Here is a 230,686-nt window from a genome sequence, read left to right as displayed (position 1 = left end):
AGAATTTGCCCAAGCCTTGCCCCTGAACAGACTGACACACAGCAAGCCGCCCGAGCAGGATGCAAGGTACTGTTGAATAGGAGACATCCCGCCTTGGCCTGACCGTCAGCGCGGCTTTTTCAATACTGCCACTGCTGAGAGTGAAGTAACCGATGACTTCTTTTTTCCCCTCATCATTGAGGTAGAAACAAAGATAAGGGACCAGTAGCCCCTTATCTGCTTCCTTATGCATTCTCGACTTGAGGAACTGATTGAGGTGTTCAATGCCACAGTCAAATGGTTCGAAATCATAGTCTGATTCGGCGTCGTATCGCTCAACGCTTACTTGTTGATTTTTACCGACCAAGAATCCTCCATGGATGAACTTAGAATCTCTTTCATTAACTCGGTGGGCTCAACAGGGTTTTGCAACGCAGACATGACACTTTCCCATTGTTCATGAGCGACCAACAATCGCTTTTGCTCCGCGATTACCGATTCCACTCTCTGCGCGACCGTTTCTGCAATGAACCGACTCACGGTGGTATTGCTCAGCAAGGCGGCTTCTTCAAGTGCCCTTTTCTCTTCTGCTGTGACTCTCAATTCCACACGTTCTTTTTTTAGTGCAGACATAGTTGTACCTACTTATTTTCCGCTCTCACTTCAAACCTAATGTACGTCACTTGTCCGTACGCTTAAATCTTATACTAGCTTGGTGATGTGTCAATCTATTGTTCATGAATCTCAATCACAATCTGAGCGACTTCGCTAAAAGAAGGGCGAGGAATCTTGATGGGGTAAAGTGAGATACGCCAAATATAAAAAAGCACTGAGTGAGTTCAGTGCTTTTTGTTTGTGTCTTGAGTTTGCGTCTTTGCTTTCGTTTAAAGCGCGCTGGTTTAGCTGGTGCTGCGTTGTTTGGGCAGCAAGCTGATTAAGCTCATGATGCCGAGCAATACGGCGAACATCACCGAGGCAAAGCGCACCAGATCATCGCTGATGGCGCTGATGCTGGTTGAGGTGATGCCGTAAAACACCAGCACGACGTAGCTCGAATACATCAGTTGAATGGAGTTGAAGCTGGCTTTTTTCTCCATCGCATGAATGCCCATAAAGAGCGAACTCACCAATGCCGCGCCTAGCGAGCCCACCAAGTTCACTTGGAACAAGCTGACGATCAACGGCGGCACTGCATAGAGCACACTGGCGTAGGTGGTGATGAGCCTTCTCACGCCATAATCGCGCCCGACGATGGGGTCGGGATCTTTGAGCACCAAGGCCACAATGATGGTGATGATGGTGCTCTGCTCTAAATCGAGACGAATGGTGAAAACTAACACCACCATGATGATGATGGTTTTCATCAGCGTCTGCCAATCGAGCGTGTATTTCATGCTTGAAGAGCGTGCTGCCACGTTCTCTGCCAGTGGCTCACCACCGGGGAAGATGAAATACGCCAGATAGGCTGTGAATCCCGCAATGAAGATGTTCGCCAACAAGGCAAATGGGATTTGCTCTACGTCGATCCCTTTTTGTTGGGTGAATACCGCAATCATGGCGGTGGAAACAATCAACAATATCGCCAGCACGTCTTGTGAGTTCTTTTTGGTGCGTTCCATACACCAGTAAAACACGCCAAATAAGAACAGATAGTAGACCTGCGGATAGTCAATCAGTAGGTTGCTTACGAACGCCTGTACCCAAGCGGTAATAAACAGAATTCCCCCCATGACCAAAATCATCGCCAGCGGTGGTGGCTCATGAGTGGTGGTTAAAAACACCACACACATGGCAGGCGCCAGCAAGGGTAAATCCGTACCGAATACGTACTGCCAGAACAACAGCAGTACGGGAAACATCGCGACTCTAAGCAGAGGATTCGCGGCGCTACGAAACATAACTAATGTAGCTCCATGCCCAGATCCATAGGTCTTGCAGTCTTTCTGCAATGTAGCTTTCCTCTGGATAGAAGCCAACCACCGCGCGGCCACTGTATCTTAGGGTAATGTTGTCTGGTAAATCGGAAAACTCAATGTTGACTGGGAAACGCTGAGCTTTCGGGTTGTTGGTTGGCGATGACATCAAGCCTGTGCCCGCATCCACTGAAAGGCTACCGTTGCCACTGCTGCCCCAACCAATAGATGAAATGCTGCCTTCAAACACTTCTCCTGGGTAAGCATCAAAGACGATTTTGACTTTGTCGCCCGTTTTTAGGTACGCCAGTGAGTTTTCTCGAACCATCGCGGTTAACCAAAGGCTGTGGTTGTTCACGAAGGTCAGCAGCGGTTGGCCAGCGCCTGCGTAGTCGCCCACAGCGACATCCATATTGGTGATCACGCCATCGGCAGGCGCAAGCAATTTGGTGTGGTTGAGGTTAAGTAACGCTTGCTCAAGACGGTTCAACACCGCTTGGATCTCTGGGTTTTCTTTGCCACGAGGGCCAAACTCTTGTTTGGCTTTTTCCAGCGCAGAAGAGGCTTGCGCGAGGTTGGCTTCGGCCGTGTCTAGCTCTGCAACCATGTTGTCCATCGCTGCTTGGCTAATGGTGCCACGCTCGACAAGCACGCGGTTACGCTCAACGTTTTTTCTCGCGTTGGCGACTCGCACGCGCGCGGCCACTTCGTTGGCTTTGGCCACGTTGATCGCCGCGGAATCCGCTTGGTAGGATTGCGCCGCTTTTTGCAGGTCAAATCGCGCCGCTTTAACCGCCAGCTCGAAAGGGCGAGGGTCGATGTTCACCAACTCATCCCCAGCTTTGACCGTGGCGTTATTGGCAACGTGGATTTGAGAAATTGGCCCGGACACTTCTGGGCTAATGCGGATCACTTGGCCGTTGACACGGGCTTGATCGGTCATCGGTGTCACGCGGTCGGCCCACAGGGTATAAACCCAAAGGGCAATCACGACGGCAAAAATGTAGTACGTGAATGAGCGCGCTTGTTTGAGCTTTTTATTGTCTTCTGATGCGCCTGTTGTGGTGTTTTGTTCTGACATCATTGTTCCTCAATTAAATCGTGTTCTGCTCAAGTAGATTGACTTTCTTATAGATAATGCTCTTTTTCGTTCTCACCTCAACAAATAAGGTAATGATGAACGCAAATACTCCGATGAGAATCACGGCGGTATTTGGCGAAACCAGCACTTCACCGGCGTATTTGGTCCAAATCACCGCTAAGGCGACGAACCAACCAAACAAAGCCCCAGCCTGCATTAATGCGATGGGCAGGAGATCTTTCCAAAATGAACGTTGCAGTTCATGGCTCTGTTGAGGGTGACTGGTTTTGAGCTGACGAAGAAACAGCTTTGAGGTGATCAAAGACAAAATGATCCCCAAACCAAAGGTTAAGGAAATCGCTTGTCCCCAAACGGTCACTTGCGAATTGGAGATCATCTCCATCGACATTGGGACCGAACTCATTCCTTTGAAGTGGTGACTTGCGATATAGCCGTTAATGGCACCGTTTATCAGTCCTGCGATTAATGAATCTTTTACTTGGATATTCATTACCTACCACCTAGCGAGTGTGAAGAATAAGGGGGAGGAGTATAATCCCATCACTCTACTGAATGTATAAGCCAGCCTTGAAATCTCATATTCCAGCTTTGTATAAAATAACGGACACTATTATAGCGCACGTTAATTTTTTGGTACATAACGCGATGCGTTAGCTGAGTTTATAACGCGTCCAAACTTGCGAGCGCCAACGCCTTGCCATGATGAGGCCACGGAACCACTCGTCGAGGGCAATCGCCATCCATGCACCGAATACGCCATAGCCCCAGTGAATACCAAGCAGATATGAAAACACCACGCCTAAGCCCCACATGCTCAAAATGCCCATTTGCACTGGGAATTTGATGTCCCCCGCCCCTTTCAGCGCCGAGATGAAAATCAGGTTAAACACGCGCCCCGCTTCCAACACAATGGAGCCCATCACGAGGGAACCCGCCAACAAGAGGATCTCTGGCTGCTGAGTGAACAGAGTTAAGATCGCATCACGCATAAAGTAGATGGTGCTCGCCACCGTGACCGAAGAGGCAAAGCCAACCAAAAAGTAGAGTTGCACCCGTTTGGTGATGCTCTCTATCCAGCCTTTACCAATGTAGTAACCGGTTTGAATTTGCGTTGCTTGGCCAATGGCTAAAGCAAACGCAAAAGAGAAACGCGCGATGTTCTGCGCATAGGTAAACGCCGCAAGAGACGAGGTGCCCATCTGCACCACAAAATAGACGATGGTGATTTGCGCCATATTGTACGAAAGCACTTCCCCTGCGTTCATGCCGCCGATTTTGAGAATTTTCTTGTAGACCGCTTTAGGCACTTGCGCGAGTGAACGCATCGGCAAGGCGATGGAACTGCGCCACAGCAGCACGCCCAGAATCGTTGTGCCGATCACCTGGCTGGCTACCGTCGCAATGGCCACTCCTTGCACGCCATACACCGGCAAACCAAACGGCTGATAGAGCGCAATGTAGTTACCGATGATGTTGAGCACGCCACTGATGAGATTAACCGTCATGGGCGAACGTGAATAACCGTGACTGCGCAAAATGGTGGTGAACACAATGCCAATGGTGACGTTAAAGGTCATCGCCCCGCTGATGAGCAGGTATTCTTGCGCGTATTGTTCCACCTGAGCTTCCAAGCCATAGTAAGGGAGCAAATGCATCGCACCGAGCACCGCCAACACACTGAGCATCACGCCGATGACGCTGGAAAGCGCAATACTCGCCACCCCAACGTGAGTGGAATCTTGATCGCGCCCTGCTCCGTTGTATTGAGCAATGAGAATCCCAGTGCCGCTACTGACAAAGGTAGAGACAATGATGAGGAAGAACGTCAGTTGGGTGATCACCCCCACCGCCGACACCGCTTTGTCTGAATAGCCAGAAAGCATGAATACGTCGCTGGTGCCGAGCGCTGTCCGTAGCAAAATTTCCACTAATATCGGCCACGCGAGCGTCACGATAGACATGCGTTGGTTGATATTTTGGGTTTTAGCCATGTTGTTGACCTTAAGGTTGAAAATACACTGTCAGTAAAACAAAAACTGCTCCACAAAACGGATGCGGAGCAGTCAAAAATGATAATTTGAAATGTGTGCCTTATTGTATAGGAACTGCGCACAAAGACACACAAAATTTATGGTTAAGTCGCGTTACGCTTGCCCCTCAAAACGCAAGGTTTTCAGCTCGGCTCCTTTCTTCACAAATTGGGTGTCGATTCGATAAATCCCCGCTTGTAAATGGATGGCGATGCCTTCGATTTCAACGGTTTTTCCCTCGGTGCCATTGGTGGGCAGCGACATGGCAAATTCACCATTGATGCTCAGACTGCAAGAGGATTGCGCCAATGGTTCGCGATCATAGGCCATTTCGGCAAAACAGAGATAATGCCCCGCTTGCGCGACTTCCACCCAGAGTTCGCAATGGTTTTGGCTGTTCACCACCATGCGCTGCGTCACAGGCAACAGCGGTGCGGCATCGGGCAATGCGTCCGCTAGCGGCGCAAAAGGTTTCACCGCCTGATACGCCTGCAGCGGCCTTTGCATCACTGGCGCTTGCAAAATAAAGCGGCAGATGTTCATCGCGCTGCGCTGCAACTCGCCTAACGTTAACTCGCCATGCGCTAACGCGTGCAAGGTGTCGTCGTCCATGGGATTGCGCTCAGCGGCGTCGTTTTCCACCACCATGTAGAGATCGTTTTGCGCTCGCAGCATATAGCCAGTAAAGCGCTTACTCTCTTCACCCCCATCCACGGGATGATTCATTTTCGCCCACCAGTCGGTCATCACGATGCCGGTATAGCCCCATTCACCGCGCAAAATGGTGGTGTTGAGATCGTAGTTGGACGCGGCCCAATGGCCGTTGACCGGATTGTAAGCGGTCATGATGGTCGACGCCTGACCATACTTCACCGCCATTTCAAACGGCTTGATGTGGATTTCACGCAGCGCACGCTGCGACATGACGCTATCCACATCCACGCGTGCGGTTTCTTGATCGTTGGCCGCAAAGTGTTTGATGGTGCCGGAAACACCCGCTTGTTTTAAGCCCGTGGTTTGCGCAGCCGCAATCCAACCGGTTAACAGTGGATCTTCCGAGAAATATTCGAAATTACGGCCATTAAGTGGATGGCGATGAATGTTGATGCCCGGACCGAGCAAAGTGTCGATTTGGTAGGCTTGCAACTCTTGGCCCAGCAAATAATACAACTGTTGATTGAGCTCGGTGTTCCATGTGCAGGCGAGCAGCGTGCCAATTGGCACTTGGGTCGCTTGATGGCCGCTGTCCATGCGAATGCCCGATGGGCCATCGGCCGCTGCGGCCACCGGAATACCAAACTCAAACAGTGAAGTGCATACCCCGCCAAACGCTGCGGCAGTGCCCGGTGTCACTTTCGGGCTGCACATGCCTTCACCACGCACCAGAATGGCCAGTTGTTCGGCTGTGAGTTGAGCAACAAACGCTTCTAGGCTGGCGCGACCTTGGGCGACATCGGCCAGCTTAATGCCTTGATCGCCCGTGAACGCATAGGTTGGCGGCAAATTCGCTTCGATTCGCTGCGCCAGATCCACCGTACGCTGTGGCACAGGCTGATAGCGGGGTTGATAGACGCCATTGGCGTGGCGCTCGGCAGGCACAAGACGCTCAAACTCACGGGTTGGCGCGCAGGCTTCACTGAGTGTTTCCAGTGAGGTGGTGTGCTCAACCCACCATGTCGCGTCGATTTTCTGCGCTTGGCGCACGCTGCCGCCAAGGTAGAAATGGTACTGCCCTGCTTCAAGCACATAACTGTTTGGGTAACCACTCGCACCGCTATCATCAAACGACGCCAGCAAAGCCACCGGCACACTGATGCGCACCACTTCGCTGCAGTTTGGCGCTAGTTCGCTGGTTTTGGCAAATCCACACAGCGCTCTGGCCGGTTTGCCAAGTTGGCCTTGTGGCGCTTCAACATACAGCTGCACCACTTCTTTGCTGCTAAATTGCTGGCCGATGTTGCGCACTTCAATCTCAAAATACAGCGACTTGGCGTTGGTAAGATCGCCGCCAGCATCGGCCACGTCACTCGAGCACTGCACCAAACGGCGCTCAAATTGGCTATAGGATAAGCCCGCACCAAATTCAAACTGCACCGCTTCTGGGGCAAAGGTTTCAAAGTAGCGATAGCCAACGTAAATATCTTCCGCGTAGAGATTGAAATCTTTGCGGCCAAAATGGGCGGAAGAGGGGTAATCTTGCAAACGATGGGCGATGGTATCGGTCAAACGGCCACTGGGTGAGACAGCCCCAGAGAGCACATCGGCCAGCGCATGACCGCCTTCCATCCCCGCCGCCCAACTGTAGAGCACCGCTTTGATCGCTTGATGGTTTTCAAGGCGAGTTAACCACGACATATCGATAATGTTGGTGACGTTCATCACCACGATCACACAGGAGAAATGGCGGCACACTTTCGTTAGCATGTCCGTTTCCAATTCCGTTAAGCGGTAGCTGCCTGCTTCATCGGCGTAATCTTTGTCTTCACCGGCGGTGCGGCCAATAAACACCACCGCTTTGTCTGACTGCGATGCTGCCTGCGCCACCACCTCGTCGGTCAGTGGCATTTCATGTTGAAACCACGGCTCTGCCGCCCAGCCACCGCCGCCATCATCAAACGGATGGTGGGCTAGCCAATCTTGATACAGGGCGATTAACGAAGTATTGAGTTGAATCGTGGGGTTGGCTTGCAAACCTTGCAATGCAGTCACCGCATAAGGCACGTTCACCGCGCCACCAGAGCCCGTGCCACTGCGATAGGTATCCATCTGGCAACGGCCAAACAAAGAGAGCACCTGCGATGGCTCAATCGGCAGGGCTTGGTCATCATTTTTCAGCAGGACAATGCCTTCTGCCGCGGCTTGTCGACTCACTGACACCAGTGCTTGCTGCGCTTTTTCTATCGCTGGATTTCTCATCGCTTTATCGCCCTCTTCTTGCCTTATCTTGGCCTTATTTTTGCCTGCGGCATTCTCATTGATTTAGCTTCAGTGTAAGCTTGCCAAGTGCGCAATTCTACCAATATACCGACCAATAAAAGGAAAATAGCGACATGAGCATCACCTATCAGTTGCAACATCATCTTCGCTATCCCCACTTCAAATTTGCTTACGTTGATGGCCACCACCACAGCGATTTTGGCCTGCATAAACACGATTTTTCTGAGCTGTTTTTGGTGGTGAGTGGCAAAGGCAACCACCTTGTTGCTTCTCATGTCTATCCACTCACTGCTGGGGATGTGTTTGTGATCAACGGCGATATTGAGCACGCCTTTCAGGATGTCGATCGGCTGGAAATCATTAATTTGATGTTTGAAGCGGGTACGCCATTTTTCGAAATACCCTCATTGAGAAAACTCTCCGGTTATCAGGCGATGTTTAAGGTTGAGCCAATTGCCCGCCAAACCGGCGAATACCGCGCCAAGCTCACCCTCAATGACGAGCAACAACCATTGATCACGCAGTTGATTGAAGCGATTCGCCACGAATACCAACAAGGGGAAAGCGGCTTTGAAACCATGCTCACCAGTTTGATGCAGCAATTGGTCATCACCCTTGCGCGCATGTATCAGCAGCAAACGCACGATCTGCCCAACACCACGCTGGCGCTCAGCCGCGCACTGATTTTTATTGAGCAGCATTTTGCCGACGGCGAGATCCACAGTGGGGATGTCGCTCAAGCAGCGTTTGTCAGCCAACGCCAATTGGAGCGGCTGTTTAAGCAGTTTCTCAACACCTCTCCCAACTTGTATTTGCGTGAAATGCAGCTCAATTACGGGCGCGATCTCTTGAATAACGAAGCTGGTATGTCGATTCAACACGTAGCAGAGCAGTGTGGATTTAGTGATAGCAACTATTTTTCCAAGTGCTTTAAGCAGAAGTTTGGCCTAAGCCCTCGCCAATACGCTCGGCAGCCAAAATGAAAAAAGCCGCTGTTGTCAGCGGCGTAATGAATGGCAGTGGCATGCATTCATGCAACAAAAACAAGTTCCCCCGTATTGCTCGACTTGCCTGTTGCCAAACTGGGAGTGGCGGTCCCCTAAAGTGCCACTCCCTACTGGGTAATCTCTCCCATTACCCTACAGGTGGCTTACCACCACATGTCTGCTTGGATACCCACAAGGATGTCCGCTTTGTCACGCATTGATCCGTCTAGGTATGTGGCAAGGAAACGAATTTCAGGTGCTGGGCCAAAACCCGTTGGAACGATGATGGTTGGTGCAACCGTCAGTTTGTAGTTAGTGGCATCGTCACCCACACCGTTTGCATCTTCCCATTTGTTGTACTGGAAGCCAGCTTCTGTCGCGATGAAGAAGTTTTGCGCCACTGGGAATGATGGACGAATCATCGCCGATGCCCAGCTATCTTTGCCGCCGTTATCGAGATCGTTGTATTGACCTTGGATAGAGTGGAAGATGCTGACGCCGTTTTCAAAGAAGTAGCCACCCCATACCAATGCACGCGCAGAGACATCACCGCTTTCCACTTTCTTCATTTTGGAAGGGCCTTCCAATGCGCCATTGCCCGGTTTCCATGCGTTGTAAGTGGTGAGCGTACCGCCAAGTAGCTGACCAGAGCCAAGACCTTTACCTGCCTGAGCGATGTACTTGGTAAAGCCTTTGTCTGATAGACCAAACACTTTGTCTGAGTGAACAATCGCGGTCATCTCGACACCATTGCTGGCGTATTCTGTACCATCGACAAAGTTGTCTGGTAGATATTTACCCATGGCGTGCAGTTCAACACCATCAAAATCAACGCCTACGTGCACCGCGTGCATTGGGTTGTTCGAGTTGGTTGCCCAGAATGAATCTTCTGCGTTATCACTGGCGACATACGCGAAATCCCACTTGTAATCACCCAGTTGAACGCCTTCGATACCCACACCGGTACCCGACATGTCGGTGTAGAAGAAGTCGGTCATGAAGATATAGTTGTCTTTGCCGTAGAAGCGCGTACCGCCCCAAAGCGTGCCAGTTTCAGTCACGCCATCAAACTCAACAAAGGTTTCTACCATACCGATGCTGCTGTTCGCCGCATCTGCGTTGGTGCCAAGTTGGTTGTTGCCAGCTGACTGTGCGTTATCGGCACCTACACGCGTTTTGATGCGAATTTTTTGGCCGTCATCGTTTTCAAAGTTTTTCTGTAGCGCAAGCTCAAAATGGTTGTCCGATTCAATACCCAAGCGGCCTAGACGCTCTTTAGATGCTGGGAATTTTGAACGTTTGAAATCGTCATTCTTGCTGTACAGTGCGCCCGCACGGAAGTAACCGTGGAACTCAAAACCATCTGATTTTTCAGCATGAACAACAGGTGCAGCGGATAGGCCCGCAGTCGCAACTAGACAAGCGAGGGTAAGCTTAGAAAGTTTCATATTAACTCCATGTTCCATCATTAGCCCTTAAAAGAAAGCGCTTTCTTTATTCTTTATAAAAAAACTGAACATCGATGACGAACGCAAATCAGGAATTCACGTTCAACTATGCAATGAAGCTAATAAATTAAGAGCCTCAACCGCCTTGTTCAGTGCAAGAGAAGTATAAAAGGATCTTCTAAGATAAAACCGTGATCATCCTCATCAAAGAAAGCGCTTTCTCGGACATTCATCACAAATTGATATTTCGCTTATCAATGAATGAAAGAAACACTTTTAAGCCGTTTTGTGCCTTAAAAAACGAAAAGTGCCTTAAAAATGCCCTAAAAAACAAAAAGCCCGTGATTTTCACCACGAGCTTGGGCCACTCTGTGTCAGTTAGCGTTTTTCGAAACGAATATTATCCAAACTGAATGTCATTGCGGCAGTCGGTTCAAACACCAGTAAGTTGTTGATCATTTTAGGATCGGCTTGGTTACCTGCAACAAAGCGGTTGGACTGCGCTAAGAGATCCGCCAGTTTGATGCGCACTTCCCCCCACTGACCAATCGGAGGTAGTGCCACCGTCATGTCACTGGTTTTTGGCCAGCCACTGTCGATCTTCACCATCAACTCACTGCCGTCGGTCATCGACTCCACTTTGATATCAAAGATCAACTCGCCACTCTCTAACCAATGGCTCACGTCAGTCGTGGGTGAGCGGAAATAGAGGTTGCCCGCGCCATTTTGCTTGGTGATTTTCAGCACTTGGCCGTGATCACCATCGGCCACTTCTTGGTGCGAAACAATGTCCATCGGATCGTAACTGCCGTACGCCAAGTTGCTGTTGAGGCTTTCGGAGAAAATATCTAGGTTTGGCCCATCGGCGTAGCGGTCATCCTGCGCCAAAATCGCCGGAGCTTGATGCCCTTTGACCTTCACCGCTTGCTCACCGATGGTCGCGCAGCCTTTGCCTTTCCAGCGATCCGCCGAGCAGCGATATACTTTGACATAATCCACCAGCATGGTTTTCGGGAAGTCCGACTTGTCAATCCCTTTTTGGTTGGCATTGGCCGACCAAGAGCCGCCTACGGCAAGGTTGAGCAGCAAATGGAAACGTTCATCAAACGGTGCTGCGCCTTTGGCGTTGACCAGAGCTCCATCGACTTTGTATTGGCTGTACCACTCATCTTGCGTTTGTGTCGCGTAGTGAATGTTGTCGACGTACCAACGAATTTCCCCTTCTTCCCACTCAATCGCGTAGGTATGGAAGTCATCAGCAGGGTTGATGTTGTTCGGCAGTGACGCGCCTTGCCCACTGTAGACATTATCTGGCCATGCTTTGCCATAATGCAGGCTGCCGTAAATGCGATTTTCACCATCACCCGCTTGTGCTCCTGGCGCATCGGATTGCGCTTTCAGGTTAACCGCTTCCATGATATCGATTTCACCAGAGGCCGCCCAAGTGCCGTATTTGTTGTCGGTCGGCAGCATCCAAATCGCTGGCCACGTTCCCTGCCCTGATGGCAGTTTGGCGCGAATTTCAAAACGGCCATATTTGTGGTCGCGTTTGCCTTTGGTGCGCAAACGCGCGGAGGTAAATGGCAAGGTTTTGTTGGCACCAGCGCCGACTTTACCCTCTGGATTGTCTGGGCCGCTGTAGCTCTCTTTGTGCGCGACGATATGCAAATAGCCATCTTGCACAAAGGCATTACGCGCACGTTTGGTGTAGCACTGCTGCTCGTTGTTGCCGCCGCCCCAGCAGTTCTCTTCTAAACTCCAGTTGCGCTTGTTGATTTTGTCGCCGTCAAACTCATCGACCCACACCAATTGCCACTGATCGCTTGGCGGCGTAGGTTGATCCTGTAGCATCACAGGCTTTTTGGTTTGGACAAGATCAGTTGCGGATGCGCTGTCGCCGGTTTGGCTGCAGCCCACTAAAAGGCCAAGAGAAACGGCCAAAGCAAGCTGGTTAATTCGATTACGATTGTTCGATGTCATGATTCCTCCGCACGGGATGCCCCGTGACTGCATTGTCGGTGTTGGATCCGCTGAACGGCAAACAGGCTATGCCACTGGCATAGCCCTTCGTCGCGGATCAACGATTATTTGTTGAAGACCACATTGCGCACTTCCACAACGCCGCCATCAATGTCGGCAGTGCCACTGAAGTAGATCAGCGAAGTAACGTCGCTAAAATCGGGGTTGCCTTTGACCAGCTCGCTCATTGGGACGGTGTAAGCTGTCCATTCGGTACTAATGGCACGGCCTGTTGGACCAAACACCACAAAGTTATTGGTTTGCGGGCGATCGTTGTTACCCCATAAACCCGTTTGAAAACCGATGTTGAGCACCGAACCTGTGGTGCCTTTGATCTCAAACGATAGGCTGCCATTTTCAAAGCCCGTCAGGTTCGCACCGGCTTGACCCGCCAGCACAACGCCAGCTCCCCAACCCCAGTCTTTTGCGGTACCCGCCGTTGGTGGCGTGGTAAGCTTCAGCACTCCGGCCTCTGCGGCGAGGTACGCCGTGCCTTCCCATGCAATCGCTTCGCCGCCAGTCAGCAAGGCGCTGTCGAGCACAATGAATTGATCGGCGTCAGACGGTTGATCAACCACAGGTTTGGCATTGGGCGCAAGCACGCTGTCCAATACGTTTTGTTCCACACCACCGTGGCTTTTCACAATGTTCAAGCCCGCGCGAGTGATGCCGTCGAACGCGCCTGCGTCAACCAGATCCCAAATCACGTATTTGGCATTGCCGTTGATGTCAATCAGGCCAAAGTGTTTCTCAGAATCCCCCGGATTATCCGCCGCGCCTTTCCATGGCTCATCAAAGGCTTGGAAGAAGAACAGTGACGCGCCAAACTCTTGCGACCAAGCACGCATCAAATCGAAAAACGCTTTTTGCTTGTATTCGTCCGCCGCTTTCGAGCCTTCATCTCCATACATAACGTTGGTTTCTGACGCCCAGCCGGTTTCACCGATGTGGATCTGCTTGTTCACGCCAAGGCCCGCCAGGTAGTCTTGCACCAGTTTCACCTGAGAAAGCAGATGTTGTTTGGCACGCAGCATCGCCGCATCGACTTTTTCAATCGTGTTCAGACTTTGCTCTTCTTCTGGCACCAACCAAAACGCATTCGCATAGTGAGTGTCGTGGAACGGGTAAGAGTGGAGTGAAATGTAGTCAACCGCTTCCACCAACTTAGCGAGATCCGGATGGTTGTAGTCACCTTGCCCAGCCCAAGAAGCGAAGTTGTCAGAACTGGTGATCCAAACGTTCGCAGGGATCTCACCGTTATCGCGTTTCTCGCGCAGCGTGTTGACATGCTCAAGAATGATGGTTGGCGTCACGTGGTAAGGTGCCCAATGCACCATCGCCTCATTCCCCACCGCCAGCACTTTGATGATCTCAGGGTAGGCATTGACCATCTCAATCGCTTTCGCCACTTCGGCGTAGTTAGCTGGGTTGTTTTGTGTCGGGTCGATTGGGTTGCTTGTCCATGAGTTCAGCGCATCAATCCAAATGCCCAGCATCACGTACATTTCAAAGTTTTCATCTTCCGCCATCAGTTCATCAATGGCGATCAACAGATTCGCCGTATCGCTGAACCCTTGGGTGTTGTAGGTGCGCAGCACTTTGATGCCCATCGCTTCCATTAAGCGAAGATCTTCTTTCAGTTCCGCGACCGAAGGCACATTGGCTTCGGTACGCTCGGTGGTGCGAAATGCGCCATAAGAAATGGCGGGATAATTGGCATTACCCAGCAACGGCTCGCCATTGCGCGCAGTTGGGTAGTTGCCCTCTGGCGCTGGCTGAGGCGCAAGCACGACTTCATTTGGCGTTCCGGTATTACTGTCTGCTTCTGTTTTGCTGTCACTTCCGCACGCGACCAACAAGCTAGAAAAACCGAGCAGTAACGCGGACTTGATGATGTTTTTCATCAGATTCATTCTTTGTGTCCTTACGTTATGGATTGGAACAAAAACAAAAAGAAAGCGCTTTCTTTTTGTTTTAAAAAAAGAGCGAGAAAACGAACCAAGAAGACAGAGCGCTCTCGCTAAGCGACAGAAATAACATTGACAAACCCATAGTTCACAATGTTCTCCGTCGATAAAACCATTCTAGAAACAAATAAGGATGAAAAACGTGAGCGCCACCAACAAGCAAGCGCTTTCTTTGTGCGTAGATCACATTATAATCCCCTGCAACACGGTTAAATTGCTCAAAGCGTGAGCATCCGCTCTCGCAGGGCGTTATGCAGTTCAGAGTTTTGCTATCTTCGCTACCAGAATTCTAGGCGAGAGAACATCGCGCAGGTACACTGTCCGCTTGAACTCAAAAGGCAATATAAGGGGAGTTCCATTGATCACCATTAAAGAAGTATCCGAGCTGGCGAATGTCTCTCAATCAACGGTTTCAAGAGCACTCAATAACCATCCAACGGTCAAAGAAGCCAATCGCAAAAAAGTCTTCGAAGCGATTGAAAAGCTAGGCTACAAACCAAACGCCTTTGCTCAGGCGCTGGCATCTAGCCGTTCTAACAGCATTGGCATGTTGGTTGGCTCGCTAGACGGCCCGTTTTATGGCCCACTGATGCACCATGCCGAAGACACGGTAAGACAAAACAACATTCACTTGATCGTCACCAGTGGTCAAGAGTCTCACACCAAAGAGCAAGATTCGATCAACTTCCTGCGCTCAAAGCAGGTGGACGGTTTGATTGTGCATTCCGATAAGCTCTCTGATGATGAACTGATTGAAGTGGTTGAGCGTCAAAACGCCACGATTGTTTTGAACCGCTACATTCCTGAAATTGCCGATCACTGCATTTTTATCGATAACGAACTCGGTGGGTATTTGGCGACCAAGCACCTGCTGGAACATGGCCACAGCAAAGTGGCGTGCATTACTGGCCAGCTAAGCAAAGGCGACAGCCGCGATCGCTTACAAGGTTATCGCAATGCACTGGCTGAGTTTGGTATTGCCTATGATGCCAATTTGATTGTCGAAGGGCGTTTTGACCATCAAGGCAACCACGAAGCGGCGCGCCGTCTGCTCGATCGCGATCCACAAATCACCGCCATTTTCTGTCAAAACGACAACATTGCCCTCGCAGTTTATGACGTGGCCGCAGAACGCGGATTGGCGATTGGCGACGATCTCTCTGTGGTCGGTTTTGATAACGATACCCACAGCCAACACATTCGCCCACGCTTAACCACGGTGAACTTCCCGGTGATGGAAATGGGCTGCGAAGCTGCCAAAGGGGTCTTGGCTTTGGTGAATAAACAGAGTTATCCATTAAAGCACAAGCTAACGCCAGAACTGGTGGTGAGAGATTCGGTGAAACCACATCAAGCGGCAACCAAGTAGCGCAAGCTCGACTCTCACAATCCTTGCCGTCAGCGAAATCCATAGCGAGCTTCCCTGTGCCTTGGCTTTGCTCACTGGTTCCTGCGCTGACTTTCGTGACTGACACACAGAAAAAGAACCCCACCAAAAGGTGGGGTTCTTTATGTCTCTCACCTGGCCTCTATCGCGAGGCCAGGTTTCTGTTTGAGTGGCTAAGTAAGCGCTTAAAGCTTAACGATTAGCCATTAGCGCTTAGTGATTAACCGCGATACAGCATCGATTCTGGCAAGCTCACCACCACTTTTTCCACCTCGCCAGTGCGAGCGAAAATTGCTTGGCTAATACGCTCATCAAGCTCAAGTTGCTCAAACAACTGCACGCTGTCGTCACTCATCATCACTTCAATGTGTCCTTTATCCTGCTCGCTGAGCTGGTAAATGAACGGCACTTGGCAGTAAGTGAAGGCTAACTGACTGGCTTCCACCACGTAGCTGCGCTTCTCACCCGAGACGCTCAAACAGCTAAAGGTGGTAGCTTGTGTGAGGAACTCTTGCTTTCTCAATAGCGTTGGCTGAAGACCAATGCGCTGCGCGTTAACCTCAATACCCAGTTCGGCAAAACGCGTTAGCACTTCTTCTTTCACTTGGCCCGTCATGCCAGGCTGCTGCGCACCAGCGTGCTTTGGCGTATGCGAGTATGGGTCGGTTGGGAACGCGCCGTAATTTTGTGGCGTTTTGTTAAAGCCAATGCCCTGACGAACGCGGTAGTAGTATTGCGCCAACTGCTTGGTTTCTTCGCTGTTTGCATCTTGCTCCCAAGCGTGTTGGTAGTTCTCTTGCACCGCCAACAGCAGTTTAGAAACCATGTGCCAGTAGATACAGCCCAAGCCTTCGTAGCCAAACATGGTACCAGAGCGGCCGGTGAAGGCGCGGTGGTTAAACACCTGCTCATAAAGGACATCGAGTTCGTCCCACTGCTCTTTGCTGAACTCAGGGTAGTCCATTTTCACTTGGGCAACCGCGTTACGCAGGCCATCGACGTTTTCAAACGCGGCGTGGAAATGGCAATCGCCCTGGATGTCGCGCTGCACAATGCGTTGATCGCCCTTGGCCAGCATGTCACTGATGACGCGATGAGTTTCCACTTGCGCAGGCGCAATGCGGTTACGCGCGACAAACGCCGGCAATTCGCGATCCGGGTAGAGCATGAAGCTTTGCTGATCGTCACGGTACATATCGCTGCTAAACAGCTTATCCAACAACTCAACGGCTTGTTTTGGTGTGAGCACACCCGCACTCAATACCGCCACTTGCCCTTCCAGCATTGGGTAGAGATTTTCGATATTTAAGCTTTCACCCGAGTAAGTCAGGATGTTGTAGGCGTTATACAAGCCGTCTTCACGCAAGTTGTTTTCGATGCTGGAATCAAGCACCACAAGGCTCGCTTCCAACAGTTTCTCAAGTGCACTTTTCTCCACTTTGGTTTTGCCTGAGAAACCATTCATGCGGTAGACACGTTGTCTGAACTCATCGGCGGATTTTTCGAGCAGCGTCAACATCGCTTTGCGTGTTTGACGATTCACCGTGCCTTGGCGGATCTCTTTGGTCGCGTCTTGCAAAATGCGGGTGATGGAGAGCATCCAATCAAACACTTCTTTCGACATCGAGACAGAGGACGGCAGTTCACTCATTAATCCCTGCAAGAAAGCCACATAACGACGCATGTAGTACAAAGTCACCATCGAAAGACCATTGCCGACAATCGCATTGTTGGCATCGTTCCATTCCGGACGCTGAGTGTTAAGCCAAATCCCCCCATCCAACACCAAATTGCTCAGTTTCGATAGCAAAGGCACCAGCACTTTTTCGCACAAGTTCACCATGTAAACGCTGTCTTCCCCTTCGAGGATCAAACGGCCATCACTGCCCAGCTTCGCCACTTTTTCTTCGATACGCTTTTGCAGTTCGTGGTTAAACGACACCGTGTCTTTTGGATTGGCGAACAACTTGTCCACGCCACACAACTCGTAAGGCACATTGGCGTAGCTAAACAGATCGCTGGTGAGTAGCTCGCTGAGCTCTTCACGTTGATATTTCTTCGCCAACTCGAGGAATTTGAGCAAATAGATGATCTGGTGATCGCCCCAGTAACCGATGTTGCTCCACGGATCATCCGCTTCCAGCAGTTCCCAATCGATACCCTCTTTGGTGATGCGATACGGGTTGTAGCCATCCATGGTTGAGGCGTTAACAAACTTCGCCATGAATGAAGAGATGAACCCCGGATAGCTCAGCGCCAACGCTTCCCAGTTTTGGAAAATGTCGCGCCAGTTGCCTTGGTAAGAGAGTAAACGCTCACCTTTGTCATCTTTGAGTTTGATTTCGTAGTGGTTCCAAGGACGGCTTGGGTCACCATGACGACGGCCAAACGTTAGTGGCAAGTATTCGTAGCTCAAACGCACCAACTGCGCATCACCAGTGAGCTTTGCCAGACGAACCAACTCTGCATGAGTAAAGCTCTCAGGCAGGTCGGCAAAGAAGGTTTGCTGGCGCGCCACCACCTGTTGATTGGTTTTGCGCATGGTTTTCAGCACGTCTTGCTTGTCGAGCTGGTAGTTGTTTTCAATCACGCCGCCACGCATGCTGTTGAACAGTACGTTGGCGTAGTGGTGCACAAACGTGGTCTCTTCTGCGGTCACTTGCCATGCGTCACCGCCGGACATCAGAGCAACCAACTCTTGCTGATTTTGCGCGATGCTCGCCTCGATCTGCTGTTCCACATTCGCTGGCGTCGCAAGTTGCTGCTCTAAAGCACGCACATCACAATGGTTTTTATCGATATCGGCGACGATCAGCCAATGCTTGCTCTGCCCAGCTGGCAGCTTGATGGTTTTGTTGATCAAGTAACTGCCGCGCACGCCACGCGTCAGTGGCTCATTGACAATCGGCTCACCACAGCGGAACGCGCCGAGCTGTTCGCTGCTGAGAAGAATTTGGCCGTAGTCGTTATCAATGCTAAACACCGTGGTCGCCAACAGTGATTCGGCAGGCTCTGCGCGGTCACTCAACTTAGCGTACATGGTGTAAAGCGCCAGTGACGTGCCTTCCACTTGTTCATTCCACTTGTAGGCATCCACTAAGGCACTGCGCGTTTGTAACGCTGCCAATGGTGCACCCGATGGCAACAGGTTTTGTAGACCGTCGAGAATATCCAGCTCACGATCTTGACCAGAGAGATCGCTGATTTGCGCGCGGCGAACAAAGCCAAACTCATCGCTGCTGGCCCAAGCGTATTGGAATTTCAGCTTTAGCGTGTGGTTAAGCTCTTCAAAAACGATTTTGTCACCAATGCTGTTTTTGTAGAGATTGCGCTCGACTTGGTACAAGCCATCGTGGAAACGGTTGAACGGTTCCCACAGTACCCAACGGCCATCTTGCTGTACACGGACAATGGTTTTCGAGCCCGTGTTTTCCGCGCTTTCATGAATATGATCCACAGACTTGTAGGGAAAAAGAGCATTTTCAGGACGAATTCGGCCAGCCGACAAACTGCCTGTTGATGAGATAAACAGCCAATGGTCGCTGGAGGAGACCACGCTAATGAAAAATGGGGCCATTTTGTCAACGTGGGCAATTTTGTAGTAACGCTCACCGAGCAAATCGACAAACGAACCTTCAACGTTCTGATTTTTTTGATGTTCTAGCTTCATAATTTCATTCCAACAAAAAGAAAGCGCTTTCTTTTTCGCTTTTTTAAAAAGTTAACTGGCCATCACCCAACAAGGTGATGGCAACGAGCAAAATGGTTTTCCGCAATCTGCGTCGGTTCTGGCAGAGAACGCGTACACAACTCGGTGGCTTTAAGGCAGCGAGCCGCAAATGGGCAACCGACACTGCTTGGCTTCCACAGTGGAATTTCACCTTTTTTCGCCTGCAGCTCGCGTTTGCCCGCCTTGCCCACTTCTGGCACTGCCGAGAGCAGCAGTTGCGAATATGGGTGCTGCGGATTTTGCGTCACGCTATCGCTGTCGCCCCACTCCACCATGTGGCCAACGTACATCACCGCGGTCTTCTCAGCGAAGTAACGTGCGGTTGCGATATCGTGAGTGATGTACATAAATGAGATGCCGTGCTTGTCTTTGAGATCCGCCATCAAGTTCAAAATGCCTAAGCGAACGGACACATCCAGCATTGAGATGGGCTCATCGGCCAAAATCACTTCAGGGTCAACAGCAATCGCACGCGCAATCGCCACGCGCTGGCGCTGGCCGCCACTGAGTTCGTGCGGGTATTTTTCCGCCGTCTCTTTGGCCGGTGACAAACCCACCAGTTCCAACAGTTCATACACTAACTTAGGAATCGCCGCTTTATCGGCACGTTGGTGGATCTGCAACGGGCGCGCAATGTGGTGATAAATGGTGTGCACCGGATTGAGTGAACCAAAGGGGTCTTGGAAAATCATCTGCACCTGGCGCGCGTATTCCAGCTCGCCATTTTCTTTGATGTAATCGGCCAGCGGCTGGCCTTTAAACGTCACTTCCCCCGCGGTTTTCTCGTAGATACGGGTGAGAATACGCGCCCCCGTGCTTTTACCCGAGCCGGATTCGCCCACAATCGCCAGCGCTTCACCTTTGCGCAGCTCAAACGACACATCGTTTACCGCGCGCATCAAATTGCTTTTGACCGATTGGCCCAGCGGGAAATCTTTCACCAGATTCTTGATCGAAAGAATCACTTCAGGTGTGTTTACTTGTTGCATGTTTCCGCTCCCTACACCAAATGACACGAGACTAGGCTGCCGTTATCGGCATGCATTAAACGAGGGTCTTGCTGCTTACAAACCGACGCGCAGACACCGCAGCGCTCTTGGAAATTACACCCTGTCGGGATGTTGAGCAGGTTCACTGGGTTGCCCGGAATACCGTAAAGGCGCTCTTTCGGCCCGTGAATAGTCGGGAACGATGAGATAAGCCCTTTGGTATAAGGGTGCTGTGGATTGCCAAACACTTGCTTCGCCTCGCCCAGCTCAATCAGGTTGCCCGCGTACATCACGCCAATGCGATCGGCAATTTCACCCATCAAACTCAAGTCGTGGCTGATGAACAAAATCGAGAAGCCAAACTTGCTCTTGAGCTCGTACAGCTCGTTGAGGATTTCACGCTCAACCACCACATCCAGCGCCGTGGTTGGCTCATCCATGATGATCAGTTTCGGCTCAAGCGCCAAAGCAACCGCAATCACCACACGCTGTCTCATACCGCCACTAAGTTGGTGCGGAAAGCTGCTCATGCGATCGCCGTGAATCCCCACCACTTTCAGCAGTTCCACCGCACGCTCATGAGCTTGTTTGTAAGGGATTTTACGGTGTGCCAAAATCACATCCGTAAGCTGCTCACCAATGGTGATCACTGGGTTGAGCGAGTTCATCGCGCTCTGGAACACCACCGACACATCGTTCCAGCGAAAATCGCGCAATTGGCGATCGTTCATCTTCAGCACGTCTTGCCCTTTGTAGAGGATTTCCCCCTCCGAGATCAGCGCAGGCGCTTTATGCAGACGCGAGATGGCGAAAGCTAAGGTACTTTTACCACAGCCCGATTCGCCAGCCAGTCCGAGCGTTTCACCAGGAGCGATGGTTAAGCTGACGTTGTTCACTGCGCGCGCCACGCCATTTGGTGAGACGTAATCTACGCACAAGTTATTGATTTCAAGTAACTGACTCATAGTAGACCTCGGCGTTTATCGGCTTGCTTTTTCAATTGATGCCACAGTTTGATGTGTGGGCCAGTGCGCAGTTTCGGGTTGCTCACTTGGTCAATCGACATGTTGATCAGCGCCAACGCGCCGCCAGTAATCGCCAGTGCCGACGCCGGAACCAGCATCTCCCACCATGCCCCTGTGTAGAGCGACGAGGAAGTTTGCGCCCAGTAAAGCATCGAGCCCCAGCTCACTTCGGTTGCGTCACCTAAGCCAAGAATGCCTAGGCCCGCTTCCGCGCCCATGGCGTAAATCACGGTGCCTAAGAAGCCACCGAATACGATGGAAACGAGGTTTGGCAGAATTTCGACCAAGATGATGCGAATTTTTGACTCACCCATCACTTCCGCTGAGATGATGAATTCTTTGTTTCGAATCGCCATGGTTTGCGAACGTATTACGCGCGCCCCCCACGGCCAGGAGGTGATGCCGAGCAGAACCGTAATGACTAAGGAGCCCACTTGACCAAGAAAGGCGGCGAGCACAATCAGCAAGGGCAGTTGTGGGAACACCAGAAAAACGTTGGTCAGAAAGTTAAGGCGCTCATCGATTTTGCCGCCGAAGTAGCCGGATGAAACACCAATGATCACCGCTAGGCTCATGGCAATCACACCCGCGGCGATCGCTACCGTGAGTGATTTGCGCGCACCATGCAGCACTTGGCTGTAAACATCGCGGCCACTGCGTGTGGTGCCAAGCACGTATTCTGCGTTTGGTGCCACATGTGGGCGAGCAACGCGCTTTTCTGGGTTGTGCGTCGCCAATACTGGCGCAAACAGCGCACCGCAGAGAATGATAGTCAGCAACAAGCCACCGATAATGGCGGGCGGGTTGCCATAGAAAAATGCGTAAATTTTACCCAGTGTTTTTTTCGTCTTTTTCCACGAGAAACGAGGCTCACGAGCAATCATTTCACTTGGTTCGGACGCTTTATTAGTATTGATTATCTTGTCCATGGTACACCTTAATTTGAAATGCGGGGGTCAAGCCAGACGTAGAGCAGATCGGCAATAAAGTTCGCCGTGAGTACTGCCGTCACAAGAATCAACAAGATGGCTTGGATCAGCGGGTAGTCACGCGCCACAATCCCTTTCAAGAGAATGTTGCCAAGCCCTTGGTAGTTGAACACCACTTCCGTCATGATCGAGCCGGCGAAGGAGAAACCGATCGCCATCGCAATGGCTGTCGCCACTGGCAAAATCGCGTTGCGGCCAGCATAGCGGTACATCACGCGGAAACTGCTGAGTCCTTTCGCTTCCGCCATGGTGACGTAATCTTCACCCAACACGTTGATCATCGCGTTGCGCATGTTAAATACCCACGTCGCGATGCCAACCACCACCATCGAACCCACTGGAAGCACCGCGTGTTTCGCAACGCTGGCAATAAATTCCAGGTTAAAGCCCGGCTCTAACGCTGGGTCGTAGGTGTACGCCAGCGGCAGCAATTCCATCTTCAAACCGAAGAAGTAGAACAACAGCAGCGCGGTGACGACATAAGGGAAGTTACTGATGAAAGCCAGCACTGGTGGCACCACTTGGCCAAACAGGCCCTGACGATGATACGAGGCGTAAGTACCAATACTGACACCAATGATCAGCGCCACAATCAAAGAGCCCAGCGCAAGGAACATGGTCCATGGCAGCGCCATGGCAATCACATCCGACACGCTCACAGGGAACATCAGTACCGAAGGGCCCAACTCAAGCGTAAACACGCTTTTCATGTAAGCCAGATACTGTTCAAACAGGTTGCCATCGACAAAACCATACATCTCACGAACTGCGTCCATCTGAGCGGGGTCCATTCGACCTTGTGCTGCGGCAAAGAGGGCATCCACCGGATCCCCCGGCATCAAGCGCGGCAACATAAAGTTGAATGAAATCGCAATCAGGAAGGCAGTAAAATAAAAGCCAAAACGGCGAACTAAAAACGACATAACACACCTTTTAACCTAGGAGCCACCACCGTGGCGGTGACTCCTAACAATTGAAAACACAAATCCCTTATTTCAGGTGTAGGTTGTTGAGGATGATCACGCGCTTACCGCCGTCATACCACACTGGCTGTACATATGGGTTTTCTGCATTTGGCCAGCCAACAATCTTCTTGGTGCTGTATTGGAACCAAGTTGGGTTAGAGAACAGAGGAATGAACGGTAGGTTTTCCGCCGTGTATTCCTGCAGTTGTGAAATGATCGCTTCTTGCTTCTTCGCATCGCCGATTTTGCCGAAGCTTTCAATCAACTTGTCGATTTCTGGCGAGTTCACACCGTGGCCCGCGTGCCATGTTTTGCCGATACGCGATGTCGCGAAGTACTCTTGGTAAGCCAAAATTGGGTTGGTGGCGACCATCGACCAGTTGATCGACATGGTGTATTTGCTCTCTTTCAAGTTGGCGTCATACACTGCCCAGTCAACGGTTTTCACGTTCGCTTTGATGCCGACTTCTTCGAAGTATTCCGTCACCATCTGCACCACTTGAATCCAGTCGGTCCAGCCGTTAACGACTTCGATATCGAACTGCACAGTTGAGCCATCTTTGTTGTCGCGGAAACCGTCGCCGTTACGGTCAACAATGCCCGCTTCTTCTAGCAATTGTTTCGCTTTTTCAGCGTCATATTGCGTGAGATAGCCGTATTTTTTCGAGATTTGTGGATCGATGTGTGTTTTGTACAGTTCGCCAATGCCGCCAACATTGTAGTTTGGCGTTGGGTAGCCATACGCAGCAATATCAACGATCGCTTCGCGGTCAAGCGCGATAGAAAGCGCTTGGCGAACACGCAGATCATCAAATGGGGCTTTCTTAGTGTTGACGTAAAGGTGAATCGCATCGTTCGCTGGGTACCAGAAGTGGTTGTTGGCTTTGTCTTGCGCGACAAACGTGGATTCCACGTCAGCAATGAAGTTTGAACCCCAGTCGATTTCACCTTTGATCAACGCAGGTTGAATTTGCGAGTTGTCGTTGTAAGAACGGAAGTTCACGCAATCAAGGTATGGTCGACCTTCAAGGTAGTAGTTCGGGTTGCGGCACAATTCCATTTGTTGCGGTTTAACGTATTTCACCACGGTCATCGGGCCGCTACCCACTGGATTTGGGTTGGTAAAGGTGGTTAAGTCTTCCACTTTTGACCAGATGTGCTTAGGAACAATGTGGTAACGCTCTAGGTTCCAAACAAAAGTAGAATCCGCTTCATTCAGGTTAAAGACCACCGTTGTGGCGTCTTTAGCGGTAATCGTCTGGAGATTCTTGCCTGACCAAATGCCTTTTTGGTCAAACGCTGGCGCGTCTTTGGTGAGCATAAAGCTGTAGACGACGTCGTCTGCCGTGAGCGGTGAACCATCAGACCATTTCAAGCCATCACGCAGTGTCAGAGTAATGGTTTTTAGATCGTCCGAGTAAGCGACCGATTTTGCCAAACGGAAATCCGTTTCACCGGTCATGTTGTTGAACACCATTAGAGGTTCAAACATCACGCCGTGCAGCAGATCTTTGGTGGTATACGGGTTGAAGTTATCAACAAACCCCGTGTTGATGATTGGCACGGTTAGCGTACCACCCTGTTTGATCTCAGCCGCTGTTGTAGCAGTTGCAGAAAGCATAAGACCGGCAGCGAGAGTTGCGAGCAGAGTTTTCTTTTGCATCACATTGTCCTTGTTTTAGTTACACCCCATGAAAGCGCTTTCTTGTTGTTATAAAAAATTTTCCGCGGTGACAGCCATAAAACAACCACTAGGGTGTCAAAACGAAAAAGAAAGCGCTTTCTTTGTGAGGATTTTTCCTCTTTCAAGCGTGATATTCAACTCAAAGTCGATAAAACAAACCATAGATCACACATCTATTTAATGCTTAAATATCAATAAGATAGATATAAATCCAATTTAGTAACATAACAAAATTTCATATATATCAATTGGTTATATTTTCATTGCCGTATTGAATTTTGTGAACTGAGGAGCGTTTTCTCCTCCTAACGACCATCAACCCACACAAACGCTGATTTTGTCGCAAATCAAACATTCACTTCACATAAAAAGAAACCGCTTTCTTTTTGATATTGCGCATGGAATGATAGCGGAAAACTCAAACGAGACAGACAACCCAACGGAGCGCCGTAGCAACATGAGTCGATTTTGGAATGGCAATAAATCTTGGACACGTCAACAGCACGAACGGGACGTTTTACAGGCTTTACGGCCTGCATTGTCCGCTTATTGGCCGATGCTCGAAGACACCACCGCCTACCCCAATGCGGAAGATGAAGGACGTGTGTTTGAAACCGGAATTGATCTGCTGACCACCGTGGCTGGCAATCAAAAATTTGCCCCTGGGCAGTTTCTCGAAGTGAGTCACGCGCTGTGTGGTGGTATTTTAGGTTGTCGGGTTTTGGTGGTTCGAGCCAGCGACACTGCCCACTTTGCGGATGTGACGGAAACTCAGCTTAAAGCGATGGTGGCGGGCATTCCCGCGACTTGGGCAGATGCCGACTTACTGCGCCAAAACGGCTATCAGGTGTTGGAAAAAGGCTCACTGGAACAGATGTTTTTGCTGCTGCAAGAAGGGTTGTGCGATTTCATACCACTGGGCATCAATGAAGCGCAAAGCTTATTAGAGGAGTACCCTCATGCCAGTGAAAAACTCGCCATTGAACCTAGCCTCATGCTGTACTACCCACTCCCCGTGGTGTTCTACGTGGCGCCGCAGCATCCAGCGCTCCATAAAGAGATGACGGCTGCGCTCAATAAACTGGAGCAGGCAGGGACGTTACAACTGTTGTATGAGAAACATTACGCGCGCAGCGTAAACCAAATGAATCCGCAACAGCGCCAAGTGATAGAGCTGATGAACCCTGCTCTCAGTCAAGTTTGGCAGGGCTTTCAACCTCGCTACTTATCACGTTAGCCTGCTGCGTTGAATGGCTAACGAAATTTAGATTGAGTGGATTCACGCACCACCAGTTCGATCGGCGGTAAGCGTTGTGGTGAACGGTCGCCATTGAGCAAGTTTAATATGCTGCGCGCACTGATTTCACCAATCTCTTCTATCGGTTGGCGCATGGTCGTGAGCGCAGGTGTGAAATACTGTGAGACGGGCAGATCATCAAAGCCAATCACGGACACATCTTGAGGCACGCGCAAACCATGGTCATGCAAGGCTTTAATTGCCCCGTAAGCGGTTTGATCATTGGCAGCAAAAATGGCCGAAAAGTAGTGACGAGACTGGATCAGTTCGACGGTTTTTTCATAGCCCGTTTCACTACTAAAATCCCCTTGTTTGATCAGTTTGGCTTGCACTTTGATTCCCGCTTCTTTCAACGCTTTTTTATAGCCGACAAAGCGGGCAACGGCATCAGGTTGGTTGAGCAATCCTTTAATATGGGCGATGTTGACGTGCCCTTGCTGAAGCAAATGGAGCGTCGCCATATAACCCGCCAGCACATTATCGACGTTCACACTGCGCACATTGGGCCCCGAAACTTGATAGCCCACGGCAATCACGGGAATGCGCTCGGCGTACGCCAAAATCTGCTCTTCGCTCAAGCTGCCGGTCACAATGATGACCCCATCCACATGGCTTTTGGCCAGATACTCCAAAGCGTGGGTTTCTAAACTGCGCTGCCAATGCCCGGTGGCAATGACTAAGGAGTAACCTTGGGCATTCAGCACTTTTTCCATGTCGTTGAGAATACGACTGGTGTAGGGACTTTCTGGGTGCTGGACCAACACACCAATGGTCATCGAGCGGGTATTTTTGTCTCGACTCATCAGATAGTTGGGTTTGTAATTGAGAGATTTGATCGCTTTTTCGATGCGATCACTCTTGTCATCCGAGACATAAGTGGTGCGATTGAGAAAGCGGGAAACCGTGCTCGGTGACACATCAGCCAGCTTGGCAACGTCGTAGATGGAAGGGGTACTTTTTTTCTTTTTTTGGGTTTTCATTTTTTATCCAGCAAGCTCAAAACTGGTCACTTTATCGGCTAAATATCCACTGTTCACGGAAGTTAGCCACACAACTTTACTATAGTTTCCCCATTCAACAAGCTCAATCAACCGTGTTAGCCCTTAAAGAGCCAACACGGTTGATGCGTTGCTTTACGCGATGTGATCACCCAAAGCTCGCCAGCGACTTCTCACTCAAGGCATCAAACAGATGAATGGCGTCCAAGTCGAGGTACAAGGTCAGTTGGCGCACGTCCACTTCCGCCGCTTGGGTTTCCACCATCAAGGGCTGCCCTGCCACTTCGGTTTTGAGCAAGATGCTCGCGCCCAACAGCTCTTTGTCTTTGATCGCCACCTCTATCGGCAACACGCGCTCGTGCGCCACTTGCTCGGCTCGCAAATGAATGTCTGTCGGACGAATGCCAAAATGCAAAGCAAGATTCTTCGAAGCATGGGCGTGAAAGCGCTCTGGCAACGGAATGGTCACCTCACCCAATGCGATGTGCCAGTTGCCCTCTTCACCGACCAACTTGGCTTCAAGCATGTTCATCGACGGGTTGCCAATAAACTGAGCCACAAACTTGTTGGCCGGGCGTTTAAACACCTCCGTTGGCGTGCCCACTTGCGCCACATAGCCATCTTTAAGGATCACAATGCGGTCGGCCAGCGTCATCGCTTCGATTTGGTCGTGCGTCACATAGATGGTGGTGGTTTTCAGCTCTCGATGCAGTTGTTTGATCTCTTCACGCATGGTGCCGCGCAATTTGGCATCCAAGTTTGATAACGGCTCATCGAAGAGGAACACTTTGGGGGTACGGACCATAGCGCGGCCCATTGCCACACGCTGACGCTGACCACCGGAAAGCTCTTTGGGTTTGCGATCCAGCAGCGCTTCCAGTTCCAACATTTTGGCCGCTTTGCGTACTTCTACGTCGATTTGCGCTTTTGCCATCCCTTTCAGTTTGAGGGCAAAGGCGATGTTTTCGTACACCGTCATGTGCGGGTAGAGCGCGTAACTTTGGAATACCATCGCCAAATCGCGATCTTTGGCGTCGATCTTGTTCATCAGTTTGTCGCCAACGTAAATCTCCCCCGAGGTGATGCTTTCTAAGCCCGCGAGCATGCGCAATGTGGTGGATTTTCCACAGCCCGAGGGGCCTAAAAACACCACAAACTCACCATCTTCGACGGTGAAATCAAAGTGTTTGACCACTTCCACATCGTCGTACGATTTTTTGATATCGCGAAATTCCACTCGTGCCATTATTGCTTCTCCTCTGCACGCGCCAGCAACGTATTGCGATACGCGATCGCGCTCTGTTTTAAGGTCCGTTTTTGCGTGGCGTAATCCACATGCACAATGCCAAAGCGCTGCTTATAACCGTAGGCCCACTCGAAGTTGTCCATCAAACTCCAAGCAAAATACCCTTGCACATTGACTCCGGCGCGAATGGCTTCATCCAAGGCCAATAAGTGGCTTTGGAAATAGCGCACGCGCTGTTCATCATTCACTTCGCCATTGATACACGCATCCTCTCCTGCCGCACCGTTTTCGGTAATGTAGACTGGCGGTAAGTTCGGATAGCGCTGTTTTAAGCGCAGCAACAAATCGGTCAGCGCTTGCGGGTAAATCTCCCAGCCGATGTACGTGTGCTCTGCGTCTGGCTGAGGCATGCTTTCCAAGTCGCCATTGGCATCAAAACGCACCACGCAACGGGTGTAGAAGTTGATGCCGATAAAATCGAGATCGCCACGGATGATGTCGAGGTCGCCGTCTAAGATCATTGGCATGTTGTGCGCTTGGCGCTCTAACACGCTTTGCGGGTATTCCCCTTTGAGCACTGGGTCGATAAACCAGTGGAAACCCTCGGCATCACTGTATTCGGCCGCAGCGACATCCTGCTCACGATACGGGTAAGCAGGCGTGGCATTGAACACACAACCGTGCATCGATTGCGGCGCGTTTTTGCGCATGATTGGCATCGCTAAACCGTGTGCCAACATCAGATGGTGCGCCGACAAAAAGCCTTCACGCTCGCCCTTCTTACCCGGAGCATGAATGCCCCAACGGTAGCCCAAATAAGCCGAGCAGAACGGTTCGTTCAAGGTCGCGTATGAATCGATTTTATTGCCGAAGTAACCACTTACTACCTTTGCGTATTCGGCAAATTTGTAGGCGGTTTCACGGTTGAGCCAACCCCCTTTGTCTTCCAAGTATTGCGGCAAATCCCAGTGATAGAGCGTGACAAACACTTTTAGGCCGCGCGCGTGGCACTCATCAATAATGCGCTCGTAAAACTCAAGCCCTTGTTGGTTAACTTGGCCATCTTTCGGCAAGATGCGTGGCCACGCCATGGAAAGGCGATAGGCATCCACGCCTAAACCTTGGATCAGTGCGATGTCTTGTTGCCACAAATGGAAGTGGTCACACGCCACATCACCATTGTCCATGTTGTCGACTGCGCCGGGTTGGTTGCAGAAGGTATCCCAAATCGAAGGGGTGCGGCCACCCAGTTGTGCGCCGCCCTCGATTTGATAAGACGAGGTGGCGACACCAAACAGAAAATCCGCCTGACGCAATTGAGAATCTTGGGGTAATTGGTATTTATTCATGGTTCTAAACCTATATTATTTTTTTGTTTCACTTAGCCTTTGACTGCGCCGGAGGTGAGGCCGCTGATCATCTGTTTCGAGGCAAATAAGTAAGTAATCACTAACGGTAAAATGGAGATGGTGGTGCCCAGCATCACCGCCCCCCAAGGCGTATTAGGAATGCCTTGTACGCTTCGCAGCGCTTGGGTAATCACGTAGTTCTCTGGCGTGGTCAGCACCACCAACGGGTTCATGAAGCTGTTCCAGAAAAAGACAAACTGCACAATCGCTAAGGTCGCCAATGCGGGTTTCATCAGTGGTAGCACCACGCTCCAGTAGGTGCGAAATTCCCCTGCGCCATCGAGTTTCGCCGCTTCGAGTAGCTCTTTGGGAATCGAGGCCACCACGTGCTGACGCATCAAGAAAATCCCGAATGGCGTGGTGGTAAAGGGCAGCCACACCGCCATGTGGTTATCGAGCAAACCGAGGAATTTGACGATCATAAAGTAGGGAATGAGGCTCAATACGGGCGGGATCATCATTGAACCCACCAGCATGCCAAAGAGAAAATTCTTACCTTTAAATTGGTAAACGGCAAAAGCGTAGCCACCCATGCTGCAAAACAGCAGTGAGATGGTGGTGCCAAGGAAGGCAATGTAAATGGAGTTAAACATCGCCTGCCAAAACGGCATGATTTCCAACAGTTTGGCGTAGTTCACCGCCAAGCTATCGCCAATGGCAAAGCTGATTCCTGTACCAAAGATTTCGGTGCGATCTCGCGTGGACAGCAGCGCCGACCACAAGAACGGAAACACCGTCATGATGGCGGAGACAATCAGCACCACCGCCAGCAATACCATCAGGCTTTTTGTCAGCAGAGCCAAGGCTTGCTCACTCGGTTTCCACGGCAATAATGCGTTGTGTTTGGTCGACATCTTATTGCTCCCCTAACCCTTTCTTACCAAAGAAGAAAAATTGCACTGCGGTACAGCCCGCAATCAAAATAAACAGTAGCCACGAAATCGCAGACGCCGTGCCCATTTCAAGCCACTCCCAACCCACTTTGTACAAATACATCGAGATGGTTAAGCCAGACTGCCCCGTGCCACCGGTGCCGCGCGTCAGCACAAACGGCTCTTCAAACAGCTGCAAGTTGCCGATGATGGTCATGGTGACAGCGAAGAAAATAAACGGGCGAATCATTGGCAAAGAAATGCTCCAGAAACGACGCCACGCATTGGCACCATCCATGCGCGCCGCTTCCAAAATCTCTTTCGGAATGGTCATGAGGCCGGTGGTGTAGAGCACGATATTGAAACCGGTGTATTTCCAAAACACCATAATGGCGATGGACGGTTTGACCATACTGGCGTCATCAAGCCAGCGAATCGGCTGATAGTCATTCACCCAAGAGAAGGCCCAACCCAGCAGTGAACTGTCTGCCAATGCCATCAAGCTTTGGTTGATGATCCCCGAATTGGGTGAATACATGTTGAAGAAGATCAGCGACGCGGCAACGGTTGAGGTGATGAACGGCAAAAAATAAGCCGATGTCAGCCAATGACGCAGGCGATCACTCATCGACACCAAGATGTAAGCCACAGGTAACGCCACAAGGTGTTGCGCCACGCCGGAGGTAATGGCCAGCCACAAGGTATTTTTGAGTGAACGCCACAACCAAGGATCGGTTAAGGCGATGTGGTAATTCTCAAGCCCCACATAGTTCATCGCCCCCAACCCTTCCACGGGGTTCCACTCGTGAAAGGAGAGAAAAATAGAAAACAGTAACGGGAAGACCCCGAACACAGAAAAAATAATCAAAAACGGCAGCAAAAATCCATACGGTGTAAGCGCTTTCAAATTGAGATGAGAAAAAAAACTCTTACGCTGTGATGTTTCCATAACCTTGCTCGCTGCATGATTCATAGTCACGACCTCTTGCTCGGGAAGGAGCATGCCCCTTCCCTGCTTTACTGGATGCCTTGATGGCTTCGTCATTGAAGCCATCGGCAAGATTACATATTGCGCGTGCGGCGCTTAATCAGACGTTCCGCTTCTTTGAGCGCGGTTTTGATGTCTTTGCCTTCATCCAACACTTCCATCAAGGCGTTTTCTAAAATGATAGACCGTGCGACGTGATCGCCCTTAGCTGGCGCAACCGGTTTGATGTTTTTTGCCACATCGGCAAACAACACGCGCGCTTGCTGGCCGCCTAAGAAGGCAATCTCTTCTTGGAACATAGGGTCATCATAAGTGGTGGTGTTGGCCGGGAACGCCGCAATGGTGGCGAAATGCTGCAACTGAATATCACGACGCGTCGTCATGTACTCGATCAGCTTCCACGCTTCATCCTGATGTTTTGATTGAGTCGGAATCGAGAGGAACGAACCGCCCCAACTGCCGTAAATGCCATCAGGCAGGTGAGAGACGCCCCATTTTCCGGCGGTTTCTGGCGCAATCCAGTTATTGAGGTGGCCCAATAGCCACGCGCCAGAAAGTTGGGTGGCAAAGGTGCCGTTGCGGAAGCCTTCATACCATTCGTTTGACCACGCCAAAATGCGGCCATCTAACCCTTTGTCGCGAATGGTTTTCGCCACTTCAAAGGCGTGAACAAAGCGTTCCGAGGTGACAACTGGGTTGCCCTCTTTATCGAAGTAGAGCCCTTCTCCTTCCGGTACGGTGGTGAAGATGATCGCTTGCGCCACGTCCGCCGCAGAGGCAATCAACTGCACGTTTTGCTGCTTGAGTTTTTCACCCGCCGCGATGTACGAATCCCAATCTTTGATCGCCTCTTTCACATCAATGCCCGCTTTGGCAAAAATGTCGCTGCGGTAGTACATCACCCCAGGGCCAAGGTCGACGGGAATACCGTACATATTGCCATCCGCCCCTTTGCCTTGTGCCCAAGCGTACGGTGCAAAACGTTCTTGATATTTATCGGCGCCATATTGCTGAGAAAGGTTAACCAAACCACCCGAGGCGACAAACGGACCAATCTTCTCAACGTCAACGACAATCACATCCCCTGCGCCTGAGCCTGTGGCGAGGTTAGTGGTCAACTTGGTGTGGTGATCGCCGTGGTTGTTCATCAAATAATCCACTTTGATGCCCGTTTCTTGTTCAAATTCCGGCAACAGCACTTTTAAGCTGCTGTCAAAATCGGGAAAGCCATCGAAGCGGATTTTCTGTTCTGCGGCATTCACCGTGGCGGCGAGTCCCAGAGCCACACTGCAAGCAAGCGTCAATGATGTCAGTTTCATGGTATTGTCCTTAATGGTTTTTATAGGGTCGAACTCACGTTAACGGACTCTCGGATCACCAAGGTCGGCGATAGGCGAAAATTCACGTCACGTTTGTTTTTATTCAATATTTGCAAAGTGAGCTGTACTGCCTCCAGACTCATTTGCTCAATGGGGAAATTGACGGTGGTCAGTGCGGGAGTTAAGTAGCGCGCAAACAAAATGTCATCAAACCCCACCAGAGAAACGTCTTCGGGAATTCGAATTCGTTGCTCTTTCATTACCTCGAAAGCCCCAAACGCCATGTGATCGTTACACGCGAATACCGCAGAAAAAGTCTGTCCGCGATTGAGTAATTTTCGCATGGCACTTGCGCCACTCTCTTCGGTAAAACCGGCCTCGGACACCAACGCCTCGTCATACTCGATGCCCGCCGCTTCTAAAGCTTTGCGGTAACCTTGTAAACGCCCCCGTGCGTCAGATTTGTCCAGAGGTCCGGTAATACAGGCGATGCTGTGGTGGCCACGTTGCAACAGATATTCCGTTGCCATTCGTCCCCCCAGCTCGTTATCAATATCAATACAGCTGCTGGCGAGCTCGGGTATAAAACGGTTCACCAGCACCAGCGGAATGCCTTTGCTTTCCAACTCAATTAAATAGTCATCCGACAGGTTTTGCGTGTGGAGGATCATCGCGTCCACTCGCCTGCCAAGAAGAAATTCCACCGATTCCCGTTGGCTCTGCTCACTGTTGTTACCGGCGGTGACAATCACGTGGTAACCAAAACGGCGAAACTGTTCTTCAATGCAGTGCAAAATGCCGGAATAAAACGGCCCACCCAGCTCGGGCACGATGATGCCTATACTGCCAGTGCGGCTAGAAGCAAGCGCTTGAGCGATGGCGTTCGGCCGATAGCCCAACACTTGGATCGCTTTTTCAACGCGGAGTTTTTTATCGTGGCTAACGCGGCAAGAGCCATTCACAACCCGAGAAACGGTTGCTTGAGACACGCCTGCGTATTCCGATACATCTTTAATCGTTGCCACTCTTTTGCTCCTTACGTTTGCGCCTTGTTTTCGAAACCGCTTTCATGCCGCTAAGTATTTCCTATTCTCCGCTAGAGACGCGCGATCAAGATCACAGCCAAGTGGGGGTTAAAATGAGTAAATGCTTAAATAATGAAGGCCAACTCACTTTATTTAGTGCTCATGAAACTGTTTCATGAGCGACATTCAAGGCAGCGGTTCACAGCAAAGCATCACCACTGGCGTTCATCTTTTAGGCGAATCGACTAAGGGGAGCTCACTATTAAGAGAGAAAATAGGCTAGAGCGAAAAGCATGGCCAAAGGCGACCCTTCGGCCATGCGCGTTAAGGTGTTACCACCACGCTTCCCACATTGCGCCCACGCTCAGCGTATCTTGCTTGGCTTGATCCACACCCGAAACGGTGCTGTCTACATCACCCAGCGTGGCGTAAAAGCGCAACATCGGGCGGCTCCAAGGCAATCCACCCATCGAGATGTTTTGTGAAAGCGTGACTTTCCAACCCGATTTTTCATCGCCGTTGTCAAAATCTTCCAGCGCGTAGCCCGCTTCTAACCAAGTGGAATGAACATCGCTCCAGTTGTACATGGGCCGCACGATCGCCGAGTATTCATTTTTCTCATCCACATCTTTACCCGAGATGTTTTTGAAAGAGGCCAAGTAGTCGATATACAGTGGCTGTGACGGGTTAAAGCTGCCTTCCCAGCTGAGGTAAGTCACTTGTTGATCGCCCGCTAAATCAAACGCCGAGTTATCCGCGCCATCGGCGTATTTCATCGTCAGCTTATTGCCGCCACCAAAATCCACCACCGCGCCCACTTGCCAAGCGGTTTCTCCTTGTTTTGCTGCCTCCGCTTCATCGGAGGCAAAACCATAGTTGGCGTAGAGATCGAGCGTCGCCGCGCCCAAATCCATCGCGTGCAATCGAGAGGTTAATGCATAGATGCCGGTGTCATTGCCCAGCGCGCCGCCATCCCCGTTGTCCACTTGGCCGACAAAGCCAAAGTCAAACTTAGCGCCGCCCAAGTTAAGGTTTTTGAAGCCGCCACCTTGGCCATCGTGGCTCATCCAAAAGTAGTCATTTAGCCCTTGTTGCGGACGCTGATGGAAATCACGCCCCGCCCACACATAAAGCTCAGGCTGGCTTTCAAACAGATTAGTGGCACCCGCGTAGGCTTTTTTCAAATTCAAACCACCCGGTGAGCTCCATTGATCAATGCCCCATTGATCCATCATGAAGACGATGTCCCAAATCGCACCGCCATCGGTCTTAAAGGCTTTCGCGAGCTGGAACTCGCCACCGTTTGCTTCATTACCCAAACGGCCCACCGCCGCCCCGCTGCTGCCCACTTGCACGTAGCGGTTGTCCCCTGCTGCATAGTGCGCGCCGTAACGTGCGTAGCCGGAAAACACAATGCCCAGCGGCACTTCGGTGTCTGGCGTGAGCACCGCAGGTTGTTGATCGTAGACGTAAGCCGTTTCCAGTTTGGCCTCGAGCTCTTGAATGCGTTTTTCTAACGCATCAAGGTCAGATTCCGAGGTTGCAAAGGCAGAGACAGAAGCAAGCGAAGAGGCCACCGCAAGAGCAAGAGGTAAAAGTTGTAAGGTTTTCATGAGCGTTCCCTGTTTATGGTTATTGGTTGCCATAATAGGGAATGAAAGGTTTGAAAATGTCGCCCCGCTTCACAGGCTGATCTGGCTCGATGCGCCATGAAACCGGGCCTGGCAAGCGTGCAAACAGATTGTGTTGTGAGATCAGAAAGATAGAGAAACGTGCAAGCCGAAGAGAACATTTGAAATCGGTTTCATTTCATGGCGATTAGCCAATGTCATCACGATTTCATGCCACCATTTGTTGTTTGAGAAGCTCACGCCGCATGAAATATTCATCACAGTGAAAGTTTTCATGATTGCGTGGTTATCGTATACCGAACTCAACATTATCGTTTCACTCAGAATTCATAAATACACTCAATATCATAAGCTTACAGACTGATTTCCGTCTTATTATTAGGAATAATTACATTAGAATTACATGACATTTGAGCCGCTAAGAGAACAAATAACCATCAGCGTGAGATTATAAAAACAGCATACCGAGGCTATAATGACTGCATAATCAATAACAATCAGGTCACAGGAAATGAAGTATCTTGCTCTTGTTTGGGGCTTACTCATTGCACCTCAGGTGTACAGCTATAATTTACAAATGGATATCCCCCATGCCCCAACGGTTGTGTTAACCGTTCAGGATTTAGAGCAAATGGAAGCCACGCAATACACCACCATGCTTCCTTGGCTTAGCGCGCCAGCCACCTTTACCGGAGTCAAGCTCAGCACCCTTTTGTCGCAACAATATGGCTTTATTCCGAATCGCGTCACTCTGCGTGCCTTAAACGACTACGCCGCCGACATCGATCTCTCTGATATCGAAAAATATCAGCCCATCGTTGCTTACAGGCAAGACGGCAAACCCATGCGAGTGAGAGATAAAGGTCCTTTTTGGCTCATCTATCCGCAATCTTCATTTCCAAAAGAACTGAATAATGAACGCTATCATTCCCAGATGGTTTGGCAGTTAAAACAAATACATATCGCGAAGTGATGTGAAAACGAATAATGCAGAAAACAAACTTAAATCTTTATAAAGGGCCCTTTTCAACTTCAGCAAAACTGACTTTACTGGCAGTGACTGTCTGCTTGTTGATCGCCAATCTTGCCCTGCTGCAGGAAACAAGAACTTTGGCACGCTCTTACTCAGACTCACAAAATCAAGCCACTTGGTTCTTGTTCCACCTGTCTAAAGAGCTCTCTGAATTGGTGAGTGAATCGAGTCGCGCCGAAGACAGCAGCTACGATCTCAAGCGTGTCGAATTGAAATATGAGCTCACTTGGAGCCGTTTTGATTTGTTGATCAACAGTCGAGAAAGCGACACCTTTCTCTCGCGAACCGAAGTAAAAAGCTTTTTCGTCGATCTGTTTCACCAGTTCCAAACGTTAGAGCAGCCACTGCAACAAGCATTAAACGGTGATGACAAAGCCGCAAACCTGTTTTACCGCGAAACCAGCCGCCTTTACCTGTCTATGATCGACTACGTGACGCGCAATTTCCGCGTCGCCAGCCCTTTGTATAAAGAGCAGCAGACGCGTGCACAATTGCTCTTCCAAGCTCAGTTTGTGCTGTTGGGCATTTTTGTCTTGTGTGCGGGCATCATGGCTTATTTCTTCTACAAAGAAGCCCGTTTTCACAAGAAGATGTCGTTAACCGATCCGCTGACTCAGTTGCCAAACCGCATCGGTATGTTTTTGCACATGGATAAGTACATTCAGGACAAAGAACATTTTTCGATCTACCTGCTGGATCTCAACGGCTTCAAAGCCATCAACGATAATCTTGGCCATCAAGCGGGTGATGCCGCATTGCAAGAAGTGGCGCTGCGATTGAAAAAACTGGAAAACGCCTCAGTGCGAGTGTGCCGCATGGGGGGCGATGAATTTGCCGTGTTGTGCAAACACATCACCAATGACGAACCTCAGGTGCTCAATCAGGCGATTCATCAGCTGTTTGTGCCACCGATTGTGCTCGAACAAGGCCCAGCTAAGCTTTCCACCAGTTTAGGTCGAGCCTGTTTTCCAGATGATTCCGAAAACGTGGATGCGCTCATCAATCTTGCCGACAAACGCATGTACCGCATGAAGTTTTCCCGCTAGGGTTGCCGATCTATAATGCTTTATCGAACACCCATTATTTGCTTTCTCCACTAGAACCAAATAAGCATTCCATCGACAATTGGCAGGCAACGCCGCATTGGAGAAACTGAAATAAATCATGCGATTACTACTGATTGAAGACGACACACTGCTTGGCCAATCCATGGTGACTTCGCTAAGTCGCCATGGCTATACGGTGGATTGGTTAGAAAAAGGCTCAGGCGTTACCAGCGCACTGAAAACTGAAGATTTCACGGCAGTGATCCTCGATTTAACCTTACCGGATATCGACGGCTTAGACGTGCTGCGCAACATTCGCAGTGCGGGTTTTAGCTTGCCAGTGGTGATTTTGACCGCCAGAGACGATATCAAAGATCGCGTCCAAGGCTTAGACCGAGGCGCGGATGATTATCTGGGCAAACCTTTTGCGCTTGAAGAGTTATTAGCCCGTTTGCGGGTGGTAATTCGTCGTCAATCTGGTAGCGCAACGGAAGTGATTGAAGTGGGCGAATTGAGCCTCTCCCTTTCCGAGCAGTCGATTCGTTATCAAGAGGTCGTTTTAAAACTGACGCGTAACGAATTTAAAATCCTTGCGGCGTTAATGACCAATGCTGGGCGAGTGATGAGTAAAGATCAGTTGCAGCAGTCTCTGCACGGTTGGGATGACAGCGCCAGCGACAACGCCATTGAAGTGCACATTCACAACTTGCGCAAAAAGGCACCCAACGTGCCGATTAAAAATATCCGTGGCGTGGGGTACATCATTGAAAAGTAGCCAACCCTTCTCCATCAAGCGACGCTTAACGCTCTCTGTGAGCTTGCTTTCCTGCTTTTTGCTGATCATGACCATGTATTTCAGCTACAGCTCTGCGCAGCATGAAGTGGGAGAAGTGTACGACGCGCGCTTGGGTCAAACGGCAAAACTGATGTTAATGGCATGGTCCATCGCCCCCGAAAAAGACAGTTTGCAGCAGCACCAACAACAGTTTGAGCAGTGGCGCACCAACTTACGCCGCCTCGCCAGAGAAGACGATGACGAAGGCACCGCGTTTGGCCATCCTTACGAGCAAAATCTGGTGTTGCAGTTTTTCCGTCATGGCGATCTGATTTGGAGCTCCGATTCATCGTTGACGGCGCTAGGCTCAGAGACGCAAAAAAACGGCTTTCGTGATACCCAGATGAATGGCGAACGTTGGCGTATTTTTCAGCTATCTTCTCCTGCAGAATCCGGCCATTCCGAATGGATCGTAGTGGCGGAAAATCATCGCGTTCGCAACGAAATCATCAGTGAAATTGCCCTATCGACCGCTTTGCCACAACTGATTTTATTGCCCGCGTTGTTGGTGATTTTGCTGTGGTTAATTGATAAGAATTTTCGCCCGATCGAATCTCTGCGCGCCGCTATCAGCCATCGCAGCGCCAACAAGTTGGATCGCATTGAAGTGGATCAGCCAACGCAGGAGCTCACCCCATTAGTGGATGCTCTCAACCAGTTGCTCAGCGCGTTAGAGCAAGCATGGCAGCGTGAAAAACGTTTTACGCGCACTGCGGCGCACGAGCTGAAAACACCCCTAACTATTTTGCGCCTGAATGCAGAGAATGCCCTCGCCAGCGAGAATCCGCAGCAACTTTCTCATGACCTCAATAACATCCTCAAAGGCATTGACCGTACCGACCGTTTGATTCACCAGTTGCTAACCTTGGCTAAGGTAGAAAACGCCAGCGAGCTGGCGTGCGACAGCGTCGAACTTGATAAGCTGCTGCAAAGCGTGATGGCGGATATGGCGTTGTTGGCCTTAAAGCAGCAACAAGAGCTCAGTTTGCAGAGCGCAGAAGTGTCGTTGCAAGGTGATAAAACTCTGCTCGAAGCGCTGTTTCGTAACCTACTGGATAACGCAATCCGCTACTCAGGCGCACAAAGCGACATTGACATCAGCGTAGTGGAAACCGATCAATATGTGGATGTATTGGTGGCCGACAATGGCAACCCAATTGACGAAGCCAGCCGCGGCAAGTTGTTTGAACCCTTCTTCCGCGCCAATAGCGAGAAAGGCGACGGTGCAGGTTTGGGCATGGCGATTTGCCAAGATATCGCCAAGTTGCACAACGCCACACTCGAACTGCTCCCTCGCAGCGAGCATCACAATGTCTTTCGTGTGCGCTTTTGGCGAACCACCCCGTAACCTGCCCCAACGGGCAGAAGAGGTGAACTATGATGACAAAAAGGCGCTGTTGGCGCCTTTTCTCTGACTGCAATTAAGCTATCGCAATCACTCAAAATACTTGCGGTACAAAGCTTGCGTCCAACCTTCCATTTCCATTTGGTGAAGGGCTTGCTGAAACTCGTCAATCACCGAGCCTGGCACTAGCCGCATCGGCATGTTATTCCAAGCCAAAGGTAAGTTGGGGTCATAGGCCGGATTCTCTTGGCCTTCAAATAAAGCAGAATTGCGACTAAATCCCGCCCAAGAAGGTGAACTGCGATCGACAAATTGAGGGTGAATCATCATATCGCTCGACCCTTCGGTTTTGAGAAAATAACGTAGCGTATCTTCTTCATAGACATAAAAATCTGCGCGACCTCGACGCAAAAAGGTCATTGCTCGGCCGACATCGAGTTCTGACACCGTCAGTTGATCCATCTGTGACGTGTCGCGCCCCACCAAATAATCTGGATTTCCCAGCGCCACCAGCTGCGTAAGCCCATCAAGGCTGGTTGCCTGCGTCATGAGCGGCCGTCCCTTGAGCGTGATTGCCACATCACGTTGATAGGTGCCGTTGGGCACCCAATATGCGTATTTGGCTCGTTCCTCATCAAAGGCAAAGCCAGGGTAGAAGTCAATCTCCCCCGCTTCCAAGGCGATCAAAACACGTAACTTTGGCAAACGCACTACTTTGAGTTTTGCACCAATCCGTTTGGCCGCCTCGTCATACAACTCGAAATAGAAGCCATCATCACTCGGCTCTGCATGGATATAAGGCATTTTCGCGGTGGTGCGATAGCCCATGATGATCTCTGTTGTGGCACTCGCCACAGTGACATAACTACAAAGCGCAATGAAACATCCCAGTAATAGCCGCATAACTACCTCAGTCCCTTTTTGCCATTCCTTAAACTATAGCAGCGCCACTCTCTCCTGTTGTGAAGCTTGGCGAACGAATTCATTAATAACTCATGGTTATTATGGTGTTGAAGGGCTTTCATTAGACCGACCATTCTGCCGCCAATACAATACCTATCGAACAGAGAAACCAGCCAATAGCGAGCGTGACTGAAGCAAAACACCACTGTTAAATCGCCATTCCGCAAAGACCAAGTAATAAGGAATATAAAATTATGAACATTTCAAGAATATTAGCCTTTGTGTACTTAATTATTATTTTTCTCGCTGGACTTGCTGTCGGTGGTTATTTCTAAAGGGAGAAAGTCAGTGGAGTTTTTTACTGCGCTAATCACAAGTGATTTCGATGTTATACAGAATTCAAAGTATCTACTGATTATTTTGACCGCTATTTTATTTTTGGAATCGGCGTTTGTTTTTCTGCCGCTTCCCGGCGATAGCTTGGTGATTTTTTCCGGTGGCATGGTGGCATTGGGGGTGCTGCCTGTGACCGAGAGTATCATTCTGCTCACCTTAGCAGCCAGCCTTGGCGGTTTAGTGGCTTACTGGCAAGGGTTCTTGCTCAGGCAGAGCCGCGTTCATCGTTCACTAGAAGGCATTCTACCCAATGGCACATTAGAGAGAGCGACAACACTGTTGATGAAATACGGATTTTTATCCCTCTTTGTTTCGCGTTTTATTCCATTTGTACGCGTGCTAACACCAATGATGATGGGAGTGAATAGATTAAATGCCGTCAAAGTATTTTTCTCAAATTTATCGAGTTCATTATTGTGGGTGGCTCTTTTACTGCTGATAGGAAAATTCGCCCTACTCAACCCTATGTTCGAAAATTATCAAGCCATACTGATAAAAGGATTGGTCGGCGTCAGCCTAACATTGATGTTTATTACCCTGTTTGGCATCGTCATTCGTTATTTCAACCAACGATAAGTTCAATCACTCTTTGTCACGTTGAGGAATAAGATGAAACACGCTCATGAAACTCGTTCTTTCCTACTAGGTTTGCTCACGGTTGCCACATTTCTCTTCAAAGGAAACGACTTACTCAGCCATGATTTGATGTCACCACTGGGTATTCTTTCTGTGTTGATTTTATTCGCCGTGACCATGGTGATGATATTCGCGGTTGTGCGACATGCGGATGCCTTAGCCCATAAGCTCGGCGAACCCTATGGCACCTTGATTTTGACGTTATCGGTGGTGCTGCTGGAAGTGGCGATGATTTCGTCAGTCATGCTGACGGGCTCTGAAAACCCAGTAATGGCAAGAGATACCATGTTTGCGGTCGTGATGGGGGTCATGAACGGTTTGGTTGGCATCACCTTGCTGATTGGTGGGTTAAGGTATCACTCTCAGGCATACAATGTTCAAGGGCTGAAAGCCTATATCGCCGCGATTATTCCAGTGGTAACCATCTGCCTGATTTTGCCAAACTTTACTTCTCAAGACAGCTTTGGTGGCATGTCGACCGTGATGATTTTCACGCTGATCGTGACGTCACTGCTGCTGTATGGTGTGTTTCTCTTTATCCAAACCAAGAGCCATACCGACTATTTCATTAACGATGTGTCAGAGACTGAACATGAGCATCACGAAACTCGCTCTATCGGTTATCACGCACTCTTTTTGGTGGCCAATTTAGCGTTAGTGATCGGCCTTGCCAAAAGCATTGCGATCCCGATTGACCAAAGCATCAACACCTTAGGCGCCCCCTCTGCACTAGGCGGACTCATCGTGGCGATGATTATCCTCTCGCCGGAAGGTGTGGGCGCAATTAAAGCGGCACTCAATAACCAGTTGCAGCGTGCGATGAATCTTTTTTACGGCTCGGTATTGGCGACCATTTCACTCACGGTGCCCGCGGTACTGCTCATTGCGGTGTTTTTAGGAGAAACGGTGATTCTTGGATTGGGTCCCGCCGACATGGTGTTGTTGGTCGCAACGATATTGGTCTCAATGATGACCTTTAGCAGCGGCCGTACGCACCCACTCAATGGCGCGACACACCTTGTACTCTTCATCGCTTACGTGGTGTTGATGTTCGACTAGTTCTCGCTAGACCACGGACTGACACCACATGCGTAACATAAAACCATAACGTGAAACTAGCCTCGGCTCAGGGAAAAACAGATAGGGATATCACCTTTTTCTACTCTTTACTCGGGTATTGCAGCGACAAACCCACCACTCATTCAAGAGGCCCTGATATGTTGACTCGCATCATGAACCACTTTTTCCGTTTGACTATTTTTGGCGCACTGTTCATTGGCTTTGGCTTGCCATTTTACGTCTATCTGTAACAGATCCCTTCAGCAAATTGCCGTGACAATCACGGCAATGGCGAACAGGTATCGCTTATATCTCTCAATCACTTATACTCATGCTACACAGCGATTTCAGATGGATTGGACTCCAGTAAATGGCAAGAGATCTCTTTTCAAAACTCGACCTTAACTTATTGCGAACTTTTTTGATTCTCAACCAAGAAAGAAACATGCGTAAAGCCGCCGAGAGGCTTTTTATCTCTCAACCGGCGGTGAGTAAATCGCTGCAGCGCTTAAGAGACTCATTCGGTGATGAGCTCTTTGTGAAGACCTATCACGGGCTCAAAGCCACGGAGTTTGCCGAACAACTCGCCGAATCACTGGCCCCAGTGATGAATGATTTGATGCATGTGGTGAACTATTCTGGTGGGTTTGACCCGAGCCAAATTGATAGGCCGCTTAGAATTGTTGTCTCCCCATTTCTGCTAACTGGGATTGCCCAACGCCTATTTACCTTGATTCGCGCAGAAGCTCCTCACGCTCAAATCCAGTTCCTCAATTGGGGGAAATCCAGCGTCGAAGACATCGTGAATGATAAGGTTCATCTTGGTTTGAATTACGCCATAGAACGTTTGCCGAAAGAGGTGCTACACACCACCATAGCTAAAGATACCTTTAGAGCCTACGTACGTGACGATCATCCCTATAAACAAAGCAGCGCGCGAGTGGAAGATGGCCATCAATTTGAGTTTTCCACGCTGATCGCCGCTGACTGGAACTACACCCAATCTGTCGCGGAAAAACTCCTGCAAATCTATGGGCACCAAGCCAAGGTCGGCTTTCGCTCAGAGTTGCCTTCGGCGGTGATTGAGGTGACCAAAAACAGCGATATGCTGTTTCTTGGTTCACGCTATTTAAACCTTGATGGCCAATCGGGCCTGCGCTCTATCGATATTTCTTTTGGCCCCACGCCACTCAATACCGACATCAACATTTATTTTCATGAGAAGTACCAAGCAAGCCCAACGATATTGTGGCTAAAGAGAAAATTAGCCGAAGCGCTACAGGAGCAAGGATCTGCCTCCACACCTCAATAACCGCAACCCGTTTTTCGTCCCAGTGTCTCTACAGCTCTTGTCGTATAACTTGCGCCACCACCTCAAAGCGTGCTGGCAGAGTGCGCGCTTTTTTGCTGATTAAGTAAAGAGATTCCTCCACTCTCTGAGCGCTTGGGTAGATGGCCAAGTGCTCCGTCAATGAAAATTGGCTCATTGCTGAGCGTGGTAATACGGTGAATCCAAGCCCCCGAGCGACGGGCAAAAGAATTTGGCTCAGTTGATTCACATAGCCTGAGCTTTGAACCTGTCGTCTATCTAGACCTTGCTCAACTTCCCCACACAGCGCCAAATAGAGTTCTAAATAGTGCGGCGCATCAGGATGCTCAATCAAGCCTAACTCGATAATACTGGCGAGCGTTTCCCCTCTAAACTTGGCGGGATAAAACAGACAAAGTTCATCCGAGCCCAGCGCTTGTACCTCAAACAAGGCTGGTTGCGGCAAGTGGGTCACGATACCTAAATCGGCTTCGCCATTGAGCACCGCTTGAATGATTTTGTGATTCGGTGCCACTTCCAACTGTGGGATCAGTTCTGGGTATTTACATTGTAAATCGAGCAGCTGCGGATAAAGCTTTAACCCCAAAGCCCCCGAACACGCCATCCGGCAGACCCCCGCATGTGGGTTGTCAAACTGCAGACTTTGCAGCAGTTCTGCTTGCTCACTTTCTAACTGCTTTGCGTATTGATAGACGCGCAGCCCCGCTTCGGTGATTTCAAAACTCTTTTTGTCCCGCTCAATGAGCGCAGCACCGCAGCTCTCTTCCAGCTTGCGAATGTGTTGGCTGACACCCGGTTGAGTCATGAAAAGCTTTTCCGCAGTTTTGGTAAAGTGGCCGACCTCAATTAAGGTTTTAAAGGTCGTCAGCCAAACTGGATTTAACATCGCTTGCCCGCCTGAGTGATTGCTTAATGATAAAAACAAAAAATTATTAAAGTAATAAATTATGATAATTTCAAGTAATAATTCTAACTCCCTATACTCTCTCCATCGAAACGGATTAAGCAATCAACAGGATTTGCTGATCGACACCAATCAACGAATTGAACTCACGAGCGTTTGGAGCAGAACAATGAAAATGAATCACGTAGGCATCATGGTCGGTGACATGGATAAAGCGGTGGAGTTTTACACCCATGCACTTGGCCTAAGAGTTGTCATGAACAACACTAAAGTGGTGGAAGAGCGTGAAAGCGCTATCGGCAGAATGTGTATTGCAGTATTTGGCGAGGGTTTTAAAGGCTTCAACATTGCTCACTTGGTCACCACCGACGGCATTGGCGTTGAGCTGTTTGAAATGAAAGAGCGCCAAGAGCGTCACGTTGTGGATTTCTCTCGCCTGGGCATCTTCCATTTCTGTCTACAAACCGATGATTTTGAAGGCGTCATTAAACGCACAGAAGAGTTTGGCGGGAAAGTGCGTATGGACATCATGCGTTACCACCCAGAAGACGACAGCAAACCTGCGAAAATGGTCTACCTAGAAGACCCATTTGGTAACTTGTTTGAGCTTTACTCGCACACCTACGAAGAAACCTACGCCTCAGATTACGAGTAATCGCAGAGCACAATTGGATTAGCGTAAAAAATGGATTAGCCGAAAAGCTAATCCATTTTTATTTCAAGCACATGGTTGGGCTATCAATCGCTTCTCCCCTTTCTGTGTCTTTGCTATTTCGGCTCCAACAACAAGGTCATGCGTTTAGTGCCTGGGCCAAAGGTCACTTTGGCTCTCTGTTTGACCTCTTCCAGCGTGACACTTTGTGCGGTTTGCTCATAGTTCAGCAGGGCATCAATCCCGTAATGGTTAATCAAGTAACGGGTATAGAAGCCGTTGCGAAAACGGGGATCGCTGTCCATTGCTCTTAAGTCAACACTGAGCTGTTTTGCTGCGGTGTCCACTTCCTCTTGCGTGATATTTTCCGACAACTCAGCAATCACTTGCTCGATTTGCTGGTCCATCAACTTAGCGTCTTTGGGGGCTATCTGCGATTCAAAGAACCAATCTGACACCGTTTCTTGATCTTGCATCATCGGATACACCGCAGGGCTGTAATCCAAACTCGCTTCTTCTCGCAGTTGTGTGAGCACTCGCGCTAAGCTGATTCTTTGCAGCATGTCTTCGATAAACATATCTTTGCCCACTTTTGCTGCGACGTGGGGGTTCAACACGCGTACCAAATGTAAGGTTGACTTCTCACTGCCCTCTTTCACCACGCTGTACGCCGGTAAGTTGTCTTTATACACAACGGCATAATCCAACGCTGGCGCGGGTTGCATCTCGATAGACGCCACATATTGTCTCAGCAATGGCGCCACTTGCTCCGGCGTAAGATCGGCAATCAGAACCATTTTGAATCCACGATTTTGGCCAAACAAGGTTTGATGAATCGCGTCGATTTGCTCTACGGTCACGGGGCTCACTTCGTCCGCCGTCACGAGGCGATGTCGAGTATGATCTGGATAAGAAGACTGATTGCCCTTCAAGACCAATTGACCAACACCGGATTTCAAATAAGCTGAACGGTTTTGCTCAAACTCTTTCTTCACAGCCTGCAACTGGCGTGGATCGATATTGATTTCTGTAGCAAGGTTGTAGAGCGCATTCAAAGTGATAGCCAATTTTTCTTTGGCACCGATCATTTCCACACCATGATAGGTGGTGCCTAAAATAGGATTGAGCATCAAATCATTTTTGCGCAGATAGCTGTCCAGTTCCGTGCCGGAAAAATCGCCCAAGCCGCTGCGAACGGCGGTATGGGTTGCTAATTCATAGGCGGGATACAAACTCGGATCAATCGCAGCTTTACCCCCTAGGCTGGCAAAGTTGATGTAAGCGCGATCACCCGCTTTGCTGTCTTGCTGGAACCAGACTTCGACACCATTGGAAAGCGAATAGACTTTGAACCCACCTTCATGGTCTTGAACATCGACAATTTGCCCAGCCTGCTGCGGCTGAAGAAAACCTTCATCTTTCGCTGCAAGGGTTAATGGCTTCACTCCAGGGCGTTGATACGCTTCGGCGATTTTCATTGGTGTGGTTGCCCACTTTGCCATGCGATCGCCTTGCCCGAGCCCCATCACGAATGGCACGGGTTGATCAAGTGCGCCTTGCAACTGCTTGTTGGCCGTTTCAAGGGAATTCAGCGCAATAAACTGGGTAAGATTGGCTTGATAATCTTGCTTCGATTGAGTGACGTTGTTTTGGTCCAAATCGATCATCCGGCTATCAGCGAAATGAAAGGGCTTACGTTGCTGCCAATCACTTTCCAAGTTCGTCAACTCACTACGATAACCAGACATCACGCTGTCGAGCTCCTGCTGGCTGACACCATAGTCGCGCAGCGACGCCAATGTCTCAACAAACAAACGATGCATGTCGTGGCGCTGGCTCGGCGCAAAGGACACCCCACCTGCAATCAGGCGGCTGTAGTTATTGGCAAACGCATTGGCGTAGACGTACTGAAACGGCTCCGCAGCATCATTGAGCACAGAATAGAGGCGCTGTTGAATCAACTTAGCACTGACATCGTCATGCCACATCTGGTGTTGTTGCGCTTGTGTGCGCATACCAACAAACCCACGGTCGATAGCAAAATGGACACTTGGCGATTCCATCACACTGCTAAACAGCACTCTAGGCTCCGTTTTTACCGGAATATCGCGGCGTTTCTCAACGGTGTTGTTGGCCGTTGTCTGCCAATTGGCAAACTTTTCATCAATGATGGCGGCGATCTCTTCAACACCAACATTACCGGTAATGATCAACTCAGAATATTGCGGTTGATACCAAGTTTGGTAGAAGGACTTTAAGGATTCTGCCGTGGCATTTTCAATCGATTCTTGATCGCCAATGGGATCATGCTTCTCATAAATCGTGCCATCAATGGAAGCGTAGTAGGCATTAAACGAGAAGGATTTATCTTCAGGGCGTGAGCGTCGCCACTCGCCTAAAATCACGCCTTTCTCTTTTTCCACTTCTTGAGGATCAAACTCGATACCATCGCTGACATCTCGCATCCAAGTCAATGCTTGCTGTAGATGACTGGCATCATTGAGTTCGAGTTTGTAGGTGGTTTGCTGATACGCGGTAAACGCATTGATGTCAGCACCAAAACTGCCGCCCGCTTGCGCGAACAGTTTGATCACCTCGTTACCTGAAAAATGTTGGCTACCATTGAACGCCATGTGTTCCACAAAATGCGCATACCCTTTTTGCTGCTCATTTTCTTGGAAGGAACCAATATTGACGGTAAAACGCAGCGAGATCTCCTGATCATCCGTAGGGTAAATGTGGTATTTCATGCCATTGGGCAACTGACCAACCGTCCAGTTGGCGTCTTGTTGTAATGGCGTGGAGTTGGGGGTTAAAGCACAACCTGACAGTAGTAATACTGGGAAGAACAACATGTTCCGCATAAATCTCGTCCCTTATCATTATATCCTTACAAAATATATCGCTGTTCGCTCTACTCACCTATTTTATAAACCGCCAAGCGCTGATTTTCAGGAGATCAGTCGCAGAAATCGACCAAGAAGCTTTTCCCCTTGCCACGCAAAATCTGTCTATTCTTATTAGTGATAATTAAAACAATTAGAGTGGTCGCTATGATGAGTTTAAGCCGCATGTTTGCTTTTCCTCGCTCAGCACTTTTCGTGCTGGCTTTATTTCCTTCCTTCCCTTTATTGGCTGCCTCTGGTGCGCAACAAATCGACTATTTGCCCATGACGATCGGGCTTTTAGGCGGGCTGGCGATTTTCCTCTACGGCATGGAAAAAATGTCGGATGCACTCAAACGCGCCGCTGGCAATAAGATGAAACAATGGCTGGCTAAACTCACTACCAACCGTGTCGCAGGGGTGCTAACGGGCACGGGCATTACGGCGATCATTCAATCCTCATCGGTGACTACGGTGCTGCTGGTGGGTTTTATTTCTGCCGGATTAATGTCGCTACCACAAGCGGTCGGCGTCATCATGGGAGCCAACATCGGCACCACGGTCACCGCGCAAATCATTGCCTTCAAAGTCACCAAGGCGGCATTGGTGATGGTGGCGATCGGTTTTATGATGTTTTTCACCTCGAAAAAGGAAACCACCCAGCACTACGGCAATATGCTGTTTGGCCTCGGTTTGATCTTTCTTGGGATGAACTTGATGAGCGAAGCGATGGCACCGCTGAGAAGCTATCAACCCTTTATTGATTTGATGGCGCACATGGATAACTTGTTGCTGGCAATTTTGATTGCCGCTGCCTTTACCGCCTTAGTGCAATCCTCTTCGGCGACAACCGGTATCGTCATCGTCTTAGCTGGCCAAGGTTTTATTCCACTCGAAACCGGGATTGCATTGGCAATGGGTGCCAATATTGGTACCTGTGTCACGGCGGTCTTAGCCTCTATTGGCAAGCCAAGAGAAGCCGTTCAAGCCGCTGCGATTCACATCATCTTTAACCTCAGCGGTGTGATGATTTGGCTGCCCATGATTAGCCTTCTAGGGCAATTTGCTGTGTTTCTTTCGCCCCTGCATCCCGAGCTCAGTGGCGTGGAGCGAATGGCCGCCGAGTTGCCACGGCAAATCGCCAATGCCAACACACTGTTTAATGTGTTAAACACCTTGATCATGCTTCCGTTTGCTAGCGTGTTTGTTTGGCTGGTTCGCAAACTCTTGCCCCATACATCAACCGAAAAAAGCGAAGCCACCATTCAAACCAAATACATCAACGACGCCTTTTTACCAACGCCCGATATCGCGTTAGATCAAGCGCAACTCGAACTCGGCCGAGTTGGCAGAAGGGTGTGTAATATGCTCAACATGCTGCCCCCTCTCGCGCCAGAATGTAAAGATGCGAACGAGACCAGCTTAGTTCGTGAAAGCCTTAACCAGATCGAATTGATTGAAGAAGAAGTTGATCAGCTGCATAGCTCGATTCTGTCTTACTTAGGACGCCTGCGTCGCGAGCCGCTCTCCAACGCGCAAAGTGCACGGCAAATTAAGCTGATCAGCATCACCGATCAATTGGAAAGCATCGCTGATTTGGTGGTGAACTCCTTACTGCCGTTGGCGTACAAGGCGCTCAACGACGATATTGTGGTCAGCCCACAAATGCGCACCACCTTGGATACGGTGCAAGACAAAGTGAACCGAACCTTGCTCGATTGCGTCAACGCCATTCGCCGCGATGATCCCGCCACGGCCCAGTTGGTTTTGAATGCCAAACGCGAGCTGAACTCGTTGATTGACGCCGTGTTGGCGCACCAAGCGCAGCGTTTATCGGAAGAGCAGCCCAACCGCCTGCGGATTTTCCGTTATGAAATGGAATGGGTGGAAACACTCAAACGCATTTATACCCTTACTAAGCGCATTTCTAAGCTGCAACTGCGTCAGCGTGATATTTCAACCCCGACGCAAGGTTAGCCTCACAGTTTTGTGTTTGCGCAAAAGGGAATTTGGGCTGAAGGACAACGGCTCAACGAAACTCGACTAAACTTTAAGCATGAGAGTGCATATTAGTAATGCAACGTTAGTGCTAAAGCACGTCAGCAGTCTAGGAGTCGACAATGGAAGCGATCAAACCTGCAATGCATGAACCGTTTTGCGTGGATCTCAAACACGCGTTGATCTGGGTAGCGCGTGCCTTAGATTATGTCGGCATGGACGATCTTCACCACAACCACAGAGTTGCTTACACCGCGTATGAGTGCGCAAAACTGCTTGGTTGGGAGAAAAAGAAACAAGAATTCAGCTTCTTAGCGGGCTTAATTCACGACTGTGGTGTCTCCCAGACGGCAGAACATTCGCATCTCATCAGCGACATGATCCCCAGCGAAAGCGAGCAGCACTGCCGAGTGGGCTTTCAAGCCCTCGAACAATGCGATATGTTGGCGCAGTTTGCCAACATCATTCTCTACCACCACACCGATTGGCTCCATTTACAGCACGCGCCAATCAGCCCCTATGAGAAAGATGTCGCCGCGCTCATTTACTTAGCCGACCGGCTAGACTTCTTGCGAGCCAAATACTTAAGTCATACCCAACAAGATCTCATCACCTTGTACAAAAAGGCGATCAGTGAGGAACTGTATTTTTATCGTGGCACACTCTTCTGCCCGACCTTTGTTGACGCGCTGATCACACTAGTCCACCGAGATGGTTTTTGGTTTGCTATGGACTCAACCCATATCGAAACCGTCCCGTTCTCTTTTAGCCAATTGAAATGGTTGCATCAAGATCTGTCGATTTCCGCTCTGATTCAACTGGGCCGTTTTATTGCTGGCATCGTCGATGCGAAAAGCCCGTTTACGTATCAACACTCCTTAAAAGTGGCCGAGTTAAGCGAATACTTGGCCCTGCAAATGGGCCTTCCAAAATCCACCAGCAAGCTGATCTACGTTGCGGGTTTGGTGCACGACATTGGCAAGTTGAGAACTCCCGATAGCATCTTGCACAAAGAAGGGCCACTGAGTGAAATCGAATACATCCACATTAAGCGTCATACTGTCGATACCGCGGTCGCGCTCAATATGATTTTCCCTCATTCCAATATCGCCCAGTGGGCGGCCAATCATCATGAAAGGCTCGATGGCAGTGGCTACCCGTACAACAAAACCGCTGAGCAACTTGATTTGCCATCACGCATCATTGCGATTGCTGATGTTTTCCAAGCCTTGTCGCAAAACCGTCCCTATCGAAGCAAACTGTCACCACAAGAGATCACCGACATCATGTGGCCGATGGTGGAACAAAACCAATTGGATGGAGATGTGTACGCAAAACTCGATCAGAACTTAAACCACTGTTATGCCATGAGTACGGCGCTGTCGTTGAAGGCTTCAGAGGGGAAAACATTGGTTGATGCAGAAAGCTCACTCGCATATTCGCAATAAGCATGCATCGAAGAAGAGCCATCCAAACAATGCCATAGCAAAAACGATGAACGAAAGCCGATAAAGAAAACCGATAAAGAAGCCCCTCCAATTGAGGAGGGGCTTTTGCTGTTGATTACTTTCATCCATTTAATGATGATAAAACAGAGCGTTTAAGGTTGCGTCGCGAGCGCTTGGTCGATGTCACTGGCGCTGTGGCGCTCTTCAACCATCTCCCACGATTCGCCCCAGGTTTTATTGACGATACGGCCACGTTTTACTGCGTCACGCTGTTCAATGTCTTTCGCCCAACGCACCACGTTTTGGTAGCTCGCCACGTCTAAAAACTCAGCCGCATTGTACAGTTTGCCCAGCACAAGGTTGCCATACCAAGGCCAAACGGCGATGTCAGCAATCGAATATTCATCACCACCGAGGTAACGATGTTTCGCCAATTGCTTATCCAGCACGTCAAGTTGACGCTTGGCTTCCATGGTGAAGCGATTAATCGGGTACTCAAATTTCTCTGGTGCGTAAGCATAAAAATGGCCAAAACCGCCCCCCAGATAAGGCGCTGAACCTTGCAGCCAGAATAGCCAGTTCATGACTTGAGTGCGCGCCGCTAAATCCGTAGGCAGCAATTTGCCAAACTTCTCGGCGAGATAAAGCAGAATATGACCCGACTCAAAAACATTGATCGGCTCAGCCACAGAGCGGTCAACCAAGGCGGGAATTTTTGAGTTTGGATTCACCGCCACAAAGCCCGACGAAAACTGATCCGCATCGCCAATCTTGATGATGTGCGCATCGTATTCGGCTTCTTTCACGCCAAGAGCCAACAACTCCTCAAGCATGATGGTCACCTTCTGACCATTGGGTGTACCCATAGAGTAAAGCTGGAGTGGGTGTGAGCCGACCGGCAGCTCTCGTTCAAATCTCGCACCCGAATCTGGACGGTTGATGCTCGCCCACTGACCGCCGTTTTCTTCATTCATGGTCCAGACTGCTGGAGGAGTATAGGTATTTGCCATGATGTGTCCTTTTTTGGTTTGGAGGTAATTACCTGTTTAATATCAGTCCTTAGACCTCAAATTAAAAGGAATACTTTCCAACGAAACTCGTCTTAACTAGAACGATCGGTTATATATCTTTTCTGAGCCCAGTACCCGCCACAATCACGCCTTTTATAACCCCATCAGGATGTACTTACTTTCCATGTAATCATCCATGCCAAGGAATGAACCTTCTCTCCCTAAGCCCGATTCTTTTACGCCACCAAACGGCGCAACGGTGGTGGAAATCAATCCTTCATTGATACCGACAATGCCCGCTTCAAGCGCTTCCGACATGCGCCAAGCTCGTGAGAGTGATTGTGTATAGAAGTACGCCGCGAGGCCAAAATCGGTGTTGTTGGCACGTGCCAGCACTTCCTCTTCGCTATCAAAGACAAACAGTGGTGCCATTGGGCCAAAGGTTTCCTCCTGCGCCACCAGCATCTCATCCGTCACGCCACTGAGTACCAAAGGCTGCACAAGTCGACTGCCTGCCGTAGGTAATTGACCACATTCAATTTGCGCCCCTTTGCTTTGGGCGTCTTCGACGTGTTGCACCACCTTAGCGACTGCGGCATCGTTGATTAACGGGCCAATATGAACGCCTTGGTCAAAGCCGTTACCCACTTTAAGCGCCGAGACTTTCGCCACCAGTTTTTGACAAAATTCAGAATAAACCGAGCGCTGAACATAAAGGCGGTTTGCACAGACGCAGGTTTGCCCGGCATTGCGGAACTTGGCGATCATTGCCCCTTCAACGGCGGCATCCAAATCGGCATCTTCAAAGACGATAAACGGGGCATTGCCACCCAGTTCAAGAGAGAGCTTTTTGATGTTGTCTGCCGATTGACGCATCAACAGTTTGCCTACCGGCGTTGAGCCCGTGAACGATAATTTACGAACGCGCTTGTTACTGGTCAGTTCGCCACCAATCGCAACCGCATCGCCAGTGATCACGTTAAATACCCCAGCAGGAAAGCCCGCTTTTTCCGCCAGCACAGCCAGTGCAAGCGCGGTAAAAGGGGTATCCGGCGCGGGTTTTAAAATCACCGGGCAACCTGCCGCAAACGCTGGGCCGCATTTGCGGGTGATCATCGCCGCGGGGAAGTTCCAAGGCGTAATCGCAGCCACCACGCCGATCGGCTCTTTGGTCACCAAAATCTTGGCGTTTGCTTTGTGGCTTGGCACGAGCGTGCCATAGGCTCTGCGCGCCTCTTCAGCAAACCATTCAATAAAACTGGCGGCATAAAGCACTTCTCCCTTCGCTTCAGCCAATGGCTTACCTTGTTCTAACGTCATGATGTGCGCCAACTCATCGCTGTGTTCTAGGATCAACTGATGCCAACGATGCAGCAGATTGGCCCGTTCTTGTGCCGTGAGTGCTTTAAACTGCTGAAACGCTTTGTCTGCACCCGCGATCACTTCTTGGGTCTCCTTTTCCCCCATATTCGGCACCGTACCAATCACTTCATCGTTAAAAGGATTGGTAATGGTCATGGTTTGCGGCGCACTGCGCCATTCCCCGAGCAGATAACATTGCTGCCTGAATAATGAATTCATACTGGATTCCTATTGAGCGTGACATTGCCGTTTTGCTGGCAATGAAAATGGGTGACCCTTTCAGTGTGGGCCAAATCAGAGACACTATACGCCTAATCATAGTGATTCCTAGTGGCGCGAAAACGGGATGGCTGAGAAAAACGTTCTCCTGACAAAAACAGTGCTAATCTTTTAAAGTAAAACCCTTAGAAGCTCAAACGTGTAAGAGACTGATATGAATAGTGATAATTTGGACACCAACGTTATTGGCTGTGCACGCTGCCAAGCTCAAGAATCCCTAAGTTTTGAATTCTCGATGGCCTTTCAACCGATTGTCGATATTGTACGTAAGGAAGTGTTTGCTTACGAAGCGCTCGTTCGAGGCGTTAATGGTGAAAGCGCGTGGAGCATTTTGTCTAAAGTGTGTGATGAAAACCGATACCAATTTGACCAAGCTTGCAGAGTCAAAGCGATAGAATGGGCTGCGAAATTGAATTTAAAAACAAAGCTCAGTATCAACTTTCTTCCAAACGCCATCTATCAACCAGAAAGATGCATCCGAACCACACTCGAAGCAGCTAAACGGTTCAACTTTCCTGTCGAAAACATCATGTTTGAGTTTACTGAAGTCGAAAAATACGAGGATGCTAACCATGTTAGAAGAGTGGTCGAATATTACCAATCACTCGGATTCTTAACCGCGATTGATGATTTTGGCGCGGGCTACTCAGGGCTAAACCTGTTGAGCGATTTTCAAACCGACATCGTCAAGCTCGACATGCACCTTATTCGCAATATTCACCGCGATGCGAAACGGCAGAAAATTGTTCGACACTGCGTTACGATGTTGAAGGATTTGAACATCACCCCGTTAGTTGAAGGGGTAGAAAATGCAGAAGAGCTTGAGTGCTTGAGAGCAATGGGTATCTCTCTTGTTCAGGGTTATTTGATCAGTAAACCGGGATTTGAGTCGCTGCCACAACCCAACTTCAGTGCGTTTGAACGCTCTTTTTAAGATCCTCCCAATCCCCATAGAGGAAGGGGAATGAAGCGCACTCTCACACTTATTCGATCAACAACATGCGATGTTGAACATCCATCACCGTCGAGTACAAACTGAAAAGGAATGAAGAATGGCAGAAATTCCCATCCCCAAATCCCTACATGAAGTCTTGGGAGAAAAACAATCCCTATTGGAGATCGTCTCCATCTTCGCTTTTGCGTTTGTAGGAAGTGCCGCAATTTATGGGGTCTTGTATCGCCCATCTTCGCCAGAGGTTACTTGGCAGGTGGCGATGGGCTTCATTCTCATCGTCGATGTACTTGCTGGTTGTGTTGCTAATTTTACGAGAGGCACCAACCTGTACTACGCCTCTCGACGCAGCAGCCGTTTCATGTTCATCGCCATCCATTTCCATGTTATTGCGATTGCTTGGCTGCTCGGAGAATCGATACTGTTGGCTTGGATGGTCTGGATTTACACAATTACATCGGCTCTGGTGGTGAACTCACTCAACGGCCATCGTTTGCAACTGTTTGTCTCAGCCAGCTTGATGTGTTTTGGCTTATTACTGCTCCTGTTGCTGCCATTAGAGCCCTGGTTTTTAGCCTGTTCGCTGTTTTTTATGATTAAGGTTGTTTTTAGCTTTGCGGTGGATCACTACACCAAAATTGAATGAACTTCCTGTGTTAACACTAAGGCGCTGAAAAGTATTGTTTTTCAGCGCTGCCTTTGTCTCTCTAATGATTAAATTTTGAATCGTCCCAGCAGGGTATCTAACTGTTCGCATTGCTCATCGAGCCCCTCACAGGCTTGTTGCACCTGCGCCACCATACTGACCATCTGCTTCGAACTGTCAGCAATGTTCTGCACATTCAGGTTTATGTCGGCGCTGACGGCACTTTGCTGAGTGGAGGCGGAAGCAATCTGACTGTTCATGTCGTTCATATGCACAATGGAAGACCCTATTTGGTCTAGCGAATCGGTCGCGTTGCTGGCTCGATGCAGCGTTTCTTCACGGCTAGACACGCTGCGCGACATCACTACCACCGCCTCCTGAGCACCTTGCTGTAAGCGTTCGATCATCGCCTGAATTTCTCCCGTACTGTCGGATGTGCGACTCGCCAAAGAGCGTACTTCATCCGCCACCACGGCAAAACCGCGCCCTTGCTCTCCCGCCCGCGCCGCTTCAATCGCCGCGTTGAGTGCCAACAGATTGGTTTGGTCGGCAATGCCACGAATCACATCCAGCACCGAGGCGATGTTACTTACCTGTGAGTCCAGCCGGTGAATCACTTGCGTCGCACTCTCAATTTCGTCCGACAAATGCTCGATCGATTCCACCGTTTGTTGCACGGTGCGCTGAGCTTGCTCTACCTGCTCACTCGCGAGGGAACTTGAGTGCGCTGCTTCACCAGCGCTATCACTCACGGATTGGCTGGTGGCCTGCATTTCATTTACGGCAGCAGCGACGGTATGGCTTTCTTGTTGCTGCCCATGTGAAAACTGGCTGATTTGCTGCGTCGATTGCAAAATCAAATGCATGTCACTGCGCACGCTTTGCGTTGCCGCCACTACCTCTCCAATGGTGTTGTGAATGCGGCTGGTAAATTGGTTGAAGGAGTGCGCGAGCTCGCCCAGTTCATCGCGGCTGCTGATGTCGATACGGCGAGAAAGATCCCCTTCCCCTTCCGAAATATCGCGCATCGCCACCTGAATTTGTCGCATCGGCTTCATCACAAAACGCTGAATCACCCAGTAGGCAAACGACACGCTGATCACCACCGCCACCAAACCAATGAGGATCACGTTGTCGACAAAGTTCTGGCGTTCAACATATTGCTGATTGAGCAACATCAACTCATCATCAATGGCATTACTAAGGGTTTTGAGTTGAGCACGCATCAGCACAAACTCATCGTGAATGATTTGCTGGTTGTCGGCGTAATAATGTTCAGCTAAATCAGGCTGATTAAATATCGGTTCATACAATCCGATCCAACTCTGCGTTATTTTCACCAGCCTATTGAGCTCCCCTTGCATTGCGCTAGGAATGAGCTGCGCATCAATTAATTGCTGTACTTTCTTCATTCGCGGAATTGCTTTGTAGGCATTTTCTTTAAACTCCCCGACATGGTAGTTCTTTTCATCCTGCGATGAAGCCAGCAGCCAACCTTGCACCGCATTGCTCGACTGGTATAAGTCTCGATAAGCATCCTCTAGACTCATCACCACCGGATACATGCCATTGTTAATATCGTCGGCTATTTTGGCTTGTTTCTCAGATAAGGAATAATTAATAAAAGAGACGACTAAAAACGTCAGTAAAATAATGCCAACGGGAATCGTCAGCTTGTGTTGAATTTTCATATCATTACCTAATTACTGTTTAGGTATATTGTCTGGAAAAGCCATTTTCCATTCTATGACTGATATAAAAGTTTAATTTCTGCTCAATTTATATTTGAGTCAGGAGTGACTCAAACTCAGAAAATAAAACGATACTGCTGTGACACAACAGAAACGCTTGCGCTTTCCATCGCCTCTCACTATAAACAGGTATCCCTTTCGCTTAGGTATTCGCATGCACCTCGCTCTGTTTGATTTTGATGGCACCATCACTCATGAAGATATGTTTTCGCTCTTTTTGAAGCACTCCGCGTCTCCCCAGCGCAAATGGCTCGGTCGGATCGCAATCATGCCGTTTTATACCCTATACAAACTCAAGCTGTTGCCCGCACATGTGATGCGCCCGATTGCCAGTTGGGTGGCTTTTCGGGGCCGCGATGCCCATCAACTGAAACAATTGGGGGAACGTTTTGCAGCGGAGGTGATCCCTCATTACCTCCGAGTAGAAGCAATGGAAAAACTGGCGTGGCACCAAGCCAAAGGCGACCGTATTATTCTGGTGTCAGCCTCGCTCGACCTTTACCTTGCGCCTTGGTGTCAAACCCAAGGTATTGAACTGCTTTGCAGCGAAATGAAAATCCACCACGGCACGTTAACTGGCACCTACCTCAATGGCGATTGCAGCAAAACGCGCAAAGTTGCCAGAGTCAAAGCACATTGCGATATCGACCAATACCCGCGCATTTATGCCTATGGCGATACCGATGAAGATCGCCCAATGCTGGCGTTGGCAGACGAAGCGTATTTTCAATGGGAGAGAGTTGCGCCGGAGGGGTAAACCGTCTTGAATCTGGAAAAAGTGTAGGCGAGAGAAACACAGGCATCTTTCTCTTAAGCAAAGGATTAAGTACCTAATTTCGGTACTTAATCCGTATCTCTGTAATATCAAAGAGAGAGACTCAACGACGAATGAGGTTTAAACCAGGGTAAGGATCGTCACTCCCAGCAATACCATCCGCGTTGACAGTGTTCGCTGTTCCACTGTCTAGATCATAAGCAAACATTCTCATACCACTGCTCAGCACTTCATCCGTTGAATCAACGATAAGCCCAACAATGGCACCTTCTTTTTCATTTAGAAAACCATGTAGTTTCGCCGATCCACTCGCAGGCGCAAAGTCGTAAGCCACTTCAACGGCAGTAGTGCCAGGACTAAATCGCATCAGTTTGCCATCACTCGTCCCAAAATAAATAGCATGGTCCGAACCAACAAACATCGAGGTTGCAATATAGTCATTCTCGTTAACTGGCATTCCCTGTGGCCATGACACATTCACCTTAGCCACGACAGGGTCTGTCATAATGTCTGTCGATGCAGATAACTTGACAATATTGATCTCGTTGGTCGAAACATTATTCGTGGTGATGACGTACCAAGCATTTGACGTCACATCATAAACAGGTGAAAAACGAGTTCTCCACAACCCAGATGACTGTCCACCGTTGTCAGGAGAGAAGGCGATTTTTTTGTAATTGGTCGAATCCATATTATTGAGATCATAGATGAATAGGTTCTGCCCTGTGCTCGGCGTGTCATTCACCCCTGCACCTTCAAAGAACATCGCAAATTCTCCATTGCCACTGATTGGCGTTATCGCATTCCCTATAAAATATTTGGGCCCATCGGTGGTGATAAATGGCCCGGCTTTTATTGCCCCAGTTTTGCCATCCACTTTGATTAAACCGGCACGAAACTCCTCATGTGTTTGTGGATTCACAACAAACGAAAGTATATCGTACGCCCAATATGTCGCATTGGCCCAAAAATCTCCATCGCCAGCTCTAACAAAGGCCAGAGGTGGCGTAGCCGCTTCTAAGTAAACGTCCCCAGAAACTCCTTTGACATTCGTGCCAGGCAACCTTTCATCAGAGAGCTCACCTGTTTGTAGATTTACAGACCAGATCCCAACCGAGGTTTCCATTGGCTTAAGTTTCGCTTGGGCAACTTTCGATGTCCCACCGATTACGATGGATGAACTAACCTGAGCAGCTTTACCTACAGGATAGCCAGCCTCGTTAGTGCCCAAAGGAATACGCGTCACTTCTGTTGTGTTCCGGTTGTATTTAATCAGAGCGCCATCACCATGTTCGCCACCACCTGTGGCCATCGCAAGCAGTAACCCGTCAGTGTAGAGTTGGCTATCCAAGCTGCCTTCATCACCAACGGCAACACTGCCAGCAAAAAAGGTACCCCCCGTCACATCTCCACCTAACAAACGCTGCTGAGAGAGCGAACTTGTACCAATTTCATCCACATACGAAGCAACCACATTATATTCGTCCAATAAGGTTTGCAGGCTTTTACTATATTCAGCGGAGCCATAGGTGTGAGTTTGCTTTAAATAAGTCATTTGACTTTGGTAAAAGTCCTCAGCAGTGGCGTCGGAGTTACCCACGACCCACATGGTCGAACTATTTCGACTCGCCGTCACATGAGCGGGCTTAGCATAACCACTTAAATCCGGCTTCCATAACCCTTGAAAACTTTGCAAAATCTCAGGCTCTTTGTGTGCATAAATATTGGATAAATAAGGATGGCGGAATTCTGGAATGCTATTAGGAACGCTGCCTGTTGTCCAAACTAAAGCTTTATCTCCATAACCACTCACTACAGCTTGCGGATGGTAAGTTCCATGAGTGGTAGACCAAACTATCCGAGACTGACTCCATATCCCGTCGATTGAACTAGGGTCGGGCGCCCATTCTCCTTCAGGTGTTATTTTGAACAACGACATTTGATAGTCATTTTCACCCCCCCCCCAGATGACATTTTCTCGACTATCATAGTGTGAAGTACGACCAAGTATTATGGTGTGCCCCATCACATTGCCACGGACTTTCCAAGGTTTTGACCAATCATTCTGATCGCTCGGATGCATACTGAAAAGCTTTCCTGACGTTGTGCATTTATTATCAGATTGGTTACACATGTCTTTGTCGATGACAACGTATTCAGAACCCAAAAAGATGGATGGGTCTGTTCCATCATCATAAAGCATTGGCTCTGTCATAATCTCAAATATGCGGTCGCGCCAATCTCTACCCACAGCATTACTATGCTCAAAGAATTCAAAAACAATATTCGCCTTACCAAAGTCACTGCTGGATTCATCAATATTAATATGGACCAATCCACCACTCGTCCTCGTTGAATCCCCCGCAGGCGAAGCAGGAAGAGCCATTCCTCCACGAGTTGCAATCACAATCAAACTTTTGCCATCTTTCGAAACGACAGGCTTGAGGACATAACGGCTAAATGACTCATAATAAGTGGACTTATAAAACTCAGGAATCAGAGTCAAAATACGGGCTTTATTCGCTGTAGGGTCAAATTTAATCACTGCTTTATCTATGACGCCATAAAAACTCTGATTGGCTTTCGAATAGACAAACCCTGTTTTCTTGCCACCTATATTGGCAACTCCAGCTTCAGAGAACAATTGACTGATATTAGGGGCTGGCAAACCTTGTGCTTCAAATAAAGTACTTTGCAAACTCAAGTCGTCTTTTAGAATGCTCCATAGCCCCACAGCACCACTCCCGCCTGACTGACTAGTGAGCAGTATTTCCGTCCTTTTGCTACCGCTATCCGTATCAAGCTGACTGTTCCGACTGTGATTATCGCAACCTGTAAAGACACTGATGACCAGTGCAACTAGAATGAGGTGTTTTCTATCCATATAAAACCTGCCAATTTATTTTGATTTTATAAAAGCTTACGTCATGTTTTCGACATCACAGTGAGTATAGTCAGAATAATTGGATTGCGTTGAAAATAGGCAAGTGCATATTTTTATTGCAAGTGAATATTCAAATCCAGCCAAGGATCATTTCACCTCCGCCCACTCCATTGTTGCGAAATGGAAACACTGTTTTTCCGCTGCTTGCCTTCAAAACACATTTCAAATACCTATAATTCACCTCCTTAAAAATACATAAAACATATTCCGCGTTATCTGAATCTCCTAAATCGCTGAACAACTCAGTGCTAAGGGGGTAACGCGTTTTTTCATTTTCATTGCATAAGAGTGTTTCCTATGAAGCTACATACTTTGGCCGCTTGCCTAATACTGGTGTCGCCTATCACTTTGGCTAAGCAAGGTTTTTACCTCGGTACCGACCAAAGCGTTTCGTTTTATTCCTATCAGAGCGACGATCTCGAACAAGATCACCTCTACGATGTGAGTCCTAAAAAAGTAGGCGTTGGTATTGGCGCTACATTGGGTTATCAATTTATCGATTGGTTCGCATTGGAAGCGGGCGTATCGTATTGGTTGGCTAACCCCATCAGCCAAACTGTGAGCTATTCCTACTTTGAAGGTCATCTGGATAAAGCGATCATTTCTTTAGAAACCCAGAGCCTTAATCTCAACATTGGTCCTAAATTTTCTTGGCGCGTGGCCAATAAACTCAGCCTGTACGGAAAGCCAACACTGCACTACACCACCACGAGCACCAATTGGGATCAATACACAGCGTCTTATATTGACGACTCACTGATCATGACGACGAATGAGCGTAAAAAAACGCGCAATAGCTCGGTACACAGTGGCATTGAAGTAGGCAGTGAATGGCATTTCACACCACGCTTCTCGATGACGCTCTCCTACCAATATTTGACCGATGCACTCTACGTCGATAGTCCTGAAATTAAAAAAGAGTTTGATCAGCAAGCCATCAAAATTGGCGTGTTGTTCGACATCTAACGATGTGGCCACAAGGAGGTGGCGTATTTGATACTTGATACTAAGCAATAAAAAATAAGAAGCAAAAAGGAGGCCGCAGCCTCCTCAGTGTTGAAGCAGAACAATCGCTTAACGCCAAACGCCCCACTCACCCGTGGTTCCCGGCTCTTCACCCGTTGTCCACCATTGCGCAGTCCACTCACGACCATTGTGGCTCACCACATCGCCCGCGACATACACTTTCTCTTTGCTCCAACCGTTGGTAGGTAACGTTGGAGGCGTGGTATCCGCTTTGATCAACGAAAGCGCGTAGCTAAAATTGGCGCTTGGCGCATGCACTTGGTTCGCAAACACATTGCTGCTGTCGTACATGTAGTGATTCATCCCTTGATGCCAAATACCGATGTACCAATCTTTATGTTGTTGACCATTAAATTGCCCCGCCAGCTCCGCAGCCCAAGTGCCGGTGTTGTTGGCAGAAATAGCCAATGAGATGTCCACCAGCTCAGCGCCCGTCGCGTCAAAGGTACGCAAGCGAACCGTATCACCGGATTCAACAGGGCCAAAACCTTGTGGAACAAAATAGCCAAGTACGCTGAGGTTGTTACCTGGTTCCGTTGGTGGATCGGTTGGGTCTGTTGGTGGTGTTGTGCCTCCGCTTCTCAAGGTAATGTCACTGCAGTTATAGAAACCTTCGCCAACCACATCAATGCGCTGCCAGCGTGTGTAGAGAATGGCATCACCACTGCGATCCGCCGGGAAGGTCACTTTCATGCGGTAGCGTTTTTGCTCATCGACAAAAATGTCACCTGCGGTGTCAATCAGCTCCAGATCATCCCAAGTCAACGGCAATGACGCATCGTAGCTCGGCTTGGTTAAGTAAAATTCCCAGTAAGAAGGGTTGTGCGGCGCTTTACCAAAGAACACCAGTTCAATTTGATTGTTCGCATCTGGCGTGATTGACGTGCGCTGCCAATAGGGTGAAGGGATGTTTAATCCCGCTTTGGCAGAATCGCCCGCAGAACAAAGCTCGCCATTCGGTACGATCGCTTTGACATGCGCCATATCACGGTAGTTCGGTACGTTTGCGGCAATTTCGCTGCGTTGCACAAATGGGTAAGCGCCAGAGGCATCAAACGCCGCCTGACATGCTTGGTTTGGGATCTCATTGGTCCAAAAACCGCCATCTTCATAACAGGTATTTTGTCTGGCACTTGGATATTCAACCCAACCATGGGCCTGAACCTGAAAGGTGCTTAACGCGGCAAGAACACTGGCACCAGCCAGCGATAAAGAAAGTGCTTTTTTCATCCTATTTCCTTTTGTGATTGTCACTCCCTCTACGGCATACGGGAGAGTATACCCGTACTACTTGATGTCGCAGTGGCGTTGGCTACGCTCATTCACTTGCCACCTACCTGCAACTCCCCGTAGTTTGGGTAACAGAACCTCTAACCCCGATCTTATTCGGGTGTAATAAAGCTAGCAGGATGTCTGTTTCATAGTGTGGATAGGGCAAATTGTCGGGTGTTTTTGTCGCGAGTTTGCTACCTGCTTTCCAGACGTTTTGTAGCACGGAGATTGGTGTAACAAACATTTTCGAGTCACTTCAAATTGACTCGGCAAGGTTTATGGCGGATTCGTTGGCAAGCCGACGGATTTGATGCATAGTGCAGAGCGGTTTTCTATGCGAAGCAGTTGTCTAAAGGATATTTTCTATGCGTAAGGTACTACTCACCGGATTTGAGCCATTTGGTGGCGAATCAATCAACCCCTCACTGGAGTTGGTCAAGCAAATGGCTTCGCGCGCTTTGCCACAGGTGGAGATCATTGGCTGTGAAGTGCCTGTGGTTCGCTACCAAGCGATCGAAACGGTGCTGCAAGCCGTTGAAACACATCAACCAGATTTAGTACTCATGATTGGCCAAGCGTCAGGGCGTTGCGCCATCACTCCTGAGCGTGTTGCGATTAATCTGGATGACTATCGCATCGAAGACAATGCCGGTCATCAACCGGTGGACGAGCCGATCATAGCAACGGGCCCTGCTGCCTATTTTTCGACCTTACCAGTGAAGGCGATCACCCATGCGCTGCAACAAGCAGGCATCCCGTGCCAACTCTCTCACAGCGCAGGCACGTTTGTGTGCAATCACCTTTTCTACGGTGTTCAGCATCATTTGCACACACGCGCAATTCGCAGTGGATTTATCCACATCCCTCTGCTGCCAGAGCAAGCCAGTGCTTCCAACCAACCGAGTATGAGCTTAGAAACATTGGTACATGGCTTGGAAATGATGATGATGACCTGTCTTGAAACAGAACAAGACACCAAACACACTGGCGGAACGATTTGTTAACGCTCATCTTTCGGCGAATCCATCACGACCATGGTGGTGATGGATTTTACCTGCTCGCATTCACCCAGCACATCGGCGTGAAACTTCTTATACGCGACGAGATCTTTGGTTTCTACCCGTAACAAATACTCATTGGCGCCGGTAATGTTGTGGCATTCCACCACTTCATCAACGAAGCGGACGTGATCTTCAAACTCTTGCTGCGCTTTTTTGCTGTGCGATGCCAAACCAATCGACACGTAGGCGACAAAACCGATCCCCAATTGGTTGCTATCCAATACCGCACGATACCCCTTGATAACCCCTTTTCGCTCCAGCTCCTGCACGCGGCGCAGAGTCGCGGAAGGCGACAATCCAACCCTTTCTGAGAGCTCTACATTTGAAATTCGGCCATCACACTTGAGGGCGTGCAATATTTTTTCGTCAAATCTATCCATAGTGAAATTTTCTTGCGCAGTGTCGGTTTGGTGATCAAATAAAAGCACAAAATTGCGACGATAACTACCTATGATTGTGTTGACCGGTCAGAAAACAATTATCAACGTGTAGGAGAGAAAAAATGGAGCTGTCTCAGCTCAGCGCTTTGGCGCTGTTTGCCTTTGTATCGACGTTTACCCCCGGTCCCAACAACATTATGTTGATGACCTCCGGCGCCAATGTCGGGTTTGTTCGTACCATTCCGCACATGCTCGGCATTACGCTTGGCTTTGCGGTGATGGTGATACTGATTGGTGTGGGTTTGATGGGGCTATTTCACAGCTACCCACTCTCACACCAAATCCTTAAGTACCTCAGTTTGAGCTATTTGGTTTGTCTGGCGGCGAAGATTGCCTTCAGCGGCAAAGCCAGTGAGCGAAAAGATTTTAAACCGATGAGTTTTTTGCAAGCGGCAAGTTTCCAGTGGGTGAACCCAAAAGGCTGGACCATGGCGCTCACGGCAGTCAGCGTTTACAGCACCGGGAGTCAATGGTGGGAGCTGGTTTTGATCGCTGGGGTATTCATTTTGGCCAATCTGCCTTCGGTCAGCTTTTGGACCGCCGCTGGAACTCAGTTACAGCGCTGGCTCACCACGCATACGCGAGTAAAGAGCTTTAATATCAGCATGGCATTGCTGCTGTTGCTATCGACTGTGCCGATGCTCAACTAACCGCAGACAGAGAGTGACAGAAAAAACAAAGAGCCGAATCATCGGCTCTTTGTCGGTGTGACTTAACACGGTGAGACTAGGCGCGAACCAACGATCCCCACAGGTCGTATTCGTCAGCGTGCTCGATAAGCACGTCCACCAACTCACCTGCTTTGAGGCTGGTTTCACCGTTGAGGTAAACTAAGCCATCGATTTCTGGTGCATCCGCGTAGGTACGACCAATCGCGCCTTCTTCGTCTACTTCATCGATGATCACTTTCATGGTGCTGCCAATGCGTTTTTGCAGCTTCGCCGCGCTGATTTCTTGTTGAACCAGCATGAAACACTCAAAACGCTCTTGCTTCACTTCTTCCGAGATCTGATCATCAATGTCGTTTGCAGCCGCCCCTTCTACTGGTGAGTATTTGAAACAGCCCACACGATCCAGTTGCGCTTCTTTTAGCCACTCTAGCAGCATCTCGAAATCTTCATCCGTTTCGCCAGGGAAACCAACGATAAAGGTTGAGCGAATCACCAACTCTGGGCAGATCTCGCGCCATTTTTTGATTTGATCGAGCGTGCGTTCCGCACGGCCAGGGCGCTTCATCGCTTTAAGTACATTCGGGCTGGCGTGTTGGAATGGAATATCCAAGTAAGGCAGGATTTTTCCTTCCGCCATCAGCGGGATCAAATCATCCACATGTGGATATGGGTAAACGTAGTGCAGGCGCACCCAAATGCCCATTTTGCCCAGCTCTTCACTCAGCGCTTTGATGTTTTGACGCACTGGAGAACCGTTAGCAAAACCCAGGCTGTGTTTGCTGTCCACACCGTAGGCACTGGTGTCTTGGCTGATCACCAATAGCTCTTTCACCCCTGCGTTTTTCAGGCGTTCTGCTTCACTGAGGATTTCTCCCACCGGGCGGCTGACCAAGTCACCACGCATGGACGGGATGATGCAGAAGGTACAACGGTGGTTACAGCCTTCCGATATTTTTAGGTAAGCGTAGTGTTTTGGCGTCAGCTTCACGCCGTGATCAGGCACTAGGCTGGTAAACGGGTTGTGCTCTGGCTTTGGCGCAAACTGATGTACGTGCTCTAACACGTTTTCATACGCATGTGGGCCCGTAATGCCTAAAACGCCCGGGTGCACTTCGCGAATTTCATCTTCACGCGCGCCCAAGCAACCGGTCACGATCACTTTGCCGTTCTCTTTAAGCGCTTCACCGATAGTGTCGAGCGACTCTTGAACTGCGCTATCAATAAAGCCACAAGTGTTGACGATCACCACGTCCGAATCGTGGTAGCTGTTGACGATTTCATAGCCTTCGGTGCGAAGTTGCGTCAGGATTCGTTCAGAATCAACGAGGTTTTTGGGACAACCTAATGAGACGAAACCGATTTTGTTACCGCCGCTTGGCGTTAACTCTTGGCTCTGTTGCTCGATGGTTTTTTTGGCCGTATCCAACGTTGTGGTTTGGTTTGGCGTAAACGTTTGAACTGTCATTACTTGCTTTGCTTCCAGTGTTGATTGGTGCCAGTCATCAGTGATCGAATCGCCACTGTTTGCTGGTGAAAAATCGATAGCGAAAAGGCTTCTGTTGCTTGTTAAAAGCCGCTTAGGTATCGCGAGCGCGAATTATAACTGAGGATAAAAAATTGCATAGATCCTACGACGCATTTTTGTGCAAAAAACAAACAATAAAAAGAGCGCTTGAGAAGATTTTTTCTCAGCGCTCCTTTGAGTAAAACTTAACGCTTTACGCGGTTTTGAATCGCTTCATCTGAGTTTCCAAATCCTGCGCCACCACCGCCAACTCTTGTGCCGATTCGGCGATGTTTTTCACCGCTTCATTGTTGTCTCGGGTGATATTGTAGGTTTCGGTGACACTTTCGCTGACGTTGGCGGTCACCATGCTCTGCTCCTCTACCGCCGCCGCGATTTGGATATTGGTGTCATTTAACTCTTCAATCAAGGTTTGAATATTTTCTAAGTTCGAGGTGGTCGACTGCGCTTGCTGCGCCGCCCCCGTTACGGTGTGGTGGCTTTGGTCGATGGAGTTTTTTGCCTCTTCCGCACCGTGCTGCAACGAGCCGATCATGGTTTCGATCTGCGCGGTGGCTTCTTGTGTGCGTTTTGCCAATGAGCGCACTTCATCCGCCACCACGGCAAAACCGCGGCCTTGCTCACCCGCTCTGGCCGCTTCAATCGCGGCATTGAGCGCCAACAAGTTGGTTTGCTCAGCCACACCATGAATCACTTCCAAAATAGAGCCAATATCCATCGACTCTTGATACAAATCGCCAATCTGTTTCGAACTGCCTGCCATTTCGTGCTCGGCTTTTTCGATCGCGTCTAAGGTTTTGTGCACCTCGTCCAGCCCCTGACTGACATTGTGAGTCGCACGTTGGGCAAAGCTTGCTGAATCTGTCGCACTTTGCGCAATCTCGGTGGTGCTGGTGGAGAGCTGTTGCACCGAGGCAGAAATTTGTTCCATTTCACTGTTGAGGGCATCTGATGAGCGACTGGTGGTGTTGGTAATGGCGCTCAGCTCTTCCGACATCTGGGCCACTTTATAACAAGAGAGATTCACCTTATCGACAATGTCGCGCAGTGAGAGAATGGTTTCACGCATGTTGGCCAACAATTCGCCGATTTCATCTTTCCCTTCCACCACGACCTCAACCGATAAGTTTCCTTTCGATAATTCGGTGGAAATGCGTTTCACCTTACGGATGCCCTTGCCAATCGAGTTTGCCACGGTGTAGGCACACGCAATGCCAATAACCACCGCTGCCACCGCTAGTCCCAAAATGACTTCAATGGTTTGCTTTTTCTTTTCTTGCAATTCAGCGGTTAACTGCGTTTGTTCTTCTATCGAAAGCAGTTTTAATGCTTCGAGATCGGATGACAACAATTCTCCATACTCAGCCAACTTCTTCCGATGGCCATTTTGTTGGTTTTTCAGCATCACCGTGTGATCAAACGCTTTGATGAAGAGCGCTCTTTGCTGCACAAACGCTTGCAGCAAAGCTTTTTGCTCTTCACTTTCAATCACAGTGCGAAACTGCTCTTCTAGTTGCGGCAAGGTTTCGGACAGTGTCACTCGAACTTGCTGAAGGCTTTCCTCATTCTCTTTATGCACATAATGAAGCACCGCCAAATTCGCCAAGAGAAATTTTTCCATCAGCAGCGCGGCGTAATACTCGACCTCTGGCTTGAGCGAGCGATGCGCATTGTCCAAGATCGCTTCAAGATCGTGTAACGCTTGCTTCTCGACCTTCACCATATCTTGATAGATCGCCTTTTCGACTTGCTCAACATTTTGCTTCAACTGCCCAAAGGTGTGTTCGAAATGCTTCACCTCAGCCAGCGCTTTGTCTAAGTAGGCGCGATGCTTGTCATCGTCAGTGCGTGCAATATCGTCTTGAATCATCTTGGTGATTTTTTGCACACGCTGCTGATAGGTAGTGAGGTGGGAATTTTCTAAAGTAGCCAGATACTTATCAGCACTGAGTCTGACTTTTAAGAAGTTGGCTTGAATTTCACCCGCTAAGGTGGTTTCTCCCGCCAGTTCACCGTAATGACGGAAGTTGCTCGCCGCATTGACCATCCCTTGATAACTCACGTAAGAGGCAACGATAAAAAACAGTAGGCAGATGGCAAAGCCAAGGCGGATTTTGTTGGCGATGGTCAAAGTCATTGAGAGTGCATCCTTTGCAAACAGTCCTATAAGGACTATAGACCACCAGAACCGTTTGATCGCCTGAGCTGAGAAATAAAAATAGGGAGCCCTTGAGCTCCCTAGTGTGAAATGCCTAATCGCTTGATTTTAGACCAGCTTGTAGAACAGGGTCGACAGTGGTGGTAGGCGCAACACAATCGACTGAGCCAAATCTTCACTGACCACCGCTTCGCTCTTGGCGTCTACTACAACCTCGTAGCCACTGCCTGCGTATTTGCTGTCGTCGGTGTTGAGCAGTAATTGGTAGCGGCCTTTGTTTGGCACGCCTAAGCGGAATTCATCACGTGGCACTGGAGTAAAGTTACTCACCACCAAGATACGCTCGCCTGCTTCACTGATACGCTCATGAGCAATAATGCTCTGCTCGGCAGCATCTTGTAAACGCCACTCAAAACCGGCTGGAATGCAATCTTGATCGTGCAGCGCCGCTTGGTTGCGATACAAGTGGTTGAGATCACGCGTCAAGGCTTGCACGCCTTGGTGACGTGGGAAATCGAGCAAGAACCATTGCAGTTGGTCATCGTGATTCCACTCTGCCGTTTGGCCGATTTCCGCGCCCATAAAGTTGAGTTTTTTGCCCGGTTGACCATACATGTAACCAAAATACGCACGTAAGTTGGCGGTTTGCTGCCACTCATCACCTGGCATTTTGTTGTGAATAGAACCTTTGCCGTACACCACTTCATCGTGAGAAAGCGACAAGACGTAGTTCTCACTGTGAGCGTAAACGAGTGGGAACGTGAGGGTATTGTGGTGGTATTTGCGATGAACAGGCTCTTCTTTGATGTAAGAAAGGCTATCGTGCATCCAACCCATATTCCACTTAAAGCCAAAACCCAAACCGCCCATAAAGGTCGGTGCGGACACGCCCGGGAAAGCGGTCGACTCTTCCGCAATCGTCATCGCATTCGGGAAGTATTTGTACACTTCCTCATTCATCCATTTTAGCGTGGCAATCGCATCGTAGTTTTCGTTGCCGCCATCCATGTTCGGTATCCACTGGCCATGGCTGCGTGAATAATCGAGATACAGCATCGATGCCACCGCATCCACCCGAATACCATCGATATGGAACTGCTCAAACCAATACAGTGCATTAGAAACCAAGAAACGGCGTACTTGCTCGCGGCCAAGATCGTAGATAAACGAGTTCCAGTCTTGGTGCCAACCACGGCGTGGATCTGGGTCGTGGAACAATGGTGTACCATCAAAATTGGCCAAGCCATGATCGTCCGATGGGAAGTGCGCAGGCACCCAATCCAGTACCACACCAATGCCAGCTTGGTGACAGGCATCGACGAAGAATTTGAAATCATCGGGTGATCCATAGCGGCTGGTTGGTGCAAAGAGACCCACAGGCTGGTAACCCCAAGAGCCGTAGAACGGGTGCTCAGAGACAGGCATCAGTTCAACATGGGTGTAGCCCATATCCACCAAATAGGGCACCAACTCGGCGGCCAGTTCGCGATAATTCAGGAACTCACCTTGCTCGTTGCGCTTCCAAGAACCGGCATGCAACTCGTAGAAAGAGAGCGCTTCTTTGCGTTTCTCGGTCACTGGGCGAGTTTGCCATTGGGCATCTTGCCACTGGTAGCGGGCGTGATCGTACGTTACGGAAGCAAAAGATGGGTATTGCTCGGCGTAGAAGCCCCAAGGGTCGGCTTTGTGTGGTAAGCCTTCACCCTTCGGCCCTTTCATTTCGAATTTGTAGCTCACCCCTTCGGCTAAATCCGGAATGAATAAACCCCAAATGCCGTAATCAAGGCGCTGCATTGGGTGACGTCGGCCATCCCAATCATTGAAGCTGCCTACGAGACTCACTGCGGTCGCATGCGGCGCATACACCAAGAAACGGATACCTGAGATTGATTTGCCGTCGCGCTCAAGCGTCATAAACTGTGAGCCCATGTGTTGATACATGGTTTTCGGCGTGTGGAGATCGTCATACTCGGCGTAGATACCGTGGTATTGGTATGGGTCATCGACAAGTTGCTCGACGCCATTCCAATCGATCGCCAATTGATAATGGGTAAGATGCAGATTGAGATCGGCTTTGAGAATGAAGGCACTCTCTTTTTCTCGCTCAAGCGCGATACGTGGTTGGCCTTCTAATACCAATGCCACCCCCGTCGCACCCGGCATCCAGACGCGCAGTGCCCCTTGTGTTGGGTCAATAAATGGACCTAAAAATGCAAACGGCTCTGAACAAGCGGCTTGAGACAATTTCTCAAACATCTGATTCACTTTACTTTTTACTAATTTTTTCAAACCTTTTTTCCCTCGCCAAACAGCCAACGTTGTGAACACAATCCTCATTCACGACCGCGTACTTATTCTTGTTCATCCACAAGGTACGCAAATAATAAAAATGCCCGCTATTGGTGCGGGCATAATAACGGTACCTCATTCTACCATTTTACTGGTAAACAGAGAGTGACCCAGGCTGTAGTTTCTGTCTGCAAATCAAGTCATTACATATGGGTCATCTCATTGAGTTCACTCTTATTTGCTCGCTTGCGCGCGCACTTCCGTTAGACGACGAGCGATTCGATTCACATCCTCACGGCTGAAAATCTCTTCAAGGTTCATCGACAATTTACGACGCCAGTTCGGGTACTCATCGACCGTGCCCGGGATGTTGACTGGGTTGTCCATTTGCAACCAGTCTTCCAGCTGAACACTGAGCAGTGCGGAAGCGCCTGCTGCAACATGCAACTGCAATGCTTCACTTAAATGCGCATCCATTGGCACGTATTGCGCATCGTGGCCAATGCCTTCTGGCAAGTAACCATGCCAACGCACGCTGTCCAGAATGCCTTGCTTGCATTTTAGGCGATCGTCGAACAAGCCATTGAGCTGCTCTTCGTTTGGATAGAGGCCAATTTCGCGACCCATTTTGAGGTCATCGCAATGCCAGAAGCCGCGTAGCGTTGGCATATCATGGGTACACAAGGCCGCCATCGACTGATCGGCATAGTGTTTTGGCGAAATGAAACCACCATCTTCTTTTGATGTCTCGAAGAAGAACACTTTGTATGAGTGCACACCCGCATCACGCAGGATATCAACGATTTCATCTGGCACCGTGCCCAAGTCTTCACCGATCACGCTGCACTGATGACGGTGAGATTCCAACGCCAAAATCGCTAGCATGTCTTCGACTGGGTAGTAGAGGTACGCCCCTTCTGTCGCTTTTTCGCCTTTTGGAATCCACCATAGGCGAAGAAGGCCAAGTACGTGGTCAATACGCAGTGCGCCACAATGTTTCATGTTGGCACGCAGCAGTTTGATGTACGCGTCATAACCAGTGGCTTGCAGCACTTCAGGGTTGAGTGGTGGCAGACCCCAGTTTTGGCCCAGTGGACCAAGGATATCCGGTGGCGCACCGATGCTGGCATCCAGTACTAGGTTGCCGTTATCTGCCCATGTTTCGCTACCAGAATCAGCCACACCGACTGCAAGGTCACGGTAGAGACCAACGGACATGCCTTTCTCTTCAGCCAGCGCTTGCGCTTCTTTGATCTGGCCGTCGGCAATCCACTGCAAGTACATATAAAGGTGCACTTTTTCTTGGTTGTCTTTGATGAATTTCTGCGTCGCGGCAGAATCAAAGCGGCGGTATTGCTCAGGGAAAACTGGCCAGCCCCACACGTTTGAATCTTGCGCGTGTAGCTCTGCGTGCAATGCATCGAACGCCGCTTGGTGCACGAGGCTGTCACCGCCTTCTTCCACAAACTCTAGGAACGCGCGAGCACGATCGCTGTTTTTGTCGAGATGGCGAGTTTTAAACTCCGCAAACAGCAGTGGCAATACGCTCATTTTCAGCTCTGCCACTTCGGTGTAGTTCACCCAATGTGATTCGCGCGCTTTTTGCAGGCGCTGCTGGAATTCGGCGCTGCCAACTTTCTGTTGTGCTTCCGCACTGAGCGCAAACTCAGGAACAGAGCTCACATCGATATAAAGAATGTTCAACCAACGGCGAGACGATGGGCTGTATGGGCTAGCGCCTTCAGGGTTGGCAGGAAATAGCGAGTGGATCGGGTTCAGACCGATGAAATCACCGCCGCGAGATGCGATGTCACTCACCAGCAATTTAAGATCGCCAAAATCACCGATACCCCAGTTGTGCTGGGTGCGTAGGGTGTAAAGCTGAATACTTGGGCCCCAGAGCTTTTTGTTCAACTCTAGAGAATCTTGTTTGAAACAAGCGCGTGGCGTGATGATCAACGCCATTTCATACGGTGCTTTACGACGCTTACGGCTCACGTATAGTTTGTGATAACCCCAAGCCAAATCTTTTGGCAGGGCAAACACTAGAGGGCCACCCTCGGCACGTTCATCGCGAACAATCTGTGACTGAAGATAGCCTTCCAGTACCTCTCCTTGTTCTGTTTCTAAACGCCAGTTGAACTCGCTTTCACGCGCACTGGTGCCAAGATTCAGTTCCACTTCCACCGGATCGCCATCACGCAATACCAATACTGGCGCTAATACGTCTTTCTTGTGTTTTTTCTCAGCTGAAGCCAGTAGTTTTTCATCGCTGCTAGTGTCATAGCCAAGAGAGTTGAGCAGGCGGCGTAGCGTTTCTTCGGAGACCAATGCTTCGTCTCCCCAAGCGCTGACATAGCTGTCAGCTAATCGTGCCATTTCTGCGACTTTCTTTAATGCTGTTTGTTCTTTCATCGCTCTCTCCGAAGGTACTTCTGAAAACCTTCAATGTAGGGTTTATTTGCTGCTAGTCATTATCTGTAGATAAAGGACCAAGGCAGCCATTGGGCTACCTTGGTTTTGTTGATTAACGGTGAACAGCTTCGAGTTTCCAAATGTTGTTCACGTAATCGCGAATGGAGCGGTCTGAACTGAACTTGCCAACCAAAGCGGTGTTCAGAATCGCTTTCTTCGCCCAACCGGCTTGATCGCGGTACTGTTTGTCCATCGCTTCGTGCGCTTTCACATAAGAAGCGAAGTCTGCAAGACATAGGTACGGGTCACCGCCATCTAGTAGGCTATCGAAGGTCGCTCGTAGTAGGCCAGGTTGACCCGGAGTGAACTCTTCACCAAGAAGAAGATCCATCGACGCTTTCAGTAGTGGGTCTGCGTTGTAGTAGTCGAATGGGTTGTACCCTTTCGCTTTCAGCGCTTCTACGCCATCCACTTCTAGACCGAAGATGTAGATGTTGTCATCGCCCACTTCTTCACGAATCTCAACGTTCGCGCCGTCCATAGTACCGATAGTCAACGCACCGTTCAGTGCCATCTTCATGTTACCAGTACCGGATGCTTCTTTACCTGCGGTTGAGATTTGCTCAGACACATCCGCCGCTGGAATGATGATTTCAGCCATGCTCACGCGGTAATCAGGAATGAAGACCACTTTTAGCTTGTTACCGATACGTGGATCGTTGTTGATCTTCTCTGCAATCTTGTTCAGCGCAAAAATGATCTCTTTCGCTAGGTGGTAACCCGGTGCCGCTTTCGCTGCGAAGAACACCACGCGTGGCGCCATGTCGAAGTTCGCATCGTTCAGTAGGCGGTGGTACAGAGACAAAATGTGCAGCATGTTTAGGTGCTGACGCTTGTACTCGTGTAGACGCTTGATTTGCACATCAAAGATCGCATTAGTATCGAGTTCGATGTTCATGTTCTCTTTCACCCAGTTCGCTAGGCGCTCTTTGTTCGCCTTCTTAACCGCCATGTATTCCTTTTGGAATTTCGCGTCATCAGCAAACTTGGCAACACCTTCTAGCTGCTCTAGGTGCGCAGGCCAATCCGTACCAATCTTCTCAGAGATCAGTGCAGACAAACCTGGGTTACAGAATTTCAACCAACGACGTGGAGTGACACCGTTTGTCACGTTTTGTAGACGCGTTGGGTAAAGCTCATCAAACTCTGGGAATAGGTCACGTTTTACCAATTCAGAGTGGAGTGCCGCTACACCGTTGACTGCGTAAGAGCCAATCACACATAGGTTTGCCATGCGAACCATGCGGTGGAAACCTTCTTGGATGATAGAAAGCTTCTGCTGCTTCGCAACGTCACCAGGCCACTTGGCACGCACTTCTTGTAGGAAGCGGTGGTTGATTTCGTAAATGATTTCCATGTGACGAGGAAGTAGGTGCTGAATCAGAGATTCGCTCCACGTTTCTAATGCTTCTGGCAATAGCGTGTGGTTGGTGTAGGCGAATGTCTTCGAGCTGATCGCCCACGCTTCATCCCAATTTAGGCCTTTTTCATCAATCAGAATACGCATCAACTCAGGAATCGCGATGGTTGGGTGCGTGTCGTTCAACTGAATGGTTTCAAAGTTTGGTAGCGAAGCCAATGTGTGGCCAGCCGCTTCATGACGACGAAGAATATCGCGTACCGATGCTGCACTGTGGAAGTACTGTTGCATCAAACGTAGCGTTTTGCCTTTTTCGTGGTTGTCGTTCGGGTAAAGTACTTTGGTGATGTTGCCCGCGTCGATCAGTGCGTGCTGCGCTTCAAAGTAGTTACCATTATTGAAGCTCTCTAGTGAGAATGGCGCAATCGCCTGACATTCCCACAAACGTAGCGGATAAACAGTATCGCTTTCGTAACCTACGATCGGTAGATCCCATGGCATGGCTTTAACATGCATGCCTGGTACCCACTGACGGCGCTCTTTGCCACCTTCGTTGATAACTTCAACATGACCGTAGAAACCAATCTCTTGAGCCAATTCAGGACGAGCCACTTCCCAAGGGTAGCCTTCTACACCACGCCATGCGTCTGGCGCTTCTTTTTGACGACCTGCTTCAAAGGATTGTTTGAATAGACCGTATTCGTAGTGCAAGCCGTAACCCACGGTTGGGAACTCTTGCGCCGCCAAAGAATCCATAAAACACGCTGCTAGACGGCCTAGACCACCATTACCCAATGATGGGTCGCGTTCTTCTTCAAGAAGATCCGTTAGGTTTTGGCCAAGCTCTGCCATCGCTTCGGTGATCTGCTCGTACAGACCCATGCTGATCAAGTTGTTACCGGTTAAACGGCCAATCAAGAATTCAAGCGATAGGTAGTTGACGCTTTTCGCTTCAACGATTTTTTTGTCTGTCTCTGTTGCAAGCAAATCAAAAGTCGTCAGCTCTGCTAACGCACGGCCCATTGCAAGATACCAAGCGCGGCTATCTGCGTTTTCAAGCGTGTGTGCATAGGTTGCTGACAGGTGTTTTTTAACACTTTCTTGGAACGACACTTTGTCGAACTGTTTCTGTTGAGTAGGTTTCATTACCGAAATCTCACTTTTGGTTCTAATCCATCTGCGATACATCGTGCATGGATGGCAATGAATAAACATCCTCCTAGTTTTCAGCCTCTACAGGAGGAGGGGCAAGGGCGTAGAGGGGGGATTGGGGGACTGTTAGTGATCCGTCTCCCACCTTTCCCACTCAGACACCAGATTGCAGTGATTGAGATCACAGCCATCAACTAATAACTCTAGATGGCAAATATGACGCCCAGGTTGAAGAGCGATTTTAGAAAATCCATTTTTGTAAATTTGATCACAATAAAGTTTTGGTTTATGAAAAATGTTGCAAAATATTGCGCAAGGCCATTCTTACTTAACGATTCAGATGGAGAATTTATAGATCAAATTCACAAAATTGGGGCGTAGTTGGCGTCAAAACCATCAACTCTTAAGAATTAGGAAGTGGATCAAAGTCTGAGGTGATTTCTTTAACGTAACATGCCCAGCAATTCGAGCATTTTGTCTAATTTTTGTTCGCTGGCTACATCCGGTTTTTCTGCCATGAAAAACCCAATATAAAAAGGAAGTATTAGAATGTGGATTCCTTCAAAACTCACACGCCCAGGCCGACTGCATAATGCGATTGTCCGCCCGAGAGTGTTAGAGCTGCTGCAACAAGCCCCTTACTATAAGTTGGTGCTGTTCCGCTCTCCCGCTGGCTACGGAAAAACCACCATGGCTGCGCAATGGTTGGCAGACAAAACCAACGTGGGTTGGTACAGCATCGATGACAGTGATAACGACGGTTTCCGCTTCATTAACTACCTGCTGCAAGCACTCAATAAAGCGACTAATGGCAACTGCAACAATGCACAAAAATTAGCAGAAAAACGCCAGTTTTCCTCCCTGCGCTCGCTGTTTAGCGATGTGTTCGCTGAGATGGTCGACTTTCATCAAGAGTGCTATGTGGTACTGGATGACTACCACGTGATCAACAACGAAGAAGTGCACGAAGCGATGCGTTTCTTCCTAAAACACATGCCAGACAACCTCACCCTTGTGGTCACCAGCCGTGCCAACCCACCTCTGGGCACGGCCAACTTGCGTGTGCGCGATCTGATGATTGAGATTGGCAACGAGATGTTGGCCTTCGACACCGAAGAGACCACACGATTTTTCAACCAGCGCGTCGCCGATGGTATCGATGAAGATACTGCCAACAATCTGCGTAACTATGTGGAAGGCTGGCCATCGGCATTGCAACTGATCGCCCTTCAAGCACAGCATCAAAAACGCACCTTAGCGCAATCGGCCGAATCGGTTTCCCAGTTTAATCATGCTCATCTCTGGGATTATTTGGTGGAAGAGGTGTTTGACTTGCTCGATGCCGATACACGCAAATTCTTGATGCAGGTGTCAGTGCTCGATCACTTTAACGATGAGCTGGTCTACGCTCTCACTCAGCGTGAAGATGCATTGGGGATGATTGAATCTCTCAACCGCTACGGCTTATTCATCTACCCGCTTGAGGGGGAGCAAAACTGGTTCCGCTTCCACAACTTGTTTGGCGAGTTTTTGTCGCACGAGCGTCAAGCGCGTATTCCACAGCAGGAGCAGGAGCTGAACCGCAATGCCGCCATTGCGTGGTTGAAACAAAAATCCCCGCATCAAGCGATTCGTCACGCCCAAAAAGCGTATGACGGAGAACTGGTGGCGGAGATCCTCAACGAGTTTGGTTGGAAAATGTTCAACCAAGGTGAGCTATCTACTCTGGAATCCGCCATCAATCTGCTGGAAAAAGATCTGCTGTTCAGCAACCCAAAACTGACCATGCTCCGCGCTTGGCTTGCACAAAGTCAGCACCGCTACAACCAAGTGGGCACCTTACTGGCGGAAGCAGAAAATGAGCACAAAAAGCGCAATATTGATCTTGATATCCAATACCAAGGCCAAGCGAATGCCTTGCTGGCGCAGGTAGCGATCAACAGCAACGATCCAGAAAAAGCCCTCGAGCTGGCTGAACTGGCATTAAGCCAGCTGGATAGCACGGTTTACCGCAGCCGCATCGTCGCTACTTCAGTCGTAGGGGAAGTGAACCACGTGATTGGCCGCCTTGATCGCGCTCTGCCCATGATGCAGCAAACCGAAAAGCTGGCGCGCCAGTACCAGGTTTACCACCAAGCGCTGTGGGCAATTTTGCAGCAAAGCGAAATCCTCATTGCGCAAGGCTATGTGCAAGCCGCGTTCGAGCTGCAAGACTCCGCCTTCCGTCTGATTGAGGAGCAGCAGCTTCAACATGTGCCTTTGCATGAATTCTTACTGCGCGTACGAGCGCAAGTGTTGTGGTGTTGGAACCGTTTGGACGAAGCCGAAGAGTGCGCTTACAAAGGGCTGCAAATTCTGGAAAATCACGCGCCAAGCAAACACTTGCACAGTTATTCGATGCTGGCTCGCATTGCGATTGGCCGTGGCGAGCTCGATCGCGCAGGCAAGTTCATCGAACACATTCAACATTTGATGAAGCAGTCTACCTACCACGTGGATTGGACCGCCAATGCTTCACTTTCACTGATCCTATACTGGCAAGCGAAAGGCAAACTCAACGCGATTCAAGAGTGGTTAGACACGGCTGTGCGTCCTGAAAATGCCTGTAACCACTTCTGCCAATTACAGTGGCGCAATATCGCTCGTGCTCACATCAACCTTGGTCAATACGACCAAGCGCGCCAAGCCTTGAATTTCTTACAAAGTGAGGCTGAGAAAGCGAATTTAGTCACCGATCGCAACCGTAACCTGATCATTGAGGCAATTTTTGCTGTTCATCAGAAAGATGAAAATCAAGCCAAAGTGCTGCTTAAGGAAGCACTGCAGCTCACTAACCAAACCGGTATGGTCGGCAATTTCTTAATTGATGGCGCGACCATTGGCACCTTGTTGGAAAAACTCACCAACCGCCATGAGCTGGGTGACTTAGAACGCCACCGCGCGCTGCAATTGATGAAAGATATCTCTTCTAATCAGCGCAGCCGTTCGGTTCACTTTGACGAAGAATTTGTCGAGAAACTGGTCACCCACCCGAATGTGCCTGAGTTAGTGCGCACCAGCCCACTGACACAAAGAGAGTGGCAAGTACTGGGCTTGATCTATTCTGGCTTTAGTAACGAGCAAATCGCCCAAGAGCTCGATGTGGCGGGCACCACCATCAAAACCCACATCCGCAACTTGTATCAAAAACTCAATATAGCCAACCGTAAAGAAGCGGTCACCACCGCAGAGAACCTCTTGCAGTTAATGGGGTATTAAATACTCCCGATTTCAGATAATAAGTGCAACATTCAAAAGCCGATCAATCGATCGGCTTTTTTCTTTCGTCAGTCAAATCCGTTACGAACGTTCAACTCTGTTTATCGAGCCATCGAATCCCCAACAAAATTGAATATAACCGATTGATATTGTTTACTATCTAGCTAAATTTATAAAAAATCACATCAAAATCACACTTAGATAAATTATTTAGGCGAATTCGACTCGGTTTGATTATCATTTAAAACTAATGAGTTTCATTCTCATTTATGGAATAAAACAGCAAAGCGACATAGAATAGGTATCCGAAAAACTAAATCATGAATACATCAATCAAACCGCACCATAAATTTTCGCTGTACATGGGTGAAAATCGAATTAGTTATACTCTTTTGGAAACTGAGAACATTGCGTTCTATGCTGGAAAACTATCTGAGCGTTCTTCCAACTCAACTTACATACAGAATTACGCACCATCTGTCACATCTTATTGCGCAATTGCGCGTGCAATTCTTTTGCATTGGTCTCGGCACGCGATTCAATATTTGATTGGTTCGGCGTCCGAGCTGGCTAAGATGCATTGGGCGATTCACTGCCAGCCGAACCAGACCATAGAGGTGGACTATTTTACCCAGCGCTTGCAAGTCACCACAGTAGAAAAGCAGCACGATTACAACAGCTACGACTCTTTGGTTCATTGGTTGGATGGCGCAAGCATGGCGATTTTGGCCGATAACCCACAGGCGAAAACGCAGCTCAACGCCGTTCCCGCTCATGAAATCTCACGGAAAACAGACCTCACCGATTTTCGTCCGATTGAACAAGATTTCTTTCACTTGTTTAAGGCGTTTTTGTTTGGTGAGCAAAACAAGGAGCAACAGGCCGCACTGCTGCAAGCGGTGGTTCCCTACCTCACCAGTGAGTTAATTGCTGAAGCTGAAAAAGGCGAACCTTACTGGATGAATTACTATGAGTTTCTTATTTTTCCTCTCTACAGCCTGATTGCAATTAGCTGGGGATTTGAAGCAACACCGCTAGACCAAGCGGTGGAAGCGTCTATCGAGGCCAACTATCAATGGTATGCCTATTTTGCCGAACAAAATGGCGGCAAAACCGGAGAAGAGAGCTTGCACCTTAATGACCGTAGCTGCTTGTTTCACAACATTCTCACCGCGTTTTTAAAGGTGCACTACCAACAAACGGGTAAAACGCCAAGCTTCGATTCGCTCTACGCGCCGATGTGGTTGATCAAAGGCGAAGGCCTAAGCTTTGAAGCGCTCAAGGCCAACCCGCCCGAGTTCACCGTTGAATCTGTGTTAGCCGAATAGTTGGGTAGCAAGGGCAACAGCACTCATCTCTTTGACTATAAGCAAGGCTAAATCATGAACATATCGATAAAACCTCATCACAGAACTGAACATTATATGAGCACCGATCGCTTAAATCATACTTTGAGTGAAATAAAATCCATCAACTTTCATGACGATGGGCTTGAGATGTATAAATCAAACTCAACCTATCTCCAAAACTACGCTGCTTCCAGCCATATTTTCTATCGAATAGCGCGCGCAATTCTTTTGCATTGGTCTCGACCTGCGATTCAATATTTGATTGGTTCGGCGTCCGAGCTGGCTAAGATGCATTGGGCGATTCACTGCCAGCCGAACCAGACCATAGAGGTGGACTATTTTACCCAGCGCTTGCAAGTCACCACGGAAGAAAAACAGCACAATTACAACAGCTACGACTCCTTGGTTCATTGGTTGGATGGCGCAAGCATGGCGATTTTGGCCGATAATCCACAGGCGAAAGCGCAGCTCTACGCCGTTCCCGCTCATGAAATCTCACGGAAAACAGACCTCACCGATTTTCGTCCGATTGAACAAGATTTCTTTCACTTGTTTAAGGCGTTTTTGTTTGGTGAGCAAAACAAGGAGCAACAGGCCGCACTGCTGCAAGCGGTGGTTCCCTACCTCACCAGTGAGTTAATTGCGGAAAAAGGCCACCCTTACTGGATGGATTACTATGAGTTCCTCATTTTTCCGCTCTACAGCCTGATTGCGATTAGCTGGGGATTTGAAGTAACACCGCTAGACCAAGCGGTGGAAGCGTCTATCGAGGCCAACTATCAATGGTATGCCTATTTTGCCGAACAAAATGGCGGCAAAACCGGAGAAGAGAGTTTGCACCTTAATGACCGTAGCTGCTTGTTTCACAACATTCTCACCGCATTTTTAAAGGTGCACTACCAACAAACGGGTGAAACACCAAGCTTCGATTCGCTCTACGCGCCGATGTGGTTGATCAAAGGCGAAGGCCTAAGCTTTGAAGCGCTCAAGGCCAACCCACCCGAGTTCACCGTTGAATCTGTGTTAGCCGAATAGTTGGGTAGCAAGGTAAAAATCCGATAGCCAAGGCTATCGGATTTTTCTTTCCACACCTGCGCGATGTGTTTTGGGTTAAAACGAGTCTTAAAAGCTTGAGCGCCATCTCCCAAATCACAAGCAAAAAAAAACCAACCGCAAAATAAGTGCGATTGGCTTATGTATGATGTGAACAATGTGTATTCACTAACAACGTCAGTTGGCTAGGTGACCCTCGGCTTAATAAGGGTCGAGAAGTATTATGCATTAATCATGCCAACTTTAAAAGCCCTATTTTTGGGCTGAATATCTCATATATTAACTGTTGCTAAAATAATTTTTGCATTATGCAAAAGCATTTTGCAAATGGTTATGCAAATAGCCATTGTGAATACAGTTGCGCTTACTTTTTATACGATGAATCTAAAAGATAAGAATCGTGACCATTGTTCGAAGGCAAGGAGCGCTATGTCCACGTAATTTCATACTTTTTTGACATGAATCTGGGTATACTCGCTGCACTGCTTTTTTACGATTTCAACGACATGAATTATTTGTTTACTTTCTTAAAAGGTTTAGCGATGGGCGCCGCCGACGTGGTGCCAGGTGTCTCTGGTGGCACAATCGCGTTTATTACGGGTATCTATGACACCTTGCTCGAAAGCATTCGTCGCATTAACCCTAGCGTGATAAAAATCTGGCGTGCAGAAGGCTTTAAGGCGGCGTTTAACCACATTAACGGCTTTTTCTTAATCGCTTTGTTTGGTGGCGTACTGACCAGTATCGCAACGCTTGCCAAACTGATCACTTGGCTTTTGGCCAATCACCCTATTCCAATTTGGTCGTTTTTCTTTGGTCTCATCTTGGTATCGGTTTATCACATCCTCAAACAGGTTGAGAAAAAAGACCTCACTCGTTTCGCTCTGTTGTTTCTCGGCATCGCGTTTGCCTACAGCATTACCGTGCTTAAACCACTTCATTTAGAACCCACATCCATCAATGTCTTGATTGCGGGGGCGATTGCGATTTGCGCGATGATTCTGCCGGGTATTTCAGGCAGCTTTATTCTGCTGCTCATTGGCATGTACGCGCCGGTTCTTGGCGCGGTTAAAAGCTTTCAAGTTGACATTCTGGCGCTGTTCTTAGTGGGCTGTGTGACAGGCCTGCTGACGTTCTCTCACGTGTTGTCATGGCTGCTGCGCAAGTTCCGCGATTTCACGCTGATGTTCTTAACCGGATTGATGATCGGCACACTGCCGAAAATCTGGCCTTGGAAAGAGACCATTAGCTGGCGTGTCAACTCGAGCGGCGAGCAAGTACCCTTGGTACAACACAACCTGTCGCCGTTTGAGTTCGAAGCGCTGACCTCGCAACCTTCGCAATGGGTGATGGCGATTGTCATGGCGCTGGTTGCCATTGCTTTGGTGCTGGGTTTAGAGAAGTTTGCCGAAGCCAACGCAAAATAACCCCCAACCTAAATCAGTTCAAAGCGGAGAATCCTCTCCGCTTTTTTATTGCTAACGCACAATTTTCAACGGCTGTCGCAGTGTTTCAAATGGAATGTGGTAGGATCGCCTCACGCTTCTTCCAGCTTCAAAAATAATGAACAACATACTGAAAATTATCGCGTTTATCGTCGCTCTCTCAGGCGGATTCTTTGCCAAAGACATCGTACAGCTGTTTTCATCCGACACAACCGCTGTGGCTCAATCTGCGCCTCGGTTAGAGGATTATTGCATGCTCTCAACCCAAGCTTGCACGCAGCAAGCGGTAAGCATGACGTTAAGCAACGATACCGCGCAACCGCTGATTGCCAGTGAAATCACGGTGGAATGGCCTGCGACAAGCGGTGAGCAACTTATGCTGAGCCTGCGCGGGCTAGAAATGGAAATGGGCACGCCAAAGTTTATCTTAAAGCAAACCTCACCCGGTCTTTTTCGCGGTGAAGTGATTCTGCCCGTTTGCACCACCGACGCGATGACGTGGTTAGGCGAGCTTACCGACGGTACTACCACGGTTTACCCTGCAATAAGGATGCAACGATGAGTAAAAATTGGTCTCTCTTTCTGGTGGTCGCTTTTGTGCTTGGATTTGCACTCAAAAGCTATTTGGATCTGCAAGGTAAAGTGGAAAACGAAGCCACACCACCCACTCACTCAGCAGCCATGCTCTATGGGCAAGATGAGCAAGCGGTGAACATTTTTGACACGGAAGATACACGCATCCGTGTGGTCTATTTTGGTTTTACGCGCTGCCCAGATGTGTGCCCGACGTCTTTGGCGATGCTCTCTGGCGCTTTGAACGAGTTGGACGATGCCACCAAGGCGAAGCTGCGCCCTCTGTTTATTTCGCTCGATCCTGAGCGTGATGACGCGAAGCTTTCTGCGCAGTACGCCCACTATTTCCACCCAATGATTGAAGGGCTGTCTTCTTCACTGGACGTCACCACGGAACTGGCCAAACGCTACGGGGTCATTTTCCGCAAAACAGAATTAAAAGACTCAGAGTTGAAGTACACGCTCGATCACAGCTCTTACTTCTACTTTTTGCAGCCCGATGGCACCTTGATCACCAAAGTGCCACACACCTTAACTCCCGCTCCGATTGTGGAAGCAATAAAAACGATAACCCAAGGAAATTAGGATGAAACTTAAAGCTCTCGCGCTTGCCGCACTATTTGTCAGCCCGTTGGTTAGCGCCCAAATGGATCTCATGGCTCACCACCCTTATGCCCGAGCGATGGCCCCGGGTGCCGTGAACAGTGCGGTCTTTGTTGAACTGATGAACCGCAGTGACAACGTGCGCACGATTGTTGCCGCAGAAACACCAGCAGCAGGCAAAGTGGAACTGCATGACGTCATCAAAGAAGGCGATGTGATGAAGATGCGTCAAGTTGATTCGATTGAGATCCCAGCGAAAGGCAAGACTGTGCTCAAACCGGGCAGCCTTCACATCATGCTGTTTGATCTCAAAGCACCACTGAATGAAGGCGAGCAGATCGATGTCACGGTGACTTTCGCCAACGGTGAAAAGATGACCTTCCAAGCGCCGGTAAAAAAAGTAATGAAAGGCATGCAGCACTCAGGCCACTAAGTCCTTGGCAGCTGACAGCAAAATGCAAAAAAGGAGCAACTCAGTTTGCTCCTTTTCTTTATGCAACGTATACTCATGCGGTTTCTATGACTGACTGGAGGAATTCTGATGATTGTAACAAACCAAACTCAAAGGGCATGGTTGGGTTAACGGAAAGTCCGTTTTCAATTCTATTATCGCATTACGCGACTTCTCCCTTCCCTTCTCAATTTGCCCGGTCAAACCGGGGTGATTCTATTTGATTTACGAATGAAACCCTGAAGCTATTACTTAGTGGGTGCTTTTGCGCACCGGGAAAATTCGCAATGAACAACACAATGACGTCTTCTCAGCCTTACACTTTGACTCAACTAGGCTGGAAACCATTTTTTCAACAACAACTGACGCTTGAAGATTACGAAAATACGCAGATCTGCCGTATCGTTGCTCATCATCGCAGTGGTTATCAGCTTTGCAGTGAACAAGGGCGCTTTCACCTTGCCATTCACCATGCGCAACCGAAAATGACGGTTGGCGATTGGGTTTTGCTCGATGAGCAGCAACAGTTTAAACGTCTACTTGAACGCCAAAGCGAACTGAGTCGCAAAGCGGCTGGCAGCAAAATTGCGGAGCAGTTGATCGCCACCAATGTCGATACACTGTTTATCGTCTGCTCGCTCAATGATGACTTTAACCTCAGCCGTATTGAGCGCTATCTGAGCATCGCAAAAGAAGCGCACATCGAGCCTGTGGTGGTGCTCACCAAAGCCGATTTATCTCCGCAGGCAGAGCAAAACATCACGCAGGTTCAGCAGCTCAGTGCAACGTTATGGGTAGAGGCGGTAAATGCGCTCGATCCTGTCAGCGTCGCGGCATTACAACCTTGGTGTGCCAAAGGCAGAACAGTGGCATTTATTGGTTCTTCTGGTGTGGGTAAATCGACACTCACCAATACCTTACTTGGTGAAGAAACCCAACAAACGGGTGGAATTCGTGAAGATGACAGCAAAGGTCGCCACACCACCACGGCACGCTCTGTTCATATGATCCCTGATGGTGCATTGATCATCGATACACCGGGAATGCGTGAACTGCAACTTGCCGATTGTAGTGAAGGCGTCAGCGAGACTTTTGCTGAGATCGAAACGCTCGCGCAACACTGTCGCTTTAAAGATTGCCAGCATCAGCAAGAGCCAGGATGCGCCGTTCAACAAGCAATTGACAATGGCACGTTAGAAGCCCGACGTTTACAAAACTACTTTAAGCTGCTTCGAGAACAAGCCTACAACGCTTCAACGTTTGCAGAGCAAAGGAACAGAATCAAGCAAATTGGCAAAATGTACCGTCACGTGCAAAGTGACAAGCAAAAACTCAAAACCACCTATTAACCTCAACAGAGCGTAACTTTTTCATAACCAAAGTGGGCATTCATTCACTTTGGTTATGCTTTCTCCTTACCAATCACCATGTCAAATTCACCATTATTCAACACTTTTAACCATGCATCACAACATTGAACAAACAATAACCCCAAAAACAAACTAAAACTAGACACAAAATATTACCAAGCTACTATAGGTTCCATTCAGCATAAAAATGGCTGAATTTTTATTAGTTCTATAAAACGATTATTCAAATAACCATAATTCTGATAAATGCAGGAATGATGTATGCAACATAACAGTCTTATCGCCCGATTTGCCCAAGGCAATCTGGTGCTCCAAATCTTAGTCGGTATCATCCTCGGTATCTCGCTCGCGTTGGTTTCACCAAGCTCAGCGGAAAGTGTCGGTATGCTAGGCAGCTTGTTTGTCGGCGCACTGAAAGCGATCGCCCCTATTCTTGTGTTCATTTTGGTCGCCGCTTCGATTGCTAATCAAAAGAAAAACCAACACACCCATATGCGCCCTATCATTGCGATGTACTTAGCCGGGACCTTCTTTGCCGCTCTAACAGCCGTTGTTTTGAGCTTCATGTTCCCGACGACATTAACCTTGGTCACTGGCGCAGAAGGGGCAAACCCTCCTCAAGGCATTCTGGAAGTGATCAAAACCTTGCTGTTCAAGTTGGTTGATAACCCAGTCAACGCACTGATGAGCGCAAACTACATTGGTATTTTGGCATGGGGTGTCGGCCTTGGTTTGGCACTTCACCACGCATCAGACACCACCAAAGCGGTATTTGAAGACCTGAGCCACAGTGTTTCTCACATCGTGCGCTTCATCATTCGTCTTGCGCCATTTGGTATCTTTGGCTTAGTGGCTTCTACATTCGCGACGACGGGTTTCGATGCCTTAGCTGGCTATGCGCACCTATTGGTGGTGTTGCTGAGCGCCATGGCGATCATTGCGTTGATAGTGAACCCTGCCATGGTTTACGTGAAAACCAAGCAAAACCCATATCCACTGGTATTCCAATGCCTACGTGAAAGTGGTGTAACGGCTTTCTTCACCCGTTCAAGTGCCGCCAACATTCCGGTAAACATGGCGTTGTGTGAAAAACTAAAACTAGACGAAGATACGTACTCTGTCTCTATCCCACTGGGTGCAACCATCAACATGGCGGGTGCGGCCATCACCATCACCACACTGACGCTGGCTGCCGTTCATACCATGGGTATCGAAGTAGACTTGATGACAGCGATTCTACTGAGCGTGGTTGCTGCCGTTTCTGCTTGTGGTGCATCAGGTGTTGCTGGTGGTTCTCTGTTACTGATCCCACTTGCGTGTGGCCTGTTTGGTATTTCAAACGACATCGCGATGCAAGTGGTCGCGGTTGGCTTCATCATCGGTGTGATTCAAGATTCTGCTGAAACGGCGCTAAACAGCTCAACGGACGTGGTATTTACTGCCGCAGTCTGTGAGTCAGAAGCGCAGAAAGCAAAAGGTTAATCTTGCCTCACCATTAGTCTCAATAAAAAGGAGCCTTAGATGGCTCCTTTTTCTATTCAACCGTTTTTAACGTCACTTCTTCCAGCGGAAAGTGCTTGCTAGGCTCAACAAATTCTTGCTGCGCAGCAATGGTTTGCAGTTCCCACTCGCCAGCTTGGTAAGTCGCGTTCAGCACGCCGTAGCACGCATCATGACAGTGCTGGAAGGCTTGTTTTGGCGTCCAACCTTTCAATAGGCCCGCAGTGAAAATCGCCGAAATCAAATCACCTGCGCCAACGGGTGCTTTAGCAAATTCGAAATGAGGGCGCTTCGCTAAATAAGTGCCTTCTTGCGTGGCCAACAACATGTTGAAGCTCTCGTCAGACAGGCAGTATAAATGTTTCACCAACACCACTTTTGGGCCCTTCGCTAGTGCACGCTGGCAAGCGATGATCGCGTCATCAAGGGTGTGGATTTCCATTTCGGCAAATTGGCTAAGCTCGAACTGGTTAGGCACAATCACGTCCGCCATTGGCATGAGACGGTTTAACAAGTTTTCCGCAATCCCCGGGGCGACAATACAGCCTTTGTCTGGCGCGCCCATCACTGGGTCACAGACGTAAAGCGCGTCAGGATTCGCTTGTTTAACTTTGGTGACGGTTTCTTCCACGGCCAGACATTGCTCAGCACTGCCTTGGTAGCCCGTCAGCACCGCTTGGCACTTCTCTAGTGCGCCAATATTGTTCAGACCACGAACCAGTTCGCTGATGTCATCAGCCGAGAACGCACGCCCTGTCCAACCTTCTTGGTACTGGGTGTGGTTAGAAAATTGAACCGTGTGGATCGGCCACACTTCAAAGCCCATGCGTTGCATTGGGAAGACTGCACTGCTGTTACCGGCATGGCCATAAGCAACGTGTGACTGGATGGAGAGGATACCTTGCATAGTACCAGACCTCTTCTTGTTGTTATCAATAGTTCAAAGACAGCGGCAAGCGCTCAATTTACGAAACCAGTAGTGTATTCGACAAACCAAGATTCTCGAACTCAATTCTGAAGCGAATGGGCTGAGAGTTGGTCATCCATACCTGACTCTTGATTTCTCTCTGTCTTTTCAAGCGGGAGGGCAAACACTCATCAACTCGCTCAAGCAACTACAAAGGTATCGGCGTCGAGTGTAACAGCCGCTTGAGGGATTGGGGTCTGCTAATTGTTGAAAATCAGTTTTCACCGTGTTGTAAATAGTCACGTATAAAATGAAAAAAAAACGAGCCTTCCACATTAAGTTGGGGAAGGCTCTTTCTCGATGATGTTTAATTGGCTAAAGGTTCATGCTTGGCCGCGATCAAACCATAAGCACTCCAACCTAAGAAGGTGACGATAGAGCCCCACATCATGGCTTCGTAGCCCGAACCATACAATGCGTAGAAGCTGTAGAGAGAACCAACCAAAGCGATGATGTTGGTGGTTTTCATTTCGCGTTCAGGCACGTGCGCCACTTGCTGCATGATGAAGATTGCGCCCATACATAGGATGTAAGGAATAACGTTAGTTACTACCGCTAGGTTAACCAGTGCTTCAAATTGCTCGTTCAATGTTGGCGAGATAGTCATTAAAGAAAGCACAGATTGGATAACCGTGATGGCCACCATCCCTTTGATGGGCGTGCCGCGTTTATCAACTTGTGAGAACAGTTTCGGGAAGAAGCCTGCGTCTGAAGATGATTTGAATACGGACGCGATAGTGAACTGCCAACCCAGTAGTGAACCTGCACAAGCTAGAACGGCCATGCCCGCAACCACTTTACCCGCCGTAGAACCTAGCATCACTGTCCATACTGTTGAGAATGGCGCGGTAGAGGCAGCAAGTTCAGAGTTCGCTACGATACCAGAACAGATGTTGGTTGAAACAATGTAAACCACTGCCGCAATCAGCGTACCGCCCAATACTGCGATTGGTACATTCTTCTCTGGATTTTCTACTGCTTCTGAGTTTGCACAAGCTGACTCAAGACCTAGGAACGCCCACAGTGTCATCGCGATCGACGCACTAACCGCTTCACCAAATGGTAGGTGATGTGGGTTCCACGCTTCTACGTACATGGTTGGGCTAAAGTAGAACCAACCAACAATACCCAAAGAACACACTGGAAGGATAACACCCCAGACTGTAAACGAGCCGATTTGACCGGTGATCTTCGCACCACCAAAGTTAGCGAAGGTACAAATCCAAAGGATCGCGATGGTGTACAGACAGGTCTCTACTGGCGACAAAGTCACTTCGAAGAAAGCCGAACCATAACCGACACAAGTAATCGCAATCGCAATGTTGGCAATCAACAATGACAAGCCGTAGGTCCAACCCGCCATAAACGCACCCGATTTACCAAACGCGTACGAGGCATAGCCGTTCATCCCACCGTCACGCTTACTAAAGCGACCACATTTGGCAAACACGTACGCCAAGGCTAACGAGCCTGCTGCGGTGATCAACCAAGACAATACCGAGATGGTGCCCACCTGCGCTAACTTACTTGGCAGCATGATGATGCCCGAGCCAGCCATGTTGATGAAGGTCAGAATGGTCAGTTGCACCACCGACATTTTTTTGGTTTCAGTACTCATAAATTATTCTCCACGAATAAACGGTTCGCACCGCGACAACCAAGTCACGATGCGAACGGGGTAGATTAATCTTTAAGGGCGTAGCAATGGGCGGTGGTGCGGCCATTGACGTCTTCTAGGTACACACCTTGAATCTCGGGTGCGAAGCCTGGGAATCGGTTGATGCCTTCTTCTAGAGATAAGAAGTAATCGACCACTTGTTGAGTCCAGATTTCGCCTGTGATCACACAGATAATGCCTGGAGGGTAAGGAAGCGCACCTTCTGCTGCGACACGACCTACCGCTTCTTTCAGAGGCAAGTAATCACACTCGCCACGGAAGTATTTGCGTGTCGCCACATCTGGTTTGTGCACCATAGTTGGGAAGTATTCGCTACGGAACATCGCTTTTTGTAGCTGTTTCACGTTCAGCTCTTTGTACATGTCATGCATTTCCTGACATAGCTGACGGATGGTGTAGCCGCGGTAGCGCTCTTTATTCGCTTCGTAAACGCGAGGCAGCACGATGTTTAGCGGCGCATCATCACGAATGAATTTTTCGAAGCGGTTAATTTGCGCCACAAGATGACGGATCTTACCCATGTCCTCTGCTGGAGTGAGAAGGAACAAGATAGAGTTCAAGTCACACTTCTCAGGGATGATGCCGTTCTCACGTAGGAAGTTCGCCAATAGCGTGGCAGGAATACCAAAGTCTGCGTAGCTGCCGTCTTCTGCAATACCCGCAGTAGTTAGCAACAATTTACATGGGTCAACGAAGTATTGACCTTCACCGTAACCTTCAAATTTGTGCCAGCTTGCGTTTGGCTCAAACATGAAGAATTTCTTATTCGTTGCGATCACGTCAGTGTCGTAGCTGCCCCAAGGTTGACCTTCGACTTGGTCTGGAATGAACGGACGAATCAATTCACAACTCTTAAGGATTTCTTTACGCGCTTCGATACCTGTCTTAACCGCATCACGCCATAGACGCAGACCCGCTTCACCATCGTGGATCTTGGCGTTCACATCCAATGCGGAGAACAGCGCATAGAATGGTGAAGTTGACGCGTGCATCATAAACGCGTTGTTGAAGCGTTTGTGGTTGCAGTAGCGAGCCTGACCTTTGATGTGGTGGTCTTTTTTGTGGATTTGCGAGGTTTGAGAAAAGCCAGCTTGTTGCTTGTGAACAGACTGAGTCACGATCACACCCGCATCTTCTGGTTTCAGATCCAGTAGCAATGGAGAACAGTCTTTCATCATCGGAATGAACTGCTCGTAACCCACCCATGCTGAGTCAAATAGGATGTAGTCACACAGATGACCAATCTTATCCATCACGTAGCGTGCGTTGTAGATGGTACCGTCGTAAGTGCCCAATTGGATGATCGCAAGACGGAATGGACGTTCATCACGCGCACGTTCGGGTGATACTTTGGCGATTTGGGCACGGATGTATTCTTCATCAAAACAGTGCTCATCCATACCACCAATAAAGCCCCAAGGGTTACGCGCCGTTTCTAGGTAAACTGGCATACCGCCCGCTTGGATTAATGCGCCGTGGTGGTTTGATTTGTGGTTGTTACGGTCAAACATCACCAAGTCCCCCTCGGTCACTAACGCGTTACACACCACTTTGTTTGAAGCCGAAGTGCCGTTGAGTACGAAGTAAGTTTTGTCTGAGTTGAACACTTTTGCTGCGTGCGCTTGAGCTTGGTGGGCAGAGCCTTCGTGGATTAACAAGTCACCTAAATCTACGTCCGCGTTACACAAGTCACTACGGAATAGGTTTTCACCGAAGAAATCGTAGAACTGTTTACCTGCTGGGTGTTTTTTGAAGAACTGACCGCCTTGGTGTCCTGGACAGTCGAATGCAGAGTTGCCCATTTCCACGTAGTGCGTCAGTTGTTTGAAGAAAGGCGGCAATAGGCGGCATTCGTATTTGGTTACCGCTTCATTGATTTGGCGACAGTAGTATTCGATGGATTGTCTTTCTAAATCGATAACGCCGGTTAACCATACGTAATCTTCGGCTGACACTGGGTTTTCATCTGTGACCAAGAAAACCGGAATGCCATAACCCGTTTCAGAAATCACTTTGTGTAGACCAGCCTTAATATCTGCCGACGTAATAATGGCAGCACCAACATCGGTTAATTCGACTTGCTCTAAAGGATGAAGATGACGATTAAATTGTTCATCTAAAGATTCAGCTAATAAACTGAAATCTTCTGGCATGTAATTACTAACACCAATAACTAAACGCTTCATTTTAAATATCTCTTATTTGTTCTTTAAAAACGACAAGCACAGATATTACAAATGGAATTTAGATTTGAAATTTAAAAAACAAATTTCGTGATTATTCGTTCATAATTAAAAACCTTATTTAATCGAAATAAAATTTCGCGATCTTTATCACTTTCCTTTCGATAAGCCAATGATATTGGATTGAGACTAAATTTGAATTCAGATAAGAAATTCTGTGACTAAACCAGTGACAAATAGAAATAGAATTAAAAGAAAATAAAATTTTGCGATTTTCATCACTCTATATTGTTTGTATTTGATTTATTAGCGATAAATAAAAATATATCATTTAACATTTTATAAACCACAAACAAAAAAGCCATCAACATTTCTGCTAATGGCTTTTCATTTATTGTAGGGAAAAGAAACAAAATCAGTTAAATAGATGACTATCCAGCTTAACGCCATTGTTCGACCACTGTAGATACCGTTTCACTGCTATGCCCGATGAGTACATCGTATGCTTGCAGTCCATACATTCAACAAAGTACAACCCACTCATGCCTGCCATAACGTGCAACCGACGGCTATCGCAACGCTTACAAGACAACCTTTGAACCTTGTTATTGGTGTCTATACGGCGAGCAAAATTCAGTGTTTCATGGGAGCATAACGCTTCCATGGCACTCTCCTTAAAAGGATGTTCACTGAGTAGATAATTGATGGCGTAGTCGTAAACAGGGGGAATTGAAGATTTTCCACTCTCTATATTGGTTATTTTGGCAACAGAGACTCCCAACAAAGAGGCAAATTCCACTTTGCTGTACTCCAAGATAAACCGAGAAGAGATGAACTTATCTGCACTTATAATTCTCAACATACACAAATCTCTAATAATAATAAACCGAGTACGTTGTACTCTGTTCATTGTTGAAACATGCAATAAAAGTCACTTCCAATTGTATTTATTCGAACAGTATGTTCTATTTGTTTTTATTATCATGCTACTAATTGATTTTAAAATCAACAAGCACAATTTAATACAATCATTATTTACATTAAACATGATTAAATATTTTCACTTATACAAATAAAGAAAAACCATAGAATGGTTAAATACTTCCACTTATTGAGCATTAAACATTGCATTTTATAAAGAGGGAATCCCCCCCTTTTTACATAGTTTTCACCATCATCAATCACTCGTAACCAATGCTGTTGACGATGCGAATAAATAACCAGCAAACTCGTCAAAAAATGGCGTGCTATTGTCTGCCAGCATTAACCATAGCCATCTGTATCGCTCCCATGCAACCATCATGAACCATTCAGCCGCATCCAATCTGCCCCCATGCGGCGCATTTCCTCAATAACAGACTGTAAGCGCTTTTTGGTGATTACATCGATCTTAATTTTCAATAAAAAACAACTCGGATAAAAATCGTGAACTGCTCCGCATTGAGCGGAGAGGGTGACTTAGCTTCCGGCACGTCTTTCTCCGTGCATCGCTCACAAAATCACCTCATCCTCCCCCTTTCTACGCCCTAAATTTGTGCATCATTTCACGCCTTCTCCTTCTACCATTCGTGATCCCCATACCTGCATTGCGTTATTTATCAATAACAAAAATCTTTGCTGAGTTTTCTCACATTTTGCTGGCAAACGAAATTCATAGCATATCTGGGCTTTTTTATAATTACGCATATGGATATAGAACGTGAACAAACAACCTCTCAAACTCTCAGTGGTGGCGAAAGCCATCATGCCGCTTATGGCAACCTCTTTACTCATTGGCTGTAACTCTTCTAACGATGGCGAGACGGCGAACCCACAACCAGACACTGGCAAAGTGGCTCGTGTCTATTTCAAAGCGAGCGAAACTGCAACTCGAGCAGCAGCTGACAGCAGCGCTTACGACCAAGCGAGCTTATACGTTTGGAACAACGACACCTGTGGTGGCTACGCCGAAACCGACGAAGGCCATGATGATTGGGGCACGGGTATTAAACCCACTGGCGTGGACGATAAGTTTGGTGCCTACTGGGATCTGCAAGTGCGCAGCGAAGCGACCCAGTGCATCAACTTTATTCCTCGTGTAGATGGGGCGAAACCCCTTGGCGATTTTGATGCCAAACTCGATCTGACCCAAACAGGCAAAAATAACGCCGTCTACACCCAACAAGGTGTGGCCGCTGTTTACCCTGAGCTGATCTCAACCTCTGACATTCCTGCCAACACGGCACGCGTTTACATGAACACGCCAGATGGCGATGAAGGCCACTTCACCTTACACGTTTGGAACAACGACACCTGTGGCGCTTTTGATGGCAACGACACTTCATGGCCAGGTATGGAACCCACCGGCTTTAGTGATGTGTACGGACCCTATTGGGATCTGCCAGTGAAAGGCGCAGAGGGTTGCATCAACATCATTCCAAACAACAAATCCAACGGCGATTACCAAACTGAAAACCTTAAGTTCGAGTTTGATAAAACCACCGCGATTGGCAATGTCGCATTTGTATTTAAAGGCACCAACAAGGTGTACTACACCGCATTGGCACAAAAGCCTGTGGCACAAGTTGAACTGGCAGGCGCGAGCGCGATTTTTGCCGATGACAGCGTGATTCTAGTCAACGCCAAAGACGCCACCAGCGTCACACTCTACTACTCAGAAAACGGTGAACTGGCCTTCGATAGCGCCAGCAAAAAAGTCACGGGTGCAACCAAACAAATCAGTTCAAGCAAAGCGGCGAGCAGCGATTGGAACAAAACCAAGCCACATCTGAGCAACGATTTTATCGGTTTTGAAATGGACTTTAGCGGCGAAGGTAACGCGCTGAAAGATCTGCTGAAAGGTCAATTAATCTTGGTGGCCAGCGATGCAACAGGCGTCATTAAAGCAACCGAAGTACAACCTGCCAGCGCGTTGGATGCACTCTACGCCGCGGCCGCGACCAAGCTCAGTTATGGTGCGGTGATCAACCCAGACAGCACCACTACATTCCGCCTTTGGGCACCAACAGCGCAGAACGTCAAGCTGATCCCGTACAATGCTGAAAAGCAAGCGCAAACCGCCATCGCAATGACATTTGATGCCACCAGCGGCGCATGGGTAGCAGCAAACACCGCTCTCAAACACGGTGATTTCTACCGCTACGAAGTCACGGTTTACCACCCGGCCACAGACAAGGTCGAAACGTACCAAGTGACCGACCCCTATTCCTTGAGCCTCTCGATGAACTCGGAATACAGCCAAGTGGTGGATTTGACCAACGCGGAGCTGAAGCCGTCTGGATGGGATGCCCTTGCTGCACCACACAACCAAGCAAACCCAGCCGAGTTTGTCTTGTATGAAGCGCACATTCGTGACTTCTCAGCACTGGATGACTCAACGGCCGAAGCCAATCGCGGTAAGTACAAAGCGTTTACTCAAGCAGGCACAGCGCCTGTCGAGCATCTCAAAAAATTGGCTCAATCGGGCGTCACGCACTTACACCTGCTGCCAACCTTCGATATTGCAACCATCAATGAAGATCCAACCAAAGTGGCGAACATTAATCAGCCCTTTGCTAAGTTGTGTGAACTGGATGCAAGCGTGAAAAACGATGCCGATTTCGGCAACTACTGCGACAGCAATGAAACGCTGAGCACAGTGTTTGAAACACTGGCGAAAAAAGACAGCAAAGAGAGCGCGGTGGTGCAACGTTTAAACAGCCATGTGCGCAACCTCGACTCATTTAACTGGGGTTACGATCCATTCCACTACACGGTGCCAGAAGGTTCTTATTCATCGGATGCTGAAGGCATGGTAAGAATCAAAGAGTTCCGTGAAATGGTGATGTCGGTGAAAAAAGAGATCGGCATGAACGTGGTAATGGATGTGGTCTACAACCACACCAACGAATCAGGGGTGTCGTCCAAATCGGTCTTGGATCGCATTGTGCCTTGGTACTACCAACGCCTGAACGAGTTCTCGGGTGCGGTGGAGCAATCAACCTGTTGTTCTAACACGGCGCCGGAAAACCAGATGTTTGCCAAGCTGATTGACGATTCCATTAGCACTTGGGTGAAAGAGTACAAGATCGATGCGTTCCGCTGGGATTTGATGGGCCATCACCCACTGGCGCAAATGCAGCAAACCTTGGCCGCGGCCAAAGCCGTCGATCCAAATGTCTACTTCTACGGTGAAGGTTGGAACTTCGGTGAAGTGGGTAGCGATCGCATGTTCAAACAAGCCACTCAGTTGAACCTTGCGGGTACGGGCATTGGTTCGTTCTCGGATCGTCTTCGTGATGCGGTGCGCGGCGGTGGCCCATTCGACAGCCAAGATTCGCTTCGCTCAAATCAAGGCTTTGGTAACGGCATCTACGTTCAAGTGAATGAGAAGAACGAGCAAAATGCCGCGCTGAAGACAACCGCGCTACACCTTGCCGATCTGACTCGTTTGGGCATGGCGGGCAACTTAAAAGCCTTCCCATTCACCGATAGCAAAGGCAAAGCGATCACTGGTGCCGAGTTGGATTACAACGGCCAACCCGCAGGTTACGCGCAAGATGCGTGGGAAATCCAGAACTACGTCTCCAAACATGACAACCAAACCCTGTGGGACAACAACCAGTACAAGATTGCCTATGCGACCACGGCCGCAGAGCGCACACGTATGCAAGCGGTTGGTTTGTCTACCGCGATGCTAGGCCAAGGCGTGCCATTTATCCATATGGGTAGTGAGCTGCTGCGTTCTAAATCGATGCAGCGCGACTCGTATGACTCAGGTGATTGGTACAACCGCGTTGACTTCACTAAGCAAGACAACAACTGGAATGTTGGCCTGCCACGCGAAGACAAAGACGGCAGTAACTGGGCGATCATCGATGCCGTGATCACTGGCTCAAGCGATCGCGCTATGCCAAGTGCCACAGACATCGATAACATGGACAAGTTCTTTAACGAACTGGCCGCGCTACGTGCTTCTTCTGGCCTGTTTACCCTAGGTAAAGGCAGCGAAATCATCAAACGCGTTGCGTTCCACAACACAGGTGCAGAGCAAACGCCTGGCCTCATCGTGATGAGCATCGATAACAGCGGTGATAACCACGATGCCACCATTGATGCAACACGTGATGGCGTGGTGATTGTGGTGAACGCGTCGCCAACCATGGTCAGTGACTTTGCCAAGTTTGATGCTACGGGCTACACGCTCCATGCAGTGCAAACCAATGCGGGCAATGATTCTCTGGCGAAGAACCAAGATAAGGCGGCTCAAGTCGTGAATGGCAAACTCACGGTTCCAGCTTGGTCTGTCGCGGTCTTTGAGAAGCTGCGTTAAGTTTCTATTAGTAGAAAAACAACCAGTAAGAAAAGACAACGCCCGCATCTCGCGGGCGTTTGTTTAGGATTTGTGTTGGGAGGAAAACAGGTCTTGAGTGAAATCGAGCTCGCTGCTAGCAGAAGAATCGGCACCGGCACTTGGTGGCTGCGGCTCTTGGTTAATGGTGTCAGCCAGTAACCCCTCATCTAACTCTTCAAACACCAATGGCTCATCACTGCGATCCAAATTGGCCTCAAGCGGAGGGAAATAGCTCGGGCGCTTATACACTTTATTGAGCGCTTTAATGATGGCGTGCTTACCCACTTTGCCCGCTTCAAGCTTTTTCAACAAAGGTTTTGCCACCGCTTGCAAACCAACAACAATATCGACCCCAATTTTCGTCGCCACTTGATCACGCATTGCGCGCGCTTTCTCATAACCAAAATGAGACGCCAAGAACAGCCACACGTAAGCCAACGCGTTGCCGGTTTTGCCATAATCACGCCAAGCTTCGCCCGCATGGAACATCGCTTCGGCGCTGCCTCTTTCGGCTGCGCGTTCAAGCCAATAGGTACCTTTGGCATGATCCGTCTTGGTTCCAACCCCCGCCAAATAACTGAGGCCAAGGTGAATTTGCCCATCAACACTGCCTTTGCTTGCCGCTTTGTGATACCACTGGTAGGCATTATCGTTGGAGCGCTCGGGATTCTCACCCGATTGGCTCCACTCTCCCATAAACAGCATCGCATCCAAGTTACCTTGAACCGCCGCTTCTTCAATTAAGCGATAGCCTTTGGGTAAGTTTTTTTCAATGCCACGACCATGAACAAGAGCTTTGCCCGCTTCAAATTTCGCATCCAGACTGCCTTCCAGCCCTGCAATGGCCAAACGCCAGAAGTTCGCTTGTTCTTTGAGGATCAAGTCTTCACGCATGCGGTCACTCATGCGTACAATGCCATACATCGAGTTCACATTGTCTAAACGTGCCCCTTTGTTATACCAATAGAGCGCTTCTTTTAAATTGGTTCGCTCCGCTTCTTTGGCTAAAAACAGGATCGTCGGAATGTGACCGCCTTCGGCCTTGAAAAGTCGTTCTTGTCTTTCTTGCTCTCGCGCTTTTTCGATTGCTTTGCGGTTGGCAATTTCCCTTGCTTTTCGCTCTTGTTCGAGTCGTTGCTTCCTTAACGATAAGGAGAACATCCAAACAAACACCAGCAGCAAAGACAGCCCCGTAGCGCCAATGGCGACGGCCATCATACTCATAATGTCATTTCTTTATTGATCAGCTCACTCTGAGCCTAATTAAAACACGCTTCTTTCTAAGTTTAACGGCATATTTGTTAAATTCTTGAGCTAAGGTTACTTAAGTATACACATTGCCTCAGAGAATCCGCTCTACGCCCCCAGCAAGGATGAGTTCAAGCCGTCACATATCCGTTAAGTTGCCCCAATAATAATGACCCTACAAACATGGGATAAATGTGAAATGAAAAAACAAAAATTCACCGTTTACCAAGTCTTTACTCGTTTATTTGGCAACAAAGTTCAGCACAGCCGACCTTGGGGAAGCAAAGAGGAAAATGGCGCTGGCAAGTTCAGTGATTTTACTGACCTCGCACTCAAAGAAATTCGTCAACTTGGTATTAGCCACATTTGGTACACGGGCGTACCACACCATGCGTTGGTGGCGGATTATCAACAATATGGCATTGGACACGATCATCCTGCCGTCGTGAAAGGGCGTGCCGGCTCGCCCTATGCCGTCAAAGATTACTACTCGGTAAATCCCGATTTGGCCGACAATCCCGCAGAACGATTGTCAGAGTTTGCCGCGTTAATTGAGCGTACCCATCGCCACGGCATGAAAGTGATCATCGATATCGTACCCAATCACGTCGCGCGCAAGTATCACGGATTAAATAACCCTGAAGGGGTGCGCGACTTTGGTGCTGACGACGACACCTCCATCGAATATCACCGAGACAACAACTTTTACTATATTCCAGGGCAAGCCTTTCAACTGCCTGACTTTCCAGCGCCCTTTACCCCACTTGGCGGTGAGGCGCACCCACAATTGCAGTGGCCTTACGAAGAATTCCCTGCCAAATGGACGGGCAACGGCTCGCGCTTAGCCAAACCTCAGTTTGATGATTGGTATGAAACGGTCAAAGTCAATTACGGCGTGCGACCCGATGGCAGCAAGGACTTTGCCGAATTGCCAGCGGATTTCGCACAGAAAACCGCAGCAGAGCATTTTGCCTTTTGGCAGCAGCAAGACGTACCTGACTCGTGGAAGAAATTTCGCGACATCGCTCTGTATTGGCTCGAATTCGGCGTCGATGGTTTCCGTTACGACATGGCCGAGATGGTCCCTGTCGAGTTTTGGAGCTATCTCAACTCACACATCAAAATGCACAATCCTGATGCGTTTTTGATGGCCGAAGTGTATCAGCCCCATCTATACCGCGATTACATCCACTTGGGCAAAATGGATTATCTGTACGACAAAGTGGATTTGTACGACGGACTCAAAGCGGTGATGCAAAACCGCGCTTCCACCGCCATCATCGGTGAGATCCAAGCGCAAATGATGGACATTGAGCACCACATGCTGCATTTCCTCGATAATCATGACGAGCAGCGCCTCGCCTCACCTCAGTTTGCTGGGGATGCGGAGTTTGGTCGCCCTGCAATGTTGGTCTCGGCTTTACTCAGTAGCTCACCCACCATGATTTATTTTGGTCAGGAAGTGGGCGAAGCAGGAGCGGAGTTGGGCGGTTTTGGCCTGCCCAGCCGCACGTCGATTTTTGATTATGTGGGCGTGCCCGAACATCAAAAATGGATGAATGAAGGCCAGTTTGATGGCGGCCAACTGAGTGAAAAACAACGCGCACTGCGGGCGTTCTATGCACGTTTACTCAACTTCACCTTAACCCACTCGGCAATGAGCGGTGAGTATTACGATTTGTACCCCACCAACCAACAAGCATTGAGCCACTTCTGCCATCTTTTTGCTCGCTACGACCAACAACAATTGGTGCTGGCAGGCAGCAATTTCTCGGCCCACCATGAGAATGTCTGCCAAGTGGTGCTGCCTGAGGCGTTGATCGCGCAACTTGGGCTGGCAGACGGGCAATATACTTTAGTGGATAAACTTAGTGACCAATCCAGTCATCATGCCAGTGATACCCTGCAACTGAACGTCAATCACGGTCAAGGTCGAGCTTGGCTCACCCTGCCGCCTTTTGCCACCAGCGCATGGGTACTTGAGCTATAACAGTGGAAAAAACAGCCATTAGAAAACACCCATAAAAACAGTTCTTGGGCTTGTTCACAGTTTGGCACTCTGGGGACAAGCCTCTTCCTTTCTTTCTGCACCTTGTGACCGCTTTACTCCGCACTGATATAAAAACTTTCTATATCACTGTTTGTGTTAACTATTTCTCTGCGGGTTCTGTCAGGAGTAATATTCCACTTAGAACATATTACGCGAGACAATAACAATGAAACCGATTATCAAAACACTTTCTGTTTGTACGCTTGCCACCTTAATGACGGCGCCAGTCATGGCGATGCAAGAAGGGGAAATCACCATCTGGATCAACGGTGACAAGAGCTACCAAGGCTTAGCCGAAATTGGTCGTCAATTTGAACAAGATACGGGCGTGAAAGTGATCGTCCAGCATCCTGAATCACTGGAAGCCAAATTCCAACAACATGCCGCCACGGGCGGTGGTCCAGACATCATTTTCTGGGCCCATGATCGTTTTGGTGGTTATGCCGAAGCGGGTTTGCTTTACGAAGTGAAACCCAGCAAAGAGTTCAAAGAAAAACTGGTCGATTTCAGCTGGGATGCCGTTACGGTTAACGGCAAAATTGTCGGTTACCCATTGGCCATTGAAGCCCCTTCTCTTATCTACAACAAAGACTTACTGCCAGAGCCACCTAAAACCTGGGAAGAGCTGCCACAGATCCAAAAGCAGATGCAAAAACAAGGTAAGCAAGCGATCATGTGGGACATCAAAAATGCCTACTTCACTTGGCCTGTCATCTCCTCTGGTGGCGCGTTTGCCTTTGAAAAAATCGACGGCGGATACAATGCCAAGAGTACAGGGGTAAACAACCAAGCAGGCATTCATGGCCTTCAATACCTGGTGGATATGGTCAACCAAGGCATCCTCAACCCTGATATGGATTACTCCGTTGCGGAAGCGGCTTTCACCAAAGGCGAAGCGGCGATGACCATCAACGGCCCTTGGTCTTGGGGGAACTTAGATAAACTCAACGTCAATTACGGTGTTGCCGTTCTGCCCACGCTTAACGGTGGCAAAGGCAACCCGTTCGTAGGCATTCTCAGTGCAGGCATTAACGCCGCCAGCCCAAATACCGATTTGGCGGTCGAGTTTTTGGAAAACTATCTATTCCAAGATGAGGCGCTAAAAATCATGAACAACGACAAACCACTTGGCGCTGTGACATTGAAATCGTTCCAAACCATCTTAGAAAGTGATGAGCGTATTAAATCCACTATGATTAATGCTGAGAATGGCGAAATCATGCCAAACATTCCACAGATGACGGCTTACTGGTTTGCCGAAGGCGCAGCCATTGACAACGCAATGCAAGGTAAGCAGAGCGTAAAAGACGCCCTCGACACGGCCGCGAAGCAAATCACCAAATAAAGATTTCATCGTATCCTTGGCACAGTTCGCTGTGCCTTTTTTCGTTTTAGGAACCTAAACCATGCACACGCTTCCCACCCTGTATCTTAAAGGGACTTTCAATGGTTGGGGATTAGATACCCCGTTTGTGCCCGTTTCACCGCAGCAACTTCAAGCTTGCGTTGTCCTTTCTGCTGATCGCCATCAGTTTAAAATTGCCGATAGGGATGGCACGGCGCAATGGACCTTTTCCGCGCACCCAACCCAAGCGATTGAACTGACTGAAGCGATCGCACACCCGTTGATCGCCACTCAAGGCATCGGCAATGATCTTGTTTACATTCCGCAAAAAACTGAACGATTCACCTTAACCCTCGACTGTTCACAACCGCAGCCCAGCTTGACGATCACCAATGGGGCAAACAATGCGGAAGTTGAGGTTGAACGAGCGCAACTGCATAGCCAGTTGATCCCTATCTGTGGCCCCACACCAAACGCCCCCCATCGCGAACATGCTCTCGCTATCGACACTCTGTTTGACACATTGGCCATTGAAGAGAGCCGCCGTTTCCCATTTGTATTTGGCGATAATGTCGACGGCTACTATGAAGGCCAAACGCACTGCTTTGTTGGCGCGGGCCGTTATCGACATCATCAAGGTTGGTATCTCGGCGGTTTTGCGGCCTTTGTCGACGGCCAGCTCCTCAACAAGCCAGAAGCTTGCTGTGCTCGCTTACTGCCTTATGGCATTGAACATCACTACGCTTGCCACAGTCGCGATCGTTTGAGCGTTCATTCAGGGCAACGGCGAGTGGCATTAAGTGTGCAAAGCGTTGAACCCACCACTTTAGCCATCGTGCCTGAGCTCAACATTGCCCTCAACGATTGCCAAATAAAAACCTATGGCCAATGCGTGTTGGTTGAGATCAACCCCGAGCGAGTGCCCGAAGGCGCGCCAAGATTCCTTGCTCTGAGTGCCAACCAAGCTGTAGAAGCGCAAGAGGTGACGTTTGAGCAATGCCCTGCATTGGATTATGCCGTTCATCTTGATGGTGGGAACTGCAAGCTGCGTCTCACCACCAGTCAGCCGAGCACGTTATTGACCCTTTACCTCTGCTTTGAACACGATAAAGAAACCGCAATACAGCAGGCGCAAAATGCCGCTTACCAGCATGCAGACTTACAACATCAGCATCAGCTCTACCACTTTCTCACGGACAACGATTTCTACTGCGATGACCAAGAATACAACCGCGCTGTGATGTGGGCGAGATTGGCCAGTCGAACGTTCGTCAGCCACGAATTTGGTGTAGGCATTTGGGCGGGTTTGCCATGGTTTAAAGATTGTTGGGGGCGCGATACCTTCATCGCTCTATCCGGCACGTCATTGATTAACGGCTTGTTTGATGAAGCCAAAGCGATCATCAGTAACTTTGCCTCCATGCAAAAATCCAACCTCGATGATGTCAATCATGGTCGTATCCCTAACCGAGTCACCAGCAAAACCAACATTATCTACAACACCACCGATGGCACGCCTTGGATGATTCGTGAAATCATGGAATACCTCCATTACAGTGGTGACATGGCCTTTGCACAGCAGATCTACCCTGTGGTGCAGCGCTTTATCCAAGGCGTTGAAAAACACTATCTGGATGAAGATGGATTGATGTCGCATCGCGATCCGGATACTTGGATGGACGCCAAAATTAACGGGCAGATCCCGTGGTCACCTCGCGGCCCGAAAGCCAATGACATTCAAGCTTTGTGGTTTGAGAGCCTACAAATCGCCGAGCAACTGGCGCTTTGGCAAGGTGATGAGGCGTTTGCTCAGCACTGCCACCAGCTCGCCACCAAAGCGCAAGAGAGCTTTGTTACGAAGTTTTGGCAGCCAGAGGAGCGCTGTTTAGCCGATTGTCTGCGTCATGGTGATGAGGCCGATCTCAGCCAGCGCCCCAATCAGTTGATGGCATTGACCATCCCGATGAAACGTAACTTGCTTGCTGCCGAGATTGGCCAGCATTTAGTGAAAAACTGCGTTGACCAATTGTTGTTTCCATGGGGGATCTGCTCTCTTGCTCAAAGCCATCAAGATTTTCATCCGTATCACGATAACCGCAGCGAATACCATAAGGACGCCGCCTACCACAACGGCACCATTTGGGGCTGGAATGCTGGCTTTACCGTGAGCGCATTGTGTCAATTTGGCCAACAAGATTTCGCTTACCAGCTCAGCAAGAATCTCGCGAAGCAAATTTTGACCCAAGGCCATCGCGGCACCATGAGTGAAAACCTCGACGCCTTCCAGCAAGACGAAAACGCGCTAGTGATGACAGGAACCTACGCACAAGCGTGGTCCGTTTCTGAGTTTGCACGTAATGCTCAGCAAGATTATTTGGGCTTTATGCCAAGATTGGCTGAAAAGCGAATGCTCCTGCATCCACAGTTACCCGCACGCTGGCACAAGGTGAAGGCGCGCCTGCCTTTTGGTCAACACAACGCTTTGCTGTTCACGGTTACGCGCCAGGACAACACAGGGCAAAGCAACACGCTTATTTACAGTGTAAAGCCTGAACGCGTGGAGCCCGATATTCAGCTCACCTTGGTGCTTGAACTGGAAGATAAGCAGCTTCACTTAACCTTCCCACTGAATGAAGCACGCTCGTTTATTGTGAGCGACGGCCAACTCAAACCGCTGGCACAGGAGGTAACGCTTACCGTGGTAGATAAACCCCACTACGCACTGTTAGAAAACCTCTCCTTTGCTCAGCCTGATTGGCAAAGAAAGCATCATGCCTTGCAGCAGCAAGATTACTTACGCCAAAAACGCATGGCGGACAATCTTGCCCTTGCTGAGGATTAATCCATTCCAGACCATCGATCCAGATCATAGCTCCAGCTCATAGTTTGCAAAGTAAAAAGGCGTTCCAAATGGAACGCCTTTGTTTTTGATGGAGCTTCTATCGAATCAAAAATCGTTATTTTTTACTGTTCACCGCTTTCACAAACGCTTCTTGTGCACCCGGAATGTTGAGCGCTTTGGCTTCATCCAGTAGGCTCAGTGCTTTCGGGATGTCTCCCTTTGCAACCGCTTGTTCAATTGCCGATAAATAGAATTTTTGCGATTCTGGCTGCGCTTGAATGGCTTTTTCGACCACTGGGGCCGGTGCCACCTCGGCGGGTTTCACAGGGTCAATCGCACGGAATGGACGCAGTTTCAGCGTCTCCACTTGCACTTCAACACGGCCGCCCAAGCGATGGGTATAAACCGGATCGGTCACCATCGGCATCACTTCACCAAACTCTTTGGCACGCACTTTCGCAGGATGGTCAACCGTGACCTGTTTGCCCAACTGATCGGCTGGGGTGTATATCACAAAGTAAGGGGTTTGTTCTGCATTGGTTGTGAAACGTTCAATGTAACGCGTTCTGGTGAACGCATCCGAAGGCAAAATTTGAAAATCCGCCAGCTTGAAGGTTTCCACGACTTTAAATTGGTTGTCGAGCAGCAGAACTTCTGGCGCAAAAACGCTGTCGTCAATCATTAAACTCGAGACAGTAACAGTCACATCACCACTACGATCGCTAAAACGGAACGCAGCAAAATGGCTATTGCCTTGGCTAAACGTACCCACGGGCGATGCCAGATCAACGTCAAACTTGATGTCTTCCTTATCGTTTAATTGCGCGTAAGGAAATTGAGAGAATTCAGTACAGCAAACTTCTGCATTCGTTGGGGGAGCCAACTCGGTTTGCACTTGCGCATCCGAGGCACAACCGGCAAGCAAGGCACCCAGAACGACAGCTAACAAAGAGTGTTTGTTTTTCATTATATTTCTCACTATGTGGTTGTAGGATACAAAGTCAAAAAGGCAGCCTTCTGGCTGCCTTTAATACTAATCGGTTTAGAACCAAATTTCAGTGTGAACACCGAAGACAAATTGGTCTTTGCCGTTTTCGATACCAATGATTTTAGCACTAGCTTCATCGTCGGCTTTGATGTAGCTGATGTAAGGTTTGATTTGTGGACGACCAAAGTAGTCAGAGTTTGCACTAAACGCAGTTGCTACTTCTAGGTTTAGAATGTTGCTTTCTACGTCATCACCTGTACGGCCCCAGTAACCTTTATCACCTTCTTCGTGACCGTAAGACGCTGTTGCTTCTAGGCGCACGTTTTCGTTCAGTTTGTATGAAGGACGCGCAGCTACGATGTAGCGAGTCAAACCTTTCGCACCAAACAGTTGGTCAAGAGCAGTCATGTAGGTTGCTTCTGTACCCAACTGAACTTTATCAGAGATGTTCCAAACACCGTAAGAAGTCAGGAATAGAGATTCAGCGTTGTCATCACCGCCTGACCAGCTACCAAAGTTCACACCACGGTTTTGCATCACACCTTTACCGTAAGCGATCGCCGTTTGAGTCCAACCGTCTAGGCCGTAGTAGCTCGTATTCAACGTCACAGACGCACCGAAGCCATCATCGTCTTTACCTGGTTTAGATTGGTGGCCAATTTTCAGGTCGAAGTCTAGGCTACCGATACCTGCATCTACACCATAGTAGTACAGATCAATTGACGACAAAGTAGTACGAGGATCTGTTTTATGCTTATCACCAAAAGTATCGATTGGGTCAGCCATGACGTAAGCGATACCCGCAGTGTTACCACCCAATTTAGTCTGTAGACCCGCACCGATACCAGAAGATTGCTTCCAAAACTCGCCAGATAGAATACCCGCTGCGCGGTTTAGGTAACGTTGACCACCCCAAATTGACGTGTCTTCACCTAGAATGCCACCTAGCTCAACAAACGCTTCTTTCACTGCAAAGCCATCTTCATCACGAACAGCTTCATCACCATCTGAAGAGTATGCATAAGAGTTACCGTTACCAAATTCGGTACGTACTACGTAGTCCGCCCACACACCGTTTTCGTACTCAGAGTGTTTTTTAACAACGAATTCAACTTGGTTGGTGCTCTTACCGTGAGTACCTGCTGTTTTGTAATCTGGGCGACCAAATTCTGTGTCTGTTGTCGTGCCGTCTACAACACGTACGTTAGAAGACATGTAACCGTGAACTTCCCAACCATCAGTTACCACATCAGTACCCGCAGCAAACGCAGTACCCGCTGCTAAAGTAGAAGCCACTGCGGCAGCGATCAAACTTACTTTTTTCATTCTTAACTCCATTAAGGACTATTCTTATATATCTCTCCATGAAGTCACTCACCAGGCAGTAGAGTTTGTGTTTTCAAGAAGAGAGGTAAGACGGGACTAGGTCCCCAGTTGTTTCAACAGTGACTATCCTATGAAAGGCGGAGAAGAATGACGTCCTCCACCCCGAAAAAAAACAGGGGGGATGAGAAGGGATGAGAATTTTTATGGCATGATGTTTTATAGAGCAAGATCACTGATTTAGGGTGGAGTTGGTAACTTTGTTAGTGATTTGCTGGCTACAAAATGAGGGCTGATTCATATTTTTGCCAAATATGAACGATAGAAAGAAAGTTTATTACATTTATATTAATCGCTGGGGGGCGCTTGACCTCAGTAGGACAAAGTTTTTTACTAGTGGTTCCGAAAGATGGAAACTGAACTAAGAAAAATAACTATGACAACATCGCTCGCTCGCCCCTATCCCTTGGGTGCAACGTTACACGATAAAGGCTGCAATTTTGCCGTCCATTCTCCGGATTGCGCGTCTATTCGCCTCGCTCTGTTTGATGACAACAACGAATTTAAAACTTTTGAACTTTGCGAAGAATACGCCGGCATCCGTTATACCTTTGTAGAAAATGTCCAGCATGGACAAAAGTATGGCTTCATTATCGACACTGACAACGGCCCGCTGCTTCTCTCCGATCCTTATGCTAAAGCCCTTGATGGCCCCCTCCACTACCAAACACCTTACAGTGCAGAGAAAAGCTTCTCCATGCCAAAATGTGTGGTGTATCAAGATGATTTTGATTGGCAGGGTACCGAATCTCCACGCATTCCTCGTGAAGAGATGGTGTTGTTTGAAACCCATGTGAAAGGCTTAAGCAAACTGAATCCGGAAGTGCCACCTGCGGCACAAGGTCGTTACCTTGGCTTAGTCAGTGATGCCATGTTGGCGTTTTACCGTCAGCAAAATATCAATACGCTGCAACTGCTGCCCGTCGCAGCGTGTATGCACGAACCGCACTTACTTGACATGGGTAAAGTCAACTATTGGGGTTACAACCCGTATCTTTTCATGGTGCCAGACCCTCGCTATGCCGACAAAGACGCCATTTTGGAATTGAAAACAGCGATTCGAGAACTGCACCGTAACGGCATCCAGGTGATTTTAGATGTGGTCTACAACCACACGGCGGAAGGGGGAGCAGGCCCAACCATCTTTAATCTCAAAGGGCTCGATTCTCGTTGCTACTTCAAGCATGGCACCCATTTCGCCAATTTCACTGGCTGTGGCAATACCGTCGATCTCACCTATCAGCCAGCGCTAAATTTAGTGATGGATACGTTGCGCTATTGGATCAGTGAGTTCAAAGTTGATGGTTTCCGCTTTGATTTAGCGGCAACCTTGGGCCGCCAAGGGGATGACTACAGCCGAGATGCGGCCTTTTTCAAAGCCGTCGCGCAAGATCCTGTCCTAAAAGAAACCAAACTGATCGCTGAACCCTGGGATATTGGGCCCAATGGCTATCAAGTGGGCAATTTCCCATTTGGTTGGAACGAGTGTAACGACAAGCTGCGTGACATCACCCGCAGCTTCTGGCGTGGCGATCAAGGCTATCTGAAAGAGTTTGCTACTCGTTTGATGGGGTCACGCGATATCTACAGTGCGGCCAACTGGCCTTACAAGCTGACGGTCAATTACATCACCTACCATGATGGCTTTACCATGCAGGATTTGGTGTCGTACAAACACAAACACAACGAAGATAACGGCGAACAGAATCGTGACGGCCATGGTGACAATCGCTCAGAAAACTACGGGGCCGAAGGGCCAACGGAAAATCTGATGATCATCGCCACTCGTGAGAAACAAAAGCGCAATTTTATGGCCAGTTTGCTGTTTGCTTTTGGTATCCCACACATTCTCACCGCCGATGTGCTGTCTCATAGCCAAAAAGGCAATAACAACGCCTACTGCCAAGACAATGAAACCAGTTGGTTGAACTGGGAGCACTCTGAGCGTAAGCATGATTTTCGCCACTGGCTGGCGCAAATGGTGGAAAATCGCCAACGCTATATGGTGCCGTTTATTCGCGCCTTTAGCGGCCCAAGCCGCAATCTCAACCGCATCTATTGGCGTCGGGTTGACGGCGTGCATATGGAGCACGATGACTGGAATCGCCTGAGTGCGGTTTCTCTGCATATTGGCATTGGTGAAAAAGGCGATGAAATGGTCTACCTGATTAACCAAACCAGTGCACCAGCGCGCTTTACGCTGCCTGATGACAATCAGCAGCAGTGGACCTACATCTGCGACACCAATGTACGTAATGTCTCTCCCGAGTTAGCGCAAGGAGAAGTGTTACTTTCGCCGGTTTCTATGGCGATCCTGCATTACCATCCGCAAGAAAGCACACCGCCAACAGCGGCCGTTTAGCGGTTTACTTTTTCACCCAAACCTCATCAAAAGGCCAGCAATACGCTGGTCTTTTCATCACTTAGGCTTTCTTCAGGCAATACGCATTGAAGTGCACATCAGAACTCTCTAATATTGCGAGCCACATAACACTATAAATAACGTCATTGGCAAAATGGAATTACCGAAAACGCTTATCCGGCTTTTACGCCCCTATCTCATTGCATTAACCTGCACGATGATTTATCTGGCTTATCATCAGTTCAAACAGTCCGAGGAAGCTGTCTACCAGCAATCTCAGTCACATATTATTACCGCCAGCAGTCTTATCCATGCGCAGATCGAGGCGGTCTACAGTAAATTTTATCTGTTAGAAAAATCGCTACTGGCCGCCCACCTTAACCCGAGTAACGCAGACAGTCAGACGATTGCGCAGCACATTCTTTCTCACTCCAGCAACTACTCAAACATCCTGTTTTGGCGCAAAAATAGCCCCACTTTGCTAGATATGTCGGGAAAACAACAAGCCACCAATCCTTACAAACTCTACTGGCACCCACTCAAGACGGTGCGCGATAAGTTCGAAATTTCCTCTCTCTATCAAAATAACAAGAATCGCTGGGTATTTGCCGTTCGCCATATCAATCCGAATATTGATGGGCAGTTGTGGATTGAGTTTGATCTCCTCTTTACCACTCAATACCTCAAAGGGCTTAAGATCCTCGACAAAGGCTATGTGTTCGTAGTGGAGAAATCGACAGGCAAACTGGTATTCCATCCCGATCCTCATCGAATCGGCACCTTATCCATCAGCTTTAACAGCGGCATTGCTCAACAAATCGCCACCGGACACCCATTTGGGAAATACGAGTATTACTACCGCGACAACTTTAAGTTGGCCGTCTTCAATACGGACAGCGATCTAGATTGGGTCTTTATCTCCGGCACCGACCGAGCAGACATCCTCTCAAGCAGCGACCAATTTAGCCTTACGGCGATTGTGATCGCCTCGCTACTTGGCCTTGCGATCGCCATTAATTATTTAAGCTATCGACTCAGCGATCAGCTAGCGCAATTGGGTCAATGCCGCTCGTTGCTCGACTTCAAACAACAGCTCAAAATCTTACTCAACCGTTTTTACTTCAACTCCGGGGTTCAGTTTTGCCTCTACGACCCCATCAGCCAGATGTTTTCCACCTTGGACTATCACGGCAATAAAAAACCTTTGCTACAAAACGATGACTTGGTTGCACAATTGTCGGCAAACGCTCTGAGTTTTCACCACCAGCACGACGCCGATCCACTGGCAGTCAAACTGCAAATCAATGGCAATCACTATCGTATGGCGCTGTTTGATGGAGAGCGTTTAAATGGTGTGATCTACCTGCGAAAACGCTTTCCAACACAAAAAGCGGTGATCAACATAGTGCAAAACTATGCTCAAACGACGTTAGCCAATCTGCTGTTACATGAGCAGCTACGCCATCAAGACCCGATGACGCAGCTGGAAAACAAAGCCAGCTTAGCCAATACTGTCCAGCGAGAACTCGGTAAAGAAGACCTCTATTTAGCGATGATCAACATCGACAACTTCCAACGCATTAATGACTCTTTTGGCCATCCTGTTGGGGATATGGTGATCCGAAAAACCGCTCAGATGATTCGCGATGCCTTTCCTAAACCCAATGGGCTGTGTTTAGCTCGTTATGGCAGTGAAGAGTTTGCCGTATTATTTCAATCCAGCGACCCCCATGAAGCGCAAACGCAGCTCAACGAGCTCAAGCACGCCATCAGTAACACGCGATTGCTTGAAGCGGGATTGCCCGTGGGATACTCGATTAGCGTCGGCTTGACACAACTTGCACCAAGCTACCACGAGACCATCGAAAACGCAGAACGTGCTCTGCAACGTGCGAAAAACTTAGGGAAAAACAGAGTGGTGATTTTTTAACTTAGGTATAGCAATACACGGTTAGATGTAAAAAGCCCACTAAGATAATGTGGGCTTCAATAAATACCGTCTCAACTACTACCTCAAGAAGTCATATTAATTTTTCTTCTCTTGGCACAGTGGATATGACTTAACTAGTCATATTTAGACAATTCCAACTTCAACTCCGGACTTAGCAGTGAAATAAATTCTAAATATGTATTATCTTTCTTTGAAATATTTTCCAAAAAAGAAACAGAAATTAACTCTTTTAGTTCTTCATCATCAGATGAATATGCCTTATCAATAAACATTATCAGCCTAGACAAAGTATCAGAATGGCTCTTCTGGGCAAAAAGGCATTCAGCAAATCTTGTTACATCTGCCATAAACACATGCTCCAGCAACTCATCATAATCAGCAATATGCTCATCATAAACCACTCTCAACTCAGGAACGACTTCTATAAGTTGCAGAATAAATGAAGCACTACTAATTGATCTTTTCACCTCTATTCCTCTCCTAAAGCATCAATCAAGTCATCTAACATTGACTGAGCAGCGTTGCGGTCTGATGCCGAAGCATCCGTATTTTTCCTTAGCCATTTTTTTAACGCATTTGCATACTGCTGACCTTTGATTGTATGAAACTTACCACCCACAGGTTCGCCGGTCTTATTCTCGTGACGAATTGCATCAGCAGTACTTCCTGTACCTATAGGGTTTTGAGTGCTTGCTCCTTTGTAAAGATCTTCTACCAGATTACCCAGTTTTTGATCAGACACTTCAGGCTTCATTACTCCATTTACTGCATCAGATACGTCATCACCAAATCCTAACGCGCTCTTTATTTTTGCATACACCTTAGAAAAAAATCGACTAATGAATGGCCGAGCTGTGGCCCCTATTTCAACCGCCCCTTTTACAACTCTAGCACCACCAAAAAGACCCGCAGCATATTGACCACCAAGTTCTGGATCTCTAGCATCTAAGATCCCTTGAATATAAGCTTCGTCATTATAGACTGTTGTTGGATTTTGAGACTTTGCAACTTCTGCTTGTGTATGAGCTACTTCATTTCGGTCTCTATCTCTGTCTCTATCTCGTTCGTACTGGCGGTAATCATTTCGCTCTTGTTCGCTCGAAGTAGAAGACTCTGACGTATCTTTGGGAACATAATAACCTGTTGGGTCAGTATAACTGAGAGGGTTATTCTGCACGTATGAGTATCGATTAAATGCTTGTGTCGCGAACCATTCATCTTGAATAAATGGATCTGCACTGAGGAAACGCCCTATAGTTGGGTCGTAGACTCGTCCATTCATGTGGATGAGACCAACCTCATCTAACATTTCATGGCCAGTGAAGCCAATGCGACCTACTTCTGATGGACTTGTGTCCGGTTTGTTCCAAGAGCTACTGCGGCGTTTACCCCAAGCGTCATAACTAAAACGTTCTTCAATTTCACCATTCTGATTGGAAATGGCAATTACCGACCCTAGATGATCTTTGTGAAGATATCGAATTACAGAGCTCGACGCTTTGCCAACCGTCTTCTCAAAGATAGCGAAATCTCCGATATAGTAGCGGAAAGTCGTTTGGCCATTGGGTTGTTTGATGATCTCTGTTGAATCAAGATAAATAGTTTGGATGACACCATTTTCATTGCGATCTATGCGTTCATAACGTTGTTGATTAACCCCATATTGGAAGCGAGTAGACGCATTTCCCTTTCTTATTTCAATGGGTTTATTAAACGAAGTATATCCAGTAATCACCCTTCCCAAACCAGAAAGCATATTGCCTTGAGCGTCATAGGTGAAGCTACTGTTTGTTTTACCTGAAACAGCACTTACAGCATGTGGTTTGACTCCATCATAGCGATATGAACCGACATCCGATTTGTGCGTTATGTTACCCAAAACATCATAATCCAGTGTCACTACGCCATAATTTTCGTTGTAGCTTGATGGTTCGGGATCAATTGGTACATCTAAAATGCTAGATTTCGAATAGTCAACCGTTGGAAAGCCATCATTTGAATAACCTACTAGCACAGGATTATCCACTGAAATTAGCTTATTGAAATATGGTTCATATTTTGTAGCACCAACAAATGGTTCAAGAATGTTAGGTTCAGCGTAAAAATTAGGCCTTTTATTACTAATAAAACCACAGTCTTTATATTTGCAAGGATCCTCTAACTTGAACAGGTAATTTTCCTGCCAACTTTTTTTTACAAAAGAAATTTTATTTGAACTTATCGAAGTAATTCTATTAAGATTATCATAGGTTATTTTATCAGATGAAACCAAGTCATAACGCTTGTATGAGGCAAGATCAGTTTTAAAGTCATATGCCACCCTATTGACTTGATCTCTTTTTCTTTCCTCACGATATACAAGGTTACCGATTGAGTCAAAATCATAATTAGTTTCTAATAAACTATCTTGATATAGGCTATTTCTCTTTGTAATTATATTTTTAATATAACCAGTGACATCATCATACTTCTTAGTCACTATCAATTCATTACCGTAGTATTGCTCCTCATGATTTCCAAATGCATCTATCTCTCTAATAGCCCAAATTTTGGAACCAATCTCTTTGACACCTCTATCAGATAAGTACACCTCTTTCAAAAAGTTGTCTTGGCTATAATTATAAGTGGTGACAATTTCATTTCCATACTCTAATTTTGATAATCTACCTCTCAGGTCATATATGTACTTTTGACTATAGCTATTACTTTGAACACCAAATGATTTTTCCATTACTAAACCATTAGGGTAATACTTATATCCTTCGAAGTAACCTGGTTGATATGCTTTCTCCAGTTGCCCTTTAGCGTTATATATCCAATGGCGTCCAGAAGGAGCATCGGGATCAACTTTTTTAATAAGTCGCCCAATTTCGTCATAAAAATCTGTAACGATTATTTTATTATTAGTAACCGTCTTGTAAACGAGATCTAATCCATTACTATAATATTCAATTTCACCTAAATCAGGGTCGATAAGCTTCGTCCTTTGACCAAGTTCGTTGTATTCTACAATTATTTCATTTTTCTTAGGATCACTCGTCTTAGTCAAATTACCCCAACCATCATAGTAATAGTTAACGCTGTTATTTGCATCATCTTTAACCTCGATTTTTTGCCCTATAGCATTAACTATTGTTGAAGTAGTTTGCCTCTCTGAGTTAGTCATTTCTGTAGTAAAACCATAGTAACGATAAGAAGATACATTACCATTTGGTTTTACTATTTCTGTTATCCGGCCAAGACTATCATATGTATAATTAATAAAATCGGCACCACTAGTGAGTTTGCTAGGTATAGTTGAGCCAATTACTTCCCCTTTATTATTATACTTCTTAAATACATAAGAATAACCTTTGTATATTCCTTTTATTGTCCCTACTTCTCGATGCTTACTGTCAAATCGGTATTCAAGAAGAGGACTAACATTTGAAGATACCGACTTTAGATAGATGGAGTTGTAGTCATCTGACGATTTTGCGTATTTAACTCTCGACCACGCCCCTGATGGCAAATCAATACCAATCTCTCTCCCCCAATCATCAAGATGATAAGTGGTAGTATTTCCATCAATTTCTGTTAACCGAGTAACTTGACCCCATATAGGATCAAATTGTGTCAATGTTTTCTGACCCAAAGCATTGATAGACTGTGTTACATATCCATACTTATCATATATAAACTTAGTCGTTTTTTGGTTAACTTGAACTGAACTCTTATTTAATATATTTTTACTTAGATATCCTGACCAATGCTCCGTGACATTTCTAGGTAATCCGCGATCAAAGTTTGATAGTACAGTTGAGCGCTCTAAATCAGTGCCTTTTTGCTCATATTTACGTATTAGATTGCCTTTTGAATCATATTCATAATCATAAGTTCTTTCAAAAAAGGAGTTGTTATTTGAGTACAATTCGCTTCCAGAAAAAGATGTCACTTTATTTTCTAACAAACCAACTAACCAATTATTTGTGTTTGGTTGCTTATATTTATATTTTGTTGACTTGGAAAACCATTGCCCATTTATATGGTCTTGAGTACTAATTATTTCTGAAAGGGTATTTCCATACCACTTATCATAAGCTCTCTCGGATGTAACCGTTTTTAGTAAAGAACCATGTAAATCCCAACTTTTTTCAACTTGTTTAACTAATTGTTGTTTATATCTTTGTCTTGGCTCAAAAGGGGACTTATATGCCGGACTTGGTGAGACATATCGACCTTGAGCTTGATTACCTATTGCTTTTTCTGTGTTCCAATAATTAGCCAACGAGTGTATGAGATTAGAAGAATCTTCTTTACATGATTCAAACGCAAACTGTGCCTCGCTATTAAACTGGCACGTAAATTTTTCCTTAATTGCTGTATACAACAGTGTATTCTCCACTTCTTGATTATAAGTAGTGGAAATTACTCTATTCTTTGTTTTATCGAATAAGTGAACCTTTTGAAAACCTAAGTTTCCTGCCCCCATCAGATGCGTCCTCTTACCTTCGTATTTGTAGAGGATCTCGTTTTTTCCACCAACACCATTGCTACTGGAGATAGATTTAACAACAGTACCAGTGACAATGTCTTTTTGAGGATAAGTGGTGTGTTGACCTACTGTGTAAACATCTGGATCGGTTAGGTTTCCATATTCAAATGAATCTTGGTTTCCTAAACTCGACGTGATGGATACAACTTTATATGATGAGAAATCACTTACAGCTGTATATATGCCGTCTTCTTTAGCTCCAATTATGTCACTTTTATTATCTGCGTTGATGTCTATTGATAAACGTAAATCTCTTCCAGGAACCCAGCTGCCAGCTCTTGTTCCATAGGCTCTTATACCTTCTTCTCTCGTAGCAAAGCCAGTCTCCAAGCTAAGCGAAGTAAGGACTCTATCATTTGCGAAACCAATAATATCTGGTATCGAATCCCCGTTCACATCACTCAATGTTCGAGGATGATCACCAAGTCTCCATCCACCAGCAGCGTATCCAAAGTGATCACTCCACAAAGACTCACCCGAAAGACTAATACCTGTTGAGAGAGAAACTTTCACACCAGAATGGGAAAAACCAATAATGTCAGCTAAGCCATCACCATTAACATCTTTAACTTGTCTAATATGATGCTCTTTGGTCCATCCTTGTGAGTAACCGAAACCCTCCAACCAAAGCGAATCTTGCCCCTGATCAACAAATGAATTACCAGTCGAAAGTGCAATATTGACACCTTGATGAGAAAAACCAACGACATCCGCCATTCCGTCACCATTTATATCAGCCACGGTACGAATATGGTACGTATTACTCCAACCTTGATTATTCCCAAATTGGCTTATCCAAAGTTTAGGCTCTGAAAATGTCTTACCATCAGAAAGTGAAACATAAACGCCCTGGTGTGCAAAACCTACGACATCATTAAATCCATCACCGTTAACATCGGCCAACATACGTTCATGAGCTTGGACGGTCCATCCACCACTGGCACCATACGCATTTGACCAAAGGGTTCCTTGTTTGAATGTTTTTCCTTCAGAAAGTGAGACGTAGATACCTGCATTAGCAAAACCTACAATATCTGCTTTTCCGTCACCATTGACATCAGATAGCATTCTTGGATGGCTTGCTACGTTCCACCCACCAGTTTCTTCAACATAGCCTCTCACCAATTTTTGCGGTGCAGAGTACGTCCCCCCTACTTCACCAAACGCTACATATACGCCGTCTTTTGCAAAACCAACAAAGTCAGGAATACCGTTGCCATCTATGTCAGCAAATTCCCTTACTGCATACTTCTCAGAACTAAAATCCCCTGAAAGAACTCGTTTATAATCAATAAATTTATTTGTTCCTGCACTCGACCAGTCAATCCTAAATGCGTCAATTTCAGAACGCCCATTTCTTGCAACTCTAATTTTTGATAACAAGTCCAACTGACTTTCATTGAGATCATAATCTGCTAAAACAGATAAGAATGGATCGGTTTCGTCGTCCTTGAATACTGAAATGTCCGTTAAACGATAATTATCAACATTCTTCACTCCTGCGATATAATCAACACGAGTTTTATTTGAATTTTCATAGTTCAACCGAATCTTGAAAGCACTGTAGTCAATCTCCGAAAGGTAAACTCGGGAGTTAATTTCGTTAGGGTTTTTCTTATAGTGATAGGAAATCGAATTCCCAGATAAGTCATTTTTCTTTGTAAGGAACCACGTTAAAGGCGCTTGGCCTGAAGGTGCATGTTGAGGTCTAAACTCCGATCTAACCCCATTAGAATCCCATACTTCAAACCAACTATCAGGTTCTTGCATGCTTCTGTGCAACACTATTTTTTTATATGTATCACTTAAGGTTCGATATTCTGTTTCAGCAGCCCCGTACTGCCCTTCTACATTGACTAGTCGCATGCCATTAAAACAGAACTTATCAGACTTTTGACCTGTTACCGCGACATTATTCCCATCAACAAAATAGCTACCTTTACAACGAGTGATACTTTCTACACCACTAAGAGACCAACCAACACCCAAATCACCATTCTGCGCACTAGAGCTATAGGAATACCTAATTCAGGGGTAAAAGAGTTCACGCCTAGTGGTACTGGGATGGAATAATAGTATTTGGCGTTCCCATCAATCCCTACTGATGCTACACCAGAATTTTCCACACCAATGGTATTTCTTCGCTCAGAGTCATCGATGAAAGTAGAAGAAGATACATAGGGGCTTACAAACGAAGCTGTTGCGAGTATAAGCAACACACCAACGCCATTGTATTTATAATCCATATATTTAGGCCTTTAAAAAACACAAATAATAATGAATCAACATCTTCTTTTACAAAAACACTACTTTCAACTAAAAAAACAAACAAATGAGAGTTAAATTAAATAAAATTCAATACTTTAGACATGATTTATTTAGACAAAACTTATAAATATGGTTGCTATTTAGAAATGGCTAATATTCACAAAAACCTAAACAATTCAGCTCAACTAACTACTCATACTAAATTATTTGCGCCGAAATCTATCAAAACAGTTATTAGATATTAATTTAAGATATTGTTATTTAAAGAATTCGACTCAAATTTACTTTAAAGCTCACTCTTTTTTAATTAGCTCAAAACCCTATCTTTTCTCTTAGATTTTTTACGCATTAAAAGCAAGAAATCATAACCACCAGTTATATCTAGTTGCAGTCTCTTAGCAGCCTCGCTCGCTCGTCAATGGCTTGAAACACGTGGCTAGTAAGGCTTTGTGAACCTGTTCTTTGTCACTCTTTCCCCTTTCGGTAATTACACAATGAGCAATAAAATTCATATAAAACATGGTTCTTATCACATTAAAAGTAACGTGATATTCCTTCAAACTTCTATTTCTCACCTAGAATTAAGTGGCAGGAAAGCGACGAAAGAACAACGTAAAGGACAAAAATGACTAAATTAGTAGGGCAACATCTTGAAGAAATGGCAGACATTCGATCAACAAGAAAGAAGAAAATTGTTGGTCTGTGTTCCGTTGCCGCTTCCGTGATGTTTTTCTACTGTGCGATCGAACAGTTTGCGCAATCGGACTTGGCTTTAGCCGCTTTAAATGGTTTGGCAGCCATGATTTGTTTGGGCAATTTCTTGTACATCAAGTCGGTAGAAAACCCACTCTACGCAGATTTAGTCCTCAGTTGTTTGATGTTATTGGATGCGCTGTTGCTGTTTTTATATGGCGATGCAACTGCTGACAAAATGTTGGTCCTTTTCCCACTGTTAGCCACCGTCATTCTGATCAACAGCTTCAATATTGGCTTGCTGCTGAGTGGTTCTTTCTGTTTTATCGTCGCCTATTCACTGTTTTTTGCCAAAACAGTGGTGCTGACGGGGCTACTCGATACAACCCAGTTTTTTATCGCCCTCATCGCAACCTGTATTGTCTGTCACACATCAACCTACTACTACAGCAAAGTGGTTCACTATATTCAGAGCCTATACCAAGAAGGGATTGAGGATCTTGCCTACCTCGATCAACTGACGGGTTTAGCAAACCGTTGGAGTTTTGAAAACTGGGCAAAAGATAAACTGCGGGAGATAGATGCCACACCGAGCACATGCATCACTGCATTGGTTTTTCTCGATATCGATAACTTTAAACACATCAACGACGCGTATGGCCACGACGTGGGAGATCGCGTCTTGCAACACTTTGCCAACCGTTTGAAGAACAACGTCCGCAACAAAAATCGCAGAACGGATAAGCACGATTATTCAATCGCACGTTTTGCCGGAGATGAATTTGTGCTGATGCTTTACGATGTGAAAACCAAGCAAGACCTCGACAAAATTCTGCAACGCATTGTCGGCTTATTTACTACGGGTTACTTAGCGCATGAAAGAATCAATGAACTGACACTCAGTGTCGGCGCGGCAATTTATCAGCAAGACGCTTTTGAACTGTCTGAGTTAACCCGTTGTGCGGACAAAGCGATGTATTCCGCCAAGCATTCAGGCAAAAACCAGTACGCCTATTACGAAAACTGCACGCCGCCTCTGCCACAAAAAAAAATGACGAACAGTGAGCCCTTGCCACCAACGGGCAATGTGTCACTCTTTATCAAAAAAGCGAACTCATCGGCAGAATAAGCAGAATCGTCAGCCTCATCAGCCAGACATATACATCAGCCAGAGACAGACCAACAAAAATGTACACAACCAGATGGCGTAGCGAACGCGATTCGGCTTATCAGGACGCGGTTTAACCACTGGCTTCAATGCCGCACGTCTTGCCGTTTCAATGATGGTCGGCTCTTCTTCCAATCGTTCCCTACGTGCCTGAGCCTGATTTGCCACCGAGGTAAAGCGATGGCGCTGTTCAGACGTTAAATCTGGCGCGTCATATCTAGGGGGTCGGTCTCCATGTTTTGGTTGAACAGACAAAGGGCACCTCCTATCTTTCTCTTTCAAGTATAGACAAAAGCGTTTTCAGCCATTCGAATCACCTCTCATAATTCAAAACTTTCGAATAGGGTGAACAAATTTTTCACCTGCTCTTGCTGTGAATCGCCACTAAACTGATACAAAACACACCGTATTCTCTACATCCACTGGAGCAAATAATGGCCAAAGTTCGAGCACTCAAACAGATCCGCGAATCGATTGCGACCAAAGATGGTGATGGTGTCAACATCACCCGTTTAGCAGGCTTTGAATGCCCAGATTTTTCACCCTTCCTGATGATTGACGAACTGAAATCTGAAGACTCTGCTGACTATATTGGTGGCTTTCCTCCGCACCCACATCGCGGCATTGAAACCTTAACCTATATGCTTAATGGGCACTTTCAGCACAAAGATCATATGGGTAATGTGGGCGAGCTGAGAAGTGGTGGTGCTCAATGGATGGCCGCAGGTCGAGGAGTCATTCACAGTGAAATGCCCATAATGACGGAAGGGCAATTGCATGGTTTTCAGATTTGGATCAATCAACCTGCAGCGAAAAAGATGATGCCAGCTCGCTATCATGATTTTCAGCCTGAGAGCATTACCGAATATCGCAGTGAGCAGCATGATTTACTTCGTGTTATTGCGGGCGAGCTTGAGGTTAACGGCAGAATATTGTCAGGACCATTGACCGAGACAGGAGTCCCTCTCACTGTCGCCGATTGGCGCGCCGAGACTCCAACGACCTTGATCGCTAAAGTAAGTCATCACTTTCAATGCATGGTATTTGTTTATGAGGGGGCAGTCTCTATTGACGGCCAAAAACTCACTCAAGGCCACCTTGGCTTGATGAGTGAAGGTGACGTGCTCAAACTGACCGCAAGCCCCAACTGTGGTGTGCTGATTTTTGCAGGAGAGCCCATTCGTGAGCCCATCGTCCACTATGGACCATTTGTGATGAACAGTGTCGATGAAATTAACCAAGCGATTAATGACTACAATTCTGGCCATTTTGTCGACTAAACGCAGCCAAGGATCCGTTTCGCGGCGTACAAACAACAAAGCTCGGCCAATGCCGAGCTTTTTCATTCGATGCTTCTATTGAGCCAAGTGTGCGCTTACAAGTACTCACATAGGTAAGCTGTCGCGACTTCAACTTGCAGATCAAAAGAAGATTTTCCAGCCACTTCAAACGCTTCACCCGCTTGATACGTGCTCCACTCTTCATCGCCTTCGCGTTTAATCACGAGCGCCCCTTTCACCACCGTCATACGCTCTGGAGCATCAGTACCAAAGGTGTAGTTACCAGGGAGCATCACACCCACACTGCTGTCTTCACCTTGCTGATTGAACCCAAGAGACTTTACATTTCCGGCAAAATAGCTGTTTTCTTTAATCATTGTTTATCCTTAAACAGAGTGCTCTCTTTATTCCAGCACCCAAAATTACGACGATAGGCACTCTTTGTAACCTGTTTTTTCCCTCTCCTCAAGCATTCATTGTGCGCAGCCTCACCGCCCTTTCTCTTGGCTATGCGCTTGGTTCAAAGTTTGACACTGAAAATTTGCCAAATAGCCCCTTAAAAACCACTATTAACAAGACAAGGAAGCGCAATATGGTTAAGAAATCCACGCAAAACAGTAAAAACAATCGTATCGAACAACAAGCCGAAAAACGCATTAACAACAAGCTGGCGATGTTTCGAGGGCTATTTGTGTTTTTTTTTCTGCTGTTGACGGGTTATTTTTCCTTCCGAATCTACTCAGAATACCAACTCTATGTTGATCCCGTGAATGTCTATGGTGAATGGATTGAGATCGGCGCACCACCCTATCTGACGGAGCGTTTGACACTTTCTGAACAGGGCGTTTTTCGCAACAATCGCTTGGTGGCCACTCAATATCAGTTTGATGGCAAACGCATCATTGTCGAAACTGGCAATGGCCTCACCATTTATCAAGTCGCTGGCAGCGAATCCTCTCCGCAACTACGACGCTTGCAACCCGCCACTCCCGTACAACGTTTTGTCAAAAAAGGCTATGAAGACACCATCACGGAGAGTGCCTCAGGAGGCGCACAAAATCGCCGTGCTGCACTCAGCGAGCATTTCAATTCGTCCAACTAATTAGTATAAGTTTCTGAGTTGCATACTTTTTTGTTAAGTTAATTCCACTTATTTTCTCTTCCCCCAAATAGTATGCTATTTGATATTTTTCCATAAAACGCTCAACAATTAATAAAACTCTCAAGCGCGGTTCCATTTTTTATGTAACACGCTGTTTCTTTCGCTCAGATTCTCCTCGGTCACTCGAAAAGCGTTTTAATTTTTTTTGCCGAAAAAAAAGACTCTTTAATACTGATATCGATGCTTTGTGCCTACCTTCGCAAAGCAGCTTATGCCTTCGCAATTGGTGGCATATATACAAAGGAATGAGAGAAAAATTATGACGAAACTAAACCTGTGTGCAGCGAGTATTGCGCTGGCTCTTTCTGGAGCAGCGCTTGCCGCACCTACAGCACCAAGTATTGACCTGTACGGTTCAAACAATCTTCAGTTTTCTAAGATTGAACTCGCGATGGAAACCACCGCGGGCTACAACCAAATGGTGAAATACCATGATCAGGCAACCATCTCTGTGAAGTTCAATCAATGGAGTGGCAATACTGGTGATACTTATAATATCTATTTTGACGGCGTAAAAGTGGCCTCTGGTCCTATTTCTGGAAGCCAAACAGCGGCCACTTTCCAATACGGAAAAGGCGGCCTTTATCAAATGGAAATCGAAGCGTGTGATGCGACTGGCTGTGCGAAAAGCGCACCCGCGGAGATCACCATCGCCGATACCGACGGCTCGCATCTTAAGCCGCTTACCATGAATGTTGACTCGAACAATAAGTCTTACAACACGGACCCAAGCCTTGTCGTAGGTACTTACTTTGTTGAATGGGGCATTTATGGCCGTAACTACACCGTTGACAACATCCCAGCTCAGAACCTTACTCATATTCTTTACGGCTTTATTCCTATCTGTGGTCCAAACGAGTCGGTGAAATCGGTTGGCGGTAACAGCTTCAATGCGCTTCAAACCGCGTGTCAGGGTGTGCCAGATTACGAAGTCGTGATTCATGACCCATGGGCAGCGTATCAAAAGAGCTTCCCACAAGCTGGCCATCAATACAGCACGCCAATCAAAGGCAACTACGCGATGATGATGGCGCTGAAACAGCGTTACCCTGATCTCAAAATCATCCCATCCATCGGTGGCTGGACATTGTCTGACCCATTCTTTGATTTCGTTGATAAGAAAAACCGCGATACGTTTGTGGCATCAGTCAAACGCTTCCTAACGACGTGGAAATTCTATGACGGTGTGGATATCGATTGGGAATTCCCTGGTGGTGATGGCGCTGCGCCAAACCTAGGCGATCCTGCACGCGATGGCCAAGCCTACGTTGATCTGATGCGCGAACTGCGCACCATGCTGAACGAGTTGGAAGCAGAAACAGGTCGCACTTATGAACTGACATCCGCTATCGGTGTGGGTCACGACAAGATTGAAGACGTGAACTACGCAGATGCCATTCAGTACATGGATTACATCTTTGCCATGACGTACGACTTCTACGGCGGTTGGAACAACGTCCCTGGTCACCAAACCGCGCTTTACTGTGGTAACTTCATGCGCCCTGGTCAGTGTGACGGCACGGGTGTAGACGAGAATGGCGTGCCTTACAAAGGCCCGGCTTACACCTCTGATCACGGTATTCAACTCCTGCTTGCGCAAGGTGTGCCAGCCAACAAACTGGTTCTTGGTACTGCCATGTACGGCCGTGGTTGGGAAGGCGTGATGCCAAGCACTCTACGTGATCCAAATGACCCAATGACTGGCACTGCAACGGGTAAACTGAAAGGCAGCACCGCTCAAGGTGTTTGGGAAGATGGCGTGATTGACTACAAAGGCATTAAGTCATTCATGTTGGGTCCAAACAGCACAGGCATCAACGGCTTCGAATACGGCTATGATGATCAAGCTGAAGCGCCATACGTGTGGAACCGCACCACGGGTGAGTTGATCACGTTTGACGATCATCGCTCTGTTCTTGCAAAAGGCGCATACGCGAAGAGCCTTGGTCTAGCGGGTCTATTCTCATGGGAAATCGATGCCGATAATGGTGACATCCTCAATGCGATGCATGAAGGTTTGGCGGGCGGTGTGGTGATCCCACCAAACAAAAAACCAACCGCAAATGCGGGTGCCGATGTCGTCGTGGTTGGCCCAGCAACCGTGACATTGGATGGCAGTGCATCGAAAGATGCTGAAGGCCCTATCGCTAGCTACGCTTGGACTCAAGTGAGTGGTCCAGCGGTCACGCTGATGGGCGCAAACACGGCTTCTGCAAGCTTTGATGCACCAGAAGTGACTGCAGCGCAGCAATTCACTTTCCAACTTACGGTAACGGATGCAGATGGCGCAAGCGCCTCTGACACTGTGGTTGTGACGGTGAACGCGAAAGACACAGGTCCTGTGAACACAGCCCCAGTGGCGAAAGTGACAGCACCTGCCACGGCAAATGCGGGTGATGTGGTCGTGGTTGATGCGTCTACTTCAACAGATGCAGACAACGATACTCTGACTTACACTTGGCAGCTTCCAGCTGGTCTTGTAGCACAAACCAATGGCGCACAAGTGACCTTCACTGCGGCCGAATACACAGCAGATACTAGCCTAACGTTCACCGTAACAGTGAGCGATGGTCAAGCATCGTCTGTGGCATCAACAACAGTTGTTGTTGCGAAGAAAGTGGATAACGGCGGCACATGCAGCAATGCATGGGATGCGAGCGCGGTTTACACGGGTGGCCAACAAGTGACTCATGCAGGCAAAACATGGGAAGCGAAGTGGTGGACTACTGGTGAAGATCCATCGAAATCAGGTCAATGGGGTGTTTGGAAAGAGATCGGCCCTGCGAACTGTAACTAATCATTGCTGTTCCTAGCAATTCTGGCCAGATGCTTCGCGTCTGGCCTTTTTTATCTCCTGCGCTTACGCTGTCGACAAGAGTTGAATCTCCGCCCTGTTACGCAATCAGGCGATCAAAACTGTCTAGCACCTGCTGACACTTCATCACGCGTCCACGCCCTTGTCCTTGCGTGCTGATTAATTCAACATTCTCCATTTCTTGAGCGGCAGAGGCAGAAACTGCATGGCTAGTAAACTTGTCTTGTTCATCATGCACTATCAGGGTTTGTACACGACGTTGCGCCAAACGACGATACGGATCAACCGATTGAATAGGATAGTTAAACTGCTCTTCCACCTCAGACACCACGGCTCTAAACAGTTTCATGCTGTAACCCGAGCGCTCAATGCTCGAAAACAGGTTTTCCACGTAATTCAATACTGGCGCAATCAGCAACATGGGTTTGTCCTCAAGCTTTTGGTGGCGACATTCTAGAGCCGATGCCGTGCCCATACTGTGACCAATAAGCCCAGCGACCTCATCTAGTGAATCCAACACCGCATCAAGCCCTTCAACAAACGCAGGGATATGGCCAACATCGCCAGAGCTTTCGCCGTGTGCTGGGTGATCGTAGGCCAACGCGGTAAAGCCTCGTGAAGCAATGTGCGCCATCAGTGGAAAAAACTGACTTGCCGTGCCCGACCAACCGTGCGTCAGCACCCATACCGGCCCTTCTCCCAAAGCGTACGTGGTCAAGGTGCCATGGGCCGTGTCTACCTGGCCTTTACGCAAGCCTTGTGGTGGCAGGTTTTTACTCTGGGTACGAGCAGGCGTTAGCAGTAACTTTCGCGCCGTTCTTTTCGCATGGGAAGGGGCCAGCGTATGGTGTAGGCGTGTCGTCCAGTTCACTAAACTGCGTTTAAGGCTAAACTTCTGCGACGTATTAAAGTAAATCTTCTCACTCATCATATCCTCCGTTCGTTCAAAAAGAACGACCGTGCTATTTATATTGTTTAAAAAGAGCAATACCTTGCTCTTTACTCTCTTAACCGTTTTTCCATCCTGCCAGCAGTTTATCGACCCCTTGCCAAAAATGCTGCAAACTCACTTCCTCCCCACGTATGGCATAAAACACATGCGCACTGAGGTACAAGCCATACAGTTCAAACACCGCTTGTTGGGCATTCAAATCCGCTGAAAAAGCGCCTTGTTCCATCCCTTTTTCAACTTGGATTTGCAGGTAATCCAGCCACTTAGCAATCGAACCTTGCAGCGCTTTTTGCAGTTCACACTCTTTCGGCGCCGCATCATTCCAAGCGTCTAAAAACATGCAACTTCCTTGAAACGAGTGGTTCCACGTCATCCAGTTATCCAGTAGCCCTCGGATTTTCTTTTCCATATCCGCATCACCAGACAAACGGGCAGGCGCAATCACACGCTCAGCGAAGATCAGGTTGGCATACTCCAGCACCGAGAGTTGCAAATTCAGCTTCGCGTTGAAGTGGGCAAACAAACCACTTTTTGACATCCCGCACTGCTTCGCTAACTCGCCAATGGTGAGGCTTTCTAAGCCATTTTCACTGGCCAGTTGAAAGGCATGCTGCAGGATGTGCTCTTTTGTAATTTGACCTTTACTCATAATGACCTAATTTTTAGCACGATCGTTCCATTTTGCAAATTTTATATTAGAGATCAGACCAGAAAGCCAAGATACCATTGGCGACACAAATAATAGATTTAATTGTAATGCAATGATTTTAAATATTTTTCTTTTCACATCGCAACTATTGATATTCGCTAGGTTCTCCCTTTGAGAGCAGTGATAGATTGTGGCCAGTTATTTTTATGGGAGAGAACATGAAAACCAAAATCGCTAGCCTCGAGCTTGGGCGGATCATCGCGATACTTGCCATCATAGGCTTACATTGCCAAATGGCATTGACCTACTGGCAAATCGATGACATTCCTTGGGTCGGCTACCTGCTCAATCAAATGGCACGCTTTGCCGTACCGCTATTTTTCCTGATTTCCGGTTATTTAATTCAGCCAAAGCTGACCAGCGCCCCTTTCGAGACATTGGGAAATTACGCCAAACCCTTGCTTAAGATTTGGTTGGTCTGGAGCGCGCTGAGCCTACTGATGCCTTTCAATTTCCAAGTCGTCGCGGAACACGGTTATTTAGCCGAGCGACAAGGCTACTGGGGCTACCTTGCTCAAACACCGCTGAATTCCTTGTTAGAAGGCGGACTGGTGCATTTGTGGTTTCTTCCAGCCTTAATTATCGCCGTGGCTGTAGTGGCACTGTTTGTCCATTTTCAACGTCAGCACTGGTTACTGCCCATCGCAGCACTGTTGTATCTTTATGGGGTCTTAGCTGGCAGCTATCAGCCTTTGACGGATTTAGCCTCCCCTTTCTTTACCCGTAATGGGCCGTTCTTCAGCACCTTATTGGTGGCTATTGGCTTTATGATTCGTGAGAAAAACGTGCGTGTCAGCAGTGCGATTGCAGGGGGAATGTTCTTGGTTGGCTTGCTCGTACACCTTGGCCAAGCTTATGGATTAATGGGGTACGACATTGCCTTCAACGGTCATGACTTCCTCTTTGGTACTGAACTGTGGGCAACGGGCCTATTTCTACTCTTGCTCAATTACCCTCAACTTGGCCAACATCCTTTGACCTTTGCGTTATCACCATATGTGCTCGGAGTGTACATTTGTCACTTATTGGTGATCATCCTACTCATGAACATTGCTGGAATATTGGGTTTTGAAGGGTTAAGCCGTGATCTCTTTATTTATCCGATGACGATTGGGCTTAGCGTGGCGCTGGTGTGGGGGTTGAACCACACGCCTTTACAACGCTACCTGCTCAGATAAAGCCAATCTAGCTCATCATTCCCGACCGATGACCAACTCACCCGTCGGGAATGGTTCTCATTTAATGAGAGCGAAGTCGCAAAGCCAGCGTATTTTATGAAATGCATGGTTAAATATTTGTAATGACTCACAATAATTCATCCCCAATCTGATTAAAGTAACCGCTTCATTCCACATGTTGTAGCCATTGCAAAGAAGGAGGGGTTATGTGGAGCACTCAATTAACACCATTTCTTGAAATTAGCGCTTGGTTATCCCATGGGCTGATTATTGTTGTCGCCTTATTGAGCATTGCCAGCGTCTACAGCCTCAAAAGATAAACGACTAAATCCATTTCGCTTCAGCGAATACGATAGCTGTCACATATAACTCGTTCATTTGTGTCTAAAATTTCTCCAGATAATAACGGAGAATGGTCTATGGGCATCTATCAACGGATTGTTGTGCTAATTACCCTTTTGTTTCCCACCCTTGCCTTTGGCGCAACAACCTCGAAACTCAATCTCACCACATCAGCAGTCGGGATACTCTGCCTGTTTATTTTCGTCCTCTCCTACATCTTAGTGATGCTGGAAGAGTACTTAAAAATGCGCAAATCCAAACCCGTACTGCTCGCTGCGGGTTTAATCTGGATTTTGATCGGCTTTAGCTATCAGTCCCATGGGCAAAGCGAGGTCGCCAAAGCCGCACTAGAACACAACTTGCTAGAGTACGCAGAGCTGCTGTTGTTCTTACTGGTGGCGATGACCTACATTAATGCCATGGAAGAGCGACGGCTGTTCGACGCGCTACAAGCGTGGATGGTCAGTAAGGGCTTTGATTTTCGTCGGCTATTTTGGCTCACAGGCTTTCTCTCTTTCTTCATTTCCCCTATCGCCGATAACCTCACCACGGCGCTTTTGATGTGCGCTGTGGTGATGAAAGTCTCTGGCGATAACCCCAAGTTTGTTAACCTTGCATGCATTAACATCGTCATTGCGGCCAATGCAGGAGGAGCATTTAGCCCGTTTGGGGACATCACTACCTTGATGGTTTGGCAAGCTGGCCACGTGAGCTTTTCACAGTTTATGCCACTTTTTTTGCCTTCTGCCATCAACTATCTATTACCCGCCCTCATCATGTCCTTCTTCATTCCAGAAGAACGTCCGCAAACGGTGCATGTCGATGTTGAACTCAAACGCGGCGCTCGACGTATTGTCGGCCTGTTTATTCTCACCATCGCCACCGCGGTGGCGTTTCACGCCGTACTCCACTTCCCTCCCGTCATTGGCATGATGATGGGCCTCGCTTATCTGCAATTTTTTGGCTATTTCTTGCGTAAAACCTTGGCGCAATCTTTAGCAAAGAAGACCGCCATTGCCATTGCCAATGGGGATGAGGATGCACTAAAACGCATCGGCTCTGTGGTGCCATTCGATGTGTTCCATCGCGTCTCTCGGGCAGAATGGGACACCTTGCTGTTCTTTTATGGCGTTGTTATGTGCGTCGGTGGTTTGAGCTTGTTAGGTTATCTCGAAGTGGTCTCTTTCACCCTCTACACCAAGTGGGACCCTGTTTGGGCCAATATTACCGTCGGCTTCCTATCCGCCATTGTCGATAATATTCCGGTGATGTTTGCGGTGCTTAGCATGGAGCCTTCGATGTCGCTTGGCAATTGGCTGCTGGTCACCTTAACGGCTGGCGTGGGAGGCAGTATGTTGTCGATCGGCTCGGCGGCCGGCGTGGCATTAATGGGGGCTGCTCGCGGTCAATACACTTTCTTTGGTCACTTAAAATGGAGCCCGGTGATCTTGCTTGGTTACTGCGCCAGTATCGCGGTCCATTTGGTGTATAACACACAAACCTTCAACTACTGATCTTGTTCAAAGAGGGCTATCAACGCTTGGTAGCCCTCTACTGCCGATACTTCGATTTTCAATACTTCACCATTTCATCGATCTGCGGGATGATTAACCCCATCCATCAATGGAACCTCACCAATATCATACGGGTTCACTCCTTCCAAACACCCTAGATTAAAACCATATTCATTCGGTGAAGAGCGGCGCTGATGGTGGGTATAAATGCCGCAGTTAGAGCAGAAATAATGTTTCGCGGTATGAGTATTAAACTGATAGAGCTTCAGTAAGGCTTCGCCTTTGATGATGCGGATACCATCCAATTTCACCGACGCCACAATGGCCCCTTTTCTTCGACATAAGGAGCAGTCGCAGCGCCTCGGTTTCTCAATGCCATTGGGTAATTCGAGCTCAAGCTCGACACCACCACAGTGACAACTCGCTTTGTGTTTTGCTTGAATAACGGTTGGGCCAACTTGTTTGATCATCGCTTGCTTCCTGCGTTTTATGGTTTTTCTCGCTCACCATCAAAGCTGTTAACTTTCCGTGTTCCAACCGGCTTGTGTAAAATTTGTTAAACACTTAACAGTTTCACCAATTCTGTTGCAAACTCGACAAAAGGCTCAATAATCGACATCTTTAGCGGGTTTTAGTCTGTTTTTACTCTTTAACAGCATTTTTGAAAGGAAGCCCAACGAAATGGATAAAGATCATAGCCTAAGAGAGAACTTACTGGCGCTGACATTAGGCAGTGCCTTGGTTTCTCTCGGTGTTATCTTTTTTAATCAAGTAGGATTATTGACTGGTGGAACCGCAGGATTGGCAATTTTTTTAACCAAAGTCACTGACTTTAGTTTCGGCCAAGTGTTTTTTGCGTTGAACCTACCGTTTTACCTACTTTCTGTCATGCGCATGGGATGGCGCTTTACCATCAATACTTTTATCGCCGTGACAATTGTCTCGTTCGCCGTAGACCATTTGCATCACGTCATTCAAATTGCGCACATTGACCCGCTTTATGCCGCCCTACTTGGCGGAGGTTTAATTGGCATTGGAATGTTGATCATCTTCCGTCACAAGATGAGCTTGGGTGGTTTCAATATTCTCGCCCTGTTTTTACAAGAACGCTTTGGCATTCGTGCTGGTAAGGTTCAAATGGCACTCGACTGCACCATCGTCGTTCTTTCGCTCTTTATTGTTGAACCTTATTTAATTGCTTTATCAGTGCTCGGGGCGGTAGCAACAAACTTGATTCTAGCGATGAACCACAAACCAGGGCGCTATCAGCCACAAATCGCCACTCAATAACCACACCAGAACACGAGCTAAAACAAAAGCGAGAAGCCTGATGCTTCTCGTTTTTTGTTACATCCAACGGTATTCACAGTATTGAGCGAGTTCCGAGTCAAGGCCATGCTTTCTCTCTTCCGCCAAATGGTAGTAAACGTGAGCAAGCAGTTCATAGGCATAAAACAGCTCGAAATCATCCTTCTCTCGTTGGCAGATATTGAGACAACGAGTCGCATGCCCCAACGCTGAACTAGCATCGCCTGCGGCGAGATAACTTTTGGCAAAGCGATACTCCGCTCGCTCTTCTTCTTTCCACCCACCGGCTATTTTCCAACTGTCTAGCGCCTGGCGAGCAGCCCATAACATGGCATGTTTCTCTTGTTCGGTACGCTGCGCTTGCTCTTCCAACTGACAGGCTAAGTTGTTTGATGCAATGGCCAAGATGCGGTGCAGCACAACCTGACTTGGAGCAGCGAAAGAGGCTGCCTGTTGCAACAACAAAATCGCCTCTTCCATTTGCGCCAGCGCAACCAACTCATTGGCAATACGACCACGAATCAAAGCTTGTTCATCATTCGGTCGTGAAGCAAGGTAACTTGGCAAACGCTCAGGATCGGTAAAATAGAGCAGCACACCTCGCCAAATCGTCATCGTCGATGTGTCAAACACCCCATCACGCCGATCAAAAAGGCGTTGTGCTCGTTGTGCCTCTCTTAAATGGGCAACGCAAGTATGCACAAAACACCCCATTGCAGCGGCCAGATGATCGGATTCGGACTCGTTGCTTAACACCGTTTCGAGCAAACTCGCCACATACTGAGGATCTTGTTCGTGTTGGGCCCAGCACTTGTTGATTAACGCACTAAAACTCTCAAATTCCGTATTGAGATACATTGCCTCACTCCTTCGGCTTGTTCAATCCATGGCCTTTATAGGCAACGAACGAGAAAAAGCAATCCTCGTTGCATCATTCTGCGAATTAGATACCTCAGCACGCTCCGTTCTTCGAGGAGAAACAGGTCGCAACGTCAATCTCATGCAAGTTTACACTGTAAACCAAAACGCGAGTCGAGCTGGATCAGCGTGAAATTTCACCACCTGACTCCAACGCCAGCAATTGCTGTTTACGCTCTAAACCGCCAGCATATCCGGTTAACTTGCCGCTTTTGCCTATCACTCGATGGCAAGGGACGACGATAGAAATCGGATTTTTACCATTCGCCAGCCCCACCGCTCTCACCGCTTTAGGGTTACCAATGGCATTGGCCAAATCTTGATAGCTACAGGTTTGACCATAAGGGATTTGGGTCAGTGCCTGCCACACTTTTTGTTGAAACTCGGTGCCTTGCGCGGCCAAAGGCAGATCAAACTGTTGTCGCTGGCCAGAAAAGTACTGCTCCAACTGTTGACGAGTTTCGCTGATCACCGGATGCGTAGCCGCGTCACACCCTAACTCCATTGGTAAAGTCGTATGTTGTTCAAACCAGATCCCGAGCAAACCTTGATCGTTGGCCTGAACAGTCACAAGACCAAACGGGCTGGAAAATTGAGTGTAGTATTTCATGTTATTGATTCCATAGATGAAAAGTTGCGTAACTCCCCCAAGGTGAAGCGCTTTCTTGATTCAAAGTGGGGAACTGAGCCAGTGCTTTTTTCACCACTAAATCCTTCTCTAGCAGTCTGTCTGGCTGCGAAAGGCCTCGCAATTGGGCGTAACTGACCGTCCACGGCCCAATGCCTTTTAACGCCAACCATTGATTGGGATCGGCGTGTTCATTCTCCAGCATCATGGCAGCAAAACGTCTTAAGGTTTCTTTTCGACTTTGTGGCATTCGTAAGAAATGCAGATCCGCATCAACCACCTGTTGTGGTGAAGGAAAAGTGCGCACTTCAGAATCGGGGTGTAAAGTCGCGACCAATAGATTCAGTTGTCCGATGGCGGCTTTGACCGAGACTTGTTGGCCCAAAATCGCTCGTACGCCCGCTTCCCAAACACTCCAGACACCCGGAATCCGGATACCAACGCTTTTGACCAACCCAGGCGCTACAGTGTTGAGATGGGCTTCAATCACGCGCGTGTCGCAATCGAGATCGAACATCCGCCTGATTCCAGCCACCATCGGGCGCAACAACGTCAGATCATCCATCGAAAAATAAACCACTAACTGCCGCTTCTCTGCTGGAAATGTTGCGGGAAATTCCGCGCGAAACCCAACCGTTTTTCCGTTGATCACGACTTGACGTTGATAACTCGTCTCCGTCACCACCTCTACGCCTTCAATCGCTCGCTGCCGATAAAAATCCAGCATGTGTTTTACGTTCAAATCACCGCGAAACGCGAGCACAATATGCGACTGATCGTGACTCGCCCCCCCTTTACTTCGACGGATTTTCGAAGGGGGCATACCCATCGACTTTTGAAACGCATCATTAAAACGGCGAGTACTGTTAAAGCCGGAAGCAAAGCCAATTTCGGTAACGCTCAATGAGCTACCATGCAGCAACTGTTTGGCAAACAACAACTGCTGAGACTGAGCATATTGCTTCGGAGAGATCCCCAAATACCGGCGAAATAATTGACGAATATAGCGATCGCTCACTCCTAAACGTTGCGCCAAAGCTGACAACCTCTCCGTTTGTAGCGCCCCTTGTTCAATCAAGGTCAACGCACGTTGAAATGTGGTTTCGACCCCTTTCCACGCCCAAGAATCAGGCGCGCTGTCGGGGCGACAACGCAAACATGGGCGATAGCCAGCCGACAAGGCTTGCGCTTTATCGTGGTAATACTCCACGTTCTCTTCTTTGGGTAAATTGGCAGGACATACAGGCCGGCAGAAAATCCCAGTGCTTTTGACCGCCACATAAAACAGCCCATCAAAGCGACTATCTCGGGCCATCCTTGCTTGTTGACATTGCTCTGTCGTGAGCGATGAGTAGTTTAAAATGGCCATAGAAAAATCCTTGTTTGACGGGAAAATGGGGGAACCGCAGCCCTGTTCCACCTCAATCATGTCGCTCTATCAAGCGTTAGCGTATCCCCATGCCTCACACTGGCAATCGCTCGCTGTGTGTTTGGTAACCAACGGATTGGCAAAGCCAAAACGATGGGAGATATGAGTGAAATTGTAACAATAACCTCGATAATAACTCGCCATTTTCGGAACTCAATCCCAATTTCCAGCCTCAACCCAGCCTCTGCATCGGATTGCAATATTGCGTTGTGTATAATTTTTGGCAATTCTCACAATTTAAACTAATTTAAAAAGTAGCCACCCTCACCAGTGGTCAACAACGTCAGACATAACGAATAAGGAAGAGGCTATGGATCTGCACTCCTGTATTATCGTGCTGCGCAATCAAGAAGTGATTACCAGCAACTCAGTAGAGGACTCTCTCGGCATTATCGAATCTCAAGGAGACAATGGAATTTCCACGATTCAAATCAACGCCCGCGATGGCAACGCGATTCACACCTACCATTGCGCCAACATTGAAGACTCGCTCGAAAATCTCATGAACCTTTAACGCCTTGCTAATCACTTTGTTTAACAGAGTAGATCGAGCTTAGAAAAGGGCATTGAAAAGCAACAAAAAAGCCTCGTTTTTTGACGAGGCTTTAGAGTATTTCAACGCGAAAATCTGCGGCTTAACCGTTTTGAGTTAACGACAAATCGATCGCCTGTTGCACTTGGTAGCTGGCCAGCGGGTCAATCATCTTAACCAATTCTTCCACCTGACGAATGGCATCAATCGAGGTGCTGGCTTTGCGGTAGCTTAAATAAATAGGACGATTCCATTCATCGACCCCTTCTACTCGATGCAACTGCCCCGAAGAAAGGTACGGCTGGGCTATCGAAGCTGGTAAGTAAGCACTTCCACCTTTTTCTAAAATGAAATCGAGTGCAATACGCGCAGTCGACGTTCTGAGATAGGGCGCTAGGTGTTTCTGGTGACGCTCAGCATGCTCAGAAGCAAACTTGGTTCCCCAATCAATGTAGACGTATTTACCCTCAAAGACGCTGTCTTTGCTTGCAGCTTCAGTGGACACCATCACCAACACCAAATCGGCCACTTTCTTGCAAGAAAACTCATCTGCTTTGATTTGATCAAACGCGAATGCCATGTCTAACGTGCGCTCTTGCAGGCCACGTGTCAGCAGTTCTCGCCCCATCACTTCCGCATTAAAACCGTAGCCACTGAACGAATCAGTCACCACGCTTAAACAGTTTTGCAGATAGGCATCCCACACATTTGGCGTTCCGCCCAACGTCAGTTGCAAGGCACGGCCATCTTGCATCGAAAGTTCAAGTTTCGCCTGCTGCAATGTGGACACCATCACTTCTGCGTAACCCACTAAACGCTCACCTGCCGATGTGAGTTTGATGTTGTTGCGATCACGAATAAAAAGCTCAACATCGAAGTAGCTTTCTAGCTGTTTGATGCGCGCGCTGACCGCGGCTTGGGTAATGTATAAATTCTCAGCTGCACGTCCAAAATGACGAACATTAGCCAATTCTAAAAAAGTACGAAAGACCTTTACGTCCATTAGACATCTCCTGGTTTATCGCCACCAGATTAACAACAAATACCTATCATATCGATAGAAAACTTTTGTTTTTCTTTTGCTAACTTTGCGCCTAACTTTCGCCGTAAATCATCATTATTCATCTATCACGGTTACAGAGGCTGTTTGATATGTCTGACACGACTATTCGTCATGGCAAAAAACGATTTTTCGATAACGCAAAATTTCCACGCGGATTTGCAAAGTCAGGTGATTTTACTCTTGCAGAAGAGGAAATCCTAATGATTTATGGAGACACCTTGGTCGGTCTAGAGACCGGTCAATTGACTCCAGAAAATGAAGATGAAAAACACTTTTTGCTGACGCTAGAAACACCAGAAGCGGCACAAAACAAAGTGGAACGTACTTGGTTGAAATACATCCGCCTTGCACGTGGTCGCAAGCGCTTCCATACTCTTAACGGACGCAATAAACCAGACGCAAACGATGACTACGTTGAGGAAGACGCAAGCCTAACTGAGGACGATTAATGCATATCTGCTTTTTGATGTATCCATGGGATCGTGTTTGTCCTGAAACGGACACCACCTTACGCCTCATTCATGAGTGCGCATTAAGAGGCCACACGGTTGCCATTACAACAACGAGCGGATTGACCATTAGAGACAGTAACGTATTTGGTTTCTGTCAGGTCCTGAAAAAAGGACTGCGAATTTCAGACAAGGTACCGACTTTTTATCGTCAGGCCGAATTTCAAAAAGCCTGCCTCCCTATGGCGGGTTTTGACGTTATTTTCATGCGGGCGAATCCTCCTTTAGACAATCTTGCCCTGAATTTCCTCGATTCCATCAAAGACGATACGCTGATCATCAACGACCTTGAAGGCCTACGTATCGCTAATAACAAGCTCTACACCGCCAGTATGGGCGGCACAGCCAGCGAGTTTCTCCCTTCTACCCATGTCTCAAAAAATCGAGAGTATCTGCAACGCGTTTTGGAAGAGTCCCAGAGCGAGAAGATGATCCTCAAACCGCTCAATGGCTTTGGTGGGCATGGTGTGATTGTGATTGAGAAAAATGCACAACAGAACTTCCGTTCACTCCTCGATTTCTATATTGGGGAAGGCGAACAAAGTAACTATGTGATTTTGCAAGATTACATTGAAGGTGCCGAGGAAGGCGACAAACGCATTTTGATGCTCAATGGTGAGCCTATTGGTGCAATGGCGCGGATTCCGGCCAAGGGCGAGTTTCGTTCAAACGTGCACGCAGGAGGGTCAGTCATTAAGCACACTCTCACCAAAGAAGAGCGACGCTTGTGCGCAGCTATTGGCCCCAAATTAGTGCGAGATGGCCTCTATTTCACTGGTCTTGATGTGATCGGCAATAAGCTGGTTGAGGTGAATGTACTGAGCCCAGGCGGTATTACCCGAATCAACAAACTCAACCGAGTACGCTTGCAGCGCCAGGTGATAGATTTTGTTGAAAACATCGTCAATTCCAAAGAACTCCTCCAGCAGCGTAAGAGCGCTTTCCGCACGGCGGTACAAAATGCTCACATCGACCCATAACCAATACGCATTAGAAGAGATGCTCTCGATGATCAAACGAGGGCAGCCATTTTCAGGCGAGTTGGTGGAGGGAGGCTGCTTCATCAAAATCGATGAATACCTACCTGTGGTATGTACCGCCATTCACGCCGGACATCGGTTAAGAAGCGATTTGACCAACCAGTGCTTACTTAGCGACAGTGAACGCTTATTCGAAGAAGATCCCTACACCGATGACATGATCATGTCACAACCGATTGTGCTGATCGGCCTTGATTCGCGTTTTGAGTACGATCTCAATCGAGCCATGACGCTAAGCACATACTACAAATCGGCTTGGGATGTGCAGGTGTGGAAGAAACCTCTCAGCAATCAGCAGCGCAACCGAAGTCATCAAAAACACGCGGCTTTTTATCAACTTTATGAAGCATTGATCGCCAAACTCGAATCGCTGCACGGTATGGTACTGGTGTTTGATGTTCACTCTTACAACTACAAGCGGCAACAAGCAGACGCGCCAGTATTCAACATCGGCACCGCACAAATTGATATAGAACGCTGGCAATCGGTGGTGAAACGTTTTTGCGCAGAATTGCAAAGCATTGCGCTACCTAACCTCGCCGCCACAGCGCAAGTCAACGCCGTATTTGAAGGCCGAGGCTACTTAATTGCCCACACGAACGCACACTTTGATCGCACCTTAGTACTGCCTACCGAGGTGAAGAAAGTTTTTATGGAAGAGGAGAGCGGCACGCTGTTTCCTTTGGTCCTCGAGGCGTTGCAATCCGGTTTGAAAGAAGCCTTTAGCCAAACCAGTGCCTTTTTTCAACGCAAATTCAATCGCCGCCGCTCGGTCAGCAAAGCCGATATGCTGAGCTCATCGATCGAGCCTGCGGTACTGGCCGTGGATAAAGCGCTCTACAAACTGGCCAATAAGGTTGAAACGCTTAAATACGTTAACCCAACCAATTTAACCGCCGAACGAAAACGCTTTGAAGCGGCCCCCAATCGCTATACTCCAGACTATCGCTATCGCCAGCTGCCTATCCATGCCAACGAGTTCAAACATCAGCTTTATCGTTTTCCGATCGAAACCATCGCCGATCCTGATATGCGCCAGCTCTACAGCGATATGGTGAATAATTTGAGTGAGAAAATTGACCTGCTAACCAGCGTGGGGCAAGAGGCATTTCTCTATAACTCGTTACGTCATTACGGTCGTCCCGACGGCGTCGATATCAGCAACGCTCAGTTTCTTCTCTACGCGCAGACACTCGATGAAGAACACGGGGCACTTTTTACTGCACAGCAAGCACAAACGCAGATGCAACAGGCCACAAAAGGGTGGGAGATGCCTTGTAAAGTGAGTTTGTCCTCTTCCTTGGCGGCACGCGCCATGGTCAGTTCAAATCCCCCGACGCTCCTTTTAAATGGCAAGGTCACTTTTCACGATACGGAACTGAGACGCCTGATCCAACATGAACTTGGTGTGCATATGGCCACCACCTTCAATGCCAAAATGCAGCCATTGCAAGTGTTTCGACTCGGTCTACCAGGCGACACCTTGACACAGGAAGGTTTGGCGATCATGGCGGAGTACCACTCTGGATACCTGTCCCATGCTCGCTTACAAGCCTTAGCCGTTCGAGTGCTGGCGGTGGATTCCTTACTCAAAGAGCACAACTTCTACCAGACTTTTTGTTTTTTAACTGATGAGCTCCAGCTAGAAAGGGACGATGCCTTCATCATCACAACTCGCGTTTACCGCGGTGGTGGCTTCACAAAAGACTATGTGTATCTCAAAGGCTTCTTAGCCATGCTGGATCTCAGCAAACAGCGCAGCCTAGACAACCTCATGATTGGAAAATGCAGCCATCGTTACTTAGATCTGATTGACGAATTGGTTGAACGTGGATGGCTAACTCAACCACGTCATCGCATCCCTCAACATCAAGGTGACATTGAGCCGACACTCGCTTATTTGATTCGATCTCTAAAACACTGACGCACTTGCCGAAACAAGTGCATCAAAATAGAGGTAATTAGCCTTAACTGGTGGGGCACGCTTTATTTGGCGAGCAGTGCCACTTTTTTCAAGAAGCTATCGCGCAAGTGCTCTTGCTCATAATCTAGGTGGTAGGTGTTGTGAAAACCGACTTTTAACTCAACCCCATTGCCTCGCATGTACACGCTGTAGCCATCATAATCTGAAAACGCTTCGACCCCTTCGTAAATTTTGCCAAATTCGGTTGGGGTGCCTCGTTCCATAATGGTTTCATACGCGTGCAGAATTTTGGTGGAATCTAACTCGTTTTTCATGATCTGGCTCCTGCAGAAGAACACACTATGAGTATGGGCAGGTGGTGGTTATTTCGCCAATGCGTAAAGTTGAGCCCCTTCAAATTACTACTTAATTTAGAAGATAAATTTATCAACTGATTAGAACAGATTTAACTCATTCATCGACGCTCAATCCAAGAAAAACACCCAGCGCAAACGTGTGTCATCAGCCACAATGGTGACAGTTAGGTGAAATATGTGAAATTTTGACCTAAAACAATGGCAGCCACACAAAACTTATTTTATAATGCAAAATAATGTTTCGGTACATCCAAAATTTCTAATATCTAGGGGCGAAAAATGAGACTTATCCCGTTAAAAACCGCAGCACAAGTTGGTAAGTGGGCAGCGGCACATATTGCTAAGCGTATCAATGATTTCCAACCAACAGCTGAGCGTCCTTTCGTATTGGGTCTACCTACGGGTGGCACTCCTCTTGCGACATACAAAGCACTGATTGAACTTTACCAAGAAGGCAAAGTGAGCTTTAAGCACGTTGTGACTTTTAATATGGATGAGTACGTTGGCATTTCCGCCGATCACCCAGAATCTTACCGTTCATTCATGTACAACAACTTCTTCAACCACATTGACATCCAGGAAGAGAACATCAACCTGCTAAACGGCAATGCGGAAGATCACGAAGCAGAATGTCAGCGTTACGAAGACAAAATCAAATCTTACGGCCGTATCAACCTATTCATGGGTGGCGTGGGCAACGATGGTCACATCGCATTTAACGAGCCAGCGTCTTCTCTATCGTCTCGCACTCGCATCAAGACACTAACGGAAGACACGCGTATTGCTAACTCTCGTTTCTTCGATGGCGACATCAACCAAGTACCAAAATACGCCTTGACGATCGGCGTGGGTACGTTGCTTGATTCTCAAGAAATTATGATCCTAGTAACAGGCCATAACAAAGCACTCGCGCTAGAAGCAGCGGTAGAAGGCAGCGTAAACCACCTATGGACTGTTTCTGCTCTTCAACTACATCCTAAGTCAGTGATCGTATGTGATGAGCCATCAACTCAAGAGCTAAAAGTGAAGACAGTAAAATACTTCACTGAGCTAGAAGCTAAGAACATCGTCGGCTTCTAATCTCGCTCTGAGCGAACACCAGAAAAACAAAATCCCGCAAATTTTGCGGGATTTTTTCATTGGATACAGAGTGAAACACGTACGCCGCTGATGGAGCTGAGCCACTAATACGCTTTGATGCCAAATGGCCTTAAACGCTGCGGCAACACCTCATCCAGGCTTTCCAGCTCGTCTTGCTCAACTTCAATCAGATGGAAATGATGCGCTTGATACACCGCGCGAATCTTGGCTTTATTCGCCTCTGGTGTTCCACCGTTATCGCTACCCCAGAACTGCAAATAGACTTTGCCAGCAGGCAAATAAAAATCACTGATGATCTCTTCTTCAATCGGTAACTGCCGCCCGTAAGCATGAGCAACACCAGCTAAATACAGCCAATTGTCGATCAACAACTCTCCTTTAGAGCGCACATAGTGGCCATCTAAGGTGCGGTGTTTCGCCTCAAATTTCTGTCGGAAACTGGAAAATGACTTATCCGTCGCATGCACTTCCGCGTCTTGCCCCAAGAACTCCACCACCGATTGCTTGAGGCGTTTGTTGCGTGTAATCGAATCATGCCACAACAAATAGTATGGCTTCTCCTCACCATCACCTTTTTGTTTACCACCAGCACGAATGCCCGATTCGGTCACTTCCCAACCACGCTCAGTTTTGGCCATCCAGCCCATTTCACTGAGCAACTGGTTCATCTTTTTGGCATTAAGCCCAAGCAGCTCGCCGATTTGCGTCGCACTCAATAACTTGCCTTGAGTAGAGGTCAACTCAACATGCAAGTTCACAGGCCAGACAATGAACTGGCCAAATTTCGTATGGTCAACATATTCGCCGCCAAACCGCGCGCCCAATTCGGTGAGAATCCATTTATCGCCCACTCGGCTGATGTAACCAGCACGGCTCAAATCGGTAAACAGTTGAGAGGCTTCAATGTTGCGCATTTTTGCCAATGCCGTCGTTGAGATTTTGTCCGTCATGGCTGCCTCCTTTCATTCGTGGTTATTTACCGTACACAAGAACCATTATTCTAGCTGAAAATATCAACAAAGGCAGTGACTAACCTTTTGTTTCGGCAGAGATAAATCGCAGTGCGACCTCCACCGCAATCCCATGTATTTGAGTGAAAAGTCAATTACCCAAGAAAAGCGATAAAGCCTTGTAATATCAGCATATTGACTAAATCGATAAAAAACGCGCCGACAATAGGCACCACTAAAAACGCCTGCGGAGAAGGGCCAAAGCGATTCACAATCGACCCCATGTTCATCACAGCGGTGGGGGTCGCGCCCAAACCAAAACCACAATGACCGCTGGCGATCACCGCACTGTCGTAGTTTCGTCCCATCACTTTAAACGTCACGAAGTAGCTAAACAGCACCATCACCAACGATTGAATAGACAAAATAAACAGAAATGGCAGCGCCAAATCAAAAATATTCCACAGTTTTAAGCTCATCAATGCCATGGCCAAAAACAGTGAGAGCGAAACGGTGCCGAGCATATCCACCGTTTCTAAATCCAACTTTCTCACTTTGGTGAGTTCAAGGAAGTTAGTTACAAACACTCCCAGCAGCAGCGCGTAAACAAAATCGGGGATCATCAACCAAGCAATGTCTAATTGATTGACCCATTGAGAGAGGTAGCGCGCGCCAATCACACACAGAAACATCAGCGCCAAGCTTTCAATCACCTTCTTAGCCGTGACTTTGTCTTCTTCATTTTCATTGTAAGTGACCAAATCAGCAAAACGTTGGTGGGCTTGCAATTCTCGACCGTATTCAGATTCCAATTGGTGTTTGTCCACCAGACGCTGCGCCACTGGGCTGCCCAAGATCCCGCCCATCACTAAACCAAACGTGGCAGAGGCCATCGCGATTTCTAAGGCATTCTCTAACCCATAGTTTTGCGTAAAGGTATGCGACCATGCTGCTCCGGTTCCATGACCGCCAGAGAGCGTGATGGAGCCAGCAATCAGCCCAAGTAAGGGGTCAAGACCAAGCATACTCGCCAGCGAGACGCCAATGCCGTTTTGCACCACGATGTATATCGACGCAATCAGTAAAAACAGCAGGACCTTCACGCCACCTTTGAGCAATTGTTTGTAGTTGGCAGCCAAACCCACCGTAGCAAAAAACATCAACATAAACGTTTTTTGCAACGGTAAGTCAAAGTCAAAAGTGATGCCATTAAAGTGGGCAAGGGTGATCACCAAGGCCACCACTAAGCCGCCGACAATCGGCTCTGGGATATTAAAACGTTTGAGGATCGGAATTTGGCCATTAATAAAGTGACCCAAAAATAGCACGCCAACGGCGATGAGAAAGGACTCCTGCGGACCAACAGATACAACACTGTTCATAAAACCTCTATTGTTGTGGCATGAGTAACGTCGCTCACCGCAACTCGAGTGCAGAACGGCTGCTGCAAATTGGCGTTTTTCTCTCAAAGCCCTGCTTATTAAGGCACAGCGCACTGTGGTACCACGATACACGCAGCAAGAGGGTTGAGAGAGTATTAGGCTATCCCGAGTGGTAGTGAACGAAACTACGTGCGTTTTTCAATGAGGAGCCAGTGTGCCGCGATGAAATCAAATGTCACTGAACCATTCCCTTTAAATTCTCAATTAATAAGAATAAGTGACAGATTACTGACTTATTATCTCACCATGTGAGAAATATAAATTTCTATTGAGTGAATATGGTGAGCAAGACTCGCCCATGGCCATTATCGTCAAGGCAAGAGAGGTCAAACAGTATCAAAAACTAAGGGAGCCATTTGGCTCCCTTGTTGGTGAACAATATCGAACATTGACACACGACTTACCCCATAAAGGAGATAAAGCCCTGTAAGACAATTAAGTTGACGATATCGATAAAAAACGCCCCCACTATCGGCACCACCATAAAGGCCTGAGGCGAAGGGCCAAAACGATTCACGATTGACCCCATGTTCATCACTGCAGTTGGCGTCGCACCTAGGCCAAAACCACAATGGCCACCAGCAATGACTGCCGCGTCATAGTTGCTGCCCATCACTTTAAACGTCACATAGTAAGTAAACAGCGCCAACACCACCGATTGCACCGCTAAGATCACCAAGAATGGAATCGCCAGATCGAAGATGTTCCACAGCTTCAAACTCATTAGCGCCATCGCCAAAAACAGCGACAACGACACCGTACCGAGCATATCGACGGTTTCAGCGTCTAACTTACGGATTTTCGTCACTTCAAGGAAGTTGGTGATGATGACACCGATAAACAGCGCATAGACAAAGTCTGGAATCATCAACCATTTGATTTCATAGGTGCTGACCCACTGTTCAACGTACTTGGCGCCGGTCACACAAATGATCAGGAAGAACAGCTTCTCAATCACTTTCTTTGCCGTCACCTTATCCTCTTCGTATTCGTTGTAAGTCACCAGTTCAGGGAATTTTTCGTGGGTTTTTGAACCTCGGCCATACTCGGACTCGACGTTGTGCTTGTCGACCAAACGCTGCGCCACTGGGCTACCAATCAGGCCGCCGATAATCAAACCGAACGTCGCAGAGGCCATCGCGATTTCAAGCGTGTTGGACATACCATAGTTATCTGCGAACGTTTGCGACCATGCCGCGCCAGTTCCATGACCCCCGGAAAGCGTAATGGAGCCCGCGATAAGGCCCATTAACGGATCCAAGCCCAGCATACTCGCCAGCGAAACACCAACGCCATTTTGAATCACGATGTACACCGACGCCACCGCCAAAAACAGGAACACTTTGGCGCCACCTTTGAGCAATTGAGTGTAGTTTGCCGCCAAACCCACCGTCGAGAAAAACATCAGCATAAAGGTATTTTGCAAGGGCAAGTTGAATTCCAAATCGATGCCACGGAAATGCAAAATCGTAATGATACAGGCGACAATCAAACCACCAACAATGGGTTCGGGAATATTGAATTTTCTTAGGATGGGGAGTTTGGCATTAATAAAATGCCCTAAAAACAGCACGCTAATCGCCACTAAAAAAGATTCCAGTGCACCGACTGTGATTAAATGATTCATACAACCTCTTCATCTCAGACTCTTTATCTTCCTTAATATCAGAGTGTTAGTATTTTGCTTTTGAACGTCAGTTACTGCATCGTCTAATGCGCTGCCAAATAAGGTGAAACACCAATCTAAACGGGGTATAGGCAGCGAGTACAAGCCATCTGGTTAGGCTCAAGGGATGGAAGGCGATCATTGGGTGATGTCTCAAACACCCTTTGCAAGCTTCCAAAATACAAAAGGAGCTATTTCTAGCTCCCTAATCGATGAGTGGCCAATCTGTACGACAAACATTCCGTTACGGTATACAGATGCCTCGACGCCATAACTGGCATTCAAAATCCTCTTCCATTTTGCCTCTGTTTGCCGCGCTTTTTTCGTTCCTGACCGTTTCCTCTATCGACAAACTGCCGACAACTCGGAGCGAGCACCTAAACTGGCAAAGGGCGGATTGTTGAGCTTTACTCTACAACAGTGGCCAAAATGGAAGCGGACTATAACATAAATCGACGAAAATGTCCGATCTTGGTCAAAGTTTCCAACAATCAGACTGTATATCACCAGAATTCACTGATTAAACATAACCATTTAGCATAAACATGAAACACACATTCAGCCTCAGTTGAAAGGAAAAATCATGAAACATCCACAACCCTCTTGCCAGAAAACACGCTGGCCACTCAGTCTATTACTGGCGTCTTGTTTTAGCGCTGGGGCACTTGCCGAATCCATTCAAATCCTCTACCCCAAGCAGGTTACCAAACAAGAGCAGACGATTATCGATACACTCGAGTCTTATCAAATCAACACAACCCTGCTCGATCTTTCTCATTCGCTCTTTCCGTTCAAAAAGACCTTAACCGTCAGCTATGGTGGCGATCAAGGCCCACTGTATGATCCCGAAACGCACATCGTGCACATTCCTTTTTCGTTTTACACCGAGTCACTCGATTATTTCCGTAAAAATGAGTATCAAAAAACCTATGGGAAAAGCGCGGAAAGCGGTGCGATCAACACCATGCTGCATACCCTACTTCATGAAGCTGGCCACGCCTACATTGCCGATCAGAACATCGCTATTTTGGGTAAAGAAGAAGATGCCGTGGACAATTTTGCCACCTTATTGCTGATCGATTACGTCGAAAATGGCGATGAGATTGCCATCAGCGCAGCAGACATGTTTGCTTTTGAGTCAGAAGACAAACCTGAGTACTACGATTTGGATGAGTACATTGATGAACACAGCTTTGATTTGCAGCGCTACTTTGCCACGCTCTGTTTGGTCTATGGCAGCAATCCTGAGCGGCATCCCAACCTACTTGATGAAATAGAAAAAGAGTACCGCCAAGAGCGCACTGAGTTTTGCCAAGCGAACTATCAAACCCTCAGTGACAACTGGCATCGCTATCTCACTAGCGCGCCTGAATAAACCTAACTAACCATAATCAATCGGATGCACCATTCATAGTGTCAAAAAATGATGAGAAACAAAATAATAACAATCTCATCATTTTTATTTCATAAAACCCTCCAATTTCACATTACCTTGGCGAAGGATTGGCTAAGCTTAAAGCATTATTACAAGAACCATTTACTACGCTATTCGGCTTAACAATGCTGCTGTGACGCAAGGAAAGTTGTTATGAATTTAACCATAAGAAAAAGATTGTATATTCTTTCAATCGTGCCTGTTCTAACCATTGCTCTGGGAATGATGTGGTTTACCTATCTGAAAACCACCGCATTTAATGAGCAACAAGTTGAAATCACTCGCGACAACATGATGCGGATGAAGCAAGAGGAGTTGAAAAACTACATTCAAATGGCGAAATCCGCCGTGCAGCCACTGCTGAACCGCAGAGCGACACTGGAAGAAGCGCTGCCAGTGTTGCGCGAGCTCGAATATGGTGACTCTGGCTATGTGTTTGCCTATGACTCAAAAGGGACACGCATTGTTGTCGGTAAAAGTGATAAAGGCATTGGTGAAAACTTTATCAATCTCCAAGACCAAAAGGGCAACTATCTGATCAAAGATTTGTTGAAGAATGCCCGCACTGGTGATTTCACCACTTACTACTTCCCAAAACCGGGCCAAACCACCCCCCTACCAAAGTTGAGTTACTCCATTTTTATCTCGGAGTGGGATCTGATGATCGGTACTGGTTTTTACACCGATGACATTGACGCTATCGTGATGGAGATGGAGAGCACCGCTCACGATGCGTTGCAAACCACCCTTTCCGCTATCGCGTTTTTTGCCATCATTATTGCGCTCATCGTAGGTGTGTTTGCCGTCTTCGTTAACCGCAGCATTATGCGACCGCTGGAAATGTTTGATGAATCAATACGCTCCTTTGCCAGTGGCGATGCTGATTTAACCGCGCGCATGGAAGATTTCAGCGTGCCAGAGTTCAAGCAATTGAGCCGCAACTTCAATCAGTTTGTCGGTAGCCTGCAAAACATCATTCGCAGTGTCACGGAAGTTGGCAAGGACGTGGTCAGCGAAACGGACAATATGTCTCGCCGCGCAACCGAAGTGGACAACCTCGCCGCAGGTCAACGTGGGGAAACCGAACAAGTGGCCACCGCCATGACAGAAATGACCACCACCGCCACCGAAATTTCCAGCAACGCCAGCCAAGCGGCGCAAGCAGCGCGCTACGCGGAAGAAAATGCCCATGAAGCGCAAACCATCGTCAACTCGGCAGCTTCGTCAGTACGTGAGCTCGCTGGTGAAGTCTCGAAAGCCAATGACGTCATTTCTCGCCTCGAGGGTGATGTGAAAAACATTTCCTCTTCTTTGGAAGTGATTCAAGACATCGCAGAGCAAACCAATTTGCTGGCATTGAACGCCGCCATTGAAGCTGCTCGCGCTGGCGAACAAGGCCGCGGTTTTGCGGTGGTGGCAGACGAAGTTCGCAAACTCGCCAGCCGCACACAAGACAGTACGGGTGAAATTCATCAGATGATCAACCAGTTGAAAGCCGCATCGGATGCTGCAGTGAAAGCGATGGATGCCAGCCAAGCCCGTGGTGAAAGCACGGTAGAAGAAGCCAATGCCGCCGCCGCTGCTTTGCTGAAAATCATCGACTCGATTGGCACCATCATGGATATGAACTCTTTGATTGCAACCGCAACCGAGGAGCAAAGTATTGTTGGTCAGGAAATTTCAGAACGAATCGTGGTGATTTCAGATCAAAGTAGCCAATCAGCGGACTTAGCTAACCAAAACCGCATGGGTAGCCAAAGCTTGAATAAGAAAGCGCACCAACTTTCTGATCTCGTCGGACGCTTCACCGTCTAACATCCGTTGCAAACGCAACAAAACAGCAACGACAAGGGCAGCGACGCTGCCCTTCTCTTTTGTTTACGCAATTTACACTGTAAACATTTCGTCTTGCTGGCCCTCTGCAGGTAGCCGTTTTCCCCATCGCTTACGCTGCGATAAAGCGCTGACGCCTTCGATCTCTCGCCGTTATCTCGCCGCCCTCTTGGCAAGACATTTTCCGCTACATGCCTTTGAACAGATGCTGAGAGCCGCGGCTGACTGGCAGCTTTTGCTCCCCGACCGTCACCGACATTCGCCCCGTAAAATCCTTCTGCACTTTCTCTATCGCTGCCACATTAACGACCGACGCTCGGTGTATTTGCCAAAACCGTTCGGGGTCAAGTTGGGCCAAAAGCTCCTTTAACGACATGCGAATCAGGAACTCTTTTTTGGCAAGGGTGTGCACGGTGACGTACTTTTCTTCCGCTTTAAAATAGAGTACATCATTCACCGAGATAAGATGAATATCGTCTCCTAATGCCGCGCGAATCCACTGTAGATATTGAGGTTGCGCCGGTTTAGACAACGCCTGAAGTTGACTCAACAACGCCCCCACATCCGGTGGCGATACCGTGGGCTGTTGACGTGCTTTGATGCGTTGGCAAGTATCGATAAGACGCGCTTCGCTCAGTGGCTTCATTAAGTAATCGATCGCTTGTTGCTCAAAGGCTTTCACCGCATATTCATCATAAGCGGTCACAAAAACGATGGTTGGACGATACTCACCACGATTGAGCTGTTTTGCCACAGCGATACCATCAAGCTCTGGCATGCGGATATCCAAAAACACGATATCGGGCTGAAGTTGTTCAATCGAAGTGAGGGCTTGCTGCCCATCCCCCACCAACGCCACCACCTCGAGCTCAGGCCAAACATCCGCCAACATCCGATTGAGGTGGTGTCTCAGTAGGGGTTCATCATCGGCAATCAACGCCGTCATTGAAGTCATCACGCTTTCGCTTCCTGTTTCTCTTGTTGCGGCGGCATTTGTATAACAGCACAAACCCCACCGTGGCGACCTTCCAATAGAGTTAGCGTGCCTAATTCACCAAACAAGGTCGCCAAACGTTGTTTAATGTTGTTAAGCCCTACCCCCGATCCCGAGCGAGAGGCTTGCCCAAAGCCCACCCCAGTATCCACGACGCGCAGCTCAAGGCCGAGTTCATTTTTCATTACTCGGACCTCAACTTTGCCCCCTTGCACTTTGGGTTCAATCCCATGCGTAATGGCATTTTCCACCAAAGGTTGGATCAACATCGGTGGAATCACACACCCTTTCAGCGCCTCTGGGCAATGAATGTGATACTCCAACCGCTCACCCAAACGAATTTTTTGAATCGCGAGATAGGCATCGAGAATCTCCAGTTCACTGGCGAGTAACGTTCTCTCTTCACGCGAACTCTTCAGCGTTGAGCGCAATAAATCGGTTAAACGCGTCAGCATCTGCTGGGCTTTCTCCACATCACAGCTCATGAGCGCACTGATGTTGGCCAGAGTATTAAACAGAAAGTGCGGCTCTATTTGGCTTTGCAGTTGTTTGAGTTGACTCATTAACAGGGCGCGCTCTTGCTCGGCTTTCTCACGTTTCATCACTTCTAACTCGTGAGCAGCCAACATTTGTTGCTCTTTGGAGTGAAAATAGAAATAACACATCCCGCTAAACAACAGTCCCATCAGCCCCACCGGAACCATATCAGTGATGCCAAAGTAATCCCCCACCCAAAAACGCGCGTTGAGAATACCAAACAGCAAACATGCCGTTAGGGAGAGAAGGATTTCCGCGTTTCTTGGCATCATAGGGAAGAGCTTTTCGATCAGCCAAGAGAAGAACAACGCCGAATAACCGAAACCAAAGCTAATGATCAAATGGATATAGTAAGCGCCGCCCCAAACAGATAAGGTCAGCACTGACACAAACAAGCAGAAGACAGACGTCACGGCAAACGAGCGTAACCATCCGCCCTCAAGGGCTTGCGCGTCGTTGCTCGCTAAGTGATTGGATGACAACGCTTCCTGCGCGGCACGATTTTTTGCTACCCGAGAAAAAAACATCTAAAACCTCCCTTTTAGATTCAAGACCATCATATGCTTATCCTCAATTTGCGCATACGCTGATTGGCTATCCCCCGTTAAAAAGCGTGCGGCAAATTCCAATTCCACACTCTGCTGGCCAGTATCAATCCATTGGTAGCGAATCCACTGAGTTAGGATGACACCGCCATCTTCCGGCGAAAATAAGATATCGAGAGTTGGCGTAACATCCGCTAACCATTGCGGAGCGGAGACACCGTGCCACATCATCCAGGCGTTGCTGTCCCAACTCCAATGCAGCATCAGGTTGTGTTGAACTAAATTCGCATGCTCAAAACCTTGTGCATAACTGGCGGCCAGAGGTTCGGTATTGGGCTGCTGCGTTAACAGGCGCGCGCGATCCATCGCCTGTTGCCACTGGCGCTTTGACCACGCACGGCTGTCATACCAATATTCCGCTAACAAGGAGTGACCACTTTCGCTGGCCCAGTTCACGCCGACTAACGCTTGCCATGCCTCTCCCTGCTCCTCTACCGCCACAGGGGCAAACAGAGAATCCGGAAGTTGATAGCCGACGCTTTGATGTTGCCACAATGCTGAGCTATGCAGCGATAACGCCTCGTTGAAGACCGTCCTCACACTGCCGCCGATTAGCCCTTGGCGTACATCGTCGTAATAGGCGATCCACTGCCATTCATGATCGTCATCCAGCCAGTAACGCCGGATTCCTGCGCCTCGCTGCTGCGCGGCTTCATCCAGCGCGCTTTGCTCCATCTGACTCCAACTGGAATCGGTGAACAGCAGCGTCCACTCTCCCGCTAAGTCATAGTGAGAAAACGAGACGACGCCAGTGCCTTCTTCGGCCACCAAGGTCACTGGATTTTGTCGATAAGGTCGAAACAGATCCAGCGGGCGATAACCATAGCCTACCCCCCAATCCAAACGTAATTTGCCAACGCTCACATCCAGCAGCCAATCCCCGACTTGCCATTCACCTAACCAAGCCAACTCACGTACCACCCACTGGCTATCACGGCTCTCCCACCAAACCGATCGCTCGCCATTGTTGAGATAAAGCCCATCACTGTAGAGGGCGAACGAAGAGGTCCATTGCCCCTGCTGAGTGTGATACGCCAGTTGTAAATCCAACATCGCGTTGAGTTCACTGCGATGCGCATATTGTGTGGTGGTGAATACGGATTGGCGAGATTGCGCCGCTTCGTAACTGAGCGCCCAATCCCACTCACTGCTCAATTCCCCAGCCATCGTCCACCAAGGCAAAGTGCCAAGCAGTAAGCTGCTTGCCCGTTTAGCAGACGACAGACGAGCTGGTCGATGGTGCACACAAACCGCCATTGATTTGCTCCTTAGTTAGCTAGAATTGCACCGAATCGGCCTTAGAGAGATAGCTGGGATTGTAAAACTTATCCTCAAGCTGCCACGGCTGAACATCTTGGTACTCAATGACGGTTTTCTTCGCTGGCTGAATATGATCGAGCAACGTCATTTCCGTCACGCTCGGCTCCCCGTTGCGCTCGCCACGTGTAAACCAAGCTTGCTTTGCCAACTTGCCAGAGCGCAGATAAAGATCCGCCTTGAGCGGAAAGTGCTCAGGCACGGTCAACCACAGATCGATGGTTTGATAACTGGCCCCTGAGGTTTTGGCCGTCAGCTGTAAATGCTGTGTTGACGTTGCTTGCCCTGACAACGAGGACACGATTTCCTCCGCTCTCCATGTGGCTTGGTAATCCTCGCTCCAAGTGAGGGTTGAAATGTCCCCTACCGATGCTTCCCCCAGCAGTTTCTGCATTGGCGTGATGCGAATCGGTCGACGGCTTTTTGGCATTTGTAACCAGTAGTTATCTTGCAGCATCAACATCTTTTGCCCCGCCTCCACGGCCGATTTAAAAATCACCAGAGATTCGCGATTTGGCCGTGTGTAAACATGGTACTCACGAGTTTTGTCCAACTGATCGTTCTCATACAGGCTCACCAATGAGACCACGCGCGCAGACGTTTCTTTGAGTCGGTAATCGTCCGCTTGCTTGATCATACTCATCACTTGTTCATCGCTCGGTTGAGCCGACGCCCAGTTTGAGGCGCAAAGCAGCGCCATCCATAAGCCAGCTTTTATTGCGTTATACATAGGTTAGCGCCTCCGTAATCGGTTTGTTTACCCCTTTGCGGGCAGAAAGATAGGCAGCCAGAAGGCAGATACACACCACACCAACCGCCGCGATGGCTACCAGTTCAAATGAGAAATAAACCATCAGTGGGTAACCATCGGTTCTGCCTGGTGGCGGTGGCATTTGTACATCCACCACCATTAAAAGCAGTGAGATAGCACCACTGGCTAGCGCACCAACAAGGCTCCCCAGCAAAGCCAATAGCCCCGCTTCACGTAAGAAGCCAATGATGATGTCGCGCGGGTAACTGCCCAGTGCCGATAAGGTACCAATTTCGCGGGTTCGCTCAGTGACCGACATGGTCATGGTATTAAACAGTGCCACGAACACCACCAGCCCCATCACCGCCCCCATGATGCCGAAAATACGGTCATAAAGATCTTTCACTTTCTGATAGAAGAAGGCCCGCTCTTGCCAAGGCGTCAATTTCAGCTCTTGAGAGAACTGACTCAGCAAAGCCGACAAGTGCTGCTGCACGGCGGCGGTTTTTTCGGTCTCAAACAGGAACACAGAAATCACACTCACTTTGTCTGTTGCCAGCAGCGATTGCGCACTGTCAATGTGGATGTAAAGCTGGCGCTTATCCAACTCAGGCACCCCCGTTGCGTAGAGGCCACGCACCTTGAAGTCGTATGCATTGAGGGCTCCGTCCGTGGTGGTGGCCAACAGGGTAATCCAATCCCCCACCGTCACATTGAGATTTCGCGCCAGATCCATCGCCAACATCACTTCCGGTTCCGCCGGATCGTAGCGTTGTCCTCGTGGGTTGGATAACGTCTTACCTTCTCGAACATCAAGAAAAGGCCCTTTCATATCAAATTCACGATCATTTACACCAATGCCGACAAAAATCGCCGACTTACTGCCGTTGGAAATGAGACCATTGAATTCTATTCTCGGCTGCACACCACGCACCTCATTGAGGCCTATGACACTGGCAATAAGGTCATCAGGCTGGCTTAAGCCATTGCTCAGAGGCATCTCTTCTTCTTTAGCAAAAAAGCCCGGCGTACTGATGGTAATGTGGCCAGTGTCTCTCGCCGTTGACTCTTTGAGGCTGTCGTAGGTGTACAAACCAAACCCACCCGCACTGGTCAACGCGAATACCGCAATGGCAATGATCAGAACAGACAACAAGCTGCGGCGACCATTGCGCTTTAGGTTAAGCCACGCCAAGCGCAGCGAATCAGGAAACAGACGTGCAACTAACTGGCCCATGAGATCACCTCCTGCTCGTGATGCTGACGCAAGCGGCCATCTAATAGTTCAATAGTGCGATCGCAACGTGATGCCATTCGCCCATCGTGGGTAGCCACAACAAACGTGGTGGCCCGTTCATGGCCGAGTTGTTTCATGATGTCGATAACCAAGTTGGCCGTGACGCTATCTAGGCTGGCCGTCGGCTCATCGGCGATCACTAAGGTAGGCCGATGGACCAACGCCCGTGCAATGGCCACCCGTTGCTGTTGACCACCAGAAAGCTGATCCGGCAAGGCATGTAAACTCTCCCCTAAGCCAACACGTTCGAGCATTTCAGCCGCTAACTGACGCTGTTTGGCCTTATCGACACCATTGAGGTATAACGGGTACGCCACGTTCTCTAGCGCCGTCATCACTGGCACAAGATTGAACTTTTGGAAGATAAAACCGAGCTTTTCGCGTCGAAGTTTTGCCGCTTGATTGGCCGAACGAGGGTAATCATCGCCATGCAGCGTCACTTGCCCGGTATACTGCATATCCAATAACCCTAAGATGTTGAGCAGCGTGCTTTTTCCTGAGCCTGAAGGGCCACAAAGTGCCACCATTTCACCTTGTTCAATCGCACCGCTAACCGATTGCAGTGCAGGGACTTCCAATAGCCCTAACTGGTAATGGCGCTGCAGATTAGAAAACTGAATCATAGTGCCTCCATTAACCTTGCACGTCGATTTGTGCCGATGCGGAGCGGGTATCAAGGTTGTCGCGATCTTGGTTTTCCATCATGTCTAACCAAGTTTTAGCTTGCGGCACATCTTGTGCGCGCAAGGCCGCTTGAATGGCATAGCGATAGACCCACGAGGTGGCGGCAAAGGGCTGCGCTTGAAAATCCGGTTCTGCTAACAACTCTAAATAGAGTTCATAGCCGCGCTCGAAATGATTGAACATATCGGGCAGAGAGGTAAACGTGGCGGCAGCCATCGCACGAGCAAGGTAGCCCTCTGGCAGCCCTTGAATGCGCTGCTGCTCATTCAGTGAGGGCGGTAAGGTGTCGAGCATGCCTAGCCCTTTACTGATGGTCGCAAGCCCCTGCTCAGTCAATTTCATTTTGTTCCATGGCAAGAAGGCATCTCGCCCTTGCAAAGTTTGCGTGCTGCCGAGGTACACCAGAGAGAGCGGCTTGGCACCTTCTCGCTCGATCAAGGCGTTCAACTGACCATACACGTGATCCACCAGCGCAGTTTCCCCTTCCACCGCTAGGTTGTATTGATTGATCAACGCTTGATCTGGATTAGCCATGACCATAGGCGCGAAGAAGAGACTGGTCATCATTAGGCAGGTGGTGATGGTTTTCTTTTTCACTAACATCGTCGCGATATCCTTGTGCTTTGATTGACGATGACAGAATAAAAGCACCAAGGCCCCTTCACAGGGGTTTGCGACCAACGGAAAAATAGCGGGATAAAGGGTCGCTATTTGAGATAAACGGATTGAGCGCGCGATGAAGTGCGCGTTAAGGTGAAAGAAGGGGCAGATGCGCTAGGGGCGCGCTCGGAACTCGGCTTGTTGTACTTTCTCTAACAGCGCTTCAATCAGCAAGGTTAACGCTTTTGGCTGATAGGCACGTTGGCGATAAACCAGATACGCTTGACGCGTCCCACGGTGATATTCAGGCAGGACTCGGATCAACCCACGACTCGGGTCAACATGCCTTAAAGGCAATGAGGCCACTCCAAACCCTTGCTCTACCGCGCGGATCAACGCATTGATATCGTTGACCACCAAACGAGGCTGAGTATCGATCATGGTGATCAATTGCTCGCCTTGGTATACCGGAATTTGCGTATCACGCGTCATCGATATCCAATCAAATGTCGCCATCTCTTCAGGAGTGGTGATGCTTCCCACTCGCGCCAAATACGCTTGGCTAACAAAAAAGGCGTGACGAGCATGAAAGAAAGGTCGGGCGATCATCTCGTCCATTCCTCGAATGTCGAACGTGATCACCAGATCCCGATCGGTTTCTGGCGTGGCGTATTCTTGGCTCAAGATCAGATCCAGTTTCACTTTGGGGTGGTCGCGCATGTACTGCTCAATGACCGGCCCCACAAAGTCACCATAAATTCGATGTGGCATCACCACTTTCACTTTGCCGTCGACCCGCTCAGAGTGATGGCGTAAATGCAGCAAACCGAGCTCAATCTGTTCCATACCACTACTCAGCTGTGCAAAGGCTTCTCGCCCCGTTTGAGTAGGCAGTAGCTCTCGACCACGCTTTTCCAATAATCGCAGCCCTAAGCGCTCCTCTAATGCGGATAAACGGCGAGACATGGTCGAAACAGGCAAAGCCAGCTTACGTGACGCCGCCAACAGTGAGCCTTCTTCCACCACGCAGCAGAAGAGATACAAGTCATCGATATTTCCGAATATGGAATTCACAGTTCTCAATTTGCCTATTTTTTCCAAATATAGGCAAGTATACATTAGAGGCGAACAGAGACAGCAATAAAGAGAGACGACTCAATGAAAAAAGATCTGCAATTTTGGCTCACCGCTATTTTATCTTCACTGACGATGGCCACGGTGATGTCGGGGCTTATTTCTGGCTATAAGATGGGATTTAGCGCTGACTGGCCGCCAATTTGGCTACAAAGCTTCACCATCGCTTGGCCTTGCGCCTTGCTACTGAATCTCACCGTATTACCACAGGTCAGAAAAATGGCCGCATGGCTGGCAAGTAAAGTGACGAGCCCACAAATCAGCGCATAAAAAAACCGAGCTACTTGAGCTCGGTTTTTACATCTTACATTTCAGCGTTGTGGTAAACCTGCTGAACATCATCACAGTCATCCAGCATATCTAGGAACTTCTGGAATTTTTCTGCGTCTTCTTCCGGCACAGGGCTGTAGTTCTGTGGAACGAAAGTGATCTCTTCAACATCGATAACCAAATCTGGGAACTCGGTGTTTAGCGCCGTTTTTACTTTGAAGAACTCAGTGTTTGGCGCGTAGATAGTGATCACACCATCTTCAAGCTCGATGTCAGTCACATCGCAATCCGCCATCATCAGCGCTTCTAGGAATGACTCTTCGTCGTCACCTTTGAACTGGAATACCGCTTGGTGATCGAACATGTGTGCAACCACACCAGGAGTACCGATTTTTGCACCTGTCTTCACAAAGCACTGACGAACGTCTTGGAAAGTACGGTTGCCATTGTCTGTTAGACAGTCAACGATCACGCTAATGCCACCTGGGCCAAAACCTTCGTAGCGAGCTGGTTGGTAATCTTCACCGCCACCGCCACTTGCTTTGTCGAGTGCTTTTTCAATAACGTGTGATGGAACCTGATCTTTTTTCGCTTTCGTGATCAGGTGACGCAGTGACAAGTTCATGTCTGGGTCAATACCACCGTTTTTCGCACACACGTAAATTTCTTTACCGTATTTGGAATAAACTTTAATTTTTGCGCCTGCAGTTTTCGCCATAGAGGCTTTGCGCACTTCAAAACTTCTTCCCATCGGGATGTCTCTCTACATTTACATTTTTAACGCGAAGGATTTTAGCAAAAAGCGAAACCAATTCAATTTTCGCTCCGCTGAGGAATGGGGCACCGGTCACTTAAATTAAGGAAACTGGGCACAAATCGAGTTATGCCACCCCCATCACTCGTTTGTATTTCTCGATCGATTGCTCAAAAAACGCTTTTTCGCTCGGATCGGACAACTTCTCGGCCTGCGTCATGATTGCATCAGGGCCGCATTTCGCTTCTTTCAATTGCCAAACCAAAAAGGAAGCTTGCTTATCCAGCTCAATTCGATTTTTTTCATCCGGCGGTAACAGTGAAAGATTGAACGACATGCATATCCTCGAACAGTGAACATTAAAACATGACCACCTCGCCTCATTGCACAGCAATGGTCTCGTGCTCTATCAAGCACATCACGAGGTTATTTGAGTATAGCGGCGCAATATAGCATAAAAAGCCGAGTGGGCAGAATAGAAATTTAGCCAAAGGAATCATGGCTGCTGATGACGATGCGAGCCTGTGGAGGAATCATCAAAAGGCAGATAGCGTTTGACCATGTCACTCATTCGTTGCTGAGTCACCGGCTTGGCAAGAAAATCGTTCATACCGACGTCAAAACAACGCTGTTTATCCTCCACCACTACATTGGCGGTTAACGCGATGATCGGCACATCTCGGGTCCAGCCATCGCTGGCACGCAAAATCTCCGTGGTTTCAAAGCCATCCAATACCGGCATTTGGCAATCCATGAAAATGATGCCGTATTGCTGCTGCTGGCAGAGCACAAGGGCTTGCTCACCATCTTCTGCGATGTCCACCGCCAAGCCGATTTTCTCTAGCATCAACTTAGCGACTTTTTGATTGATGAAAGTATCTTCCACCAGCAAGGCTCTTGGCAGCGCTGCGACTTGGCTGGATTGATGAGCAGAGGAGGGTTCTGAGTCCACCTCGGTCACCCCCAACTCTTGCAAATGGCGCACATTATCTTTGCGATCTTTGGCAAAAACGCCTTCCCCATCAACACAAGGAACACTGAATTCAAAACAACTGCCTAGCCCAACTTCGCTTTTGAGCTCTAATTCTCCCCCCATTAAACTCACTAGGCGACGACAAATGGCCAACCCCAAGCCAGTACCGCCGTATTTTCTGGTGGTGCTGCCATCGGCTTGTTGAAAGCGTTCAAACACCAACTCTTGCTTCTCTTTCGCAATGCCAATGCCGGAGTCAAACACCTGAAAGCGAATATGGGGTATGTGCTGCGCGTCCAACTCTTTTGCGACCACCAGTTTGACATAGCCGCGTTCGGTGAACTTCACCGCATTACCCAACAGGTTATTTAGCACTTGTTTGAGGTGTTTGCTGTCGCCACTCATGGTATGCGGCACATCCTCGGCCAGCTCAACAACAAATTGCAGATTTTTCGCATGCGCCTTGAGGGTATAAATGGCGCACATTTGCTCGACGAGATCACTAAGGCAAAATGGCTCGAGGGAGATAGCCATTTTCCCTGCTTCAATTTTTGAGAAATCAAGAATGTCGTTGATGATGTCGAGCAAAGATTCTGAAGAGTGATTGATCATCTCTACATACTGTTTCTGCTCACTGGAAAGCTCCATCTCTTTTAAAAGTGAAGCCACGCCAATGATGCCGTTCATCGGGGTGCGGATTTCGTGGCTCATGGTGGCCAAAAATTCGCTTTTTTTCACATTCGCCACTTCCGCTTGCTCTTTGGCGCTTTTTAACTCCGCATAATTGCTACGCAATCGCTCAACACTGCTGTTGTATTTCTCCGCCAGTAGCGAGATTTCATCGTCAAACGCTCGAGCTGGCAAACGAAGCCGGCTCGGTGTCTCACCGTCTTTAAAATCGCTCACCGCTCGAGACAACAGGCTGATGGGTTTAACGATAAGCGACAAAGCAATGTAAATCACCCCGACCATCAGCAGGAAGGTTTTGATCGATTCCCCAACGAGCAGCAATGCAAACTTACGCCAAAGCCCTTGGTAGACTTCATCGAGATTGGAGCGCACCGTCAAATTCGCCAACAAATAATGATTGTCTGCCAACTGATATTCCATGGGCCAACGTCGCTCAAGCACGCGTTTTGAGTGGCCAACATCGCCCGTTTTGACAATGACTTCGTTCTCGTTAGCAATGTCGATCGCGTCAATAAAAGGCAAGGTCATCATGCCTTGTACTTGCGATTCTAGGTGCTGACGATCTTCCACCCACAGGCTCTCTGTTAGGCTTTGCAAATAACTTTGCTCGACCCAATTGAGCTCGGCTTGTCGTTTTTTTAGCTCTTGCTTGTAATCCCAGTACACATTGAAGCCAGTACTGACCAAGGTGAAAGCTAAGCTCAACAAAATGACCGCAATCATCAGTTGCTTGTCGATGCCTATCTGACGCTTGCCGTTCATACTTTTTCTCATATGAAACTAGCACCTTAAATGACTTGTTCTAGTATAAATATAGTCACGACTTTTCATTAGTAAAACGGAGGGCGTATGAAACGGCTCAATAGATGGATTTGCACATCCATGCTGATCTTTTCTTCTTTTGCGTTAGCGCAAGAGGTCAACTACTACGTGATTGCGAATCAGGCAAGGCCATTTCAAATCGAACAAGATGGGCACGATCAGCAAGGCATCGTCACCGACATCGTCCGTGCTATCTTTTCCAACAGTGAACATACGCTTCGTTTTCATACCTATCCGTTCAATCGTATGATCTCCATTTTAGAAAACGGTGGAGAGCCAAATTGGATTACTTATGGCAGCCCTGGCTGGGGGAAAGTGCAGGCGGAGAATCTCTCTGAGGAAGCTATTTACACTGTAAAACACACGCTGGTTAGTAGCCGAAAGAAACCCATCGCTTTCAATGACATTTCCGATCTGAAAAACAAAGGGGTGGTGCTGCTGATGGGGTTTGATTACCCCCAACTCTCTCCATACATTCAAGATGGGGTAGTGAAGGAAATTCGGGTAAAAGATTACCAAGCGGCGTTTCGCGTGGTTAGCCGCACGCCAGGTGATACCGCTTTTGTCGAAATGGCGTCAAGGGTGAACTACAACATCCAGCAATTGAAGTTAGATCCCGAACAATTTGCTTTGCAGCCTTTCGAGAAAATCATCCCTGACTATCAAATTTACCTCGCTTTCTCACCAAACATGGATGCAACGCTACAACGCTTTATCAACCAACGACTGAAAGAAATTAAACAAAGTGGCGAGTTGCAACGCATCGTCAACAAATACATTTAAGGGCCTCACGGCCCTTTTACTTTGCTTATTCGTTGTCGAGCACACTAAGGTTTAACGAAGTTGCGATCAAACATGTGGCCTAGCTTATCGGCTTTGGTTCTTAAATACTGATGATTGTGCGGATTATTGCCTTCTTGCAGCGGCACGCGCTCCGTCACCTCAATATTGGCCAATTGCAGTGCCTTCACCTTGCGTGGGTTGTTGGTCATCAGCCTCACACGTTCAATGCCGAGAAAACTGAGAATGCCGCGACAAAACGCGTAATCGCGCATATCGGCGCCAAAGCCAAGTTGCTCGTTAGCTTCCACCGTGTCGGCCCCGTCATCTTGTAAGTGATAAGCGCGAATTTTATTGATAAGGCCTATCCCCCGCCCTTCCTGCCGCAAATAGAGCAACACGCCCGCCCCTTCTGCCACGATGTTTTGCAAGGCTTTGGCGAGCTGAAAACCGCAATCACAGCGGGCACTAAACAGCGCATCGCCTGTTAAACACTCAGAGTGCAGACGAATCAAAGGCGCTGCCTGTTGTTCAATATCCCCATACACGAGCGCCAAATGCTCTTTCCCGGTGGCTTTTTCAATGAAACCATACATTTGAAATGTCCCCCACTGGGTAGGCAACTTCGCACTGTCAATAAACTGCACCAGATTGTATGGCGCGTGCTCTTGCAACTCCTCTCGAACCATCATCAAAATACGCCCGAGCTCATTGCGTCCATGCCCATCGCCCCCATCCCCCCAAAAGGCATCCTTATGCGAATGTTCTTTCAGTTCAGTATCTCCCGTCGCAAGCAGTTGATGCGCTAGGGGCGTGTTTTGCAAAAATTTCTCGCGCACAATGAATCTCATCACTTCTACTCGAATGTCATACCAGTCATGCCTTTGCCACTGCTGATATTCGCGTGAAAGCCGAAAAGCTTGTGCAGCATCTTCTGCCCTCAACACTTTTTCCTGTAGCCGGACATCGTCGAATTTTTGTGCTTGGTAGTAATGTTCACTGCTCGGCCAGCACGTCCCAGAAACGGTGATCGAGCATGGATAGAAGTTGGCGAGAAAGCCATGATTTTCATCTGGCTCATAGAAATAAATCGGTTGCTCCATGATGTTGCTCCTGACGTCATAACACAAAGAATAAGAAACAAAATGCACATCTTATTGATATAGTGTTTAGTAACGAGCAGGAGGATTGTCAAACAGCGAACGGGGTTGGCAGCGCTTTGATGGCCGAGTTAAAAACACAAAGGGTAGCATGATGCTACCCTCAAGGTTTATAAAATCATATCGTTAGCAAGACTTAGTGAAGCAATCCTAGTTCCTTGGCTTCTTCAATGCTCAGACCACTTTCGCGGATCTCTCTTAGCGCTTCAATTCGGCGTCTCGCCTCTGCTGATTTCACTTGCTTTTCTGGCCTTAGGACAACTTCTTCTTCAGAAACTTCCCATTTGTGAGCCATATCTGCCATCTCGTCATGGTTGATTGAATTAATGGACATATCTCCTCCGAACGCACCATGTTTTCGACACCCGATCTATAGCAAACCCGATTTCGTGAATTAAGCAAAACAGTGAGGAAATGTGACCATTTCCACTCTTCTACCAACTAAATTATAAATCCGTCATTAACTTTTTGCTTAATCGAAATCGACAAAGTACATTCAAGAAATTGCCCCTGCAAAAATAAGCTGATCAAGCTCTCATTTTCTTGGCTGAGCGCATGGCTTTTCCCCATCAATCACCACAATCTTTCGAGCCACTTCAACAAATTCTTGCCTCCTTCTTTTGCAAACGCATAACACCTGATAAATGATAATAATTATCATTATATTAATGTAAGGTGTCTCTATGAGTGTGTTTCACGCTGACAAAGCGTTCCATCCAGATCCCGTGTTGCAGGTTAGAAACTTGTGTGTCGATTACATCACCGACAACGGCGATTTCAACGCGGTCAAGTCCGTAAGCTTCGATATTGGTCGAGGGGAGATTTTTGGCCTCGCAGGCGAATCGGGCTGCGGAAAAAGTACCATTGCCTTTGCAATCAATCGCCTTCACAAACCGCCCGCATTTATTTCTGGGGGGGAAATTCAGTTTGAAGGTCGCAATTTACTGGCATTGTCCAACCAAGCTCTGAGCGTATTGCGTTGGAGTGAAATTGCCATGGTGTTTCAAAGTGCGATGAATTCGCTTAATCCCGTGCTGACCATTGAGGAGCAATTTGCCGATGTCCTTCGCCACCACAGCGGTTTTTCCGATGCGCAGGCCAAAGATCGAGCAGAAAAGCTGCTCGATCTGGTCAATATTCCCCGTCACCGTTTAAGTGAATACCCACACCAGTTTAGTGGCGGGATGCGCCAGCGTTTGGTGATCGCGATTGCACTGTCTCTCAATCCGAAATTGATCATCATGGATGAGCCCACCACGGCGCTCGATGTGGTGGTGCAACGCGAGATCCTCCAACAAATCTATCAGTTACGCGAAGAGTTTGGTTTTTCAGTGCTCTTTATCACTCATGATCTTGCCCTGATGAGTCAACTGTGTGATCGCATTGCCATCATGCGTCATGGCGAGATCGTTGAGGTCGATCTTTCCTACCAGATCCGCAACCACCCACAACACCCCTACACTCAGAAACTTTGGTCCTCTTTTCCCAATATTCATGATGTGCATAGCACCGTCGAGCAAGGAGCGTAATCATGACAACCCCGTCATCGAACTTAGAAATGTCGTTAAAGAATTTACTGTCGGCGGAGGCTTCGCACGCCAAGAATCGTTTCGCGCGCTGCATGGCGTCAGTTTCAACCTATATGCAGGCAAAACTTTGGCCTTGGTGGGAGAATCAGGATGTGGGAAAAGCACCTGTGCCCGTTTGATCACAAAGGTCTACCCGCCAACTGAAGGAAAGATTCTATTTCAGGGCAAAGACATCTCAGAACTTAAATCTCGCAAAGAGATATTGGATTACCGCGGCAAGGTACAAATGGTCTTTCAAGACCCATTTGGCTCCCTCAATCCAACACACACCATTGAGCATCATTTGACTCGCCCTCTGAAAATTCATGGTCAAGTATTCTCAGACGCAGAAGTACCGGCCAAATTGGCCGAGTTATTGGCGCTGGTGGAGCTCAGCGAAGAGACGTTAACCAAGTTTCCCCACCAATTGAGCGGCGGCCAACGACAACGTGTCAATTTAGCCCGAGCGCTAGCGGTGGGTTCGCAAATCATTTTAGCGGATGAACCCACATCCATGTTAGACGTGTCCATCCGCTTGGGGGTATTGAACCTTATGCAGCGGATGAAAAAAGAGCTTGGCATTGGCTTTCTATACATCACGCACGATCTCGCTACCGCGCACTACATCGCAGAAGAGACCGCGGTCATGTACAAAGGGCAGATTGTCGAATGGGGTGACACCCGCGCCATTTTGAGCAATCCGCAACACCCTTACACCAAGTTGCTGATCTCCGCCGTGCCTGATCCAGACTTACCATTTGGCGATCTGGTGAAAAGTGAACCAGACTATTCATTAGATGCCGACGTGATTCGCCAGCAAAGCAGCATTGTGGTGGATGAATGTGAGCAAGTTGGGCCAAATCATTTTGTAAAACAATGGACTAAGGCGGCGTAATGGATCTTTCTATCTGGCTAAACAACATTTCGACTTGGTACCAAGATCGAAAGCATGATCAAGGTGATACGCTGAAAACGATCATCTTCTCTGCGCCAGACTCGGTATTTGGGCCTGAGCTCAGCGACGATCAAAGCAAGGCGATAGCGTGTTGGCTAGATGGATGCCTAAGACTGTTTCAGCAGCACCGCTATCTCAATCCTGAGTGCGCGTTCGAGTTTCTCAACTACACGTCAAGTCAACTCGAGCGCGTAGCGTGCGATCATAATACCGATATGGCCATTCGCGATTGGTGCATGAAGCGCTTGCAGCATATGGCGGTACTGAGCTTAGAGTTTTGTAATCAGCAAGAAGATCAACAAAACTGGCTCACTAGAGCACATTGTCTGATTGAAGGGCATGTCAAATTGATGGAAGCGTTAGCGTGGAATGAACCTCGAAAGCATGATCAAGTGATTTGGCACTAGTCGCCCATAGCGACGGAAAGATGATCAAGGTATAGCGCGAGATCGAGACGCGCATTCAGCAGGCAAAAAAAAAGCGAGTTCAACAGAACTCGCGAAATCTATTCAGAATGAATGTAACAATATGAGCCAATCTATTAATCATCAGAAAGGACAAAAGGTTGTCTATTCGTGGTTGATATTAGCGGCGTAGGCTGGGGGCAATGTCAGCAAATTGTTAACGTTCGGTCTGTTTTCCATCAATATACAATTTGTTGCAATTAGCAATAATTCGTTACGTGAATCAATCCGTTCAGCAAAAACCAATCAGGCCTGAGTCTTCTCAAGCCTGAAAGCATGATCAAGGTGTTGACTGTTAGACAGCGACTTCGTCTAGCGCGCGGAAAACCGTCTCATCCAAATGCCCCTCAAAGACTTGGCGACACACTTTACGACGTACTGCTAAGCCCGCGATCAAACGTTCGATGGACAAATGTTTGTTTTCGGTTTGACCGTTGTAAAGCTCAACCACTTTACTCAAAGTTTCGTAGGGCAAGATGCTTTCATCGACTCGAATGAAATCCAGCTTCTCTAGCAGCTCCTGGCACTCTTCTTTAATCGAAGCATATGGATGCCCTGTCATTGCCGATAACGCCGTTATACTGCGTTCTAGCGCCTCTGGGGAGGTGTATTTGGTTAGGGTAATGGTGATTTCGTCAGCATTGATCTCAACTAAGTGCTTACGTAGCTTCACTCGGCGGCCCAAATTGCCTTTTGGAGAGCGTTCTTTGCGCTGAATCGGTTCAAACTCACCATCAATAATGCCTGAAAGCTCATCGAGCTTCTGTTTGCTGACCATTTCATTACGCAGAGGGTTTGGCAAAGTTGGCGCCATATTGCGTTTACCCGCATTGGTGGTGCGCGCGCGCGAGTAACGCAGCACCTCTTCGACATCACATTTGATATCGACTTGGTAATCGATCACTTTGTCTTGTTCTTGGATCGTTTCCACCGTTAGGTGGTAGCCCCACAAATTGACCACGAAAAGATCCTCTGTCCCCTTCCCTTCTGACAGTCGGCGCAATTCGCGGATCAGATCCATCGAAAAACGACGCCATTCAATGTTTCGCGCCAATTTTTGGTTAAGTTCGCTTAGCAACATGCTGTCGGTATGACGGCGTGCCATACGCGTCCGGAAATAGGAATAGAGTTGAAACACCAAGGTATGCTGTTTCAAGATCTCAGGCGGAAACAGGAAGAAATAGTCGCGAGTGAGCAGTTCTTCGTAAAACGATGGCTCCCATACCAAGATGTAGAGGTTAGGTTTGATACGGATCTCGCCATCACTGCCCTCTGTAGGGGCCTCTTCCGAAGCGGTAATGGTGCGTGCTAGGAAGCGGAAACGATCACTCTTGAACCCTTCAGGCATGTTTTCACTTAACCAACGGCCAGTAAGCTCGTGCAGTTGGAAATCGGTAAACTCGATGCGATCGATGCTGTCGCGAATGGAATCACGTGCCGGACCACTGTCTTTTTTGCCACGTAGAGACAGAATATCGGTGATGTACAACGGCGTTTTGTTTGGAATGTGCGCCGCATCCATTTGATATTCTTCTTTGTGATGATCATGGTACTGAACCGTCAAGGTAAACAGCGCAAACAACGTCATGAGATCGTCCACCGTCATGATGTTTTTCGATGATCGTGTCTCGATCACTGCGCGTGTACCGGAAATCGACACCATCGATTTTTGGTAATTCTTGCGTGTTCTTGGTGGTGCTAAAGCTTGATCAATAATACCGGCCCAATTGGTCGGAGAAACCACGAATTGATCCGCTTCATCCTTCATGCCAGGCGGGGTATTCAAGCCATGTTCATTCAGTAGTCGCTTATTCACTTGGGTTTGAGCCAGTGCCTTAGAGCGCTTCTCTTTTTCGGTCTGTTTGACTTTCTCAGTGACAAGGCTGGTAGCGCCCAAAACGGAAATCAATTTATTTGGATTGACGAAGTGATGCAGCATGGTTTTCCCAGCGAGCCCTTCTTCAAAACGTACCGGAGTTTGAGTGAACAAACCAATACTGACCGCTGCTCTCAGTCGTTGCTGAATCGCTGCTCGGGTTAAGTGTCCATCGGTTGCTTCAACCAGTTCTGTGGTGGAAACCAAACCATCTTTGCTGCTAAAGCCTCTTAATGAAATGAGGTTTAGCAATTCAAGAATACTTTTTGTTACCCCTTTGAAGTGCTGATATTGCTCCACCCAATCTGCTGAAGATTCATTGACTTCAAATAGGTGACCATCTTTGTGGCTTCTTGGAGCCTTGATCAGTATTTTTTCTTCCGTTGTCATTCTAGATCCAGATCACATTGACCGTAAAAGCGCTATAGTTCCAAGAGGATAAAGAAAAATAGATCATAAATAAAGAAAAAAGCTTGTTTTTAAATAACTGATCTTTTTGATTAATCTGATCTTAATTGATTATATGATCTATTGATCTAGCGGCGGAATTGCTAGTAACTTACTGTAAAACAAAAGGTTTATTTTTACCATCTAGGAAGCATGATCATAATAATCCAGAAAGCATGATCATATAGACTGCGAAAACATGATCAAACCGAGACGTAAAGATGATCATCATGAATGCGCAAGCGTGATCAACGTAAGAAGGAAAGCATGATCATGATGAGTAAACAACTTATCCACAGCGGTGAGAATAACTTTGCTGTTTTCACGTTGTCATTCGTAATAATGAACAGACGGAAGCATGATCATCATAAAGCTTGTTTGTCAGGATGCGAATGTTTTTTCCGCAATTCTCGCTGAGTTTGGCTAAACAATCAGCAAATCTATCTTCTTGTCTTTCATCGCTATTTCATTGAGAAAATACGAAAGCATGATCACGGCATATCAAGGTCAATATTCTAATCTGAAAGCCAATCTCACTAGATGATGAATTGAGCCAAACGAGCTTGATCTCCCGTTCTATCTGCATTTGACCGTAACTTAGTGATATTTTTTCATGCTTCCGAATCCATCGCTACTTGATCATCTTTCCGTATTATAAGGATCATTAACGCCATCATCGGAAGGCCTATTTTACAGTATGAATTCCCATGATCATCGTTTCGATAACGGCTCATTATCAGGAAGAATGATTAAAGCATCACTTGATCATTCTTCCAGAGACATAAAATGAACATTTTCCATGTTCTTACGCCATCATCGAAAGCATGATCAAGAGATGTCGGTATCTATGGAGTAGCTGAACATTGGCCTCTTTTGTACTCCAACGGATTAATTCGTTCTTTTTATAGAATAGGATTGAGGCTTTTTTGAACGTATTTTGTACAAAAATATCGAAGCTTAAAATAACCCACCGAGTCACAATGTTGCTTGAACGAACAAATGGACCTCGTATTTACCTAGTGGCATAACGTTTTGATACGCACTGTTAAAATTCATCTTACATTGACCGTAGTTTAGTGACCAATGTCAATCGTTCCGAGTTATTATGACTTTACATTGTAAATATGTGACGTCGTAACATTTTAAATCTTTGATCTTTTGTTGCTTACTGCTTGCTAGATTTTAAATAAGAATTTTCTCAATTAGTCAGTCTTTGCTGATTTTTACATCATTATGACGCGATGAATTCATTTTTATGTGATTATTCTTCAAAATGACCGTTCACCTTTTTGTTGTCATAAGTTAAAAGTGCTGTACAATCGGGTGAAAGATATTTCTTAAAGGAATAGACAATGAAAAGAGAAAAAACGATCGAAAATCTCATGCAGTTGGCTGAATCAACCCAACAGGTGCAAGCCGACCGTATTGAGATAGTGCTAGAAGAGCGCAGTGATGATTATTTTCCGCCGATGTCAAAAGCATTGATGGAAACGCGTTCTGGATTAACCCGACGTAAGTTGGACGATGCCATCGGTAAAATGGAAGCGGAAGGTCACCAGTTTACCAAGAATAACGCGAATCACTATTCGATCACTCTTGAAGAAGCGCACATGCTGATGGACGCTGCGGGAGTACCTAAGTTCCACCAGCGTAAAAATGGTGGCAATGGCAAACCTTGGATCATCAACGTACAGAACCAAAAGGGTGGTACGGGTAAATCCATGACGGCGGTGCATTTAGCCGCTTGCTTGGCACTGAACTTAGACAAGCGCTACCGTATCTGTTTGATTGACTTGGATCCTCAAGGGTCGCTGCGTCTGTTCCTCAATCCACAAATTAGCATTGCTGAGCACGACAATATTTACTCGGCGGTCGATATCATGTTGGATAATGTGCCGGAAAACGTCGACGTGGATCGTTCGTTTCTTCACAAGAATGTGTTGCTACCAACGCAATATCCAAACTTGAAGACCATTTCTGCATTCCCTGAAGATGCGATGTTCAATGCTGAAGCGTGGCAATATTTGTCGCAAAATCAATCGCTAGACATTGTACGTCTGCTGAAAGAAAAGCTGATTGACAAGATTGCCGATGACTTCGACATCATCATGATTGATACTGGTCCTCACGTCGATCCACTGGTGTGGAATGCGATGTACGCCTCCAATGCACTGCTGATTCCATGTGCGGCTAAGCGTTTAGACTGGGCATCAACGGTTAACTTCTTCCAGCATCTACCGACGGTGTACGAAATGTTCCCAGAGGATTGGAAAGGGTTAGAGTTTGTGCGTCTGATGCCAACCATGTTTGAAGATGACAACAAGAAGCAAGTCTCTGTGCTGACAGAGATGAACTATCTGCTTGGTGATCAAGTTATGATGGCCACCATTCCACGTAGCCGCGCCTTCGAAACTTGTGCCGACACGTACAGCACGGTATTTGACCTCACGACAAGTGATTTTGAAGGAGGCAAGAAGACCTTAGCAACGGCGCAAGACGCAGTACAAAAGAGCGCATTGGAACTAGAGCGTGTGCTGCATTCTTACTGGTCTTCATTGAATCAAGGGTAATTAAGTTATGGCGATTAAAACTTCCGATCTCAATGCAAAACTGTTTGGCAAAGCGAACAAACGCCGCGTGGCAACACCGCAAGAAGCGCAAACAGCAGCAAAAGAACAAGCACAAGTGATTGAATTGGCGGTCGCGGGTGAAGAAACGGTGACCTTCGAGCTGATCCGTATTGCCGCCGATCAAGTGGCAACACAAACCTCCGTTTTTGCAGAAAATGCGCGTGAACAATCTTTCTTAACCGAGCACGCACTGTCAGATGTTTTGGCCACACTACGTGATCGTGGCCAGCAATATCCAGCCGTGGGTCGTCGTACGGCGGATGGCAAAATCGAAGTACTGGACGGTAGTCGCCGTCGTATGTCTTGTATTTTGGCGGGCAAAGATTTCTTAGTCTATGTGGCGGATAACATCAGCACGGAACATGCGAAGTTCCTCTCTGATGTGGCGAATGCCCACAAGCCTTTGTCTTTGTATGAAAAAGGCAAAGAGATGTTGGCCAAACTGGAAAAAGGCGACGCGGAAGACCAAAAAGCGCTGGCGAAAATGTTCCAGTGCAGTGAAGCCCTCGTCAGTGGCGCATTAAAAGCGGCTTCATTACCACTTGAGTTACTGCAAGCGTATCCAAATGTGAGTGACCTTGGCCGTCCAACCATCGTCAAGCTGCACAAGCAATATAATTCGTTGGCAGAACCGCAGCAAAAAGCGCTGCTTAATAAATGCCGCACAAACGAAGGCTTTGTTTGGCAACGCAGCCAAGCGCAAGGTGTGGCTCGTTTAACCAAAGAAGTGACGGAAAACATCGAAGCGTGGATTGCGGAACTGAGCCCAGTGAAAGCAAAGGCTAAAGCTGAGAAAGTTGAACTAGTGAAAGATCGCGCAAGCTACAGCCGCAAAGGCAGCAACTTGTCACTAAACTTGAAAAAAGTGGATGACAAAACCATGCAAGAGATTCTGCAGTTCCTTGAAAGCAAGCTAGGCTAACGCCTTTAGTACGTTAGAAAGTAAGATGAAAAAGCCGCGAATGCGGCTTTTTTTGATCTTGTGCTACCATAACGCGACTTTGGTTTTCGGTAGTGAAGATGAACGCGCAAATTGAATCTTTGATCCATATTCAGCAGCACGCTGAGCAAACAGGCTGGCGAGTTGGGGTGGTGCTTAAAGGGCCTGGCAACTGGCAAACCGCGCTGGTGCAAGGTTTGCTATCTGAGCAATCACCTCGCTCAATCTTCGTCATGGGGGAGGGCATCGCCAGTGCCGATGACGTAACCCAATGTGTGTCAGTGAAGCAAGGTCAACGTCTGCTGGGGCAAGAGTGCCAGTTGTTGGTGGTCGATTGTCGTAAGCAGTTTGACGCGAACAGCTTTAGTGCAGCCTGCGGAGCACTATGTGGTGGTGGTATGCTGCTGTTGCTGGTCTCTGAGCAGGCGGCCAATACGCCGTGGGATCAGTGGCTCACTGGCCAGTTTGAACAGTTGATTCAAATGGGCTGCGATGGCATCACTCATCAGCCCGTTTTGCCGCCATTACCCACAAACGCAACAGCGCGTTTTGCGCAGCAGCAACAAGCTGTTGAGCATGTTCATCATGTTGTGACGGGCCATCGTAAGCGCCCATTGTTGTTAACCGCTGACCGAGGCCGAGGCAAAAGCAGTGCACTTGGCATTGCCAGTGGCCAACTGATGAAAACACGCAAAATGCGTATTTTGCTCACCGCGCCCACTTCCGCTGCAGTTGAACCCGTTTTCCACCATGCACAGAGCCAATTAGATGGCGTGGTGTGGCAACAGAGCAAAAGCAAGCTAGAGAGTGAGAATGCAGTTCTGGAATTCGTCGCCCCCGATGATTTGCTACAGCGCTTACCGAAATGCGATCTCTTGTTGATTGATGAAGCGGCAGCCATTCCATTGCCGTTGCTAAAACGGATGGTGGAACACTATCACCGTTTAGTGTTGTCATCGACCATTCATGGCTACGAAGGATGTGGCCGAGGGTTTACGGCCAAGTTTTTACCTTGGTTGCAGAGCCAGCGACCTGGCATGAAACATCTTCATCTCAATACGCCAATTCGTTGGTTGCCAGACGACCCTCTTGAGTTGTGGCTCAACGACACCTTTTTACTTAATGCCGAACTGCCGACCCCAGAGAATGTGGTGCTGGAAAACCTTGCTTTACGTTTGGTGGACAAAAGCGAACTGTTGGCGCAGCCAGCACGTTTGCGTGCCTGTTTTGCGTTGCTGGTCAACGCCCATTATCAAACTTCACCAAACGACTTGATGCAGTTACTGTCCGATCCCAGCTGTCAACTTTGGCTGGCAGAGTGCAACAGTGACGTACTGGGCTGCTTACTCACCGTTGAGGAAGGGGGGCTAGAAAGCGCTTTGATTACGCAAGTGCAGTTGGGGCAGCGTCGTCCTTCAGGTCATTTAATCGCGATCTCACTGGCTAACCATCTGGGATTAAAAGCCGCTGCGCAGCAACGCTCGCTTCGAGTCATGCGTATTGCCGTTCATCCACAGTATCAATCGCTCGGGGTAGGGCAGGCTATGTTGGCGCAACTTGAACAGCAATTAGATCCGCAAGTCGATTTTCTTTCCACCAGTTTTGGCGCAACAGAGTCCCTAGTGCGGTTTTGGCTGCATAGCCAATATCGCCCTGTGCGTGTCGGCTTTAGTCGAGATGCCGCTAGCGGTTGTCACGCGGTGATGATGGTCAAACCGCTGACATCCCGTGCTGAACATTGGGTCGAAAAAGCCGAATGCATGTTTGAGCAGACTTTGCCGGAATGGCTGAGTTCGGCATTGAATGATCTCGAACCTGAGGTGGTTCGCGCACTGCTGCCAGCGTTAGGAGCGAGTGCATTGCCTCCAGAGGCTCTTTCGTTGATTCGACACTATGCGTTGGGCGGCAACAGTTTTGAAAGTGTGCTGCCTTGGTTAAAACGCTGGGTGTTGATGTTGGAAGCCAGCCAAGTGGACCAACTGTTGATTCGCAAAGTGCTGCAAAATCATACTTGGTCTGAGTGCGCACAAATGGCGGGATTACCAGGGCGTAAACAAGTCGAGCTGCTTTTACGCCAGCACGTTGCTGCCCTGTGTCACGAGCATTAATGGTCTCGCTCAACAAATTTACACTGTAAACTGGCTTTTCATCGTTCTCATGTCGACACGTTGAAAAGCCACTTCCTTGTTACGTCTAAGTAACAACCCACAGTGACTCAAGTACATTTACACTGTAAATCCGCACACGAAGCCACCAGAGATTTCATCTATCATCATTTCTGTCTATCTAGCATTTTGTTTTTTCGAAAGAAAAGCGAATTTCTTGCCCCTTTGCTTAAAGCAAGTTGAAAAAAGAATCCTTACTGAATTTGCGTATTAATAAATCCTTTCTAGACTGAAAATATGCACCTGTGTTTATAAGAAAGACAATAAGGATAAATCCATGGAATGTTGGCTGGCTGAGTGTTTGGATATTTCTTCGGTACAAGAATGCCGCTCTCAATATTTGCAATGGCTTGAATCAGACCAACCTCTTCAGTTGATAGGAAGCGAAGTGAGAAAAGTGGATGCCTCCGGTATCCAAGCGCTGGTTTCCTTTATCCGTAGCGTCAAACAAACAGGTTCAACACTCGAGCTCACAGCGTTCTCCGATGTTCTTGCCGAAGGCATCGAACTGCTGGGTTATGAGCTTAATTAATTGGTGTCAGTTTGAAATCTAGGGGGCTGAGATGGTTAAGATTCTCGCAGTGGACGATTCTGTCTCTATTCGTCAAATGGTCAGTCACACATTAAAAGATGCTGGATACGATGTTGAAACCGCCAATGATGGCAGTGACGCATTACAGAAATCCAAAACCACCAAGTTTGATGTGGTGATTTCCGACGTTAACATGCCCAACATGGGCGGCTTTGAATTAGTACGCGCCATGCGGGCGATACCGCAATACAAATTTATTCCCATTCTGATGTTAACCACCGAAACCAGCCCGGAAAAAAAGATGGAAGGCAAATCCGCAGGGGCGACAGGTTGGTTAGTGAAGCCTTTTAATCCCGATACGTTGCTCAAAACACTAAAACGCGTGCTTTAACCACGCACAGCAATGTCGGACTAAGGAGCGTCAGATGGCTTTGGATATGGAACAACTGCGTAGAATGTTCTACGAAGAGTGCCGAGAAAATTTGGAGGTTTTGGAAGATATCCTCCTCAATCTCGACCCCACTCAGGTTGAAAAAGATCTCATTGATACGATTTTTCGCGCAGCGCATTCTATTAAAGGCGGTGCGGCAACCTTCAACCTGCTGGATATCAGCGAATTTACCCATACGGTCGAAGCTTACCTCGACAAAGTGCGCAACGGCGAGTTAGTGATGAGCCGAGAGAGCGTCGATGTGTTACTGAGAAGCTGCGATGGCATTCGTTTATTGCTGGAAGGCCATGAAGCGGGTGAACCCGTGGAAACGGGCCGTTTACAACACGTCAGTGATGAACTTGCCCAGTTGCTAGAGAGTGACGATGGCGAAAGCGTGGCATCTTCATCCAATGAACCCAATGATTTGGTATCCACTAGCGAGTCCGCAGCGCCGCCACTTAGCGAAGAAGAAAACGCACCGGCAGATGATGCTGGCGTGTGGCAAGTGGTCTTTCGTCCTCATCCGACGATTTTTTATAGCGGTAACGATCCCCTACGTATTTTGCGTGAGTTAAAAGAGCTCGATGAGCAGGCGCAACTGCGCTGTGATGCGAGTCAGTTACCCGACATCCAAGCGCTCGATCCTGAACTTTGCTACACCCACTGGACGATTACGTTGTCGAGCTCGGTCGACAAAGCGCAGATCGAAGAAATTTTCGAATGGGTAGAAGACGAATGCGATCTGGACATCGCTTCACTCGCGCCGCCTGCGCAAACCGCAGAGGCGGCGGGAACAGAGGAAAAACCGACAATAATTGCCCCTGTGGAAGTGGTCAGTGAGAGCGCTCAAGCGACGCCCACGGCCAAACCTGCCACGCGCAGCAACAAAAATGACTCGGCAGTGACCTCCATTCGAGTCGACATCGACAAAGTCGATAACTTAATTAACTTGGTGGGTGAGTTGGTGATCACTCAATCCATGCTGGCTGAGATCGGCAATGATTTCTCCATCGACAAACTCGAGAAACTCAAAGCGGGTCTGGATCAACTGCTGCAAAACAGCAAAGACTTACAGGAGCATGTGCTGAACATTCGCATGTTACCGATGAGTTTTGCCTTTAGCCGCTTCCCCCGTTTGGTGCGTGATTTGTGTGGCCGCTTAGGCAAAGAAGTGGATCTGCAAATCCATGGAGAACACACTGAACTCGATAAAACCGTGCTGGAGCGCATTGTGGATCCGCTCGTGCATCTGGTGAGAAACGGCATCGACCACGGGATTGAAATGCCGGATGTGCGCCAACAACAAGGGAAGGCATCATTTGGCACTCTCACGTTAAATGCGTTCCATCAGGGCGGCTCGATCATCATCGAAGTGAAGGACGACGGCGCTGGCATCCATTGCGACCGTATTTGGCAAAAAGCCATTGAGAAAAAAGTACTGCCTGCGGATTCTCGTCGCGAGGAAATGTCAGACAAACAGATCGTCAATCTGATATTTGCCCCTGGCTTCTCCACTGCCGATCAGGTTTCTGACATCTCTGGCCGCGGCGTCGGCATGGATGTGGTGAAGCGCAATATTGAAGAACTCGGCGGCCACATTGAGGTCGATTCCCAACAAGGGCAAGGCAGCACCTTTACCATTAGCTTGCCACTCACGCTGGCGATACTGGATGGTCAGCTCGTCAAAGTCGCCGGAGAGGTGTATGTGATCCCACTGCTCACCATCATCGAATCCATTCAAATTGACCCTCGCCACATCAAACACGCCGCCGGTGGGGTAGAGCTTTACCGTCTGCGAGAAGAAAACATTCCTATCTTGCGTTTGCAGCAAGAGTTTGCCATGGGTCACAGCCGTGAGTTTCGCAGCAAAATTCTCTGCGTGGTTGAAGCGGCTGGCACGCGTGTCGGTTTATTGATTGACGAGCTGCTCGACCAACAGCAAGTGGTGATCAAGAGCTTAGAGTCCAACTACCAAAAAGTGTCCGGCATTTCCGGGGCGACCATTTTGGGGGACGGTTCAGTGTCACTGATTTTGGATGTGCAGGGGCTCATCACCAACTTCCTCAAACGCCGTGCAGAAAGCGGCAATTCCGGCATCGCCGCGTAGGGGGCAAACATGGAATCAGAGCAAACCTTAGTCCTTGAGTCACAAACGATGGATGAACAAAGCTCGGCAGACAAAGTCGAATACCTCAGTTTTACGCTGGCCAATGAGCTCTATGGCATTGTTATTGGTGATGTAGAGGAGATTCGTGTTTGGGAGCGACCGACACCAATCCCCCGTTCTCCGGTGTTCGTCAAAGGGGTGATCAATTTGCGTGGCATGATTGTGCCTGTGATGGATTTACGTCAACGCTTTTGCGTGGGGGAGTGTCACTACCTACCCACAACTGTTGTGATTGTGCTGCGCCATCAAGCGCCAGATCACGAGCGGTTAATGGGGATTGTGGTGGATGCGGTCTCGGATGTCGTCAGTCTCAAATCTCATGATTTTTATACCTCGATCGGTGATACCCCCGTCTCTGCATTCATGCTTGGGTTGGTGAATGTCGGTGATGAGGTGATGACTTTACTCGATACCGCCGAGCTGATGGATATCGAATCATTTCAGGAGGCGTGCTAATGGAGCTGCAAGAGTATCTGAGTTTTGTGGTGGATGACGATGAATACGGCGTGCCCATTCTTGATGTTCGAGAAGTGCGAGGCTGGAGCGACGTACGAAAAGTGCCCAATGCGCCTGCCTATTTAGTCGGCGTGTTGGAAATTCGAGGGGAATATGTGCCAGTTGCGGATCTGCGTGTGCGCTTTCATCTTCCTCCGTCACACATCAGCAATACCACCGTGGTGGTGGTGCTCAATGATGTGCAACACAACCCGCTGGGGATCATTGTTGACGCGGTGGCGGAGGTGTATGCCCTAGACGAAGGGGAAATCAAACCGCCACCGCAAACCATGAAAATGGAACAACGTTATATCAAAGGGCTCGCTGCAACCAGCAATGGCCATTTGATCATTATTAATCTGGAAGCTCTATTTGATGTGGCTGAGCTGACCAGAACGACAATAGAAGAAGCGCTAATGTGAGGTCAGGTATGGCATTTTGGAATCGTAACAAGGAAACGCACAACAGCTTTCGTCCGCAAACATCTCACCCTAGAGATACGTTGTTAAACGAGGTTGAAGAGCAAGAAGAGTTGAGTAAAGAGCAGTTACTCTCGGCGCTGAACACAGCGAAAACCGCATTGATGATGGTGGATCGAGATTTCAAAATCACCTACATCAACGAACAATCGATGACCTTATTTAAGCAGCATGAAGGGTTATTTCGTAAGTTCTGGCCAAGTTTTAGCGCCAATAAAGAGTTTTTGATGGGCGCATGCATCGACATGTTTCACCGCAACCCCGCGCATCAAAGGCAACTGCTTTCTACCCCTGCGAACTTACCTTACAGCACGGTGATTGCCATTGATGACGTACGCTTAGAGTTGAATGTGGGAGCGATGTTGGACGCGGCGGGAAACTACGTTGGCAACACCTTAGAATGGCAAGACGTCACGGAAGAGCGCCGCAAAGAAGACAGCATCGCCCGCTTGCAGGCGGCGATAGATCAAGCACAAACGGCGATGGTGATGATCGATCGCGATTTCCTCATCACTTATCTCAATGAAGAAACCCTCACCTTGTTCCGCCGCCATGAAACGGCCTTTCGGGGCGTTTGGTCTGGTTTTACCGCCAGCAAAGAGTGGTTAATGGGGCGCTGTATTGACGAGTTCCACCGTAATCCTGCTCATCAACGCAAACTGCTGAGCGACCCAAATAACCTCCCTTATCGCACCGACATTGCGGTGGGCGACATTCGCATTGAGCTCAACGTTGCGGCGGTGAAAAACGCCAAAGGCGAATACATAGGCAACAGTTTGGAATGGCGCGATGTGACGGAGCAGCGCATCAACGAAGAAGAAGTTGGGCGACTTGCCTCCGCCGTTGCAGGGATGACCACCAACCTGATGATGGCCGATAAAAACGGCATCATTCGCTACCTCAATCCTGCGTTGGAAAACTTACTGCGCAGCCGAGAGTCGGAACTGCAGAAATCCTTACCGGGGTTTGATTCTCGTAATTTGGTCGGCAAAAGCATTGATGTGTTCCATAAAAATCCCGCTCACCAACAGGCGATCATCTCGAATCCGGATCGCTTGCCATTTAGCTCTGATATCAAAGTCGGCTCGCTCGAGTTCAATCTCACTTGTATTGCGATGCGAGATGGCAGCGGCAACTACATGGGGCCTGCGCTGCAATGGATTGACATCACTGAGCAACGAGATGGTCAGCGTCAAGTGGAAAGCTTGATTCAAAAAGCGATTGCGGGGCAGCTCAAAGAGCGCATTGATACCTCGGTTTACAGCGGCTTTATGAAAGAGTTGGGAGACGGCATTAATAGCCTGCTCGATACATTGGTCGAACCGCTTGATCAGTGCATTCAAGTGATGAGTAAAGTGGCCAACGGCGATTTGAAAACGAAGATGAGCGACACCCACCAAGGCGAGTTTGGTCGTTTGGCCGAAGCGGTCAACACCTCGATTCTCAATATTCGTAACATGGTCGACAAAATTACCGTCTCTTCGGCGCGCGTTGCCACCGCCTCAACAGAAATTGCCGATGGCAATAATGACCTTAGCCAACGTGTAGAAGCGCAAGCGTCAAACTTAGAAGAAACCGCAGCCAGTATGGAGCAGATGACCGCAACGGTGCGACAAAACGCCGACAACGCCAAAGGTGCCAATGAGCTCTCTGAAGATGCCGCGAAAAAAGCGCGCAAAGGCGGCGATGTGGTGGGCCAAGCGGTGGCGGCAATGGCTGAAATCAACACTGCCAGTAAGAAGATTTCCGACATCATTGGCGTGATTGATGAAATCGCCTTCCAAACCAATCTATTGGCGCTCAATGCCGCGGTGGAAGCGGCGCGTGCGGGCGAGCAAGGGCGCGGTTTTGCCGTGGTTGCAGGTGAAGTGCGCAATCTGGCACAGCGCAGTGCTGCGGCAGCAAAAGAGATCAAAGGGCTGATCAAAGACAGCGTCGAGAAAGTGGACGAAGGATCGCGCTTGGTGGATGAATCGGGGGCAACGCTCAACGACATCGTCGCTGCGGTAGAAAAAGTCACGGGCCTCATCAGTCAAATTGCCCAGTCGAGCATCGAACAGTCGACAGGTATTGATGAAATTAACCGTGCGGTCGCGACCATGGATGAGATGACGCAGCAAAACGCCTCACTGGTGGAAGAGACCTCTGCGGCAAGCCAATCGCTCAAAGCGGAAGGCAAAGAGCTGCTCAATCTCATGAGCTTCTTTAGCACCGACAGCAGCATTACCACGTTAGAGACTTCACCCAGTGCCGCGCCATCGGCCGCGAAAGTGACTGCGATGCCCACACGCGGCAATATAAGTGAAATGAAAAAGCCAAAAGTAGCCAATTCCGGTTTTAGAACGGAGGAAAGCGACGAATGGGAAGAGTTCTAAGCAGTGAAGTCACGCTTGAACCTGCGCAAGAGTTTGAGCTGACCGATCAAGATTTCAAATACGTGCAGTGGTTTATTCACAAACACGTTGGGATCTTTTTGTCTGACCACAAGCGGGCCATGGTCTATGGCCGCTTGAGTCGCAAGCTGCGGGAAAAAGGGTTAAAGCGTTTTGCCGACTATCGTGAGTGCATTGAGAATAATCAAGACGATCGCATGGCGTTTATCAATGCGCTCACCACCAACAAAACGCATTTTTTCCGCGAGATCCACCACGTAGAGTTTCTCGAAAGCCAGTTGTTTCCTTATTGGCGCGATCAACGCAAAAAGCAAGTCAGAATTTGGTCTGCCGGGTGCTCCACTGGCGAGGAGCCTTACAGCTACCTGGCCAGCATTCAGCAAAGTGGTTTATGGCAGGCTGGGGTGGATTGCCAACTACTGGCAACGGATTTGGATACCAACGTTTTGCAACGTGCGCAGCAAGGTATCTATGAAGAGAGCGCTCTGGAGTGTATTCCAACGCGCTATCTCAAAGGCAATTTTTTGCGCGGCAAAGGGGCACAAGCAGGCAACATCAAAGCGAAAGAATGTCTCAAGCAACATGTCGCTTTTCGTCAGCTTAACTTACTGGATGCTTGGCCCATGAAGCAGAAGTTTGATCTGATTTCTTGCCGTAACGTTATGATTTATTTCGATAAACCGACGCAGCAACGTTTGATTGAACGTTTCTATCATCAACTTCAAGATGACGGCGTGCTGTTTCTGGGCCATTCGGAAAGCGTCGGCAGCGATTGCCAGTTGTTTAAACATCTCGGAAAAACAATTTATATCAAAGCGTAGCAGCGCTAAGGCAGCATGATGCTCGACCCAATTAATCACCATTTTCAAGCCCATGAAGAAGCGTATTACAGCCGATTTTTTAACGAGCAGCGCGGGTTGCACATGATCAAAGTGTTGCCCGGCGGCGTGTATGTCAGTGATCAGGAAGAGCTTATTTGCACCGGATTAGGCTCGTGCGTTTCGGCCTGCATTTGGGACCCGGTGAAACGCGTTGGGGGCATGAATCACTTTTTGCTGCCGTTTCACAACCATTTTGAAGAGAAGCATTGGCATGCCGATGAGCTGCTCTCTGGCGCGTCTCGTTATGGTAGTTATGCGATGGAGATGCTGCTTAATCAATTGCTCTCGCTGGGGGCTCGCCGAGAGCGCTTACGAATGAAGCTGTTTGGCGGCGCACAGATGATGGGCTTTCATTCGATGATCGGTGAGAAAAATGTCGAGTTTGTGCTGCATTACGCCGAGCAAGAAGGGTTGGAGGTGGTGGCGTACGATCTCGGTGGTTTAGAGCCAAGAAAGATCATGTTTGACCCCCTCACAGGCAAAGCATGGCTGAAACGCATTCCCTTTGCCGAGATCAATCATCTTCGTCGTGAAGAAGAGCGTTATGCCCATACCCTGGAAAAGCAAACCGATAACGATTCAGAGGTGGAGTTATTTTGATGAGTAAGAAGATTAAAGTCTTGGTGGTGGATGATTCCCCCGTTTTCAGAGCCTTGCTCTCGGAGATCATTAATTCGGATCCTCAATTAGAGGTGATCGGCGCGGCTGAAGATCCTTATCAAGCGCGTGAGATGATCAAAGCTTTAAAGCCAGATGTGCTGACTCTCGACATCGAAATGCCCAAGATGAATGGCGTTCAGTTTCTCAAAAACCTAATGCGCCTGCATCCTTTGCCCGTGGTGATGATCTCAACGCTCACCCAGCATGGCGCAGACGCGACACTGATGGCTTTAGAGCTTGGCGCGGTGGATTATTTTCCCAAACCATCGGTGGCCAATACCGCCGATATGCTGGGTTATCGCAGCTTAGTGAACGAAAAAATCCGCATGGCCGCTCAGGCGCAAGTGGGGGCGAATCAAAGCATGTCGCCAGCAGTGGCCAGCAGCAGTGCGGTTTCCACTAGCCAATATCAGCTCATTGCCATTGGCGCGTCCACCGGAGGTACCGAGGCAGTGAAACATCTGCTCTCAGCCTTGCCAGCCAGCATGCCACCGATTGTGATTACCCAACACATCAGCGCGATGTTTTCTGGCCCGTTTGCCAGCCGATTGGACGCCAGTTGTGCGTTGAGTGTCAGTGAACTCACTCAAGGGGAAGTCGCTTTAAAAACCAATCATGCCTACGTTGCGCCGGGGGACAAACACTTAATGGTGTTTCGTCGCGGAGGGCAGTTGTATGCCCATTTGGATGACAGCCCGGCGGTGAATCGACACAAGCCTTCGGTGGATGTGATGTTTGGCTCAGTCGCGGAAAGTTTAAAAGGCAAAGCGATAGGCGTGATCCTCACTGGAATGGGGAAAGATGGCGCGCAAGGCATGCTGCAAATGAAGCAGCAAGGGGCCATCACCGTGGCGCAAGATGAGCAGAGTTGCGTGGTGTATGGCATGCCGCGGGCTGCGGTGGAGTGTGGCGCCGCCATGCACATCAAACCACTCAATAAACTTCCTCAGTTTTTGTGCGATCTACTAAGCTAAAAGAAAACATAAGCAAAAAGTTACATAATGGATTTTGTCAGGTAGGCGAATATGGAAAAATCGGCACAAACAAGTTATCGAACTCGTTACCTCATCGCGGTGTTCTGCCAAATCGTCGCGCTCACCTTTGGCGCAATGATCGCCAACTCCATGGGCAATATTGCACTGATGATTATTGCGGCCGCCATTCCTTGGTTTGTCTTACCCTCGATTTTTTCTCTGGGCCGCGATGAAAATAGCGAAAGTGCCAGTGTTGAGAGAGAGAAAAAAGCCGATGCTGCGTGGGGGCCTGTGGGCCATTTTCTGCAAACGGCGATTCCTCGCGTAGAGCAACCTCTGGCGAAACAGAGAAGCGTTATTGAAGCCTCGGTAGAAACCCTCAACGACAGCTTTTTTGGTTTACAGCGTACCTGTGAAGAGCAAAGCCAAGTTTCTGAACGCTTGGTGGACGATCTTCTTGCCAATCAAAACAGCGAGAACAGCATCGCCAATGTTATGCCAAGAACGGAAAAAATCATCAATCGCTACATCGATATCCTGATCAATGTGTCAGAGAAAAGCATCTCGGCAGTCCACAGTATTCATGACATGTCGGACAAATTGGACGCGGTGTTTAAACTGCTCAATCAAGTTCGCGGGCTTTCTGAGCAAACCAACTTATTGGCCCTGAACGCGGCAATAGAAGCGGCGCGAGCGGGTGAGCAAGGGCGTGGTTTTGCCGTTGTTGCCCAAGAAGTGCGTGATTTATCGGTCAAAGCGGAATCGCTCAACAACCAAATCGAGCGGGAAATTAACATCGCCTTGAGCACGGTTAAGCAAGCCAATCACACCGTGGGTGAAATGGCGTCTATCGATATGACGGTGGCCATCGAATCTAAGGAAGAAGTGGATGAAATGCTGCGCGGTGTACAAAAAGTGAATGAGATGGTGGAAGCGCAAGTCCAGCAAATCCATGAATTGGGTGCTCAGTTGGCGCAGAAAGTCTCCTCGGGCATCCGAGCGTTACAGTTTGCCGATATTGTGGTTCAGCAAGGGGACTTTGCCTCTCACACTATGCAGAACGTTGAAGCGCTTCAGCAATTGATCAAACAACATGCCGCGAGCCAAATCAGCAGCGACGATCTGATCCAACAGGTTGAGCTATTGGAACGACAAGAACAAGGGCGTGGCGAAGGGGCGGCGAATCAAGTCAGTATTGATGAAGGCGAGGTAGAGCTCTTTTAAGGGCTTACCATCAACAACGGCTCAGCTAGGGGAAGGCAAGATGTCAGTGATGAAAGAAGTCGATAAAACAAGCAATACGGTGACCTTAGCAATAGAAGGGGCCTTTGGATTTAACTTGGTGCAAGAGTTTCGAAACGCTTACACCGAGCACCTCAATAGCCAGTTTATTATCGATTTACGCAAAGTAGACTACATTGATAGTGCGGGGCTTGGCATGTTGCTCAACATGCAAAAACATCTCAACAGTGCCGATGGGCGAATAAAGATCATCAACACCTTACCGCAAGTGCGCAAAATTTTGTTGATCAGTCGTTTCGATAAAAAATTCCACATCGAGTAACAGGCGGAGCGGGTATGAAGATTTACATCGTCGACGATCATCCGAGCAATATTGAAGTGTGTAAGATGATGCTGAGCGATCTCGATGCCCGGATCAGCACCTTTAACAGTGGCCTGAATGTGATTTCGGCGCTGCAAGAGGTCAACGAGCTGCCTGATGTGATCGTGCTCGACGTGATGATGCCGGAACTGGATGGGTTTCAGACCGCGCAAATCATCCGAGAAGCTTTTCCCAATCGGCATATCGCCATCATCTTCCTCACCGCGCTCGACGATCAAGAATCCTTCGGTAAGTGCCTAACCTTTGGCGATGACTTCATTCCCAAACCCGTGCAGCGCAATGTGTTACTGGCCAAAGTTCAGGCGCATGTGCGCATCGCCAAAATGTATAACGAAGTGGCGAAACAGCGCTCAGAGTTGAGCCATTTTCATGAACAAGTCCGCTACGATTACACCATCGCAGAAAGCATTTTTGCCAACCTCAAACAAGAGATGGAAGGCTGCCTTGATGTCGTCTCGGGCGTCGACTATTTCTCTTCGCCCTCAACCGTGTTTAATGGCGATTTGATCATCTTGGCTCGCAGACCGCACGGCGGCATATACGCCATGATTGCCGATGCAACTGGGCATGGCTTGCCTGCGGCGATTTCGGCCATTCCTGCGACGCGAGCGTTTAACTCCATGGCGGCAAAAGGGATGGCGCTGGGCGAGATTGTCAGTGAAATCAACAGTGCGCTGGTGCGTTTTCTTCCCATGGGGATGATGCTCGCGGCCAGCTTGTTTGAAATCAGCGGTAACGGACGTCATATTCGCTGGTGGGGTGGTGGCTTGCCAGATGCCTTTTTGCTTAATCACGATGGTTCAGTGGCAGAGCGCCTAACCTCCACGCACATGCCGCTAGGCGTGTTAGAAGAGCGAGAGTTTGATGCCAGCGTGATCAGCTTTGAGTTACTGGAAGGGCAATCGATCATCACATACACCGATGGCGTCACTGAATCGCCAAACGAAGAAGGCGAACAGTTTGGTGAAACGCGCTTGTTGCGTGTGATTGAACAGCATCCTTACGACATCATCAAGGCGCTGCAAAAGGCGGTGGCGGCGTTTTCTTGTCGTCAGCGTCACGATGACTTATCGATACTGACGCTGAAATGCCCCATTGTTTCAGCGTCGCCAGAAAGTGAGCAGACACGTTGCGATCCACAACTCTTATCGCAACTGCCACTAAAGAGCTGCTTAACGCTGAACAAACCGCAAATCGCTTCTCATCATCTGCTGCCCGATTTACGCGCCATTCTTAAAGGCGTAGTGAGTGGCGGACCTCATCTGGATCTCATCTGTTCGGTGCTTTCTGAGCTATTGGCGAATGCCATCGACCACGGTTTACTTGAGCTCGATTCGAAGCTCAAAGAAGATGCCGACGGATTCTTTGTTTACTACCAAGCGCGAGAAGAAAAACTCGAACAACTTAGTCAAGACGCTTACCTCTCCATCCAATTTGACTACCAGCCGGAACGCACTTTGCTAGCTATAATAATAGAGCATAACGGAGTAGGGTTTGATTACAGTAACCCGGTGCAACAAGTGCAAGAAAGTCAACTGCATGGGCGTGGACGAATTCTGCTCAATGAGCTTTGTGAATCAGTCGTTTACAGTAATGGCGGGAAGTGCGTGACCGCAACCTACCAGTTGTAGACCGAGATCACGGTGATGCGTTGACGGCAAGGCATCCGATTTACAGTGTAAAAAGAGATGTCGGAAATGCGTCAACTCGTCACAAAATTGGCGTGAATAAGGGTGTTTTTTGCTTTAGTGATGTGAGCCCGATTATTCTCTTTTGCCGATTTTCACCGGATCGTTAATTAGTTAGACTGGTTCAAGAATTTTTATTTTAGTTGTAGTAAGCGACCGTCTATATGTGGAAACTCTGCCTTTCATGGAACGAAAAGAAGACTGAAATTACCGCCAAATTGCCTGAGGCTGATTTGGGGAGTGAGCTCGTCAGAAAAGAATTGGATGCCGTCATCGCTGAGATGGAAGGCGCAGAGCTTTATCTTGATGATGCAGAAGTCGTTCGCTTTCTCAACTGTGCGCGAGAGCGTAAGGCCGAAGCGTATGATGGCATCGTCATCGCCAAGCGTCTTAATGCACAAATTGAAGTGGATCTCACCGACAACGACATGCTGGCCAGCATGAAAGTCACTGGCGCGTATGGTGGCCGTGGATTGCGCGGCAGTGAAATTGTGCATGCCTTGGCTCAAGCTCGCGTCACCAAAGGCATCAACAAGTTGGCGCTGAAAAAAGTGTTGGTGGTGAGTAACCAACTCAAAGCCGGCGAAGAGTTTGTCCAACCGGTAGCGCAGGGCAAACAGCCAATCAAAGGTAAAGATGCTCAGTTTGTGCCTCTGGTGGAAGACATTACCAAACGTGTGTTGAAGCCGGAAAAAGGCAAATCCGCGAACGCCAAAATCGATATGCGTAACCTCGGGGCCACCATCACCGTTGATAAAGGTGATGAAGTGATGCGCCGTGAACCTGCAACCAAAGGCACTCCAGGCTTTACCGTTCAAGGCAAAATCATTCCTCCTCAAGCAGGCAAAGATGCCCTGCTCAAACCCGGCAAAGGCACGGAAATCGCTTCCTACGATCCGAATCTTCTTATTGCTAGCCAATCGGGCATGCCGCTCATCAAAGAAAAAACCATCGAAGTGGACAGTGCACTCTGTTTGAACAACGTTGGTGTGGGCACGGGGCACGTGAAGTTCAAAGGCAATGTGGTGATCTCTGGTGATATTGAAGCTGGCATGATGGTACGTGCGACAGGCTCTATTACCGTGGGCGGGTTTATCGAATCGGCCGATGTTCAAGCCCAAGGCGACATTGAAGTGGGCAAAGGCATCATTGGCCACACCGTTAGCGACGGTGAGCCACGCAGTTGCTCGGTCAAAACTAAAGGCAAAATTGTTGCTAACTACGCCCAATACAGCGAGCTACAAGCCGGTGGCAACATTGAACTTGCGGTGCACTCTTTTAACAACGAGATTCGCTGTGGACACGATTTGCTGGTGATCGACGCCAATGAGCGTAACGGTACCTTAAGCGGTGGCGTGGCCAAGGTGGGTGGCAAAGTGCGTTGTGTTCAACTGGGTGTGGAAGGGGATACCGCCACCAAAGTGGAAGCCTTCGCCCGTTTTAGTGCCTACAAAGACAAAATCGCCTCCCTGAAAGAGCAATACAAGCTTGCCCAAGAAGAGACGATGGATGTCATCCGTCGTGAACTCGAATTTAAGAAAACGCCGAAATCGCAGCGCGAAGAGGGCATGGAAGAAGCCATCGCGCAAATGAAGGCAGAAAACAACGCCAAACTGGAAGCCGTTAAAGGCCAGTTAGAAACCCTCGATGCCGAGTTCAACGCTTTACTGGAACTCAACACCGTAGAAGCGACGGAAAAAGTCTTCACCCGTGTGACCGTCCAATTTGGCGATGAACAAGTGATCACCAAGCGCACCCACGGCGGCAGCATCTTTAGCTTCAACCAATACGAAATCAAAGTCTCCTCAACCTTAGAAGAAGAGGACGTCGCAGTGTAGCGATGTGCGAGCGAGTTAGAGATAGATGATCTAACTCGTTTTTGGACATAAACGTGCCAGTGACTTTGCTAAATTAGCATTTAACGGATTATTTGGGGTGTTGCAAAAAAACTAATTGAGTGACCAAAATCACTCATCCACTACAGGGGTAATGCTTACAATCAAATCTTGTTCACTTTTCAAGAAACCATGTTAAAGTAATTACTAATCAAGGTATTATATTGTATTGAGGGACATGCATGGGTTGGCCCGGTGAAAAAGCATTGATGAAGTTGGGTGATTTAGTATCCGATGGAATTGGAGGTATCTTTGCCCCTAACCAAATCAAGAGAGTAGGCAAGGCCGAGGTCGACGCCAAACGCGATGAGATGCTTATGATCGCACAGACTGAGCAACAGATAGCCGATATCAAAGCAGGCAAATTGCAATATACTGAAGATCGTAGACTTATTGCCGTTGATTCCGAAGCAAATGCAGAACAGTTAGTTGAAATTCAGAAAGGCAACAGAGTTGAGCCATACCTGAATTTGGAAAATCTGGATAGACAAGGCAAGACTCGCAAACAGATTCAGGCGATGCAGGAAGAAGTGAATCTCACCAAGACAGTGTTGCTAGCCGAGCAAGAACTTGAATCAGGTAAATATGAAGCTAATGATGACCCAGTAGATCCTGACTGGTTCACTCGCTGGCGAGACAACGCAGAAAAAGTCAGTAATGATTATTTACAAACATTGTGGGCGAAGGTTCTCGCGGGGGAGGTTACCACTCCGGGAACTTACTCTCTACGCACACTCGACTTACTCAAAAGCCTGTCAAAGAATGAAGCGGAGCTGATTAGTAAACTCGGTGAGTTCATAATTGATGGTAGAGTTTTCCAAGGTGTTATTGATCCTAGAGGACTTGGAAATGAATCCGATACCGTTGAAAAAATGATGGCTGAAAAGGGGTTAAACTTCACCAAGCTACTTTACCTTCAAGAAATAGGAATCATCTCCGGCGTAGACTCTATGGGTCTTACTACTGAGTACACTTCATTAGATTCATCTAGATTCGTAAGAGCTTTCACAAGCAAAAACAGTGGTTTAGTTGCTAGACATGCAGATCCCAAGAAAAAAATTGGATTTAATGTTCTTCTCACCAGCCAACTTGGTCGAGAGATCTTCAAGTTGGCTGACTTTAAAACAGATAAAGAATACTTAAAAGCCATTGCACAAGAGGTCGCCAATGCAGGGTTCGATGTACAAATCGGGGACTGGCAGCAAGTCGATAAAACTTCGGGCAAGTTACTGAACCCTGAAGTGATACCAGCCAATAACTCAAAACAACCTGCCTAAGTAGCCATTCCACAACTCTACTACCTCTAGCGCTTCGTTGTCGTAATTGTGCCAGAGGTAGTGAGTTGAGGTAACATCATTTGCAGAAGCCTCACGACCAAGAACTCGCTTGATCACCTCAGTACGAACACCTAAAAAACCAAACCTGCGGCTAGGGTTCTTCGAAGATCATGGAAACGCCAGTCATGCGCAGGCTCACCTAGTTCCAACTTCGTCAACTGATCGATGCGAGCTTTAGCTTTCCCCCGCCTAACAAACTTAGGGGCAAATTCGTGTTACCAATGGCGTCAGTCGTGACTCTGCACGCGTGACCAAAAGTATGGAAAAACCCTATATAGCCAATTTTAGTTGACCACTACAGTTGCTGATCAACCAAGGAAGAGACAGCAGAACTACGTACTTAAAACTGGAGAACAATCACCGGTTGGGATGACTTCAAAATGAGCCATAATTGTTTAAAGCTTCCTACAAGCCAGTACATTACAAGTTTCGGGGGCTTAGTTTCGTTGGAAGTACAAGCAAAGTTGGAGAGTAGAACATCTACACATTTATTTAAGATTACTGGATCTGCTGTATCCATTAAGTCGCAAAAGCCCCAATAAGGGGCTTCCAAGACTTAGCTAAGTGTTACGAAATAGTCACTCTTTGATAAGTGATCGGCTGTAATTCCTTTACTTTTCGCACGTTTAGCAACTCTTTCTTTGTAGGACAGATTTGTTTTACTACTAGTAAGGGATGCTCTGTTTTTAAAGTTTTTGTTTCTAGATTGAGTAGGTTTATCCATAAGTTACTCCTTCAGAAATCTTCTCAACTCCGTAATAGTTAAGCGGTCTTTAGTGTACTTTGAGTTAGCTTTTCTTACTTGCCCTACACTTATAGTGTAGGCGACTGAGCTAGAGTCAGGGTGCCACTCTATACACTTTTTTCCATTCGAACTAGTGTTTTTTTCCCACTTTCGCACACCGTCGTCAATACTATACTGCCAAGGGAAATAGCTTTCATCAACAAAAGATAGATCATTTACGACTTCAATGGCTGACATATATCGGTCATCGGGGTCTGGAGACATACACTTAGTAATTACGTTTTTAACTTTACTATGTATGTGTGCAGGAAAAGCATTTCTTGCAGGGAAATCACCTGCTTGAACAGCTTGAATAAAAGTATGACCTAGCGTGCCGTCAGGCTCGCGGAAAGTATCTACTTGACGTTTAAATTCATCACTACCAACACACATGCGATACATTGTTAAACCAGCTTGGTAAATATCTAGTAGGTTTGTATATTCCCCACCTTCAAATGCTTCTGGAGGCATGTGTGTGCCGTATAACTGGTTTGGAGTAGCAAAGCCATCCTCATCAGAAAACTTAGCTAAGCCAAAATCGGACAACATAGCTTCATTCCGGTCTGATAATAGGATGTTGTCAGGTTTGATATCGAAATGAATCAGTTGGTTTGAATGGATATTGTGTAAGCCAGATAAAAATTGACATGAAAAACGGACGATTTCACCGAGAGTGAGATAACGCTCGCTCATATACTTGCTCAATGAACCATTCTTATATAAAGGCATAGCAATATAAACATGACTGCTGTCCTCACAAGCATAGTTCACTTGAACAACATAAGGGTGTGGATTTGCGTATAAAATCCTAGCTTCATTGAAGTACTCGGCTGGATTAGGTAATGCTCTACTGCCTTTTTTTATTTTCTTAACTGCCATGATGGCGTCTAAGCAAACATCTCGAACTTTCAGGACAACGGAGTTTCGCCCTTCATCCCCAATTCGCCCGAGTTCATCAAATCTTACCTCTGCTACAGTGTAATCAAGCATTTTTTGCCCCCATTGCTGCTAAGATCGACTCTCGCTCTTCCTTGGAGTAGTCAGACCAATCGTCCAAATGTTCAATAGTTTGTGTTCCTTCAATCAATGGCTTAATTTCTCGCGAATGGCGTTCTAGGTGGCTAGCAATAGTGACTATTGTTCCTCGAAAGTACGATTGCAGGCTACTACTGGCGAAAGCCTCTTGAATAATTCCTTCAAATTGAATACGGGTCACGTTGGGTTTCGCCTTAGGGTGAGGTTCGCTTAAACGAATCCCAGCTTTTTGTACCTCGTATTCACGGATGATATCTAGAATTGTGATTCTCAGGTATTTGAGTTTTTCTGGAGTTTCAAAAACATTGGGGATAGCTATTTGTTCGAGGTTTATAATTGAGTCATCTGTAGAATCATAGACGCAAAAGTATACAGTACTAGGAGAAGCTCTTAAGCCTAAAGTATTCATGTGAATCTGATAGTTATTTGTGGTTATAAGTTGGGCGAAACAATAATAAAAAACCATATTACGTACAAGAAAAATATCATGAGATTGCACTGCAATAAGTTGCGCTCGGAGTGGTTTCTATACATTCATTCTTGAACTGTAGTGGCACACTTAGTTTGGTCACATAGCTAGATTAGAAAAAATAAGTCAAATGAAGCTTTGGCGATAGCTGTGTTGAATCGGTCGAAACAAGGAATGGGGCAATTTCGTGTTACCAACGGCGTCAGTCGTGACTCTGTACGCATGACCAAAAGTATGGAAAAACTCTATATACGTGGTCAGTTTTAGTGAATTACTAGAATAGGTATCTACTGAAGAAAGACAAAGAGTAGACGTGATTGTGAAGCTCTAATATGTGTGATTCATAGACATCCTTTCAACTATACTGGGTGTTTATGGACAGAGAAATCCAACAAAGACTACAGTGGGTAAAAATGTATGAGGAATGTGGTGATGCAGGCCTCGTATGTCGACGCTGTGGTATTTCCAGACCAACATTACGTAAGTGGGCTAAGCGATATAAGCAGTCTGGAATCGTTGGTCTGGAAAGCCAGAGCAGACGCCCTTATTCATCCCCAGATACCAAAGTCACTGATGAGCTAAGAGCATTGATCCTTACGATGCGTCAGAAACGCAATTTAGGGGCGCGGCGTTTACAAACGGAATTAATCCGACTTCACCAAATACACCTAAGCACCGCGACACTCCATAAAGTTTTATCCGAAGCATCAGTCAAACCCATCGTAACTTACCGACGCAAAAAAGATTTCCAAAGATATGAGCGCCCAATTCCTGGTGATAGAGTCCAAATGGACACCTGTAAAATAGCGCCTGGAATTTATCAGTATACAGCTATTGATGACTGCTCTCGCTATCGGGTTCTAAGGTGCTACTCTCGGCGTACAGCAGCAAATACAGTCGACTTTATCGATTGTGTCGTGGAAGAGATGCCATTTCCTATCCAGCGTATTCAGACGGACAGAGGGCGTGAATTCTTTGCTGAGAAAGTCCAGAAACAACTCATGATTTATGGGATCAAGTTTCGCCCAAATAAGCCTGGCTCACCTCACTTGAATGGCAAAGTGGAACGCTCGCAGAAAACAGATAAAAGTGAGTTCTATCCGACCATAGATGTCTCTGTGGGGCTGGAAGAACTGGATCTGCTACTAGCTGAATGGCAACACTACTACAACTGGGAACGGCCCCACAGCTCTTTAAATGGACTAACCCCGATAGACAGGATTACTGAGATATCTGATCAAACTCCTTTGTCTGAAGAGGTATCTCAGCACTACCAGATCAAGAAAGAGCGGTTTCAAGAGCAGAATTACAAGCTCGATCTTCAGCTAAGAAAATTGAAACCATCTCTATGAATCACACATCTAATACCGGTCTTTAGCATGATAAAAGCGAGTAGCCAAATGAAATGGTTCTCGCTTTTTTAATCAATTACCACGTTCGATTCGAGATAAAAATTACCCAGTAAACTCTTCAGAATCGGGACGATTGGTAAACTGCACACCATTTAAGAAGTCGCACAGCAACTGGTCTTCACACTGTTTGTAGTTTTTGTTGTTTGGCTTGCGGAAATACGCACCAATTTCGTATTTACTTAAACTAATACCAACCACTTCTAATACGTCCAACACATCTTCTGCTTTCATGTCTAGCGCAATACGTAGCTTCATGAGAATCATGTTGTTGGTCAACGTGGCTTCTGGCTTAGGTTGCTCGCCGTCTTTTTTTCCTCGCTTGAGGTTAATAAAGCCATTTAAGAATACCGCTAACTCTTGATCCTTCATCTTAACGCAAGATTTGTCGCTTTCATCTTTTAACCAGTTTGCCACTTTATCGTGAGCCACAGTGACTTCGGCCTGCTCGAAAGCTTTCATTATCTGTGCGTTTTTAAGGTTTAACGCGTGTTGGATACGACGTAAAATTTCGTTGTTAGTCACTAGGGATTCCTAATATGAGTTCTAAGGGTGAATAAAAATCCATCAATGACATGCGATCTGTGGGTATCTTTATTCAATAGCGTAGTTGACGGTGACTCTAACAGAGAACACGTTTGTTCGGTAGGTTAAAAAATAGAAATAAGATGGCCTATTCGAACGAGTTAGCGAAGTTGGTAAGCCCCCACTTTCATAGACACTATGCTGATTAGAAGAACCTAACTGTTATTTGTGAGATAGAAGGTTACTGGCAAGGAATGGGCACTTCTGAGTTACGAAGTGCCAACTATTAAGGTTCCGGGCAGTGATGAGTTAGAGAGCATGCCAAATTATCAACTATCTGAAGATTTGAAGTAATAAAGCTGTCAGTGCCGTAAAGCTCACTTTCAACATGGTTATTTATTCAAATCTTGTGCGACAACCACTTCGCTCACCCAGATAGGCATTGGGTCAATGCCTCCTGCGGCGATGCCACGGCATAAACCGGTAGTACTGTCGTTCGAACGAACCATTGTTTTGCCATCAAACACCCAGCTTTCAAAGCTCCAGCAATCCCCTAATCCTCGACCTTTGTGAGCCGAAGAAACGATGCCGTCAGAATAGTCATTGCCGGAGATATTAAGGAGTTTGGGAAGAGCAGATTCGCCTTCATCCAACAACCAGTAGCTTGAACCATAGTTATAAGCTGCCATCCAACAAGATGCTTCAATCAATGATTGACCGTTATTAAACTTTGCAATAGAGATTGAAGGCGACTCTTCAAACAGCCTGCCGCACTCAGTGCTGTCTCCCTCATCCTGATAGGTCGCACGAAGTTGTGGTAACAATTTGGCGTACTGAGCAGATTCTGGTTCAAGCGATTTCATTATTGCATCGCCGCCAACATTCACCAGTGTGGGGAGATCCGCAGCAGGGATCACCTTGGACTCAGCGCTCTGCCCTTTTGCGACAATGGCAAATGGAGTGTTCTGACGCCCCTGATATTCATCCATCCTTCGAAACACCGCACTAGCACCATTGCCAGACAGTACCCAGTTGGATTTACCATCACCAATTTCTATCAGCGAATCTTTGGTCACCACAGCGAGAAGGGCTTGAACTTGCATAGCTGTTAGGATGTCATGCTTTATCGGCCCCAAATCCTGAGAATCGATATACAGATTTATCTGCTCAGGCCAAGGATCGAAATCAGATTCGTCTCCCAGATACACTTTGGCTGTTACTGGCGTTGCAGGGCCTGCTTCACGGGTAAACATCACAGCAACAGGATTAAGGGTGTCTGTATCTGAATAGCCAGCCGCTCGGCAGGTGCCTGTATTATCACAAGCGAGATACCAATCTTTGTGCTGAAAACTCTCTCCCTCAAACGCATTGGCAGAAAAAGCCACCAAGCCCAATGTGTATATAGCATTCCGAATATAGAGCATTAGCTTATTCCCTTTATACCATCTTCATGATTCAGTCAGTGAGCATACCATTGCCCGCTTAGGTTAGTGAAAACAGATAAGCTACTCATTTGTTGAGAGTGTTGTGTTTGTCATTTTTGCTAATAGCCCACCAATTCGTTTACGCATCTCGCGTCTATCCACAATCATGTCGAGTGCGCCGTGCTCTAAGAGGAACTCACTTTGCTGAAAGCCTTCAGGCAAGATTTCGCGAACGGTTTGTTCAATAACGCGACGCCCTGCAAAGCCGATCCTTGCTTTGGGCTCACCAATGTTAATGTCACCCAGCATTGCCAAACTCGCAGAAACACCACCAAAAGTTTGATCGGCTAATACCGATATGTAAGGTAATTTTGCCTTTGATAGCGCAGAAAGAGCGTGTTTTCCTAGGCAGTGCTGCACATAGATTGTCGGTATGTTTGTATAGACAACATATTAAGAACTCTCTAATTAAGAAAGTTAAAATTTAATTTCTCCTTGTCACTTATTGATATTTTAGTTATTCAGTAATGTTGTTTTTACTATAAGGCAATAAAAGGGGTAGGTACTTTTATATTATTAGAAATCTTGATAGGAAAGAATTGACCTAAATATTATGGTATGAAGTGTTGAATTTATCTTTACATGTTTAAAAGTTAACTTTTTGTTGTGATTAAATAACAACAAATAGTTAGAGTTTAACCAGTTTTATCAAAAAAATAACATGTTAAATTAGTGGTTTTTAATTGTTTTTTTGTATTTTTACTCAAGTTGGAAATCTATTTTTATTGCGCAGAGTGTGATCGGGTTAACTTTACGTAGCCTACCAAGTGTGACAGCTGTTTAATACTGATTTTTTTGTATAAGATTTATTTGACGTTTGTAATGTTCACCCTATTTTATAATTCTTCTAACGTCAGAATGAGGAAAAATAATGAGACATGGCTTGTTAGTTCTTGCCACCATGGGGATGTTGTATGGGTGTGGTTCAGGTGACAGTAGTTCGGCAGACGGGCGTTCTAGTAATGGAAGTTGCGCTGCTGACACAAAAGTAGTTCAAGTGACAGACAGTTCAGTTAACCGCAACAGTTACCACTTCTTCCAGAACACATGTAATGACTTGGTCTACACTGGTACTCTGGATTTAGCAGAAATCTGGGGCTATAAAACAAACCTTCCGTATACCGGTTTTTGGGATCACAATGTTCAAAGGTATCGATTGGTACGCACTAGCGATAACTTTGAACTGTTTGCAAGCTTACCTCGCACGCCAGACAATGATGAAAAATCACAAGGTGCGATAGTATGTACAACGGATATTTCAGTTGATGGAAAGTACACGAATACAAATATTACGATTTATGGTGCTACAATTAACGGATTCTGCTATCAGAAGGGTGTTGAGAACCCTATTATCGCAAATTATAATGTCGATTATGAAACATTGACACAATCTCAAATAACTGAACTAACCAATATTGTTCTGAAAGGAAATCCAACAGGAAGTCACTTTACTCAAGCGATGAATAGCGAGAAATTAATGTTGTGTAAAGTATCTCGCGATGAGGATATGGGAAAAACACAGTGTGCCAAATAATGTGTTTGATTGAGCTGTCTACGATTTTTATAGACGAGTAATATTTTTTATTCGCTGATAAGTAATCCTCCTAATTTTGAATGTGTGAAAGCATGCTAAAGCAAAAAACAAGAGTATGAATTTCGACACAGCCTATTATTCCTTTAAAAGGCAAACGCCACCTTGCGGTGGCGTTTGTTTTTCATTTGTCTTTCCAACTAATGATCAGTGGAAGTAAACCACCATCTCGACGTCATCGCCTTGTTGTGGCGCGTTGAGTGAAAAATGCAGATAACCCGCTTGCTCAACAGGAATCGCGAGGTATTGGTTGCTGCCAGCGTAGCGAGATGCAAACTGGTGCTGCTCTGGGGTTGGCCAATGTTCACGGCTGGCGTATAGGTTCACGTTGCCTTGGCTGTCCGAGGAGGTGAGATCGCTTAGCCAAATGCGCACTTCGCTCACGCCCTCAGGTACATACACAGCGGCGTAGCGCTGCTGGTGGACGGTCAAATGCTGTGCCTGACCGGATTGCAGCATAACAGGCGCAAGGTCATCTTGCTCTTGGGTTGGTGGTGTGGGTGCCGCGGTGTCTATTGTTGCGGTTAGGTTCACGGCTTGGTAACGACCACGACCAGTGACGCTCAGATAGTAGCGGCCCGGTTTCACGTAGCCAGAAGCGTCGGCGGCAAACTGAATTTCCTCATTGCTGCCATCGACAAATTTGCTCACTTCAAAATCGTAATAGTGGGCCACTTGGTTGTAACTCATGTAGAGATCCGCATCACCATCGCCTTCAATGGCTACGCTAAAGTGGGTGGTGTTGGCGGGCACATCCACGTAGAACAGCTTCTCACTGTAGGCTTTGCCGCTGAGGGTGATGCTCTGATTGGCCTGTAATTGCGTCACACCATCGCTAGGCTCTGTTGGCGTATCTGGATCGGTGTCTGGGTTTTCTGGCGTCACTTCTAAGCCATCTAACCAGCGAGCAAATTCGCCGTCGTATTGCTGGCCAAGGGTTTGTACTTGCTGCGCCCACTGTTCGAACTGGCCAGAGCGCGACAAAGCCAACAGCCCCTCAACCTCTTGTGGGTGGTTTTCCAACATGAAGCGCACCGCCAAATAACCCCAGCGATAAATGCGATTGGTATCGTGCGAGTAGCTGGTGGCAAACACTTGCGAGAGGCTCATTTTCCCTTGGGCAATCAGCTCAATGGCTGCTTGGTAGCCCTGTTTGTAATGCATGTACTCAGCAAAACCTTCTAGCCACCAAACCACATAACCGTGAGCGAGGTTGTCGCTAAACGAGCCATATTGGTTAAAGCGCGCGTCCAAGTAGTGGGTGTATTCGTGCTCTAGGTTCAGAATCGAGAGTTCTTCGCCATTGGCGTAGCGATAGGCGACAAAACGAGCGGTGTTGTGTTCATCGGCCGGGTTGCCTTCAAGGTACTGACCACCGTTGTCGGTGGTGTTGCCAAACAGAAACGCGGAGTAATCGACATAGCTGTCGTTGTTGGCAAACACTGCCACTTCCACACGTTGGTTGTGATCGTCCGCCACTGGCTGCATGCCAGTATTGGCCACTTGGTGGAAATCGGCTTCTTTGGCGGCCAACACATCACACGCTTTGGCGGCTTGTTCTGGAGTGAGATCTTGTGAACGGATGATCGCTGGGCCTTGGCATTCGTGGCGGTTAGGTAATACGCGAGCGGCGAGATCGCGCTTCGCTTGCGGCAAATCCAAACCATTTAACGCTTCTGGGGCGAAGTAGCTGAGCATTTCCACCGCTGCAAGCCACAACTTATCGTGCTCGCTACCCAATGGATAACGAGCCATCACGCGTTGCATTACTTGTACGGCTTTCTGTTTAGTGGCTTTGTCTGGGCTGGCGATCAAGCGGCCCGTTTCGCGCAGTGCGTTAAACACCAAAAAATCGGCATCAGTATCGAGCGCCCATGCGTTGTCATTAGCGAATTTTTCCAGCATATCAATGTGTTGAGTGTTGCTGGCAAGGTAGCGATAAAACGCATCGTTGGCGATATGGCCTGCCATCGAGCGGAACAGGTTGTTGAGGCCATCAACCCACTGAGTATTTTTCGCTGTCTCAGGGTTAAACTGTTGCAGCGCCAGCATCATGGCGTCCATGGTCAGCGGCAGTTGCTTAATGTTGTCCACCATCAGCGTGAGGCTCTTCATCGCCCCCACTTGCTCGCGCCCTTGATCAAGAGCATGAGGGTTGGCTAAAAATGCGTTGATGGTATGGGCGAATTGCTGGCCTAAGAGATCGGAAAAGGCCGCTACGTTTCCTGCGTTGTAGCGAACGTAGTAGGCAGCGCGAACGTATTCGCCTAAGTTTTCAATGGCGCGCGCTTGCTCGGCTTCGCCTTGATACGTTTGTACCGCTTGGTGCAGTGCGACTTGAACACGGCTTAAGCTTGCTTCGCTGTAGATGTTGTTCAACGTATCGGATGAGGCAGAAAACCAACCACTGTAACAGGCGTAATCTGCACTGGAGATGGCAGTGGCAAGATCGGGCGACTGCTGCAATTGGGCCACATCACATTGGGTTTGCCCAAAAGACGCACCAGAGATCGATGCGAGTAAACAAGCCAGAGCCAAACGGCGACGAGGAAAAGGAAGAAGATGAGACATAACAACACTCATTGATTAGCAAAATAATTTGAGCGGTGTGTTATATGCCTTATGCGTTATGAAATGAAACTAGTCTCATAAATTTTATGAGCTCAGTTCAGAAAATAGATTTATTACTCTAATTTATAGAAATGACGGCATGAATTTTACTCGTTGAAAACGTTAATAAAAATTTAAACAAATGGAACGAAGTAACGTATACGCAGAGTCAACTTTGACTCAAAAACTCGCTTTTGCAGCGGGAAAAAGTTTGCGGTAACGTGTTTGACCAGTGAATAAGGAGTTAACGTTTGAGACAGTTTTTTATTTTACGACATGGGCAAACCCAGTTTAATGCCGAGCAAAAATTACAAGGGCACTGCAATTCACCCTTAACGGAAAAAGGTCAGCGCCAAGCATTGAGTGTGGGCAGAGTGTTGCAAGCCCATCTTGAGTCAGGCTCATATCGCGTCTATTCCAGTTCGTTGGGCCGAGCGTTGCAAACGGCAGAGATTGTTTGTCAGCAGCTAGATTATGCGACCGACGAGATCATCGCCGATGATCGATTAAAAGAGTTTTCGTTAGGAGATTGGGAGCAAAAAACCTTGCCCGAGTTGCAAACGACACGGCCGGATCTTCTTGATGAGGCTGATTGGTATCTACAAGCGCCCAACAGTGAGCGTTATGAGCAAGTACAACAACGTTTATCACAATGGTTGGAAACGCTGCCAGAAACAGGACGCTTTGTAGTGGTAAGCCATGGATTGACGGGCATTGTGCTGAGAGGGATGTTGCTGGGACTGGACTACCAGCAAGTATGGCAACAAGATCTGCCTCAAGATGCGTTTTTCAAGATCGAGAAGGGTCAGGTTGAACGTATTGATTGTCCACTTGTCGATCTCGAGACGTTAGTGATGCCTGCTTAGTGCGTGACACAGGTTTCGGCAATCACAAACCAGAGCCCATGGCTCTGGTTTGTGTTTTTGTACGGTGACGTTACATAGAGCAACTGAGAAGTGAGACCTTTGGCGCGGATTGAATATATTAGCGTAAGTAAATGTAAGTTAGCGTAGTCAGGCAAACTGCATTTGTTACTATCGATAGATGTATAGGTCAACAGACCCTAATGATAAGCGTCAGTATGGAATATTTTCAGGTTATGGAGTCGATTTTGAGTAAAATTCATCCCAATGAGGAGGGTTTTTACTCGCTGCATCTCGACGGGCTTAGGTTTGAGAGTGCGTTCCAACCCATCTATGACAAGACGATGGCCATTTATGGTGTCGAATGTTTGGTGAGGATTTTTGATGCACAAGGGCATTCCATCAATCCAGGGCTTTTTTTCAGTGAACTGAGTGATCAACTCGAGCGCTTCTCGTTTGCTATTTTGGCTGCCTCGACCTTGCACGTACGAAACTTTGGCAAATCGAACTATCGTGACAAACACCTCTTTATCAACACTTCTCCGCTGCTGTTTGAAGAACTGGCCAACAATCCGAGTGCCATTGATCACCTTGTGGGAGCGCTGCATTACTATGGTCTAGCGCCCAGTCAATTGATTTATGAAATCATGGAAATGGCAGGAGACAGTGAGCGACTGGCCGTCAACGGCGTGCAAAACTTACTGAATAACCAAATCAGAACCGCAATCGATGACTTTGGCAGCCACTATTCCACCAAAGAGCGGGTTCGTATCATCCGCCCCGCGTTTGTCAAAGTGGATAAAAGCATTATTCAGGCGGGGGTGAGCCCAATGCAAAGTGCCATCGCCTGCGCGCATTCGGTTAACGCGCTAACCATCGCAGAAGGCATCGAAGATCAGCAAACCTTAAACCAGTGCATTGAGGTTGGGTTTGATTATTTCCAAGGATACTACTTGGCGCGACCGACCAAACCCATGTGAGTGCTTACTTAAAGTAAAAGCCCGCTAGGCCGCTTAGCCTAGCGGGTAAAGTTACCTACAGCTCGTAACGTAAGCCGAAGTGGTAGTAGCTTTCATCGGCATGCGCTCCCCCAAAGGAAGTCTCTTGGCCGCTGTTGTAGCCGCGCTCGCCGTTGCGATCCACATAGCTGGTGTAAATGGAGGAACGAGCGGTCAACTTGTATTGCACTTCTAAGGTGGTATCGCTCAGTTCTAGCTCGTCGCCGCCGCTGTTTTGCAATGAGCGATAACCCGCACGCAGCGCCCATTTGTCGCTAAGGTTATACACCGCCGTCAGCTCCGTCACTTTATCGGTACTGGTTTGTGTGTAGAAGCCTTGCAGTTCATCTTCAGAATAGAGCGCCCCGAGCATCACATCACCCAAGTAATAACGTGTGCCGACACCCCAAAAAGTGTAATCGGTGTCGTTGCCTTCACGTGCGTCACCTTTGTTTTTCTGCATCGCCACCACTGGCGCTAGGCGGCCAAAGTCCCCCATGTCGATGGTGTAACGCAGCGCGGCGTTGTAGCCGTAATCGAGCTCGGAAGTGTTGTTGCCCAGAATGTAAGCGGCAGAAACATCAAGATTGCCGAACTGATTTTGGTATTGCAGTGTGCCGTCTTGACGGAAAACCTGAGTGGCGGTTTTGTCCACTTTGTTGGCTTGGCGCGCCATCGAAACATCGGAAGAAGCAAACACATCGCCAATGTCAGTGAACATGATCAAGCCCGACGACACACGGCCACCCGTGATACGGCCATACTCTTTGGCATCAATCCCCGCCCACACATAACGCGCAGTCAGAGCCGGTTTGTCGTTCACTTGGTTGGCGTATTCTGCCGCGCCAACTTGATACTGCGCCATGCCGATCACCGACGCATGCTCGTTAATGGTTTGCGAACCACTCAGGCCAATACGGCCATCAAACTCGCCTTTGCCATCGCCATGCGTATTGTTTTTGTTGGTGATGTTGAAGCCCAAACGAGAATAGAGATCGACCGTTGAGCCATCCTCTGCTTGATAAATTTCTGCCGCCAAAACGGTGTTGGAGATAAATGCCGCAGGAAGTAGCACAGAGAGAAGCGTTTTTTTCATTTTCATAACCTCAATGAGATGGGAAGTTTTCCGTTTTTTTAGACACAGCAGCGCCCCTTCCGATGGTTCGAAATCCTAAAAGCGGTGTCTGTAGGGTTGGGTTAAGGAGTGCGCCCTTGAGTGCTCAAAGGCGCGGCCAGTTCATTCCTATAGGGGGAAGAATGAATCAGCTTAAATCGACGTCTTTGCTGCCAAAGAAGTAAGTGGCGAGGAAGCCGACCACGTAGGAGATGAGCAGGCCAACCACGAAGACCGCCATGCCTGCGAAGATGCCGCTGTGCGATGTCATCAGTGGGATCGCCACGATACCAGAAGGGCCAAACACGGTATTCAAACCGACAGGTAAGCCAAGGTAGGAAACCAAGCCGATGAAGAAGCCGCCCGCCGCGCCACCAATACAGGCCGTCACAAACGGTTTGACGCGTGGTAGGGTGACGCCGTAAATCAGTGGCTCACCGATGCCGAGAATGCCCGGAATGATTGCCCCTTTCACTTGCGTGCGCAGTACCGCGTCTTTCTTCGCTTTGAAATACAGTGCCAGTGAAGCCCCCACTTGGCCGCCACCCGCCATCGCCAGAATTGGGAACAGAGAGTTAAAACCTTGTGCTTCCATCAGCGCAAAATAGACAGGCACAAAGCCTTGGTGGATACCAAACACCACCGAAATCAAAAACAGACCAGCAAGAATCGCTGCGCCCAGCGGGTTGTCGTTGAGGTTCAAGAACAGCCAAGACATGCCTTTGAACAGCTCGCCACCGATAGGCATGATCACCACAAACGTGATCACACCCATGATCAGCAGTGTGACCACTGAGGTAAGAATCATGTCGAGATCATCGGGCATGTATTCACGAACTTTGCGTTCCACTTGCGCACCAATGATCGCCGCCAGCAGCACGCCGATAATGTTGCCTCGCGGGTCAATGGTGTAGCCAAAGAACTCACTCATGCCCGAGTAGATGCCAGAGGTCGCATCAGGGTTGTAGCCCAGCACAAAGAGTGACGCGAGAATCGCGCCGTTCACGCCAGAGCCACCAAAGGCTTGCTGCGCGTTGTAACCAATCAAGATGCTCAGGAAGGCAAACAGCCCTTTGCCAAACACTTTCATGTAAGCGATCAGATCGAGCATAAATTGGCTTGGGGTTTGTTCCAGCACGAACATTTGCTCAAGCAGCGTAGCAAAACCAAGCAGCAAACCAGCGGCAATAAAACCGGGGATCAGCGGGGTGAAAATGGTGGCAAACTTGCTCAAAAAGCGTTGCACCGCGCTGGTCTGTTTGCTCTTCATTTGCTTTTTCTGCTCAGCGGCGACGCTGGAGAGATCGTTCGTGTCGCTGGCAATAGCCTGTTCTTGCACATCGCCATTGATGACGCTTTCAATCAGCTTGTTCATCAGTTCCGCCGCTTGCTGCGCTTTGCCGGGGCCAAGGATGATTTGAAATTGCTCATCGCTTTCCACCACGCCCATGACGCCGGGGATTTGCTTAATCACGGCTTGATCCGCTACGCCATTGTTGGCCAGCGTCAAGCGAAGTCGGGTCATGCAGTTGCCACATTTGCTGACATTACTGCTGCCACCCACCGCAGCCAGCAGCTGCGAGATCATTGTTTGGGTTATCTTTGCCATAACGGTCTCCTTGAAACCTCAATGGTTACTTGTCGTTCAGCGCAGCGCGGATAAAACCGTTGTGCTGTTGTAGTTTTGTTTTGGCTTGCTCGGCATCCAGGCCAGAAAGAATCATTAAAATCGCGGTTTTGCAGTGGCGATCGCAGGCCTTTAGGGCTTCTTCTGCTTCTTCTGCGCACACGCCAGTGGCTTCCACCACTATGTTGGTTTGGCGTTGGATCAGCTTGGCGTTGGTCGCTTCCACATCCACCATCAAGTTGCCAAACACTTTGCCACTGCGGATCATCGCGCCAGAGGTCAGCATGTTGAGCACCAGTTTTTGCGCCGTGCCTGCTTTCATGCGAGAAGAGCCTGTGACCACTTCTGGGCCCACCACGGGCAAAATGGCGATTTGCGCCGCATCGGCCATTGGGCAAACCGGATTGCAGGCGATCGACACCGTCGTTGCGCCAATCAAGGTGGCGTATTCCAAACCGCCCAACACATAAGGTGTGCGTCCGCTTGCGGCAATGCCGACCACCACATCGTTGGCCGTTAGGTTGAGTGATTTGAGATCGTTTTGTGCTAGCTCTCGGTTGTCTTCGGCATTTTCCACCGCTTTTAGAATGGCGGTGTGGCCACCCGCAATCAGGCCAACCACGAGCTCTGCCGGTGTGCCGTAAGTGGGTGGGCACTCACTGGCATCAAGAATGCCTAAGCGACCCGAGGTACCTGCACCCATGTAAATTAAACGGCCACCGTGGGCAAACGCATGCGTGATGGCATCCACCGCTTGGGCGATGTGCGGCAAAACCGCTTCTACCGCCAGTGCGACTTTCTGATCTTCTTGATTGATGACTCTGAGCATCTCGACGGTGGACAGGGTATCAATCTCTGCACTGGCTGGGTTGCGGCTTTCTGTAACCAAACGGCTTAAATCAATTTTCATGACGGACATTTCTCGATAATAGGTTTTGAACTGAGGGCGATTCTATGGAATAAAATATTCAGTTTTGGTGATAAAAATCACACTTAAGGTTATTCTTTAGGCAGATGAACTCTGGAATAATGGGTCTAAGCAAAGCGCGAAAATAACCGCAATTGAAAGAAAAATTGCTTTTAATTAATGGTTTGTGGTTTTCGGTTTTTATTTCTTGTTTGGAATAATTTATTTAAACTTTTTTTGAGGTTTACTGTGTCTGTTATCAATAAAATCGTCGCAAGACGAACTCAGTTGTCGCAAAGTGGCCGAGTGATTGGCGATTGGATTGTAGAAAACGCAGAAAAAGCGGCGCAATTGACCAGTCAAGAGCTGGCAGAGCAGGCACAAGTGAGCCAATCGAGTATCGTCAAGTTTACTCAGCGACTCGGCTTTAAAGGTTACAGCGCGTTTAAGCTCGCCCTGACGGAGGAAATTGGCCGCAAACAAGCGATGCAGGCCACGCCGTTGCACAGCGATATTTTGGCCGATGATCCGCTGGCGGTGATTGCGCAAAAGCTGATTAAAGCCAAAACCGACGCGATGTTTCAAACCACCAATGCGCTCTCTTATGAAGCGTGTCATCAGGCGGTGCAGTGGTTAAGTGAGGCAAGGCGAGTGCAGATCGTCGGTATTGGGGGTTCGGCGTTAACGGCGAAAGACCTCAGTTATAAGCTGCTTAAATTGGGCATCACCACCTTGGCTGAGCAAGACAGCCATGTGCAGATCGCGGTGGCGCGCACTTTGAGCGAACAAGATGTGCAAATTGCCATCTCGTTTTCAGGAGAGCGCAAAGAGATCTTGGTGGCGGCCGAAGCGGCCAAAGAGCAGGGGGCGAAAGTGATTGCGCTCAGCTCACCGAAAAAAAGCCGGTTGCGCCAAATTGCCGATATGACCTTCGACACCATCGCCGATGAAACCGAGCATCGCAGCTCGGCGATTGCTTCACGTAGCGCGCAAAACGTCATCACCGATTTGCTGTTTATCATTTTGGTGCAACTGCGTGATGAGAGCGCTAGGCAGATGATCAGCGACATCTCCTCTGATATTCGGCAGATTTTGTAGCTCAGCGCCATTCATTGCGCTCACCCTGAGCAAGCAGTGCATTGCTTAATAATCTTGTGAACCATCGTGCCTTGCGAAATCAGCAAGTTAGCTGCGATGGTGTGCGCCTCGCTTGCTAGACCCGACAATAACTCCTATCATGTCGCGGTTTTTCTCTTCTTTGGATGCTTTTATGCTCAAATCGTCTCTTTCGCCTTCCTCTTCCAATCTGGTTCTTAGCATTCTTGATTTGGTGTTGAACGAAGGTTCGCCTCTGGATAGAGCCTATTCTCGCCACTTCTCTGAGTTGAATTTGATCAGCGCAGAGCAAGCACGTATTACGATGGTGACTGGTGATTTGCTGCGTCGCCTCAACCTATACTGCTTTTTGGCCGATATCGATGCGTCGAACATCAGCCGCGAGAGCATGCGTTTGATTCACATTTGGCATAAATTCCACGGCTTAGCGCTGCCAAAAACCAATTACGCAGAAGCGATTGAAGACGATCTTTTCCAAGCAAAAATGGAAGAAGCCAAAGCGCAACCCGCCCTGTGGGATGGTTGTCCAGAGTGGCTTGATGTATTGGGTGAGCGAGAGCTTGGTGAACTTTGGGCAGCAGAGCGTAGCGCACTGGCGAAACCGGCTAAGCGTTACTTACGCGTTAACTTACTCAAGTGTGACCGTGATGATCTTGCCAAACGTTTGAACAAAGAAGGCGTGAGCACCGTACCTGTTGACGGTGTGGAAAGTGCGTTGGAAGTGACGTCAAACTCAGCCCTATTTAAGACGCAATCTTTTGCCGACGGTTGGTTTGAGCAGCAAGATGCTGGCTCGCAAAAAGTCGCGGCGGCATTGGAGGTAAAACCGGGCATGCGCGTGATCGATGCGTGTGCGGGCGCAGGGGGCAAAACCTTGCACTTGGCCGCGATGATGGCAGGTAAAGGCCGTTTGCTGGCGATGGATGTTGAAGAGTGGAAGCTTAACAACCTCAAAGAGCGCGCGCGTCGTGCTGGTGCACATAACGTTGAAACCCGTTTGATCACCAGCAGCAAAACCATCAAGCGTTTGAAGCTATCGGCGGATCGCGTGTTGCTCGATGTGCCGTGTTCAGGCCTTGGCGTTCTCAAACGTAACCCAGATGCCAAATGGCGTGACACCGAAGAGCGTTTGCCAGTATTGATGGAGCTGCAAGCCCACATTTTGGCTAGCTACAGCCGTATGGTGAAAGTGGGTGGCATGTTGGTTTACGCAACGTGCTCCATCATGCCGTGTGAAAACCGTGGTCAGGTGGATGCGTTCTTAGCGGCGAACCCGCATTTCCGTTTGATCGATGATGAAAACATCACCCCAGCCAACTCCGGCTTTGATGGTTTCTACTTAGCGCGTTTAGAGCGCATCGCAGAATAACCTAGCGATTGACCCGTCATAAAAAAGCCAGAATCGATATTCTGGCTTTTTGCTTATTGGCCATGATCTTATGCAAGACCGTGACAGCAGAAAGGCTTACAGCAAGTCAGCAATGGTTCTTGCACGCTGTAGCAGCGCTTTATTGTCTGGGTCGGCGTACATGGCAGCCACCACTTGCTCCATGTCGATCTCATTGCCGACCATTTTCTTTGCCGCATCAAACGGGTAGACGCCCTTTTCAAACTCAGCCAAATCGTAACCCAGTGAGTGCAGCAGCCAAATGGCGCTCGCACCTGTGTGGTAGAACACGCCAAAGCCAAAGTCATCGCGTACTTCTTTCGCATTGGCGTAGCTTCTGGTTAGCATGCTTGGGTGGACGAAGGGAAAGTGATGTTCATCGCCAAACATTTCACGGCTGAGTAGCGTTTCCACGTAGTATGCACTGCCTTCATACAATTCTTGGCCAAGCCCCATATGACGGACCAGTTTAGCCGCAGAAGGGTCGATGGCGATTTGTTTTTCAGTCAGCGCGACGTATTGCACCAGTTTGCCAAGCAGCTGCTCATCGGTCAGCGTGGCGGGGAGATCGCTAAACAACGCTAACGTCAGCAGTTTTAGTTCGATCAATGGTTGGTTCACTGGGTAGTTGGCCAAATCCTGAATGTAGGATGCCGGGCGCTGAAAATACGTGAACTGATATTGATGAAAGTTCTCATGAACATTGAGCCCGATAGTGCTGTTAACCGGAGAAATATCGCTGTTCATGTCGTTGTCACTCACCTGCTGCAGATAGAATTTTCCACCTTGAAACGCGTAATCAAAGTCATAGATGCCATTGCCTGCTTTGAGTTTGTCTTGAGCAAGATGCATGTTGCTGTCATCTCTATAAGCTCTTAAGTTGGCGCTCTCTACGCTGCCCAGTGGTTGCATGCTGTTTGCCAATGTTGGCGGATTGAGAATAAAAGCGCTGATGGGGGATTCACTGGCATCAACACGCAGCAGATACTGAGGCATGGTTTTGTAATAGGTGGCGTAGTTTGGCCAGAGGTTTTGCTCGTCGATCAGCTCGTACGCTTGTGCGATTTGTTGAAACATTTGGCGATCGATCGCGCTGCTGAGGCCAGAATCGGGTTTGGTTGTCACGCTTCCCACCTGATAAGTGGTTAATTCGGCTTCAGTCATGTAGTGCATCCCGTCAGAAGGGGCTTTTTCTAAGGTGAAGAAATAGAACTCGGACGGTTGAGCGAGCTCCATTGCTCGGTAGTAGCGAATATAGCTTTGGTGATCGGGGTGGTCTTTCGGTAAATCGGCCCCTTGTATCTCTTTGCCATCGTCGCCTTCGGTTGCCCAAGAGTGAACACCGATTTTCGCGCCCGTTTCGATGGTGCGTTGAACACCAGCGATAAACAGATCGGTTCCCCCAGAGGCGATAAGGCCATTGCTGTTGATAAGAGAGTCCAGTCGCTTATTGCGCACTTTATAAGCCAGCTCTAGATTGGCATCGTCGTTGATTGAGCCGCCAACGGTGACGAAGTTGAGTGTTTTGACCTGCGGGTTCTCTTTCATCATTCGCTCAAAGGCGGCAGGTGAGCCACTGCACACAATACCGGTCAGTTTGGCAACCGAACCTTCGACGGTGAAGGTGAGCCCTTTATCACTGCTGCCCAAATTTTCTTGGCAAACTGAGCGGTAAACGCCTTTGCTGTCAACTTGGCCTCCCGAACCTGAGTGTGAGCTGCTTCCTGAGTTGCAGCCTGCGATGACGCCGATAGACAGCGCGAGAAGAGTCAGTCGAGTGTTGTTCATTCCAGTTCCCATCCTTAATAAAACAATGTGCAATTAATTTGCTGGAATCATAACCACAATGAATGAACAAGTATTGAGATGCTTACTAGGGCTTACTTTTTGCTGCTTTTGTAAGCAATTGAAAGTGCAATTTGATGAGTATCTGAGACAAAGAAGAAAAAGAAGGAAAGTAAGGGGCGATGCCCCTTACCAAGATTAACGGAACTCCAGTGGCGAAGAGCGGTAGCTCCACATGCCAAAGGTGCGTAGTGCGTCGCGGTAAATACCCAGTAGCTCACCACTGCTGGCGTGTTTGAGCTCATTCAATGGTTTGTCTGGGTAGGCCACGGTATCAAACGTGATATTGCGCGGGCCGGTTTGCCAAGTGGCGATTTCAAACAGAGTTTGGCCACGGCGTACATGGCTGGCAGAGCTAATGATGGTGGCGTGTTTTACACCGTGACGCGCTAAGGCGTAGGCGCTGAACAAGGCATTATCCACGGTGCTGGTGGCGTAGTTTTCTTCAATAATACGATTCGCGCTAATGCCTCGTTCAATCAACCAATCGGCCATCAACTTGCCTTCGGTTTTGTGATTTTGTGGCACACCACCGGTTAAGATGATAAGCGCTTCTGGATTGGCTTTAGCCATCGTAAGCGTGGTTTCTAATCGCTCGATGAGAATATCGTGCATCGAGCCATCGGGATTGAGGGCATAGCCCAAAGTGACAATGGCGTCGTTCCTGCCTAACTGACGTGTGGCTTTCTCTTTAAGGGGCGTTTGAAGAATGCGATCCACCGTGGACAGAAGGCGTTGCAGATCCGCCGCTCGACCTTGGTTAAGCGTATTCAGTGCCGTGACATGCTGCTGATACGCTTGCTCGTTGCCCTTGAATTTTTGCCATACCGCAAGGTAGGTGTGCAAATCGACATCATCGGGGGCAACGCTCAGCGCCTGTTGAAACAGTTCAATCGCTTTATCGACATTCTTGTTGTAGATCTGCGCGTTGGCGGCAGAAATCAGCAAATCGGTGCGATACGGTTCTAGCTGGTACGCTTCGAGCAATCGATCGGTGACGATTTCCATATTGCTTGGCATTTTTGCCGTGAAACCGGCATGAGATACACGTGCTGGAGACTTAAACGCCACCACGGCATCGTGCAGCAGTTGATCAACCACTTGTCGCTGAGTGACCAGCTGCGCGTATTCAACCGAAGGTTTCACTGTGGTTTGCGCGGCCCATGTACTCATCGGTACGGCAATCACACTGCACAGCGCAATGGCAAGCAGATTCTTCTTCATTTTTCTTCCTTAGGCTTGCGCCAAATGTTGGGGGACAGAAGCCCTCACACTACGAAATTGCCGTGACATTACCGTGAAGTAACACGCAAAAAATTCGCCAATTTTCATTCGTTTGCTTTTTTTGAATCAAAGTGTCAGTTGTGAGAAGGCAAGCTGAACGGCCGCTGGTTTTACAGTGTAAATGGCTCGGACAGCAGGAAGAGGGCGGTTGCAATAACTCTCCATTCATTCTTGTCACGGCGATATTTGCACGGACTATTTGCCTCTTGGATGAAAGGTAACAGCCTGCTTACGTCGCCATTGCGCAAAGCGTGACTGGGCACCCGACTCTTCTCTTTAGGGCGAGATTCTCCTCATTTCAGGAGGGGAAATGTGCGATAGTGCGCAGCAGAAAATGCCCGTAGTGAACGTTGGAAGACGCGAAATGAACAGAACTGAAAAGCAAAAAATGTTGGCTGGAGAGCCTTACAATGCGTGGGATGAAGAGCTGTATGGGCTGCGAATTGAGTGTCGTAAAACCTTGCAGCGATTGAACAATGCGATCCCTGATAGCACCGAATGGCGAGAAGCCATCGACCAGTTGATCCCCCAATCACAAGGTGCCTATCTCGAACCGCCGTTTCGTTGTGACTACGGCGCAAACATCACTTTGGGCAAAAACTTCTACGCCAACTTTAACTGTGTGGTGCTGGATGTTGCTCCTGTGGTGATTGGCGATAATGTGCTGTTTGCCCCCAACGTGCAAATATACACGGCGGGTCATCCGCTAGACGTAAAAAGCCGCGTGGAAGAGGGTATTGAGTTTGGCACACCGATTACCATTGGCAACAATGTGTGGCTCGGTGGCGGCGTGATTGTGTGCCCTGGCGTGACGATTGGTGATAACAGCGTCATCGGCGCAGGCTCGGTGGTCACCAAAGATGTGCCTGCCAATGTGGTTGCGGCGGGCAATCCGTGTCGTGTGATTCGGATGTTGGACGCCACGATTTGATAAACAATTTTTTTTGGTTGATAAAAAATTTTTATCAAAATTCTCCCTTGAACTCTCTCTAACTGACCCTATTTTTTTCTGCGAGAGCGCTGGATAGCCTCTCGCCAGAATTTTATCTATCAACCTGTCTTTTATCTTTTTGAGAATTAAGTAGGAGGCAATCTCAATGAACATTCGTCCTTTAAATGACAAGCTGATTGTTGAACGACAAGAAGTGGAAAACAAATCTGAAGGGGGAATCGTTTTAACCTCTCAATCGGTTAAAAAATCCAATCGCGGCAAAGTGATCGCCGCTGGCCTAGGTAAACGTCTTGAAAATGGTGAACGCGCATCGATGGAAGTAAAAGTCGGTGATGTGGTGATTTTTAATGACGGCTATGGCGTGAAAACAGAAAAAATGGATGGGAAAGAGTACTTGATCCTGTCTGAATCTGATGTGTTAGCCATCGTTGAGTAATGCATTTTAGTTGTGGTGAAAAGAGGAGAATATCATGGCTGCAAAAGATGTTTTATTTGCAAATGACGCACGTCAAAAGATGCTGAAAGGGGTCAACCTACTGGCTGATGCAGTGAAAGTGACACTGGGTCCCAAAGGTCGCAATGTCGTGCTGGATAAGTCATATGGCGCGCCAAGCATCACTAAAGATGGTGTTTCTGTCGCCAAAGCCATTGAATTAAAAGACAAGTTCGAAAACATGGGCGCACAAATGGTGAAACAAGTGGCGTCCAAAGCCAATGACGAAGCCGGGGATGGCACCACCACCGCAACCGTGTTGGCTCAAGCCTTGATCAACGAAGGGTTGAAAGCCGTTGCGGCTGGTATGAACCCAATGGATCTCAAACGCGGGATCGACAAAGCGGTTGATTCAGCGGTCGAGAAATTACGTGCGATGGCTCAACCATGCAGCGACAAAGAATCGATCACACAAGTGGGTTCTATCTCTGCCAACAGCGATCGTGCGATCGGTGACATCATTGCCGAAGCGATGGAAAAAGTGGGTCGCAACGGTGTGATTACCGTGGAAGAGGGCCAAGGTCTTAGCAACGAACTCTCAGTCGTCGAGGGGATGCAATTTGACCGTGGCTATTTGTCGCCCTACTTCATCACCAACCAAGATTCTGGTGCGGTCGAGCTCGATAACCCTTATATCTTGTTGGTGGATAAGAAAGTCAGCAGCATTCGCGAGTTGCTTCCAGTGTTGGAGTCGGTAGCGAAAGCCTCCCGTTCACTGCTGATCATCGCAGAAGATATTGATGGTGAAGCGTTGGCAACGCTGGTGGTAAACAACCTACGTGGCATTGTGCGTGCTGCGGCGGTGAAAGCCCCTGGCTTTGGTGATAACCGCAAAGCGATGTTGGAAGACATTGCCGTGCTCACTGCTGGTACTGTGATTTCGGAAGAGATTGGCCTAGAGCTTGAAAAAGCGACAATTGAACAGTTGGGCAGTGCGAAGAAAGTCACCATTACCAAGGACACCACAACGATTGTTGGTGGTGCGGCGCAAGAAAGTGCTATCCGCGATCGTGTGGCGACCATTGAAAAGCAGATCGAAAATACCACGTCAAGCTACGACAAAGAGAAACTTCAGCAGCGCATTGCCAAACTTTCTGGTGGCGTGGCCGTGATTAAGATCGGTGCGGCAACCGAAGTGGAAATGAAAGAGAAGAAAGACCGTGTGGATGACGCTTTGCATGCGACTCGTGCAGCGGTTGAAGAAGGTATTGTCGCAGGTGGTGGCGTGGCATTGACTAAGATTGCCAGCGAGCTTGCGGATCTGAAAGGTGATAATGACGACCAAAATGTGGGGATTCGTGTGGCGCTACGTGCCATGGAAGAACCACTGCGTCAGATTGCTATCAACGCAGGTGATGAAGGTTCGGTGGTTGCCAACGCTGTTAAAGCGGGTGACGCTCACTATGGCTACAACGCCGCGACTGGCGAGTATGGCAACATGATCGAAATGGGTATTTTGGATCCAGCGAAAGTCACGCGTTCTGCGTTGCAATACGCTGCGTCTGTCGCCGGCTTGATGATCACCACCGAAGCGATGATCACCGATCACGTCGCAGACACATCGTCTGAAATCTAGTGAGACTTTGGCGGGCAAACGCCCGCCAAATTGGATGAGGTTGATGTTATGACACGTTTGCCATCATTGTCGTTTTCAGTGCGTGAGACGGGAAAAGCTTGCTCAAATACCGATTGGCCAAGTGTGATCTGTTTTCCCCGCGTCACTAAAGGTCATCCGGAGTTTTCTATTAAGAAGGGGCTAGCAAAACCGGCCAGAGTGGTGGTGTTCACCATTGATGTCTCTCAACTGATGCGAGCTGGTGAACGCGTTATCCATTAACGCCTCCCTTGGTTCTCTGTGTTTCCCCTCTCTTTTTTGGCCGCAAACCACGCGGCCTTTTTTATTAAGTAGTTGGTCAGATCTTTTTTCGCAGGCGAGCAAGAGTGCGTTTATGACTTGTCGATTTCTTGCCAAAATTGATCCACCGCAGCGCGATGGTTGGTGGTTGAGCGATAGCAGAGAATATCGATTGGGATCTGCCATTCTTTTTGTTCCTCAAACGCGATGACAAGGCGATGTTGCGCCAGTTCCTCCTCGATCACGTGCATTGGAACCCAAGCAACCCCCGCGCCACCAATCGCCATTTTCACCAATGATTCACTCAAGGTGGTTTCAAAGACTGGCTTGAGGGTCAGTGGCAGCGTCTTTAAGACCGGTTCAACCACTTTTGACAGAAAGGTGTGCTCACTGTAGCTCAGGTAGGGAATGGTTTGGTCTGCTTTGAGCGACTCAAGTAAGCGCGGCGCAACCACGGGCACCACTTTTTCACTGTGTATGACGCACTTCTCAAGCTTGTCTTCAAGCGACAGCGATGGCCTCATCGCGGAAATGTTGTAAGTAAACAGCAAATCGGTGGAGTGATCTTCCAGCATCTGAAAATGGGCGTCGATACCCAAAACCGAAGGGGTGACCGACAAGTTGAGATGACTCAACGCTTCGGCGCTTTGCAAAAACAGTTTAGGCAGCAAATTCACCGCCAAGGTGTGCAGGCACACAATGCGAACGGTATGGTCGGTTTTCAGCGAGGCTTGGGCAAAATCTTCTTTGGTCACCTTTACCTGATTCAGCAAGTTTTCTGCGTAAGGGACGAATTTTTGTCCGTGTTCAGTCAAGGTGATGGGGTAAGAGGTGCGGTCAAATAACGGCACACCAATCCAGACTTCCAAGGCTTGTATGCGGCGGCTAAAGGCCGATTGCGTAACAAAGCGTGCTTTGGCAGCAGCAGAGAAATTTCCCAGTTCCATTAAACTAAGAAAGTCTTCTAACCATTTGAATTCTAGTGGGTTATTCATGACGTTTTCACTCTATGATTTGCGCGCATAGTATCATTCTTAATCAGCAATGGAAATGACAATACCTGTATTAAATGTGTGGTTATGCTGTCGTCATGGTGCTTTGCATAAGCCTGTGTCGAGAGCGATATGGGGATGGGCAGAGCAAGGAAATACCAAAAACAAAGAACGAGGAACGCATGTTTACCCTACTAAAAAATGCCGATCTCTACGCCCCAAATCATGTCGGAAACGTCGATATATTGGTTGGGCAAGGGAAAATTCTCGCCATCGAGCCACAACTGAATCTTCACGGGCTTGAAGCGGTTACGCAGATCGATTGTCACCATAAAATGGTCACGCCCGGTTTGATTGATCAGCACCTCCATTTGACGGGCGGCGGCGGTGAAGCGGGCTTTGCCAGTCGCACTCCACAGGTTACTTTATCGCACCTGATTCAAGCGGGAAGCACCACGGTCGTTGGGGTGTTGGGGACGGATGGCATTTCACGTTCGCCGCGTGATTTGTACGCCAAGGCTGCAGCGCTAACCGAAGAGGGCATCACAGCCTTCATGCACACCGGATCGTATGAAGTCCCTACCCAAACCATTACTTCTTCCATTCGTGATGACATTACCTTTCTGCCTTCGGTGCTCGGGGTCAAAATCGCTATCGCCGATCATCGTTGTTCTTTTCCGTCTCTGCATGAGTTAGCCCGCATAGCCTCTGACATTCGCATCGCCGCGTTGCTGGCGAAAAAACGCGGTTTACTCCACATGCACATGGGGGCGTTAAAAGACGCGTTTGCACCGATATTTGAATTGATTCAAATGGGCATCCCTATCTACCATTTTTCACCCACTCACGTTGCCCGTACGGCTCCGCTGTTTGAGCAAGCGATTGAGTTCGCCAAAATGGGCGGCTATATCGATGTCACCTCCGGAGGCACCTTATACACCTCACCGCAAGAGGCGATTTTGCACGCCTTGGAGCAAGGGGTTGCTCCTTCGCACATCACCATCAGTTCCGATGGCAATGGCAGCTTGCCGAAATTTGATGCGCAAGGAAACATCATTGGCCTGACGGCGGCGAGCGTGGATGGCAACCTTAAACTGCTTCCGATGCTGATTGATTGTGGAATTTCACCTGAGGTGGCGTTCTCGATGCTCAGTGCCAACGTGGCGGATTCGCTTGGCATTCGCAAAGGGCGAATCCAAGTAGGAATGGATGCGGATCTGTGTATTTTCAATCAAGACTTCTCCTTAAATAGCGTGCTCGCTAAAGGACAAACCATGCTGCTCAATCATGAGCTGTTGGTGACAGGCAACTTCGAGTAAGGAACTAAGATGAGCTTAATTATTGCGTTATTAGGGCTGGTGTTTGCTGGCCGTTTGATCTTGAAGAATTACAACCCGCAAGCGGTCCTATTCTTTACTGGGATTGTGTTGATGGCGATCTCCATCTTCACCAACAACGCCAGCTTTGTTGCGAAATCGACCGGTTGGGTGGGCTTCGACATTTTTGAGTACATCAGCCAAGTGTTTAGCAAGCAAAGTGGTGGTTTGGGTTTGAACATCATGCTGATTGGTGGTTTTGCGCTGTTCATGTCGGCCATTGGCGCCAGTCAGGTGATGGTCAAAGTGGCAGCTAAGCCGTTGATGAAGCTCAATTCACCCTATTTGATGCTGGCGTTGGCCTTCATTCTTGGTCAAGCTTTGTCGCTGTTTATCTCAAGCGCGACGGGGTTAGCTCTGCTGCTTATGGCGACGTTATACCCAGTGTTGATTCGCTTGGGCTGTAGCAAAGCGGGCGTGGCGGCGGTGCTGGCCAGTACCTGTGCGATTGAGTTTGGCCCAGCGTCAGGTAACTCGATTCTTGCCGCGCAAACTGCGGGCATGGACATCACGGCGTTTTTTGTTGGCGAGCAGCTGCCGATTGTCACTGTGCTGATCATCGCTGTGGCACTGATTCACGCCTTAACGCAGCGCTACTTTGACAGATTGGATGAGAAGTCGAATGCCGAGCAAGACTCGCTGGCTCACGTGGACGATGCACAAAGTGATGCCCCCATGTTCTATTTGCTGCTGCCGATGTTGCCGCTGTTCTTCATGCTGACTTTCAGCAAATTGGGCATTGAGAGCATTAAGGTGAGCTTAGCCAATGCGATTTTGCTGAGTATTTTCATTGGATTGGTGTGCGAGTTTGTTCGAGTCAAACAAGCCAAACCGGTGTTTGACAAGCTTCAAGGCATCTTCAATGACATGGGTAAGGTGTTCGCAGCAGTAGTGACCTTGATTGTCGCGGGTCAGACGTTTTCGATGGGTTTGAAATCGATTGGTGCCATTGATGCCATGCTTGAGATGGCCAGCGGGGCGGGCCTATCTGCCGCCATCATCATCCTGTTTATGGCGATCTTAACCTTCACCATTTCTGCCTTAATGGGCTCGGGGAATGCAGCCTTTTTCTCCTTTGCTCCTATGGTGCCGCAAATCGCGCAGAAAATTGGTGCCAACGCGGCAGACATGATTTTGCCTATCCAGCTTTCTGCGGGAATGGGGCGTACAATCTCTCCCATCGCCGGGGTGATCATCGCGGTTGCTGGTATTTCTGGGCTCTCGCCTTTTGATATCGTGCGCAGAACCTTTATCCCGATGTTTATTGGCTGGCTATTGATGTTGGCGATGACGTTTGCACGTGGCGGCCAACTGATGCAACTGTTGCCGTTCTTGGTGCTGATGCTAGTGGCCGTCGGCGTTGGTGCATGGCTGTTGCGTAAGCGCAAAGCCGTTCAACCAGAGCAGGCGTCTGCGTAGTCAAAAACGCCCCTCTCACTAGGAGGGGCCGTTCACATCACAAACGCGTTACCCACTGTGCAACGCGTTCGCCAAGGTATTGAGCGGTGGCCAAATCGCTCGGGTGCGCTTGGCCTTCCATACCTTGTGCCACGATGCCACTTTGTTGCCCAAGTCGGTTTAACCCTTGCGGACTAAAGCCGCCTGCCACGTCTAAGTTGACCCACAACATACCGTGTTGAGCGGCGAAGGTGGTTAGGTATTGAAGGGTGCTGGATTGGTCACCGTTGTAACCCCCACCGCTGGTAAACCCTGCTGCCAGTTTATTGGCCCAGCGTTGATCGGCCCAGAATTCGCTACTGGCATCAGCAAAGGCTTTAAATTGGGCGGAAACACCACCCATGTAGGTTGGCGAGCCAAAGATAATCGCGTCGCAGCTAAAGAGCGCTTCAAACAGTTCTGGGTGTTCAAAACGACCTTCAATAATAGCGGCCCCCTCAATGCGGTGTTCGACGACCTGCACATCTTGCGCGTGAATGCCTGCGATGATGGCTTGAGCGAGTTGGTGGGTGATGTCGGTTTTGCTGAAATAAACAACGGCGATTTTCTTCAAAATATGCTCCTTAGTCGCGGATATTCATGGCTTGCTATGTTCAAGTGGCGCAAGGTTAATTCCTCAAGTTAACTTGAGGTCAAGAGGCGGGAGCGAATTTTTGCAGATAAAAAAACGCCCTGAACAGGTTCTGGTCAGGGCGTTGGTAGTGAGAGGGAGTGATGGTTAGCTGACTGCGCGAACTTTGCCTTGTTTGAGATCACTCAGCACTTGCGCTTTTGGACCATCAGCAATCACGCTGCCTTTTTCCATCACAATCACGCGGTCGACTACGTCCAGCATCGAGGTTTTATGGGTGATCAAAATCAGCGTTTCACTCGGTTTGAGCTGAGAAAGCTGATATTTGATCTGCATTTCAGAGCGGTTATCCATTGCGCTGGTGGGCTCATCCATCAGCAACACCGGTGGTCTGCCAAGGAAGGCACGAGCGATGGACACCGCTTGACGCTGGCCACCTGAGAGCATAGCGCCGCCTTCACCGACTTGGCGCTCTAGGCCAGCAGGATCGGCTTGGGTGAACGTGGTGACCCCAGCGCGGTTTGCGGCATCGAGTACATCACGGTCATCCACAAGAGGTCGGCCTAAGGTGATGTTTTCGCGAATGGTGCCAAAAAACAGATTGCTGTCTTGCGGTACGCAGCCAATGTTGCGGCGAATATCGACATGATGGAGCTGTTGAATGTCGGTATCGTCAATGCGTACGTGCCCGGCGGTGGGTTGATAAAGACCCATGATCAGGCGCTCTAAGGTGGTTTTGCCTGAGCCAATTCGGCCAATGATCGCCACTTTTTCACCTGGGTTGATGGTGATGCTTAAATCACGAACTGATGCTATTGGTGCATCTGGGTAGTGGAAGGTGACGCGATCCAGCTCCACTTTGCCTTGCACCATAGGGCGGTGAATGTAGCGCTTGCCTTCTTCCTGCTCGTCGGGCATTTCCATCACTTGGTTAATGATGGTCATGGAGGATTTGGCTTGATTATAACGAGTCGAAAGCAGAGAAAGCTGAACCAGTGGACCAATCGCTTTGCCACTGAGCATCGTGGCCGCAATCAAGCCACCCATGGTAAGGTCGCCGTTCGAAATCAAATAAACGCCTAAAATAATCATCGCCACGTTGGCACTTTGCTGCACAAAACCAGCGGCATTTTGGATGCTGTCGGTGAGTCGGCGAGTCTTGATGTTCCAGTTCGCCATGTGTGCGACGGCTTCTTCCCAGCGGTATTGGAACTGGCCTTGTGCGCTAAACAGTTTCACGGTTTCTAAACCCGCTAAGCTCTCAATCAGGTTGGCGTATTTCTGCGATGCCAAGCGTGAACCTTCTTCAATGGAGCGGCGCAGCGGACCTTGGATCAGCGCAGAGTGAATCATCAAAATCACCACGCCTGCGATCGGCACATACACTAAATCGCCAGCCATCAGCCAGATAAGCAGGAGGAAGAGTAAGGCAAATGGCAAATCAATCAGCGCGCTGACGGTGGCCGAGGTAAAGAACTCGCGAATGGATTCAAACTCTTGCAAATGACGTGCAAAAGCACCAACCGATGGCGGTTTGGACTCCATTCGAATGCCCATCACTTTGCTAAACAGCTTGGAGGAGATCAGAATATCGGATTTTTTCCCCGCCACGTCGATGAAGTAATTGCGCAGCATTTTGAGGATGAAGTCGAATAGGAAGACGACAAAAATCCCGCTCGCCAACACCCATAGGGTTTCAAACGCGAGGTTTGGCACCACTTTGTCATAGACAATACGGGTAAACATCGGCGCGGCGATGGCAAATAAGTTGATCAGGATTGAGGCGATCAGCACATCACGATAGATGTGTTTAGACTGCCATAACGTTGACCAAAACCAGTGCCCTTCGCGTGTTTTGAGAATCTCTGGTGAGCGTTCATCGTAACGAAACTGCTTTTTCACCAAGAAATAACGCCCAGTATATTGCTGTTGCAGTTCTTCAAGAGGGATGAGAACGGGCACCAAGCCGCTTTCGAGCGTGGTGATTTCCGCTTCACCTGCCTCTTTGTTGACGCTGATGAGTACGCAAGAATCACCGCCTTTCAGCAGCAAAATGGCGGGCAGGACAAGGCTGGAGATTTCGCTCAGCTCAGCACGGTTTTCTTTTGCAACTAAGCCTGCTCGCTCAGCGGAGCGAGGCAGGAGAAAGGGCGTGAGTTTACCATCTGATAACGGTAAGCCGTTGATCAGGGCATCCGGTGAATTCGCTAAGCCGTAATAGCGGCTGACGTAAATCAGCGAATTTAATAATGGATCTTTCATGAGATAACCTTACTACTCTTTATCTACGATGAAGCCCTGGAATACTTCAACAAAATGTTCTGACAAGAAATCAAGCTGCGTTTGCGTTTCCACACGAGAGGCAATGGTAGTGATGCCAAGGTTGTGCGCTGCGCGAGAAATGGAAGTCAGTGTGAATTTCTGCTTTTCGTCATCCAGATTATGGGTAAACAGGTAATCCAGTTTCACGTAATTTGGACGGTATTCGTTGATGTAATCGAGCGATTGGAAGTTACGCCCATAGTTGTCGACACCAAATTCTGCGCCTGATGTGCGAATGGCATGACACAGCAGTGCCGCGTGGTGTGGCTGCTGAATAAAGCACTCTTCTGGGATCTCAAAGTGAAGCAAAGACGCCACATCACGGTTTTTCTCTAGCGTGTTGGTGATCCAGCGAATAAAGCTTGGTTGTGACAAACTGCTTTGAGCGATGTTGATTGCCAATGGCTCGGCCACCAAACCCGTTTGCAGTTTTTCAATCATTGAGGTGATGACGTACTGGTCAAAGATATGGGTCGCTTCAAGCTGTTCGAGTGCGTAAAGGTATTGGTTGGCGCGGTAAATTTGGCCATCTTTTTCGATGCTTGAGAACACTTCTCGGTGGAAGGTTTGACCATTGATGGTGTTCGCCGCTTGGAAACGGAAGTGAACCCATTGATTGTGGATCGCCTCTTCAACCAGCGCTTTCCACTGCTGTTTACCCATCATGCCACCTTGGCTGTCACTGCCGACAAAGCCGTATTTCTTCTCTGGTGTGGCTTTGGCTTTCGATAGGGCGTTATCCACCATAGAGAGCATTTCTGAGCGGGTTTTGCTCTCTTTGATGTAAGCAATACCCAGCGCCACTTTGGCATCTGCCGTGCCGGTTGGATCGGTGTTGAGCATGTTCACACAGTTCACAATGCTGTCGGCGACAATTTTCAGTTCGCTTTCATCCATGTGCGGGAAAATCAAACCAAATTCATCGCTGGAAATACGCGCAAGCGTCGCCCCTGGGATTGAGATGGTGCTGTCGAGCTGTTTGGCAAGCTCAGCTACCATGCGGTCCGCCGATTGATAATCTTTGCTGTCGTACACTTCACCGATGTATTCCGCGTTAAGCACCGCTACGCCACCTGGCGCATTTTCCGCCAGCCATTGATCCAATTGGCTGATGTAGTAAGAGCGGTTGCCCAGTTTCGAGATAGGGTCGATATAGGCTTGTTCACGCAAGCGTTGCGCTTCTTTCGCTTGCTCTTTAAAAGAGACTTCAATTTGAGCAGACATGCGGTTGATGCCGTCAACCACGGCAATCAGATCTTTGGTATGAGGACGAGTCAAAGGGTCGCCAAACTTGTTGTTGGCGATGTCGTTCATCTTATCAATGATGGCAGTAAGAGGTTTCAATGAACGTTTCAAAATATACGCGATAGAGAGCAGGCCGATGAAGAAAACCCCAGCAAATGCGGTGAGCAGACGCATTAACGCTTTCCAAAGCTGTTCGTAAGCCGCGCCTGGGTGGCTGACAATTTCCACCTCAGCAAGCTGCAGCCAGCCACTGGTCACGATGCGCTGATCGTGAATACGTTGGAACAGGTTTAGTTGACTAAACCAAGTGGGCACGGAGCTCGGTTGTATCGGATAGGTACGAATGATCTCTTCCCCTGAATCGAGGAAAATCAATCGCACTACCGAGTACGAACTGCCATCAAACAAAGCGTTGATCACGGATTCCACCGCCACCTTATCTTTGTCTTTTAGGTAAGGGGCTAGCGCCAATCCTACCGTGTTGATGGTGTTATTCATCTCAGAGCGTTGTTGCTGCTCTAGGCTATTCCGAGTGGTATTGAATTCGATTACAAAGACTGATGCCATCAGCAGTACAAAGACTGTAATCATACCAACCACGAGTTGTTTATATAGTGTCATGCTCATTACTCGTCATAATTGATAATAGGTTTATTCAATTTGAGTGTTTTTTCTCTGGAACGGAGATCGTTCCATAGGCTTAGTCGTGATGAATCACCCGCCAATTGACCATTGGCGTTGGCAGATTTCATCAACCAAAGATTTTTACCGTTAAAGCTGTAAATCGGCAGTAAGTCTGGGCGCTTTGACGCTTTCATGATTTTGGGATTGATGTTGTCCAAGATCAGCGGTTCTGAGCTGGGCGTTTTGTAGTATGCCAAAACCATATGGAACTGATTGAGTTCTATTGCTTTAACGTATACCAAACGGAGTTTACTATCTGAGACTCCCAGTTCGATCAAAGAAAAATACTTAGCAATTGTGAAATCTTCGCAATCGCCCGCATTACTGCCCAAAAATTCTAGAGGGGTCGCCCAATAGTCTTTTTGTCCCCATAGGTCGATGTCGTCGACAAAATAGAGTTGGTTAAAAAAGTCGTTAATGCCTTCTAGCTTTTCGTTTTCTTCTAATAACTTAAAGAAATCAATGTTTTCACGCCAAGTGTTGACGCGTTGTCCCGCGCGCTCGCCATAGGTCGCAGTGACCGCATCAATCCATTTTTGCTCTGTGGTATTGAGCGCTTGAGAGTAAAAACCAGCCATACTGAGCCCCGCCAGTAAAACCCAGCGTCCGGTATGGAAGGTGGCACGCGTGAATCGACTCCATCGTTCGCGCGCCATGTGTGGCTTACTCTTTAAGGGCATTATTTTGTGCGCTTAGTATCGGTTTAAGCAGGTACTCAAGTACCGTTCGCTTGCCAGTAATAATATCCACAGAAGCGGTCATGCCCGGAATGATGGGCAGCTCAGCATCTTGGCCAAAGTTGGTTTTTTCGGTTCGAACTCTCACGATATAAAAACTGTTGCCTTCTTCATCTTGGGTGGTGTCGGCGCTGATGTGCTCCAGCTCGCCATCCAAGCCGCCATATTTGGTGAAGTCATAAGCGGTAAACTTGACCACGGCAGGTAAATTGGGGCGTAAAAAGGCGATGTCTTGCGGTGCGATTTTCGCTTCCACCAACAAGGAATCTTCTGTGGGTACGATCTCAACGATGTCCATACCCGGCTGGATAACCCCACCGACGGTGTTAATGTTAAGAGTTTTGATCTTGCCGGTAACAGGCGAAATAACGACGGTGCGTTTGACTCGGTCACGCAGACCCACGGCGGATTCCACTAAGGCCGACAACTGATCTTGGGTTTTGTTGAGTTTCTCTTGCTGTTCTGAGCGGAATTTCAGTGCGGCATCAATGCGGCTAAGCATGGCTTCACGAATGGTGGATTGAAGCACAGGAATTTTCAGCTCAGTCGAGGTGAGCTCACGGCGCGTGTCATTCACTTGGCGTTGCAATTTGAGCAGTTCAATTTTCGGTACGACGCCTTCGTCTGCCAAAGGTTGGGTGATCTCCAACTCTTTCTTGGCAAACACGTGCCCTTGACGGAGGTTTTTCACTCGCGCTTGAATCTCAACCAGATCTTGCTGCTTCTGTTTGACTTGCTGAGTCAGTACCGAGATTTGGTTACGTAGGTTGTTGAGATCTTGGCGGTATTCCGCACGTTGACGGGCGATAAGTTCTGGCTGCTGTTGTTCCAGCTCGGCAGGAAAGGCTAACTGACCATATTTGATCACCACACTCTTTTCCCATTCTGCGTTGGTAAATTCTTCATCAATTTCCACGCTGTCGATTGAGCTGGTTAACTGCAAAACCGCGGCGGTTAAGTTGGCAACTTGCTGCTCGCGCTCACGGTAGTCGGAGCGAAAACGGGTATCGTCAATCAAAAGTAACTGCTGGCCTTTTTGAACCAATTGGCCCTCTTTGACCAAAATCTCTTTCACCAATCCGCCTTCGAGGTTTTGCACGATTTGGATTTGAGAAGAGGGAATCACTTTTCCTTGGCCGACGGTGACTTTATCGATTTCGGCCCAAGCAGCCCAACCGATGGCGACGGCGAAAAATAGGACAATCACCCACAACATCAGGCGGGCATTGGTCGGTGTGTTTAGAAGCAAAGCGGCGGTTTTGTCATCTACAAAATCGAGCTCTTCACGACTGAGCTTATTGTAGTTTTCACTGCTCATGCACTGTCCTTGTTTGATGATGAATAGAATTTATCTTTATGATTTTAAACTCAGTCTATTCAATTGTTAAATCGATGTAACCTTTCGTTGCGATGGAAGATGTTACTGATCTTTAAACTGAGATTTATCTAACTGATGCTTTTTGAGTTTATCATACAGGGTTTTACGTGAGACCTGTAATTCTTGTTGTACCTCTTTTAAGCGTCCGCCATGCCGTTTTAGCGCATCAAACAGTAAGGTGTATTCAAAGTAATCCAGTCGTTGCGCCATGGTTTGCGCTTGGGCTTGTTGCAGCTCATCGACATCTGCTGAGAGAAATTGTGGTGATTTGAGCGCGCGTAACTCGGCGAACTGACGTAACTGACGAATGTTTTCCGGCCACGTTTGTTGCTGTACGGTTTCCAGCTCTTCGGCGGTGATGCGCGGTGGCTGAACTTGGTAGCGGCTACACGCGTTACGCACAAAGTGTTTATACAGGGCGGGAATGTCGTTTTTACGCTGGTCGAGCGTGGGCAGGGCAATGCTCTGTATTTTACCGGTGATGGTGCTGGGTAAAGAGAGTGTGGCACAGACGAGCTTGGTGGTGCCAAGTGGGGTTTCCGTGAGTATTTGCCACTGTTTGGCTTTCAGCACTTCTGCATCGTGAATAAATAGCGTGTCATTGGGGTGCTGAGCGAGGAGCAGCCTCAGTTTCTGCGGTATCTCCTCGCTGCTGAGGTCACTAAAATAAAAGCCAGAAATTGGCACCAACTCGCCTTCATTACGGTTGTGAATATCATAAAAGAACTGCGCGCACAGGCGTTTACCGGTTCCTTTGTCGCCATAGAGAATCAGTGGTCGGTCGGTTTGCGCACTGATGAGCGCGCGACGTATCTGCACCATGGCTTGCGAATGGCCAATCAGTTTTGAGCCTGCGTGCGTTTGCATGTCGAGCTCTTTCTTCAGCCAAATGTTTTCTTGTAATAACGCCAGCTTGTCTTCAGCGTTACGAATCGCTTTGAGTAGGCTGTCGGTGGAAAATGGCTTCTCAAGAAAATCGTACGCCCCACCTTTCATCGCTTCTACCGCGGTTTTCACATCGCCATAGCCAGTGAGCACGATCACCTGAAAGTGAGGGTTGCGACTGCGTAGCTCTTTCAACAACGCTAAGCCGTTCATAACGGGCATATGGATATCGGTGACCACCACGCCTGCTTGCTGGGTATCAATATGCTTAAGTGCTTCGACCGCATTGGGAAAACTAATCACCTCAACACCTTCAATCATCAGCGCTTGGCTAACGGAATCGCGGATATGAGGTTCGTCATCGATAAAGTAAATTTGGCTGTTCATACGAATTCTTGTGTTGACGCATCACTGGACAAAAGGCGTGGCAGTGAAAGGGTAAAACGCATCCCGTGAGGGGAGTGAAGCTCGGCCTCCAAGCCACCTTGATAGCTTTCAATAATGCGTTTGGAAATGGTTAAACCAAGCCCAAGACCTTCTGGCTTGGTGGTAAAAAACGGGTCGAAAAGGTGTGCCAGCTTGGTTGCCTCAATCCCTGGGCCGTTGTCGCTGACAATCAACTGGCAAGCGTCTTGCTCAATGGCGCATTCAATCACGATTTGACCATCGGCTTGTCCTTCCAAGGCTTGTATCGCATTGTGGATGAGGTTGATCAGCACTTGCTCAAGTTCGATATGGTGAATATTGGCGGCGAGCGAAGGTGGAATGGAGGCGACTTTTAACGTCACACCCGATTTGATCAGTTTATTGCTCAGGATGCGCGTTGCGTTGTGCACGGAGTCGTGCAAATTCGCGTAATAGTGACGCTCATCCGGGGTCGATTTACGGGTGAATATTTTCAGGCGCGCAATCACTTCGCTGATGGTTTCGTTGAGTTGCAGCATTTGTTGCAAGTTGTGTTCAACCAACTGATATTTCTCCATCGACATCAGTTTCAAGCTGTTTTCTGTGTAGGTGCGCAGCGCCGCCAGCGGTTGATTGATTTCATGATTAATACTGGCAGAAAGCTCGCCAAGCAGTGCCAACTTCGCCGCTTGGGTCAGTTCTTGCTGGGTTTGTTTGAGCTCTTGCTGCGTCTTTTCATATTGAATAATGGTTTGTTGCAGACGTTGGTTGCTCTCACTGAGAACCTCAGTGCGCTGCTTGACTTTGGATTCTAACTGCTTGTTAAGCAGCGCCAATTGGCGTTTGTTGTTGAGTGTTTGCTGCCAAGCAAAGGCGATCAAACTGAGTAAGCTAAATATCAGCACAAAAATCACATCGGCTTGCAGCACGGTCATCAAACGTTGTTGATGCGCCGCGAGGGTGACAACGCGGAATCCATTATCGTTGGTGGCCGATAGATACAGTTGATGGTGTGGCATCATGCGTTGTTGGGCTTGAGGATTGGCGGGATCGCCCAACTGAACGCTCGGATGCGCCTTAGGCGCTTGACTGCCATATTGCTGGTTTTGCACCATTGCCTCTATGTGTTCGGGGGCGATAGGTGCCAAGGCGGTGTATCGCCAAGTGGCTTGGTTGCTGAGAAACACCACGTTGTTTTGATCGAGGACCATAATGTCTGCTCGCTCTGGCGCAAGGCTGTTTTCCAGCTCTTCCAGGCTCACTTTCACCGTGATGACGCCAGCAATCTTGTTCTCCAACCAAATCGGCGCGGAGTAAAAATAGCCGCGCTTGTTGGAGCGGATACCTAACGCGACGTAGCGAGCGATGTGACCTTGCATCGCTTCAATGAAGTAGGGGCGGAAGGAAAAATCTTCCCCGACAAAGGTATCGTCTTGTTGATAGTTACTCGAGCCAATGACTACTCCTTGTTGATTATGCAGATAGATGGTATCGGCCAATGTTTGCTTCGACCATTCTGCCAGCAGTTGATTTAACCCGTTTGATTCCGGCTGGGTGAGGTAGGTGAGTAAGCGAGGATCGTGACTGAGCAGGTTGGGAATTTGCTCAAACTTAGCCAGTTCTGAGCTGAGTTGCTGATTGGCGCGATCGGCATAGTTTTTCAGAATCGACGCCCATTTGTTCTGCTGATAATGAGAAGCGGCAAAATGCGTCACGGTTAAACCGATGCCACCGAGCAGCAACATAAAGAGGAAAAAGCGATAACCAGACCAACGAGAAACCAGCGACACACAATGCCTTATCAATAAAATAGGGGGATTGGATTACTTTACCAGTGCAACAAAAAAGATAAACCGAGCGACCACCACAACGCGAATTTGATCTGAGTTTTCTTGTGCTGAGCATTGGAGCAAATCGCGCTCGGAGCAACATGCGGGCTTCAAGGCTTGAGTTTGAACACATTCGGGCGCACAATCGGCAAAAAATATGTGAAGGAGTGAAGATGGAACTTGCTGATATTCGCCGTGAATACACCAAAGGCGGCTTGCGTCGTAAAGATTTAAAAAACGACCCAATTGATCAGTTTAACTTTTGGCTAGAGCAAGCGATCAAGGCGAACTTGAGTGATCCGACGGCCATGACGGTCGCGACCGTGGACAAAGATGGCATGCCTTTCCAACGTATCGTTTTGCTGAAAAACGTCGATAAAGACGGCTTTGTGTTTTACACCAATTTGGGTAGCCGCAAAGCGCAGCACTTAGAGCACAACAGCAAGATCAGCCTTCACTTTCCTTGGCACCCGCTTGAGCGTCAAGTGCACATCACGGGTGTGGCAGAAAAACTGACCGCAATGGAAAACATGAAGTACTTCACTTCTCGCCCGAAAGAGAGCCAATTAGCGGCGATGGCCAGCCGTCAGAGCAGCCGAATTTCCGCTCGTGGCGTACTCGAAGGTAAGTTTCTTGAGCTAAAACAGAAGTTTGCCAATGGTGAAATTCCGGTGCCGAGCTTCTGGGGCGGATTCCGCGTGAAGCCACAAAGCATCGAGTTTTGGCAAGGAGGAGAGCATCGCCTGCACGACCGTTTCCTTTACAGCCAAGAACAAGGCGAGTGGCACATCGATCGCCTTGCGCCTTAAGCGCTATTTGCACGTTAAGCTTGCACGGTTAGCGTTATTATCATGGCGATCATTCACTTAAATGATCGCCATTGAGTACCACAGAAAGCTGGGTGTTGAGTAAGCTTTCTGGGATCAAAGATCCAAAGCCTGCTTCTAATGCCTTATCAATCAATTCGTTTTTGCTGTTTGCCGCGAACTTGGTGCGCAGCCTTGCCACGTGACCTTCGACGGTTTTAATTGAAATCCCCATAATGTTGGCGATGTACTGCGGCTTGCGTCCATACAGTAGCAAAAACAGCGTCTCTTGCTCTCGAGCGGTCAAATCACTGATCGACAAGCTGGCATCATTAAAGCGAAAACGAGGCAGGTTGCCATCGGTAATCCCGGTTGCGCGACAGATCCAATATCCCACTTCTAACACCGCGGTGTCGGTGAGCTCTTGACCATAAAAAATCGTCCCTTGCACTTCGCCGCTGTCGTTGTACCAAGGGGATTTGGTAAAAATATGCGCGTGCCAGCGGCCATCTGGGTAGGGGTGAATATCGAGAATTTTCAGCGTTCGTTCACTTTCCATCACATATTGATCTTGGCGCTGGAACTCGGCAGCGCATTCTACCGTCGGGCTCGGCATATCAAAGTCGGTGAGGCCAATACAATCTTCAGGGCGGCGATGGCCGACCAGCCAAGCGTAATCTTGGTTAGCGTAACGAAAGACCGAATGGCGATCTTTGCAGCCCCAACAGCCGGGAAGTTGGTTAAAAAGGGAAAATTCGATATTGCTCAGACAATTAGACACAGTACAACTCACCTATACAGCACAGTGGTAACTTGCAAATATGCATTTAATTGGTGTGCAATTCTTTGTCTTTAGCCAAGTTATCCCTCGAAAAGCGTTGTTTTTTGTGGAATTTATCAATATTGGGGAAGAGAAATGGAATCGCAGACAAAAAAAAGGCCAGCCTGAAGAGGGGCTGGCAACACAAGATATCAATCTTGTCGACGTGTAGAAGAGGTTCTAAATCACATAGCGAGGGTCTTGCTACGCCAATTTAGAGGTATCACAAGATACCAAGAGACAGCGACGTATGCTTGTCACGATCTCTCGCAAACACTGTATGCAAAATTGTTATGTAGCAAAAGGAGGGAAAACCCTCTATTCATCAATGAGATGGATTGTCTCTGTATGATTTGGTCCGTGGAACGATGGCCGTAGAACATCGCTGCATGATCATCGTTCCGGAACAATGATCAAAGGGAGCGCCATAAAGATCTTTGCACCTCTTCTCGGTTTGACTTGCATGCGGGTTGAGGTGAGGTATCATTCTTCTGTCCTTGTTCTACTCTGCATCCCTATGAACGAAAGCACTAAGCCCCAACCTGAGATCATCGCCAACATCAAGCTGCCCAAGCCGGCAGAGCTGGTGACATTACCTTCTTACATGGATTGCCATGATCATCATT

Annotated in this window: 180 protein-coding genes and 1 pseudogene (2 of these 181 running past the window's edge); 85 read left to right on the top strand and 96 right to left on the bottom strand. The window is 48.2% G+C overall.

What is annotated here, in order from left to right:
* The 7 genes from VV1_RS21250 to VV1_RS21220 form a co-directional block, all read right to left on the bottom strand.
* Positions 1-346, bottom strand: partial view of a GNAT family N-acetyltransferase gene (locus tag VV1_RS21250; protein WP_011082196.1) — the 5' portion only. It extends 203 nt beyond the left edge of the window; only the first 346 of its 549 coding nucleotides appear in the window; its start codon is at positions 344-346; the stop codon falls past the left edge of the window.
* Positions 322-612, bottom strand: a complete 291-nt coding sequence (locus VV1_RS21245; protein ID WP_011082195.1) for a type II toxin-antitoxin system TacA family antitoxin — start codon at positions 610-612, stop codon at positions 322-324. Before VV1_RS21245 ends, VV1_RS21250 begins: the two co-directional genes overlap by 25 nt.
* Before the next feature lie 266 nt (positions 613-878).
* The gene (locus tag VV1_RS21240; RefSeq protein ID WP_011082194.1) at positions 879-1,877 is read right to left on the bottom strand and encodes a DUF2955 domain-containing protein; all 999 of its coding nucleotides are present in this window, start codon (positions 1,875-1,877) and stop codon (positions 879-881) included.
* Positions 1,867-2,973, bottom strand: a complete 1,107-nt coding sequence (locus VV1_RS21235) for an HlyD family secretion protein (RefSeq protein ID WP_043921274.1) — start codon at positions 2,971-2,973, stop codon at positions 1,867-1,869. Before VV1_RS21235 ends, VV1_RS21240 begins: the two co-directional genes overlap by 11 nt.
* A 13-nt stretch (positions 2,974-2,986) precedes the next feature.
* Positions 2,987-3,484: a hypothetical protein gene (locus VV1_RS21230; RefSeq protein WP_011082192.1), complete on the bottom strand. Its 498-nt coding sequence runs from the start codon at positions 3,482-3,484 to the stop codon at positions 2,987-2,989.
* A gap of 160 nt (positions 3,485-3,644) precedes the next feature.
* Positions 3,645-4,985, bottom strand: coding sequence for an MATE family efflux transporter (locus VV1_RS21225; protein WP_011082191.1), 1,341 nt, complete (start codon positions 4,983-4,985; stop codon positions 3,645-3,647).
* Positions 4,986-5,138: 153 nt separating this feature from the next.
* Entirely contained in the window at positions 5,139-7,940 is a 2,802-nt protein-coding gene (locus VV1_RS21220; protein WP_011082190.1) for a glycoside hydrolase family 3 protein, read from the bottom strand.
* Positions 7,941-8,074: 134 nt separating this feature from the next.
* On the opposite strand from VV1_RS21220, the gene VV1_RS21215 reads away from it, so the two are divergent.
* Positions 8,075-8,944, top strand: coding sequence for a helix-turn-helix domain-containing protein (locus VV1_RS21215; RefSeq protein WP_011082188.1), 870 nt, complete (start codon positions 8,075-8,077; stop codon positions 8,942-8,944).
* Positions 8,945-9,111: 167 nt separating this feature from the next.
* Here VV1_RS21215 and VV1_RS21210 read toward each other — a convergent pair whose 3' ends face one another.
* The 3 genes from VV1_RS21210 to VV1_RS21200 form a co-directional block, all read right to left on the bottom strand.
* Positions 9,112-10,395, bottom strand: coding sequence for a carbohydrate porin (locus tag VV1_RS21210; RefSeq protein WP_011082187.1), 1,284 nt, complete (start codon positions 10,393-10,395; stop codon positions 9,112-9,114).
* A 378-nt stretch (positions 10,396-10,773) separates the two neighbouring features.
* Positions 10,774-12,375: a glycoside hydrolase family 16 protein gene (locus VV1_RS21205; RefSeq protein WP_011082186.1), complete on the bottom strand. Its 1,602-nt coding sequence runs from the start codon at positions 12,373-12,375 to the stop codon at positions 10,774-10,776.
* Between the two features lie 104 nt (positions 12,376-12,479).
* Positions 12,480-14,327: a glycoside hydrolase family 17 protein gene (locus VV1_RS21200; protein WP_011082185.1), complete on the bottom strand. Its 1,848-nt coding sequence runs from the start codon at positions 14,325-14,327 to the stop codon at positions 12,480-12,482.
* Positions 14,328-14,739: 412 nt separating this feature from the next.
* Here VV1_RS21200 and VV1_RS21195 point away from each other — a divergent pair, with 412 nt between their 5' ends.
* Complete coding sequence (locus VV1_RS21195; RefSeq protein WP_011082184.1) at positions 14,740-15,750, top strand: LacI family DNA-binding transcriptional regulator; 1,011 nt, start codon at positions 14,740-14,742, stop codon at positions 15,748-15,750.
* 238 nt (positions 15,751-15,988) lie between these two features.
* Here VV1_RS21195 and VV1_RS21190 read toward each other — a convergent pair whose 3' ends face one another.
* The 6 genes from VV1_RS21190 to VV1_RS21165 all read right to left on the bottom strand — a co-directional run bounded on the left by VV1_RS21190 (position 15,989) and on the right by VV1_RS21165 (position 25,129).
* A complete protein-coding gene (locus tag VV1_RS21190; RefSeq protein ID WP_011082183.1) occupies positions 15,989-19,438 on the bottom strand; it encodes a hypothetical protein in 3,450 nt (1,149 codons plus the stop codon).
* Between the two features lie 62 nt (positions 19,439-19,500).
* Positions 19,501-20,487 carry an ABC transporter ATP-binding protein gene (locus tag VV1_RS21185; protein WP_011082182.1) on the bottom strand — a complete coding sequence of 329 codons (987 nt, stop codon included), beginning with the start codon at positions 20,485-20,487 and terminating at the stop codon, positions 19,501-19,503.
* Between the two features lie 11 nt (positions 20,488-20,498).
* Complete coding sequence (locus VV1_RS21180; RefSeq protein WP_011082181.1) at positions 20,499-21,452, bottom strand: ABC transporter ATP-binding protein; 954 nt, start codon at positions 21,450-21,452, stop codon at positions 20,499-20,501.
* Positions 21,449-22,441, bottom strand: coding sequence for an ABC transporter permease (locus VV1_RS21175; RefSeq protein ID WP_011082180.1), 993 nt, complete (start codon positions 22,439-22,441; stop codon positions 21,449-21,451). Before VV1_RS21175 ends, VV1_RS21180 begins: the two co-directional genes overlap by 4 nt.
* Positions 22,442-22,449: 8 nt before the next feature.
* Positions 22,450-23,424 (bottom strand): ABC transporter permease, encoded by a 975-nt coding sequence (locus VV1_RS21170; protein ID WP_011082179.1) that lies wholly within the window; start codon positions 23,422-23,424, stop codon positions 22,450-22,452.
* A 67-nt stretch (positions 23,425-23,491) separates the two neighbouring features.
* The gene (locus tag VV1_RS21165) at positions 23,492-25,129 is read right to left on the bottom strand and encodes an ABC transporter substrate-binding protein (RefSeq protein ID WP_011082178.1); all 1,638 of its coding nucleotides are present in this window, start codon (positions 25,127-25,129) and stop codon (positions 23,492-23,494) included.
* A gap of 424 nt (positions 25,130-25,553) precedes the next feature.
* Between VV1_RS21165 and VV1_RS21160 the strand changes: the two genes are divergently transcribed.
* A complete protein-coding gene (locus VV1_RS21160; RefSeq protein ID WP_011082177.1) occupies positions 25,554-26,387 on the top strand; it encodes a type 2 periplasmic-binding domain-containing protein in 834 nt (277 codons plus the stop codon).
* 17 nt (positions 26,388-26,404) lie between these two features.
* Here the strand turns inward: VV1_RS21160 and VV1_RS21155 are convergent, their stop codons facing one another.
* The 8 genes from VV1_RS21155 to VV1_RS21120 form a co-directional block, all read right to left on the bottom strand.
* Positions 26,405-27,427: a LacI family DNA-binding transcriptional regulator gene (locus VV1_RS21155; RefSeq protein WP_011082176.1), complete on the bottom strand. Its 1,023-nt coding sequence runs from the start codon at positions 27,425-27,427 to the stop codon at positions 26,405-26,407.
* 166 nt (positions 27,428-27,593) lie between these two features.
* Positions 27,594-28,691 carry an ABC transporter ATP-binding protein gene (locus tag VV1_RS21150; RefSeq protein WP_011082175.1) on the bottom strand — a complete coding sequence of 366 codons (1,098 nt, stop codon included), beginning with the start codon at positions 28,689-28,691 and terminating at the stop codon, positions 27,594-27,596.
* Complete coding sequence (locus VV1_RS21145; RefSeq protein WP_011082174.1) at positions 28,691-30,040, bottom strand: GH1 family beta-glucosidase; 1,350 nt, start codon at positions 30,038-30,040, stop codon at positions 28,691-28,693. The genes VV1_RS21150 and VV1_RS21145 overlap by 1 nt, the downstream gene beginning before the upstream one ends.
* A gap of 32 nt (positions 30,041-30,072) precedes the next feature.
* Positions 30,073-30,954 (bottom strand): carbohydrate ABC transporter permease, encoded by an 882-nt coding sequence (locus tag VV1_RS21140; protein WP_011082173.1) that lies wholly within the window; start codon positions 30,952-30,954, stop codon positions 30,073-30,075.
* Position 30,955: 1 nt separating this feature from the next.
* A complete protein-coding gene (locus VV1_RS21135) occupies positions 30,956-31,945 on the bottom strand; it encodes a carbohydrate ABC transporter permease (protein ID WP_043921272.1) in 990 nt (329 codons plus the stop codon).
* 89 nt (positions 31,946-32,034) lie between these two features.
* Positions 32,035-33,279: an extracellular solute-binding protein gene (locus VV1_RS21130; RefSeq protein ID WP_011082171.1), complete on the bottom strand. Its 1,245-nt coding sequence runs from the start codon at positions 33,277-33,279 to the stop codon at positions 32,035-32,037.
* 20 nt (positions 33,280-33,299) lie between these two features.
* Positions 33,300-34,304, bottom strand: a complete 1,005-nt coding sequence (locus tag VV1_RS21125) for a LacI family DNA-binding transcriptional regulator (RefSeq protein ID WP_011082170.1) — start codon at positions 34,302-34,304, stop codon at positions 33,300-33,302.
* 332 nt (positions 34,305-34,636) lie between these two features.
* Positions 34,637-35,917 (bottom strand): carbohydrate porin, encoded by a 1,281-nt coding sequence (locus VV1_RS21120; RefSeq protein ID WP_043921207.1) that lies wholly within the window; start codon positions 35,915-35,917, stop codon positions 34,637-34,639.
* 529 nt (positions 35,918-36,446) lie between these two features.
* Here VV1_RS21120 and VV1_RS21110 point away from each other — a divergent pair.
* From VV1_RS21110 to VV1_RS21095, 4 genes are all read left to right on the top strand, one after another.
* Positions 36,447-36,908, top strand: coding sequence for a putative pterin-binding protein (locus VV1_RS21110; RefSeq protein ID WP_011082168.1), 462 nt, complete (start codon positions 36,447-36,449; stop codon positions 36,906-36,908).
* Positions 36,909-36,922: 14 nt separating this feature from the next.
* Complete coding sequence (locus VV1_RS25360; RefSeq protein ID WP_011082167.1) at positions 36,923-38,014, top strand: GGDEF domain-containing protein; 1,092 nt, start codon at positions 36,923-36,925, stop codon at positions 38,012-38,014.
* Positions 38,015-38,132: 118 nt separating this feature from the next.
* Positions 38,133-38,789, top strand: a complete 657-nt coding sequence (locus VV1_RS21100; protein WP_011082166.1) for a response regulator — start codon at positions 38,133-38,135, stop codon at positions 38,787-38,789.
* Positions 38,779-40,197, top strand: coding sequence for an ATP-binding protein (locus VV1_RS21095; protein WP_043921205.1), 1,419 nt, complete (start codon positions 38,779-38,781; stop codon positions 40,195-40,197). The genes VV1_RS21100 and VV1_RS21095 overlap by 11 nt, the downstream gene beginning before the upstream one ends.
* Positions 40,198-40,284: 87 nt before the next feature.
* Here the strand turns inward: VV1_RS21095 and VV1_RS21090 are convergent, their stop codons facing one another.
* Entirely contained in the window at positions 40,285-41,097 is an 813-nt protein-coding gene (locus tag VV1_RS21090) for a substrate-binding periplasmic protein (protein ID WP_011082164.1), read from the bottom strand.
* A 321-nt stretch (positions 41,098-41,418) separates the two neighbouring features.
* Here VV1_RS21090 and VV1_RS21085 point away from each other — a divergent pair, with 321 nt between their 5' ends.
* The 3 genes from VV1_RS21085 to VV1_RS21070 all read left to right on the top strand — a co-directional run bounded on the left by VV1_RS21085 (position 41,419) and on the right by VV1_RS21070 (position 44,500).
* The gene (locus tag VV1_RS21085; RefSeq protein ID WP_243742169.1) at positions 41,419-42,069 is read left to right on the top strand and encodes a DedA family protein; all 651 of its coding nucleotides are present in this window, start codon (positions 41,419-41,421) and stop codon (positions 42,067-42,069) included.
* Positions 42,070-42,102: 33 nt separating this feature from the next.
* On the top strand, positions 42,103-43,188 hold the full coding sequence (locus VV1_RS21080; protein WP_043921204.1) for a calcium:cation antiporter: 1,086 nt from the start codon (positions 42,103-42,105) through the stop codon (positions 43,186-43,188).
* 370 nt (positions 43,189-43,558) lie between these two features.
* Positions 43,559-44,500, top strand: a complete 942-nt coding sequence (locus VV1_RS21070; RefSeq protein ID WP_011082161.1) for a LysR family transcriptional regulator — start codon at positions 43,559-43,561, stop codon at positions 44,498-44,500.
* 28 nt (positions 44,501-44,528) lie between these two features.
* On the opposite strand, the gene VV1_RS21065 is transcribed toward VV1_RS21070, so the two are convergent.
* Positions 44,529-45,404 carry a LysR family transcriptional regulator gene (locus VV1_RS21065; RefSeq protein ID WP_011082160.1) on the bottom strand — a complete coding sequence of 292 codons (876 nt, stop codon included), beginning with the start codon at positions 45,402-45,404 and terminating at the stop codon, positions 44,529-44,531.
* Positions 45,405-45,591: 187 nt separating this feature from the next.
* Between VV1_RS21065 and VV1_RS21060 the strand changes: the two genes are divergently transcribed.
* The gene (locus tag VV1_RS21060) at positions 45,592-46,077 is read left to right on the top strand and encodes a VOC family protein (protein ID WP_011082159.1); all 486 of its coding nucleotides are present in this window, start codon (positions 45,592-45,594) and stop codon (positions 46,075-46,077) included.
* Positions 46,078-46,190: 113 nt separating this feature from the next.
* Here VV1_RS21060 and VV1_RS21055 read toward each other — a convergent pair whose 3' ends face one another.
* Positions 46,191-48,938, bottom strand: coding sequence for a M16 family metallopeptidase (locus VV1_RS21055; RefSeq protein ID WP_011082158.1), 2,748 nt, complete (start codon positions 48,936-48,938; stop codon positions 46,191-46,193).
* 189 nt (positions 48,939-49,127) lie between these two features.
* On the opposite strand from VV1_RS21055, the gene VV1_RS21050 reads away from it, so the two are divergent.
* Both VV1_RS21050 and VV1_RS21045 read left to right on the top strand, forming a co-directional pair.
* A complete protein-coding gene (locus tag VV1_RS21050) occupies positions 49,128-50,936 on the top strand; it encodes a Na/Pi cotransporter family protein (RefSeq protein ID WP_011082157.1) in 1,809 nt (602 codons plus the stop codon).
* Between the two features lie 143 nt (positions 50,937-51,079).
* Positions 51,080-52,405, top strand: coding sequence for an HD-GYP domain-containing protein (locus VV1_RS21045; RefSeq protein WP_011082156.1), 1,326 nt, complete (start codon positions 51,080-51,082; stop codon positions 52,403-52,405).
* 152 nt (positions 52,406-52,557) lie between these two features.
* Here the strand turns inward: VV1_RS21045 and yghU are convergent, their stop codons facing one another.
* Positions 52,558-53,415: a glutathione-dependent disulfide-bond oxidoreductase gene (gene yghU / locus VV1_RS21040; RefSeq protein ID WP_011082155.1), complete on the bottom strand. Its 858-nt coding sequence runs from the start codon at positions 53,413-53,415 to the stop codon at positions 52,558-52,560.
* A gap of 153 nt (positions 53,416-53,568) precedes the next feature.
* Positions 53,569-54,996 carry an NAD-dependent succinate-semialdehyde dehydrogenase gene (locus VV1_RS21035; protein ID WP_011082154.1) on the bottom strand — a complete coding sequence of 476 codons (1,428 nt, stop codon included), beginning with the start codon at positions 54,994-54,996 and terminating at the stop codon, positions 53,569-53,571.
* A 214-nt stretch (positions 54,997-55,210) separates the two neighbouring features.
* Between VV1_RS21035 and VV1_RS21030 the strand changes: the two genes are divergently transcribed.
* Positions 55,211-55,990 (top strand): EAL domain-containing protein, encoded by a 780-nt coding sequence (locus VV1_RS21030; protein WP_011082153.1) that lies wholly within the window; start codon positions 55,211-55,213, stop codon positions 55,988-55,990.
* A gap of 118 nt (positions 55,991-56,108) precedes the next feature.
* Entirely contained in the window at positions 56,109-56,654 is a 546-nt protein-coding gene (locus VV1_RS21025; protein ID WP_011082152.1) for a hypothetical protein, read from the top strand.
* A gap of 68 nt (positions 56,655-56,722) precedes the next feature.
* On the opposite strand, the gene VV1_RS21020 is transcribed toward VV1_RS21025, so the two are convergent.
* Positions 56,723-58,345 (bottom strand): methyl-accepting chemotaxis protein, encoded by a 1,623-nt coding sequence (locus VV1_RS21020; protein ID WP_011082151.1) that lies wholly within the window; start codon positions 58,343-58,345, stop codon positions 56,723-56,725.
* 214 nt (positions 58,346-58,559) lie between these two features.
* Here VV1_RS21020 and VV1_RS21015 point away from each other — a divergent pair, with 214 nt between their 5' ends.
* The gene (locus VV1_RS21015; protein WP_011082150.1) at positions 58,560-59,162 is read left to right on the top strand and encodes an HAD family hydrolase; all 603 of its coding nucleotides are present in this window, start codon (positions 58,560-58,562) and stop codon (positions 59,160-59,162) included.
* A 121-nt stretch (positions 59,163-59,283) separates the two neighbouring features.
* Here the strand turns inward: VV1_RS21015 and VV1_RS21010 are convergent, their stop codons facing one another.
* The gene (locus VV1_RS21010; protein ID WP_011082149.1) at positions 59,284-62,064 is read right to left on the bottom strand and encodes a hypothetical protein; all 2,781 of its coding nucleotides are present in this window, start codon (positions 62,062-62,064) and stop codon (positions 59,284-59,286) included.
* A 357-nt stretch (positions 62,065-62,421) separates the two neighbouring features.
* On the opposite strand from VV1_RS21010, the gene VV1_RS21005 reads away from it, so the two are divergent.
* The gene (locus tag VV1_RS21005; RefSeq protein ID WP_011082148.1) at positions 62,422-63,090 is read left to right on the top strand and encodes an outer membrane beta-barrel protein; all 669 of its coding nucleotides are present in this window, start codon (positions 62,422-62,424) and stop codon (positions 63,088-63,090) included.
* Between the two features lie 108 nt (positions 63,091-63,198).
* On the opposite strand, the gene VV1_RS21000 is transcribed toward VV1_RS21005, so the two are convergent.
* A complete protein-coding gene (locus VV1_RS21000) occupies positions 63,199-64,380 on the bottom strand; it encodes a lytic polysaccharide monooxygenase (protein WP_043921203.1) in 1,182 nt (393 codons plus the stop codon).
* Positions 64,381-64,787: 407 nt separating this feature from the next.
* Here VV1_RS21000 and pcp point away from each other — a divergent pair, with 407 nt between their 5' ends.
* Entirely contained in the window at positions 64,788-65,426 is a 639-nt protein-coding gene (pcp, locus tag VV1_RS20995; protein WP_011082146.1) for a pyroglutamyl-peptidase I, read from the top strand.
* On the opposite strand, the gene VV1_RS20990 is transcribed toward pcp, so the two are convergent.
* Positions 65,423-65,863, bottom strand: coding sequence for an Lrp/AsnC family transcriptional regulator (locus tag VV1_RS20990; protein ID WP_043921271.1), 441 nt, complete (start codon positions 65,861-65,863; stop codon positions 65,423-65,425). The genes pcp and VV1_RS20990 overlap by 4 nt on opposite strands.
* A gap of 122 nt (positions 65,864-65,985) precedes the next feature.
* Between VV1_RS20990 and VV1_RS20985 the strand changes: the two genes are divergently transcribed.
* A complete protein-coding gene (locus VV1_RS20985; RefSeq protein ID WP_011082144.1) occupies positions 65,986-66,573 on the top strand; it encodes a LysE family translocator in 588 nt (195 codons plus the stop codon).
* Positions 66,574-66,649: 76 nt separating this feature from the next.
* Here VV1_RS20985 and rimO read toward each other — a convergent pair whose 3' ends face one another.
* The 5 genes from rimO to VV1_RS20960 all read right to left on the bottom strand — a co-directional run bounded on the left by rimO (position 66,650) and on the right by VV1_RS20960 (position 77,547).
* Positions 66,650-68,059, bottom strand: coding sequence for a 30S ribosomal protein S12 methylthiotransferase RimO (gene rimO, locus VV1_RS20980; protein ID WP_011082143.1), 1,410 nt, complete (start codon positions 68,057-68,059; stop codon positions 66,650-66,652).
* A 253-nt stretch (positions 68,060-68,312) separates the two neighbouring features.
* Complete coding sequence (locus tag VV1_RS20975) at positions 68,313-70,256, bottom strand: methyl-accepting chemotaxis protein (RefSeq protein WP_011082142.1); 1,944 nt, start codon at positions 70,254-70,256, stop codon at positions 68,313-68,315.
* Between the two features lie 129 nt (positions 70,257-70,385).
* On the bottom strand, positions 70,386-72,614 hold the full coding sequence (gene glgB / locus VV1_RS20970) for a 1,4-alpha-glucan branching protein GlgB (protein WP_173652417.1): 2,229 nt from the start codon (positions 72,612-72,614) through the stop codon (positions 70,386-70,388).
* Positions 72,615-72,800: 186 nt separating this feature from the next.
* A complete protein-coding gene (gene malQ, locus VV1_RS20965; protein WP_011082140.1) occupies positions 72,801-74,981 on the bottom strand; it encodes a 4-alpha-glucanotransferase in 2,181 nt (726 codons plus the stop codon).
* Positions 74,982-75,093: 112 nt separating this feature from the next.
* On the bottom strand, positions 75,094-77,547 hold the full coding sequence (locus VV1_RS20960) for a glycogen/starch/alpha-glucan phosphorylase (RefSeq protein ID WP_011082139.1): 2,454 nt from the start codon (positions 77,545-77,547) through the stop codon (positions 75,094-75,096).
* A gap of 555 nt (positions 77,548-78,102) precedes the next feature.
* Between VV1_RS20960 and malT the strand changes: the two genes are divergently transcribed.
* The 9 genes from malT to sstT all read left to right on the top strand — a co-directional run bounded on the left by malT (position 78,103) and on the right by sstT (position 89,137).
* Complete coding sequence (malT, locus tag VV1_RS20955; protein WP_011082138.1) at positions 78,103-80,811, top strand: HTH-type transcriptional regulator MalT; 2,709 nt, start codon at positions 78,103-78,105, stop codon at positions 80,809-80,811.
* Positions 80,812-81,131: 320 nt separating this feature from the next.
* Entirely contained in the window at positions 81,132-82,139 is a 1,008-nt protein-coding gene (locus VV1_RS20950; RefSeq protein ID WP_043921201.1) for an immunity 49 family protein, read from the top strand.
* Between the two features lie 54 nt (positions 82,140-82,193).
* Entirely contained in the window at positions 82,194-83,195 is a 1,002-nt protein-coding gene (locus tag VV1_RS20945; protein ID WP_043921200.1) for an immunity 49 family protein, read from the top strand.
* A 524-nt stretch (positions 83,196-83,719) separates the two neighbouring features.
* Positions 83,720-84,640 carry a polyprenyl-phosphate transporter gene (locus tag VV1_RS20940; protein ID WP_086016973.1) on the top strand — a complete coding sequence of 307 codons (921 nt, stop codon included), beginning with the start codon at positions 83,720-83,722 and terminating at the stop codon, positions 84,638-84,640.
* A gap of 136 nt (positions 84,641-84,776) precedes the next feature.
* Complete coding sequence (locus VV1_RS20935) at positions 84,777-85,220, top strand: hypothetical protein (RefSeq protein WP_011082134.1); 444 nt, start codon at positions 84,777-84,779, stop codon at positions 85,218-85,220.
* Positions 85,217-85,816: an SCO family protein gene (locus tag VV1_RS20930; protein ID WP_011082133.1), complete on the top strand. Its 600-nt coding sequence runs from the start codon at positions 85,217-85,219 to the stop codon at positions 85,814-85,816. Before VV1_RS20935 ends, VV1_RS20930 begins: the two co-directional genes overlap by 4 nt.
* Position 85,817: 1 nt before the next feature.
* Entirely contained in the window at positions 85,818-86,267 is a 450-nt protein-coding gene (locus VV1_RS20925) for a copper chaperone PCu(A)C (protein WP_011082132.1), read from the top strand.
* Positions 86,268-86,572: 305 nt separating this feature from the next.
* Positions 86,573-87,634 carry a ribosome small subunit-dependent GTPase A gene (gene rsgA / locus VV1_RS20920; protein ID WP_043921199.1) on the top strand — a complete coding sequence of 354 codons (1,062 nt, stop codon included), beginning with the start codon at positions 86,573-86,575 and terminating at the stop codon, positions 87,632-87,634.
* 282 nt (positions 87,635-87,916) lie between these two features.
* Positions 87,917-89,137, top strand: coding sequence for a serine/threonine transporter SstT (sstT, locus tag VV1_RS20915; RefSeq protein ID WP_011082130.1), 1,221 nt, complete (start codon positions 87,917-87,919; stop codon positions 89,135-89,137).
* Between the two features lie 52 nt (positions 89,138-89,189).
* Here sstT and pdxY read toward each other — a convergent pair whose 3' ends face one another.
* The 4 genes from pdxY to VV1_RS20895 form a co-directional block, all read right to left on the bottom strand.
* Positions 89,190-90,062, bottom strand: coding sequence for a pyridoxal kinase PdxY (gene pdxY, locus VV1_RS20910; RefSeq protein ID WP_011082129.1), 873 nt, complete (start codon positions 90,060-90,062; stop codon positions 89,190-89,192).
* 367 nt (positions 90,063-90,429) lie between these two features.
* Positions 90,430-91,740 (bottom strand): putrescine-ornithine antiporter, encoded by a 1,311-nt coding sequence (gene potE, locus VV1_RS20905; RefSeq protein ID WP_011082128.1) that lies wholly within the window; start codon positions 91,738-91,740, stop codon positions 90,430-90,432.
* 65 nt (positions 91,741-91,805) lie between these two features.
* Positions 91,806-93,986, bottom strand: coding sequence for an ornithine decarboxylase SpeF (gene speF, locus VV1_RS20900; protein ID WP_011082127.1), 2,181 nt, complete (start codon positions 93,984-93,986; stop codon positions 91,806-91,808).
* Between the two features lie 412 nt (positions 93,987-94,398).
* Positions 94,399-94,845: a helix-turn-helix domain-containing protein gene (locus VV1_RS20895; RefSeq protein ID WP_011082126.1), complete on the bottom strand. Its 447-nt coding sequence runs from the start codon at positions 94,843-94,845 to the stop codon at positions 94,399-94,401.
* A gap of 837 nt (positions 94,846-95,682) precedes the next feature.
* On the opposite strand from VV1_RS20895, the gene pulA reads away from it, so the two are divergent.
* On the top strand, positions 95,683-99,294 hold the full coding sequence (pulA, locus tag VV1_RS20890; RefSeq protein ID WP_011082125.1) for a pullulanase-type alpha-1,6-glucosidase: 3,612 nt from the start codon (positions 95,683-95,685) through the stop codon (positions 99,292-99,294).
* Between the two features lie 63 nt (positions 99,295-99,357).
* Here pulA and VV1_RS20885 read toward each other — a convergent pair whose 3' ends face one another.
* Entirely contained in the window at positions 99,358-100,539 is a 1,182-nt protein-coding gene (locus VV1_RS20885) for a tetratricopeptide repeat protein (protein ID WP_011082124.1), read from the bottom strand.
* A 223-nt stretch (positions 100,540-100,762) separates the two neighbouring features.
* Between VV1_RS20885 and VV1_RS20880 the strand changes: the two genes are divergently transcribed.
* The 3 genes from VV1_RS20880 (at position 100,763) to VV1_RS20870 (ending at position 106,800) form a co-directional block, all read left to right on the top strand.
* Positions 100,763-102,553: an alpha-amylase family protein gene (locus VV1_RS20880; protein ID WP_193387266.1), complete on the top strand. Its 1,791-nt coding sequence runs from the start codon at positions 100,763-100,765 to the stop codon at positions 102,551-102,553.
* A gap of 226 nt (positions 102,554-102,779) precedes the next feature.
* Positions 102,780-103,958, top strand: coding sequence for a maltose/maltodextrin ABC transporter substrate-binding protein MalE (gene malE, locus VV1_RS20875; RefSeq protein WP_011082122.1), 1,179 nt, complete (start codon positions 102,780-102,782; stop codon positions 103,956-103,958).
* Positions 103,959-104,019: 61 nt separating this feature from the next.
* Positions 104,020-106,800 carry an amylo-alpha-1,6-glucosidase gene (locus tag VV1_RS20870; protein ID WP_011082121.1) on the top strand — a complete coding sequence of 927 codons (2,781 nt, stop codon included), beginning with the start codon at positions 104,020-104,022 and terminating at the stop codon, positions 106,798-106,800.
* Between the two features lie 115 nt (positions 106,801-106,915).
* Here the strand turns inward: VV1_RS20870 and VV1_RS20865 are convergent, their stop codons facing one another.
* The gene (locus VV1_RS20865; RefSeq protein WP_015727361.1) at positions 106,916-107,767 is read right to left on the bottom strand and encodes a MalM family protein; all 852 of its coding nucleotides are present in this window, start codon (positions 107,765-107,767) and stop codon (positions 106,916-106,918) included.
* A gap of 75 nt (positions 107,768-107,842) precedes the next feature.
* Positions 107,843-109,114, bottom strand: coding sequence for a carbohydrate porin (locus tag VV1_RS20860; protein WP_011082119.1), 1,272 nt, complete (start codon positions 109,112-109,114; stop codon positions 107,843-107,845).
* Between the two features lie 433 nt (positions 109,115-109,547).
* Between VV1_RS20860 and glgX the strand changes: the two genes are divergently transcribed.
* Positions 109,548-111,533, top strand: a complete 1,986-nt coding sequence (gene glgX, locus VV1_RS20855) for a glycogen debranching protein GlgX (protein ID WP_011082118.1) — start codon at positions 109,548-109,550, stop codon at positions 111,531-111,533.
* Between the two features lie 154 nt (positions 111,534-111,687).
* Complete coding sequence (locus VV1_RS20850; protein WP_011082117.1) at positions 111,688-113,463, top strand: sensor domain-containing diguanylate cyclase; 1,776 nt, start codon at positions 111,688-111,690, stop codon at positions 113,461-113,463.
* 134 nt (positions 113,464-113,597) lie between these two features.
* Here the strand turns inward: VV1_RS20850 and VV1_RS20845 are convergent, their stop codons facing one another.
* From VV1_RS20845 to VV1_RS20835, 3 genes are read right to left on the bottom strand one after another with little or no spacing between them, the layout of a single operon-like run.
* Positions 113,598-113,951, bottom strand: coding sequence for a DUF7674 family protein (locus VV1_RS20845; RefSeq protein WP_043921197.1), 354 nt, complete (start codon positions 113,949-113,951; stop codon positions 113,598-113,600).
* A gap of 2 nt (positions 113,952-113,953) precedes the next feature.
* Positions 113,954-120,007, bottom strand: a complete 6,054-nt coding sequence (locus VV1_RS23005) for an RHS repeat-associated core domain-containing protein (protein ID WP_052298481.1) — start codon at positions 120,005-120,007, stop codon at positions 113,954-113,956.
* Positions 119,977-120,264: a hypothetical protein gene (locus VV1_RS20835; RefSeq protein WP_011082115.1), complete on the bottom strand. Its 288-nt coding sequence runs from the start codon at positions 120,262-120,264 to the stop codon at positions 119,977-119,979. Before VV1_RS20835 ends, VV1_RS23005 begins: the two co-directional genes overlap by 31 nt.
* 647 nt (positions 120,265-120,911) lie before the next feature.
* On the opposite strand from VV1_RS20835, the gene VV1_RS20830 reads away from it, so the two are divergent.
* On the top strand, positions 120,912-122,108 hold the full coding sequence (locus VV1_RS20830) for a GGDEF domain-containing protein (RefSeq protein ID WP_011082114.1): 1,197 nt from the start codon (positions 120,912-120,914) through the stop codon (positions 122,106-122,108).
* Positions 122,109-122,126: 18 nt separating this feature from the next.
* Here the strand turns inward: VV1_RS20830 and VV1_RS20825 are convergent, their stop codons facing one another.
* On the bottom strand, positions 122,127-122,402 hold the full coding sequence (locus VV1_RS20825; protein ID WP_011151480.1) for a hypothetical protein: 276 nt from the start codon (positions 122,400-122,402) through the stop codon (positions 122,127-122,129).
* A gap of 179 nt (positions 122,403-122,581) precedes the next feature.
* Between VV1_RS20825 and VV1_RS20820 the strand changes: the two genes are divergently transcribed.
* On the top strand, positions 122,582-123,427 hold the full coding sequence (locus VV1_RS20820) for a pirin family protein (RefSeq protein ID WP_011082112.1): 846 nt from the start codon (positions 122,582-122,584) through the stop codon (positions 123,425-123,427).
* Positions 123,428-123,522: 95 nt separating this feature from the next.
* Here VV1_RS20820 and ppnP read toward each other — a convergent pair whose 3' ends face one another.
* Positions 123,523-123,804 carry a pyrimidine/purine nucleoside phosphorylase gene (gene ppnP / locus VV1_RS20815; protein WP_011082111.1) on the bottom strand — a complete coding sequence of 94 codons (282 nt, stop codon included), beginning with the start codon at positions 123,802-123,804 and terminating at the stop codon, positions 123,523-123,525.
* Between the two features lie 215 nt (positions 123,805-124,019).
* Between ppnP and VV1_RS20810 the strand changes: the two genes are divergently transcribed.
* Both VV1_RS20810 and VV1_RS20805 read left to right on the top strand, forming a co-directional pair.
* Positions 124,020-124,529, top strand: coding sequence for a DUF2850 domain-containing protein (locus VV1_RS20810; protein ID WP_011082110.1), 510 nt, complete (start codon positions 124,020-124,022; stop codon positions 124,527-124,529).
* 319 nt (positions 124,530-124,848) lie between these two features.
* Positions 124,849-127,386: a glycosyl hydrolase family 18 protein gene (locus tag VV1_RS20805; RefSeq protein WP_011082109.1), complete on the top strand. Its 2,538-nt coding sequence runs from the start codon at positions 124,849-124,851 to the stop codon at positions 127,384-127,386.
* Between the two features lie 97 nt (positions 127,387-127,483).
* On the opposite strand, the gene VV1_RS20800 is transcribed toward VV1_RS20805, so the two are convergent.
* On the bottom strand, positions 127,484-128,332 hold the full coding sequence (locus VV1_RS20800) for an alpha/beta fold hydrolase (protein ID WP_193387265.1): 849 nt from the start codon (positions 128,330-128,332) through the stop codon (positions 127,484-127,486).
* Between the two features lie 79 nt (positions 128,333-128,411).
* Positions 128,412-129,005 (bottom strand): TetR/AcrR family transcriptional regulator, encoded by a 594-nt coding sequence (locus VV1_RS20795; RefSeq protein ID WP_011082107.1) that lies wholly within the window; start codon positions 129,003-129,005, stop codon positions 128,412-128,414.
* Between the two features lie 218 nt (positions 129,006-129,223).
* Between VV1_RS20795 and VV1_RS20790 the strand changes: the two genes are divergently transcribed.
* Both VV1_RS20790 and nhaD read left to right on the top strand, forming a co-directional pair.
* The gene (locus VV1_RS20790) at positions 129,224-130,243 is read left to right on the top strand and encodes an acyltransferase (RefSeq protein ID WP_043921196.1); all 1,020 of its coding nucleotides are present in this window, start codon (positions 129,224-129,226) and stop codon (positions 130,241-130,243) included.
* A 419-nt stretch (positions 130,244-130,662) separates the two neighbouring features.
* The gene (gene nhaD, locus VV1_RS20785; RefSeq protein WP_011082105.1) at positions 130,663-132,099 is read left to right on the top strand and encodes a sodium:proton antiporter NhaD; all 1,437 of its coding nucleotides are present in this window, start codon (positions 130,663-130,665) and stop codon (positions 132,097-132,099) included.
* 74 nt (positions 132,100-132,173) lie between these two features.
* Here nhaD and VV1_RS20780 read toward each other — a convergent pair whose 3' ends face one another.
* Positions 132,174-132,569: a GFA family protein gene (locus VV1_RS20780; RefSeq protein ID WP_011082104.1), complete on the bottom strand. Its 396-nt coding sequence runs from the start codon at positions 132,567-132,569 to the stop codon at positions 132,174-132,176.
* 211 nt (positions 132,570-132,780) lie between these two features.
* On the opposite strand from VV1_RS20780, the gene VV1_RS20775 reads away from it, so the two are divergent.
* Positions 132,781-133,389 (top strand): YitT family protein, encoded by a 609-nt coding sequence (locus VV1_RS20775; RefSeq protein ID WP_011082103.1) that lies wholly within the window; start codon positions 132,781-132,783, stop codon positions 133,387-133,389.
* Between the two features lie 57 nt (positions 133,390-133,446).
* Here the strand turns inward: VV1_RS20775 and VV1_RS20770 are convergent, their stop codons facing one another.
* The 3 genes from VV1_RS20770 to VV1_RS20760 form a co-directional block, all read right to left on the bottom strand.
* Complete coding sequence (locus VV1_RS20770; RefSeq protein WP_011082102.1) at positions 133,447-134,265, bottom strand: hypothetical protein; 819 nt, start codon at positions 134,263-134,265, stop codon at positions 133,447-133,449.
* Between the two features lie 184 nt (positions 134,266-134,449).
* A complete protein-coding gene (locus VV1_RS20765) occupies positions 134,450-134,935 on the bottom strand; it encodes a methylated-DNA--[protein]-cysteine S-methyltransferase (protein ID WP_011082101.1) in 486 nt (161 codons plus the stop codon).
* 1 nt (position 134,936) lies between these two features.
* Positions 134,937-136,322: a DNA-3-methyladenine glycosylase 2 family protein gene (locus tag VV1_RS20760; RefSeq protein ID WP_011082100.1), complete on the bottom strand. Its 1,386-nt coding sequence runs from the start codon at positions 136,320-136,322 to the stop codon at positions 134,937-134,939.
* Between the two features lie 370 nt (positions 136,323-136,692).
* Between VV1_RS20760 and VV1_RS20755 the strand changes: the two genes are divergently transcribed.
* Positions 136,693-136,896 carry a hypothetical protein gene (locus VV1_RS20755; RefSeq protein WP_011082099.1) on the top strand — a complete coding sequence of 68 codons (204 nt, stop codon included), beginning with the start codon at positions 136,693-136,695 and terminating at the stop codon, positions 136,894-136,896.
* 121 nt (positions 136,897-137,017) lie between these two features.
* On the opposite strand, the gene VV1_RS20750 is transcribed toward VV1_RS20755, so the two are convergent.
* The gene (locus VV1_RS20750) at positions 137,018-137,917 is read right to left on the bottom strand and encodes a LysR family transcriptional regulator (protein ID WP_011082098.1); all 900 of its coding nucleotides are present in this window, start codon (positions 137,915-137,917) and stop codon (positions 137,018-137,020) included.
* 149 nt (positions 137,918-138,066) lie between these two features.
* Here VV1_RS20750 and VV1_RS20745 point away from each other — a divergent pair, with 149 nt between their 5' ends.
* From VV1_RS20745 to VV1_RS20735, 3 genes are read left to right on the top strand one after another with little or no spacing between them, the layout of a single operon-like run.
* On the top strand, positions 138,067-138,426 hold the full coding sequence (locus VV1_RS20745) for a MaoP family protein (RefSeq protein WP_011082097.1): 360 nt from the start codon (positions 138,067-138,069) through the stop codon (positions 138,424-138,426).
* Positions 138,426-139,466 (top strand): glutathione synthase, encoded by a 1,041-nt coding sequence (gene gshB / locus VV1_RS20740; protein ID WP_011082096.1) that lies wholly within the window; start codon positions 138,426-138,428, stop codon positions 139,464-139,466. Before VV1_RS20745 ends, gshB begins: the two co-directional genes overlap by 1 nt.
* Entirely contained in the window at positions 139,447-141,450 is a 2,004-nt protein-coding gene (locus VV1_RS20735) for a flavohemoglobin expression-modulating QEGLA motif protein (protein ID WP_011082095.1), read from the top strand. The genes gshB and VV1_RS20735 overlap by 20 nt, the downstream gene beginning before the upstream one ends.
* Before the next feature lie 62 nt (positions 141,451-141,512).
* Here the strand turns inward: VV1_RS20735 and VV1_RS20730 are convergent, their stop codons facing one another.
* A complete protein-coding gene (locus tag VV1_RS20730; RefSeq protein WP_015727340.1) occupies positions 141,513-141,764 on the bottom strand; it encodes a DUF3081 domain-containing protein in 252 nt (83 codons plus the stop codon).
* Between the two features lie 321 nt (positions 141,765-142,085).
* Between VV1_RS20730 and nagB the strand changes: the two genes are divergently transcribed.
* Complete coding sequence (gene nagB / locus VV1_RS20725; RefSeq protein WP_011082093.1) at positions 142,086-142,886, top strand: glucosamine-6-phosphate deaminase; 801 nt, start codon at positions 142,086-142,088, stop codon at positions 142,884-142,886.
* Positions 142,887-142,990: 104 nt separating this feature from the next.
* On the opposite strand, the gene VV1_RS20720 is transcribed toward nagB, so the two are convergent.
* From VV1_RS20720 to gltS (VV1_RS20710), 3 genes are all read right to left on the bottom strand, one after another.
* Complete coding sequence (locus VV1_RS20720) at positions 142,991-143,857, bottom strand: hypothetical protein (RefSeq protein WP_011082092.1); 867 nt, start codon at positions 143,855-143,857, stop codon at positions 142,991-142,993.
* 155 nt (positions 143,858-144,012) lie between these two features.
* Positions 144,013-145,239, bottom strand: a complete 1,227-nt coding sequence (gene gltS, locus VV1_RS20715; protein ID WP_011082091.1) for a sodium/glutamate symporter — start codon at positions 145,237-145,239, stop codon at positions 144,013-144,015.
* Positions 145,240-145,699: 460 nt separating this feature from the next.
* Positions 145,700-146,926: a sodium/glutamate symporter gene (gene gltS, locus VV1_RS20710; RefSeq protein ID WP_011082090.1), complete on the bottom strand. Its 1,227-nt coding sequence runs from the start codon at positions 146,924-146,926 to the stop codon at positions 145,700-145,702.
* A gap of 622 nt (positions 146,927-147,548) precedes the next feature.
* Here gltS (VV1_RS20710) and VV1_RS20705 point away from each other — a divergent pair.
* Together VV1_RS20705 and VV1_RS20700 are read left to right on the top strand one after the other, a co-directional pair.
* On the top strand, positions 147,549-148,340 hold the full coding sequence (locus VV1_RS20705) for a DUF4344 domain-containing metallopeptidase (RefSeq protein ID WP_011082088.1): 792 nt from the start codon (positions 147,549-147,551) through the stop codon (positions 148,338-148,340).
* A 213-nt stretch (positions 148,341-148,553) separates the two neighbouring features.
* Positions 148,554-150,215: a methyl-accepting chemotaxis protein gene (locus VV1_RS20700; RefSeq protein WP_011082087.1), complete on the top strand. Its 1,662-nt coding sequence runs from the start codon at positions 148,554-148,556 to the stop codon at positions 150,213-150,215.
* Positions 150,216-150,420: 205 nt separating this feature from the next.
* Here VV1_RS20700 and VV1_RS20695 read toward each other — a convergent pair whose 3' ends face one another.
* From VV1_RS20695 to VV1_RS20660, 8 genes are all read right to left on the bottom strand, one after another.
* Entirely contained in the window at positions 150,421-151,191 is a 771-nt protein-coding gene (locus VV1_RS20695) for a LytR/AlgR family response regulator transcription factor (protein ID WP_011082085.1), read from the bottom strand.
* Complete coding sequence (locus VV1_RS20690) at positions 151,188-152,291, bottom strand: sensor histidine kinase (protein ID WP_011082084.1); 1,104 nt, start codon at positions 152,289-152,291, stop codon at positions 151,188-151,190. Before VV1_RS20690 ends, VV1_RS20695 begins: the two co-directional genes overlap by 4 nt.
* The gene (locus tag VV1_RS20685; RefSeq protein WP_011082083.1) at positions 152,292-153,626 is read right to left on the bottom strand and encodes a hypothetical protein; all 1,335 of its coding nucleotides are present in this window, start codon (positions 153,624-153,626) and stop codon (positions 152,292-152,294) included.
* A 19-nt stretch (positions 153,627-153,645) separates the two neighbouring features.
* The gene (locus VV1_RS20680) at positions 153,646-154,416 is read right to left on the bottom strand and encodes an outer membrane lipoprotein-sorting protein (protein WP_011082082.1); all 771 of its coding nucleotides are present in this window, start codon (positions 154,414-154,416) and stop codon (positions 153,646-153,648) included.
* Positions 154,409-155,674, bottom strand: coding sequence for an ABC transporter permease (locus tag VV1_RS20675; protein ID WP_011082081.1), 1,266 nt, complete (start codon positions 155,672-155,674; stop codon positions 154,409-154,411). Before VV1_RS20675 ends, VV1_RS20680 begins: the two co-directional genes overlap by 8 nt.
* Positions 155,662-156,357 carry an ABC transporter ATP-binding protein gene (locus tag VV1_RS20670; RefSeq protein WP_011082080.1) on the bottom strand — a complete coding sequence of 232 codons (696 nt, stop codon included), beginning with the start codon at positions 156,355-156,357 and terminating at the stop codon, positions 155,662-155,664. Before VV1_RS20670 ends, VV1_RS20675 begins: the two co-directional genes overlap by 13 nt.
* A 10-nt stretch (positions 156,358-156,367) precedes the next feature.
* A complete protein-coding gene (locus VV1_RS20665; RefSeq protein WP_370293435.1) occupies positions 156,368-157,021 on the bottom strand; it encodes a hypothetical protein in 654 nt (217 codons plus the stop codon).
* Positions 157,022-157,192: 171 nt separating this feature from the next.
* Positions 157,193-158,137, bottom strand: coding sequence for a LysR family transcriptional regulator (locus VV1_RS20660; RefSeq protein WP_011082078.1), 945 nt, complete (start codon positions 158,135-158,137; stop codon positions 157,193-157,195).
* A 39-nt stretch (positions 158,138-158,176) separates the two neighbouring features.
* Between VV1_RS20660 and VV1_RS20655 the strand changes: the two genes are divergently transcribed.
* Positions 158,177-158,422: a DUF2798 domain-containing protein gene (locus tag VV1_RS20655; protein ID WP_011082077.1), complete on the top strand. Its 246-nt coding sequence runs from the start codon at positions 158,177-158,179 to the stop codon at positions 158,420-158,422.
* A gap of 34 nt (positions 158,423-158,456) precedes the next feature.
* Here VV1_RS20655 and VV1_RS20650 read toward each other — a convergent pair whose 3' ends face one another.
* From VV1_RS20650 to VV1_RS20640, 3 genes are all read right to left on the bottom strand, one after another.
* Positions 158,457-159,173: a YebC/PmpR family DNA-binding transcriptional regulator gene (locus VV1_RS20650; protein ID WP_011082076.1), complete on the bottom strand. Its 717-nt coding sequence runs from the start codon at positions 159,171-159,173 to the stop codon at positions 158,457-158,459.
* 130 nt (positions 159,174-159,303) lie between these two features.
* A complete protein-coding gene (locus VV1_RS20645; protein ID WP_011082075.1) occupies positions 159,304-159,513 on the bottom strand; it encodes a DUF3283 family protein in 210 nt (69 codons plus the stop codon).
* A gap of 159 nt (positions 159,514-159,672) precedes the next feature.
* The gene (locus VV1_RS20640; protein WP_011082074.1) at positions 159,673-161,613 is read right to left on the bottom strand and encodes an ATP-binding protein; all 1,941 of its coding nucleotides are present in this window, start codon (positions 161,611-161,613) and stop codon (positions 159,673-159,675) included.
* 75 nt (positions 161,614-161,688) lie between these two features.
* Between VV1_RS20640 and VV1_RS20635 the strand changes: the two genes are divergently transcribed.
* Positions 161,689-162,444, top strand: coding sequence for a substrate-binding periplasmic protein (locus VV1_RS20635; protein ID WP_011082073.1), 756 nt, complete (start codon positions 161,689-161,691; stop codon positions 162,442-162,444).
* Between the two features lie 44 nt (positions 162,445-162,488).
* Here VV1_RS20635 and ribA read toward each other — a convergent pair whose 3' ends face one another.
* Together ribA and VV1_RS20625 are read right to left on the bottom strand one after the other, a co-directional pair.
* Positions 162,489-163,544, bottom strand: coding sequence for a GTP cyclohydrolase II (gene ribA, locus VV1_RS24135; RefSeq protein WP_080505745.1), 1,056 nt, complete (start codon positions 163,542-163,544; stop codon positions 162,489-162,491).
* 193 nt (positions 163,545-163,737) lie between these two features.
* Complete coding sequence (locus tag VV1_RS20625) at positions 163,738-163,935, bottom strand: PA3496 family putative envelope integrity protein (protein WP_011082071.1); 198 nt, start codon at positions 163,933-163,935, stop codon at positions 163,738-163,740.
* Positions 163,936-164,284: 349 nt separating this feature from the next.
* Between VV1_RS20625 and VV1_RS20620 the strand changes: the two genes are divergently transcribed.
* Genes VV1_RS20620 through VV1_RS20610 form a run of 3 tightly spaced genes read left to right on the top strand, consistent with a single transcriptional unit; the run spans position 164,285 to position 166,531 of the window.
* Positions 164,285-165,130 (top strand): ABC transporter ATP-binding protein, encoded by an 846-nt coding sequence (locus tag VV1_RS20620; RefSeq protein ID WP_011082070.1) that lies wholly within the window; start codon positions 164,285-164,287, stop codon positions 165,128-165,130.
* Complete coding sequence (locus tag VV1_RS20615) at positions 165,099-166,064, top strand: ABC transporter ATP-binding protein (RefSeq protein WP_011082069.1); 966 nt, start codon at positions 165,099-165,101, stop codon at positions 166,062-166,064. Before VV1_RS20620 ends, VV1_RS20615 begins: the two co-directional genes overlap by 32 nt.
* Positions 166,064-166,531, top strand: a complete 468-nt coding sequence (locus VV1_RS20610) for a hypothetical protein (protein ID WP_011082068.1) — start codon at positions 166,064-166,066, stop codon at positions 166,529-166,531. The genes VV1_RS20615 and VV1_RS20610 overlap by 1 nt, the downstream gene beginning before the upstream one ends.
* 352 nt (positions 166,532-166,883) lie before the next feature.
* On the opposite strand, the gene VV1_RS20605 is transcribed toward VV1_RS20610, so the two are convergent.
* On the bottom strand, positions 166,884-168,854 hold the full coding sequence (locus VV1_RS20605; protein WP_011082067.1) for a replication initiator protein RctB domain-containing protein: 1,971 nt from the start codon (positions 168,852-168,854) through the stop codon (positions 166,884-166,886).
* 1,409 nt (positions 168,855-170,263) lie between these two features.
* On the opposite strand from VV1_RS20605, the gene VV1_RS20600 reads away from it, so the two are divergent.
* The 17 genes from VV1_RS20600 to VV1_RS20520 all read left to right on the top strand — a co-directional run bounded on the left by VV1_RS20600 (position 170,264) and on the right by VV1_RS20520 (position 190,144).
* Positions 170,264-171,481, top strand: a complete 1,218-nt coding sequence (locus tag VV1_RS20600; RefSeq protein ID WP_011082066.1) for an AAA family ATPase — start codon at positions 170,264-170,266, stop codon at positions 171,479-171,481.
* Between the two features lie 7 nt (positions 171,482-171,488).
* The gene (locus VV1_RS20595; protein ID WP_011082065.1) at positions 171,489-172,463 is read left to right on the top strand and encodes a ParB/RepB/Spo0J family partition protein; all 975 of its coding nucleotides are present in this window, start codon (positions 171,489-171,491) and stop codon (positions 172,461-172,463) included.
* Between the two features lie 98 nt (positions 172,464-172,561).
* On the top strand, positions 172,562-174,589 hold the full coding sequence (locus VV1_RS20590) for a tRNA(Met) cytidine acetyltransferase TmcA (RefSeq protein ID WP_011082064.1): 2,028 nt from the start codon (positions 172,562-172,564) through the stop codon (positions 174,587-174,589).
* A 334-nt stretch (positions 174,590-174,923) separates the two neighbouring features.
* Positions 174,924-175,178, top strand: coding sequence for an STAS domain-containing protein (locus tag VV1_RS20585; RefSeq protein ID WP_011082063.1), 255 nt, complete (start codon positions 174,924-174,926; stop codon positions 175,176-175,178).
* Between the two features lie 31 nt (positions 175,179-175,209).
* Complete coding sequence (locus VV1_RS20580; RefSeq protein ID WP_011082062.1) at positions 175,210-175,569, top strand: response regulator; 360 nt, start codon at positions 175,210-175,212, stop codon at positions 175,567-175,569.
* 34 nt (positions 175,570-175,603) lie between these two features.
* A complete protein-coding gene (locus VV1_RS20575; RefSeq protein WP_011082061.1) occupies positions 175,604-177,718 on the top strand; it encodes a chemotaxis protein CheA in 2,115 nt (704 codons plus the stop codon).
* Between the two features lie 9 nt (positions 177,719-177,727).
* Positions 177,728-178,234, top strand: coding sequence for a chemotaxis protein CheW (locus VV1_RS20570; protein WP_011082060.1), 507 nt, complete (start codon positions 177,728-177,730; stop codon positions 178,232-178,234).
* Entirely contained in the window at positions 178,234-178,695 is a 462-nt protein-coding gene (locus tag VV1_RS20565; RefSeq protein ID WP_011082059.1) for a chemotaxis protein CheW, read from the top strand. Before VV1_RS20570 ends, VV1_RS20565 begins: the two co-directional genes overlap by 1 nt.
* 8 nt (positions 178,696-178,703) lie before the next feature.
* Positions 178,704-181,127 carry an aerotaxis transducer Aer2 gene (aer2, locus tag VV1_RS20560; protein ID WP_011082058.1) on the top strand — a complete coding sequence of 808 codons (2,424 nt, stop codon included), beginning with the start codon at positions 178,704-178,706 and terminating at the stop codon, positions 181,125-181,127.
* Positions 181,112-181,966 (top strand): CheR family methyltransferase, encoded by an 855-nt coding sequence (locus VV1_RS20555; RefSeq protein WP_011082057.1) that lies wholly within the window; start codon positions 181,112-181,114, stop codon positions 181,964-181,966. The genes aer2 and VV1_RS20555 overlap by 16 nt, the downstream gene beginning before the upstream one ends.
* A 15-nt stretch (positions 181,967-181,981) precedes the next feature.
* Complete coding sequence (gene cheD, locus VV1_RS20550) at positions 181,982-182,626, top strand: chemoreceptor glutamine deamidase CheD (RefSeq protein WP_011082056.1); 645 nt, start codon at positions 181,982-181,984, stop codon at positions 182,624-182,626.
* A complete protein-coding gene (locus VV1_RS20545; protein ID WP_011082055.1) occupies positions 182,626-183,660 on the top strand; it encodes a protein-glutamate methylesterase/protein-glutamine glutaminase in 1,035 nt (344 codons plus the stop codon). The genes cheD and VV1_RS20545 overlap by 1 nt, the downstream gene beginning before the upstream one ends.
* A 51-nt stretch (positions 183,661-183,711) precedes the next feature.
* Positions 183,712-184,884, top strand: coding sequence for a methyl-accepting chemotaxis protein (locus tag VV1_RS20540; protein WP_011082054.1), 1,173 nt, complete (start codon positions 183,712-183,714; stop codon positions 184,882-184,884).
* 40 nt (positions 184,885-184,924) lie between these two features.
* Positions 184,925-185,224: an STAS domain-containing protein gene (locus VV1_RS20535; RefSeq protein WP_011082053.1), complete on the top strand. Its 300-nt coding sequence runs from the start codon at positions 184,925-184,927 to the stop codon at positions 185,222-185,224.
* A 14-nt stretch (positions 185,225-185,238) separates the two neighbouring features.
* Positions 185,239-186,915, top strand: a complete 1,677-nt coding sequence (locus tag VV1_RS20530) for an ATP-binding SpoIIE family protein phosphatase (protein ID WP_011082052.1) — start codon at positions 185,239-185,241, stop codon at positions 186,913-186,915.
* 221 nt (positions 186,916-187,136) lie between these two features.
* Positions 187,137-188,810, top strand: coding sequence for a flagellar assembly protein A (locus VV1_RS20525; RefSeq protein WP_011082051.1), 1,674 nt, complete (start codon positions 187,137-187,139; stop codon positions 188,808-188,810).
* A 239-nt stretch (positions 188,811-189,049) separates the two neighbouring features.
* The gene (locus VV1_RS20520) at positions 189,050-190,144 is read left to right on the top strand and encodes a DUF2806 domain-containing protein (RefSeq protein WP_011082050.1); all 1,095 of its coding nucleotides are present in this window, start codon (positions 189,050-189,052) and stop codon (positions 190,142-190,144) included.
* A 616-nt stretch (positions 190,145-190,760) separates the two neighbouring features.
* Here the strand turns inward: VV1_RS20520 and VV1_RS24870 are convergent.
* The 3 genes from VV1_RS24870 to VV1_RS20510 are packed head-to-tail and all read right to left on the bottom strand — an operon-like array spanning position 190,761 to position 192,432.
* Complete coding sequence (locus VV1_RS24870) at positions 190,761-190,928, bottom strand: hypothetical protein (RefSeq protein WP_158306840.1); 168 nt, start codon at positions 190,926-190,928, stop codon at positions 190,761-190,763.
* Between the two features lie 3 nt (positions 190,929-190,931).
* Complete coding sequence (locus VV1_RS20515) at positions 190,932-191,978, bottom strand: serine/threonine-protein kinase (protein WP_011082049.1); 1,047 nt, start codon at positions 191,976-191,978, stop codon at positions 190,932-190,934.
* Positions 191,971-192,432 carry a hypothetical protein gene (locus VV1_RS20510; protein WP_011082048.1) on the bottom strand — a complete coding sequence of 154 codons (462 nt, stop codon included), beginning with the start codon at positions 192,430-192,432 and terminating at the stop codon, positions 191,971-191,973. The genes VV1_RS20515 and VV1_RS20510 overlap by 8 nt, the downstream gene beginning before the upstream one ends.
* 434 nt (positions 192,433-192,866) lie before the next feature.
* Between VV1_RS20510 and VV1_RS20505 the strand changes: the two genes are divergently transcribed.
* Entirely contained in the window at positions 192,867-193,844 is a 978-nt protein-coding gene (locus tag VV1_RS20505) for an IS481 family transposase (RefSeq protein ID WP_011082047.1), read from the top strand.
* Between the two features lie 102 nt (positions 193,845-193,946).
* Here VV1_RS20505 and VV1_RS20500 read toward each other — a convergent pair whose 3' ends face one another.
* The 3 genes and pseudogenes from VV1_RS20500 to VV1_RS20490 form a co-directional block, all read right to left on the bottom strand.
* On the bottom strand, positions 193,947-194,426 hold the full coding sequence (locus tag VV1_RS20500; RefSeq protein WP_011082046.1) for a YehS family protein: 480 nt from the start codon (positions 194,424-194,426) through the stop codon (positions 193,947-193,949).
* Between the two features lie 392 nt (positions 194,427-194,818).
* Positions 194,819-195,850: a DUF1176 domain-containing protein gene (locus tag VV1_RS20495; protein ID WP_011082045.1), complete on the bottom strand. Its 1,032-nt coding sequence runs from the start codon at positions 195,848-195,850 to the stop codon at positions 194,819-194,821.
* An 81-nt stretch (positions 195,851-195,931) separates the two neighbouring features.
* A pseudogene (locus tag VV1_RS20490) lies at positions 195,932-196,246 on the bottom strand (acetyl-CoA carboxylase subunit beta); the annotation flags it as partial.
* A 535-nt stretch (positions 196,247-196,781) separates the two neighbouring features.
* On the opposite strand from VV1_RS20490, the gene VV1_RS20485 reads away from it, so the two are divergent.
* On the top strand, positions 196,782-197,444 hold the full coding sequence (locus tag VV1_RS20485) for a hypothetical protein (RefSeq protein ID WP_011082043.1): 663 nt from the start codon (positions 196,782-196,784) through the stop codon (positions 197,442-197,444).
* Positions 197,445-197,648: 204 nt separating this feature from the next.
* On the opposite strand, the gene VV1_RS20480 is transcribed toward VV1_RS20485, so the two are convergent.
* A complete protein-coding gene (locus tag VV1_RS20480) occupies positions 197,649-200,072 on the bottom strand; it encodes a M9 family metallopeptidase (protein WP_011082042.1) in 2,424 nt (807 codons plus the stop codon).
* Positions 200,073-200,362: 290 nt separating this feature from the next.
* Between VV1_RS20480 and VV1_RS20475 the strand changes: the two genes are divergently transcribed.
* Entirely contained in the window at positions 200,363-200,977 is a 615-nt protein-coding gene (locus tag VV1_RS20475) for a histidine phosphatase family protein (protein ID WP_011082041.1), read from the top strand.
* A 245-nt stretch (positions 200,978-201,222) separates the two neighbouring features.
* Positions 201,223-201,954: an EAL domain-containing protein gene (locus tag VV1_RS20470; RefSeq protein WP_231894866.1), complete on the top strand. Its 732-nt coding sequence runs from the start codon at positions 201,223-201,225 to the stop codon at positions 201,952-201,954.
* Between the two features lie 55 nt (positions 201,955-202,009).
* Here VV1_RS20470 and VV1_RS20465 read toward each other — a convergent pair whose 3' ends face one another.
* The 3 genes from VV1_RS20465 to murQ all read right to left on the bottom strand — a co-directional run bounded on the left by VV1_RS20465 (position 202,010) and on the right by murQ (position 205,623).
* Positions 202,010-203,068 (bottom strand): porin, encoded by a 1,059-nt coding sequence (locus tag VV1_RS20465; RefSeq protein WP_011082039.1) that lies wholly within the window; start codon positions 203,066-203,068, stop codon positions 202,010-202,012.
* A 166-nt stretch (positions 203,069-203,234) separates the two neighbouring features.
* On the bottom strand, positions 203,235-204,695 hold the full coding sequence (murP, locus tag VV1_RS20460) for a PTS N-acetylmuramic acid transporter subunit IIBC (protein ID WP_011082038.1): 1,461 nt from the start codon (positions 204,693-204,695) through the stop codon (positions 203,235-203,237).
* Positions 204,696-204,720: 25 nt separating this feature from the next.
* On the bottom strand, positions 204,721-205,623 hold the full coding sequence (gene murQ, locus VV1_RS20455; protein WP_026130983.1) for an N-acetylmuramic acid 6-phosphate etherase: 903 nt from the start codon (positions 205,621-205,623) through the stop codon (positions 204,721-204,723).
* 246 nt (positions 205,624-205,869) lie between these two features.
* On the opposite strand from murQ, the gene VV1_RS20450 reads away from it, so the two are divergent.
* Together VV1_RS20450 and VV1_RS20445 are read left to right on the top strand one after the other, a co-directional pair.
* Entirely contained in the window at positions 205,870-206,718 is an 849-nt protein-coding gene (locus tag VV1_RS20450) for an SIS domain-containing protein (RefSeq protein WP_011082036.1), read from the top strand.
* A 172-nt stretch (positions 206,719-206,890) separates the two neighbouring features.
* On the top strand, positions 206,891-208,105 hold the full coding sequence (locus VV1_RS20445) for an RsmB/NOP family class I SAM-dependent RNA methyltransferase (protein ID WP_011082035.1): 1,215 nt from the start codon (positions 206,891-206,893) through the stop codon (positions 208,103-208,105).
* 96 nt (positions 208,106-208,201) lie between these two features.
* Here the strand turns inward: VV1_RS20445 and VV1_RS20440 are convergent, their stop codons facing one another.
* The gene (locus VV1_RS20440; protein WP_243742167.1) at positions 208,202-209,911 is read right to left on the bottom strand and encodes a COG3904 family protein; all 1,710 of its coding nucleotides are present in this window, start codon (positions 209,909-209,911) and stop codon (positions 208,202-208,204) included.
* A 195-nt stretch (positions 209,912-210,106) separates the two neighbouring features.
* The gene (locus VV1_RS20435) at positions 210,107-211,141 is read right to left on the bottom strand and encodes an ElyC/SanA/YdcF family protein (protein WP_415843817.1); all 1,035 of its coding nucleotides are present in this window, start codon (positions 211,139-211,141) and stop codon (positions 210,107-210,109) included.
* A gap of 475 nt (positions 211,142-211,616) precedes the next feature.
* Between VV1_RS20435 and VV1_RS20430 the strand changes: the two genes are divergently transcribed.
* The 4 genes from VV1_RS20430 (at position 211,617) to VV1_RS20415 (ending at position 214,534) form a co-directional block, all read left to right on the top strand.
* On the top strand, positions 211,617-212,183 hold the full coding sequence (locus tag VV1_RS20430; protein ID WP_172665357.1) for a sugar O-acetyltransferase: 567 nt from the start codon (positions 211,617-211,619) through the stop codon (positions 212,181-212,183).
* Positions 212,184-212,349: 166 nt separating this feature from the next.
* Positions 212,350-212,640, top strand: a complete 291-nt coding sequence (locus VV1_RS20425) for a co-chaperone GroES (protein WP_011082031.1) — start codon at positions 212,350-212,352, stop codon at positions 212,638-212,640.
* A gap of 34 nt (positions 212,641-212,674) precedes the next feature.
* Positions 212,675-214,273 (top strand): chaperonin GroEL, encoded by a 1,599-nt coding sequence (groL, locus tag VV1_RS20420; protein ID WP_011082030.1) that lies wholly within the window; start codon positions 212,675-212,677, stop codon positions 214,271-214,273.
* 48 nt (positions 214,274-214,321) lie between these two features.
* Complete coding sequence (locus VV1_RS20415) at positions 214,322-214,534, top strand: hypothetical protein (protein ID WP_011082029.1); 213 nt, start codon at positions 214,322-214,324, stop codon at positions 214,532-214,534.
* Positions 214,535-214,644: 110 nt separating this feature from the next.
* Here VV1_RS20415 and VV1_RS20410 read toward each other — a convergent pair whose 3' ends face one another.
* On the bottom strand, positions 214,645-215,547 hold the full coding sequence (locus VV1_RS20410) for a LysR family transcriptional regulator (RefSeq protein ID WP_011082028.1): 903 nt from the start codon (positions 215,545-215,547) through the stop codon (positions 214,645-214,647).
* Between the two features lie 179 nt (positions 215,548-215,726).
* On the opposite strand from VV1_RS20410, the gene iadA reads away from it, so the two are divergent.
* Both iadA and dcuC read left to right on the top strand, forming a co-directional pair.
* A complete protein-coding gene (gene iadA, locus VV1_RS20405) occupies positions 215,727-216,863 on the top strand; it encodes a beta-aspartyl-peptidase (RefSeq protein WP_011082027.1) in 1,137 nt (378 codons plus the stop codon).
* 9 nt (positions 216,864-216,872) lie between these two features.
* Entirely contained in the window at positions 216,873-218,339 is a 1,467-nt protein-coding gene (gene dcuC / locus VV1_RS20400) for a C4-dicarboxylate transporter DcuC (RefSeq protein WP_011082026.1), read from the top strand.
* Between the two features lie 37 nt (positions 218,340-218,376).
* Here the strand turns inward: dcuC and VV1_RS20395 are convergent, their stop codons facing one another.
* The 7 genes from VV1_RS20395 to VV1_RS20365 form a co-directional block, all read right to left on the bottom strand.
* Positions 218,377-218,931: a flavodoxin family protein gene (locus VV1_RS20395; RefSeq protein WP_011082025.1), complete on the bottom strand. Its 555-nt coding sequence runs from the start codon at positions 218,929-218,931 to the stop codon at positions 218,377-218,379.
* A gap of 165 nt (positions 218,932-219,096) precedes the next feature.
* A complete protein-coding gene (locus VV1_RS20390) occupies positions 219,097-221,211 on the bottom strand; it encodes a type I secretion system permease/ATPase (RefSeq protein WP_011082024.1) in 2,115 nt (704 codons plus the stop codon).
* A gap of 12 nt (positions 221,212-221,223) precedes the next feature.
* Positions 221,224-223,137, bottom strand: coding sequence for a bifunctional diguanylate cyclase/phosphodiesterase (locus VV1_RS20385; protein ID WP_040111260.1), 1,914 nt, complete (start codon positions 223,135-223,137; stop codon positions 221,224-221,226).
* 5 nt (positions 223,138-223,142) lie between these two features.
* Positions 223,143-223,856, bottom strand: a complete 714-nt coding sequence (locus VV1_RS20380) for a transglutaminase-like cysteine peptidase (RefSeq protein WP_011082022.1) — start codon at positions 223,854-223,856, stop codon at positions 223,143-223,145.
* A gap of 7 nt (positions 223,857-223,863) precedes the next feature.
* A complete protein-coding gene (locus tag VV1_RS20375; protein ID WP_011082021.1) occupies positions 223,864-225,255 on the bottom strand; it encodes an HlyD family type I secretion periplasmic adaptor subunit in 1,392 nt (463 codons plus the stop codon).
* Between the two features lie 102 nt (positions 225,256-225,357).
* Positions 225,358-226,587 carry a sigma-54-dependent transcriptional regulator gene (locus tag VV1_RS20370; RefSeq protein ID WP_011082020.1) on the bottom strand — a complete coding sequence of 410 codons (1,230 nt, stop codon included), beginning with the start codon at positions 226,585-226,587 and terminating at the stop codon, positions 225,358-225,360.
* Entirely contained in the window at positions 226,584-228,395 is a 1,812-nt protein-coding gene (locus VV1_RS20365; protein WP_011082019.1) for a sensor histidine kinase, read from the bottom strand. The genes VV1_RS20370 and VV1_RS20365 overlap by 4 nt, the downstream gene beginning before the upstream one ends.
* 212 nt (positions 228,396-228,607) lie before the next feature.
* Here VV1_RS20365 and pdxH point away from each other — a divergent pair, with 212 nt between their 5' ends.
* Positions 228,608-229,243 carry a pyridoxamine 5'-phosphate oxidase gene (pdxH, locus tag VV1_RS20360; protein ID WP_011082018.1) on the top strand — a complete coding sequence of 212 codons (636 nt, stop codon included), beginning with the start codon at positions 228,608-228,610 and terminating at the stop codon, positions 229,241-229,243.
* Between the two features lie 49 nt (positions 229,244-229,292).
* On the opposite strand, the gene VV1_RS20355 is transcribed toward pdxH, so the two are convergent.
* Positions 229,293-230,021: a helix-turn-helix transcriptional regulator gene (locus VV1_RS20355; RefSeq protein ID WP_372456860.1), complete on the bottom strand. Its 729-nt coding sequence runs from the start codon at positions 230,019-230,021 to the stop codon at positions 229,293-229,295.
* 40 nt (positions 230,022-230,061) lie between these two features.
* On the opposite strand from VV1_RS20355, the gene VV1_RS24775 reads away from it, so the two are divergent.
* A complete protein-coding gene (locus tag VV1_RS24775; protein WP_158306839.1) occupies positions 230,062-230,232 on the top strand; it encodes a hypothetical protein in 171 nt (56 codons plus the stop codon).
* Between the two features lie 345 nt (positions 230,233-230,577).
* Positions 230,578-230,686 carry the 5' end (the start) of an AraC family transcriptional regulator gene (locus VV1_RS20350; RefSeq protein WP_011082016.1) on the top strand. Its footprint extends 710 nt past the window's final position, so only the first 109 of its 819 coding nucleotides appear in the window; the start codon lies at positions 230,578-230,580; its stop codon lies off the right edge, out of view.

Origin of the sequence: Vibrio vulnificus CMCP6 (genome assembly GCF_000039765.1) — a bacterium.
Classification (GTDB): Bacteria; Pseudomonadota; Gammaproteobacteria; order Enterobacterales; family Vibrionaceae; genus Vibrio; species Vibrio vulnificus_B.
This window is presented reverse-complemented; position numbering and strand designations above follow the sequence as displayed.

Bases quoted from the DNA above. Each gene is read 5' to 3' on its own strand.
- VV1_RS21245 (WP_011082195.1), bottom strand. From the start codon at position 612: ATGTCTGCACTAAAAAAAGAACGTGTGGAATTGAGAGTCACAGCAGAA.
- VV1_RS21240 (WP_011082194.1), bottom strand. From the start codon at position 1,877: ATGTTTCGTAGCGCCGCGAATCCTCTGCTTAGAGTCGCGATGTTTCCC.
- VV1_RS21235 (WP_043921274.1), bottom strand. From the start codon at position 2,973: ATGTCAGAACAAAACACCACAACAGGCGCATCAGAAGACAATAAAAAG.
- VV1_RS21230 (WP_011082192.1), bottom strand. From the start codon at position 3,484: ATGAATATCCAAGTAAAAGATTCATTAATCGCAGGACTGATAAACGGT.
- VV1_RS21225 (WP_011082191.1), bottom strand. From the start codon at position 4,985: ATGGCTAAAACCCAAAATATCAACCAACGCATGTCTATCGTGACGCTC.
- VV1_RS21220 (WP_011082190.1), bottom strand. From the start codon at position 7,940: ATGAGAAATCCAGCGATAGAAAAAGCGCAGCAAGCACTGGTGTCAGTG.
- VV1_RS21215 (WP_011082188.1), top strand. From the start codon at position 8,075: ATGAGCATCACCTATCAGTTGCAACATCATCTTCGCTATCCCCACTTC.
- VV1_RS21210 (WP_011082187.1), bottom strand. From the start codon at position 10,395: ATGAAACTTTCTAAGCTTACCCTCGCTTGTCTAGTTGCGACTGCGGGC.
- VV1_RS21205 (WP_011082186.1), bottom strand. From the start codon at position 12,375: ATGACATCGAACAATCGTAATCGAATTAACCAGCTTGCTTTGGCCGTT.
- VV1_RS21200 (WP_011082185.1), bottom strand. From the start codon at position 14,327: ATGAATCTGATGAAAAACATCATCAAGTCCGCGTTACTGCTCGGTTTT.
- VV1_RS21190 (WP_011082183.1), bottom strand. From the start codon at position 19,438: ATGAAGCTAGAACATCAAAAAAATCAGAACGTTGAAGGTTCGTTTGTC.
- VV1_RS21185 (WP_011082182.1), bottom strand. From the start codon at position 20,487: ATGCAACAAGTAAACACACCTGAAGTGATTCTTTCGATCAAGAATCTG.
- VV1_RS21180 (WP_011082181.1), bottom strand. From the start codon at position 21,452: ATGAGTCAGTTACTTGAAATCAATAACTTGTGCGTAGATTACGTCTCA.
- VV1_RS21175 (WP_011082180.1), bottom strand. From the start codon at position 22,441: ATGGACAAGATAATCAATACTAATAAAGCGTCCGAACCAAGTGAAATG.
- VV1_RS21170 (WP_011082179.1), bottom strand. From the start codon at position 23,424: ATGTCGTTTTTAGTTCGCCGTTTTGGCTTTTATTTTACTGCCTTCCTG.
- VV1_RS21165 (WP_011082178.1), bottom strand. From the start codon at position 25,129: ATGCAAAAGAAAACTCTGCTCGCAACTCTCGCTGCCGGTCTTATGCTT.
- VV1_RS21160 (WP_011082177.1), top strand. From the start codon at position 25,554: ATGATAGCGGAAAACTCAAACGAGACAGACAACCCAACGGAGCGCCGT.
- VV1_RS21155 (WP_011082176.1), bottom strand. From the start codon at position 27,427: ATGAAAACCCAAAAAAAGAAAAAAAGTACCCCTTCCATCTACGACGTT.
- VV1_RS21150 (WP_011082175.1), bottom strand. From the start codon at position 28,691: ATGGCACGAGTGGAATTTCGCGATATCAAAAAATCGTACGACGATGTG.
- VV1_RS21145 (WP_011082174.1), bottom strand. From the start codon at position 30,040: ATGAATAAATACCAATTACCCCAAGATTCTCAATTGCGTCAGGCGGAT.
- VV1_RS21140 (WP_011082173.1), bottom strand. From the start codon at position 30,954: ATGTCGACCAAACACAACGCATTATTGCCGTGGAAACCGAGTGAGCAA.
- VV1_RS21135 (WP_043921272.1), bottom strand. From the start codon at position 31,945: ATGAATCATGCAGCGAGCAAGGTTATGGAAACATCACAGCGTAAGAGT.
- VV1_RS21130 (WP_011082171.1), bottom strand. From the start codon at position 33,279: ATGAAACTGACATCATTGACGCTTGCTTGCAGTGTGGCTCTGGGACTC.
- VV1_RS21120 (WP_043921207.1), bottom strand. From the start codon at position 35,917: ATGAAAACCTTACAACTTTTACCTCTTGCTCTTGCGGTGGCCTCTTCG.
- VV1_RS21110 (WP_011082168.1), top strand. From the start codon at position 36,447: ATGAAGTATCTTGCTCTTGTTTGGGGCTTACTCATTGCACCTCAGGTG.
- VV1_RS25360 (WP_011082167.1), top strand. From the start codon at position 36,923: ATGCAGAAAACAAACTTAAATCTTTATAAAGGGCCCTTTTCAACTTCA.
- VV1_RS21100 (WP_011082166.1), top strand. From the start codon at position 38,133: ATGCGATTACTACTGATTGAAGACGACACACTGCTTGGCCAATCCATG.
- VV1_RS21090 (WP_011082164.1), bottom strand. From the start codon at position 41,097: ATGCGGCTATTACTGGGATGTTTCATTGCGCTTTGTAGTTATGTCACT.
- VV1_RS21080 (WP_043921204.1), top strand. From the start codon at position 42,103: ATGAAACACGCTCATGAAACTCGTTCTTTCCTACTAGGTTTGCTCACG.
- VV1_RS21070 (WP_011082161.1), top strand. From the start codon at position 43,559: ATGGCAAGAGATCTCTTTTCAAAACTCGACCTTAACTTATTGCGAACT.
- VV1_RS21065 (WP_011082160.1), bottom strand. From the start codon at position 45,404: ATGTTAAATCCAGTTTGGCTGACGACCTTTAAAACCTTAATTGAGGTC.
- VV1_RS21060 (WP_011082159.1), top strand. From the start codon at position 45,592: ATGAAAATGAATCACGTAGGCATCATGGTCGGTGACATGGATAAAGCG.
- VV1_RS21055 (WP_011082158.1), bottom strand. From the start codon at position 48,938: ATGCGGAACATGTTGTTCTTCCCAGTATTACTACTGTCAGGTTGTGCT.
- VV1_RS21050 (WP_011082157.1), top strand. From the start codon at position 49,128: ATGATGAGTTTAAGCCGCATGTTTGCTTTTCCTCGCTCAGCACTTTTC.
- VV1_RS21045 (WP_011082156.1), top strand. From the start codon at position 51,080: ATGGAAGCGATCAAACCTGCAATGCATGAACCGTTTTGCGTGGATCTC.
- yghU (WP_011082155.1), bottom strand. From the start codon at position 53,415: ATGGCAAATACCTATACTCCTCCAGCAGTCTGGACCATGAATGAAGAA.
- VV1_RS21035 (WP_011082154.1), bottom strand. From the start codon at position 54,996: ATGAATTCATTATTCAGGCAGCAATGTTATCTGCTCGGGGAATGGCGC.
- VV1_RS21030 (WP_011082153.1), top strand. From the start codon at position 55,211: ATGAATAGTGATAATTTGGACACCAACGTTATTGGCTGTGCACGCTGC.
- VV1_RS21025 (WP_011082152.1), top strand. From the start codon at position 56,109: ATGGCAGAAATTCCCATCCCCAAATCCCTACATGAAGTCTTGGGAGAA.
- VV1_RS21020 (WP_011082151.1), bottom strand. From the start codon at position 58,345: ATGAAAATTCAACACAAGCTGACGATTCCCGTTGGCATTATTTTACTG.
- VV1_RS21015 (WP_011082150.1), top strand. From the start codon at position 58,560: ATGCACCTCGCTCTGTTTGATTTTGATGGCACCATCACTCATGAAGAT.
- VV1_RS21010 (WP_011082149.1), bottom strand. From the start codon at position 62,064: ATGGATAGAAAACACCTCATTCTAGTTGCACTGGTCATCAGTGTCTTT.
- VV1_RS21005 (WP_011082148.1), top strand. From the start codon at position 62,422: ATGAAGCTACATACTTTGGCCGCTTGCCTAATACTGGTGTCGCCTATC.
- VV1_RS21000 (WP_043921203.1), bottom strand. From the start codon at position 64,380: ATGAAAAAAGCACTTTCTTTATCGCTGGCTGGTGCCAGTGTTCTTGCC.
- pcp (WP_011082146.1), top strand. From the start codon at position 64,788: ATGCGTAAGGTACTACTCACCGGATTTGAGCCATTTGGTGGCGAATCA.
- VV1_RS20990 (WP_043921271.1), bottom strand. From the start codon at position 65,863: ATGGATAGATTTGACGAAAAAATATTGCACGCCCTCAAGTGTGATGGC.
- VV1_RS20985 (WP_011082144.1), top strand. From the start codon at position 65,986: ATGGAGCTGTCTCAGCTCAGCGCTTTGGCGCTGTTTGCCTTTGTATCG.
- rimO (WP_011082143.1), bottom strand. From the start codon at position 68,059: ATGACAGTTCAAACGTTTACGCCAAACCAAACCACAACGTTGGATACG.
- VV1_RS20975 (WP_011082142.1), bottom strand. From the start codon at position 70,256: ATGACTTTGACCATCGCCAACAAAATCCGCCTTGGCTTTGCCATCTGC.
- glgB (WP_173652417.1), bottom strand. From the start codon at position 72,614: ATGAGGATTGTGTTCACAACGTTGGCTGTTTGGCGAGGGAAAAAAGGT.
- malQ (WP_011082140.1), bottom strand. From the start codon at position 74,981: ATGAAAGAACAAACAGCATTAAAGAAAGTCGCAGAAATGGCACGATTA.
- VV1_RS20960 (WP_011082139.1), bottom strand. From the start codon at position 77,547: ATGAAACCTACTCAACAGAAACAGTTCGACAAAGTGTCGTTCCAAGAA.
- malT (WP_011082138.1), top strand. From the start codon at position 78,103: ATGTGGATTCCTTCAAAACTCACACGCCCAGGCCGACTGCATAATGCG.
- VV1_RS20950 (WP_043921201.1), top strand. From the start codon at position 81,132: ATGAATACATCAATCAAACCGCACCATAAATTTTCGCTGTACATGGGT.
- VV1_RS20945 (WP_043921200.1), top strand. From the start codon at position 82,194: ATGAACATATCGATAAAACCTCATCACAGAACTGAACATTATATGAGC.
- VV1_RS20940 (WP_086016973.1), top strand. From the start codon at position 83,720: ATGAATTATTTGTTTACTTTCTTAAAAGGTTTAGCGATGGGCGCCGCC.
- VV1_RS20935 (WP_011082134.1), top strand. From the start codon at position 84,777: ATGAACAACATACTGAAAATTATCGCGTTTATCGTCGCTCTCTCAGGC.
- VV1_RS20930 (WP_011082133.1), top strand. From the start codon at position 85,217: ATGAGTAAAAATTGGTCTCTCTTTCTGGTGGTCGCTTTTGTGCTTGGA.
- VV1_RS20925 (WP_011082132.1), top strand. From the start codon at position 85,818: ATGAAACTTAAAGCTCTCGCGCTTGCCGCACTATTTGTCAGCCCGTTG.
- rsgA (WP_043921199.1), top strand. From the start codon at position 86,573: ATGAACAACACAATGACGTCTTCTCAGCCTTACACTTTGACTCAACTA.
- sstT (WP_011082130.1), top strand. From the start codon at position 87,917: ATGCAACATAACAGTCTTATCGCCCGATTTGCCCAAGGCAATCTGGTG.
- pdxY (WP_011082129.1), bottom strand. From the start codon at position 90,062: ATGCAAGGTATCCTCTCCATCCAGTCACACGTTGCTTATGGCCATGCC.
- potE (WP_011082128.1), bottom strand. From the start codon at position 91,740: ATGAGTACTGAAACCAAAAAAATGTCGGTGGTGCAACTGACCATTCTG.
- speF (WP_011082127.1), bottom strand. From the start codon at position 93,986: ATGAAGCGTTTAGTTATTGGTGTTAGTAATTACATGCCAGAAGATTTC.
- VV1_RS20895 (WP_011082126.1), bottom strand. From the start codon at position 94,845: ATGTTGAGAATTATAAGTGCAGATAAGTTCATCTCTTCTCGGTTTATC.
- VV1_RS20885 (WP_011082124.1), bottom strand. From the start codon at position 100,539: ATGAGTATGATGGCCGTCGCCATTGGCGCTACGGGGCTGTCTTTGCTG.
- VV1_RS20880 (WP_193387266.1), top strand. From the start codon at position 100,763: ATGAAAAAACAAAAATTCACCGTTTACCAAGTCTTTACTCGTTTATTT.
- malE (WP_011082122.1), top strand. From the start codon at position 102,780: ATGAAACCGATTATCAAAACACTTTCTGTTTGTACGCTTGCCACCTTA.
- VV1_RS20870 (WP_011082121.1), top strand. From the start codon at position 104,020: ATGCACACGCTTCCCACCCTGTATCTTAAAGGGACTTTCAATGGTTGG.
- VV1_RS20865 (WP_015727361.1), bottom strand. From the start codon at position 107,767: ATGAAAAACAAACACTCTTTGTTAGCTGTCGTTCTGGGTGCCTTGCTT.
- VV1_RS20860 (WP_011082119.1), bottom strand. From the start codon at position 109,114: ATGAAAAAAGTAAGTTTGATCGCTGCCGCAGTGGCTTCTACTTTAGCA.
- glgX (WP_011082118.1), top strand. From the start codon at position 109,548: ATGACAACATCGCTCGCTCGCCCCTATCCCTTGGGTGCAACGTTACAC.
- VV1_RS20850 (WP_011082117.1), top strand. From the start codon at position 111,688: ATGGAATTACCGAAAACGCTTATCCGGCTTTTACGCCCCTATCTCATT.
- VV1_RS20835 (WP_011082115.1), bottom strand. From the start codon at position 120,264: ATGGATTATAAATACAATGGCGTTGGTGTGTTGCTTATACTCGCAACA.
- VV1_RS20830 (WP_011082114.1), top strand. From the start codon at position 120,912: ATGACTAAATTAGTAGGGCAACATCTTGAAGAAATGGCAGACATTCGA.
- VV1_RS20820 (WP_011082112.1), top strand. From the start codon at position 122,582: ATGGCCAAAGTTCGAGCACTCAAACAGATCCGCGAATCGATTGCGACC.
- ppnP (WP_011082111.1), bottom strand. From the start codon at position 123,804: ATGATTAAAGAAAACAGCTATTTTGCCGGAAATGTAAAGTCTCTTGGG.
- VV1_RS20810 (WP_011082110.1), top strand. From the start codon at position 124,020: ATGGTTAAGAAATCCACGCAAAACAGTAAAAACAATCGTATCGAACAA.
- VV1_RS20805 (WP_011082109.1), top strand. From the start codon at position 124,849: ATGACGAAACTAAACCTGTGTGCAGCGAGTATTGCGCTGGCTCTTTCT.
- VV1_RS20800 (WP_193387265.1), bottom strand. From the start codon at position 128,332: ATGAGTGAGAAGATTTACTTTAATACGTCGCAGAAGTTTAGCCTTAAA.
- VV1_RS20795 (WP_011082107.1), bottom strand. From the start codon at position 129,005: ATGAGTAAAGGTCAAATTACAAAAGAGCACATCCTGCAGCATGCCTTT.
- VV1_RS20790 (WP_043921196.1), top strand. From the start codon at position 129,224: ATGAAAACCAAAATCGCTAGCCTCGAGCTTGGGCGGATCATCGCGATA.
- nhaD (WP_011082105.1), top strand. From the start codon at position 130,663: ATGGGCATCTATCAACGGATTGTTGTGCTAATTACCCTTTTGTTTCCC.
- VV1_RS20780 (WP_011082104.1), bottom strand. From the start codon at position 132,569: ATGATCAAACAAGTTGGCCCAACCGTTATTCAAGCAAAACACAAAGCG.
- VV1_RS20775 (WP_011082103.1), top strand. From the start codon at position 132,781: ATGGATAAAGATCATAGCCTAAGAGAGAACTTACTGGCGCTGACATTA.
- VV1_RS20770 (WP_011082102.1), bottom strand. From the start codon at position 134,265: ATGTATCTCAATACGGAATTTGAGAGTTTTAGTGCGTTAATCAACAAG.
- VV1_RS20765 (WP_011082101.1), bottom strand. From the start codon at position 134,935: ATGAAATACTACACTCAATTTTCCAGCCCGTTTGGTCTTGTGACTGTT.
- VV1_RS20760 (WP_011082100.1), bottom strand. From the start codon at position 136,322: ATGGCCATTTTAAACTACTCATCGCTCACGACAGAGCAATGTCAACAA.
- VV1_RS20755 (WP_011082099.1), top strand. From the start codon at position 136,693: ATGGATCTGCACTCCTGTATTATCGTGCTGCGCAATCAAGAAGTGATT.
- VV1_RS20750 (WP_011082098.1), bottom strand. From the start codon at position 137,917: ATGGACGTAAAGGTCTTTCGTACTTTTTTAGAATTGGCTAATGTTCGT.
- VV1_RS20745 (WP_011082097.1), top strand. From the start codon at position 138,067: ATGTCTGACACGACTATTCGTCATGGCAAAAAACGATTTTTCGATAAC.
- gshB (WP_011082096.1), top strand. From the start codon at position 138,426: ATGCATATCTGCTTTTTGATGTATCCATGGGATCGTGTTTGTCCTGAA.
- VV1_RS20735 (WP_011082095.1), top strand. From the start codon at position 139,447: ATGCTCACATCGACCCATAACCAATACGCATTAGAAGAGATGCTCTCG.
- VV1_RS20730 (WP_015727340.1), bottom strand. From the start codon at position 141,764: ATGAAAAACGAGTTAGATTCCACCAAAATTCTGCACGCGTATGAAACC.
- nagB (WP_011082093.1), top strand. From the start codon at position 142,086: ATGAGACTTATCCCGTTAAAAACCGCAGCACAAGTTGGTAAGTGGGCA.
- VV1_RS20720 (WP_011082092.1), bottom strand. From the start codon at position 143,857: ATGACGGACAAAATCTCAACGACGGCATTGGCAAAAATGCGCAACATT.
- gltS (WP_011082091.1), bottom strand. From the start codon at position 145,239: ATGAACAGTGTTGTATCTGTTGGTCCGCAGGAGTCCTTTCTCATCGCC.
- gltS (WP_011082090.1), bottom strand. From the start codon at position 146,926: ATGAATCATTTAATCACAGTCGGTGCACTGGAATCTTTTTTAGTGGCG.
- VV1_RS20705 (WP_011082088.1), top strand. From the start codon at position 147,549: ATGAAACATCCACAACCCTCTTGCCAGAAAACACGCTGGCCACTCAGT.
- VV1_RS20700 (WP_011082087.1), top strand. From the start codon at position 148,554: ATGAATTTAACCATAAGAAAAAGATTGTATATTCTTTCAATCGTGCCT.
- VV1_RS20690 (WP_011082084.1), bottom strand. From the start codon at position 152,291: ATGTTTTTTTCTCGGGTAGCAAAAAATCGTGCCGCGCAGGAAGCGTTG.
- VV1_RS20685 (WP_011082083.1), bottom strand. From the start codon at position 153,626: ATGGCGGTTTGTGTGCACCATCGACCAGCTCGTCTGTCGTCTGCTAAA.
- VV1_RS20680 (WP_011082082.1), bottom strand. From the start codon at position 154,416: ATGTATAACGCAATAAAAGCTGGCTTATGGATGGCGCTGCTTTGCGCC.
- VV1_RS20675 (WP_011082081.1), bottom strand. From the start codon at position 155,674: ATGGGCCAGTTAGTTGCACGTCTGTTTCCTGATTCGCTGCGCTTGGCG.
- VV1_RS20670 (WP_011082080.1), bottom strand. From the start codon at position 156,357: ATGATTCAGTTTTCTAATCTGCAGCGCCATTACCAGTTAGGGCTATTG.
- VV1_RS20665 (WP_370293435.1), bottom strand. From the start codon at position 157,021: ATGTTAGTGAAAAAGAAAACCATCACCACCTGCCTAATGATGACCAGT.
- VV1_RS20660 (WP_011082078.1), bottom strand. From the start codon at position 158,137: ATGTATACTTGCCTATATTTGGAAAAAATAGGCAAATTGAGAACTGTG.
- VV1_RS20655 (WP_011082077.1), top strand. From the start codon at position 158,177: ATGAAAAAAGATCTGCAATTTTGGCTCACCGCTATTTTATCTTCACTG.
- VV1_RS20650 (WP_011082076.1), bottom strand. From the start codon at position 159,173: ATGGGAAGAAGTTTTGAAGTGCGCAAAGCCTCTATGGCGAAAACTGCA.
- VV1_RS20645 (WP_011082075.1), bottom strand. From the start codon at position 159,513: ATGTCGTTCAATCTTTCACTGTTACCGCCGGATGAAAAAAATCGAATT.
- VV1_RS20640 (WP_011082074.1), bottom strand. From the start codon at position 161,613: ATGAGAAAAAGTATGAACGGCAAGCGTCAGATAGGCATCGACAAGCAA.
- VV1_RS20635 (WP_011082073.1), top strand. From the start codon at position 161,689: ATGAAACGGCTCAATAGATGGATTTGCACATCCATGCTGATCTTTTCT.
- ribA (WP_080505745.1), bottom strand. From the start codon at position 163,544: ATGGAGCAACCGATTTATTTCTATGAGCCAGATGAAAATCATGGCTTT.
- VV1_RS20625 (WP_011082071.1), bottom strand. From the start codon at position 163,935: ATGTCCATTAATTCAATCAACCATGACGAGATGGCAGATATGGCTCAC.
- VV1_RS20620 (WP_011082070.1), top strand. From the start codon at position 164,285: ATGAGTGTGTTTCACGCTGACAAAGCGTTCCATCCAGATCCCGTGTTG.
- VV1_RS20615 (WP_011082069.1), top strand. From the start codon at position 165,099: ATGTGCATAGCACCGTCGAGCAAGGAGCGTAATCATGACAACCCCGTC.
- VV1_RS20610 (WP_011082068.1), top strand. From the start codon at position 166,064: ATGGATCTTTCTATCTGGCTAAACAACATTTCGACTTGGTACCAAGAT.
- VV1_RS20605 (WP_011082067.1), bottom strand. From the start codon at position 168,854: ATGACAACGGAAGAAAAAATACTGATCAAGGCTCCAAGAAGCCACAAA.
- VV1_RS20600 (WP_011082066.1), top strand. From the start codon at position 170,264: ATGAAAAGAGAAAAAACGATCGAAAATCTCATGCAGTTGGCTGAATCA.
- VV1_RS20595 (WP_011082065.1), top strand. From the start codon at position 171,489: ATGGCGATTAAAACTTCCGATCTCAATGCAAAACTGTTTGGCAAAGCG.
- VV1_RS20590 (WP_011082064.1), top strand. From the start codon at position 172,562: ATGAACGCGCAAATTGAATCTTTGATCCATATTCAGCAGCACGCTGAG.
- VV1_RS20585 (WP_011082063.1), top strand. From the start codon at position 174,924: ATGGAATGTTGGCTGGCTGAGTGTTTGGATATTTCTTCGGTACAAGAA.
- VV1_RS20580 (WP_011082062.1), top strand. From the start codon at position 175,210: ATGGTTAAGATTCTCGCAGTGGACGATTCTGTCTCTATTCGTCAAATG.
- VV1_RS20575 (WP_011082061.1), top strand. From the start codon at position 175,604: ATGGCTTTGGATATGGAACAACTGCGTAGAATGTTCTACGAAGAGTGC.
- VV1_RS20570 (WP_011082060.1), top strand. From the start codon at position 177,728: ATGGAATCAGAGCAAACCTTAGTCCTTGAGTCACAAACGATGGATGAA.
- VV1_RS20565 (WP_011082059.1), top strand. From the start codon at position 178,234: ATGGAGCTGCAAGAGTATCTGAGTTTTGTGGTGGATGACGATGAATAC.
- aer2 (WP_011082058.1), top strand. From the start codon at position 178,704: ATGGCATTTTGGAATCGTAACAAGGAAACGCACAACAGCTTTCGTCCG.
- VV1_RS20555 (WP_011082057.1), top strand. From the start codon at position 181,112: ATGGGAAGAGTTCTAAGCAGTGAAGTCACGCTTGAACCTGCGCAAGAG.
- cheD (WP_011082056.1), top strand. From the start codon at position 181,982: ATGATGCTCGACCCAATTAATCACCATTTTCAAGCCCATGAAGAAGCG.
- VV1_RS20545 (WP_011082055.1), top strand. From the start codon at position 182,626: ATGAGTAAGAAGATTAAAGTCTTGGTGGTGGATGATTCCCCCGTTTTC.
- VV1_RS20540 (WP_011082054.1), top strand. From the start codon at position 183,712: ATGGAAAAATCGGCACAAACAAGTTATCGAACTCGTTACCTCATCGCG.
- VV1_RS20535 (WP_011082053.1), top strand. From the start codon at position 184,925: ATGTCAGTGATGAAAGAAGTCGATAAAACAAGCAATACGGTGACCTTA.
- VV1_RS20530 (WP_011082052.1), top strand. From the start codon at position 185,239: ATGAAGATTTACATCGTCGACGATCATCCGAGCAATATTGAAGTGTGT.
- VV1_RS20525 (WP_011082051.1), top strand. From the start codon at position 187,137: ATGTGGAAACTCTGCCTTTCATGGAACGAAAAGAAGACTGAAATTACC.
- VV1_RS20520 (WP_011082050.1), top strand. From the start codon at position 189,050: ATGGGTTGGCCCGGTGAAAAAGCATTGATGAAGTTGGGTGATTTAGTA.
- VV1_RS24870 (WP_158306840.1), bottom strand. From the start codon at position 190,928: ATGGATAAACCTACTCAATCTAGAAACAAAAACTTTAAAAACAGAGCA.
- VV1_RS20515 (WP_011082049.1), bottom strand. From the start codon at position 191,978: ATGCTTGATTACACTGTAGCAGAGGTAAGATTTGATGAACTCGGGCGA.
- VV1_RS20510 (WP_011082048.1), bottom strand. From the start codon at position 192,432: ATGAATACTTTAGGCTTAAGAGCTTCTCCTAGTACTGTATACTTTTGC.
- VV1_RS20505 (WP_011082047.1), top strand. From the start codon at position 192,867: ATGGACAGAGAAATCCAACAAAGACTACAGTGGGTAAAAATGTATGAG.
- VV1_RS20495 (WP_011082045.1), bottom strand. From the start codon at position 195,850: ATGCTCTATATTCGGAATGCTATATACACATTGGGCTTGGTGGCTTTT.
- VV1_RS20485 (WP_011082043.1), top strand. From the start codon at position 196,782: ATGAGACATGGCTTGTTAGTTCTTGCCACCATGGGGATGTTGTATGGG.
- VV1_RS20480 (WP_011082042.1), bottom strand. From the start codon at position 200,072: ATGTCTCATCTTCTTCCTTTTCCTCGTCGCCGTTTGGCTCTGGCTTGT.
- VV1_RS20465 (WP_011082039.1), bottom strand. From the start codon at position 203,068: ATGAAAAAAACGCTTCTCTCTGTGCTACTTCCTGCGGCATTTATCTCC.
- murP (WP_011082038.1), bottom strand. From the start codon at position 204,695: ATGGCAAAGATAACCCAAACAATGATCTCGCAGCTGCTGGCTGCGGTG.
- murQ (WP_026130983.1), bottom strand. From the start codon at position 205,623: ATGAAAATTGATTTAAGCCGTTTGGTTACAGAAAGCCGCAACCCAGCC.
- VV1_RS20445 (WP_011082035.1), top strand. From the start codon at position 206,891: ATGCTCAAATCGTCTCTTTCGCCTTCCTCTTCCAATCTGGTTCTTAGC.
- VV1_RS20440 (WP_243742167.1), bottom strand. From the start codon at position 209,911: ATGAACAACACTCGACTGACTCTTCTCGCGCTGTCTATCGGCGTCATC.
- VV1_RS20435 (WP_415843817.1), bottom strand. From the start codon at position 211,141: ATGAGTACATGGGCCGCGCAAACCACAGTGAAACCTTCGGTTGAATAC.
- VV1_RS20430 (WP_172665357.1), top strand. From the start codon at position 211,617: ATGAACAGAACTGAAAAGCAAAAAATGTTGGCTGGAGAGCCTTACAAT.
- VV1_RS20425 (WP_011082031.1), top strand. From the start codon at position 212,350: ATGAACATTCGTCCTTTAAATGACAAGCTGATTGTTGAACGACAAGAA.
- groL (WP_011082030.1), top strand. From the start codon at position 212,675: ATGGCTGCAAAAGATGTTTTATTTGCAAATGACGCACGTCAAAAGATG.
- VV1_RS20415 (WP_011082029.1), top strand. From the start codon at position 214,322: ATGACACGTTTGCCATCATTGTCGTTTTCAGTGCGTGAGACGGGAAAA.
- VV1_RS20410 (WP_011082028.1), bottom strand. From the start codon at position 215,547: ATGAATAACCCACTAGAATTCAAATGGTTAGAAGACTTTCTTAGTTTA.
- iadA (WP_011082027.1), top strand. From the start codon at position 215,727: ATGTTTACCCTACTAAAAAATGCCGATCTCTACGCCCCAAATCATGTC.
- dcuC (WP_011082026.1), top strand. From the start codon at position 216,873: ATGAGCTTAATTATTGCGTTATTAGGGCTGGTGTTTGCTGGCCGTTTG.
- VV1_RS20390 (WP_011082024.1), bottom strand. From the start codon at position 221,211: ATGAAAGATCCATTATTAAATTCGCTGATTTACGTCAGCCGCTATTAC.
- VV1_RS20385 (WP_040111260.1), bottom strand. From the start codon at position 223,137: ATGACACTATATAAACAACTCGTGGTTGGTATGATTACAGTCTTTGTA.
- VV1_RS20380 (WP_011082022.1), bottom strand. From the start codon at position 223,856: ATGGCGCGCGAACGATGGAGTCGATTCACGCGTGCCACCTTCCATACC.
- VV1_RS20375 (WP_011082021.1), bottom strand. From the start codon at position 225,255: ATGAGCAGTGAAAACTACAATAAGCTCAGTCGTGAAGAGCTCGATTTT.
- VV1_RS20370 (WP_011082020.1), bottom strand. From the start codon at position 226,587: ATGAACAGCCAAATTTACTTTATCGATGACGAACCTCATATCCGCGAT.
- pdxH (WP_011082018.1), top strand. From the start codon at position 228,608: ATGGAACTTGCTGATATTCGCCGTGAATACACCAAAGGCGGCTTGCGT.
- VV1_RS24775 (WP_158306839.1), top strand. From the start codon at position 230,062: ATGCATTTAATTGGTGTGCAATTCTTTGTCTTTAGCCAAGTTATCCCT.